The organism is Candidatus Photobacterium acropomis (genome assembly GCF_030685555.1).
GTDB lineage: Bacteria > Pseudomonadota > Gammaproteobacteria > Enterobacterales > Vibrionaceae > Photobacterium > Photobacterium lucens.
Window position 1 is genome coordinate 1,554,627 of sequence record NZ_CP131609.1, and the last position, 230,686, is coordinate 1,785,312.

The 230,686-nt window shown below is 41.1% G+C and carries 184 protein-coding genes, 2 tRNA genes and 1 other annotated feature (2 of these 187 only partly in view); of the genes, 95 read left to right on the forward strand and 91 right to left on the reverse strand.

The annotated features are described in order from the left end of the window. From Q7657_RS14285 to Q7657_RS14305, 5 genes are all read right to left on the reverse strand, one after another. On the reverse strand, positions 1 to 696 hold the 5' end (the start) of the coding sequence (locus Q7657_RS14285; protein WP_107165007.1) for a type I secretion system permease/ATPase. 1,485 nt of this gene lie to the left of the window's left edge; 696 of the gene's 2,181 nt are visible here — the first part of the coding sequence; it begins with the start codon at positions 694 to 696; its stop codon lies off the left edge, out of view. A gap of 7 nt (positions 697 to 703) precedes the next feature. Continuing rightward, entirely contained in the window at positions 704 to 1,063 is a 360-nt protein-coding gene (locus Q7657_RS14290; RefSeq protein WP_498827401.1) for a type I secretion C-terminal target domain-containing protein, read from the reverse strand. Between the two features lie 61 nt (positions 1,064 to 1,124). Then, positions 1,125 to 10,496 (reverse strand): T1SS-143 repeat domain-containing protein, encoded by a 9,372-nt coding sequence (locus tag Q7657_RS14295; RefSeq protein ID WP_498827398.1) that lies wholly within the window; start codon positions 10,494 to 10,496, stop codon positions 1,125 to 1,127. 344 nt (positions 10,497 to 10,840) lie between these two features. Next, entirely contained in the window at positions 10,841 to 14,128 is a 3,288-nt protein-coding gene (mscM, locus tag Q7657_RS14300) for a miniconductance mechanosensitive channel MscM (RefSeq protein WP_107165009.1), read from the reverse strand. Positions 14,129 to 14,422: 294 nt separating this feature from the next. Next, positions 14,423 to 17,686, reverse strand: coding sequence for a mechanosensitive ion channel domain-containing protein (locus tag Q7657_RS14305; RefSeq protein WP_107165010.1), 3,264 nt, complete (start codon positions 17,684 to 17,686; stop codon positions 14,423 to 14,425). 212 nt (positions 17,687 to 17,898) lie between these two features. Here Q7657_RS14305 and Q7657_RS14310 point away from each other — a divergent pair. The 3 genes from Q7657_RS14310 (at position 17,899) to Q7657_RS14320 (ending at position 19,069) form a co-directional block, all read left to right on the forward strand. Then, positions 17,899 to 17,986, forward strand: a tRNA-Ser gene (locus Q7657_RS14310). A 29-nt stretch (positions 17,987 to 18,015) separates the two neighbouring features. After that, positions 18,016 to 18,106 (forward strand) — tRNA-Ser (locus tag Q7657_RS14315). A 381-nt stretch (positions 18,107 to 18,487) separates the two neighbouring features. Then, positions 18,488 to 19,069: a hypothetical protein gene (locus Q7657_RS14320; protein WP_107165011.1), complete on the forward strand. Its 582-nt coding sequence runs from the start codon at positions 18,488 to 18,490 to the stop codon at positions 19,067 to 19,069. 213 nt (positions 19,070 to 19,282) lie between these two features. Here Q7657_RS14320 and Q7657_RS14325 read toward each other — a convergent pair whose 3' ends face one another. From Q7657_RS14325 to Q7657_RS14335, 3 genes are all read right to left on the reverse strand, one after another. Then, a complete protein-coding gene (locus tag Q7657_RS14325; RefSeq protein WP_181319778.1) occupies positions 19,283 to 20,092 on the reverse strand; it encodes an alpha/beta hydrolase in 810 nt (269 codons plus the stop codon). 215 nt (positions 20,093 to 20,307) lie between these two features. After that, positions 20,308 to 21,534, reverse strand: a complete 1,227-nt coding sequence (locus tag Q7657_RS14330) for an NRAMP family divalent metal transporter (RefSeq protein ID WP_053988379.1) — start codon at positions 21,532 to 21,534, stop codon at positions 20,308 to 20,310. A gap of 328 nt (positions 21,535 to 21,862) precedes the next feature. Next, on the reverse strand, positions 21,863 to 22,474 hold the full coding sequence (locus tag Q7657_RS14335) for a LysE family translocator (RefSeq protein WP_107165013.1): 612 nt from the start codon (positions 22,472 to 22,474) through the stop codon (positions 21,863 to 21,865). Between the two features lie 98 nt (positions 22,475 to 22,572). On the opposite strand from Q7657_RS14335, the gene Q7657_RS14340 reads away from it, so the two are divergent. Beyond that, positions 22,573 to 23,457 carry a LysR family transcriptional regulator gene (locus Q7657_RS14340; protein ID WP_107165014.1) on the forward strand — a complete coding sequence of 295 codons (885 nt, stop codon included), beginning with the start codon at positions 22,573 to 22,575 and terminating at the stop codon, positions 23,455 to 23,457. 65 nt (positions 23,458 to 23,522) lie between these two features. On the opposite strand, the gene Q7657_RS14345 is transcribed toward Q7657_RS14340, so the two are convergent. After that, positions 23,523 to 24,317 (reverse strand): M48 family metallopeptidase, encoded by a 795-nt coding sequence (locus tag Q7657_RS14345; protein ID WP_107165015.1) that lies wholly within the window; start codon positions 24,315 to 24,317, stop codon positions 23,523 to 23,525. 519 nt (positions 24,318 to 24,836) lie between these two features. Here Q7657_RS14345 and yiaY point away from each other — a divergent pair. Continuing rightward, positions 24,837 to 25,985: an L-threonine dehydrogenase gene (gene yiaY, locus Q7657_RS14350; RefSeq protein WP_107165016.1), complete on the forward strand. Its 1,149-nt coding sequence runs from the start codon at positions 24,837 to 24,839 to the stop codon at positions 25,983 to 25,985. Between the two features lie 84 nt (positions 25,986 to 26,069). Here the strand turns inward: yiaY and cls are convergent, their stop codons facing one another. Next, positions 26,070 to 27,521, reverse strand: coding sequence for a cardiolipin synthase (cls, locus tag Q7657_RS14355; protein ID WP_053988374.1), 1,452 nt, complete (start codon positions 27,519 to 27,521; stop codon positions 26,070 to 26,072). Positions 27,522 to 27,805: 284 nt separating this feature from the next. Here cls and Q7657_RS14360 point away from each other — a divergent pair, with 284 nt between their 5' ends. From Q7657_RS14360 to sbmA, 3 genes are all read left to right on the forward strand, one after another. Further along, positions 27,806 to 28,492, forward strand: a complete 687-nt coding sequence (locus Q7657_RS14360; protein ID WP_107165017.1) for a TIGR01621 family pseudouridine synthase — start codon at positions 27,806 to 27,808, stop codon at positions 28,490 to 28,492. Between the two features lie 516 nt (positions 28,493 to 29,008). Then, positions 29,009 to 29,947, forward strand: coding sequence for a class I SAM-dependent methyltransferase (locus tag Q7657_RS14365; protein ID WP_107165019.1), 939 nt, complete (start codon positions 29,009 to 29,011; stop codon positions 29,945 to 29,947). Between the two features lie 279 nt (positions 29,948 to 30,226). Then, a complete protein-coding gene (gene sbmA / locus Q7657_RS14370; RefSeq protein ID WP_053988371.1) occupies positions 30,227 to 31,237 on the forward strand; it encodes a peptide antibiotic transporter SbmA in 1,011 nt (336 codons plus the stop codon). Positions 31,238 to 31,321: 84 nt separating this feature from the next. Here the strand turns inward: sbmA and gspS2 are convergent, their stop codons facing one another. From gspS2 to Q7657_RS14430, 12 genes are all read right to left on the reverse strand, one after another. Further along, the gene (gene gspS2, locus Q7657_RS14375) at positions 31,322 to 31,723 is read right to left on the reverse strand and encodes a type II secretion system pilot lipoprotein GspS-beta (protein ID WP_053988370.1); all 402 of its coding nucleotides are present in this window, start codon (positions 31,721 to 31,723) and stop codon (positions 31,322 to 31,324) included. A gap of 22 nt (positions 31,724 to 31,745) precedes the next feature. Beyond that, positions 31,746 to 32,045 (reverse strand): YciI family protein, encoded by a 300-nt coding sequence (locus Q7657_RS14380; RefSeq protein WP_053988369.1) that lies wholly within the window; start codon positions 32,043 to 32,045, stop codon positions 31,746 to 31,748. 321 nt (positions 32,046 to 32,366) lie between these two features. Then, the gene (gene yciA / locus Q7657_RS14385; protein ID WP_053988368.1) at positions 32,367 to 32,765 is read right to left on the reverse strand and encodes an acyl-CoA thioester hydrolase YciA; all 399 of its coding nucleotides are present in this window, start codon (positions 32,763 to 32,765) and stop codon (positions 32,367 to 32,369) included. A gap of 14 nt (positions 32,766 to 32,779) precedes the next feature. Next, on the reverse strand, positions 32,780 to 33,319 hold the full coding sequence (locus Q7657_RS14390; protein WP_053988367.1) for a septation protein A: 540 nt from the start codon (positions 33,317 to 33,319) through the stop codon (positions 32,780 to 32,782). A gap of 124 nt (positions 33,320 to 33,443) precedes the next feature. Continuing rightward, the gene (locus Q7657_RS14395) at positions 33,444 to 34,655 is read right to left on the reverse strand and encodes a dicarboxylate/amino acid:cation symporter (protein WP_107165020.1); all 1,212 of its coding nucleotides are present in this window, start codon (positions 34,653 to 34,655) and stop codon (positions 33,444 to 33,446) included. 308 nt (positions 34,656 to 34,963) lie between these two features. Further along, positions 34,964 to 35,770 carry a tryptophan synthase subunit alpha gene (trpA, locus tag Q7657_RS14400; RefSeq protein ID WP_107165021.1) on the reverse strand — a complete coding sequence of 269 codons (807 nt, stop codon included), beginning with the start codon at positions 35,768 to 35,770 and terminating at the stop codon, positions 34,964 to 34,966. Further along, complete coding sequence (gene trpB, locus Q7657_RS14405) at positions 35,770 to 36,960, reverse strand: tryptophan synthase subunit beta (RefSeq protein ID WP_107165022.1); 1,191 nt, start codon at positions 36,958 to 36,960, stop codon at positions 35,770 to 35,772. Before trpB ends, trpA begins: the two co-directional genes overlap by 1 nt. A gap of 2 nt (positions 36,961 to 36,962) precedes the next feature. Continuing rightward, a complete protein-coding gene (trpCF, locus tag Q7657_RS14410; RefSeq protein ID WP_498827327.1) occupies positions 36,963 to 38,363 on the reverse strand; it encodes a bifunctional indole-3-glycerol-phosphate synthase TrpC/phosphoribosylanthranilate isomerase TrpF in 1,401 nt (466 codons plus the stop codon). Positions 38,364 to 38,365: 2 nt separating this feature from the next. Continuing rightward, on the reverse strand, positions 38,366 to 39,376 hold the full coding sequence (gene trpD, locus Q7657_RS14415) for an anthranilate phosphoribosyltransferase (protein WP_107165024.1): 1,011 nt from the start codon (positions 39,374 to 39,376) through the stop codon (positions 38,366 to 38,368). A gap of 25 nt (positions 39,377 to 39,401) precedes the next feature. Next, positions 39,402 to 40,010, reverse strand: coding sequence for an aminodeoxychorismate/anthranilate synthase component II (locus Q7657_RS14420; protein ID WP_107165025.1), 609 nt, complete (start codon positions 40,008 to 40,010; stop codon positions 39,402 to 39,404). An 11-nt stretch (positions 40,011 to 40,021) separates the two neighbouring features. Beyond that, a complete protein-coding gene (locus tag Q7657_RS14425; protein WP_107165026.1) occupies positions 40,022 to 41,617 on the reverse strand; it encodes an anthranilate synthase component 1 in 1,596 nt (531 codons plus the stop codon). Continuing rightward, entirely contained in the window at positions 41,614 to 42,627 is a 1,014-nt protein-coding gene (locus Q7657_RS14430) for a 3-deoxy-7-phosphoheptulonate synthase (protein WP_107165027.1), read from the reverse strand. Before Q7657_RS14430 ends, Q7657_RS14425 begins: the two co-directional genes overlap by 4 nt. Before the next feature lie 67 nt (positions 42,628 to 42,694). Further along, positions 42,695 to 42,790, reverse strand: a sequence feature (Trp leader region). Positions 42,791 to 42,968: 178 nt separating this feature from the next. Here Q7657_RS14430 and rnm point away from each other — a divergent pair. From rnm to Q7657_RS14450, 4 genes are all read left to right on the forward strand, one after another. Further along, complete coding sequence (gene rnm / locus Q7657_RS14435; RefSeq protein ID WP_107165028.1) at positions 42,969 to 43,859, forward strand: RNase RNM; 891 nt, start codon at positions 42,969 to 42,971, stop codon at positions 43,857 to 43,859. Beyond that, the gene (locus tag Q7657_RS14440) at positions 43,859 to 44,479 is read left to right on the forward strand and encodes an L-threonylcarbamoyladenylate synthase (RefSeq protein ID WP_107165029.1); all 621 of its coding nucleotides are present in this window, start codon (positions 43,859 to 43,861) and stop codon (positions 44,477 to 44,479) included. Before rnm ends, Q7657_RS14440 begins: the two co-directional genes overlap by 1 nt. 340 nt (positions 44,480 to 44,819) lie before the next feature. After that, positions 44,820 to 45,914 carry a 23S rRNA pseudouridine(2605) synthase RluB gene (gene rluB, locus Q7657_RS14445; protein ID WP_053988357.1) on the forward strand — a complete coding sequence of 365 codons (1,095 nt, stop codon included), beginning with the start codon at positions 44,820 to 44,822 and terminating at the stop codon, positions 45,912 to 45,914. 253 nt (positions 45,915 to 46,167) lie between these two features. Beyond that, a complete protein-coding gene (locus tag Q7657_RS14450; RefSeq protein WP_107165031.1) occupies positions 46,168 to 47,049 on the forward strand; it encodes a DMT family transporter in 882 nt (293 codons plus the stop codon). 79 nt (positions 47,050 to 47,128) lie between these two features. Here the strand turns inward: Q7657_RS14450 and Q7657_RS14455 are convergent, their stop codons facing one another. Further along, positions 47,129 to 47,902: a YciK family oxidoreductase gene (locus Q7657_RS14455; RefSeq protein WP_498827332.1), complete on the reverse strand. Its 774-nt coding sequence runs from the start codon at positions 47,900 to 47,902 to the stop codon at positions 47,129 to 47,131. A 266-nt stretch (positions 47,903 to 48,168) separates the two neighbouring features. Here Q7657_RS14455 and sohB point away from each other — a divergent pair, with 266 nt between their 5' ends. Next, positions 48,169 to 49,230 (forward strand): protease SohB, encoded by a 1,062-nt coding sequence (sohB, locus tag Q7657_RS14460; RefSeq protein WP_107165033.1) that lies wholly within the window; start codon positions 48,169 to 48,171, stop codon positions 49,228 to 49,230. Positions 49,231 to 49,289: 59 nt separating this feature from the next. Here sohB and Q7657_RS14465 read toward each other — a convergent pair whose 3' ends face one another. Next, positions 49,290 to 49,538 (reverse strand): YciN family protein, encoded by a 249-nt coding sequence (locus Q7657_RS14465; RefSeq protein ID WP_008986674.1) that lies wholly within the window; start codon positions 49,536 to 49,538, stop codon positions 49,290 to 49,292. Between the two features lie 621 nt (positions 49,539 to 50,159). Between Q7657_RS14465 and topA the strand changes: the two genes are divergently transcribed. Further along, positions 50,160 to 52,811, forward strand: coding sequence for a type I DNA topoisomerase (topA, locus tag Q7657_RS14470; protein ID WP_107165034.1), 2,652 nt, complete (start codon positions 50,160 to 50,162; stop codon positions 52,809 to 52,811). A gap of 89 nt (positions 52,812 to 52,900) precedes the next feature. Here topA and miaE read toward each other — a convergent pair whose 3' ends face one another. Both miaE and Q7657_RS14480 read right to left on the reverse strand, forming a co-directional pair. Next, positions 52,901 to 53,692, reverse strand: a complete 792-nt coding sequence (gene miaE / locus Q7657_RS14475) for a tRNA isopentenyl-2-thiomethyl-A-37 hydroxylase MiaE (protein WP_107165035.1) — start codon at positions 53,690 to 53,692, stop codon at positions 52,901 to 52,903. Between the two features lie 90 nt (positions 53,693 to 53,782). Next, a complete protein-coding gene (locus Q7657_RS14480) occupies positions 53,783 to 54,544 on the reverse strand; it encodes a DNA repair protein (RefSeq protein ID WP_107165036.1) in 762 nt (253 codons plus the stop codon). A 379-nt stretch (positions 54,545 to 54,923) separates the two neighbouring features. On the opposite strand from Q7657_RS14480, the gene cysB reads away from it, so the two are divergent. After that, positions 54,924 to 55,898 carry an HTH-type transcriptional regulator CysB gene (gene cysB, locus Q7657_RS14485; protein ID WP_053988350.1) on the forward strand — a complete coding sequence of 325 codons (975 nt, stop codon included), beginning with the start codon at positions 54,924 to 54,926 and terminating at the stop codon, positions 55,896 to 55,898. 146 nt (positions 55,899 to 56,044) lie between these two features. Next, complete coding sequence (locus Q7657_RS14490) at positions 56,045 to 57,235, forward strand: methyltransferase (protein WP_107165037.1); 1,191 nt, start codon at positions 56,045 to 56,047, stop codon at positions 57,233 to 57,235. Positions 57,236 to 57,284: 49 nt separating this feature from the next. On the opposite strand, the gene Q7657_RS14495 is transcribed toward Q7657_RS14490, so the two are convergent. After that, positions 57,285 to 59,261, reverse strand: coding sequence for a putative bifunctional diguanylate cyclase/phosphodiesterase (locus Q7657_RS14495; protein ID WP_107165038.1), 1,977 nt, complete (start codon positions 59,259 to 59,261; stop codon positions 57,285 to 57,287). Between the two features lie 265 nt (positions 59,262 to 59,526). Next, entirely contained in the window at positions 59,527 to 60,741 is a 1,215-nt protein-coding gene (tyrP, locus tag Q7657_RS14500; RefSeq protein WP_107165039.1) for a tyrosine transporter TyrP, read from the reverse strand. A gap of 429 nt (positions 60,742 to 61,170) precedes the next feature. Between tyrP and Q7657_RS14505 the strand changes: the two genes are divergently transcribed. The 4 genes from Q7657_RS14505 (at position 61,171) to adiA (ending at position 67,437) form a co-directional block, all read left to right on the forward strand. Beyond that, entirely contained in the window at positions 61,171 to 62,391 is a 1,221-nt protein-coding gene (locus tag Q7657_RS14505; protein WP_107165040.1) for a CinA family nicotinamide mononucleotide deamidase-related protein, read from the forward strand. A 235-nt stretch (positions 62,392 to 62,626) separates the two neighbouring features. After that, positions 62,627 to 63,466 (forward strand): META domain-containing protein, encoded by an 840-nt coding sequence (locus Q7657_RS14510; RefSeq protein ID WP_107165041.1) that lies wholly within the window; start codon positions 62,627 to 62,629, stop codon positions 63,464 to 63,466. A 292-nt stretch (positions 63,467 to 63,758) separates the two neighbouring features. Continuing rightward, on the forward strand, positions 63,759 to 65,075 hold the full coding sequence (gene potE, locus Q7657_RS14515; RefSeq protein WP_023932822.1) for a putrescine-ornithine antiporter: 1,317 nt from the start codon (positions 63,759 to 63,761) through the stop codon (positions 65,073 to 65,075). 67 nt (positions 65,076 to 65,142) lie between these two features. After that, positions 65,143 to 67,437 carry an arginine decarboxylase gene (gene adiA, locus Q7657_RS14520; protein WP_107165042.1) on the forward strand — a complete coding sequence of 765 codons (2,295 nt, stop codon included), beginning with the start codon at positions 65,143 to 65,145 and terminating at the stop codon, positions 67,435 to 67,437. Between the two features lie 39 nt (positions 67,438 to 67,476). Here the strand turns inward: adiA and yfaE are convergent, their stop codons facing one another. The 4 genes from yfaE to ubiG form a co-directional block, all read right to left on the reverse strand. After that, complete coding sequence (yfaE, locus tag Q7657_RS14525; RefSeq protein WP_107165043.1) at positions 67,477 to 67,773, reverse strand: class I ribonucleotide reductase maintenance protein YfaE; 297 nt, start codon at positions 67,771 to 67,773, stop codon at positions 67,477 to 67,479. Continuing rightward, a complete protein-coding gene (gene nrdB, locus Q7657_RS14530) occupies positions 67,770 to 68,903 on the reverse strand; it encodes a class Ia ribonucleoside-diphosphate reductase subunit beta (protein WP_107165044.1) in 1,134 nt (377 codons plus the stop codon). The genes yfaE and nrdB overlap by 4 nt, the downstream gene beginning before the upstream one ends. A 45-nt stretch (positions 68,904 to 68,948) precedes the next feature. Beyond that, complete coding sequence (gene nrdA, locus Q7657_RS14535; protein WP_023932814.1) at positions 68,949 to 71,216, reverse strand: class 1a ribonucleoside-diphosphate reductase subunit alpha; 2,268 nt, start codon at positions 71,214 to 71,216, stop codon at positions 68,949 to 68,951. Positions 71,217 to 71,766: 550 nt separating this feature from the next. Next, positions 71,767 to 72,477 (reverse strand): bifunctional 2-polyprenyl-6-hydroxyphenol methylase/3-demethylubiquinol 3-O-methyltransferase UbiG, encoded by a 711-nt coding sequence (gene ubiG, locus Q7657_RS14540; RefSeq protein ID WP_053988341.1) that lies wholly within the window; start codon positions 72,475 to 72,477, stop codon positions 71,767 to 71,769. A gap of 764 nt (positions 72,478 to 73,241) precedes the next feature. On the opposite strand from ubiG, the gene gyrA reads away from it, so the two are divergent. From gyrA to Q7657_RS14555, 3 genes are all read left to right on the forward strand, one after another. Continuing rightward, positions 73,242 to 75,872, forward strand: a complete 2,631-nt coding sequence (gyrA, locus tag Q7657_RS14545; RefSeq protein WP_053988340.1) for a DNA topoisomerase (ATP-hydrolyzing) subunit A — start codon at positions 73,242 to 73,244, stop codon at positions 75,870 to 75,872. Between the two features lie 465 nt (positions 75,873 to 76,337). Next, positions 76,338 to 77,420, forward strand: coding sequence for a 3-phosphoserine/phosphohydroxythreonine transaminase (gene serC, locus Q7657_RS14550; protein WP_107165045.1), 1,083 nt, complete (start codon positions 76,338 to 76,340; stop codon positions 77,418 to 77,420). 216 nt (positions 77,421 to 77,636) lie between these two features. Then, entirely contained in the window at positions 77,637 to 79,652 is a 2,016-nt protein-coding gene (locus tag Q7657_RS14555; protein ID WP_107165046.1) for an EAL domain-containing protein, read from the forward strand. A 39-nt stretch (positions 79,653 to 79,691) separates the two neighbouring features. Here the strand turns inward: Q7657_RS14555 and Q7657_RS14560 are convergent, their stop codons facing one another. From Q7657_RS14560 to Q7657_RS14570, 3 genes are read right to left on the reverse strand one after another with little or no spacing between them, the layout of a single operon-like run. Continuing rightward, positions 79,692 to 80,210, reverse strand: a complete 519-nt coding sequence (locus Q7657_RS14560) for a lipocalin family protein (RefSeq protein WP_107165047.1) — start codon at positions 80,208 to 80,210, stop codon at positions 79,692 to 79,694. Between the two features lie 9 nt (positions 80,211 to 80,219). Further along, complete coding sequence (locus Q7657_RS14565) at positions 80,220 to 81,470, reverse strand: sensor histidine kinase (protein WP_107165048.1); 1,251 nt, start codon at positions 81,468 to 81,470, stop codon at positions 80,220 to 80,222. Then, the gene (locus Q7657_RS14570; protein WP_107165049.1) at positions 81,442 to 82,110 is read right to left on the reverse strand and encodes a response regulator transcription factor; all 669 of its coding nucleotides are present in this window, start codon (positions 82,108 to 82,110) and stop codon (positions 81,442 to 81,444) included. Before Q7657_RS14570 ends, Q7657_RS14565 begins: the two co-directional genes overlap by 29 nt. 90 nt (positions 82,111 to 82,200) lie before the next feature. Between Q7657_RS14570 and Q7657_RS14575 the strand changes: the two genes are divergently transcribed. Beyond that, entirely contained in the window at positions 82,201 to 83,340 is a 1,140-nt protein-coding gene (locus Q7657_RS14575) for a DUF5666 domain-containing protein (RefSeq protein ID WP_107165050.1), read from the forward strand. A 308-nt stretch (positions 83,341 to 83,648) separates the two neighbouring features. Here Q7657_RS14575 and Q7657_RS14580 read toward each other — a convergent pair whose 3' ends face one another. Then, positions 83,649 to 84,074 (reverse strand): nucleotide triphosphate diphosphatase NUDT15, encoded by a 426-nt coding sequence (locus Q7657_RS14580; RefSeq protein ID WP_107165052.1) that lies wholly within the window; start codon positions 84,072 to 84,074, stop codon positions 83,649 to 83,651. A gap of 161 nt (positions 84,075 to 84,235) precedes the next feature. Between Q7657_RS14580 and aroA the strand changes: the two genes are divergently transcribed. From aroA to pyrF, 7 genes are all read left to right on the forward strand, one after another. Then, a complete protein-coding gene (gene aroA / locus Q7657_RS14585; protein ID WP_107165053.1) occupies positions 84,236 to 85,516 on the forward strand; it encodes a 3-phosphoshikimate 1-carboxyvinyltransferase in 1,281 nt (426 codons plus the stop codon). Between the two features lie 204 nt (positions 85,517 to 85,720). Further along, a complete protein-coding gene (gene cmk / locus Q7657_RS14590; RefSeq protein WP_008986712.1) occupies positions 85,721 to 86,398 on the forward strand; it encodes a (d)CMP kinase in 678 nt (225 codons plus the stop codon). A gap of 123 nt (positions 86,399 to 86,521) precedes the next feature. After that, positions 86,522 to 88,192, forward strand: a complete 1,671-nt coding sequence (rpsA, locus tag Q7657_RS14595; RefSeq protein ID WP_008986713.1) for a 30S ribosomal protein S1 — start codon at positions 86,522 to 86,524, stop codon at positions 88,190 to 88,192. Positions 88,193 to 88,271: 79 nt separating this feature from the next. Beyond that, on the forward strand, positions 88,272 to 88,562 hold the full coding sequence (gene ihfB, locus Q7657_RS14600; RefSeq protein ID WP_008986714.1) for an integration host factor subunit beta: 291 nt from the start codon (positions 88,272 to 88,274) through the stop codon (positions 88,560 to 88,562). A gap of 128 nt (positions 88,563 to 88,690) precedes the next feature. Next, entirely contained in the window at positions 88,691 to 88,975 is a 285-nt protein-coding gene (locus Q7657_RS14605) for a LapA family protein (protein ID WP_008986715.1), read from the forward strand. Positions 88,976 to 88,981: 6 nt separating this feature from the next. Next, a complete protein-coding gene (gene lapB, locus Q7657_RS14610) occupies positions 88,982 to 90,151 on the forward strand; it encodes a lipopolysaccharide assembly protein LapB (RefSeq protein WP_023932204.1) in 1,170 nt (389 codons plus the stop codon). A 154-nt stretch (positions 90,152 to 90,305) separates the two neighbouring features. After that, positions 90,306 to 91,016, forward strand: coding sequence for an orotidine-5'-phosphate decarboxylase (gene pyrF, locus Q7657_RS14615; RefSeq protein ID WP_107165054.1), 711 nt, complete (start codon positions 90,306 to 90,308; stop codon positions 91,014 to 91,016). A gap of 54 nt (positions 91,017 to 91,070) precedes the next feature. Here the strand turns inward: pyrF and Q7657_RS14620 are convergent, their stop codons facing one another. The 6 genes from Q7657_RS14620 to pspF all read right to left on the reverse strand — a co-directional run bounded on the left by Q7657_RS14620 (position 91,071) and on the right by pspF (position 97,523). Next, positions 91,071 to 91,895, reverse strand: a complete 825-nt coding sequence (locus tag Q7657_RS14620) for a peptide ABC transporter ATP-binding protein (RefSeq protein WP_053988328.1) — start codon at positions 91,893 to 91,895, stop codon at positions 91,071 to 91,073. Beyond that, complete coding sequence (locus Q7657_RS14625) at positions 91,892 to 92,893, reverse strand: peptide ABC transporter ATP-binding protein (RefSeq protein ID WP_053988327.1); 1,002 nt, start codon at positions 92,891 to 92,893, stop codon at positions 91,892 to 91,894. The genes Q7657_RS14620 and Q7657_RS14625 overlap by 4 nt, the downstream gene beginning before the upstream one ends. Position 92,894: 1 nt before the next feature. Next, a complete protein-coding gene (gene sapC, locus Q7657_RS14630; RefSeq protein ID WP_107165055.1) occupies positions 92,895 to 93,782 on the reverse strand; it encodes a putrescine export ABC transporter permease SapC in 888 nt (295 codons plus the stop codon). Beyond that, positions 93,769 to 94,731 (reverse strand): ABC transporter permease, encoded by a 963-nt coding sequence (locus Q7657_RS14635; RefSeq protein WP_053988325.1) that lies wholly within the window; start codon positions 94,729 to 94,731, stop codon positions 93,769 to 93,771. The genes sapC and Q7657_RS14635 overlap by 14 nt, the downstream gene beginning before the upstream one ends. Before the next feature lie 3 nt (positions 94,732 to 94,734). Then, entirely contained in the window at positions 94,735 to 96,354 is a 1,620-nt protein-coding gene (sapA, locus tag Q7657_RS14640) for an ABC transporter substrate-binding protein SapA (RefSeq protein WP_053988324.1), read from the reverse strand. A gap of 137 nt (positions 96,355 to 96,491) precedes the next feature. After that, a complete protein-coding gene (gene pspF / locus Q7657_RS14645) occupies positions 96,492 to 97,523 on the reverse strand; it encodes a phage shock protein operon transcriptional activator (RefSeq protein WP_107165056.1) in 1,032 nt (343 codons plus the stop codon). A gap of 209 nt (positions 97,524 to 97,732) precedes the next feature. Here pspF and pspA point away from each other — a divergent pair, with 209 nt between their 5' ends. The 7 genes from pspA to tyrR all read left to right on the forward strand — a co-directional run bounded on the left by pspA (position 97,733) and on the right by tyrR (position 104,020). After that, positions 97,733 to 98,398 carry a phage shock protein PspA gene (pspA, locus tag Q7657_RS14650; RefSeq protein ID WP_107165057.1) on the forward strand — a complete coding sequence of 222 codons (666 nt, stop codon included), beginning with the start codon at positions 97,733 to 97,735 and terminating at the stop codon, positions 98,396 to 98,398. A gap of 55 nt (positions 98,399 to 98,453) precedes the next feature. Continuing rightward, positions 98,454 to 98,681 carry an envelope stress response membrane protein PspB gene (pspB, locus tag Q7657_RS14655; protein WP_008986725.1) on the forward strand — a complete coding sequence of 76 codons (228 nt, stop codon included), beginning with the start codon at positions 98,454 to 98,456 and terminating at the stop codon, positions 98,679 to 98,681. Beyond that, on the forward strand, positions 98,681 to 99,067 hold the full coding sequence (pspC, locus tag Q7657_RS14660) for an envelope stress response membrane protein PspC (RefSeq protein WP_053988321.1): 387 nt from the start codon (positions 98,681 to 98,683) through the stop codon (positions 99,065 to 99,067). The genes pspB and pspC overlap by 1 nt, the downstream gene beginning before the upstream one ends. Before the next feature lie 157 nt (positions 99,068 to 99,224). Beyond that, entirely contained in the window at positions 99,225 to 100,622 is a 1,398-nt protein-coding gene (locus Q7657_RS14665; RefSeq protein WP_107165058.1) for a YcjX family GTP-binding protein, read from the forward strand. After that, complete coding sequence (locus Q7657_RS14670; protein WP_107165059.1) at positions 100,619 to 101,644, forward strand: YcjF family protein; 1,026 nt, start codon at positions 100,619 to 100,621, stop codon at positions 101,642 to 101,644. The genes Q7657_RS14665 and Q7657_RS14670 overlap by 4 nt, the downstream gene beginning before the upstream one ends. Positions 101,645 to 101,728: 84 nt before the next feature. Beyond that, positions 101,729 to 102,229, forward strand: a complete 501-nt coding sequence (locus Q7657_RS14675; RefSeq protein WP_107165060.1) for a hypothetical protein — start codon at positions 101,729 to 101,731, stop codon at positions 102,227 to 102,229. Between the two features lie 252 nt (positions 102,230 to 102,481). Further along, positions 102,482 to 104,020: a transcriptional regulator TyrR gene (gene tyrR, locus Q7657_RS14680; protein ID WP_107165061.1), complete on the forward strand. Its 1,539-nt coding sequence runs from the start codon at positions 102,482 to 102,484 to the stop codon at positions 104,018 to 104,020. 76 nt (positions 104,021 to 104,096) lie between these two features. Here tyrR and Q7657_RS14685 read toward each other — a convergent pair whose 3' ends face one another. Next, positions 104,097 to 104,678, reverse strand: a complete 582-nt coding sequence (locus Q7657_RS14685; RefSeq protein WP_179946517.1) for a methylated-DNA--[protein]-cysteine S-methyltransferase — start codon at positions 104,676 to 104,678, stop codon at positions 104,097 to 104,099. An 83-nt stretch (positions 104,679 to 104,761) separates the two neighbouring features. Between Q7657_RS14685 and rimJ the strand changes: the two genes are divergently transcribed. Continuing rightward, the gene (gene rimJ, locus Q7657_RS14690; RefSeq protein ID WP_053988316.1) at positions 104,762 to 105,358 is read left to right on the forward strand and encodes a ribosomal protein S5-alanine N-acetyltransferase; all 597 of its coding nucleotides are present in this window, start codon (positions 104,762 to 104,764) and stop codon (positions 105,356 to 105,358) included. 65 nt (positions 105,359 to 105,423) lie between these two features. Here the strand turns inward: rimJ and pyk are convergent, their stop codons facing one another. Together pyk and Q7657_RS14700 are read right to left on the reverse strand one after the other, a co-directional pair. After that, complete coding sequence (gene pyk / locus Q7657_RS14695) at positions 105,424 to 106,869, reverse strand: pyruvate kinase (RefSeq protein WP_053988315.1); 1,446 nt, start codon at positions 106,867 to 106,869, stop codon at positions 105,424 to 105,426. Positions 106,870 to 107,106: 237 nt separating this feature from the next. After that, the gene (locus tag Q7657_RS14700; protein WP_053988314.1) at positions 107,107 to 107,964 is read right to left on the reverse strand and encodes a MurR/RpiR family transcriptional regulator; all 858 of its coding nucleotides are present in this window, start codon (positions 107,962 to 107,964) and stop codon (positions 107,107 to 107,109) included. A gap of 373 nt (positions 107,965 to 108,337) precedes the next feature. Between Q7657_RS14700 and Q7657_RS14705 the strand changes: the two genes are divergently transcribed. Further along, positions 108,338 to 109,156: an SDR family oxidoreductase gene (locus Q7657_RS14705; RefSeq protein ID WP_107165062.1), complete on the forward strand. Its 819-nt coding sequence runs from the start codon at positions 108,338 to 108,340 to the stop codon at positions 109,154 to 109,156. A gap of 731 nt (positions 109,157 to 109,887) precedes the next feature. On the opposite strand, the gene Q7657_RS14710 is transcribed toward Q7657_RS14705, so the two are convergent. Continuing rightward, a complete protein-coding gene (locus tag Q7657_RS14710) occupies positions 109,888 to 111,144 on the reverse strand; it encodes an L-lactate MFS transporter (protein ID WP_107165064.1) in 1,257 nt (418 codons plus the stop codon). 865 nt (positions 111,145 to 112,009) lie between these two features. Between Q7657_RS14710 and psrA the strand changes: the two genes are divergently transcribed. The 3 genes from psrA (at position 112,010) to fabV (ending at position 116,406) form a co-directional block, all read left to right on the forward strand. Next, positions 112,010 to 112,675, forward strand: a complete 666-nt coding sequence (gene psrA / locus Q7657_RS14715) for a TetR family transcriptional repressor PsrA (RefSeq protein WP_107165065.1) — start codon at positions 112,010 to 112,012, stop codon at positions 112,673 to 112,675. Positions 112,676 to 112,739: 64 nt separating this feature from the next. Continuing rightward, complete coding sequence (locus Q7657_RS14720; protein WP_107165066.1) at positions 112,740 to 115,016, forward strand: acyl-CoA dehydrogenase; 2,277 nt, start codon at positions 112,740 to 112,742, stop codon at positions 115,014 to 115,016. A 187-nt stretch (positions 115,017 to 115,203) separates the two neighbouring features. Then, positions 115,204 to 116,406, forward strand: a complete 1,203-nt coding sequence (gene fabV / locus Q7657_RS14725) for an enoyl-ACP reductase FabV (protein ID WP_107165067.1) — start codon at positions 115,204 to 115,206, stop codon at positions 116,404 to 116,406. 352 nt (positions 116,407 to 116,758) lie between these two features. On the opposite strand, the gene Q7657_RS14730 is transcribed toward fabV, so the two are convergent. From Q7657_RS14730 to Q7657_RS14750, 5 genes are all read right to left on the reverse strand, one after another. Then, positions 116,759 to 118,108, reverse strand: coding sequence for an ATP-binding protein (locus Q7657_RS14730; protein ID WP_107165068.1), 1,350 nt, complete (start codon positions 118,106 to 118,108; stop codon positions 116,759 to 116,761). Beyond that, positions 118,105 to 118,779, reverse strand: a complete 675-nt coding sequence (locus tag Q7657_RS14735; protein WP_107165069.1) for a response regulator — start codon at positions 118,777 to 118,779, stop codon at positions 118,105 to 118,107. Before Q7657_RS14735 ends, Q7657_RS14730 begins: the two co-directional genes overlap by 4 nt. Before the next feature lie 282 nt (positions 118,780 to 119,061). After that, a complete protein-coding gene (locus Q7657_RS14740; RefSeq protein WP_107165070.1) occupies positions 119,062 to 120,744 on the reverse strand; it encodes an aspartate:alanine antiporter in 1,683 nt (560 codons plus the stop codon). Between the two features lie 263 nt (positions 120,745 to 121,007). Then, positions 121,008 to 121,271 carry a GrxA family glutaredoxin gene (locus tag Q7657_RS14745; RefSeq protein WP_053988305.1) on the reverse strand — a complete coding sequence of 88 codons (264 nt, stop codon included), beginning with the start codon at positions 121,269 to 121,271 and terminating at the stop codon, positions 121,008 to 121,010. 168 nt (positions 121,272 to 121,439) lie between these two features. Beyond that, entirely contained in the window at positions 121,440 to 122,393 is a 954-nt protein-coding gene (locus Q7657_RS14750) for a porin (protein ID WP_107165071.1), read from the reverse strand. A 335-nt stretch (positions 122,394 to 122,728) separates the two neighbouring features. Here Q7657_RS14750 and Q7657_RS14755 point away from each other — a divergent pair, with 335 nt between their 5' ends. Then, a complete protein-coding gene (locus Q7657_RS14755) occupies positions 122,729 to 123,910 on the forward strand; it encodes an iron-containing alcohol dehydrogenase (RefSeq protein ID WP_107165072.1) in 1,182 nt (393 codons plus the stop codon). 494 nt (positions 123,911 to 124,404) lie between these two features. Further along, positions 124,405 to 124,995, forward strand: a complete 591-nt coding sequence (locus Q7657_RS14760; RefSeq protein ID WP_107165073.1) for an acetate uptake transporter — start codon at positions 124,405 to 124,407, stop codon at positions 124,993 to 124,995. 129 nt (positions 124,996 to 125,124) lie between these two features. Here the strand turns inward: Q7657_RS14760 and Q7657_RS14765 are convergent, their stop codons facing one another. From Q7657_RS14765 to pabB, 5 genes are all read right to left on the reverse strand, one after another. Next, entirely contained in the window at positions 125,125 to 126,006 is an 882-nt protein-coding gene (locus tag Q7657_RS14765; RefSeq protein WP_045069213.1) for a helix-turn-helix transcriptional regulator, read from the reverse strand. 357 nt (positions 126,007 to 126,363) lie between these two features. Next, positions 126,364 to 127,725, reverse strand: a complete 1,362-nt coding sequence (locus Q7657_RS14770; RefSeq protein ID WP_053988301.1) for an L-serine ammonia-lyase — start codon at positions 127,723 to 127,725, stop codon at positions 126,364 to 126,366. A 239-nt stretch (positions 127,726 to 127,964) separates the two neighbouring features. Next, positions 127,965 to 129,218 (reverse strand): aromatic amino acid transport family protein, encoded by a 1,254-nt coding sequence (locus Q7657_RS14775; RefSeq protein ID WP_107165074.1) that lies wholly within the window; start codon positions 129,216 to 129,218, stop codon positions 127,965 to 127,967. A gap of 186 nt (positions 129,219 to 129,404) precedes the next feature. Then, the gene (locus Q7657_RS14780; RefSeq protein WP_053988299.1) at positions 129,405 to 130,013 is read right to left on the reverse strand and encodes a CoA pyrophosphatase; all 609 of its coding nucleotides are present in this window, start codon (positions 130,011 to 130,013) and stop codon (positions 129,405 to 129,407) included. A gap of 70 nt (positions 130,014 to 130,083) precedes the next feature. Next, entirely contained in the window at positions 130,084 to 131,481 is a 1,398-nt protein-coding gene (gene pabB / locus Q7657_RS14785) for an aminodeoxychorismate synthase component I (RefSeq protein WP_181319780.1), read from the reverse strand. Positions 131,482 to 131,654: 173 nt separating this feature from the next. Between pabB and Q7657_RS14790 the strand changes: the two genes are divergently transcribed. From Q7657_RS14790 to Q7657_RS14805, 4 genes are all read left to right on the forward strand, one after another. Beyond that, positions 131,655 to 133,169, forward strand: a complete 1,515-nt coding sequence (locus Q7657_RS14790) for a fumarate hydratase (protein ID WP_107165076.1) — start codon at positions 131,655 to 131,657, stop codon at positions 133,167 to 133,169. A 210-nt stretch (positions 133,170 to 133,379) separates the two neighbouring features. Then, positions 133,380 to 134,417: an efflux RND transporter periplasmic adaptor subunit gene (locus tag Q7657_RS14795; protein WP_107165077.1), complete on the forward strand. Its 1,038-nt coding sequence runs from the start codon at positions 133,380 to 133,382 to the stop codon at positions 134,415 to 134,417. Then, the gene (locus Q7657_RS14800) at positions 134,414 to 135,508 is read left to right on the forward strand and encodes an efflux RND transporter periplasmic adaptor subunit (protein WP_107165078.1); all 1,095 of its coding nucleotides are present in this window, start codon (positions 134,414 to 134,416) and stop codon (positions 135,506 to 135,508) included. Before Q7657_RS14795 ends, Q7657_RS14800 begins: the two co-directional genes overlap by 4 nt. Further along, positions 135,508 to 138,582, forward strand: coding sequence for an efflux RND transporter permease subunit (locus tag Q7657_RS14805; RefSeq protein ID WP_107165079.1), 3,075 nt, complete (start codon positions 135,508 to 135,510; stop codon positions 138,580 to 138,582). Before Q7657_RS14800 ends, Q7657_RS14805 begins: the two co-directional genes overlap by 1 nt. Positions 138,583 to 138,671: 89 nt before the next feature. Here the strand turns inward: Q7657_RS14805 and pyrC are convergent, their stop codons facing one another. The 3 genes from pyrC to Q7657_RS14820 form a co-directional block, all read right to left on the reverse strand. Beyond that, positions 138,672 to 139,703: a dihydroorotase gene (pyrC, locus tag Q7657_RS14810; RefSeq protein WP_107165080.1), complete on the reverse strand. Its 1,032-nt coding sequence runs from the start codon at positions 139,701 to 139,703 to the stop codon at positions 138,672 to 138,674. A 165-nt stretch (positions 139,704 to 139,868) separates the two neighbouring features. Next, positions 139,869 to 140,798 carry a DMT family transporter gene (locus Q7657_RS14815; protein ID WP_107165081.1) on the reverse strand — a complete coding sequence of 310 codons (930 nt, stop codon included), beginning with the start codon at positions 140,796 to 140,798 and terminating at the stop codon, positions 139,869 to 139,871. Positions 140,799 to 140,998: 200 nt separating this feature from the next. Further along, complete coding sequence (locus tag Q7657_RS14820) at positions 140,999 to 141,949, reverse strand: LysR family transcriptional regulator (RefSeq protein WP_107165082.1); 951 nt, start codon at positions 141,947 to 141,949, stop codon at positions 140,999 to 141,001. 94 nt (positions 141,950 to 142,043) lie between these two features. Between Q7657_RS14820 and Q7657_RS14825 the strand changes: the two genes are divergently transcribed. Next, a complete protein-coding gene (locus tag Q7657_RS14825) occupies positions 142,044 to 142,994 on the forward strand; it encodes a DMT family transporter (protein WP_107165083.1) in 951 nt (316 codons plus the stop codon). A gap of 43 nt (positions 142,995 to 143,037) precedes the next feature. Here the strand turns inward: Q7657_RS14825 and Q7657_RS14830 are convergent, their stop codons facing one another. After that, entirely contained in the window at positions 143,038 to 145,005 is a 1,968-nt protein-coding gene (locus Q7657_RS14830) for a methyl-accepting chemotaxis protein (protein WP_107165205.1), read from the reverse strand. A gap of 375 nt (positions 145,006 to 145,380) precedes the next feature. On the opposite strand from Q7657_RS14830, the gene hinT reads away from it, so the two are divergent. From hinT to Q7657_RS14865, 7 genes are all read left to right on the forward strand, one after another. Then, a complete protein-coding gene (gene hinT / locus Q7657_RS14835; protein ID WP_008986761.1) occupies positions 145,381 to 145,731 on the forward strand; it encodes a purine nucleoside phosphoramidase in 351 nt (116 codons plus the stop codon). A 320-nt stretch (positions 145,732 to 146,051) separates the two neighbouring features. After that, positions 146,052 to 146,438 (forward strand): YcfL family putative periplasmic lipoprotein, encoded by a 387-nt coding sequence (locus Q7657_RS14840; RefSeq protein WP_053988288.1) that lies wholly within the window; start codon positions 146,052 to 146,054, stop codon positions 146,436 to 146,438. A 30-nt stretch (positions 146,439 to 146,468) separates the two neighbouring features. After that, the gene (gene lpoB, locus Q7657_RS14845; RefSeq protein WP_008986763.1) at positions 146,469 to 147,053 is read left to right on the forward strand and encodes a penicillin-binding protein activator LpoB; all 585 of its coding nucleotides are present in this window, start codon (positions 146,469 to 146,471) and stop codon (positions 147,051 to 147,053) included. A gap of 35 nt (positions 147,054 to 147,088) precedes the next feature. Then, the gene (locus Q7657_RS14850) at positions 147,089 to 148,006 is read left to right on the forward strand and encodes a phosphotransferase (protein ID WP_107165084.1); all 918 of its coding nucleotides are present in this window, start codon (positions 147,089 to 147,091) and stop codon (positions 148,004 to 148,006) included. A 68-nt stretch (positions 148,007 to 148,074) separates the two neighbouring features. Then, positions 148,075 to 148,914, forward strand: a complete 840-nt coding sequence (locus tag Q7657_RS14855) for a DUF6279 family lipoprotein (RefSeq protein ID WP_258178206.1) — start codon at positions 148,075 to 148,077, stop codon at positions 148,912 to 148,914. A 185-nt stretch (positions 148,915 to 149,099) separates the two neighbouring features. Then, entirely contained in the window at positions 149,100 to 149,639 is a 540-nt protein-coding gene (gene ycfP / locus Q7657_RS14860) for an alpha/beta hydrolase YcfP (RefSeq protein WP_053988284.1), read from the forward strand. 188 nt (positions 149,640 to 149,827) lie between these two features. After that, positions 149,828 to 151,117: an NAD(P)/FAD-dependent oxidoreductase gene (locus Q7657_RS14865; protein WP_053988283.1), complete on the forward strand. Its 1,290-nt coding sequence runs from the start codon at positions 149,828 to 149,830 to the stop codon at positions 151,115 to 151,117. A gap of 84 nt (positions 151,118 to 151,201) precedes the next feature. On the opposite strand, the gene bamJ is transcribed toward Q7657_RS14865, so the two are convergent. The 5 genes from bamJ to Q7657_RS14890 all read right to left on the reverse strand — a co-directional run bounded on the left by bamJ (position 151,202) and on the right by Q7657_RS14890 (position 156,811). Continuing rightward, positions 151,202 to 151,675: a BamJ family beta-barrel-assembly machinery protein gene (gene bamJ, locus Q7657_RS14870; protein WP_053988282.1), complete on the reverse strand. Its 474-nt coding sequence runs from the start codon at positions 151,673 to 151,675 to the stop codon at positions 151,202 to 151,204. Positions 151,676 to 151,769: 94 nt separating this feature from the next. Further along, the gene (locus tag Q7657_RS14875) at positions 151,770 to 152,009 is read right to left on the reverse strand and encodes a YecH family metal-binding protein (protein ID WP_053988281.1); all 240 of its coding nucleotides are present in this window, start codon (positions 152,007 to 152,009) and stop codon (positions 151,770 to 151,772) included. A gap of 123 nt (positions 152,010 to 152,132) precedes the next feature. Further along, on the reverse strand, positions 152,133 to 152,687 hold the full coding sequence (locus Q7657_RS14880) for a GNAT family N-acetyltransferase (protein WP_053988280.1): 555 nt from the start codon (positions 152,685 to 152,687) through the stop codon (positions 152,133 to 152,135). An 85-nt stretch (positions 152,688 to 152,772) separates the two neighbouring features. Next, positions 152,773 to 156,234: a transcription-repair coupling factor gene (gene mfd, locus Q7657_RS14885; protein ID WP_107165086.1), complete on the reverse strand. Its 3,462-nt coding sequence runs from the start codon at positions 156,232 to 156,234 to the stop codon at positions 152,773 to 152,775. After that, complete coding sequence (locus Q7657_RS14890) at positions 156,227 to 156,811, reverse strand: PilZ domain-containing protein (protein WP_053988278.1); 585 nt, start codon at positions 156,809 to 156,811, stop codon at positions 156,227 to 156,229. Before Q7657_RS14890 ends, mfd begins: the two co-directional genes overlap by 8 nt. Positions 156,812 to 157,066: 255 nt before the next feature. Between Q7657_RS14890 and lolC the strand changes: the two genes are divergently transcribed. The 5 genes from lolC (at position 157,067) to Q7657_RS14915 (ending at position 162,233) form a co-directional block, all read left to right on the forward strand. Beyond that, positions 157,067 to 158,272, forward strand: a complete 1,206-nt coding sequence (gene lolC, locus Q7657_RS14895; RefSeq protein WP_053988277.1) for a lipoprotein-releasing ABC transporter permease subunit LolC — start codon at positions 157,067 to 157,069, stop codon at positions 158,270 to 158,272. Beyond that, positions 158,265 to 158,957: a lipoprotein-releasing ABC transporter ATP-binding protein LolD gene (lolD, locus tag Q7657_RS14900; protein WP_107165087.1), complete on the forward strand. Its 693-nt coding sequence runs from the start codon at positions 158,265 to 158,267 to the stop codon at positions 158,955 to 158,957. Before lolC ends, lolD begins: the two co-directional genes overlap by 8 nt. Next, complete coding sequence (lolE, locus tag Q7657_RS14905; RefSeq protein ID WP_053988275.1) at positions 158,957 to 160,204, forward strand: lipoprotein-releasing ABC transporter permease subunit LolE; 1,248 nt, start codon at positions 158,957 to 158,959, stop codon at positions 160,202 to 160,204. The genes lolD and lolE overlap by 1 nt, the downstream gene beginning before the upstream one ends. A gap of 286 nt (positions 160,205 to 160,490) precedes the next feature. Then, complete coding sequence (locus Q7657_RS14910; RefSeq protein WP_107165088.1) at positions 160,491 to 161,042, forward strand: outer membrane beta-barrel protein; 552 nt, start codon at positions 160,491 to 160,493, stop codon at positions 161,040 to 161,042. A gap of 651 nt (positions 161,043 to 161,693) precedes the next feature. Continuing rightward, the gene (locus Q7657_RS14915; RefSeq protein ID WP_107165089.1) at positions 161,694 to 162,233 is read left to right on the forward strand and encodes an outer membrane protein; all 540 of its coding nucleotides are present in this window, start codon (positions 161,694 to 161,696) and stop codon (positions 162,231 to 162,233) included. 281 nt (positions 162,234 to 162,514) lie between these two features. Here the strand turns inward: Q7657_RS14915 and Q7657_RS14920 are convergent, their stop codons facing one another. The 3 genes from Q7657_RS14920 to Q7657_RS14930 all read right to left on the reverse strand — a co-directional run bounded on the left by Q7657_RS14920 (position 162,515) and on the right by Q7657_RS14930 (position 165,145). After that, the gene (locus Q7657_RS14920) at positions 162,515 to 163,183 is read right to left on the reverse strand and encodes a DedA family protein (protein ID WP_053988273.1); all 669 of its coding nucleotides are present in this window, start codon (positions 163,181 to 163,183) and stop codon (positions 162,515 to 162,517) included. A 585-nt stretch (positions 163,184 to 163,768) separates the two neighbouring features. Next, a complete protein-coding gene (locus Q7657_RS14925; protein ID WP_053988272.1) occupies positions 163,769 to 164,329 on the reverse strand; it encodes an HdeD family acid-resistance protein in 561 nt (186 codons plus the stop codon). A 288-nt stretch (positions 164,330 to 164,617) separates the two neighbouring features. Beyond that, on the reverse strand, positions 164,618 to 165,145 hold the full coding sequence (locus tag Q7657_RS14930) for a DUF2062 domain-containing protein (RefSeq protein WP_053988271.1): 528 nt from the start codon (positions 165,143 to 165,145) through the stop codon (positions 164,618 to 164,620). Between the two features lie 31 nt (positions 165,146 to 165,176). On the opposite strand from Q7657_RS14930, the gene Q7657_RS14935 reads away from it, so the two are divergent. From Q7657_RS14935 to kdsB, 5 genes are all read left to right on the forward strand, one after another. Then, a complete protein-coding gene (locus tag Q7657_RS14935) occupies positions 165,177 to 167,492 on the forward strand; it encodes a DNA internalization-related competence protein ComEC/Rec2 (protein WP_107165090.1) in 2,316 nt (771 codons plus the stop codon). A gap of 165 nt (positions 167,493 to 167,657) precedes the next feature. Further along, positions 167,658 to 169,415 carry a lipid A ABC transporter ATP-binding protein/permease MsbA gene (gene msbA, locus Q7657_RS14940; RefSeq protein ID WP_107165091.1) on the forward strand — a complete coding sequence of 586 codons (1,758 nt, stop codon included), beginning with the start codon at positions 167,658 to 167,660 and terminating at the stop codon, positions 169,413 to 169,415. Continuing rightward, positions 169,415 to 170,449, forward strand: coding sequence for a tetraacyldisaccharide 4'-kinase (lpxK, locus tag Q7657_RS14945; protein ID WP_107165092.1), 1,035 nt, complete (start codon positions 169,415 to 169,417; stop codon positions 170,447 to 170,449). Before msbA ends, lpxK begins: the two co-directional genes overlap by 1 nt. Beyond that, on the forward strand, positions 170,430 to 170,609 hold the full coding sequence (locus Q7657_RS14950; RefSeq protein ID WP_008986784.1) for a Trm112 family protein: 180 nt from the start codon (positions 170,430 to 170,432) through the stop codon (positions 170,607 to 170,609). Before lpxK ends, Q7657_RS14950 begins: the two co-directional genes overlap by 20 nt. A gap of 2 nt (positions 170,610 to 170,611) precedes the next feature. Then, positions 170,612 to 171,358 (forward strand): 3-deoxy-manno-octulosonate cytidylyltransferase, encoded by a 747-nt coding sequence (gene kdsB, locus Q7657_RS14955; RefSeq protein WP_107165093.1) that lies wholly within the window; start codon positions 170,612 to 170,614, stop codon positions 171,356 to 171,358. A gap of 94 nt (positions 171,359 to 171,452) precedes the next feature. Here kdsB and Q7657_RS14960 read toward each other — a convergent pair whose 3' ends face one another. Both Q7657_RS14960 and Q7657_RS14965 read right to left on the reverse strand, forming a co-directional pair. After that, positions 171,453 to 172,205 carry a hypothetical protein gene (locus Q7657_RS14960; RefSeq protein WP_258178207.1) on the reverse strand — a complete coding sequence of 251 codons (753 nt, stop codon included), beginning with the start codon at positions 172,203 to 172,205 and terminating at the stop codon, positions 171,453 to 171,455. 96 nt (positions 172,206 to 172,301) lie between these two features. Beyond that, entirely contained in the window at positions 172,302 to 174,359 is a 2,058-nt protein-coding gene (locus Q7657_RS14965) for an alkyl/aryl-sulfatase (RefSeq protein ID WP_107165094.1), read from the reverse strand. Positions 174,360 to 174,480: 121 nt separating this feature from the next. On the opposite strand from Q7657_RS14965, the gene Q7657_RS14970 reads away from it, so the two are divergent. Further along, entirely contained in the window at positions 174,481 to 175,398 is a 918-nt protein-coding gene (locus Q7657_RS14970) for a LysR family transcriptional regulator (RefSeq protein WP_219908786.1), read from the forward strand. Positions 175,399 to 175,471: 73 nt separating this feature from the next. Here the strand turns inward: Q7657_RS14970 and hpf are convergent, their stop codons facing one another. The 3 genes from hpf to elyC all read right to left on the reverse strand — a co-directional run bounded on the left by hpf (position 175,472) and on the right by elyC (position 178,810). After that, complete coding sequence (gene hpf, locus Q7657_RS14975; protein ID WP_008986789.1) at positions 175,472 to 175,831, reverse strand: ribosome hibernation-promoting factor, HPF/YfiA family; 360 nt, start codon at positions 175,829 to 175,831, stop codon at positions 175,472 to 175,474. Between the two features lie 382 nt (positions 175,832 to 176,213). Next, on the reverse strand, positions 176,214 to 177,602 hold the full coding sequence (locus Q7657_RS14980; protein WP_107165096.1) for an L-cystine transporter: 1,389 nt from the start codon (positions 177,600 to 177,602) through the stop codon (positions 176,214 to 176,216). A gap of 380 nt (positions 177,603 to 177,982) precedes the next feature. Next, entirely contained in the window at positions 177,983 to 178,810 is an 828-nt protein-coding gene (gene elyC, locus Q7657_RS14985; protein WP_107165097.1) for an envelope biogenesis factor ElyC, read from the reverse strand. Positions 178,811 to 178,929: 119 nt separating this feature from the next. On the opposite strand from elyC, the gene cmoM reads away from it, so the two are divergent. From cmoM to Q7657_RS15030, 9 genes are all read left to right on the forward strand, one after another. Further along, on the forward strand, positions 178,930 to 179,763 hold the full coding sequence (gene cmoM, locus Q7657_RS14990; RefSeq protein WP_053988260.1) for a tRNA uridine 5-oxyacetic acid(34) methyltransferase CmoM: 834 nt from the start codon (positions 178,930 to 178,932) through the stop codon (positions 179,761 to 179,763). Then, the gene (mukF, locus tag Q7657_RS14995; protein WP_008986793.1) at positions 179,760 to 181,082 is read left to right on the forward strand and encodes a chromosome partition protein MukF; all 1,323 of its coding nucleotides are present in this window, start codon (positions 179,760 to 179,762) and stop codon (positions 181,080 to 181,082) included. Before cmoM ends, mukF begins: the two co-directional genes overlap by 4 nt. After that, on the forward strand, positions 181,063 to 181,806 hold the full coding sequence (gene mukE, locus Q7657_RS15000; protein WP_107165098.1) for a chromosome partition protein MukE: 744 nt from the start codon (positions 181,063 to 181,065) through the stop codon (positions 181,804 to 181,806). Before mukF ends, mukE begins: the two co-directional genes overlap by 20 nt. Continuing rightward, positions 181,806 to 186,269 carry a chromosome partition protein MukB gene (mukB, locus tag Q7657_RS15005; protein WP_107165099.1) on the forward strand — a complete coding sequence of 1,488 codons (4,464 nt, stop codon included), beginning with the start codon at positions 181,806 to 181,808 and terminating at the stop codon, positions 186,267 to 186,269. Before mukE ends, mukB begins: the two co-directional genes overlap by 1 nt. 231 nt (positions 186,270 to 186,500) lie before the next feature. Continuing rightward, a complete protein-coding gene (gene torE, locus Q7657_RS15010; RefSeq protein ID WP_008986796.1) occupies positions 186,501 to 186,671 on the forward strand; it encodes a trimethylamine N-oxide reductase system protein TorE in 171 nt (56 codons plus the stop codon). A 38-nt stretch (positions 186,672 to 186,709) separates the two neighbouring features. After that, a complete protein-coding gene (gene torC / locus Q7657_RS15015; RefSeq protein ID WP_107165100.1) occupies positions 186,710 to 187,894 on the forward strand; it encodes a pentaheme c-type cytochrome TorC in 1,185 nt (394 codons plus the stop codon). Between the two features lie 76 nt (positions 187,895 to 187,970). Further along, a complete protein-coding gene (gene torA / locus Q7657_RS15020; protein ID WP_107165101.1) occupies positions 187,971 to 190,451 on the forward strand; it encodes a trimethylamine-N-oxide reductase TorA in 2,481 nt (826 codons plus the stop codon). Between the two features lie 110 nt (positions 190,452 to 190,561). After that, positions 190,562 to 191,014 (forward strand): group II truncated hemoglobin, encoded by a 453-nt coding sequence (locus Q7657_RS15025; protein WP_053988255.1) that lies wholly within the window; start codon positions 190,562 to 190,564, stop codon positions 191,012 to 191,014. A gap of 169 nt (positions 191,015 to 191,183) precedes the next feature. Further along, positions 191,184 to 191,963, forward strand: coding sequence for a TSUP family transporter (locus Q7657_RS15030; RefSeq protein ID WP_107165207.1), 780 nt, complete (start codon positions 191,184 to 191,186; stop codon positions 191,961 to 191,963). Here the strand turns inward: Q7657_RS15030 and Q7657_RS15035 are convergent. Then, positions 191,914 to 192,759 (reverse strand): LysR family transcriptional regulator, encoded by an 846-nt coding sequence (locus Q7657_RS15035; RefSeq protein ID WP_107165102.1) that lies wholly within the window; start codon positions 192,757 to 192,759, stop codon positions 191,914 to 191,916. The genes Q7657_RS15030 and Q7657_RS15035 overlap by 50 nt on opposite strands. 230 nt (positions 192,760 to 192,989) lie before the next feature. Here Q7657_RS15035 and Q7657_RS15040 point away from each other — a divergent pair, with 230 nt between their 5' ends. Together Q7657_RS15040 and Q7657_RS15045 are read left to right on the forward strand one after the other, a co-directional pair. Then, positions 192,990 to 193,235 (forward strand): hypothetical protein, encoded by a 246-nt coding sequence (locus tag Q7657_RS15040; RefSeq protein WP_146146395.1) that lies wholly within the window; start codon positions 192,990 to 192,992, stop codon positions 193,233 to 193,235. 204 nt (positions 193,236 to 193,439) lie between these two features. After that, positions 193,440 to 193,805: a DUF4870 family protein gene (locus Q7657_RS15045; RefSeq protein WP_107165103.1), complete on the forward strand. Its 366-nt coding sequence runs from the start codon at positions 193,440 to 193,442 to the stop codon at positions 193,803 to 193,805. Positions 193,806 to 193,904: 99 nt separating this feature from the next. Here Q7657_RS15045 and Q7657_RS15050 read toward each other — a convergent pair whose 3' ends face one another. Next, positions 193,905 to 194,408, reverse strand: a complete 504-nt coding sequence (locus Q7657_RS15050; protein ID WP_107165104.1) for a MarR family winged helix-turn-helix transcriptional regulator — start codon at positions 194,406 to 194,408, stop codon at positions 193,905 to 193,907. Between the two features lie 277 nt (positions 194,409 to 194,685). Here Q7657_RS15050 and Q7657_RS15055 point away from each other — a divergent pair, with 277 nt between their 5' ends. From Q7657_RS15055 to Q7657_RS15105, 11 genes are all read left to right on the forward strand, one after another. Next, positions 194,686 to 195,942 carry an imelysin family protein gene (locus Q7657_RS15055; protein WP_107165105.1) on the forward strand — a complete coding sequence of 419 codons (1,257 nt, stop codon included), beginning with the start codon at positions 194,686 to 194,688 and terminating at the stop codon, positions 195,940 to 195,942. Between the two features lie 84 nt (positions 195,943 to 196,026). Beyond that, positions 196,027 to 197,457, forward strand: a complete 1,431-nt coding sequence (locus Q7657_RS15060; protein ID WP_107165106.1) for a di-heme oxidoreductase family protein — start codon at positions 196,027 to 196,029, stop codon at positions 197,455 to 197,457. A 16-nt stretch (positions 197,458 to 197,473) separates the two neighbouring features. Continuing rightward, positions 197,474 to 198,568 (forward strand): imelysin family protein, encoded by a 1,095-nt coding sequence (locus tag Q7657_RS15065; protein ID WP_258178208.1) that lies wholly within the window; start codon positions 197,474 to 197,476, stop codon positions 198,566 to 198,568. Next, entirely contained in the window at positions 198,549 to 199,667 is a 1,119-nt protein-coding gene (locus Q7657_RS15070; RefSeq protein WP_498827361.1) for a DUF1513 domain-containing protein, read from the forward strand. Before Q7657_RS15065 ends, Q7657_RS15070 begins: the two co-directional genes overlap by 20 nt. A 238-nt stretch (positions 199,668 to 199,905) precedes the next feature. After that, positions 199,906 to 201,645 carry a L,D-transpeptidase family protein gene (locus Q7657_RS15075; RefSeq protein ID WP_053988249.1) on the forward strand — a complete coding sequence of 580 codons (1,740 nt, stop codon included), beginning with the start codon at positions 199,906 to 199,908 and terminating at the stop codon, positions 201,643 to 201,645. 170 nt (positions 201,646 to 201,815) lie between these two features. Then, positions 201,816 to 202,364 carry a peptidoglycan L,D-endopeptidase MepK gene (gene mepK, locus Q7657_RS15080; RefSeq protein WP_181319787.1) on the forward strand — a complete coding sequence of 183 codons (549 nt, stop codon included), beginning with the start codon at positions 201,816 to 201,818 and terminating at the stop codon, positions 202,362 to 202,364. Between the two features lie 87 nt (positions 202,365 to 202,451). Beyond that, positions 202,452 to 203,105, forward strand: a complete 654-nt coding sequence (locus Q7657_RS15085; RefSeq protein ID WP_053988247.1) for an MBL fold metallo-hydrolase — start codon at positions 202,452 to 202,454, stop codon at positions 203,103 to 203,105. 357 nt (positions 203,106 to 203,462) lie between these two features. Further along, positions 203,463 to 204,857, forward strand: a complete 1,395-nt coding sequence (uhpT, locus tag Q7657_RS15090) for a hexose-6-phosphate:phosphate antiporter UhpT (protein WP_053988246.1) — start codon at positions 203,463 to 203,465, stop codon at positions 204,855 to 204,857. Positions 204,858 to 205,071: 214 nt separating this feature from the next. Then, positions 205,072 to 205,680 carry a response regulator transcription factor UhpA gene (gene uhpA, locus Q7657_RS15095; RefSeq protein ID WP_053988245.1) on the forward strand — a complete coding sequence of 203 codons (609 nt, stop codon included), beginning with the start codon at positions 205,072 to 205,074 and terminating at the stop codon, positions 205,678 to 205,680. After that, positions 205,680 to 207,275 (forward strand): signal transduction histidine-protein kinase/phosphatase UhpB, encoded by a 1,596-nt coding sequence (gene uhpB, locus Q7657_RS15100; RefSeq protein ID WP_107165108.1) that lies wholly within the window; start codon positions 205,680 to 205,682, stop codon positions 207,273 to 207,275. Before uhpA ends, uhpB begins: the two co-directional genes overlap by 1 nt. Positions 207,276 to 207,278: 3 nt before the next feature. Next, positions 207,279 to 208,565 (forward strand): MFS transporter, encoded by a 1,287-nt coding sequence (locus Q7657_RS15105; protein WP_107165210.1) that lies wholly within the window; start codon positions 207,279 to 207,281, stop codon positions 208,563 to 208,565. Positions 208,566 to 208,576: 11 nt separating this feature from the next. Here the strand turns inward: Q7657_RS15105 and Q7657_RS15110 are convergent, their stop codons facing one another. Then, positions 208,577 to 209,245: a DUF2982 domain-containing protein gene (locus tag Q7657_RS15110; protein WP_107165109.1), complete on the reverse strand. Its 669-nt coding sequence runs from the start codon at positions 209,243 to 209,245 to the stop codon at positions 208,577 to 208,579. Positions 209,246 to 209,540: 295 nt separating this feature from the next. On the opposite strand from Q7657_RS15110, the gene Q7657_RS15115 reads away from it, so the two are divergent. Both Q7657_RS15115 and Q7657_RS15120 read left to right on the forward strand, forming a co-directional pair. Further along, positions 209,541 to 209,942 (forward strand): MarR family transcriptional regulator, encoded by a 402-nt coding sequence (locus tag Q7657_RS15115; RefSeq protein WP_107165110.1) that lies wholly within the window; start codon positions 209,541 to 209,543, stop codon positions 209,940 to 209,942. Positions 209,943 to 210,221: 279 nt separating this feature from the next. After that, positions 210,222 to 210,527 (forward strand): hypothetical protein, encoded by a 306-nt coding sequence (locus Q7657_RS15120; RefSeq protein ID WP_053988241.1) that lies wholly within the window; start codon positions 210,222 to 210,224, stop codon positions 210,525 to 210,527. A gap of 112 nt (positions 210,528 to 210,639) precedes the next feature. Here Q7657_RS15120 and Q7657_RS15125 read toward each other — a convergent pair whose 3' ends face one another. The 3 genes from Q7657_RS15125 to Q7657_RS15135 form a co-directional block, all read right to left on the reverse strand. Next, positions 210,640 to 211,830: an amino acid aminotransferase gene (locus Q7657_RS15125; RefSeq protein WP_107165111.1), complete on the reverse strand. Its 1,191-nt coding sequence runs from the start codon at positions 211,828 to 211,830 to the stop codon at positions 210,640 to 210,642. 106 nt (positions 211,831 to 211,936) lie between these two features. Beyond that, complete coding sequence (locus Q7657_RS15130; RefSeq protein WP_107165112.1) at positions 211,937 to 212,692, reverse strand: enoyl-CoA hydratase/isomerase family protein; 756 nt, start codon at positions 212,690 to 212,692, stop codon at positions 211,937 to 211,939. Between the two features lie 117 nt (positions 212,693 to 212,809). Then, positions 212,810 to 214,114, reverse strand: coding sequence for a GGDEF domain-containing protein (locus Q7657_RS15135; protein ID WP_107165113.1), 1,305 nt, complete (start codon positions 214,112 to 214,114; stop codon positions 212,810 to 212,812). A 183-nt stretch (positions 214,115 to 214,297) separates the two neighbouring features. Between Q7657_RS15135 and Q7657_RS15140 the strand changes: the two genes are divergently transcribed. Continuing rightward, on the forward strand, positions 214,298 to 215,764 hold the full coding sequence (locus Q7657_RS15140; protein WP_146146396.1) for an EAL domain-containing protein: 1,467 nt from the start codon (positions 214,298 to 214,300) through the stop codon (positions 215,762 to 215,764). A 106-nt stretch (positions 215,765 to 215,870) separates the two neighbouring features. Here the strand turns inward: Q7657_RS15140 and asnS are convergent, their stop codons facing one another. The 3 genes from asnS to Q7657_RS15155 all read right to left on the reverse strand — a co-directional run bounded on the left by asnS (position 215,871) and on the right by Q7657_RS15155 (position 218,377). Beyond that, positions 215,871 to 217,271 (reverse strand): asparagine--tRNA ligase, encoded by a 1,401-nt coding sequence (gene asnS / locus Q7657_RS15145; protein ID WP_053988236.1) that lies wholly within the window; start codon positions 217,269 to 217,271, stop codon positions 215,871 to 215,873. Positions 217,272 to 217,543: 272 nt separating this feature from the next. Continuing rightward, complete coding sequence (queE, locus tag Q7657_RS15150) at positions 217,544 to 218,212, reverse strand: 7-carboxy-7-deazaguanine synthase QueE (protein WP_107165115.1); 669 nt, start codon at positions 218,210 to 218,212, stop codon at positions 217,544 to 217,546. Between the two features lie 36 nt (positions 218,213 to 218,248). Further along, positions 218,249 to 218,377, reverse strand: a complete 129-nt coding sequence (locus Q7657_RS15155; RefSeq protein WP_258178209.1) for a hypothetical protein — start codon at positions 218,375 to 218,377, stop codon at positions 218,249 to 218,251. 109 nt (positions 218,378 to 218,486) lie between these two features. Here Q7657_RS15155 and mlc point away from each other — a divergent pair, with 109 nt between their 5' ends. Continuing rightward, positions 218,487 to 219,701: a sugar metabolism global transcriptional regulator Mlc gene (gene mlc, locus Q7657_RS15160; RefSeq protein WP_053988234.1), complete on the forward strand. Its 1,215-nt coding sequence runs from the start codon at positions 218,487 to 218,489 to the stop codon at positions 219,699 to 219,701. 20 nt (positions 219,702 to 219,721) lie between these two features. Here mlc and Q7657_RS15165 read toward each other — a convergent pair whose 3' ends face one another. The 9 genes from Q7657_RS15165 to bioA form a co-directional block, all read right to left on the reverse strand. Beyond that, a complete protein-coding gene (locus tag Q7657_RS15165) occupies positions 219,722 to 220,624 on the reverse strand; it encodes a LysR family transcriptional regulator (RefSeq protein WP_107165116.1) in 903 nt (300 codons plus the stop codon). A gap of 216 nt (positions 220,625 to 220,840) precedes the next feature. Continuing rightward, the gene (locus tag Q7657_RS15170; protein WP_107165117.1) at positions 220,841 to 221,593 is read right to left on the reverse strand and encodes a LutC/YkgG family protein; all 753 of its coding nucleotides are present in this window, start codon (positions 221,591 to 221,593) and stop codon (positions 220,841 to 220,843) included. Positions 221,594 to 221,609: 16 nt separating this feature from the next. After that, positions 221,610 to 223,022, reverse strand: a complete 1,413-nt coding sequence (locus tag Q7657_RS15175; protein ID WP_107165118.1) for a LutB/LldF family L-lactate oxidation iron-sulfur protein — start codon at positions 223,020 to 223,022, stop codon at positions 221,610 to 221,612. A 12-nt stretch (positions 223,023 to 223,034) separates the two neighbouring features. Further along, the gene (locus Q7657_RS15180; RefSeq protein WP_023932631.1) at positions 223,035 to 223,754 is read right to left on the reverse strand and encodes a (Fe-S)-binding protein; all 720 of its coding nucleotides are present in this window, start codon (positions 223,752 to 223,754) and stop codon (positions 223,035 to 223,037) included. A gap of 98 nt (positions 223,755 to 223,852) precedes the next feature. Next, positions 223,853 to 225,436 carry an L-lactate permease gene (locus Q7657_RS15185; RefSeq protein ID WP_107165119.1) on the reverse strand — a complete coding sequence of 528 codons (1,584 nt, stop codon included), beginning with the start codon at positions 225,434 to 225,436 and terminating at the stop codon, positions 223,853 to 223,855. Between the two features lie 625 nt (positions 225,437 to 226,061). Next, positions 226,062 to 226,760, reverse strand: a complete 699-nt coding sequence (locus tag Q7657_RS15190) for a ChrR family anti-sigma-E factor (RefSeq protein ID WP_107165120.1) — start codon at positions 226,758 to 226,760, stop codon at positions 226,062 to 226,064. Beyond that, positions 226,750 to 227,319, reverse strand: a complete 570-nt coding sequence (locus tag Q7657_RS15195) for a sigma-70 family RNA polymerase sigma factor (RefSeq protein ID WP_107165121.1) — start codon at positions 227,317 to 227,319, stop codon at positions 226,750 to 226,752. Before Q7657_RS15195 ends, Q7657_RS15190 begins: the two co-directional genes overlap by 11 nt. Before the next feature lie 131 nt (positions 227,320 to 227,450). Continuing rightward, positions 227,451 to 228,014, reverse strand: coding sequence for an LON peptidase substrate-binding domain-containing protein (locus Q7657_RS15200; protein WP_053988227.1), 564 nt, complete (start codon positions 228,012 to 228,014; stop codon positions 227,451 to 227,453). 163 nt (positions 228,015 to 228,177) lie between these two features. Next, positions 228,178 to 229,455 (reverse strand): adenosylmethionine--8-amino-7-oxononanoate transaminase, encoded by a 1,278-nt coding sequence (gene bioA / locus Q7657_RS15205; protein ID WP_107165122.1) that lies wholly within the window; start codon positions 229,453 to 229,455, stop codon positions 228,178 to 228,180. 215 nt (positions 229,456 to 229,670) lie between these two features. Between bioA and bioB the strand changes: the two genes are divergently transcribed. Beyond that, on the forward strand, positions 229,671 to 230,686 hold the 5' portion of the coding sequence (bioB, locus tag Q7657_RS15210) for a biotin synthase BioB (RefSeq protein WP_107165123.1). 37 nt of this gene lie beyond the right edge of the window; only the first 1,016 of its 1,053 coding nucleotides appear in the window; it begins with the start codon at positions 229,671 to 229,673; its stop codon lies beyond the right edge, outside the window.

The following is a 230,686-nucleotide window of genomic DNA, read 5'->3' on the forward strand; positions in this document are numbered from 1 at the left end:
ATGGTGTCCAGCCATATCGGTGATGGCACTGCGTGCTTCGCGTAATAACCAATCAAATACCAGTGCGATAGATACCCCAGCAGCTAACACCCATAAGGTATTAAACGCTTGGTTTGGTACGACACGATCGTAGACGTTCATCGTAAATAACGGCACGATCAACGCAAGTAAGTTAATGAAAATGGAGGCGAGTAGCAGATCTCGATACCAAGGTTTTACCTCAGATACCGCCGCCCATAGCCAATGCTTTTTAGGCTTAGGTTTTATCTCATCAACACGAGGATCGGCCATTTGCATTGGCGATATTTGCCACACATCGCCATTGAGTAAATGTGTTAATTCATCGCCTGATTGTTGTGAGACAACAGGTGTTGGGGAATGGGCTTCATTGACTTGAAACTGGACTGTTTTAAATACACCGTCAGTATATTCACTGATGATGATGGGTGTACCTGTTTCAGTAATGCCAACAGCAGGAAAACTGGCTGTGGTTAGCTTATTTTTCGGGTGCAAGCCAACGTCCAACTGAGCTTGGTTGGCTGCTCGTTCAAATAGAGAGTCATCAAGTTTACCCTGTACTAAGGGTAAACCTGTGGTGACTTTTAGACGATGACAGCGAATGCTGTAATGCTGGCATAGCCATAAAATAGAGGCGAGCCAAACGTCATGATCTAACGGCGGATTTTTACTACTCATACCATCCTTAGCCTGTAACTAGATTATTATCATCTATCATTTTTTGTAGTAGCTCAGCTTCCGTTGCAGAGCTTGCATCAGCGCCATAAAGCGCATCTTTACTTACATTATCTAACGTTATCTCTTGCGTAACATCTGCACCATTATCTTTAACATGTAATGTGACAGAACCGTTATTTTCAGTAATATCAATATAGTTATCGGCTGAAATACCATCAGTCACATTGGATAAAATAGCGCTTAAATCGATGTTGTCGGTATTTGCTGTGGCATCAAAATCTAAAATAGTATCTTGTGCTGGCGCAGCGAGTGTCCCTAGATCCTCGGATTTAAAGACAAAACTGTCATTACCTGCATTCCCTGACATAACATCGTTGCCTTTACCGCCAATGATCAAGTCATCATTGGCTGTGCCGACTAGCGTATTGTCACCGCACTGCGGCTATCTGGAAATCAATGGTTTGTGTCGTACCAGAGACTTTTTGACTGCCGATAGCTGCGATTGGCTCAATGGATAAGGTGAAATCTTGCGCACTGTTGCCCGTCATCATGAGATTGGCAATATCCGCTTGCTCGACTTCCCAACCATGCTTGGTTGCTTTACCCGCCGAGAAGGTATACCCATCAGGGAAACCAGTGATCAACACGGTTCCTTTTTCTGTTGGGGCTGGGTAGGTCAGATTAAGTGCGAGATTGAGCGCTATGTCTGTCTCAGTTTCAGCAATGATGCTGTTGTATTTTGCTGTGAGTTCAGGGGCATCTGGCACTGGCGTTAGCGTGAGGTTAATGTCTTTTACAACAGGTGTACCTTCATGCTTCACTTCCTTACCCAATACCGTATTGCTATCAACAGTATTAGCAATAAGCTGGATATCAATGTCGCCAAATGCATCACCCGTAAAGAGGGTAAACTCATCGAAAGTGTTGCTATTAACGATAGCGGTAGCAAACCATACTTCACCTTTTTGGGAGATCTGTATTTCTTGATCACCCACTTTAATCTTGTCTAGGCCATGAAGTTGGTCACGGTTTGCCGCACTGAAGATCACCGTTAGTCGTAAACTTTCGTCACTGTTGGTTTCATAACTTTCGATATTCACCGGAATCGTGAAACTATCTCCCTCAGTGCCTGATAGCGTTTCTGGTACGCCAAAGAACTGCACATCGTCACCAATAGGGTTGACACCAATGATCACGTCAGTGGTTGAGGTTTGAATATCTGTTGTGCCAATTTCGTTGGTAATAGCATCAAGTTTTAGCTTGATATCACCACTAAAATCTTGCGGTGGGCGAATATAGATATTGCTTGCTTGGCTAATATCAAAGCTCCACGATGTGCCATTATTCGGCAGCTGAACAAATGATTCTCCATTATCAGGAGAATAGAAAAGTACAGCGCCAGCAGGTAAACCAGAAAGGTTTAATGCAATGGTTTCAGAGCCATCGTTGTCGTATAAGATCGCGCCAAGCCCTTCTATATGGATATAACTGTCTTCATCTCCGATTGCAGTAATAGCGTCAGGCATTTCTGCAATATCAGTGACAGGTTCAACGTTAATTACGACCGATGCCGTTTTGGTTTGGGTATCGGTCTGGGTTGGGCAATCTGCTTTGTCGGTAATATTAGCTTCAACGTTAATGGTTAAATCACCACTATAGTTTTCTGGCAATAATACTTTTATTTCATTTAAACGAGCAGGGTCGAGGATCTGCCAACTCCCATCAGGATTTTTCGTTAGGATTGATGCATCACCTACCAGTGTCCCTCCCGGAACGAGGGTGATTTTCATCCAATTAATGGTTTCTTTACCTGTCGCAGAATCACCTTCACCAGTAATGCTTTGACCACCTAGTACGCTATCACCGAGTAAAATTTCAAGATTGAGATCAACTGGTGTATCCGTATTATTGTTGTCTTCTTTGACGGTGGTTTGTGTCGCTGTGATCGTAATGTCATCGACAACAGGCGCGACATCAATTTTGATGTTTTGCGTTGTTGTTGATTTTTGACCATTACAGGTTGATGTTTGAGTAATGGTGATCGGAATATCAAGACAGCCTGCCCAATCTTCATCGAGTCCAACAAACACCATGGATGAAAGACCTGATTCAGTAATGGTGTAGCCGATCACTTCACCAGCATCATTGTATTCTGTAATGATCCCTGGCCCTTCAATTTCGACACCTTCAGGTAGATCGTTGATGTCGATAAAGAAAGATAATTCGACTTCTGGATTATCATCAATATCTCCGTTTAGAAGGCCAGAAAGATCTATGTTTTCACCTTCTTTGGCAACGATCTCACCGCTTTGAATATTATCTGGTGCATCAATAGGCAGACATGAACCACCACCGCTGTGACCAGTAATTTGAATTTGCAGTGGGGCTTCAATAAAGCGTGAATCCTCATCATCAATCACGCGGGCTTTAATGTTGAGAGTAATAACATCAGTATCTACTTTTGAGCTTACTTTTGCGGCCGCAAACAGATCTTGCATCGCTTCTTTAATGCTATCACTCGTTAAGCCTGTAGCGGGAATGATCCAGTTACCATTGCCATCAATATAAGCGCCATTAGGGTGATCGATGATCAAGTTAATCCCAGCAGGGACTTCAATAATGATGTAATCCAGATATTCAGAACCATCTAAGTCTTCATCAATAAAGTGCACAGTATTGGTGAGATCAATCGGGCTTCCATCGGTACTGGTTAATACTTCTTTCGTCGATACTAAACGCGTATCACTTTCTACTATTCCAGCAATATCGACTTGAATGGTGGCATTAAGCTCTTTTGATGCAGTTTTCCCTGTTGGGGAGGTATCTGTGACTTCATAGCTAATCGCAATATCAAAAATACCACTAAGATCTTCATCTGCTTTTATGGTGACTTTGTTACTATTGATAAAATCAGACCATGATTGAGCGCTATCTTTATAAGCGGCGAGATCTAAGCCACCAGCAGGTACAGATACCGCTGTACCATTAATAAAGAGTGTTAATCCATCTGGAATAGAGATGATCTTATAGCCCGTGAGGCTTTCGCTATTATCACTGTCTTTCGTGATACTTGGTTCTACAAGGAACCTTATGGCTTCATCTTCATTCCCAGAGCTATTGAGTAAGGCACCATCGGTTTCATCAACGATAGGCAGCACATCAATATCCACTTTATAGTTAAATTCACCACTATCACCATCAGGCTCAGTAGAGATGACATTAACATCAAATTTCAAACTACCACTGAAGTCTTTTGGCGTTTTTAAATAGCTAGTTGTTAATTGATCGTGAGTGATCCGATAGATCAAGCCTGTAGTGGCATCTTCACCGACAATTTCGATCACTAATGGTTTACCGTTGATATCAACAAATGTCACACCGTCAGGTAAGTTGGTGATCAAAATAGTGATATCTTCAGAGCCATCGTCATCGCTGGTGGTAATTAAAAAATCTAGCGGCTGTGGTTGATCTTCATAAAAGCCAGCCACACCTTTGATTGTGCCTTTAAAGCCTGTCGAATTATCTGTGCTTGTTGGCTCATACACCCAGTGACCGTTACCACCATCGGCAACGTCTGGGCGATCAATCACACCTTTCAGATCGATAGTAACCAGTTTTGTATCACTAACGGCTTGTTCATTGACTGGTGTTAAACCATCAACTGTTGATTCAGTAGAAATGGCGGTGACTTCAATCGTGAGCTTTTCAGTCCATGAGCTAATATCGGCTTTCGGATGTAGTAGGGCTGTGCCATTGGCTATATCGGCAGCACTCACAATATAGATCCCAGAGCCAGATGGTGTTTCTACTGCATCACCACCTTGGATAGACCAACCTTCAGGAACTTTAATTTGATAGCTTAAAGATTCAGAGCCATCGGTATCTGTGAGACGACCAATCAGGGCATTACTTAAATTAATCGCCTGATCTTCAAGCCCTTTGATGTTTTTAACTGAAAGAGTCGGTGTATCCGCATCTGGGCGAATATTAACCGTTATCTCACGGGAGACTTCTTCTCTTTTATCTGCTGGTGTTAAGAATTGGTCACCTTTTTCAATTGCAATTGCAGTAAGAGTAAAGGTGAATTTACCGGCTAAATTCTTATCTGAAAAAATCTTAATATTATTGATTTGATTAGCATTGATAACTTTACCGTTGGTAATAACGGTACCATCAAGTTTAAGTGTAATGCCATCAGGAATACCGGTGATTTTGTATTTTAGACTTTCAGAACTATCGGTGTCTTGTAGATTAGCACCCACATTTAATTGAATACCGTTACTGTCATCTTCAACCCCAGTGTACTCATACTCTTTTGTTTCATCCCAGATTGGCGCATCAGCGTCAGGATAAACATTGATAGTGAGGTTGGTATTTAACACCTTGTCAGTAGTGCTGGTTGTGATGGTGGCTGTAATATCGAGATTAACCACAGGTTGTTGGTTTAATGCTGTATCTAGTGCAGGCTGATACGTTAAATTTCCATTAGGTTTGAAGAAATCACCTTCTTTAACAAAATCGCTCAGTGTGATCACGCCACCAACAGCGGTAAGAAGAGTTCCATTAAGGTAAAGCGTCCCGCCGGCTAGTGAGCTTTCACTAATGGTGATGGTACTTAAGGTTTCATTTTGATCGATATCACCGAGAGAGACCTTAATACTCAGTGGGGCCGTAAGGGTATCTTCTAATACGTTGATCGGTTCAACAATGATTTGTCCTGGATCATCAGCCAGCGTGAGTGCTGTTTTTCTTACCGCGATATCACCATCATTGTCTTGTACGGTATAGGTGAAGTGATCGGTGATATGACCACTACCTTCAGGGCTGGCAATGGTATTAATAATGACAGAACCATCAGCATTAACGATCAAGGTACCGTATTTTTGCGCTGGTGAAACATTGATGTTGATTAAATCAATGGCTGTGCCATCTGCGGGGTAAGTTTTACCTTGATAAGTAAATTCAAGTACTTTACCGCCATCGGCACCTGTGATGTTATCTGATAATAATTGTGCCGTTGATTGCTCACCTTCAATAAGGGTTAAAGTTCCATCTTCGCCAGCAAGAGGCACATCATCGGTCACATTGACTTCAAAGATGGCGGTGTCAGATTGATCGCCATCGCTGTCAGTGACAATCACGCCAAATGTTAAGCCGAGAGTATCTTGGCTATTTGGATCTGGATGGTCGATAGGTGCAAACAGCTCAAATTGAACAGTACCATCAAGATTTACTTTGATACGAAAGACGTTATTACCATCAGCTTTAGCGGTATACCAACCATTAGCATTAGGTGCACCAAGCGTGATGTTAACACCACCGCTTGTGTAGTTTTGGTCGTTAAACAGTGCGGTATCTAAATGCACTGCAGTAATCTCATCACTACCTGTATTGAAGGTTAGTGTTGGTGCGGCTGTCGTCGACGCATCTTTATCGAGGTTATCATCAAGCAGATCGTTTTCTTGAACGGCTAAGCTGTCATTGACCGTGATACTTGGTACTAAACCATCCCAAATCGTTACTGTGACTTCTGATGTACCCGTGCTGCCATCACTGTCGGTCACTTGTATTGGTAGCTTGAGATCCAACTGGGTGTCTTTACCATTGATATGATCGATAAAGCTATTTAATTGAAAATCAATCGTCGCAGTAACAGAGCCACCTGACGGTACAGTACCAATATCAGAGAGTTGAATAGTGAAGATCACTGTGCCGTCAGCAAGTGTAGCGTTATAGGTATTGCTTCCATCCACTTGCCAAGTTAACGTCTGCCCATTGTGGGTGATATTGTTGCCATCACTGTCTTTCACCGTACCAGATAGGGCTAACTTAAGATCAATAATAGGATCTTGACCTGCTGTAATAGAAATCGTTGTCGATGCGGTGGAATCAATACCTGTTGAGGTATCTGTTGCTATTGGCTCTTCTGTCACAACGAGTGTGGCTGAGGTAATAATAGGATCGCTACCATCAATAATGACGATATCTAATGTCGTCTGGCTTACATCACCATCGTTATCTTTAACAAAGACAGGAATTGAGATAGGTAACTCGCCATTTGCTGCGGTTTGGTCTAGCGATTGGTATAGCTTGAAAGTGTAATCAACACTTGAGTTTGACTCGGCATTTGGTCGAGCCGATAAGCTGATTTCAAACACAATATTACCACCAGCTTTGGCAGTAATAGTTTGATTATCATCTGAAATTGTATAGCTGATCGCTTGTCCACCACTGGTTAAGCCTGTGGGTAACTGGCTAATGTCAAAATACAGTGGGCTTTGTTCAGCTGTGCCATTTAATCCATCGCTACCGACAGTAATATGAAGAGTACCGGTTTTCTCAATTGGCTGAGCTGAAAGATTATTTTCATCGAAGGACAATTCACTGTTCGCCACTAATTCAGGGTCAGCGCCATCTTTAATGAACCAATCAAATTGTCCTGTTGGGGTTTTTGTTCCATCGAGATCTGTCGCATCAATATACAGCGGTAACGTGATTGTATCGTCCGGACTTTGGTGGTTTAACGGCTGGTATTGAGTAAGGGTAACGGTGCCTGTCAGATCATTACCGGAAACCACGCTTGATACACTGAGCGTAAAAATGGTTTGTCCATTAACAGATGCTGTAATGGTTTTGCCATTATCACTTAATGTATATTCCAGCGTTGCAGAATTTGCCCCTGAAGTCAGGTTTAAAGCGTTAAGCGCTGTGATTGTCTGCGCATTAAAAACAACACTGTTAGGATCGGGATTATCTGAACCAGCTTTGACTGTAAATTCACCGTTATAGCTTTCTGAAGCCGTGGTAATGATCTTTTCGATATTATTCGCGTCAGATTGAATAATGCTATTTGCTTCACCATCCTTGATGGTAATGGTTAGCGTGGCACTGTCTTGCTGTAGATCTTTATCTGTAGCGGAGTAGCTAATATCAAGTTGGATATCACCTGACTGATGATCAAGGTTGCGATTGGCAATGAATGTCCATTCGCCATTTGCGGTGATGATAAATTTACCTTCAGATAGCTCAAAAGTGACAGAGCCGCCATTCAATACTTTCGTTTCACCGTTGATCGTGATACTGGTGACTAATAGGGAAGAATCAAGATCAATATCATTTGTAAGTACATTACCAGTGATCGTATTGCCTTCAACCAGATCGCCCTGATCGTCAACTAACTTAGGTACAGAGTCTTTAATATAGATCGGAACGTTAGCCACAACCGTTTCACTGGTTTTATCCCCATCTGTTTGTAAGCCATTAATTAAAATGCCGGTTTGCGTGTCGTTATTACCCATATTGTTATCGACTGGCGCTAATAAGGTCACTTTGATTGACTTTGTTTCGGTATTAATGACAGCGGTAAGTACGGTGGTTGTCGCTGTTTTTACCGTAAGGTGTAAACCATCGTCTGAGATGATCACTGTGACAGGCTCACCATGGGATGTGAGCGTTTCTAAGATGGTTTGATTCTGGTGAAAGCTGAACTCGGCATATTCAATATTAATGCTTGATGTCGCTTTTAAATCCGAGTGGGTATCAAGTGCATTTTCAAAAAACAGAATATTGCTAGGCTCTGTCAGTGTAGGCATATCATCACTAGCACTATTACCTGCTGCATCGTTCACTGTGGCAGACATTTGCCAAATTTTTGCAGGATCTAAAACTGAGAGATCAAAATTTTCGATACGCCAATGACCGTCTTTATCAACCGTGGTGGTTAAGGTGACAGTATTGATACCATCACTGAAAGTCACATTAACGGCATCACCTTCTTTTGTCCCTGTTGTGGTTCCTTGAAGGAACGTGACTGCACCATTTTTGATAGCTGTAATACTCAATCCACCCAGTTGGTACTGGCTAGTATCAATGTCTATGGTCAGTGCTGAAGTGTCTTTTTCAATGGTGTCGATAGCTTCTGCTGGGTTGCCTGCGATATCTGTTGTTTTCGCTGTAACAGTCAGTTCGCCATCAGCAAGGCTTGATAAGTCCACATCATCGATAGACCAAGCACCACTAATAATAATGGTATTAAAGGTTAATGTTTTTCCGTCTTTATCTGTGACGGTGACTTCGACTGCTTGGTTATCTTCAACAAAGGCGATATCACCAAAGAGTGTGGTCTTATCTGCAATTTCAGCGGCATTTAAAAACTCATCACCATTGCCTTCAAAGTTGGCGGTAATATCTGCTAAGGTATCTTTGATAATGGTGTCAGTAGCCGAGGCTGGGTTACCTGCAATATCGACGGTTTCAGCTAAGATAGTCAGTTTACCTTCAGCAAGCGAAGATAAATCCGCATCATTGACTGTCCATTTTCCATCGACAATGGTGGTTTCAAAGCTAAGCTTAACGCCTTTACTATCGGTCACGGTAATGGTGACAGGCTGATTATTTTCAACGTTATCTACCGAACCAAAAAGATCGGTAACAGGCACTTCAAAGCGATTTAAAAACTCATCACCATTGCCTTCAAAGTTGGCACTAATATCAGCCAAGGTATCTTTGATAATGGTGTCAGTAGCAGAGGCGGGGTTACCGGCAATATCGACGGTTTCAGCTAAGATGGTTAGTTCACCTTCAGCAAGCGAAGATAAATCCGCATCATTGATTGTCCATTTTCCATCAATAATGGTGGTTTCAAAGTTAAGCTTAACGCCTTTGCTATCGGTTACGGTAATGGTGACGGTTTGTCCGTTTTCAACATTATTCACTGAGCCAAAGAGATCGGTAACAGACACTTCAACAAGATTTAAAAACTCATCACCATTGCCTTCAAAGTTAGCGCTAATATCAGCCAAGGTATCTTTGATAATGGTGTCAGTGGCAGAGGCGGGGTTACCTGCAATATCGACAGTTTCTGCCAAAATAGTCAGTTCACCTTCAGCAAGTGAGGAGAGATCAACTGCATTAATATTCCATTTTCCATCATTATTTGTGGTTTCAAAGCTGATGGTGTTACCTTGGCTGTCGGTAACCGTAATCGTGACAGCTTGGTTATTTTCTACAAAGGTAATCGAACCCAATAAGTCACTGATCGAAACTTCAAATTGGTTTAAATAATTATCACCATTGCCTTCAAATTCAGCGCTTATTTCTGCAAGAGTATCTTTAATTGTTTTATCTGTGGCATCAACAAAGTTGCCATAGTAATCAGTAACAGAAGCGTAAACATCCAGTGGACCTTCAGCTAGGTTGCTAAGATCTTGATTATCAATAGCCCATTGCTGATTTTTAACAACAGCATGGGTTTTAAACGTATTACCATTAATATCGGTAATGGTGACAGCCACAATGCGTCCATCTTCTACATCAAAGGCATCACCAAACAGATCAACCGTAGGTACTTCAAATTGGTTTTCATAACCATCACCGCCGTCAACAATGGTGACCGTTAATGCTGCGCTATTACGTAATGGCGGAATGTCTCGGCCTATATCATCATTGTTATTCTTGGCAATAGATTCGGTAGGGCGAGTAATAAAGCCAGCCTCAGGAATGGTTTCATCTAACGTTGCTTGGATACGAGCGATAAAGGAAGCACTGTTACTGGACAAATCTTGTGTGGTTGTTGTTTGTTCTGAACTTTGGCTATGGCGAGGAGCCGTATCAGCATCAGCTAATGGCGTAACATCATCGTCAGTCGGCTGAGTCTTAAAAATCTCATTAACATGAGCTCTTTCATCTATAAAAGGGACGCTATTATCAATGATCTCTGATGGCGGAATTTGTACCCATTCACCTTCAGCTGTTATTTTCCAGATAACGCCTTCAACAACTACATACATTACTGGCTTCATCCTTGGCCCCTGCATTTTATTATTTATTGTGGAAATGTGTGGCGAGTGTTTGTTAAATCCAAAGCATAATCTCGCAACTCTAATCAATATTAGAGAGCAAAATGGTTGAAAAACATTATTTTTACAAAACCTACGTTTTTGACATTATTTTTTGTGATATTGATTACATATTTGTTAATGGATGTGAGCGTGTTGTAACCAATAAATCTTTGGTTATAAATAAAAATATTTATTAACGCTCAGTGTTATTTAGATATTTATATTAATAAGTATCTGAAATGCATGATTTTGAAATAGATACGTACTGCTATTTTATAAATAGCAGTACGTAAGAAGGTGAGGTTCTATTTGCCTGAAGCGGGATGATATTGCTGGCCTTTCATTGTCACTTCAAGCTGAGGTGATGCGATATCAATATGGTGTTTCATGAACTTGTTCTTAATCCGGCAATGAAGATCATGAGTTAAACTTAAACGATGTCCGGTTTCTGCCGCATAAGCGCGTAATTCAAATTGTTGGCAATTGGCGGTTAACCCTAAGAAGAACACTTCTGGTGCTGGGTTATCGAGTACCAGTTCACATTCCTCTGCTGCTTCAAATAATAATTGTGTTACCAGTTCAGGATCTGCTTTAAATTTCACATTAATTGATAACTTCACACGCGTGATGGCATCGGATAGAGACCAGTTAATAAATTGCTCTGTAACGAATGCTTTATTAGGCACAATCACTTCTTTTCTGTCCCAATCAACAATGGTGGTTGCACGTGTTTTTATTTTCGCAACTACACCTGTGAGGTCGCGAATTGTTACCGTATCGCCAATACGGATCGGTTTTTCAAATAAGATAATTAAGCCAGAAATAAAGTTAGCGAAGATCTCCTGCATACCAAAACCGATACCGACACCCAGTGCCGCGACAAGCCACTGCATTTTGCTCCAGTCAAAACCAATTAAAGCAGAGCCAACAATAATTCCGATAAAAATAGCCAAGTAGCGGGTAACCGAGGTAATGGCATAACCTGTACCTGGGCTTAAATCTAAATGCTGAAGAATTAATAACTCCATCGCCCCGGGTAAATCTCGCGCCAAAATAGCGGTTAAACCAAAGGCTAAAATCGCCAGCAGTACACTTTGTAGAGTGATGGTATTTAGCTCTTCAGTACCATTGATCGTGTTAGTAACATCCCATAACGTGACGCCTTCAAGTAGTGACGTTGCCTGATAAAGGTCGGCAAAGAGCCAGCTCAGGATGAGAAGGTAAATCATCGATAGCAAAGAGCGAAGTAAACGCAGTGATTGCGCGCTGATTTTATTTAAATCGACTTTAGGCTCTTCAATTTCAATCGACATCTCATGGTGTACTACGCTGTCATCTTTATTTTCCAGCATTTCTGCTTGGCGTTGGGCGATGATCTCTTGGCGTTTTGCTTTGGCACGCTCAAAAGCAAGTCGACGCTTTTGAATTAGCATCAAACGTTTGATCAGGTAATAGAGCAAAAGGGTAGCGACACCAATAACCGCCCCTTGTTGAATGCGCAACATTATGGTTTGGGATGTTGCCAAGTAACCATTAAGTGCTGCGTAGTTGAGCACTTGTGGGGTGATGATAAGTGTCCACCAAAATATATGGTGACCAATATGCGCTTTACCTTCTGGCAATTCACCATAAGTCATTGGCATATTTAATTTCCATAAACGCCAATGGAACACACTGATTGCAATATTAGAAATAATAAAGGCTAAACGACCAAGGGTTGCTGAAGTGTCGAGTTCGTTATTTAGCATCGTGAACTGTTGCAAAATCAGGGCAGGAACAAACACAATCATTAAGCGACGATAGTCATGCAACGCACTGTTAATGATGCTTTCTGACCAACCAAAGTGACTTATAAATAGACCGTTTTCACGGCAAAGCTCGCGAATAAAGTAATACACTACAAGCGCAAAAGGTAATGACAATGCCATACCTAAATGTGCAGCAAAGGGGAGTTGCCATGCTAATTCTAGCGTGTGACCGATGATATAAATGGTCAATGGGATAGGCCATGCCAAGATAAATGCAATCGCAACATTGGCATAGCTATAACGAAATTTATCTTCAGTTACACGGTTAATACGCTTACTAGTTCTTTCTAAATACGCAAGCCAACGTTTTTTGACAAGGTGTAAGAAACCAAGCAAAACACAAATGGCAAATGCACTACCAAAGAGGGCATAAGGACTAACAAAAGTAGGGACTTTAAGAAGGCTGATCCACTGCACAGGAGAGAAGAACCACTTTATTTTCTCACCCATTTGAGTGATTACATCAAGGCTCAACGGATTAGTATTCGGAGCCCAAAACAGTAGCGTCGTCGATTCATTCCTAATTTTTGTCAGCATGCTATTTAAGCGATCGTAAATCACTTTTAGCTTTGCTTGCTGATAGATCAGCGTTTCTGATGCTTTATTAATATCGCTATAAAGGGTGAGGTTGTCTTGGATCAGTGCATGTAACTGCTCGACTTGTTTATTCGTTAAATTCTCGGTACTGATTTTGTTTTCATTGTTTTTCAGTAGATCGGATTGTTGCTGATAGTCATAAAGACGAATTTGGTTACGTGCAACATCACGATTGAGCATATCAATCGGAGGGTTTGGTGGTAAATCTTTTAAACGATTCCGTAAATTTTCACTTATGATCGGGCTGACTTTAAGCCAATCTGCCATCACTTTTAATGCATCTGCTGTTTGTGTGGTTTCAGAGATTTGTTCATTCGTGGTACCGATCGCCTGTTGGGTTTGCTCAATATTTGCCGTTAGCGTAGTGAGCTCTGAAGATAGGCGTTTGTTCAGAGTTAACTGTTGCTGAATGACTTCAGGCTGGTTTTGGATATCAGCTTGCAAATCTTGGTTTTGCTCATCATTTTCAGAAATACTAGAGCGCAAAACACGATTAAGGGTGTTCTGTAAGTTATTGCGATATGCCTGATGTGCTTCAATTAACAGGTTTTCGTACTGTAGTTGTAGCTTTGCCAGCGCACGGCGATTACCTGCGCTTAACTGCTCCGCTTCTAACATGAACAGTTTGCTAATCGTATATTGCTCAGCAACTTGCAGTAGCATGATCGCTTCTGTGTCGTTAATACGTTTAGCTTGGGTTAACTCTTTGCCTATGGTCTGTTTTTGATTTCTCAGCTGATTGGATTGATAAGAAAAGTCATCAATACCATGTTCAATTTCAATCAAAATATTACGGTACGATTGGCGAGCGATTTCTAACTGAGCCAATTTAGTATCTTGCTCGGCAATCTCTAACGTTAGCTGATCGTGATCCCAATCCGTAAACTCAGGAAATTCAATCGCACTAAAGTTATCAATCTTTTGTTTTATAGCTGCTTGCTGCTCAGGAAAGGCTGCCATCAACTTTTCATAACGACGTGTTGTTTGGTTAAAATTTTTGGTTTTCTCTAACTGGTTTTGTGCCGTTTGATAAGCTTCAAGTTGTTTGACGATTTCAGGTGTCTTTTGTTGTTGCTGTAGTTGGCTGATCTTATGTGCAATAATTTGCTCAGATGGTGTGGCTTCTTCTGCTGAAAGAGGGGCACATAGAAAGAGAAGAACAAGGCACAAGAGAGTGAACAGTCGCATAAAAAACCTGTGAGTGAAGTACAACGGATGCGTAAACGCAGGGTATGTAAGTGTTATGTTACAGCAATTGAAATTGATGAAAAACAATAGATTGGTATGAGAATAGACCTAATTGATCTATAAGTCGTGAATGGTGGTTACTTGGGTATAGAATCTAGGGGAAATCTTCTAATTCCGAGAGCTGCTCTGTCATATTGCTCCGTCTATAAAAGAAGGCTGCTGAGTTTGACCCAGCAGCCTTTTTGCCTTGTGTTATTCAATACTGCTATCAATCAATGAAAGTCCCCGAAATGATTAAGCCTTGCTGCTGGTAACAGGATGATATTGCTGGCCTTTCATTGTCACTTCTAGCTGAGGTGAGGCAATATCAATATGATGTTTCATAAACTTATTTTTAATTCGGCAGTGAAGATCATGGGTCAAACTTAAACGATGTCCTGTTTCTGCAGCATAAGCCCGCAATTCAAATTGTTGGCAATCAGCGGTTAACCCTAAGAAAAACACTTCTGGAGCAGGGTTATCAAGTACCAGTTCACATTCCTCAGCAGCTTCAAATAATAATTGTGTTACTAGCTCTGGATCGGCTTTCAATTTCACATTGATTGAAAGTTTTACCCGAGTAACTGCATCAGACAGCGACCAGTTAATAAATTGCTCAGTTACAAATGCTCTATTTGGCACAATCACTTCTTTTCTGTCCCAATCAACAATCGTTGTAGCGCGTGTTTTTATTTTTGCGACTACACCTGTGAGGTTGCGAATAGTGACTGTGTCGCCAATACGAATGGGTTTTTCAAATAAAAGAATTAAGCCAGAAATAAAGTTGGCAAAGATTTCCTGCATACCAAAACCTATACCAACACCAAGAGCAGCAACTAGCCATTGAATTTTACTCCAATCAAATCCAATTAATGTTGAGCCAACAATAACGCCGATGAAAACGGATAAATATCGAGTGACAGAAGTAATGGCATAACCTGTACCCGGGCTTAAATTTAAATGCTGTAAAATCAGCAGCTCCATCGCACTGGGTAAATCGCGGGTTAAAATAATGGTTAAGCCAAGGGCTAGTATTGCCAGCAAGATACTGTGCAAGGTGATCGTGTTTAATTGATCGACACCATTAATTGTATGAGTAATATCCCATAGCGCAACGCTTTTTAGCAGAGATGTCGCCTGATATAAATCTGCAAATAACCAGCAAAGAATAAGCAAATAAATTAATGACATTGAGTGTAATAAACGTAGAGATTGCGCACTGATCCTATCCAAATCGATCTTTGGCTCTTCAATATCAAGTTCATTGTTGGCATAGTTTTCATCTTGAGATTGATTCATGATTTCTTGACGTTTTGCTTTTGCCCGTTCAAAGGCTAAGCGGCGTTTTTGTATTAACATCAATCGCTTGATTAAGAAGTAAATCAGTACAGTAACAGCACTAATAATCGCCCCTTGCTGTATGCGTAACATGATATTTTGTGCCGTCGACAAATAACCGTAAAGTGCTGCGCAGTTAAACACTTGTGGAATGATGATCAATACCCACCAAAAGATATGATGACCAATATGCGCTTTACCTTGAGGTAATTTGCCATAGATGATTGGTATCTTTAGCTTCCATAACTGCCAGTGGAAAACACTAATGGCAATATTAGAAATAACAAAAGCCAAACGACCAAGCGGAGCGGTTGTCTCTAACTCACTGGTAAAAAAGGTAAACTGCTGCAAGATAAGAGCGGGGATAAAGACTATCATCAAGTATTTATAATAACGGAAGATGTTATTAACTAATGTCTCAGACCAACCAAAGTGACTAATGAATAAGCCATTATCACGGCATAATTCTCTAATAAAAAAGTAGACAACTAACGCATATGGAAATAAAAGCGCTTGGCCTAAATGGAAAATAAACGGTAATTGCCAAGTAAGACTTAAGGTGTATCCAATAATAGATATTATAAGTGGGATCGGGCATGCAAGTAGAAAAGCAATCGCTATATTCATATAGCTATAACGGAATTTATCCACGGTGACACGATTAATATATTTGCTGGTTTTTTCTAAATAAACCAACCAGTGTTTTTTAGCAAAATATAAAAAAGTGAGCAGCAAGGTAATCGCTATCGCGCTAATAAAAAGAATATAAGCGTTAATAAAATATGGCACTTTAGTTATTTTCAGCCATTGTGTAGGAGAGAAAAACCACTGAATTCTTTCTCCTGTTTGTTTTATTCCATCAATACTTAGCGGGTTAGTATTGGGTGCCCAAAATAGCAGTTTTGCTGACTCACTTTTAACTGTTGTCAACATACTGTCTAAACGCTCGTAAAGCACTTTCAGTTTGGCTTGCTGGTAAATTAAGGTTTCAGAAGCCTTGTTTATATCACTGTATAGGGTGAGGTTATCTTGTATCAGCGAGTGTAAGTGCTCAATTTGCTGTTCAGATAGATTATCAGTGCTGATTTTGTTCTCACTCTTTTTCAATAGCGCTAATTGTTGTTGATAATCGTAAAGATGAATTTGATTACGTGCGACATCTAAGTTGAGTTTCTCTATCGGTGGATTAGCCGGTAAATCTTGTAAACGATTACGGAGGTTTTCACTAATAATTGGGCTTACTTTAAGCCAGCTTGCCATTATTTTTAATGCTCCCTCGGTTTGTGTCGCTTCCGCTATTTGCTCATTAGTGACATTCGTTAATTGCTGTGTTTGTTCTATGCGAGAACTCAAGGTGGTGAGTTCAGAATAGAGGCGGTTATTTAACGTTAACTGTTGTTGAATCACCTTTGGTTGGTTTTGAATATTGGCCTGTTGCTCCTGACTTTCAGTGCTATTTTCAGGCATGCTAGAACGTAAAAGATGGTTGAGGGTGTTTTGTAAATTATTTCTGTATGCTTGATGTGCTTCAATCAGTAGGTTTTCGTATTGCAGATGTAATTTAGCTAACTCACGACGTTTTCCCGCGCTGAGCTGCTCTGCTTCTAACATAATTAGATGACTGTCCGTATATTGCTCTGCGATTTGAAGCAGCATGCGCTCTTCAGTGTTATTAACACGTTTAGCTTGAGACAGTTTTTGGATGAGATTCTGTTTTTTCGTGCGTAATTTATTGGCTTGGTAGCTGAAATCGTCAATACCATGCTCTATTTTAATTAAAATATTGTGAGACGATTGGCGGGAAAGTTCGAGTTGGATCAGCTTGGTATCTTGTCCGGCAATCTCCAATGTCAGTTGGTCGTGATCCCAATCGCTAAACTCTGGAAATTCTGTGGCGCTAAAGTTATCTATTTGCTCTTTGATTGCAGACTTCTGTTCAGGGTAAGTCTCCGTCAGTTCTTCATAACGACGGGTCGCTTGGTTAAAGTCCTTAATTTTCTCTAGTTGGTTTTGAGCTGTTTGATAAGTGGCAAGCTGTTTTACGGTTTCCGGCGTTTTTTGTTGTAGTTCGAGTTGATTAATTTTAGTCGCAATAATTTGTTTATAGGGTGTACTTTCCTCGGCAAAGATTGGGGCGCAAATAAAAAGAAGAAATAAACGTAAGAATAATAAAAATCGCATAAATAACCTGTTATTGAGTATTACTACTACGTGAAATGGAATATATGACGCAATATGGCCGTACCTAATAAATACAAAGTTCGGTACGAGAATAGACCCATTTGATCTATAAGTAGGCGAATAAAACACATAACGGGAAAATACCTTGACCGAGGTAGTAGAAGTGATTACATTAGCCGCCGTTGAAACGCACAGCGGTTCAGCAACAACGTGGTGAGGTGTCCGAGTGGCTGAAGGAGCACGCCTGGAAAGTGTGTATACGGCAACGTATCGAGGGTTCGAATCCCTCCCTCACCGCCATCTCTTATTTAATAAGAGAACACAATTTAGGAGAGATGGCTGAGTGGTTGAAAGCACCGGTCTTGAAAACCGGCATACGTTAATAGCGTATCTAGGGTTCAAATCCCTATCTCTCCGCCATATTAAAGAGGGCTGCTGAGTTTGACTCAGCAGCCTTTTTACTTTGGGTCATTTATATAGTTAAAGCAGGGTTCAAATCCTCTAATACCCAGAACTGCTTCGCCATTTTTAGAGAAAGCCGTTGATGAAGTCAGCGGCTTTTTTGCATCTGAAGAATGACTAATCTTGTCGCAATACTGATGTTGGTATCATCAGGGTTCAAATCCTCTATGACGAGTTTAATACATTTCTTTCTTTTCATATTTCCAAAATATCTTGAAACAAAATAATGCAATTAACCTCATAATATTTATGACTTAAATGGAATATGATCAGCGTAATTTAAGTGTGTTTTTGCGTAAGAGCTAACGATCTGATTAATAATATATTGTTCAAGTTAAAATGAAGAATTTCAAAGTAATAGATAAGAAAGATTTTAATGGTAAAAGTTACTTGTCCACCGTGTTTCTTCGAAGCAAAGAACTTAAATCAGAAGTTTCGTTATTAAAGTGGATAAAGTTGACATTGGTAGAACTTGCAATTGGTGTTGAGTTATTGGAAAACATCATTATGAGTTTCTCTGTTGCTCCTTATGATGGTTATAAAAAGGAGTTAGGGGAAAATTACGGAGCAACGCGGCATCTGAGCATTTTTGTACCCTATGGTATTTTTAACAATATAGTTCGCGAAGCAGCAATTGAAGTATTGTTTTATAAATATTACAAACAATATTACTTGTTGCAACCAGCGGAAGAGTATGATGTTGACAAAGAATCCTGTTCTATAAATTGCACTAGGACAAGATTTAGTGCTCGCAAAGATCTATTTTCTGAGTTAATTGCTTTTAGGCGGGTATATGAGTTGTGTTGGCTATTATTTAATGTAGCAATCGATATTGCTGTATATTTGCTTTCAAATAGCCTTGAAGCAGCAATTGCCTCAGCAATTAGCATAGAAGGAATAAGACGATTACTAAGAATATAAAATTGCATAACAAACTTTTTTATACAATTTTTGGTATATTTCAGATGTATCAGTATTGTGTTATTTTTCTGATATCTAACAACTTAAATAGGTCTGATAATTTATCTAACTTAGCCATGGCTCTGTATAGATTTGATTTACAATTCCACCATATAAAACAAAACCGCTGAGTTAACTTTCAGCGGCTTTTTTGCATTTGTTATAAATCGTGATTTATAAACGCGAATTGAACCAATTGGCGGTTATTTCTAATAGCTCTTTACTTTGATGTGCCTTTGGATCAAAGACATTAAAGATATGATCGCCATCTTTCATGATGACAGCTGTCGCATCTTTACTGCCAGATGCGGTGATCAGTGTATTCGCATTTTCCCAAGGTAGGACGGTATCGTTAGTACCTGAAACTGCTAATAAAGAGCCAGTAAATTGCTTCATCAAAGTTAATGATTGCTGGGCTTTTAATTGTTCAAACCATGTTAGGTTGACCTTTAACGATGGACGCCAATCATAGTTAATAAGTGCGTAGCCGTTCTGTTTTGCCTCGTCATAGTATTGTTCAAAAAAGGTTTTCATTGGCGCAATGCCATTACCAACAGCAGGAGACCAAACAGCGAGTGATTTAATGTTAGGCTCTTCAATGACTAATAATTGTGAAATTAAAGCACCTTGGCTAAAGCCGATAACCCCAATGCGATTTTTATCGATTTGTGGATTATCTTGAAGATAGTTAAAAGCGGTTTTGCTATCGAGAACAGCGGAAGATAAAGAGTATTCTAAGTCTGATGTTTTACTGTCGCCACTGCCTGCAAAATCGAGACGAATAGAGGCAATCCCCATCGCTTCTAATTTTTCACTGAGAGATTTGTATAAATTACCCACTTCATCTTTTTGTGATCCTGTGCCGTGGAGCATGATCACCGCAGGTATTTGCTTATCTATTTTCTTATCAGGTACAGAAAAGATGGCTGGAATATCATAGCTGCCGTTATTTAGAGATATTTGCTGAGAGTCGGCAAAGGTCATAGTCGAAAAGCTTAATATTAATGAAGGGATGATAAATTTTTTTAACATGATAGAGATGAAAAATGAATGATATATTGATGATTCTAAATTAATTTAGATTATCCATCTGAGTTTAAAGTTGAAAATTAGATGTCTATTACAAATCATAAGTCATTAAAAGCATAAAGGTCTAGCACGATCACTAGACCTTTATTTTGTTGAAGTCAGTACTCGGGTTATCCCATAAACTTTGTCATAAAGTTGCTGATGTTTGAAAGGCTAGCCGCTGCCATTACTACCACAATTAAAACACCTGTAACGGTTAGGTACATTGGGTGTTTGTAATCACCGACGATGTCTTTGCGGCGCGTAGCGGCAAGTACCATAGCGAGTACCACAGGTAGAATAATACTGTTGATAAGACCAGCTAACATGAGTAGTAGAATAGGCATGTTCATGGTTACGGTGCCAAGGCTAGTGATGATGATAAAGCCCACACACCATGCTTTTTCATTGCGTGCAACTACAGGGAATAGGGTCTTAATTAGTGAGATTGCCATGTAAGAGTTGCCAACCACCGAAGTAATTGAAGCAACAAATAACACTAAACCAAAGATAAAGTAGCCCACTTCGCCAGCACCTTGACGGAAAGCATCAGCGGCAGGGTTTGAAGTATCTAATACCGCGCCTGTTGCAATCACACCAAATACCGCTAAGAACAGCAGAATACGGATCACAACTGCAATTGAAATGCCTGCCCATGCGGCTTTTTTAATCGATGTTACGTTGTCTTTGCCTTGTAAGCCTACATCCACTAAACGCTGCGCACCAGTGTAGTAACCACCTACAGCACCACCAACGATAGTTAATGTTGGTAGTAATAGGTTGCTCATATCGGTTGGAATAACAGCTGCCTTTAGTGTTTCACCCATTGGCGGTAGGCTGGTCATGGCGACATAAGCAATCAGCACAATCATAAACAAGCCAAGGTAGCGCGCCATTTGATCCATGCGTTTTGAAGCGTTATGAACAATAAACAGTAAGCAACCTACAACGCCTGTAAACAGTGCGCCCCATGTAGTATCAACGCCGGTTAAAACATTAATGCCTAACGCTGCTCCACTGACGTTACCGAAGTTAAATGCTACTGCACCCAGTGCCAGCAGAATACCGACAGCGTAGCCCATGCCCGGTGCTACACGGTTAGCAATGTCTTGAATACGCAGGCCAGATACACCGACAATGCGCCATAAGTTCATCACAATACCAAAGGTGATAAACATCGAAGCGAAGACAGGAAATGCCATGTCGATTTTGTAGATATTAGTAAAAACAGCGGTTTGAGTCAGAAAGCCTGGACCAACAGAGGTGGTGGCCATTAAGAATGCTACGCTCAAAATCGCTTTGTTTTGCCAAGAAGTGTTTTGAGTGGCAGCAGGTGCTGCAGAAGTCATCGTTGTCATGTTGGTCTCTAAAATGTTGTCTCTCTATTTATAGAAAAAAAGAAAGACAACTGACCAAGATCAGCTGACTAAAAGAAAAGAATATAAAACGTAAAAACAGACAGTTACAAGATGTAATCGTTTGCTTGGCGGCGGATTTTAGAGATATTGAATAAGACTGTCAACGAAAAAATAGAATAAAAAATGTTTTTGTCTTTTTGGGTGATATTTATCTTTGAAAGGAATTTTTAGTGATGAGTTTATGCTGTGTAGTTTGGTTTATTAGGGAGTTAGAGGGTAGAAAAGAGAAAGTCGCTGAATGAGAGTCAGCGACTTTGCGTAGAAAACGTTATGATTTTAGTGCTAATACAGCGCCAAAGGTGACAAGCCCTGCACCACATAATTGGTTTAGTAGTTTTTTCATATTCAATAAACGCGTTTGCAGTGCTTTTGAAGTAAATAGGATCGCAACAAGGCTGAACCATAAAAAGTGCATCGCAATCATATAAGCGCCATATAGCAAGGCAACATGGTTATCGCTTGCATCTGTCGATACCACTTGGCTAAACACACTTAAGAAAAACAGCATGGTTTTAGGGTTTAAGGCGTTACAGAGAAAGCCTTGTGCCAGAAAGTGTTTACTACTTTTACTTGGTGCAGTCTCACCTTGTAGATCGGTTTTATTGTCAGAAAAAAAGATCCCTTTAATGCCTAGATAAATTAAGTAGGCAGCACCTGCATAGCGAATAGCATTAAACAGCATTTCATTTTGTGAGATAAGGTAACTGATCCCCAATAATGAATAAGTAATGTGTATGGTGATCGCAAGGCTAATACCAATTGCTGTCCAGATCCCTGCAGAACGCCCATGATTAAGGCTGTTTTTTAACACTAATACGAAGTCAGCACCAGGGCTGATTACAATCAATAATCCTAAAATCGCTAAGCTGATCAGTTCCATTTATCCCCCAAACAAGTCTGTAATGGCGTTATTGTATGTGTTAGATGGCTATGTTTTAATCGAAAAGAAGTTGAGTAACATGTGAGAAAAATTCACAGATGAGGCATCTTAAAGCATTTCATGTATTCGATGTGTCAGCGTCATGTTCAAGTTTTAGTGAAGCGGCACAGCAATTGAACATTACGCATGGCGCAGTGAGTAAACAGATCAAAACCTTAGAAACCTATTTAGGGGTTGAGCTCTTTTATAAGAAAGGGCGCAATGTCTATTTAACGACACAAGGTGAAAAGTTAAAGGTTGCGACTCGGCAGGCGTTTAGCGTATTGGAAACGAGCGTTCACGAATTGCGTCAATTTCAAACTCAAGCGTTGGAAGTCTCTTGTGAGCCAACATTGACCATGCGTTGGTTAATGCCTCGGCTAGCGGATTTCTATGAAAAATCAGGGATTGATGTACGATTGTCTACTGCTGGTGGTGCAATTGAGTTAGGGATGAGTGGATTATCACTGGCTATTCGTCGTGATGATTTTGAGTGTCTTCGTGATTACCATAAAACACCGTTAGTGGCGGAATGGGTTGGGCCTGTGTTTTCTCCTGAATATTGGGATAAGGTCAAACATGATCACCAAGACATTACCTTCATTCATAGCGCAACCAGACCGACAGCATGGCAAAGTTGGCAAGACAAAAGCCATCATTGCCTTGATATAAAAGGGAAGCATCAACAAACATTTGGTCACTTTTATTTTTGTATTCAAGCGGCGATTGATGGTTTAGGCGCGGCGATGGGATCTTATCCCTTTGTGATGGATGATATAAAGCGCGGTGTACTTATTGCTCCATTTGGTTTTGTCCCATCTGGCTGTGATTATATGTTGATGAGTACCAAAGCGGAGTTAGAAGGTGCTGAAGCTTTATTTTCAACATGGCTGACTGAGCATTTATCGCAGGCAATACCAACTAGCGATGAGCAAGAAAAGTAACCCTATTTGAAAAAGAAAAGCCGCTTAAATATAGCGGCTTTGTCGTTATAGATTAGCTATTGTCATCAGGCTTCACGGGCAATTAAGTTTGGTTCTTGGTTATTTACTTGATAGTTATTAATTGCGATAACACGTTTAGTCATGCGAGGGTGGCTTGAGGTAATTTCTTGGAGAAAACCAAAGACCGCAGGCACACTTAGTTCTTGTTGTACAAAGCTATCGTTATTAGTAGCAGCTAAAAGCTCTTTACTGCCTGAAGCTAATGCAATTAGCGCGTTAAGGCTCGCTTGTTTATCTTTAACGATTTCTGCTGCAATGCGGTCACAGGTTAGTTCACAAGCGCGGCTATATGCCGAGCCAAGGAAAGGAACAAACATCGCAGGTTTCATGAGTAGGTTGATCCAGAAATTAACGTGACCTGCAGCGTGGTGTGCGAGTTCATGGGCGATCACAAAACGAAGTTGGTCTTGTTTTTTCTCTTCCCATAATAAATCAACTAAATCACTAAATAGTAGCGTATATTTACGTGATAAAAACTTCACCGCTAAAGCATTAGTTAAACCTTGTGCGTTCACAATAAACATTTCAGGTTTGTCTTTAATATTTAATGCTGTGGCAATGTCGTCCGCCATGGTATTTAAATCCATATATTGATTTTTATTTACGTGAACCGCATTACCAAAAATGCTGGCTTGGAAAAATTTACTGGATAGCCATAAAAAGAATGCGATTGGAATAAGGAAAACGAGAATACTAAATAAAGTGCCGAGTAATAATGCCGCCCAAATTAATCCACCAATAATAATGCATAACATTCTATAAAGGTTTTCTTTAGGGTGACGCAATGCTGAAACGTTCATTAAGCAATTCCTTTTATACGTTAATTTAGGTTTAAATAAAGTGGCAAAATAATGCGTCTTATCTGAATGTTGGTGCAAATAAGTAAGTATAAAAATGCGATGTGATTAATGAAAATGTATCAATGTTGCGCAATTGAAATAATTATCTGTCGATTTATTCTATAAAGTGTTTTTGTGGTGAATAAATAGCTTATCAAGAGCTATCATTTATTCGCTATTTTTTAATTGAACTTATTCACAGTTTTAAATATTTTATCTTGGTGATCCCAATACATTGTTTATATATCGAAATGATACTTTTCATAAAAAAGACAATGAAAATTGAATCCTGAGAACAACATCAAAGTTAAAGTTTAAGTTCATTATGACGCTCACTTTTTTGTTTTAGATCAAATAAAACTATTAGCCAAGTCGGTAAAACAATATAAAAAGGTATTACGTTATTCCTTTTTATAATTAACGAAAACATTTTAACAAGAGTGTTTTGGTAATTATTTTCTTGATATTAAGGTGAGTATTATGAGTAGTGCATTCTATATTCCTACAGTTAACTTCATGGGCGCTGGTTGTCTTACACAAGCAGCAGACGCAATTAAATCTCACGGTTTTAAAAAAGCATTAATTGTTACCGATAAAGTATTGAACCAGATTGGTGTTGTGACTCAAGTGGCTGTATTGCTAACTGAGCGTGATATTGATTCTGTGGTTTATGATGGTACTCAACCAAACCCAACCATTAAAAATGTGGATGAAGGTTTAGCGTTATTAAAAGAAAACCAATGTGATTTTGTCATTTCTTTAGGCGGTGGTTCACCACATGACTGCGCGAAAGGTGTTGCGCTATTAGCTGCGAACGGTGGTCAAATTGGTGACTACGAAGGTGTTGATCGCTCAGCAAAAGCACAGTTACCAGTGGTTGCTATTAACACTACAGCAGGTACAGCTTCTGAAATGACTCGCTTCTGTATTATTACGGATGAAGAGCGTCATATTAAGATGGCGATTGTAGATAAGAACACCACGCCATTAATGTCCGTCAATGATCCACAATTAATGTTGGCAAAACCGGCATCACTGACTGCAGCAACAGGTATGGATGCGTTAACTCACGCTATCGAAGCGTATGTTTCAATCGCGGCAACACCAATCACAGATGCGGTTGCGATTAAAGCGATTGAGTTAATTCAACAAAACCTACGTACCGCAGTGAAAGAAGGTCAAAACCTTAATGCTCGTGAGCAAATGGCGTATGCGCAGTTCATGGCGGGTATGGCATTTAACAACGCATCACTCGGTTATGTACATGCGATGGCGCACCAGTTAGGCGGCTACTACAATCTTCCTCATGGTGTATGTAATGCTGTATTACTTCCGCATGTTCAACGCTACAACGCACAGGTATCAGCGGAGCGCTTACGTGATGTTGCAAAAGCGATGGGCGTTAATGTGGAAAACATGACAGCAGAGCAGGGTGCAGACGCTGCACTTAAAGCTATTGTGGCGCTATCTAAAGATGTGGGTATTCCATCTGGCCTAAAAGAGCTTGGTGTGAAGGAAGAGGATGTGGCGTTATTGGCTGATAATGCGCTGAAAGATGCTTGTGGTTTCACTAACCCTAAACAAGCAACGCATGAAGAAATTTCACAGATCTTTATGGCTGCAATGTAATTGCTAACGTAATGAGATAGTAAAAAGGCAATCAGATGATTGCCTTTTTTATTACTTGTTGCTTATTGCTTAATTAAGAGCAACTTACAATAGGGGACTAAACATATAGAAGAAGCGTTCAACGAGCTTGTTCTTCATCGAACGTTTACTCCATTGTTCTTTATCTACTTCATCTGAATCAGCAATGTAGCTTTGTTGTAGTTGGCTTAGTTCTTGGGTAAAGACAATATTATCGACAGCCATAGTCACTTCAAAGTTGAGCCACAAGCTACGCATGTCCAAATTCACCGTACCAATTAAGCAGTGACTTTCATCAATCACTACCGATTTGGTGTGTAATAAACCGCCATGGAAGCGATGAATATGCACGCCTGATTCTAATAGATCACTAAAGAATGAACGGCTTGCCCATTCCACCATCACAGAGTCATTCTTACGTGGGATCACAACATGTACTTCAACGCCACGCTCTGCAGCTCCTTTCATTGCATGTAATAAATGCTCACTTGGGACAAAGTAAGGCGTAGTGATCACCACTGAGCGTTGCGCTTGGTAAATACTTAGCAGTAACACTTGATGGATAATATCATCCGGCATACCGGGACCTGACGGGATCACTTGCACCGTGTCTTTATGGGCTGTATCAATAGCGCACGACGGTAAAGGTGGTAAGAAACGTTGCCCTGTTTCTACTTCCCAATCCCATGCTTGAATACAATTTAATACCGATACCGTTGGGCCAGAAATGCGTACCATCACATCAACCCATTGCCCAACACCTGCATCGATTTTAAAGAATGCAGGATCGACCAAGTTCATTGAACCTGTGTAAGCGATGTGGTCATCAATCACGACAATTTTACGGTGTAGGCGCAGATCAAGGCGACGGAAGAACATACGAAATGGTGAAACGGCTAAGGCTTCAACCAATTCAATACCTGCACCACGCATCAGTTTAGGCCAATGCGATTGGAAGAAACGCATACTGCCAGCAGAATCTAATAATAAACGTACTTTTACCCCACGTTTACAGGCTTGGATGAGTGCGACACCCACTTCATCCGCCAGACCACCCGGGTTCCAAATATAAAATTCAAGATGGATAGAGTGTTGTGCTTGGTTAATATCAGCGATCAGTGAACGTAAAATTTCTTGAGGTGATGATTGTAGTGATAGATCATTGCCTATTAACCCGGGAATGCCTAAGCGATTTTCACATAAATCACTGATTGGTTTGGCTACCAGAGTCATTTGTTGGGGTTGATGCCCCGGACAATCATTGAGTTGTTTAAACCAGTTACCAAAAGGCAAGAACATTTCACGAGCACGTTCAGCGCGTTTTTTGCCAAGGTTTAATTCACCAAATAATAGATATGCAATGACCCCACCGATAGGTACGATGTAAATGATCATCATCCAAGCGAGTGAAACACCCACAACTCGACGTTTAAAAACGACACGGACTGTGACTGCTGCAATCAGCAACCAATAAGCGAAGACGCCAATCCACGTTAAGACTTGATAAAACTGTTCCATCAAAAGACTTCGTTGTTTAAATAATACGTTATCGACATATAGTGCATTGAAATATCAGAAAATCCTAGTATGCAGTTTATCTATTAGCCCAAAATGCGTGAAAAATCAGTTTTTATATGTTTTAAATCATGCATTTTTTGTACCTTTCGTGTTTTCGCTAAGTGAAATACGATAGGGATAATACTCACTATAAGAACTTCTATATGTGCGTTTATTTTTAGCACGACTTTTTCTTTTTTGCTGAGCTAGTTATACTCGCCCGCTCATTTTCAGTAGGAAATTCCATGTTTACTCTTGTTTACCAGCATCCTGATTTTCTTGTGATCAATAAACATCCCGGGATCAGTGTCCATAAAGATGATAATGATCAGCCGTTACTTGCCGCTGTTACTGAGCAAACAGGGGATGAAAAACTGTATTTGATCCATCGCCTCGACAAGATGACATCAGGGTTATTGCTGTTAGGACGTAATAAAGAAGCGGCTTCGATTTTATCTTCTAATTTTGCTGAACGTGTGGTCGAAAAGTTTTATGTTGCTATCGGCACGAAAAAGCCGAAGAAAAAACAAGGTGTGGTGATTGGTGATATGTCACGTTCACGCCGTAGTAGCTGGAAGTTAGAAAGCACCAAAGAGAACCCAGCGGTAACGCAGTTTTTCTCTGCCGCAGCAGGAGAAGGGCGTCGCGTCTTTTTGTGTAAGCCACATACGGGAAAAACCCATCAAATTCGCGTTGCTTTGCGTAGTGTCGGTTCAGGTATTACTGGCGATGATATTTACGGTACAGAAGCGGCTGATCGTGGTTATTTACATGCTTATGCCTTGTCATTTCCTTATAAAGGTGAAACGCAACGTTTTATTTGCCCGCCAACTGAAGGCGAACTATGGCAAGTGGCAGAAACGCAACAAGCATTAACTGAGTGGCAGCAGCCTTGGCAATTAGCTTGGCCTGTTTTGCCTCATAAAAAGTAATAGTGTCTTTGTGGTGATTTTCCGCAGTTTGCTTTTCGCTTTGTTAAATCGAGTAGCAACTGTGGAAATCACGAGCGATTAAACTGCATATTTATCTGATCACTATCACTCTGAGTAGGGTTAACGTATAATGACCGCCTAGGATCAACCTAGCACAGAGAAAGACCATGCGTATCGCCCGAACACGAAACCGTAGAAAGCAAATCAACAATAAACGACAGCAACGTCATTGTCGTTATCGGGCTCAGCAATTCTTTCATTCTATTGATAGTTCCCACTATTCTCCTTATTCCCCAGCGCATCCTGCCGCTAATGCTTCTCCTTTTCTTGTATCACCTGTTCTTATTTACTGTAATTATCCAGCGTTTATACCTTCTTTTATTAATAGTGAAACGTCCTCGACGCCAATGCCATGCGCTTTGTTACTCGCAGCATAAACAATACTTGCGCTGAAACTGGCATTCTTATTGTCAGTGGTTAAAATAGCGCTCTTAATTCACTATATAGTTTGAAGTTATGGAAATAAGTGCATTACCCACTTTAGAAGCGCACCTCGTCGCTGCATTGTCTACACCACCAACAGAAGTGCGTCGACTATTTCATGGTCGTGGACGCTGCTGGCAAGGGCTAGAGCAAATCACGGTTGATTGGTTGCAAGGTCAAGTACTTGTTTCTTTATTTAAAGAGCCTTCAGCTGAGTTCTTAGCTGAACTTACTACTTTGCTGAATAAGCTGACTGAAACTGCAGAATGGCAACACAGTGGTGCGAGATCGTTATTGCTTCAACATCGTGATCGTCTTGGTTCACCTATGGACGTGATCTGGGGTGAAACCTCTGAATACCAAGATGTGATTGAAAGTGGCTTAGTGTACAAGTTGGATCTTGGACGTAAGCAAAATAACGGCTTATTCCTTGATATGCGTTTGGGTCGCGATTGGGTTCGTGAGCAAGCTGAAGGTAAGCGTGTGCTTAACTTATTTGCCTACACATGTGGTTTTTCTGTCGCAGCCATTGCTGGTGGTGCAGAGCACGTGGTGAACCTTGATATGGCGAAAGCGGCACTCAACCGTGGTCGTGATAATCACCATTTAAATAAGCATGATTTAAAGAAAGTGAGTTTCTTAGGTCATGAGCTATTTAAATCATGGGGTAAGGTTCGCAAATACGGCCCGTATGATTTGATTATCATCGATCCGCCATCGTTCCAAAAAGGCAGCTTTGCGTTAACCAAAGATTATCAAAAAATCTTACGTCGTTTACCTGAATTACTAACGGAAAACGGTACAGTATTAGCTTGTGTTAATGATCCTAGTATTACTTCTGACTTTTTAATTGAAGGTATGGCAGCAGAAGCGCCAGAGCTAGTATTTGAAAAGCGTTTAGAGAATCCACCTGAGTTTAAAGATGTTGAACCAGAGGGTGGTTTAAAAGCTTTAGTGTTTCAGCGCAAGTAATTGAAACTAAACATTGATGCAACAACTTTCTTATCCCTTATGTTTTTAATGTAAGGGATTTTTTGTATCTAATTTATGATTTCTTAGTGATAAAAATGGGTAAATTATCACATTACCATATATTCAACGTTACTAACCTCTTCATAATTAAGACGAATGTTGCAATTTTGTAGCGACTGACAAATACTGAAAAGACAGGACAAAAATAAAAACGTAGGGAAGCGAGTTAGCTGGTTTAGGTTAACCGAATAGCGAACATACATTAAGGGATGTGTAATTATGTTTAAGTCTTTTTTTCTCGATCGCCGTTGGTTCTTATGGTCGATCCTCGGTAGTGCCTTAATTCTGTATGTGACTTGGTATAAGGTGCAGATAGACGTTGAGGTGAATGAGTGGTTTGGTACTTTCTATGATTTGATTCAGAAAGCACTTGCTAAACCTAATGCAGTGACATTTGAAGAGTTTCTATCTAGCTGTATCGATTTTTTCAACATTGTTTCTATCTACATCATTATTGCAGTGATGCTTGATTTCTTCGTTCGACATTATGTTTTCCGCTGGCGAACCGCAATGAATGATTACTACATGTCGCATTGGGATAAAATTCATCATATTGAAGGTGCATCTCAACGTGTACAAGAAGATACCATGCGTTTCGCACGTATTGTGGAAGGGCTAGGAGTGAGCTTTATGCGCTCACTGATGACCTTGTTTGCTTTCTTACCTATCTTGTGGGTATTGAGTGAAAATATTACTGAATTACCTTGGATTGGCGAAGTTGATCGTTCTTTAGTTTACCTTGCTATTATCTCGGCATTATTTGGTACCGTATTGCTTGCCATCGTAGGCGTGAAATTACCCGGGCTGGAATTTAAAAACCAAAAAGTAGAAGCGGCATATCGTAAAGAGCTAGTGTTTGGTGAAGATCAAAATAATCGTGCCCAGCCTGAAACGGTTGGTGAGCTGTTCTTTAATGTGCGTAAGAATTATTTCAATCTTTATCGTCATTACTTATATTTTGATATCGCGAAATGGTCATATATTCAGTACACGGTGATTGTGCCTTATATCGCACTGGGGCCTGCGATTGTATCGGGAGCATTAACATTAGGGGTGTTACAACAGATCTTACGTGCTTTTGGTAAGGTAGAAGAATCATTTCAGTTCTTGGTGCATTCGTGGAGTACGATTGTTGAATTGATGTCGATTTATAAACGATTGAAAGCGTTTGAAGTGCAAATCAATGAAGCGATTGCGGCTGAAGATGTAGCAGCGGATGAACAGATTTAAGCGTTTTATTGAATGCAAATAAGATCAAAAAAGCCCATGTAAATAGTGTATTTACGTGGGCTTTATTCTTACTACAACAGTGGCTTATTTAATTGATGAACAGAAGTCTTTAGAAATAACTTGCTGTGCCATTGTACGGCCACTGATGTCTTTTATGGTGATTTGATAGTTCACGCCATTATCAAATAGTGGAATGATTTCTGGGTTACGACAGTAGTTGGCTGCTGCTGTTTTTGCTGCACGTGATGGTGTAATTGCACTTTTACCACCGTAAATCACATTGATTTTTACCGTACTACCAGAAGCATAAGCCTGAGTGATTTGGTAAGCATCGATTTTAGGATAAGGCGCTTTGCTATCAATGGCTGCGGCACGGCTTTGTGCTAGAGATTCTGCAACTTGTTGCTTTTCGTGCGAAGCACAGCCACTTAATAGTAATACACCGAGAGATGCTGTAATTAGCGCTTTATTGATGGATAATTTCACGATCTAGTCCTTAAGCTGCTAATTATGGAAGCACTTTTTTAAATGGCTTCACGATGACATTTGCGTAAACGCCTGCATCAATATAAGGATCGGCATCAGCCCATTGTTGTGCTTGCTCTAAAGAGTCAAATTCAGCGATAACTGTTGAACCAGTAAAGCCTGCTTCGCCAGGGTTGTCACTATCGATTGCTGGCATTGGACCTGCAACTAATAGACGGCCTTGCTCTTGAAGCTCTTTTAAACGCGCAAGGTGCTTTTCACGCACACTCATACGACGCTCTAGGCTATTTTCTACGTCTTGAGAAAAAATGACGTACCACATTATTGTTCTCCCTAATAAAGTACAGAGGTGATAGCAATAAATATCTGCTATCTATTTTGTTATACCCAAGCAACCTCAAGATGCCGTGTTCAGCGAGACGACCTTAGTTCTCAGGCGCGGCAACGATTCGAAGATATAGTGGTTCTACATTGAGAATCGTTAACAAAGTCTGAGAGCTAAGGACGCTCTGAATCAGGCATCTTGAGGTTGCTTGGGTATATTCTATTTCTCCATAGTAACCAATAAAAAAAGCACTAACTAGGCGTTAGTGCTTTTTTGTCGGCTAATGTTGTACTTGTTGGCAAAAAATGACGTGAACAACTAGGCTTTTACGATAGGGCGAGGGCGACCTTCGCTATTAATAGCGACGTAGTTAAAGGTTGCTTCACACACACGATAACGATCGCCAACAGCTTCAACACTAACAGGCTTAACCCATACTTCCAGTGCGACACTCATTGATGTATTACCGATGCGTTTACATTCACCATAGCAGCACACTACATCACCAACACTAACAGGGGCTTTAAATTCAATTTTATCAACAGATACGGTCACAACACGACCGCCTGAGATTTCTTTCGCTAAGATAGCACCAGCCAAATCGAGTTGTGACATGATCCAACCACCAAAGATATCACCGTTGGCGTTGGTGTCGGCTGGCATGGCAAGCGTGCGAAGCAGAAGCTGTCCGCGTGGGATATTATTTTCAGTGTTCATGGTTCTACAACTTTTTACTGGTTATTGTCACTTTTCGGTAAGTGGCGATAAATATAGCCACCCGTTAAGAAGGTAAAGAGCAGGGTTAATGCAAGCAACCCAAATACCTTAAAATCTACCCAGATATCGAGCGGGAAATTGAATGCAATATAGACGTTTACTACAGCACAGACAACAAAAAACACACTCCATGCAAGGTTAATTCGTAACCACACAGCTTCAGGTAAACTGATTTCTTTACCCAGCATGCTTTTAATTAATGGCTTACCCATAAATTGGCTAATTAAAAGTGCTAAAGCAAAGATGGCATAGATGATGGTGACTTTCCATTTGATGAAATTTTCATCGTGTAGAAAAATAGTTAAACCACCAAAAATTGCTACTAATACAAAGGTCACTAACTGCATTTTTTCGACTTTTTTGTAGATGAACCATGTCACTACAATTTGTACAGCGGTTGCCGCAATTAATGCGCCTGTCGCAATAAAAATGCCGCTCGTTTTAAATAAAATAAAGAAGATAATAAGGGGGATAAAATCGATTAATTGCTTCATTACAACAACTCATTTCTAAGAATTATTGACAGTATACCTTTTTAGAATCACGAATGAAAAACGATCAAAAAAAGCTACTCTTCACCTGTCGATGAAAGAGTAGCTTGAGCGTTGTGAATAAGGTTTATTTTTGAGTCGGTTGCTGCTCGATAAGATTATCAACAATGACAGCACAAGCCGCATCACCGGTAATGTTTAATGCTGTGCGGATCATGTCAAAAATACGATCTAAGGCGAACAGCAGTGGTAGCCCTTCAATAGGAATACCTGCGGCAAGTAACACGGCGACAACGAGAAAAGAAGGTCCTGGCACTCCAGCCTGACCGACTGCACCTAAGGTTGAGGTTAGGATAATCGCAATATAAGCGCCAAGACTTAAATCAACTTGGAAAATCTGGGCAAAGAACATGGCAACTAAACCATAATAAATCGCATTACCGCTCATATTAATCGTTGCCCCTAATGGGAGCACAAAAGAAGCGGTAGAGTTACGCACTTTTAATTCTTCTTCACAGGTTTCCATATTAACAGGCAGTGTTGCCATTGAAGAAGCGGTGGAAAGGGCAACAATCTGTGGCTTTTTCATGGCAGATAAGAAAGTTAAAGCCGACGTTTTACTCAATACCTGTACTAGCAGTGGATAGAAGATAAAGCCATAAATCGCAATTGCAGCAACGTAAACCACAAACAGTTTAAATACCACCATTAAAGCATCGAAACCAAAGGTGCCAACAGCATCAGCCATCAAACCAAATACGCCTAATGGTGCAATCTTCATAACAATGTTGATCATCCACACCATGGCATCCACGATAGCATTAATACCGTTAACCAGCGGATCGCGACGTTCTTTTTCTAACTTAGAAATAGCAATACCAAAGAAAAGACAGAAAACAAGAATTTGTAAGATATTGGCTTCAGTGAGTGATTGGAAAACATTGGTTGGGATCATACCCAATACGGTATTCCAGAAGGTTGGCAACTCTCCTTTATCAGCATAGGTTTTGGCAAATAGTCCTGAGACAGCATTCAGATCGACACCCACACCCGGTTTGAATATATGCCCCATAAATAGGGCGAGGGAGACAGCGATAGCTGAAGTTAGGGTGAAAAAGAGTAAGGTACTGGCGCCCACTTTTCCTGCTGATTGGCTATTTCCAAGCCCTGCTGCGCCTGAAATAATGGCAACGGCAACTAATGGGATCACCAGCATTTTGATTAAATGGATAAAAATACTGCCAAGGGGAGCAAAGATTGCTGCTTCGTGCCCCATCATGGCACCAACTAGCGTTCCTAAGAACATGGCAATAACAACTTGAACACCAATGTTTTTCATCAGATTTCCATTATTCTGCACAATCGTGACCTCTATATGTAATGCATAAGCAAGCGCTAAAAGCGGTAACATAAGGTGTTGGTATTGTTTTAATTGTTACACCAATATTTTATAAAGCTGTCTTTTACATGCAACAATCTGCAATGGCAATTATTTGATTCCATATTTTGCGCAAAGTCAGTAAAAAAACACCTTTAAATATGCATCGAAGATAGTATGTGTGTGGCGTTTTTGACGCAAAAAAGAAGCCTATGTCCTTTTAGCGCTTAAGCGTAAGAGGAACATAGGCTTCTTTTATATTGAGTAAATTAGCGCAGGCTTGCTGCTTTCATTGCTGAAATAAACTCAGCCAGTTTCGCTAGCATTTGGCTATTATCACCAAGGTTTTGCTCAATGATTTTGACTACTGCCGATCCTGAAATGGCACCTGCGGCACCGGCTTCAATAGCATCACGGACTTGCTCAGGGGACGAGATACCGAAACCTAAAATAGCGGGTGGTGCATTGTGTGCTTTAAGGCTTGAAAGCAAATGTTCAATTGGCATGCCAGCCTTGGTTTCAGCACCAGTAACACCTGCACGTGATAATAGATAAGTGTAACCGCCGCCTAGTTCTGATACAGCTTGAAGTGTGGCTTCGTCTGCATTTGGTGGCGCGATAAAAATAGGGTGAACACCATATTTTACTGCTGCTTCACGAAACTCTTGTGATGCATTGACAGGAACATCAGCAATCAACACTGAATCTACACTCGCTTCTGCGCATTGCTGGTAGAAGTTTTCAATACCTGCGGCAAACACAAGGTTGGCGTACATCAGCAAACCAATCGGCAGTGTTGGGTATTTCTGGCGAATTTGCGTTAGCATCTCAAAGCACAACGCTGGTGTTGTACCAGATGCTAAGGCACGAATCGTCGCCCCTTGAATGGTTGGGCCATCTGCTAGCGGATCAGAAAATGGAATACCTAGCTCTAATGCGTCTGCACCAGATTCAACTAAAGTATCGATGATCTGCATTGATTGCTCAGGACTAGGATCACCAATGGTAACGAATGGAACAAAGGCACCTTCATTGCGCTCAGCCAACGTGCTGAATAACTCTTGATAACGATCCATTACAGTGCTCCCTTGTCCTTTAAAATATCGTGAACAGTAAAGATATCTTTGTCACCACGACCTGATAAATTCACCACTAAGAGTTGTTCTTTTTCAGGCTCTGCTTGGATCAATTTTAATGCGTATGCTAATGCATGTGCTGATTCCAATGCAGGAATGATACCTTCATTACGTGCTAGTAATTGGAATGCTTCCAATGCTTCATCGTCTGTTACTGAGCCATACTCAGCACGGCCAATAGCATTAAGATGTGCGTGTTGTGGACCAACGGATGGGAAATCAAGTCCCGCTGAAACTGAGTAAGACTCTTCCACTTGACCATGCTCATCTTGCATCAGTGGCGCTTTCATACCGAAGAAAATACCTAGTTTGCCATGTTTAAGTGGCGCACCGTGCATATTGGTGTCTAAACCTTTACCAGCAGGCTCTACACCAATTAACTTAACGTCAGTTTCTTCAATAAAGTCTGCGAACATACCAATGGCATTTGAACCACCACCAACACAAGCGATCACCGCATCAGGTAGACGACCTTCTTTTTCAACAATTTGTGCTTTGGTCTCTTCACCAATAATGTGTTGGAACTCACGCACAATCGTTGGGAATGGGTGAGGACCTGCCGCAGTACCTAGCAAGTAGTGGGCTTTATCGTAACTTGCCGACCAATCACGCATCGCTTCGTTACAGGCATCTTTTAGCGTTGCAGAGCCTGAATGGACAGGGATCACTTCAGCACCCATTAGCTTCATGCGAAATACGTTCGGGCTTTGACGCTCAACATCTTTTGCGCCCATGTAAACACGACATTTCAGACCTAATAGGGCGCAGGCAAGAGCGGTTGCAACACCGTGTTGACCAGCACCTGTTTCAGCGATGATCTCGTTTTTGCCCATGCGCTTAGCAAGTAATGCCTGACCTAAAACTTGGTTAGTTTTGTGTGCGCCGCCATGGAGTAAGTCTTCACGCTTTAGATACAGCTTAGTGTTGGTACCTTTGGTTAGGTTCTGACATAGCGTAAGGGCGGTTGGGCGACCTGCGTACTCTTTTAGTAGCGTAATGAATTCTTGTTGGAAACTTGGATCTTGTTGCGCTTCGATAAACGCATCTTCCAGTTGGTCCAAAGCTGGGACTAAAATTTGTGGTACGTACTGACCACCAAATTCGCCAAAGAAGGCATTTAATTTGCTCATAATTATTTATTGTCCTTAATATTTTTGATTGCCGCGAATGCCGCATCCAATTTATTCGGGTCTTTTTGCCCTGGCGCACTTTCCACACCAGAGTTTAAGTCAAGGCCATCAAATCCTAATGCTGCCGCTTGTTGTGCGTTATCTGCATTTAAGCCACCAGCCAGTAATATACCTTTGCGATCGCTACTTTGGATCAATGACCAATCGAAGCTCGTGCCAGTACCACCACTTTGATTACCTACTTTACTATCAACAAGGTGTTTATCAACGGTAAAATCCTTCAGTTCAGGAAGGGTCTCTGCCACACCGTGTGCTTTCCAAATCCGGCAGGCTTTCGGTAAGCTTGCTCGAAGCTCATTGATGTACCCTTGGGTTTCGTCACCATGAAGCTGAACCGCAGCTAAAGAGAGGTGGTTGGCAACATGGCTAACCTCTTTAACCGCTGCATTTTGGAATACACCAACAAAGTGAAGCGGAGCACCTGTCATTACATGGCGAGCTTGTTCAATATCAATACAACGAGGTGACGCAGGAACAAAGATCAAACCACCGTAAACGGCGCCATTTTGATACGCAGCCGTGGCATCTTTGGCTTGGGTTAAACCACAGACTTTGTTTTCACCAAACAGTACGCGACGAACCGCAAGATCGAGGTTATCTTCTGCCATTAATGAGCTACCAATTAAGAAGCCGTTAGCAAAAGCTGCGAGATCACGCACTTCTTGGTTGGTGTAAATACCTGACTCTGAAATCACAATGGTGTCTTGCGATAGTTTAGGCGCAAGCTGTTTTGTGCGGTTTAAATCAATGCTTAAGTCACGTAAGTTACGGTTGTTAATGCCGACAACTTTTGCGTTAAGCTTGATTGCTCGTTCAAGCTCTTCTTCGTTACTGACTTCAGTTAAAACGCCAAGATTCAACTCATTAGCGACAGCGGCAAGGGTTTGGTATTCCTCGTCATTAAGCACAGATAGCATCAGTAATATCGCATCGGCTTGATAGTAACGTGCTAAATAGACTTGGTAGGTATCAACCATGAAGTCTTTACATAATACCGGCTGGCGTACCTGACCACGGACTTGAGGTAGAAACTCAAAGTTACCTTGAAAGTACTTTTCATCGGTTAGGACTGAAATGGCACTGGCGTAGTTGTTGTACACGCTCGCAATGTAATCAAGGTTAAAATCATCACGGATCAAGCCTTTCGACGGTGATGCTTTTTTACATTCCAGAATAAAAGCAGGACGCTCTACACCGTGATCGGCATTAGATACGAGCGCTTGGTAAAAATCACGATCACTTGGGACAAGCTCATTTATAAATGAAGCCAGTGGCTGTGATTCTTTACGTGCTTCTACCCAAATCTTTTTGTCAGCAACAATTTTTGCTAATACTGTTTCCATGATTATCCTCGTGCTGCCAATTTTTCTACCAACTCAAAAGCCTTACCTGATTGCATGACTTCAATGGCTTGTTGAGTATTTTGTTTCAGATCTTCTTGACCAAATAAGCGTAATAGCAGTGCGACGTTAACAGCGACTGCGCCCACTTGGGCAGGTGTACCTTTACCCGTTAAAATATTGGTGATAATGGCGCGGTTTTCTTCTGGCTCACCGCCTTTGATTGCTTCTAACGGGTAAGTGTCCAAACCGAAATCAGCAGGGGTTAGGGTATATTCTGTGATTTCACCGTTGATGATTTCTGCAACATGGGTTTCACCATGAATTGCCACTTCGTCTAAACCGCTACCGTGAACTACTGCCGCACGTTTCATACCCATGGTTGCCATGGTTTCTGCAATCGGGCGAACGAGACTGTTATCGTAAACACCCATCAACTCAATGTTAGGTTTGGCAGGGTTAATTAATGGCCCCAATACATTGAAGATGGTGCGGGTTTTTAATGTTTGACGTACAGGCATCGCATGACGAACACCACCATGGTATTCAGGGGCAAACAAGAAGCACACGCCTAGTTCATCTAATGCGCCACGGGCGTTTTCAGGCGTCATCGCAAGGTTGATCCCAAACTTATCCAGTAGATCCGATGAGCCAGATTTACTGGAAACGCCACGGTTACCGTGTTTCGCCACTTTAATGCCACACGCAGCAGCAACGAATGCCGCAGTGGTTGAAATATTAATGGTATTGGCACCATCACCACCTGTACCAACAATGTCAGCAAAGTCGTAATCAGGGCGAGGGAAAGGGTTGGCATTAGCCACTAACGCACTGGCGGCACCAGCAATTTCCTGAGGTGTTTCACCTTTGATTTTTAGCGAGGTTAATACCGCAGAAAGCAAGATAGGATCCACTTCACCTTTGATAATGGCATCAAACAGGGTGTGACTTTCTTCTTGGCTCAGAGATGCTTGGTCGTAGAGCTTATTGGCAATGTCGTAAATTTTGTTATCCATAATCATCATCCTTAATGCTTTGAATTTATTCGTTTGGGTTTGGGCTTGTTACCCAATTTAAGGTGTGTGTTAAAAGCTCCGCCCCTTGGGTCGTTAAAATGGACTCTGGGTGGAATTGAAAGCCACAAACCTTATCTTCTTCGTTCAGTACAGCCATGACTAAGCCGTTTACATCTGCGATAGTTGTTAGGCTGGCTGGTACTTCTGTTGCGACCAAAGAGTGGTAACGAGCAATAGAAAGCGGGTTAGGTAAGCGACCAAACACCGTATGTTGGTTATGGTTCATCATTGCCGCTTTACCATGGACAATTTCACCTGCGCCTGAAACCTTACCGCCGTAGGCTTCAACAATGGCTTGATGGCCTAAACAGATCCCAATCATTGGGACTTTGCCTTTTACACGTAGGATCAGCTCTGGCATACAACCCGCATCGGCTGGTGCGCCAGGCCCTGGTGATAGCACTAAAACGGGATTTGTTTTCTCAGCCAGTGCGTTTTCAACTTGCTCTGCGGATAAGTTATTACGGTAGATTGTTACTGGGTGACCGAGTGAGCGAAACTGATCAACAAGGTTATAAGTAAACGAATCAAAGTTATCGAGTAGCACAATATGGGCTGGGGTTGCGTTTGTCATTGTGGTTCTCCTTAACCTTGATGTGCAGTGCGAATAGCGTTAATCACAGCTTGGGCTTTACCGCGTGTTTCATCGGCTTCGGCTTGAGGCACGGAATCGTAAACGACACCAGCACCTGCTTGGACACTGGCAATACCATTTTCAACGTAAGCAGAACGGATCACGATACAGGTATCCATATCACCATGACCGGTGAGATAGCCGACAGCTCCGCCATAACTACCACGACGGCGTTGCTCAACATCACGGATAAGCTGCATAGCACGAATCTTTGGCGCACCTGTTAATGTGCCCATGTTCATACAGGCTTGATAAGCATGCAGGGCATCAAGATCGCTACGCAGTTGACCAACCACACGAGAAACCAAATGCATTACGTGGCTATAGCGATCAACTTTTAGTAAATCAGCGACATAACGGCTACCAGCTTCACTGATCCTTGCGACATCATTACGGGCTAAATCCACCAGCATCATGTGTTCAGCGTTTTCTTTGGTATCGCAACGCAGTTCCAGCTCAATACGGCCATCTAAATCAAGATTGATTGAGCCATCGTTATTTTTACCACGAGGGCGTGTTCCTGCTATTGGGTAGATTTCTACTTGATTTGAATCTGAGCAATATTTGAGTGCACTTTCAGGTGATGCGCCAAACAAGGTGAAGTCTGAATCTTGTAAAAAGAACATGTATGGACTTGGGTTGCCAACTTTAAGCGCTTTGTATGCCGCCAGTGGAGAAGGGCATGGCAAGGTAAATTGGCGTGATGGCACCACTTGGAACACATCACCGCTGATCACGTACTGCTTGAGATTGTCGACCGTTTGGCAGAAATCTTCGTCATTGATAGAAGCGACAGGTTCACATTGAGCAAGTACTTGTGCTGGTGGCACTGGCTGTGGATTTAAACAGATCTCTTTAATCGCTTGCAGGCGACGACTTAAATCGTGATAGCTATTGGTGTAATGTTCACCACCAAATAAAGTCGCTTGTAGTGTGCCTTTTCGACGTTGGTGATCGACAATCAACAAAGTTTCAGCAATATAGAAGATATAGTCAGGGCAGTTATTGTCTTGCTTCACTTCCGGTAACGGTTCAAAGTCTGCCACTAAGTCGTAAGCAAAAAGCCCACCTAAGAATAAGGCTTCTTTCGGATGATGCTTAGTATCAAAAGCATGTTGGATCAAGCGCAACGCATCAAATGATGAGGTTTGGCGCAAACGGCTATCTTCATCGATATCATGGGCATTAGATGGAAAGACCAGCGTTAAGGTGTTTTCATCTAAGGCTGCTTTAATATCGCTCGGTAGCTGATTTTGTAAATGAGTAATGACGTTTACCCCATTACTGGTTAAGGCTTCTAGCGTCACTTCCTTACCTCGACAAACAATACGCACTGCCGCATCGACCAGCATTAAGCTTTTAAGATCTTGCTTAGAGTCAACTTCTGCTGATTCTAATAAAAGGTTGTGCGGGCGATCGCCACAAACTGAAAAGTACAGTTCAGTGGGATCGGCAACATAAGGTACATCAAGGCTGAGAAGATCGATCTCATTAGCAGCTAATGTGTTTTGCCCTAGTGGATGATTTCCTATTGAGTGAGTATTCACAGCGTTCTCCCTGCCGCTTCCACAAACGGTTTTAATTCCTGCATTAATTGTTCAAACATTGGTGCAGTGAGTGCTTGATGACCATCAGATAAGGCTTCACATGGATTTAAATGTGATTCGACAATGATGCCATCCGCCCCAACTGCGGCAGCCGCTCGTGAAAGTGGGATCACTAACTCACGAATTCCCGTTCCATGGCTTGGGTCGACCAGCACTGGTAAGTGGGTATGTTGCTTAAGGTAAGCGACTGCATTGAGATCCAATGTATTTCTTGTTGCTGTCTCAAAGGTGCGAATGCCACGCTCACAAAGAATGATATTCGGGTTACCCGCGTCGTAAATGTACTCCGCAGCGAGTAGCAATTCCTCGATAGTGGCTGAAAGTCCGCGTTTGAGCAAGATCGGTTTTTTACTTTCACCGACAATTTTTAACAATCCATAGTTTTGCATATTTCGCGCACCAATTTGAAAACAATCAACATATTGAGTCATTTTTTCAACTTGGCTCACATCCATTACTTCAGAAACGGTTGGAATATCGAGCATGTCATTGGCTTGTTTTAACAATTTTAACCCTTCGACACCAAGTCCTTGGAAATCATAAGGGCTGGTACGTGGTTTATAAGCGCCGCCACGTAGTGCCATAGCACCATGGGATTTGACCATTTCAGCAACAGAGAGGAGTTGTTGCTCTGATTCGACAGAGCAAGGGCCTGCAATAACGGCAAAACGATCACCGCCAATAGCAGCTGAGCCAAAACGTACAACAGTATTGTGGGCTTGTACTTCTCGGCTAACCAATTTGTATTTGGTCAGAATGGGTTTGACTGATTCAACCAGAGGATCGGCATGAATATTTAGGCTTTGTAGTACACGTTCATCACCTAATGCACCAAGTACGATACGTTCGCTACCTGGCATATAAAGCGGTTTAAGACCAAGGTTCGCAATTTTAGTGAGGAGAATATTGGCATCAGCTTCTGTTGCTTGTGGTTTTAAGACAATAATCATAAGGCATCCTTGTATAAATTCGCTGTGGTGACTGAATGTGTGTGATGTACTGCTAAAGTATTGAGTTATAAAAAAGCCCGCGAAGGCTGCGGGCTTGTTGTTCTTTTGCTCTAAATACAGCAATTCACACCGCCCGTTAATGGGAATGCCACCACCAATTATTGAAGAAAACGCATTGTTGCTGGTGAATTTGCTGTACCATGTAAGAGTCCTATTAGGCATTAGTTACATTTTTGCTATCAGGTTCATTAACCGAATCAGCAAAGCAATCAAGTATTTGGATACTTGGTATTTATGTACTAGTAAACTAGTTCACGATTATAAAGTCAAGAATAAAACTTATGTTGTTTGATTTACACAGCCATACTACAGCGTCAGACGGTCGCTTAACGCCGCAAGAATTGGTTCGACGTGCCGTAGATATGCGGGTCGATATCCTTGCTATTACTGATCACGATACAGTTGCTGGCTTACATGAAGCCCATAGCGTGATTGAGCAAGAAGATTTGCCGATCACATTAATCAACGGTATTGAGATATCTACCGTATGGCAAAACTTTGATATTCATATAGTTGGGCTTAATATAGATCCTAATAATCCTGCACTACTTTCGTTTATTGATGAACAAGCGCAGCGTCGCCTTGCTCGTGCAAAAGAAATCGGTGCGCGATTAGAAAAAAATAGAATGCCAGGCGCTTATGAAGGAGCAGCAGCACTCGCTGGTGATGCATCAGTGACTCGTGCACACTTTGCACGTTGGATTGTCGATCAAGGCTATGCTAAGACAATGCAGGCTGTATTTAAGAAGTTCTTAACCCGTGGCAATCCAGGTTATGTGCCGCCTAATTGGGGGACGATTGCCGAGGCGATTGAAATCATCCATCAAGCGGGTGGTAAAGCTATTATTGCTCATCCCGGTCGTTACAACATGACGGCAAAATGGCTTAAGCGTTTGATCCAACATTTTATCGAAGTGGGTGGTGACGGAATGGAAGTTGCCCAGCCTCAACAAGCACCACAAGAACGACGTACCTTAGGGGATTACGCCATACAATATAATTTACTTGCTTCACAAGGTTCTGATTTCCACTATCAATCACCGTGGACGGAATTAGGACGTAACTTGTGGCTACCAAAAGATGTGCCAGCGATTTGGCATGACTGGGAAGTGGAGAAAAAGCGAGTAGAGGTAGAGCTTCAAGCTGAAGCTGCTGCCTCAAAGGAGGAATAATGAGTCAATTTTTTTATGTGCATCCCGAAACCCCACAAGCCCGTTTAATTAAACAAGCGGTAGAAATTATTAAAAATGGCGGTGTGGTGGTGTACCCAACAGATTCTGGTTATGCGCTAGGATGTCAGCTTGAAAATAAAGCAGCACTTGAGCGTATTTGCCAAATTCGTCGTTTAAACGAAAAGCATAACTTTACCTTGTTGTGCCGAGATTTATCAGAGCTATCTTTGTATACCCGTGTTGATAATGTTGCGTTCCGTTTACTACGTAATAATACACCGGGAGCTTATACCTTTATTTTCAAAGGTACTAAAGAAGTGCCACGTCGTTTAATGAACGCTAAGCGTAAAACGATCGGTATTCGTGTGCCTGATAATGCGATTGCTTTAGCGTTACTTGAAGCGTTAGGTGAGCCGTTAATGTCAACGTCTTTGATTTTGCCGGGTAATGATACGACGGAATCTGATCCGGATGAAATCCGCGATAAACTAGAGCATGCCGTTGATTTGATCATGCATGGTGGTTATTTAGGTGAACAACCTACAACAGTGATTGATTTCAGTGAAGGTGAAATTGATATTGTTCGTGTCGGTGCTGGTGATGTGGCACCGTTTGAATAATCTGTTGTTATCGTTCAAAGCGTAACTTCAATAAAAGCAAACAGTTAGTTTTTAGCTGTTTGCTTTTTTCGTTTTGGGACATTTTATTTTGTTGATTTATCGGTAAATTACCTGAGATATCAACTATCTTTTTTATAGCTAACGAAGTCGCATTTTGGCATAATGCGCACCCATATTCTGATTTATGTTGAGTGTTAAAACCTCGCACAGAATCCAAATTATTGCTATTCGCATAAATCATTTTGGCTTCCTAATTTACTGATTATAAAAGTAAATTATAGTCCGAGATGTTTTGATGAGTATTTCGACGCCTGTGAAGGCGACAAAGGTTTGTCTAAAAATGAGTGAAAAATTACAGAAGGTATTGGCACGAGCTGGCCAAGGTTCACGTCGTGAAATCGAACTAATGATCCAAAACGGCCGCGTAAGTGTTGATGGTGTTGTGGCAAAACTTGGCGATCGTCTTGAAGATATGACTGCAAACGTACGTGTGGATGGTCACCGTATTGAGCTTATCTCTTCTGATGAAGAAATCTGCCGTATTTTGGCGTACAACAAGCCAGAAGGTGAGTTATGTACTCGTCACGATCCTGAAGGTCGCCGTACTGTATTTGATCGTCTTCCTCGCTTAAATACAGGTCGCTGGGTATCGGTAGGTCGTCTTGATGCAAACACATCAGGTCTGCTGTTATTCACTACTGATGGTGAGCTTGCAAACCGTCTAATGCACCCAAGCCGTACGGTTGAGCGTGAATACATGGTACGTGTATTCGGTGACGTGACAGAGCAAATGGTGAAGAACCTTGTTAAAGGTGTTGAACTAGAAGATGGTTTAGCACGTTTCGAAGATGTGGTTTACGCTGGTGGTGAAGGTATGAACCATACTTTCTACGTTGTGATCACTGAAGGTCGTAACCGTGAGGTGCGTCGTTTATGGGATTCACAAGGCGTAACAGTAAGCCGTCTAAAGCGTGTTCGTTACGGTGATGTTTACCTAACCAAAGACATGCCTCGTGGTGGTTGGAGCGAGCTAGAGCTAAAAGAAGTGAACGAACTTCGCGCAACAGTAGAGCTACCACCTGAGACTGAAACAGCACTGACTGTTGAAGGTCAAAAGCGTAAGAAAGGCATTCGCCAAATTCGTCGTGCTGTTCGTCGTCACGAAGAGCGTATTGAAACAGGTAATGGTAACGCTCGTGGTCGTCGTGGTCGTAACAACGATCGTCGTAACCCAGGTGCTAGCCGTAACGCAGAAGTTGAGTCACAGCAAAACGAACGTCGTGGTAGCGGTCGTTCACAACCTGCCAAGGGGCGTGACAACCGAAATGACAGTGGTAAGCCACAGTCATCAGGTAAGCGTAAGCCTTCAGGTAATGCAGCTAACCGCCGTAACCCATTAGCGAACAAGCCAGCAAAACCACGTACTCGTAAGTAATCTTAGATTTAATATGAGACTGATTAATAAAAAACCGACCAAGCGTCGGTTTTTTTGTATCCTGAAAATGACGTGGTATAACCAAGGTGTGTACTTTATCAAAAGTATTATTAATTGCTGTGATGCATGCTATATCTAAGTAACATGCAAAGTGCAGGCTTAAGCCAACCAAGATGCAGAAGTCAGCATCATGACATTACAGGGATACAGTGAAGGGATTCGAACGAATAACGCATAATATGTGAGTGTAACAATGTTAGAGGCATTAAAAGGGCAACAACGGGGCCGATTGATCACCTTGTTGGGTGTGATTGTCTTAAGTTTTGATACGTTACTCGTCCGTTTAATAGACAGTAGTGAGTGGACATTGATCTTCTGGCGAGGATTTTTGCCTGCAGTGATGTTGTTTATGGTGCAGTGGTTCACTGATAGAAAAGTGATCACTCAGCATTTACTGCGTCCATCGTTGTTAACCTTGATCACAGCAGGGCTGTTTAGTGCATCGACTATCTGTTTTGTGCTCTCATTGGATAATACTCAAGTCGCGAGTACCTTGGTGATCACTAATACAGCGCCATTATTTACTGCTGTTATTGGCTTCTTTTTCTTAAAAGAGAAGCTAGATAAAGCAACAGTAATGGCGATTATTATTGCTGTTGGCGGGATAGGTTTAGTCTTTGGTTATCACCCAACGGTAGATGAGCTGCGTGGTGATTCTCTGGCGCTTGTCTCAGCGATTGCTATTGCGGTGTACCTTGTTGCGTTGCGTAAAACTCAAGGGCAGCTAGGTTCTGTTTACATCATCCTTGCAGGGGTATTTACCTCGATTATTTCGTTAGTGGTGGGGGCAAAACCTTTTGCACTCGATATGCGCCAAGCGATAGAGATGTTTTTATTGGGTGGCGTTGTGATCCCATTGTCTTTCTATTTGATTGCTCATGGACCTCGCTATTTACCCGCAGCGGAAACCAGCTTGATCTTATTGCTTGAAGTGTTATTTGGCCCATTATTAGTGTGGCTAATTGTTGGTGAAACACCGACTTCTAACGTGCTATTAGGCTCTGCCGTTGTAGTGCTAACCTTGTCAGGATTATTTGCTTGGCAATGGCGAAAACAACTCAAAAGTAGCCAATAGAAAATAAGATATTTAGAGATTGAAAAGCCGACGTTTGTGTCGGCTTTTTCGTTTAAATAACAATGAATAAGCTTAGTTGTTACTCTTCTTCTTCATTGCTAAATGCTGGTTTTAGCTTTGGTTGTGCATCAATACATTTACCTGAAACGTGTTGGCTTTCTGGCCCCATTAAGTAAAGGTATAACGGCATAATATCTTTGGGTGTTTTTAGTTGTGTCACATCTTCTGCTGGAAACGCTTGCGCGCGCATACCTGTACGTGTGCCGCCAGGATTAATGGCGTTCACTTTCACATTGGTATTGCTGAGCTCGTCGGCTAACACCTGCATCATTCCTTCAGTTGCAAATTTAGAAATCGAGTAACTACCCCAGAATGCACGACCACTGTGACCAACCGTAGATGAGGTAAATACAATGCGACCATCTGGGGATTTTTTGATCAATGGAATAATTGCTTGTGTTAGCAAGAACTGTGCTTTTACGTTTACTTGCATTACGTCATCAAATGTTGATTCTTCAATTTGCTCTAATGGGCTTAAAACGCCAAGGAGACCTGCATTATGTAGCACGCCATCTAAACGTCCAAATTGTTGTTCGATAGTATCGACCATATCCAGATAATGTTGCTTAGTTGCGCCCATTAAATCTAGCGGGATGATAGCTGGCTGGATATAACCGAGAGCTTCAATTTCATCATAAACAGCTTCTAATTTTGCGACTGTTCTTCCCAATAAAATGACAGTTGCACCATGAGCTGCGTATTGAATAGCGGCTTCGCGTCCAATGCCGTCACCAGCACCTGTTACTAAAATAACGCGATCTTTGAGAGAGTCTGCAGCGATCTGGTATTCCACATTAGCTTCCTTCTTATGTTGTTTTTATTGTTATTCGGTTGAAATTTAGTCTAAAACCGCACCAAGTATTGAGCTTGGTAAAAATATAGATTACTACTAACGAAACATATCAGAATTTACTAGCTGAGAGAATTTCCTTTCATCTTAAGTCGTGATCTATGGTCGGATTCATTTTCTTTTTCTGAAAGAGAAGATAGCGATGAAAGTGATATCACAGTTACAATACGTTATGGCGCTTTTGTATTGCCAACAAAGAGGATTGGATATTGGAATTTTTATTTGATTATGGACTATTTTTCGCCAAAATCGCGACTGTTGTGGTTGCCATTGTTGGTGTTTTGGTACTAGTAAAAGCCCTAAATGGTCGTCATGGTTTACAAAAAGGTGAACTAGAAGTGACTGACTTAACGGAGCAGTACAAAGATACTGTGAATCAGTTAGAGTCGCACCTGTTTGATAAAGCCCTGCTGAAAGCACGTGATAAAGCAGAGAAGAAATCAGAGAAAGAAAAAGATAAAGCACGTCAACAAGAAGTGAAGCAAGCGGCTAAAAATGGCAGCTTAGATACTTCACGTGAACCTCGTTTATTTGTGGTTGATTTCCACGGTAGTTTAGATGCACGTGAAGTCTCTTCATTACGTGAAGAAATCACTGCAATTCTTGCTGTTGCTATTGAAGGTGATGAAGTGTTACTTCGTCTCGAAACAGGCGGCGGTATGGTTCACGGTTACGGCCTAGCATCTTCTCAGCTTGATCGCTTAAAAGCTGCGGGTATTAAGCTAACTGTTTCTGTTGATAAAGTCGCAGCAAGTGGCGGTTATATGATGGCGTGTGTGGCTGATAAGATTGTATCTGCACCATTTGCGATTGTGGGCTCAATTGGCGTTATTGCTCAGCTTCCTAACTTTAATAAGTTATTGAAAAAGAACGATATCGATTACGAGCAGATCACAGCAGGTGAATTTAAGCGCACACTAACCATGTTTGGTGAAAACACCGATAAAGCACGTGAGAAATTCCAAACAGAAATTGAAGAAACACACGGTTTATTTAAGAACTTTATTGCAGTTCATCGTCCAGAGTTAGATCTTGAAAAAGTAGCGACAGGTGAGCACTGGTTTGGTCAACAAGCACTAGAGCTTGGATTAGTGGATCAAATTTCAACCAGTGATGACTTAATCACTGAAGCATGTAAAGATCGTGAAGTGCTGAAAGTGAAGTATGTTCGTCGTAAGAAGCTTGCAGAAAAACTTGCTGGTGCGTCAGGTGATGCGGCAGATAATCTACTGATGAAGTGGGTTGCACGTGGCCAACGCCCATTCATGTAATATGCTTTGAATGATAAATAAAAACCCGCAGCGTGCGGGTTTTTTTATGTTGAGCTCAATTAGTCAGCTAAAGTGAACTCAGGAGAAAGCTTATGCGCTAGCAATTTGAACATATTAAAGACTGCTGTTGTGTTGGCTGTTGGCAGTCCTTCGTCATCAAGAAAGTATTCACCCTTAAAGATTAAAACGCCATCACGCTCTTCTACAGATGTTGCGCGCATACCATCAATATAAGACTCTTGATCTTGAATGATTTGATTTGCAATCATTAGTAAATCAGTTGATGAAATTGGGTTTTTATTACTCATATTAAAGTCTCAAACAATTGAATAGCGAGTGTAGTCTATTTAAGTTAATTGAATAAAACAAATAGTCGCAGATAAAGAATGTTTAATTATTAATCAGTGATAACCGCATTTCAGTTTTAAATTCTTTATTAGTGTGAGCAAAAGCGTAAAAAGACTTTTTTTGCTAGTCAGTGATGTTCGATAAATGGTAATGATCTGCGCGAATTTCTATCTCATTTTATTTTTTTCGATTTTGAACCGTTAATGCTGGCTGAGAGAGTGCTAGTATATGCTTTTAAATCAGTCTGTTATTTGATAGTCGATAAGATAAAAATTGTGCTATACATTTTATTAACAATTGAAGAAGGTGCAACCAAATAGACGGATTTCGTTAAAAAGCAGTTGACCTTCTTGTATTCTAGCCCAATATGTAAATAGAATTTTACGTAGCTACAATGCAATTTGTCATTGCAAAAATGTTTGATTACGAAAAAGATCACTGGCAATCATATTAATTCACTGTTCCTATTTTTATGATTAGTGACTTAATGAGATTGGTCGAATGTTGCTGGTTACAATGTAAAGCAGTGGCAGTTTTTTATTTTTATATTCTAGCGAGCACGAGGACGTAATAGAGTCATTATGGGTAAATCTCTCGTTATCGTGGAGTCCCCAGCCAAGGCTAAAACGATTAATAAGTACTTGGGTAAGGATTTCATTGTTAAGTCAAGTGTTGGTCACGTCCGTGATTTGCCAACAGGTTCGCGTTCAGGCACTACTGGCAAGAAGGCCGCGGCAACATCGACCAAAGGGTTGAGTGCCGAAGAGAAAGCACGCATTAAACATGAGAAAGACCGTAAAGCACTGATCGGAAAAATGGGTGTTGACCCATATAACGATTGGAATGCGCATTACGAAGTGCTTCCAGGTAAAGAAAAAGTCGTTAGCGAATTACAAAAACTAGCAGCAGACGCTGACTATGTTTATCTCGCAACCGATTTGGACCGCGAAGGGGAAGCTATTGCGTGGCACCTTCGTGAGATCATCGGTGGCGATGATGCACGCTATAAGCGCGTTGTGTTCAACGAAATTACAAAGAATGCGATTCAACAAGCGTTTGAAGAGCCAGGTGAACTGAATATTGATGGTGTAAACGCTCAGCAAGCACGTCGTTTCCTAGACCGTGTTGTGGGCTTTATGGTGTCACCATTGCTATGGAAAAAAGTTGCGCGTGGTTTATCTGCAGGTCGTGTTCAGTCTGTTGCGGTGAAATTGATCGTAGAGCGTGAGCGCGAAATCAATGCGTTTGATCCTGAAGAGTTTTGGGACATTCACGCCGATACCTTAACCGTAGGCAAAGATGCACTACGCTTAATGGTGGCACAGCAAGCAGGTAAAGCTTTCCGCCCAGTTAACGAAGCGGACACCATGGCTGCAAAAGCGCTACTTGAAAAAGCAGCGTATGAAGTGATTGAGCGTGAAGATCGCCCAACCAGTAGCAAGCCATCAGCACCCTACATTACATCAACACTGCAACAGGCGGCGAGTACGCGCCTAGGTTACGGTGTTAAACGTACAATGGGCCTAGCGCAACGCCTATACGAAGCGGGTTACATTACCTACATGCGTACAGACTCAACCAACCTTTCAAAAGAAGCGGTTGAATCAGCACGTGATTTTATTTCAAGTGAGTATGGCAATGAATACTTACCTGAAAAAGCGAACGTATACGGCAGCAAACAAAATGCCCAAGAAGCGCACGAAGCGATTCGTCCTTCTAACGTAGAAGTAAAAGCAGAAAACCTTGAAGGTATGGAAGCGGACGCAGTTAAGCTATATGACTTAATTTGGCGTCAATTCGTATCTTGTCAGATGGTGCCTGCGAAATACGATTCAAGTACGATTACGGTGAAAGCGGGCGACTTTAGCCTAAAAGCGAAAGGTCGAACGCTACGTTTTGCAGGTTGGACACTAGTACAGCGTCCATCGGGTAAAAATGAAGACACAACGCTGCCTATGGTTAACGTAGGCGACGTATTGAAGCTAGAACAGCTTGAGCCTAAGCAACACTTCACTAAGCCGCCAGCACGCTTTACAGAAGCTGCATTGGTTAAAGAACTAGAGAAGCGTGGCATTGGTCGTCCATCAACGTACGCATCAATCATTTCTACAATTCAAGATCGTGGTTATGTGCGTGTTGATCAGCGTCGTTTCTATGCAGAGAAAATGGGTGAAATCGTTTCTGATCGCCTAGATGGTAGTTTCCCTGACTTAATGGACTTCGATTTTACTGCTCGTATGGAAGGTAATCTCGATAAAATCGCAGAAGGTGAGAAAAACTGGAAGAAAGTGCTTGATGAGTTCTTCTCTGATTTTACCACTGAGCTTGAAAAAGCTGAGCTTGATGAATCAGAAGGCGGTATGAAGCCTAACAATATCGTTTTAACTGATATTGAATGTCCAACCTGTTCTCGTCCTATGGGGATCCGTACTGCATCAACTGGTGTATTCCTAGGTTGTTCGGGTTACGCATTACCGCCTAAAGAGCGTTGTAAAACAACGATCAACTTAGGTAGCGAAGAAGGCATTGTTAACGTACTTGAAGAAGACGTTGAAACGGCAGCACTGCGTGCTAAGAAACGTTGTCCGATTTGTAATACTGCGATGGATGCTTACCTGATCGACAAAGATCGTAAACTGCACGTTTGTGGTAATAACCCAAGCTGTGAAGGTTACATTGTCGAGAAAGGTGAATTTAAGCTGAAAGGCTACGAAGGCCCTATTATCGAATGTGACAAGTGTGGTTCTGATATGGAACTGAAAAACGGTCGCTTCGGCAAGTACATGGGCTGTACTAATGAAAGCTGTAAGAATACTCGTAAGATCCTGAAAAACGGTGAAGTTGCGCCACCTAAAGAAGATCCAGTACATCTACCTGAGCTACCATGTAGCCAAGATCCAGATGCTTACTTTGTCCTTCGTGATGGTGCATCAGGTCTATTTATGGCAGCAAGTACCTTCCCTAAATCGCGTGAAACACGTGCACCTTTAGTGGAAGAGTTAGTACGCTTTAAAGATCGTCTATCGCCTAAGTTTACTTACCTAACAGAAGCGCCAGTGGCCGATCCTGATGGTCTACCAACTGTGGTTCGTTTTGCTCGTAAGAGTAAAGAAAACTACGTGCGTTCTGAGATTGATGGTAAGCCTTCTGGTTGGACTGCACTTTACGTTGATGGTAAGTGGGAAATCACGGACAAGCGTAAAAAGCCGAAGAAAGAAAAAGCTGAGAAGTAATTGCTTAGTTAACTTTCAAAGTTAAACAAAAACCGCCATGAGCTAAGCTGATGGCGGTTTTTTTGTATTTTGGAAATAGGCTATAAGAATTAGCAAGCTATGTATTCTGGTATCCCACTATGGAAGCGGAAAGTGCTATCAGGGGATGAAATTAGCTCTGCTTCTTTTGCTCCAAGAGCGTGAATACGATCGCTGATATCTTTGCCAGCGATCTTTTCTGCTAACGTCAAATAATCTTGATAGTGGCGTGCTTCTGAGCGCAATAGCGAAATATAAAACTTTTTAAGTTCAGGCTCTAAATAAGGCGCAAGCTTGGCAAAACGCTCACAAGAGCGCGCTTCAATATAAGCTCCAACAATCAATTTATCGATTAAAGTGGCAGGTTCATGAGTACGTACCGCTTTCATTAAGCCTTTAGCGTAACGCCCAGCATGAAGATTAGAGTAGGGAATATCACGCTTTTCCATGATCTCTAATACTTGCTCGAAATGGTGAAACTCTTCTTTAATTAAGCGCACCATCTTTTCAATCAGCTCTTCACCATAAGGAAAATCAGGACGAGCAACTAAAGGTGCTGATAGTCCGTTCTTTTTGTTGTGAAATGCTGCTGTAGAGCGATTCTCGCCACCGTAAACAAAATCTTCATAAGGCTTTGCCCATGCAAGTAGCGCTTCACCACTGGCTTTGTCAACGGCGTATTTGCGTACCATGAACATGGCAGTTTGGCTCGCTTTTAATTCACAATTACAGTGATCGACCAACAATGCCGTTAGGTTTTCTGGCTTACGGGCTTCTTCAATCCAGCTATCTGGCGTTTCACATTGAAGAAATTGTTTAATGGGCGTCAGTAGCTCATTAATCATCTGTTGCGTGTTATCCATAAGACGTATCATTTATTGTTATTGAAGGCATAAAAAAGGTCGCTAGTGCGACCTTTGTAGTTGAGCTATTTTAAGCCAAAGTGAAGCAAATCACCATTTACGCTTTGGCTGGAATAAGACATCGAGATCATCTTGATCTTTATCGAGCTGCTGTTGACGCTCTTGCTCGTAATTCATTGATTGCTTGTTATCAATTTCATCAAGCATTAACTGAAGCTTTTCACGAGCTTGGTTGGCGTAGTTATCATTTTTTGCCGACAGCACATCAATGCCTTTTTTCAGCAATTGTTTAGCGGTGCCAATTTGTCCTTTAATGCGTGCTTCATTGGCGCGTTTTACAACGTTTTCAATATTGATACGTAATTGAATAGATTCTAAACGGGCATTTTCATTAACGAAGGCTTGTGTGCCCATACGACCTTTGCTGTGTTCACTTTTTATCACAGTTTTTAGGCGTTTAACGAGTTGCAACATGCCAATCGCTTGTTTGTCCGTACTTGGAACTTTAAACGGGGTGATATCGGCATTGCTATAGCTGCTTTCTAAATGGGCAATTTGCTCTGTCACATTTTTGATACGTTGAGTGAGCGAACGATCATTGGGAGAGGCTTCAGACATTTGCTGCAAAGCATCAACAATACGTTGGTTTAAGCATACCAATAATTCTTTGCTGTAAGGCAGGTGATGCGCATTACCGATCAACTCTTCCGTTGCATCGATAATTGCAATATGTTTTGCCAGTTCTTGCTGCTTAATCGCTTCTATACGTTGGCGGTACTGAATGATAACGTTGTAACCAATGATAAGCGCAAGTAACAGACCAATTAAGCCTATAACTAAAGGAATACTCATAAGATATATCTATCTTCCATGCATTAATCTTGAATATAGCAGGATACACCATCTCGAAAAAACCGCCTAGTGAGATGGTTATTAAATAGGAGCTTTATTCAAATCGAAGTGTAATTTGTGCTGTTTAGCAAATTTAAACGTCACACGGCATGCATTTCTATGCTGACTTTGTACTTAAGTTTGAGTTTCTTATTATATTGAATAATTGCAAAAATATTGATTTCTGTAACTAAAAAACAAACAAATGCTATGCAAATTACTGGTTTCAATATATAAAATGTTAATTACATGGTTGCACGATTATACCTATCTCATTAAATACCATAAGGGGTTGATGGATGTGGTGTGAAAGGTAACGGATTATTGAGTAGGCGGTACCATGAAATTACAACAGCTACGCTATATTGTTGAGGTGGTGAATCATAACCTTAACGTCTCATCAACGGCTGAGAGCTTATATACCTCTCAACCGGGTATCAGTAAACAAGTTCGATTACTTGAAGATGAATTAGGTATTCAAATCTTTGAACGCAGTGGTAAGCACTTAACCAAAGTGACGCCTGCGGGAGAAGATATTGTACGTATTTCTCGTGATATTTTATCGCGAGTGGAAAGTATTAAAGCCGTTGCAGGCGAGCATACCCATCCTGAGATGGGCACATTAAATATTGCAACAACGCATACTCAAGCGCGTTATGCATTACCTGCGGTTATTCAAGGTTTTACCGCTCGTTATCCAAAAGTGTCGCTGCACATGCATCAAGGAACGCCAGCACAAATTGCAGATGCGGTAGGTAAAGGGCGTTCAGATTTCGCTATCGCAACAGAAGCGTTGCACTTATATCAAGATATGATCATGTTGCCTTGTTATCACTGGAATCGCTCGATTGTAGTGCGTAGTGATCACCCATTAGCAACAAAAACAAATATTACGATCCACGATTTAGCTGCTTATTCTCTTGTGACGTATGTGTTTGGTTTTACTGGTCGTTCTGAATTAGATAGTGCATTTAATCGTTCAGGTTTAACGCCTAAGATTGTCTTTACTGCCACCGATGCTGATGTGATCAAAACGTATGTGCGCTTAGGAATTGGGGTGGGTGTTATTGCAAGCATGGCAATGGATCCTGAAACAGATAAAGATTTAGTTGCCATTGATGCGAGCCATATTTTTGCTGCAAGTACCACTAAGATCGGCTTTAAGAAAGGCACATTCTTACGTACTTACATGTATGACTTTATGGAGCGATTTGCGCCACATTTAACACGTAACGTGGTCGATCAGGCCATCGCGTTAAAGAGCAATGGTGAAATTGAAGCAATGTTTGCTGAGATTGAGTTACCCGTTCGATAAGCCATCATGATTTATAGTTCAAAACCGCCGTCATTGGCGGTTTTGTTGTTTCTGGCATGCAGAAATGGCGGCTTGGTAGTTTATCGACAGAGTGATTTAGGTATACACTAGCGCCCCTTGTTTTTAGCACCACTAAGTTATTATTTATGTCTTGTTATGCGAACACTTTTCAACAATTAGATGCGTTATTAACGGCAAATCGTCAGTACTGGCAGTTTGTTCCTTTTGCTGATAAAGGTTTTGCATGGGAGGAACAACATCCAGAGTTTTGTGAGTGGTTAGCTGCGATTGATGATGAAACGTTATTGCAGTTAACTCAAGATCAAGATGCTTTGATTGAAGTATTTACACCGTGGATACCAGATGCTGCTTTACTTGCAAAGTTAGCAGAAACATCGCGTTTAACGGGGAGTGAATATGCATACCCGAGAAATTTTGATGCTGGTATTCCGGGGCGTAAGTGGCAGCAAATCACTGCGTTTAACCAAGTATTACCTCGGTTAGGCGTACCTTGGCTTGAGTGGTGTGCAGGTAAAGGCTTTCTTGGTCGTGTATTGTCTGTCACGCATCAACAACCTGTAACTAGTTTAGAGTGGCAACAACAACTGTGTGTTGATGGTGAAGCAGCGGCTAAGCAATTAGGATTGGATATTCACTTTGTTCAAGGTGATGCGTTTGATGTGAGTAGTCAGCAATATATTCAACCTCAACAACACGCAGTTGCGCTGCATGCCTGCGGTGATTTGCATGTATCGTTGATCAAGCAAGTGGTGGCGAAAAAAGGGCAAGCGGTGAGTGTATCACCATGCTGTTATCATTTGATCCAACATACCCAGTATCAACCCTTATCAAGTGGCGCTAAAGCCAGTCAGTTACAGCTTTCTAAACATGATTTACGTTTGCCATTACAAGAAACGGTGACGGCAGGAAATCGTGTTAAACAATTGCGCTTTGTTGAAGTCAGTTTTCGTTTAGGGTTTGATTTATTACAGCGAGAAGTGAATCAAACGAACAATTACTTACCCATTCCGAATGTTCAAAAAGCCTTGCTTGGTGAAGGTTTTGAAGCCTTTTGTTTATGGGCTGCTGAGCAAAAAGGCATGACATTACCTGATGATATTGACTTTGATTATTGGCAGCAATTAGGTGAAAAACGCTTTGCGATCACTGAGCGTATGGAGCTGGTTCGTCAATTATTTCGTCGCCCATTAGAGTTATGGTTAGTTCTTGATCGTGTCTGCTATTTAGAAGAGTCTGGCTATAAGGTGACGTTGGGTACATTTTGCGAAAAGCAGATGACGCCGCGAAACTTATTGATCCATGCTGAGCGTATGTAGCATAAGAGAAATATCACCGCGAGATAATTCTCGCGGTGATGGGTGAGTGTTAGTAGATTTCTGATTGGAGAGGTTTACTGCGTTTTAGTAACGTCTCTAACATACCGTTTTCTAACTCATGCACAGAAAGAGGTTTATTGAAGTAATAACCTTGGCAATAGTTAAAATTACAACTTTGGATGTAATCTAATTGTTCTTTGGTTTCAACGCCTTCTGCGACTACTTTCAAATTCAACTTATTACAAATGGCCTTGGTTGCTTCAACAATTGCTTTACCGCTATCAGCCTCATTTTGTACAAAGCTTTGATCGAGCTTAACTGTACTGATCGGTAAGTTTTGCAGTTGCGATAAAGAAGAGTAGCCAGTACCAAAATCATCCAAATAAAGTTCAAAACCTAGATCTGCGATAGCATCTAGGCAAGGCTTGGCTTCACTAAACTCTTGTAGCATCGCAGATTCAGTAATTTCTAATGCTACTTGGAATGGGTCGATATTGTATTCTTCAATGATCAATACCAATTCTTCAACCAGTGACATTTTGAGTTGAGCACGAGACAGGTTAATACTCATGATTAACTTGGTATCGTAGGTTTGATTCCATTCAGCTAATTGTTCACATGCTTTTCGTAGTACCCATGAACCAATCGGTACAATCTGTCCTGTTTCTTCAGCTAGCGGAATAAACTCTGCAGGAGAGACGTGACCGAGTGAATCATCATACCAACGGATCAGTGCTTCAAAGCCTTTTAGCATCATAGTGCTGAGGTCAATAATTGGCTGGTAGTAAAGCTGAAAATCTTTAATTTCAAGTGCTTGTGATAAATGGTGACGCAGTGCATTTTTACGATATAGTGTTTCAGCTAAATGTGGTTGGAAATGATAGCTACAGTTACGCCCATGTTTCTTCGCACAATGCATCGCCATATCCGCTTGTGTGATCAGCGTTTCAAAGCTATCCGCATCTTTAGGATATTGCGCTGTGCCAATACTACAGCCAATAGAAATCTCACCAATATGCTTAATATAGAATGGGCGATTCAATGCAGTGATAATTTCACGGGTGAGTAGCTCTAAATTAGGGGTATTACGTTCTTCAATTTGGATAATAAACTCATCGCCGCCAAAACGTGCGACTAATCCCCGACATTTTATGGTATCGAGTAATCGAATAGCAACCGCTCGGAGTAATTTATCACCGACAGCATGCCCGTAGGTGTCGTTGATAAGCTTGAAACTATCTAAATCTAAAAACAGCAAGTTGTAAGGAAGTGAAAAGTGGTGGCTTGCTTTTAATGCAGAAGAGATCCCGCGTCGGTTCATTAACCCAGTTAAAAAGTCATGCTCTGCGTTATAACGTTCACGTTGCAGGTTTTCTTTTTCCTTAGTGATATTGACAATTTGAAGCAGTAACTGAGATTTATCAGATAACCATTTTGCTTCAATGTTAAACCAGATATGGTTTTGTCCAGTCCAACAAAGTCGACTATGGCTCAGATTTTGATTTTGGATCGCATCTGAAATCCATTGCTTCGCGATGTCACTATCGCCAACAAAGGAAGCGAGGTTGTGCAGATCATTGCCATAGTTTTTGGTAAAGACATTATTGGCACTAACTAGCTCACCATTTTCGTCGAACAGCAGTGCGAGATTAGCACAGTCTGAAAACGCCAGCTCACAGCGAAGGCTTGATTCATCACTAATCACTTCAACTAGCATTGCATCACGACCGTCAGGGAGCATGATACCTGAAAAAATGCAGAGAAGGTTTTTGCCAACTTTTCTTGGATCTAAATGCCACCAAGTTTTTATTGTTTTGTTTTGTTTAAATGTATCGCGGTACTCTTCTAATGTCGCTTCTACAGCAGCAGACATATCTTTACTAAGATCGCGTGAAAGAAGCTCCTCATGAGAAGGTGATTCCCATAGTGGAAGCGCTTTGTCATTAGCCCAAATGATTTGTTTGTGGTCAAAATCAAAGATCCAAATAGGACTTTGAAGATGATTGAAAGGCGAGTAAATATCCATCACCAATATCTTTTTAATTATTATGTGATGCAGATATTAACTGAGATATAAAGTTCAGAATATGATTTTTTTTCTGATTACGTGATGTTAGTTCACAATATAGGGAACGATAAGCATGTATTTGTATAATGATTTATCAATAGTTTAATCTGAGGATAACCTATTGTAATGAATAGTTTTTTACATCTTTAAATATATTTATAAATTACAGGTTAATAAGGAAGTAAAATAATTTACTTCCTTATTAATAAATGCTTACTAGGTATTAACCTACTGCTGGAATAATACCTACCATTTGCATGGTTTGTGCTGAAATAATTAATACTCCAGCTAACGTAACAATCGCTAAGGCAAGGTTGCCACCTCGTACCATGTATGAAGGCATAATGTTATCAGCTTGATGTTTCTTACGTTGTGAACGAACCATCGCAACAGGTAAGAAGATAGCTAAGATAACAAGTGCAATGGCTGCGTAACCCAGTGCCATAATAAAGCCTTGTGGGTAAAAAATAGCGAAAGCTAATGGCGGTAAGAAGGTGATCAAGCCTGTTTGTACACGACCAGTCACGTTGCTAGCGCGTTTTAAGCTGTCTGCCATAAAATCAAATAGACCTAAACTTACCCCTAAGAAAGACGTTGCCAATGCTAAGTCTGCAAAAATAGACACTGATTTGCTGACCATTGGGTTATGTAATAACTCACTTAAGCTCGCAATAAATGCACCGAGTGTGGTACTTGCCATTAACTCAGGTTGGCTCATTACCCCTTGGCTAGCAAGTTGCCATAATAAGTAGATAAATAGTGGCAATGCAGAGCCTAAGATCATCACTTTCTTTAATGTCTTAACATCAATACCCACGTAGCGCACGATAGATGGAATACTGCCGTGGAAACCAAACGAAGTAAATACTACCGGTAAGGCCGAAAGGATCAGTCCTTTTTGTACTGGCATTTCAACAAGATGTTGGCCTTCTACGTGTGGAACAAGTAAGCCTAACATAACGGCGAGTGCCACAATTTTTGCCGTGAAAAGGATGCGGTTAACCAGATCAACGGTGTGTGTACCAATAGATACAACGCCCGCAATCAAGAGAGTAAAGAGTAATGCGCCAAGCTGAGGCGGAATAGAAACGCTTAACCAATCACTTAGTTTTTCACTTAACTGACCACCACCACCGGCAATGTAGGCTGCACAAAGAGAGTAAAGCAAAAACATCATGGCAAAATTAGCAATAATTTGCCCTTTACGACCAAGAAGTTGCTGAGCCAAAGTATTAAGCGTCGCATCTGTTTCTGCGTGTTGGTGGATTTCAATCATTAGCAGCGCGGTGTAGGTCATCAGTGCCCACATACCGAACATTGCAATTAATGCCGTGGTAAAACCAAGGCCTGCTGAAGCCAAAGGTAATGCCAACATGCCTGCACCTATCGTTGTTCCTGCAATGATAAGCATGCTGCCAAGTGTTTTATTTAAAGCCATTTTTGTTGCTCCCAGAGGTAATGAATTAGATCGGGAGGTGGTATTGATCACCTGTCGTTGCTCCCTATGAAAATAGAGGCCACAGAGGCGTATCGAGATGAGTGTTCAGTTAAGTTTACATCCTGATAATAGCCACTGTGGCTATCGATAGGTATTGGTGTGAGGGATAAATTTCATCAAATGTACTCGGTGTATTGTTTATTAATCTATGTGCTGTTTTTGTTAGCGTTATACGCTAGAAATGTACATTAACGGTAGATAACTTAACTGTCAACATTAGTTTAACTGGTGTAAACTTTGATTTACACATGAGCCGTTGGGGCAAAAATACTGCTTTATTTATATCGGGTAAAAGAAAGCTGTATCTGGTAAGTCGTTGAGCATAGACTAATAAAATAAATCATAAAGCCACAGATTCAGAGGGAAATGATGATTGAAATAACAATGATCAGTACAGGCGAAGAAGTGTTATTGGGTGATATTACTGATACAAATGCAGCATGGTTATCCCGATTTCTGTTTGAACAGGGTTTAACAATGACACGTCGTGTCACTGTTGGTGATCACTGTGAGCGATTAGCGAAAGAGATCGAATCGTGTAGTTTAAATAGTGACATTGTTATTGTTAATGGTGGATTAGGGCCAACCAGTGATGATTTAACAGCAGTAGCTGCTGCAATGGCTGCAAATGTAGGATTAGAGCAATCTGATCATTGGGTGGCAGAAATGAAAGCTAAATATGAAAAGCTTAATCGTGAAATGCCTGCTGCTAATTTAAAACAAGCGATGCTACCTGAAGGGGCTGAGCTGATTGATAACCCTGTTGGAACTGCTTGTGGTTTTGCCATTAAATTAAACCGAGCTTGGATTTTTTTTACGCCAGGTGTTCCGAGTGAATTTAAAATCATGGTGAAAGATCAAATCCTACCTCGTCTGCAAACGCAATATCCTGCCAATCAACCTTTACGTTGCTCCCGCTTATTTACCTATGGTCTATCAGAATCAAGCATCAGCGATGCATTTCAACATCTTACTTTGCCGCAAGGTTACGAAATAGGCTATCGCTCATCATTACCTTTTATTGAAGTGAAATTATTTGCACCAGAGCAGGGGAATACTGCTTTGGTACTGTTAGCTGAAATGGAAGCCTTGTTAGGGGATAACATTGTAGGTAAGCAGGTAGGGTTAATTGACAACCTTGCTTCAATGCTTACTCAACAGAATAAAAAGCTGGCTATTTTAGAGCAATCAACCGGTGGTTTTGTTGTTAACTGGTTAAATCAACAACCAGCACTGAGTGAATATGTGGTATCTGCATCCGTCCAAAACACCGTTGTTGATACGAAGACTGATATGGATGCTTTAGTCAACGTAGCGAGTGAGCAATTACAGGGTTTAAGTTTAATACCAAATAGTCAGATAGGGCTGTTTTCTGGCGCATTGCATGATGGTGCTGTCACGGTTGGGTTGATCACAGATGAGGGGCAATGGATCCAGCATGTACAGTTTAAACGAGTCTATAGCCATGATGATCAACGTTGTGTGATTGCGACGGTTCTACTAGATATGCTTCGCCGATATCTGCAAGATGTTGCGATATTTGGTCATTATGAATCACTGAATAGATTATTCGAAAATCATAGTCTATAACTTATGAGCTTACAGAAATGACAAAAGTAAAATATAGCTTTTTTGACTATTAACAGAGCGTAACATTTCTGTAATCTATAATGATTGCGTCATATTTTGAATGCTGTATTATTGTTTGCAGTTCACAGATAAATAATTCTAAATCAATATGCTATCTCAATGATGGCAACCTTAACTGAGTAATGATGAACGTTACTGTGGTTATGATTTGAAATGTATAAAAGGATAATTAAAAATGACTTTTAAATTAAAAAAGCTAGCGTTAGCAACTTCAGTTGTACTTTCTGCATTCATGCTACAAGCATGTAATGACGCTGACACTGCTGCAAATCAAAACCAACAACAGACAGCACCTGTTGCTAAAGCTGAGAAAGTAGAAATGAAATCATTAGAAACAAAGGTGATTTATCTAGATCGTCGTATGCTACCACCGGGTGCAGTATTAAATGTAACGTTAGAAGATGTTTCTTTAGCTGATGCGCCATCAACCACGATCACGAGTGAGTCGATGGATGTCGCTGGTGCGCCACCATACCCTGTAACACTAGAATATGATGCAGCGAAAATTCAAGATAAGCATCGCTATAGCCTACGTGCAACGATCAAAGTTGAAGATAAGTTAGTGATGACCTCAACGACCAGCATTGATCCATTTGCCGCTGATGCGAAGCAACCGATTGAGATCAAATTAGATCGTGTTGTGCATCAAGCACCAGCAGCAACTGCGGCGACAGGCCTTGCAGGTCAACCATGGGAATTAGTAACCCTTGAAGGTGAAACGGTTAAACCTGGGGCTGGTGGTAATATCGCATTTATCCAATTTGATATGGATAAAAAGTCTGCACATGGTTTCTCTGGCTGTAATAACTTCCAAGGTACATTTGAAACATCAAATGGCACATTAACAATGGGACCTGCGGCATCAACACGTAAAATGTGTATGGATGGTATGGAGCTTGAAAAAGCATTCCTAGCGTCAGTACCAACCTATGCTAGCTATGTTATTGTTGATAACGTTTTAACAGTAAAAGATAAGCAAGGAAAAGAGGTTGCTACCTTCAAAACTGGCAACTAATAACGAAAATAATAAAAACTCGTTTCTAATTGTTTGATAAAGCGCATAAGTTGTAATTTGAAATTGCAGCTTATGCGTTTTTTTTTGTCCCTTGATTTGGCATAACAATATATTTCAAATAAGATTGTCATCAAATATTCTTATTTTTTTTAGGTATTCTCAAAATATACATCTATTCTATTATTATATTTATTTGTACTGCCTGAGTTTTATTTATTAGTAAAGAAAGAGGTATATAAATAATTAAATATTAATTTTAATGTAATTAATAACTTAGAAGGTTGCTTATTTTATGAGTTCTGCCAGCAATAAAATGGGGTTAATGGGATTAACAACCATTGTTACCGTTAATATGATGGGGTCAGGGATAATATTATTACCGTCGAGTCTTGCTGCAACCGGTGGGATTGCTTTATTAGCTTGGGTAATTACAGCGTTGGGTGCACTAGCCATTGCCTATGCTTTTGCTAAGTGTGGTATGTATTGTACTGATGATGGGGGGATGTCAGCTTATTCAGAAAAAGCACACGGTAAATCCAGTTTCTTTATTGCTTCTTATACCTACTATGTGTGTTTAGTTATCAGTGCAGTTGCGATTGCCGTGTCTTGTGTTGGGTATCTAGAATATTTTATTCCTTGGTTGAAAGAGACCCCAATTCATACTTTCGTTGGCGTTATTTCCATTCTTATTATCACCATGTTTGCCAATGTTAGAGGGGCTAAAATTACCGGCCGAATTTCAACAGTAACCGTGTGGGGCATTATTATTCCTGTATTGGGTTTATCTATTATTGGTTGGTTCTGGTTTGATCCTAAAATCTTTGCAGAAGCTTGGAATCCGCATAACGTCTCAATTGGTAGTGCAATTTATGCGGGTATGGCATTAACTTTATGGGCTTTCCTTGGTATCGAATCTGCTGGTGCTAACTCGGGAACCGTTGAAAACCCAGAGCGTAATGTACCACTTGCTTGTATGTTGGCTACCGTCTTTTCTGCTGCAACCTATATTGCCTCAACTACAGTTATTCAAGGTATTATTCCAAACGATATTCTTGCTAAATCTGATTCTCCTTTCGGTCTGGTATTTGCTCAAATGTTTACGCCTTTCGTGGGTGAAATTATTACCGCAATGGCAATCATGGCATGTGTTGGTTCTTTATTAGGGTGGCAGTTCACGAATGCTCAGGTGTCGAAAGTTGCTGCAGATATGCGTTTATTCCCCAAAATCTTTTCAGATGTAAATAAGCATGATGCACCGTTTAAAGGCATGATGATTATGCTGGCTTTAGAATTATTGCTAGCAGTGATGACGATCTCTCCAACCTTATTAAAACAATTTAACGTCTTGGTTAATTTAGCCGTATTTATCAATATGGTGCCTTATATTCTGTCACTTACTGCTCTTGGCATAATTATGAAGCAGGCTAATGTGGGTCAGAAAGAATATAACACGGGCATATTAGTCGGCTCTGTCGCTGTTATTTATAGTATTTATGGCGCTTATTCTACGGGTGAAGAAGCCGTCTTCTATGGCACTGTTATTACCTTATTTGGTTATTTCTTCTATGGCTTTATTGCTAGTCGAGATGCAACGCCTAATAAAACGTAATTCTTATTTTTAATCGTCAATAGTCATTGTCTATCGTTATAAACCTTAAATATAACAGGATATTTATATGCTTAATTACGGGAAACATAAGAGAGTTTTAGTATTTGATAATTCTCAGAAAACAGGGGTGATTGCGAATGCGATTGATCGTTTAATTGAAGAATTTAAAAAAGAATCGATCAATGTGCTAACTGCATCGTCTTATGATGATTGTTACTCTATTTTAAATGTAAATCTTGCTATCGACTGTTTAATGCTGACATCAAGTATGACGGGGCAGCAAAAAGAAGAGAACGATATGTTCTTCTCTTTGATTGATAAATTAAATCAACGCCAAGAAGGGGTGCCAGTTTTCCTATTGGCAGAGAGAAAGAAAGTAACTCTCTGTGTTAATCGCGAATTAATGTCGCAGGTTGATGAGTTTGCGTGGATTTTAGAAGACACCTCAGACTTTATTGCCGGACGTGCGATAGCAGCGATGGATCGCTACCGTGAGCAATTATTACCACCACTCGCTTCTGCGATGATGAAATACGACGATATCCATGAGTATTCATGGGCTGCGCCCGGTCACCAAGGTGGTGTAGGGTTTAGGAAAACGCCAGCGGGGCAACGTTTCTATAACTATTACGGTGAAGGGCTATTTCGCTCAGATATGGGTATTGAACGTGGCTCATTAGGTTCACTGCTCGATCACACTGGCGCTTTTGGTGAAAGTGAAGACTATGCAGCAAAAGTGTTTGGTGCTGATAAGTCTTACTCATTGGTGACAGGGACATCCGGCGCGAACCGTACCATTATGCAAATTTGTATGAGAGAGAATACTCTCGCAATTTGTGACCGAAATTGTCATAAGTCTATTGAGCAGGGGTTGATGTTAACTGGGGCATTACCTGTTTATATGGTACCGACACGTAACCGTTACGGTATTATCGGGCCAATTTACCCCGATCAAATGTCACCAGAAGGGTTAAAAAAAGCTGCAGAAAGTAGCGAACTCACAAAAGCAAAAGCCGGTACTCAAGCAACGTATGCCGTAGTCACTAACTGTACCTATGATGGTTTATGTTATAACGCTAAACGTGCACAAGATATTTTAGCGGAAAGTAGTAACCGTATTCACTTTGACGAAGCTTGGTATGGTTATGCGCGTTTTAATCCGATTTACACCGATCACTTTGCGATGCGTGGTGAACCTGTTGAAGATCCAGATGCACCGACAGTATTTGCAACACACTCTACCCATAAATTACTGAATGCGCTCTCTCAAGCCTCTTGGATCCATATCCGTTACGGTAAAGACCACATTAACTTTGAGCGTTTTAACCAGTCTTACATGATGCATGCAACCACTTCACCTTTGTATGCGATCAGCGCATCGAATGATATTGCGGTATCGCAAATGGATGGTGGACGTGGACATTCGTTAACACAAGAAGTGATTAAAGAAGCAGTAGACTATCGTCAGGCAATGGGGCGTTTATACCGTGAGTTTACAGCCGATGGAGACTGGTTCTTTAAACCTTGGAATGCAGAAACCATTACTGATCCTGAAACAGGTAAAGTCTATGACTTTGAAGATGCACCTGCAGAGCTAGTTGCGACTAACCAAGACTTCTGGGTAATGAAGCCGGGTGATAAATGGCATGGCTTTGATGATATCCCAGCCGACTGGTGTATGCTCGATCCAATTAAAGTGAGTATCCTCGCACCAGGCATGGGGGATGATGGTAAGTTGCTAGATAGCGGTGTACCGGCAGCACTTGTCACACAATACTTAACCCGTTTTGGTATTGTCCCAACACGTACCACAGATTTCCAAGTGATGTTCTTATTCTCTATGGGGATCACCAAAGGTAAGTGGGCAACCTTGGTTAATACCTTACTTAGCTTTAAAACGCATTACGACAACAATACGCCATTGAAAAATGCGTTACCTGATTTAGTGGCAGCGCATCCTGATGTGTATGGACATTTAGGTCTTAAAGATCTGGGTGATAAGATGTTCGGTTATTTGAAGCAACATACGCCATCAGAAATGCTCAATGCGGCTTATTCAACATTACCGAAAGCGGATATTACGCCTCGTGCGGCTTTTGAAGCGATCGTTGATGATAATGTTGAAATGGTGCCATCTCATAAACTGCAAGGTCGTGTTGCAGCGAATGCAGTGATTCCATATCCACCAGGTATTCCAATGTTAATGTCAGGGGAAAACTTTGGTGATGATAGTAGCCCGCAAATTGGTTACTTACATAGTTTAGAAGTGTGGGATAAAGAATTCCCTGGCTTTGAACATGAAACCGAAGGGACAGAAGTTGAAGATGGTGTTTACCACGTAATGTGTGTGAAGAAGCCTTAGAACAAAGATTAAACCTGATAAAGAAAAGGTAGCTCAATATTATTGAGCTACCTTTTTTATTGGTTCGCTGACGGTAGCAAGTTGATAGTCAAATTCGATCTCAACATTACTTTTAGGTACTGAGCGACAGGTAAGAATTTCATTCGGTGCAATAAAAGCAAGGGCATCTTGTTGGTCAACAGCGCCCTGTTTTAACTTACAGCGACAAGCACCGCACATACCATTACGGCATTGATACTCAGGTTGAACACCTGCTTGTTCTAGCTGCTTGAGCAGAGGCTCATGGCTATTACCATGAACCTCCACGCCATTAACCTTGATGGTTAATTGACTCATAGTTCGAAGTCACCAAGATCGTCAGCACTTACATCGTTGTCGATTTGACCAACAAGGTATGAACTGATTTCAGCTTCTTGAGGAGCAACCTGTACGTTATCAGAAGATAACCAAGAGTTGATCCAAGGGATTGGGTTTTGCGTTGCACCTTCGTAAGCAGGGCGTAGACCTACTGCAGACATACGTAGGTTCGTGATGTATTCAACATACTGACACAAGATCTGCTTATTCAAGCCAATCATAGAGCCATCTTTAAATAGGTAATCTGCCCAATCTTTTTCTTGCTCAGCGGCAGATTTAAAGATATCGAAACACTCTTGCTCACATTCTGCTGCAATCTCAGCCATTTCAGGATCGTCTTGACCTGTACGTAGTAGATTCAGAATATGCTGAGTACCAGTTAAGTGCAGTGCTTCATCACGTGCGATCAGTTTAATGATTTTCGCATTACCTTCCATAAGTTCACGTTCAGCGAAAGCAAATGAACAAGCAAAGCTCACGTAGAAACGGATTGCTTCTAGTGCGTTAACTGACATTAAGCAAAGGTAGAGCTTTTTCTTCAGCTCACGTAGGCTAACAGTAAATGGAACACCGTCAGCGGAGTGGTTACCTTCACCAAAACGGTGGTAATCATTCGTTGCAGCAATTAATGCATCGTAGTACTTAGAAATATCGCCAGCACGTTTAATGATATGTTCATTCTCGACGATATCGTCAAATACAACCGAAGGGTTATTAACGATATTGCGGATAATATGCGTATAAGAACGTGAGTGGATAGTTTCAGAGAACGACCAAGTTTCAATCCAAGTTTCTAGCTCAGGGATAGAAACGATAGGCAGCAACGCAACGTTAGGGCTACGGCCTTGAATTGAATCAAGTAGCGTTTGGTATTTCAGGTTACTGATGAAAATGTGCTTTTCATGATCTGGTAAATTGTTGTAGTTGATACGGTCGCCAGACACATCAACTTCTTCTGGACGCCAGAAGAAAGAAAGTTGTTTTTCGATGAGTTTTTCGAAAATCTCAAATTTTTGTTGGTCGTAGCGAGCAACATTCACCGATTGACCAAAGAACATTGGCTCTTTTAATTGATCGTTGCGGATTTGACAAAAAGTACTGTAAGCCATGATTTCCTCAAATCAAAGGGGAGCCATGAGGCTCCCATTTAATAATTAAATTTTACAACTAGTGCAATCGTCTGCAGCCATATCACCTTGACTATCTGAGGCACCGTCACGAGTGTTATGGTAGTAAAGTGTTTTCACACCTAGTTTGTAAGCATTTAGTAGATCTTTAAGTAGTAGCTTCATAGGAACTTTACCACCAGGCTGCTTGCTCGGATCATAATTAGTATTCGCCGAGATAGCTTGGTCGATAAATTTCTGCATGATACCCACAAGTTGTAGGTAACCGTCGTTACTACCGATATTCCATAGTAGCTCGTAGTTCTCTTTATACTTAGCGTACTCAGGAACAACTTGCTTGAGGATACCATCTTTTGATGCTTTAACAGAAACGAAACCACGTGGTGGCTCAATACCATTTGTCGCATTTGAAATTTGCGATGATGTTTCTGATGGCATTAACGCAGAAAGTGTTGAGTTACGTAGACCATGAGTTTTGATCTCTTCACGTAATGTTTCCCAATCGTAGCGTAGTTCTGCTGAGCAAATCTTATCGATATCTTGCTTATAAGTATCGATAGGTAGTACACCTTGAGCGTAAGTTGTTTCATTAAATGCAGGGCAAGCACCTTGCTCTTTTGCCAAGTTCACAGAAGCTTTTAGCAAGTAGTATTGAATGGCTTCAAATGCTTCGTGTGTTAGGTTGTTTGCGCTACCGTCTGAGTAACGAACACCGTGTTTTGCTAAGTAGTAAGCAAAGTTGATCACACCAACACCTAGTGTACGACGGTTCATGGTTGAACGACGCGCAGCCGGTAGTGGGTAGTCTTGGTAATCTAGTAGTGCATCTAGGGCACGAACCGTTAGTTCTGCTAGTTCTTCTAAATCATCAAGGCTATCGATAGCACCTAGGTTAAATGCAGATAGCGTACATAGTGCAATTTCACCGTTTTCATCTTCAACATTGTTCAGTGGCTTAGTCGGCAGTGCGATCTCAAGACACAGGTTAGATTGACGAATAGGTGCAACAGCCGGATCAAATGGGCTGTGTGTATTACAGTGGTCAACGTTTTGGATGTAAATACGGCCTGTTGACGCACGCTCTTGCATGAGTAGTGAGAATAAATCAATTGCCTTGATTGTTTCACGCTTGATGCTGCTATCTTGCTCATATTTTAGGTATAAACGCTCGAACTCTTCTTGATCTGCAAAGAATGCATCGTACATTCCTGGAACATCAGAAGGAGAGAACAGAGAAATGTTTTCGCCTTTGATCAAACGTGTGTACATCAGTTTGTTGATTTGAACACCGTAATCCATGTGACGAACACGGTTTTCCTCAACACCACGGTTGTTCTTAAGTACAAGTAGTGATTCTACTTCACGGTGCCAAATAGGGTAGAACAGAGTTGCTGCACCACCACGTACGCCACCTTGAGAACAACATTTCACCGCTGTTTGGAAGTACTTGTAAAAAGGGATACAACCAGTGTGGAATGCTTCACCACCACGGATTTCAGAGCCTAGCGCACGAATACGACCTGCGTTGATACCAATACCAGCACGTTGAGATACGTAACGTACAATTGAACTTGCTGTTGCGTTGATTGAATCAAGGCTATCGTCACATTCGATCAGTACACATGAACTGAACTGACGCGTTGGCGTACGAACACCTGACATAATTGGTGTTGGTAGTGAGATCTTAAATAGTGACGCTGCATCGTAGAAACGCTTGATGTAATCAAGACGCGTTTCTTTTGGATACTTGTTAAATAGCGCTGCTGCGATCAGGATGTATAGGAACTGTGCACTTTCAAAAATTTCACCTGATACACGGTTTTGAACAAGGTATTTACCTTCAAGTTGTTTAACCGCTGCGTATGAGAAGTTCATATCACGCCAGTGATCGATAAAGGTATCCATCACTGCAAATTCTTCTTCTGTGTAATCTTCTAATAAGTGCTCGTCGTACTTACCTTTAGCAACAAGGTTTTTAACGTGCTCATATAGCTTTGGCGGCTCAAACTGACCATACGCTTTTTTACGTAGGTGGAAAATTGCCAAGCGTGCTGCAAGGTATTGGTAATCAGGGGTTTCTTCAGAGATTAAATCTGCTGCTGCTTTGATGATTGTTTCATGGATATCATCAGTGCGGATTCCATCGTAAAACTGGATGTGAGACTTTAATTCTACTTGAGACACAGAAACGTTTTCTAAACCTTCTGCTGCCCATTCAATCACGCGGTGGATTTTATCTAAATCGATATTTTCAGTACGACCGTCGCGCTTGGTAACTGTTAGTTGTTGAGTCATTTTTAGTTAGTTTCCCAGTTTTCCTTGCATATGAGCTTTTTTTGCAACTTTTATAACTAGATTAGCAAAGAATGTGATCTTTGATAAAAATTCTTGGTAGACAAAAACACTATATATTGGGGTGTGCTGTCAAAGTGGTTACAAGATAGTGGTGATTTCAGATTTTTGCAAGACGACATTTTTTGACCAGCTGTGGATAAGATGGGGATTTTTATAAAAAAGTCAGTGCCTACTTACGTAACTCACTAATGCCATCAATTAGATAGCAAATTGCAATATTTTAAGGTGATATTTTAGTGATAAAAAAAATATTTTTTTATTGAAATTTCGCAGTTTTAGGAGTTCATGATTTGTTGTGATTAATATCAATTAATCCAAAGTAACCCTTGATCTTACAGGAATTTTTTGAGTCATTATGTGCATAACATATTGGGGGGATGTTACTGGTATGTTTCGATGGGAGATGAAAAATTATGGGCTACAAAAGTTGCATTATTAGGCTTCAATACCTTGTTATCTATATTGAAGCCTAAATGGTGACTAATACTGGTTAATCTTGTTTTTGGGTATGAACAATGTAGTTCACGTCAACATTCTTACCTAAGCTGTAAGTATTTGTCAGAGGATTGTAGTGCAAACCAATAATATGGCGGTCTTCTAATGCGGTTTTATCAATCATAGCCATAAGCTCAGATGGACGAATAAACTTTTCATGATCATGTGTCCCTTTAGGGACTAAGCGCATCACATGCTCTGCACCTACAATCGCAAATAAGTAAGACTTAATATTACGGTTTAAGGTAGAGAAGAAAACATGCCCGCCAGGTTTTACCATTTTTGCACAAGCAGCAATGATAGACGCAGGATCAGGTACGTGCTCAAGCATTTCCATACAAGTGATCACATCATAATAGGCTTGATGTTCTTCTGCATGTTCTTCAGCTGTTGATTGAATGTAATCGAGCTTTGTTCCTGTTTCTAAAGCATGTAAACGAGCAACGGTTAGGGGCTCTTTACCCATATCAAGACCTGTAACTTCAGCACCTTCAATTGCCATACTTTCTGCCAGAATACCGCCACCACAGCCAACATCGAGCACTTTCTTGCCAAACAGACCATTAGCATGATCGATAACATAGTTAAGACGAAGCGGGTTGATTTGGTGAAGCGGTTTGAATTCACCTTCAAGATCCCACCAACGTGAGGCCATATCTTCGAATTTACTGATCTCAGCAGGATCTACATTTAGTGGTTTGCTCATTACATTGATGCCATTTTCCTTAATTGATACTACGCATTATGCGAAATATTCGAAACGTTGCAAAGCAGTAATAAGCAGAGGGGGAGGATTGTTAAGGGAGAGAAATAGCCAAGGGATTAACATCGATTGGCTACTAGTTAGCGTGTGACATAGGTTTAATCATTAAAGTGAGTCAGTGTAGCAGGCAGCAGTTCGGGACTAATAGTGCCGCCCAAAAAAAGTGAGTGTCGCAATAATTGCCATTAAAATGTATTTACCAACAATGATTGAAAGCCCTATCGTGTTGATTGCAGTACCCATGATCGTATCCTCATTAGTCCATGATGAAGATGTACAATCCCCATGTATCGGGTATTGTACGTTGTGAGTTGCATATATCGGTGAAGCTTACAAACATATTTTGATAGAGAATACTATTGTAAAAATTGCGACAACTCTCAATTTGTGGATTCATTAACCAATTGCAATGCGTACAATTAATAATTAAGTTATCAGTCTAATTTTTACAAACCGTTACATATTCGGTAGGTTAGAATAGTTACATTATGGTTTGAGTTATTTTTCTAATAATGCGTAATTTATAAACAGATGCATATATTCTATTCACAGTTGTGACATCGTTTATTTCTGTTTTCTTTCATTTCCGCTAAATTACTCACAACATAAGTCGTGAAAGGTGTGCCTATTAAGGCTGTAATATGCTATATTCTTACGCCTTGCACGTATAAAAATACGACAGAAATTACCTGAGGGATATTGGCTCCATGAGCGATCTTGCAAAAGAGATCACGCCCATAAATATTGAAGAGGAGCTGAAAAGCTCTTATCTCGACTATGCGATGTCAGTAATCGTAGGTCGTGCTCTTCCTGATGTGCGTGATGGCCTTAAGCCTGTACACCGCCGCGTTTTATTCGCGATGAATGTACTAGGCAATGACTGGAATAAAGCATATAAAAAATCTGCCCGTGTGGTAGGTGATGTGATCGGTAAATATCACCCACATGGTGATAGCGCTGTGTACGACACTATCGTACGTATGGCTCAACCATTCTCGTTGCGCTACATGCTCGTAGATGGTCAAGGTAACTTTGGTTCAATCGACGGCGACTCTGCAGCTGCGATGCGTTATACCGAAGTTCGTATGGCTAAAATCGCGCATGAGTTACTTGCTGATTTAGACAAAGAAACTGTGGATTATGTACCTAACTACGATGGTACAGAGCAAATTCCAGCAGTATTACCAACTAAGATCCCTAACTTACTAGTGAATGGTTCTTCTGGTATCGCTGTAGGTATGGCGACAAATATTCCACCTCATAATTTAGGCGAAGTCATCGACGGTTGTTTGGCTTACATCAATGATGAAGACATCACCATTGATCAGCTAATGGAATACATTCCAGGTCCTGATTTCCCGACAGCTGCGATGATCAGCGGTCGTAAAGGGATTGTTGACGCTTATAAAACTGGCCGCGGTAAAGTTTACATGCGTGCTAAAGCGGAAATTGAAGCGGATAAGAATGGTAAAGAAACCATTGTTGTTCACGAGATCCCGTACCAAGTTAACAAGGCTCGCTTAATCGAGAAGATTGCTGAGCTAGTTAAAGATAAGAAAGTTGAAGGCATCAGTGCACTACGTGACGAATCTGATAAAGATGGTATGCGTATTGTTATCGAATGTAAGCGTGATGCTGTGGGTGAAGTGGTACTAAACAACCTTTACGCACAGACTCAGCTACAAACCACATTCGGCATCAACATGGTTGCACTAGATAATGGTCAGCCAAAGATCTTTAACCTTAAAGAGATGCTTAAGTGCTTCGTTAACCACCGTCGTGAAGTGGTGACTCGTCGTACAATTTACGAACTACGTAAAGCGCGTGATCGTGCTCATATCCTTGAAGGTCTTGCATTAGCACTGGCTAACATTGATGAAATCATTGAGCTGATCCGCCGTGCTCCAACCCCTGCAGAAGCGAAAGCTGGCTTAATTGCACGTGGTTGGGATCTAGGTAACGTAGCTGCAATGCTTGAGCGTGCAGGTACAGATGCGGCACGTCCAGAATGGCTAGAAGCACAGTTTGGTATTCGTGATAATCAGTACTATCTAACAGAGCAACAAGCACAAGCAATTCTTGATCTACGTCTGCACAAGCTAACTGGCCTTGAGCACGAAAAGATCCTTGAAGAATACAAAGCACTACTTGATGAAATCGCAGAACTAATGCACATCCTTTCAAGCTCAGAGCGCTTGATGGAAGTGATCCGCGAAGAACTAGAGTTAGTGAAAGAGCAGTTCAGCGATGCACGTCGTACTGAGATCACTGCGGCTAGCCACGACATCGATATGGAAGATCTGATCACCCAAGAAGATGTTGTAGTAACACTATCTCACGAAGGTTACGTTAAGTACCAAATTCTAAGCGACTACGAAGCACAGCGTCGTGGTGGTAAAGGTAAAGCAGCAACGCGCATGAAGGAAGAAGACTTCATTGAGCGTTTACTGGTTGCCAATACTCACGATACGATCCTATGTTTCTCTAGCCGTGGCCGTATGTACTGGTTGAAGGTATACCAATTACCATTAGCGAGCCGTACTGCACGTGGTAAGCCAATCGTAAATATTCTTCCACTTGAAGAAAATGAACGTATTACTGCGATCCTTCCTGTACGTGAATACGAAGCTGATAAGTTTGTATTTATGGCAACCGCTGACGGTACAGTGAAGAAGACACCGCTAACAGACTTTAGCCGTCCACGTAGCGCAGGTATCATTGCTGTTAACCTTCGTGATGAAGATACCCTAATTGGTGTTGATATCACTGATGGTCAGAATGACATCATGCTGTTCTCTAAAGCGGGTAAAGTAGTTCGCTTCTCTGAAGAGCAAGTACGTGGCATGGGTCGTACAGCGGCAGGTGTTCGTGGTATTAAACTGGCTGAAAGCGATAAAGTGGTTTCACTTATTGTTCCTCACAACGAGGGTGATGTACTGACTGTAACTGAAAATGGTTACGGTAAACGTACCGAGCTTGCTGAATACCCAGCGAAGAGCCGTGCAACACAGGGTGTTGTATCAATCAAAGTCTCTGAACGTAACGGTAGCGTTGTTGGCGCTGTTCAAGCGGAAGAAGGCGATGAGTTCATGATGATCACTAACGGCGGTACACTTGTACGTACTCGTGTTGCTGAAGTGAGTCGTGTTGGCCGTAATACACAAGGTGTTACATTGATCCGTACTGCTGATGACGAGCAAGTTGTTGGTCTACAGCGCATCGATGAGCCTGAAGAAGAGTTGATTGAAGACGCTGAATTAGTTGATGGTGAGGCTGTTGAAAATACAGAGCAACCTGCTGCTGATACAGATTCAGACGAGTCAGCTGAGCAAGAGTAAGTCTTAAGCTCAATACTTCATAGATAAACAGCTACAGTTTCTACTGTAGCTGTTTTTTTATATATCGATAAAAGGATCAGGGGCTTAACCCTGTATTTAGTCATGGATGAGTAATTCTAGATAATATTTTGTTTTTTCTTAAACGATCATTGAGTTGTATTTTTGTTTTTAACTAAGCCATTTTCAAACGCTATAACCATTCATAATTACCGCATATAACACTAAATGTGTCATAAGTACTGCTGCTATTTTTTTGTCTTGCTTAGATCAACAGGCTAGCAATTTATAATAAAAACTTTTAAGTTGATTAATAAAGGTGTAAAAACAACGCATTGCTGCCTATCTTGGTAGTGATATTTATCTTATGTGTTTTGTAATGCTAAAGACGTTATGTATTTGGCGTTGTTAGCTTTATAAAGCAATAGTTTTCATTCTATTTCCCCAAGCAGGAGCAAGTACACTATCATGGATAAGGTTTATAACTTTTGTGCCGGACCAGCAATGATCCCCGCTGATGTTCTCGCCAAAGCTCAAAGTGAGCTTATTAATTGGAATGGTCTAGGTACTTCTGTTATGGAAGTGAGCCACCGTAGCAAAGAGTTTCTTGCTGTGGCTGCACAATCTGAGCAAGATTTACGAGATTTACTTGATATTCCAGCTAACTACCATGTTCTGTTCTGTCATGGTGGTGCTCGTGCTCAGTTTGCTGCTGTTCCACTTAACTTATTAGGTGATGCTGAAACAGCTGATTATATGGATGGTGGCTTTTGGGCTCACAGTGCAATTGAAGAAGCTACAAAGTATTGCCAGCCAAATATTGTAGACATCACTTGCGAGAAAGAAGGGAAGAAAGCAGTACTTCCTGCCGAACAATGGCCTTTATCTGATAATGCTGCATTCGTTCATTTCTGTCCAAATGAAACCATTGATGGTATTGAAATTCGTGACCTACCACAAACAGATAAGCCAATTGTCGCCGATATGTCATCAACGATTTTGTCTCGTAAAATCGACGTTTCAAAATATGGTGTGATTTACGCTGGTGCGCAGAAAAATATTGGTCCAGCAGGCTTAACGATTGTGATTGTTCGTGACGATCTTCTTGGTAAAGCTAAATCAATTTTGCCGAGTATTTTAGATTACACGGTTTTAGTTGATAAAGAGTCAATGTTCAATACTCCACCAACGTTTGCATGGTATTTAGCGGGTAAAGTATTCAAATGGCTAAAAACTGTCGGCGGTGTCGAAGCCATGGAGCAACGTAATTTAGCGAAAGCAAAGTTACTTTATGATTTTATCGATCACTCTGACTTTTATGTAAATGAAGTACATGCTGATAACCGCTCCATCATGAATGTGCCATTCCAGTTAAAGAATTCAGAGCTTGATGCGCTATTCTTAGAACAAGCAGATGCCGCAGGTTTGAAAGCGCTGAAAGGTCACCGTGTTGTTGGTGGTATGCGAGCATCTATTTACAATGCGATGCCGTTAGAAGGCGTTCAAGCGTTAGTCGATTTTATGGCAAAATTCGAAAAAGAAAACGCTTAATTCAGTACTAAATAGTTATTAATAAAGCTGTAACTGATTGATGTTTATCGATGGTTTCAGCTTTTTTATTGCCGTTATTTTAATCATTATATTAAACAGGGTGAGTATTAATAACTATTAATGCCTGTTACGTTCGTTAACAGTTTCTTTGTTGTTGTATACCTTTTCGTCTATATAATTTGCGACCTTGGAATATTGTAAGGTGCACATCTTTATATGCTTAAAATGGCGTCAATGAAGTCATACTATAATGACTACATTAAAGATATCTCGATCGTCTTTTTATTGCTATTACCGTTAACGATCTGTAATGCGATCACTATTTTCGTCGGTCATGCTCTAAATATTGCTGATTTTGCAGATGCTGCTAATAAGTTTTTTTATTTTTCTAACTTATTAATAGGTATTTATCCTATTACATTATGCATTATTACGAGTTATTACATTGCGACTAAGCATGGCGTTAATGCTATGGTTGTGGTGCCTTATTCATTATTAATGTTCATTGCTGTATCCGTGCCAAATGGTTTAGTGGCAGCTAATTTTAGCTTACCTAATAACCCATTAATTGCGTTACTGGCAGCGATGATCTCAGCTATGTGTTGTGTATCATTTCGCCTATTTCCATTAGATCCATCGCGTATTGATTTTGTTAAAACGTTATATAAGCACGTAGCCCATTTCTTTGGTTTTCTTTTATTAACGCTACTGCTTGCAAAGTTAACTGAACATGTTATTGAGTTAAGTAAAGGCGCTAGCCAATATATTGCATTGAACCCGTTGACCTTTTTTGGCGGATTAGCTTATCAGTTTATTCTTGGTTTATTAGGGGCTGTTGGGATCAATGGACATAACTTCCTATTTCGAGCAAAACAGCAATTATTTGAAGATACTCAACTGCATTTAGCTGCATGGCAAGCCGGGGATGCGCCGTTACCGATTTTGGGGCAGGGTTTTTACGATGCTTTCATGTCAATGGGCGGTTCGGGTAATACAATCAGTTTATTACTTTGTATTTTATTATTCTCAAAGGATCGCCGCCATATCACCTTAGCTATTTCAGCGATCCCGTTAGTGATTTTCAATATTAACGAGTTATTGTTGTTTGGTTTACCTATCATATTTAACCCGTTGTTGATCGTACCGTTTGTTTTTGTACCGTTAGTTAGCTTTGTTGTTGTTTATAGTGCGATGTCACTTGGCTTGGTAAACCATGTTGGCACTATTGTTGACTGGATGACGCCACCATTTATCAGTGGTTATATTGCGACACAAAATAGCATTGGTGGGGTAGTACTCCAGTTTGTGGTGATCACGTTAGGGGTACTGATTTATCGTCCATTTTATTTAAATTATGTAGGGCGAAGCCGTCAAAGTAATATGACAATGACGCGTCAGTCTGAAATAGAAAGCTCAACGCTGAAGTCATTTTTAGGTGATGTGAATAAAGCGATGGGAAGTTACATCAGCAAGCATGATATTAGTCGTCGTGTGAACAATATGCTGAATAACGGTGAGTTTGTGATGCATTACCAGCCTCAGGTTAATGTTAATGATCCATCACATTTATCGTTTGAGTCTTTGGTACGTTATAAAGATAAAACAGGTAAGTTAATTCCACCTGTGTTTATTGATGACTTTTATCAATTGGGTGCTATTAAGCAGCTAGATCAAATGGTGATTGATCTGGTGTTAACCGATATGAAAAAATTGCCACTTGAGCATGGTTGCAAAGTGTCGGTGAATATTTCTGCAGAGAGTATTGCCGATCCTGCGATTATTCATTTCGTTTTAGAGCGTTTACGTTTTTACGATATTGAGCCATCTAGTTTAGAAATTGAAATCACAGAAGAAGCGATTATTACCAATGACAAACAGATCGCAAAAAATATCGAAGCGTTACAAGCATTAGGGATCACGGTTGCCATTGATGACTTCGGCTCTGGCTATGCGTCTTTCCCGCATTTGCTGAAGTTTCACTTCGATAAAGTGAAGCTCGATCGCTCATTATTATTGAATACGCAAAATGAGCGAGAGAAAAATCTTTATCAGTTATTGGCTAAAATCAGCGAAGTAACAGGTTGTGTGCTGGTGGCGGAAGGTGTCGAAACAGAAATTGAAGAGCAGTTTGTTGCTGGTTGCGGTATTGATATTATTCAAGGTTATTATTTTGCCAAGCCGATGCCATTAGAAGAGGCTCAGAAATGGGCTTGCACTAAAATTCATGCATAAATAAAAGCCACAGTAATCATGCTTACTGTGGCTTTGTTTTTATTGAGTGGGGAATATTAACTTAGCAGTATCAAAACCCGCTTGCTTAGCAATAATAAGGTATTTTTGCCGTTGCTCTTTGCTAAGTTGTTTATGCCTTGATAATAGCCAGAGATAATCATAGTTATAGCTACTGATCAGTGCGGTGGAATAGTCAGGCTCTAAATAGAAAATGATATAGCTACCGTAGAAAGGGCCAAAAAACGAAACTTTTAGGTAACCAATATCTTGTGTTTGAACGAATTTGGCTTTTCCTACTGCTTCTTTCCATTGCTGTGTTTGTGTATTTAATCCCTTATTTATCACTTTCACACTACCATCGTCATTTATGCTGTAAGTAGCCGTGACATGATCTAAGTTACGCTCAAAGCTATGGTCGAGGCGGGCAATTTCATACCAAGTACCGAGATACTTATTGAGATCAAAAGAGGAAACTGGCGTGATAGTTTCTGGTTTGCCTGTCGTACACCCACTGAGCGCTGTCATGAGTATTGTGAAGAATAGTGATCGTATAGCCATTAATTTTCCTTAATTTGTTGGCGATGAAAATTCGACTTCCACATTGAAATTGACGTAATCATTACTGATGTAAAACGGCCAGTGCATTTTTTCGCAAATACGTTGAACAATCACCAAACCACAACCATATCCTTGATTATAGGTCTCATTGCCATCATGACGATTGATGATTTTAAGGGTATCTTCATTTAACTCGATAATAATGTCACCCACACTATAGCTAAATGCATTTTTAATTAAGTTATTAATAATAATAGTGATAAAACTTGATGGAGCGGTAATAGTGCAAGGATTGCTAATGTTTAATTGGTACTGTGCATCTTGCTTAGCAAACAGTGGTGCCATGATGTCCAATTGTTTTTCTAATTCACCTGCAAGATGGCAAGTTACTAAATGGTGAGATTCGATTTCATGCTTACCTAATAGCAAAAACGTTTCTGTTAAGATCTTCATTTCATCACTTGCTTGGTGCAGGCGTTTAATGGCTTTTTTAGCAATGTTTGGCTGGTTAGGCACTTTATCGAGTAAGTCCGCTGAGCCTTGAATGATCATAATGGGTGTACGTAGTTCGTGAGAGGCAAAGCGACTGAACTCTTTTTCCCGCTGAAAGTAATTGGCAATTTCACGTTTACTATCAAGTAACGCTTGTTCGATCTCTCTGGTTTCTTTGTACTGTGTATCAATACTAAATTCGTTATGACTAGGCTGCATTTGGCCGATTTTTCGCTCGATCTGAGCAAATGGGTTCGATAGCGAACGAATAAAGTAAAAACTGTATGCTCCCATGATTAATGAAAGTAATGCTCCAAAAATAAAGGTGAAATAATGGAGACTATCTTCATAATCATCAAGATAGTCATCGGCATCGTCTTGATATACCACATACATCAAGCCTTTGCCTGAAGGGTGCTTAAACACAATAAAGTGTTTATCTTCAGTGCCTCGTAAATGCTCATAAAAGCCAGGTTTATTATAAGGTGCTAACCATTCAGGTAATGATTTTAGGCTCCAATAGCTTTTAAATTCACTATTGTTTGGCAATGGAGCTTGATCGCCCATCTTGTCATAGTCGATCACATATTGGCTGGATTCTTTATCTAACCAATGGTGGAGGCTGATCACTTCTAATTGGTTCTCAGCGATATAAATGACGATCCAAAAAAGCACAAACATACTGAATGCCATGAAACTGACACTCAATCCGACTTTGCGATAGATACTTGGATAGTGCTTAAGCTTTGATGCGGTAACCTTGTCCATGAATAGTCTCTAATCGTGATTCAGAAAAGCCTTTATCAATGGCGTTGCGTAAGCCGTAAATATGGCTGCGTAATGCATCACTGCATGGTGATTCATCACCCCAGATGGTTTCCATGATTTGCTGGCGAGTGACAATGTTAGGCGCTTGACGGATCAGTAGCTTAAGAATCTTAAGTTGAATACGGCTTAACTTAATAACCTGATCGTTTCTACGTACTTCATCAGTTTGGTTATTAATTTGAATATCCGCAAAACGTAAAATACCAATATCTTTACGCTGTCCTCGATTTGCTAGCGCTTGAATACGTAGACATAACTCTTCCATGGCAAAAGGTTTGAGTAAGTAATCATCACCACCGGCTCTAAATGCAGCGATTTTGTCATCTAATGTATCTTTGGCGGATAGAAATAGAATAGGCGTACCGCACAGAAGATCTGCACGTATTTTTTCAACAGCAGAAATACCATCAATTTTAGGCATCATGATATCCATGATGATCACATCATAATGGTTATCTTCGATAAGTTTTAGGGCGCCTTCGCCATGATAAGCGCAATCAACAATATTGTTTTCAAGCTCTAAATAGTCAGAGATAGTTTCAACAATTTGGTAGTTATCATCAACAATAAGAATTTTCACGATTGACCTTATGTTTTTCACGAATACTTCACGAACGCAATATTATTCTATTTATCAATAAAACAATATTCATAATTATAAGGTTAGTTGATGAAAAAGTTAGTATTAGCAGCGTTGGTTGGTTTTGTCGTGACAGGTTGTGGCGGCGGTGGTGGTAGTGATGAAAGTAAGCCAACACCTCCACCAGTTGTAGATGTAAAACCTGTAGCTGCACAAGGTGCTATTAATCAAGTTAATTATGCCAACAAGACAGTGGAAGTTAACGGACATACATATCAGGTTGAGCGTGTTCAATACGGTAGCAATGAGCTATCTATTAATAACCTCAAACAAAATATGATGGTTGAAGTATCAACACTGACCAAAAGCGGTGCTGTGGTGTCTATTGAACCAACAATGGTTGGTATGATTTCATCGATTAGCCATGATCGTAAAACCTTTGTGGTAAATGGCGTAACGTTAACGTTTGATATGAATGCTGAGTTTGATGTTAATGATTGGGTGATGGTGTCTTCACTGCCACAAGCAACAGCTGATGGCCTTGGTTATAAAGTTTTATCAGTAGTTAAAATCGAGCAAGATGATGTCGCTGGGCAATATGAAATTGAAGGTCGACTAAGCGATTTAGATCAAAATACAAACACTTTCAAACTAGGTGCAAGTACAACCGTTTTCTTTACTCCACAGGTTATTGAAGACAACGCTACATTGATGAATGGCCAGTGGGTTGAAGTGAAAGGCCAAATGATCAATAAAGAGTTTCATGCAACTGAAGTTGAAGTAGAAACGTATGATTCTTCGGACAATGATCATGAGATTGAAGGTATTGTGACTTGGGTAAACAGTGATAAATCTCAGTTTGAGTTAAATGCCCGTGGACGATTTGTTGTCAATCCACAAACTCATTTTGAAGATGGTAATAAAGCTAATTTAGTTGCAGGTGAGCTTGTTGAAGTGACTGCAGTTAACGGAGTTGCGAAAGAAATCGAATTTGATCGTGATTTTGGTGGCGAAACGGGTAATTGGCGTGAATTTGAGCGTGAAGGTCATGTGTCTTCAGTAGGCTACGATTACTTCATAATCGCTGATGAAACATTCTATGTTGATGCTTACACTGAGTTTGAAGATAACTTAAAACTAGAAGCCTTAAATGGTGTATACATTGATGTTGAAGGCGTGATCATTGATGGGAAAAAAGTCGCACGTGAAATTGAGCGTGAAGATTATTAATTAGGCTCTATACCCAAGCAACCTCAAGATGCCGTGTTCAGCGAGACGACCTTAGTTCTCAGGCGCGGCAACGATTCGTAGATATAGTGGTTCTACATTGAGAATCGTTAACAAAGTCTGAGAGCTAAGGACGCTCGCCCTTTGGGAGCGTGTCACTGAGCCGACCTCTTGCGTCAGACAACTTGGAAAGAGCTTGCTATTCCGCTTCGTTGCCTTCCTTGAATTCAACTCAGTGACTTCGCTCTGAATCAGGCATATTGAAGTCGCTTGGGTATATATAATAAAAGCACCCACGTGGTGCTTTTATTTTATTCATTGATACAGAAACGATTTTCAAGAAAGCACTGAATGGCTTGTTCACTGGCATCAAATTGTGGGCTAGGAACATTGTGTGGGTCTACCCATTGCCAACCTTCACATTTATCTGGTTCTCTTAATTGCAATTCACCGTGGTAAGACGTCGCAAGTAACGTCACGCTGATATAATGCTTACCGCACTCATTATAAGTATCAAGGTTGTTTGTGACGGCAATAACAGTTGGATTGTCGATGATTAAGCCTGTTTCTTCTTCCACTTCACGAATAGCACATTGGCTGAAAGTCTCACCTACCTCCATGTGACCACCAGGGATAGAGTAATAAGGGGCATGACTATTTTTTCGTTTGCCAATCAGAATTTGGTTTTGCTCATTAACAACAATAATGCCAATACCGACCATTGGTGTCGTTGTCATCTTTATTCATCCTTGTCTTACTTAGCATCTTATTGATTTTACCAAATAATCATTGAAAGGTCGTTATTGTTATAGCTAGGAATAAACTGGTACTAGCTAACTGATGCAATATTAGTTAATCTGCAAAAAGGTTAAAAGAATTAGGATTGGATGAATAATCAATGGAAAGTATAACGTTACAGCCGATCGCTAAGATTAATGGCGAAGTGAATTTACCGGGCTCAAAGAGTGTTTCAAATCGTGCCCTTTTATTGGCTGCGTTAGCAAAGGGGACAACACGTTTAACTAATTTATTAGATAGTGATGATATCCGCCACATGCTTAACGGATTAAAGCTGCTGGGCGTTAATTATCAATTATCAGATGATAAAACCGTATGCGAAGTTCAAGGCCTCGGTCATGCATTTGCACCTGAGCAAGCACTCGAACTGTATTTAGGTAATGCGGGAACGGCAATGCGTCCATTAGCTGCTGCTTTATGTTTAGGTGGCGGTGAGTTCGTATTAACCGGTGAGCCGCGTATGAAAGAGCGTCCAATTGGTCACCTTGTTGATGCATTGCGCAGTGCCGGTGCGGATATTGAATATTTAGAAAATGAAAATTACCCACCATTAAAAATCAAAGGTACTGGGCTTAAAGGTGGCGAAGTTGAGATCGATGGTTCAATCTCAAGCCAGTTTTTAACCGCATTCTTAATGGCTGCACCATTGGCACAAGCCGATACCGTTATTCGTATTAAAGGCGATCTAGTTTCAAAACCTTATATTGATATTACTCTTCATATCATGGCGCAATTTGGTGTTGAAGTTGAAAACCGTGATTACCAAGAGTTCGTTGTCAAAGGTAATCAGCACTATGTTTCTCCTGGTGACTTTCTTGTTGAAGGTGATGCGTCGTCAGCATCATACTTTTTAGCTGCTGCGGCGATTAAAGGTGGTGAGGTAAAAGTCACAGGAATTGGTAAAAAGAGTATCCAAGGTGATATTCAATTTGCTGATGCGCTTGCTGCAATGGGAGCAGAAATAGAGTGGGGTGATGACTACGTGATTTCACGTTGCGGAGAGTTAACGGCTGTCGATATGGATTTCAATCATATTCCTGATGCGGCAATGACAATAGCAACCACAGCGTTATTTGCAAAAGGAACAACGTCAATTCGTAATGTTTATAATTGGCGTGTAAAGGAAACTGATCGTTTATCTGCAATGGCAACAGAGCTTCGTAAAGTAGGTGCTGAAGTCGAAGAAGGTGAGGATTACATCACCATCGTTCCACCATTACACTTGCAACATGCAGCCATCGATACCTATGACGATCACCGTATGGCGATGTGTTTTTCGCTGGTGGCATTAAGTGATACGCCTGTGACAATTAACGATCCTAAGTGTACATCGAAAACATTCCCTGATTATTTCGATAAGTTAAGTGCCTTAAGTCGTTAAAATCGTCTGATAACTGAGATTACAGATTTAAAAGCCCAATGTTCTTGCATTGGGCTTTTTCATTGGCGTAAAAAGGAACATAACCTAAAGACATTACACTATAAATTGTGATTTTTTTTCCGTATAATGTGCCACCGTTTGAAGGCGCAGAGATATTTTGATTGTTGCTTTCATCTATTACGGAAACTACATCGGAGAAAACCTATGTCTACTCATGCTCCAGTCATCACTGTTGATGGTCCAAGCGGTGCCGGTAAAGGTACGCTATGTATGCTGTTAGCAGAAAAACTGGGCTGGAATTTATTAGATTCTGGTGCAATTTACCGTGTCCTAGCGCTAGCTGCTATTCATCATGGTGTTGATATCGAATCAGAAGACGCTTTAGTCCCACTGGCTGCACACTTAGACGTACAGTTTGTTGCAGAAGGTGAGTTGGTTAAGGTTATTCTTGAAGGTGAAGATGTTTCTGACACGCTTCGTACTGAAGAAGTAGGTAATACCGCATCAAAAGTTGCTGCATTACCTCGCGTACGTGAAGCATTGCTACGTCGTCAACGTGCATTTAGCGAAGCGCCTGGCCTTGTAGCTGACGGTCGCGACATGGGAACCGTTGTATTCCCTGGTGCGGAAGTGAAAATCTTCCTTGACGCAAGCGCAGAAGAACGCGCAACTCGACGTATGAATCAGTTGCAAAAAAAAGGCTTAGATGTTAACTTTGGCAGCCTTTTAAGCGAAATCCAGGAGCGAGACTACCGCGATCGCAATCGTGCTGTAGCTCCTTTACGTCCTGCTGATGACGCATTAGTACTCGATTCAACGGAATTATCGATTGAACAAGTACTTGAGAAAGTCTTAGCGCATGTTGATGCTAAGCTAAAATAACGAATCCATGTTTAGTTGTGAAAACAGCTAAATGGCGTCAGTGTCATGGAAGATAACTGACTTTATTATCAACCCCATGCGGTAGGATACCCATGGTTGTTTATCATATTGAAGATTAATTAAATGACTGAATCTTTTGCTCAACTCTTTGAAGAGTCGCTAAACCAAGTTGAAACTCGCCCAGGTGCAATCGTTAAAGGTACTGTAGTAGCTATCGAAAACGGTTACGTACTAGTTGACGCTGGTCTTAAATCTGAGTCTTCTATCCCTGCTGAAGAATTCAAGAACGCTGCTGGCGAACTAGAAATCGAAGTTGGTGCTCAGATCGACGTAGCTCTTGACGCGATTGAAGACGGTTTCGGCGAAACTAAACTTTCTCGTGAGAAAGCTAAGCGCCACGAAGCTTGGATCCAGCTTGAAAAAGCTTACGAAGAAGCTGAAACAGTTGTTGGTATCATCAACGGTAAAGTTAAGGGCGGCTTCACAGTTGAACTTAACGGCATCCGTGCGTTCCTACCTGGTTCACTAGTAGACGTACGTCCAGTTCGTGACACTGCTCACCTAGAAAACAAAGAACTTGAGTTCAAAGTAATCAAGCTAGACCAGAAGCGTAACAACGTTGTTGTTTCTCGTCGCGCAGTTATCGAATCTGAGAACAGCGTTGAGCGTGATGAACTACTTGCTTCTCTACAAGAAGGCATGGAAGTTAAAGGTATCGTTAAGAACCTTACTGACTACGGTGCATTCGTTGACCTTGGTGGTGTTGATGGTCTTCTACACATCACTGACATGGCTTGGAAGCGTGTTAAGCATCCTTCTGAAATCGTTAACGTTGGTGACGAAATCCTTGTTAAAGTTCTTAAGTTCGACCGTGACCGTACTCGCGTATCACTAGGTCTTAAGCAACTTGGCGAAGATCCATGGGTTGCTATCGCTAAGCGTTACCCAGAAAGCACTAAGCTTACTGGTCGCGTAACTAACCTAACTGACTACGGCTGTTTCGTTGAAATCGAAGAAGGCGTTGAAGGTCTAGTACACGTTTCTGAAATGGACTGGACTAACAAGAACATCCACCCATCTAAAGTTGTTAACGTGGGTGACGAAGTTGAAGTTATGGTTCTTGATATCGACGAAGAACGTCGTCGTATCTCTCTAGGTCTTAAGCAGTGTAAAGCTAACCCATGGCAATCATTTGCAGAAATGCAAGCTAAGGGCGACAAAGTTACTGGTAAGATCAAGTCTATCACTGACTTCGGTATCTTCATCGGTCTTGAAGGCGGCATCGACGGTCTAGTTCACCTATCTGACATTTCTTGGAATGTTTCAGGTGAAGAAGCAGTTCGTGACTTCAAGAAAGGCGACGAAATCTCTGCAGTAGTTCTTGCAGTTGACGCTGAGCGTGAGCGTATCTCTCTAGGCGTTAAGCAAATCGAAGAAGACCCATTCAACTCTTTCGTAGCTGACACTAAGAAAGGCGCTCTAGTAACTGGTACAGTTACTGCTGTTGACGCTAAAGGTGCAACTATCGAACTAGCTGAAGGTGTTGAAGGTTACCTACGTGCTTCTGAAGCATCAGTTGACCGCGTTGAAGACGCAACTCTAATTCTTTCTGTTGGCGATTCTGTTGAAGCTAAATTCACAGGCGTTGATCGTAAGAACCGCGTAATCAACCTATCTGTACGCGCTAAAGACGTTGCTGAAGAGCAAGAAGCAATGGCTACTCTGAACAAGCAAGACGATGCTGCGTTCGGTAATGCTATGGCTGACGCTTTCAAAGCTGCTAAAGGCGAATAATTGAGCATAGAGGGAAATGGCTTAGCTTTTTCCCTCTAAACGGCTATACTATTGAGAAACTTACTAAAACGGAGTGTTTATGACAAAGTCTGAATTAATTGAAAGACTATGTAGTCAACAAACACATCTTTCTGCTAAACAAGTAGAAGATGCAATCAAGGACATCCTTGAAAATATGGCGAACACGCTTGCTGAAGGCGATCGCATTGAGATCCGTGGCTTTGGTAGCTTCTCTTTGCATTACCGTGCTCCTCGCGTAGGTCGTAATCCTAAAACTGGTGATAAAGTTGAGCTAGACGGTAAATACGTTCCTCACTTCAAGCCAGGTAAAGAATTACGTGACCGTGTTAATGCATCAATTGCTGCATAACCGCGAATAGAACAAAAAAACGGCATACTCTCAGTATGCCGTTTTTTTATGTCTTTTGATTATGGTCTGATGAGTAAAATTACTGCATAATCAAAGGATCATAACTTGATTGAGTGAGAGGATTCACGATGAAGATTTTGGGTATAATTGTTTTAGTTGCTGCTTTCCTAATTACACTGGCTCTCGGTGCGCAAAACCAAATTTTAGTGAACTTTGACTACTTAGTAGCGCAAGGTGAATTCCAATTATCCACACTTCTAGGTATCGCATTTGGTTCTGGCTTTATTATTGGCTGGTTGATTTGTGGTACGTTATATCTAAAAGCTCGCTTTGCTAAAAATCGTTTAGCGAAGAAAGTAACTAAACAACAACAAGAGTTAGATACTCTACGCGCACAGCCTGTAAAGGAATAATCATTAATGCTTGAACTGTTGTTCCTACTTTTGCCTATTGCTGCAGCCTATGGTTGGTATATGGGTAACAGGAGCGCTAGTAACAATCGGCAAGAGCAGTCTCACCATTTATCTCGCCAGTATGTAACAGGTTTAAACCTGTTATTGTCTGATCAGTCAGACAAAGCGGTAGATTTGTTTATTGAGCTGCTCCAAGTTGATAGTGAGACAATTGATACACACCTTGCTTTGGGTAATTTGTTCCGAAGCCGAGGGGAAGTTGATCGTGCTATTCGTATTCACCAAAACTTGATTGCTCGTCCAAATTTGACGATTGAACAACGTAACTTAGCATTACAGCAGTTGGCAAAAGATTATATGGTTGCGGGCTTTTTGGATCGTGCAGAACGTATCTTTGAGCAACTGTTGGATGAGCCTGAATATAAAAAGCCTGCACTACAGCAATTGCTTTCTATCTATCAGCAAACCCGAGAATGGGAAAATGCGATAGATGTAGCTACGCAACTTGTTAAGTTGGGCAAGACAAAACTCAAGCATGATATAGCACACTACTGGTGTGAGCTTGCTATGCTTGAAATGAGTGCTCAGAATCAAGACAAAGCGCTGCAATGTTTAAAGAAAGCATTATCGGTAGATAAACAATGTGTTCGTGCTTCGATCACGATGGCAAAGATCCTGATTAAAGATAGAGAATTTAAGCAGGCAGCTAAAACATTGGAGCGAGTGCTTGAGCAAGATGCTGAATTTATTGGCGAGGCTTTGCCACTGCTATTAGAGTGTTATGAAGCACTAAATAATGAAGCTGGCTGGATTAAGTATTTACGTCAATGTGTAGATATGAAGGCAGGAGCATCAGCTGAATTAATGTTGGCTGATGAAATTGCAAAAAATGAAGGTGCCGTGTCAGCACAGACATTCATGACGCGTCAATTGCAGAAAAACCCAACAATGAAAGGCTTTTATCAGCTGATGGAATACCATTTAGATGAAGCTGAAGAAGGTCGAGCCAAAGAAAGTTTGACCAGTCTACGTCATCTTGTTGGTGAACAATTGAAAATTAAACCGCGTTATCGCTGTCGCCAATGTGGTTTTGCTACTCACTCTCTTTATTGGCAATGCCCGTCTTGTAAGAGTTGGGGATTAGTTAAACCAATCCGTGGATTGGATGGCGAATAATGCTTGTTTAGAATAAAAAGACCAGACATTTTGTTCTGGTTTTTTTATGTCTAATTTATCGTGAATTTTATTCGTAAACGTTTTCGTTTCATGTAAAATCTGCGCGCGGTTGGATGACCGTAGAAGGAAACAACTTGATATCACAGGAGACTCAATGCTAGACGCTAAAGTAATAGACCCAAAAGTAATCGTAGCCCTTGATTATGATAATCAGAATGAGGCACTCGCTTTCGTCGATCGTATTGAGCCGGGCAGCTGCCGATTAAAAGTCGGTAAAGAGATGTTCACTTATTTTGGCCCTGATTTTGTGCGTCAACTGCATGATCGGGGTCATTCTGTATTTTTAGACCTGAAATTTCATGATATTCCAAATACTTGTTCTAAAGCGGTAAAAGCGGCTGCAGATCTTGGTGTATGGATGGTGAATGTGCATGCGAGCGGTGGTGAGCGCATGATGACAGCCTCTCGTGAGATTCTAGAGCCTTATGGAAAAGATCGTCCATTACTCATCGGTGTAACAGTGCTAACGAGTATGGAGGCCTCTGATCTAGCGGGAATTGGAATTAATCAAGAGCCGCAACAGCAAGTATTAAATCTTGCATCACTTGCAAAAAATAGCGGTTTAGATGGTGTGGTTTGTTCTGCACAAGAAGCGTCTATTTTAAAGGGTAATCTAGGTCAAAGCTTTAAACTAGTAACACCTGGTATTCGTCCTGTGGGTAGCGAAGCTGGCGATCAGCGTCGTGTTATGACGCCAGTTGAAGCAATGGCAGCTGGTTCTGATTATCTTGTTATTGGTCGTCCGATCACACAAGCGGCTGATCCTGCTTTTGTGCTTGCAGAGATTAATAAATCATTAGCTTAAATTTCTTTTAAACTAATCTTAAAAAAGCCCGCTATCTCTAGCGGGCTTTTTGTTTTAACAACTAATTTTAGGCGTTGTACTAATGATTTTGGTTGTTTTTTCATTAGTTGGAGAGCTGAAGTGGCTATCTAATAATTTCTGTGTCAAAGGATGTTTGGGATCGTTAAAGACGTGCGCTGTGCGTCCTTTTTCTACCACTTCACCATCTTGCATCACCATCACTTTATCGCTGAAGTGTTTTACGACGCCCATATGCTGCGATACATACACGTAAGACAAGCCCATTTCTTCTTGCAGTTCAAGTAACAGGTTTATCATTTGTGAGCGCATTGACATATCAAGTCCATTCAATGCTTCATCAGCGACGATAATACAAGGCTGAAGGATGAGTGCACGAGCAAGAGATACACGTTGCTTTTGACCTGTTGCCAGCATTTGAGGATAGAAATAAGCGTGTTCTGGTAGTAAACCTACTCGCTTTAACGTATCCATGATACGACGCTCTCGCTCTTGTGGCGTCATATTGGTATTACGTTTTAATGGACCTTCCAGAATTCTTCCGATTTGAATACGAGGATTTAGAGATGTATTCGGATCTTGGAAGATCATGCGGATCAGTTTACAGCGCGTTTGGTAATCACCATTAGATAAAGGTTCACCATTTACACGGATCACGCCACTGGTTGGCTCCACAACCCCAGATAGCATTTTGGCTAAGGTTGATTTACCTGAACCATTTTCACCCAGAAGGGCAATAGTTTCACCGGGCTCAAGGCTAAAAGAAACGGGTTTCACTGCCTCAATCGTACGGCGACGGAAAAGACCTGAACGATAGTGGTAATCTTTTTTAAGTTTTTCGACTTCCAGTAACGAACTCATTTGCAGTCTTCCTCCATGTTTAGCGGGAAGTGACAGCTAAACTTATGGTTTTTAATCTTACGGCGCTTTGGTACTTCAACACATTTACGCTGTGCATGAGGACAACGAGGTCCTAAACGGCAACCAATGGGTAAGTGCTGCAGTGGTGGGATTGAGCCCGGCAGTGTTTGTAGTTTGGTTTTATGACCAATATTATCCAAGCTAAAATCTGGCATCGCACGCATTAACGCTTCGGTATAAGGGTGGTGCGGTGACTCTAATAATTGCTTTGAAGTGCCAGATTCTACAGATTGTCCACAGTACATCACGGTAATGCGATCAGCCCACTGGGTCACTGTTGTTAGATCGTGACTGACCAGCAAAATGGTCGTATTACCAAGCTGATTCATACGACTGAGCAGACGGAAAATCTGTGCTTGTGTAATAGGGTCGAGATCGTTGGTTGGCTCATCGGCAATTAACAGGCGAGGGCGGTTGGCAATCGCCATTGCAATCATAACTTTTTGACATTCACCATCGGTCAATTCGTAAGGGTAGCTACGCATTACACGTTTGTGCTCTTTAATACCTACCTTATGCAGCAGAGCAATAGCTTGCTTTTGACGCCAATGAAAACGTTGCCAAAAATGTCCAGTAAAAGAAGAAGATGGGATCGCTTCTTCTAACTGTTCACCAATGGGTTCTGATGGATCAAGACAGGTTGATGGCTCTTGGAAAATCATTGCCATTTCTCGGCCAACGATTTTTCTGCGCTCACGGTGAGAGAGGGTCAGTAAATCAATATCACCTAAGCGCATACGATCAGCACTGACACGCCAGTTATCTTTACAGACACCAGCAATGGCTTTTGCTACTAAGCTTTTGCCTGAGCCAGATTCACCAACGAGACCACGGATCTCGCTTTCGTTGATGGTTAAACTCATTCTATCGACAGCTTTTACCATGCCTTGCGGGGTATCAATTTCGATCGTGAGGTTGCGTATATCGAGTAATGGCATGTTAATCAATCCCCGCATTTAGTGCTTGTCGTAGGCCATCGCCCACAAGGTTGACCACTAAAACACTGAACATAATTGCAAGCCCCGGTAGTGTTACTGTCCAAGGTGCTAAGTAAATTAAATCGACAGAATCGCCCAGCATGGCACCCCATTCAGGTTGAGGTGTTTGTGCACCTAAACCAAGGAAACCTAATGCAGCAATATCTAAGATCGCAATAGAAATGGCACGAGTCATCTCTGTAATGATGGTGGTTAAAATGTTCGGCAGAATCGAGTTCCACAATAAGTAGAAGTTATTTGCACCATCTAGACGCGCAGCAATAACATAATCTTTTACCACTTCCGCATGCACGGCAGTATAAACCGCACGGATAAAACGTGGGATCAGTGCTAGCCAAATCGCTAATAAGATATGAGTCTCACCGGGCCCCATGTAAGCCACCACAATGATAGCCAGTAATAGAGAAGGGATAGATAGCACAGTATCTAAAATATGGTTTAAAAAACTCGATTTAAGTCCTTGGCTCATACCTGCCAGAATTCCGATCAATAAACCAATAATGCTAGAAGCAAAAGCAACTAATAAGGCATAACCGAAAGTGAGCTGAGAGCCAATTAACAGACGCGATAAAATATCACGACCTAAATCATCAGTACCGAAGAAAAAGTTAACGTGGCCTGAGTTATCCCATGATGGTGGCATCAGTAATTCGCCGACTTGCTGAATCGCAGAATAAGGCGCTAACCATTGGGCACTAATGGTGATTATTAAGAGAAACAATAAACACCATAGCCCAAACATGGCGAGTGAGTTGGCTCTGAAATTTTGCCACGCACGCTCCCATTGAGTTGGGATAGTTTCTTCTTGGTAGACACTATTTGATGGCATACCATTCCTTCCTTACTAATGGGTTAACCATAGCACCTGCTAAATCCGATAAGATGTTCGCCAATAAAATAAAGCTACCAACTGTTATCACACCCGCTTGAATAGCGACATAGTTTTGATCGGCAATAGCATTAAGTAACCAGCGACCAATCCCAGGCCAGTTAAAGATAGATTCGGTTAACATCGCAAATGTCATCATGGCTGCAAATTGCATCCCTAACTTTGGAATAATAGGTGGCAATGCATTTTTCATGGCGTGTCGACGGACAATTTCGAAGGTCGATAAACCTTTGGTCTGTGCGACTTTAATGTAGTTTTTGGTCATGACTTCAGAAATTGATGCGCGAGTTAAGCGGATCACTTCTGTTGTCGGCGCCATGGCTAATACAACAGTAGGCAATACCAGATGTTGTAATGCATTGATAAAAGCTTCCATACGATAAGGTTTGTTGGATAGCAAAATATCAATCAGTGCAAAACCTGTCACATGATCAAACTGGTATAGCAAGCTATAGCGACCAGATACTGGCAACCAGCCAAGATTTAAAGAAAATAACAAAATCAACAACATGGCTAACCAAAATAGAGGGATGGAGTAGCCAAGTAAAGTAACCGATGAAATGATGGTATCAATGGGTTGACCACGATGCACACCGGCAATGGTGCCGAGTGGAATCCCCACTAATAGCGACAGAATAAAGGCAAAAAAGCATAGCTCTAATGTTGCAGGGAAAACCGTTAAGATCTCACTGCTAATTGGCGTACCGTTAGCTGTTATTCCAAGATTACCCGAAAGTAGGTTCTCTAAATAAAGGATCCAGCCGCTAAAAAAGCCCTGTTGAGACCATTGAAGTTGGGTATCTAAGCGCAAAATACTAAATCCGATTAAGGTGAGTATTAATAGCGTGATAACAAATAAATTTAAGCGACGTATCGTATAAATAAACATGCTTTACTCAATTCGATAAACACTGGAAAAAGAACGTGAGCCAAACGGATCCATTTGTAATCCTCCAAGGGATTTATTATGGGCTTGGAAATGCACGCCATGGGCAAGTGGGATCACTGGTACTTGCTGATCAATAATGTCTTGCGCTTGTTGATAGTATGCTTGACGTTGATCTTGCTTATTGGTGCGAAGAGCAATTTCAAGTAAATTATCAAAGCTTAAATCACACCAGTTGGCGACATTTAACCCTGCTTTTTTGGCATTACATGACAAAAGTGGACGCAAGAAGTTATCTGGATCGCCATTATCGGCAATCCAACCCGCTAACACCATGTCATATTTAGTGGTATCGGTTAGACCTACACGACCAATCGTTTCCTGATGATGTAATGCCACATTAACGCCAACCGCTTTTAAATTAGCTTGAATTAATTCAGCGGTTTTACGTGGACTCGGGTTATAAGGCCTTGGCTCTAAGGGTACCCACATCGTTAGCACTTGCTTGTAATCATAGCCTGCTGCATCAAGTAATTGCTTGGCTTTTGCTGGATTATAAGAAAGTGCCTTACTGTCATGGTTATATGCCCAAGACATTGGCGGTAAGAGACTTTTTGCTTCAGTTGCGGTGCCGTAATAAACAGAGTTAAGCAGTGTTTTACGATTAATTGCGTAGTTAATTGCTTCACGTACTTCGAGTTTATTGAGCGGCGAACGTTCAGTGTTTAACGCTAAGAAGGAAACGTTCATGCCTGTTTGTGCCAGCAATTTGTAGTTGTCATTATTAGAAATAACTGGCAGTTGGCTTGCTACAGGTGAAGATAACACATCACACTCTGAGCTGAGTAATTTAGCTAAGTTGCCCATACCTCGAGCTGAAATATCGAAAACCACTTGCTCCATCGGCGCAGCACCTTGCCAATAGTCATCGTTACGTTTCAGACGGATCAGATCATTGGGAACAAATTGGTCAACATAAAATGGACCAGTTCCAATTGGCTTTGAGTCAATAAGATCGATACGGCCTGATTTTAATAGTTGCTGACCGTATTGCTTTGAGTAAATCACCGCATAGCTAGTCGCTAAATTAGATAAGAAAGAGTTATCAGGTCGTTTGAGAGTAAATTGAACCGTATGTGCATCTTTTGCCGTGATCGATTCGATAATGTTGGCAAAACCTAAGCTTTCAAACCAAGGGTAACGACCACCTGAAATATTGTGGAAAGGATGGTCAGGATCAATGATACGTTCAAAGCTAAATACCACATCATCCGCATTCATTGGGCGTGTTGGAGTGAACCAAGACGTATGTTGGAATGGGACATTATCACGAAGTGTGAAAGTATATACCAAGCCATCATCACTGATCGTCCAGCTTTTTGCGAGATCAGGCAATGGTTTATGGCTAATAGGATCGAGTAACAGCAGGCGATCAAAAATTTGTGCTGAGAGTGTTTCTGCTGTTAGCCCTCCGTCAGTTAACTGTGGGTTTAACGTTGTCGGAGTATCTTGACCGCAATAAACAAAGCCACGACTTTGCTTTACGGTTTCATGTGACGGCTCTTTACAACCCAATAGGCCAAGTAAAGTGAAGCCGGCAATCAAAAGACGACTGTAAGCGCTCATATTTAATAGGCGTTAAATGAAATTAAGTAGATAAATTTAACATTTTTCCCTTAGTGTCACCAAGTTATCCTGCTTTATTTAAAGGGAATTAGGTCAAAACCGTTACTTATCTTAAATAATCAGGATAAATTGATTGATTAATCACCATTTACGGCAATGTCATATTTACGGATCAAGCCTCTTAACTGGTGGTAACTTAAGCATAAAAGCTCAGCCGCTTTCGTTTGATTGTATTTAGCTTGCTCAAGTGCATTATTGATCAGCATGATTTCTTGATCTTGTAAGTATTGGCGCAAATCTAATGGTAGCGTTGTTGTATTTTCGGGTATTACGCTGTTTTTCTTGGCTGTTGCATCGTCAATAACGTGAGTATTGGGCGCTGTGGTACTCGATTGCCATGCAGTTGCAAAAGGATCGGTGTAAATTTCTTCAATTGCTTGATCTTCAATACCGTTGCGAAACACAGAGCGCTCGACTACATTTTTTAGTTCTCGAATATTACCCGGCCATGTGTAGTCTAATAATTGCTGCTTTGCATGGTGTGTGAAACCTGCGAAATAACCAAAGCCTAACTCTCGGCACATACGTACTGCATAGTGCTCAGCAAGGGGAAGAATATCTTCTTTGCGTTCACGTAGTGGTGGCAGATGAATAATTTCGAAGGCTAAACGGTCGAGTAAATCGGCACGAAATTTACCTTCATCAACCAGTTGTGGCAGATTTTGGTTAGTGGCACAAATTAAACGAACATTGGCTTGGCAAGGCTTGCTACCACCAACACGTTCATACTCTCCGTATTCAATCACACGTAACAATTTTTCTTGCACGCCCATAGGTGCGGTTGCCAATTCATCTAAGAATAAAGTGCCATTTTCTGCACGTTCAAAACGTCCTTGATGACGGCCTTTAGCTCCCGTAAATGAACCTGCTTCATGACCAAACAGTTCAGAATCAATCACGCCTTCGCTTAATGCGGCACAGTTAAGTGTAACCAGAGGGTGATCCCAACGTTTAGATAAATAGTGAACACGTTGTGCGATTAACTCTTTACCTGTACCACGTTCACCCAAAATGAGGATAGGGCGATTAAGCGGCGCTAGGCGAGATGCTTGATCGAGCACACTTAAGAACGCTTCAGATTCACCGATTAAGTTTTCTGTTTTACGCATTGGTTAATCTCACTAAAAGTTGGTTAAATCCACTATAACATAGTGGTGGGTAAAATTAACTTGATTTTAAGTTGTTGTAATATAAGGAATAAAAAGTTGGCACACTACTTGATATATCTAGGTGGTAACACAATTAAATTAAGTTAGTATCACTATATAAACCTGTAAGCGTGATCACTGTGAAATGGGTTTAATCAAGGAGTTTAATGATGGGTATTTTTTCTCGTTTTGCTGATATCGTAAATGCTAACGTGAATGCGTTACTGGATAAGGCTGAAGATCCTCAAAAACTAATTCGCCTGATCATTCAGGAGATGGAAGACACATTAGTTGAAGTTCGTACTTCTTCAGCACGTGCGCTTGCTGATAAAAAAGAGTTACACCGTCGTATTCAAGCGATCGAATCACAAATTGAAGATTGGCAAGGTAAAGCGAGCTTAGCGCTACAGAAAGGTCGTGAAGATTTAGCGCGTGCGGCACTGATTGAAAAACAAAAACTATCAGATGTAGTACTAACGCTGAACGAAGAATATAAGTTGGTTGAAGAAACCATTGAAAAATTATCATTAGAAGTGGCTGAGCTTGAGCGTAAATTGCAAGAAACGCGTGCACGTCAACAAGCCTTAGTGACTCGCCATAAAGCGGCTGGTACACGTCGTGAAGTTCGTCGCCAGTTAGATACCAGCAAAGTAGATGAAGCGATGTCGAAGTTCGAACAATATGAGCGTCGTATCGATGAAATGGAAGCAGAAGCAGATAGCTATAGCTTTGGTCGTGGTAAAAGCTTAGAGTCAGAATTTGCTGATTTACAAGCACAAGACGAAATTGAAAAAGAACTTGAGCGCCTAAAAGCGAACATCAAGGATAAAGAATAAGCACAACGAAAAAGCGTCGTTGTATCATTGATTCTGCGCGAAAGGAGAATAAAAAATGTCGATGGGTTTTATTAGCGTTCCATTAGTGGTGTTCATGATTGTTGTCGCACCACTATGGTTAATCCTTCACTATCGTAGTAAACGTCAAGCCGGTGAAGGGCTGTCAGGTGAGGATCAGAAAAAGTTAGAGACCTTAGTGGCACGCGCAGAAGATATGCAAGAACGTATTGTCACGTTAGAGCGTATTCTTGATGCGGAAGTGCCGAGATGGAGGCAAAAATAATGAGCAAAACCTTATACCGTGATCCTAAGAAAGGAAAGCTAGGTGGGGTGTGTGCTGGATTAGCGGAGTATTTCGGCGTAGAAATCTGGTTAATGCGTATCCTTGCGGTTTCTGCTTTTCTTCTTGGATTAGGCTTTTTTGCTACCTTAGCTTACATTGCCGCTTGGTTGATTTTAGATAAGATGCCACCGCAACGAAAAGAGCAACAAGATCAGTATACCGAGCATAACGTAAAGCAAAAACCATGGCAGGCTGGGCGTTCTGCTCATCAAATCCTGCAAAGTGTTGAGTCTGAGCTTGATACCGCAGAGAAAAAAGTACAGCGCATGGAAGCTTATGTAACCTCATCTGCATTTAAAGTAGATCGTGAATTTAGCAAGCTTTAACTGTTGATAGAGTAAATGGCGATAAGCAGGTACTGATAATATTCAGACCTGCTTTTTTTTGTCAGAAAGGCGTAATATAGAGCAATCGCTTTATTGATATTTTTTAGAATAAAGTTGTTAAACCTAAGAAATAAAACGAAAAAAGTTAGGGTTAGTAATGAATCGAATTAGTAATGAGTTGAACAAAATCGTAAATCGTAGCTTAGATAGACATGTTCGACTTGCAGTAACGGGGTTATCTCGAGCAGGTAAAACTGCGTTTATCACCTCTTTAATTAACCAATTACTGCATGTGAGTACTAATGCACGTTTACCTATGTTCAGTGCGGTGCGTGACGGTTATTTATTAGGGGCAAAACGTGTTCCGCAATTAGATTTGCACGTGCCTAAATTTGGTTACGATGAAGGTATGCAATCTATTTTATCGACTCCGCCTGCTTGGCCTGAGCCAACACGTGATGTTAGTCAAACGCGTTTAGCACTGCGTTATAAGCCACAAAAAGGGGCGTTGAAGCTATTTCAAGATACTGCCACCTTGTACCTCGATATTATTGATTATCCGGGTGAGTGGTTATTGGATTTACCACTGTTAGATTTAGATTTTCTTGCGTGGTCAAAACAGCAAAGCCAAGTGTTAAAAGGGAAACGTCTTGAACTGGCGACTGATTGGTTAGCACTAACGGAAAGCTTTGATCCATTTGCACCTGCTGATGAAAAGCAAATAGAGCAAATTTCAGCCGCATTTACGGCATACCTACATCAATGTAAAGCGGAAGGTGGGCTACATTGGGTACAACCGGGGCGTTTTGTGCTGCCTGGTGAATTAGCAGGAGCACCTGTATTGCAGTTTTTCCCATTACTTTGGGATCAAAAATACACTGAAAAACAACTGTTAGATGCCGATGAGAATAGCAATATTGGCATGTTACGCAGTCGTTATAAGTACTATCAGCAACACGTAGTAAAAGCGTTTTATAACGATCATTTTTCTAAGTTTGATCGTCAAATAATCTTAGTCGATTGTTTGCAGCCACTAAATGCAGGGCCAGAATCATTTAACGATATGCGCCAAGCGTTAGATCAATTGATGCAAAGCTTTAAATATGGTCGAAGTTCTTTGTTGCGACGTTTGTTCTCACCACGGATTGATAAAGTGTTATTTGCAGCAACGAAAGCGGATCACATAACACCAGAGCAACATCCTAACTTAGTTGGACTATTACAACAGCTAGTGAACGAAGCGTGGCAAACGGCATCGTTTGAAGGCATTAATATGGACTGTGTGAGCTTGGCGTCGATTCAAGCGACAGAGCCGGGGTTTGTGACCCACCAAGGTCAGCAAGTGCCTGCATTACGTGGCTCTGATATGGCTGGAAATCCACAAACACTGTTTCCTGGTGAAGTGCCAAAGCGTTTACCAAACGAGGCTTTCTGGCAACAACATAGCTTTGATTTTATTAACTTCCGTCCATTGCCACAGCAAAGTGACGAACCGTTACCGCATATCCGAATGGATAAAGCACTTGAGTATTTGTTGGGAGATAAATTGCAATGAGTGATCAACTTAAAAGTAAAATTGTCTTTGATGAGCCAACTGCTCAAGTTGAGCAATTGAATATTGCGTCAAAATTAGAGTTTGCAGAAAAATCTGACTTTCTACCGGATGTGACTCAAGAACCAGAAACTGAAGTGGAGCAAGACTTAAAACAGGTACTGGCAGCGAAACCGAAACGTCGTTATGGCTTTTTTAAAGCGTTAGCGGTGGCAGGTGCTGCAATGGTGGGGTGGCAAACAGTTGATCACGTAGTCACTGCGTATCAAAGTGCTGATTGGTTATCACTAGGCTGGAGCGCCATTGTTGCAGGTGTTGCGGTAACGAGTATTAGCGCTCTTGGGCGTGAATTCTTTAAGTTACGTCGTTTGAAGTTACGCCAATCTGAACGTGATGAAGCACAAATCTTGTTGGATGGGGACGGCATTGGTCATGGTAAAGCATTCTGTACCAAGCTTGCTCAGCATAGCCATATTAGTAGCGATAATCATGGTTACGATCGTTGGATTAATTCATTAGATGCAACCCATAACGATCGTGAAGTTTTAGAGCTATACGATCATCTTGTGGTCAGTCAGCAAGATAAATTGGCACGCAAGCTGGTGGCGAAATACTCCAGTGATGCGGCGGTCATGGTGGCATTAAGTCCGTTAGCGGTGGCAGATATGTTGCTAGTAGCTTGGCGTAACTTACGATTAATTGAGCAGATCTCCCGTGTTTATGGAGTTGAGCTTGGTTACTGGTCTCGCATTAAATTGCTGAAGTTAGTATTAGCTAACATGGCATTTGCTGGTGCATCAGAGGTTATCACCGATCTGGGTATGGACATGCTGTCGATGGATTTAGCAGGTCGCATGTCAACGCGTGTAGCACAAGGGGTGAGTATTGGCTTACTAACAGGACGATTAGGACTTAAAGCAATTGGTTTAATGCGTCCATTGCCTTGGTTACCGGGGGAGCAGCCTAAGTTAAGTGAGATCAGAAAAGATCTTGTCGCTCAGCTGACGCATAAAAAAGATGATTAAAAGGTAGTATTTTCAAATAATTAACATATAAGCTTATCGGTAACGGTAAGCTTATTTTTTATCTAAAGGAACATGGGAAATAAAATGAAAAAAACGACGCTACTATTGCCATTAGCTTTTTTATTATTTGGCTGTGATGCGCAAACATCTGCAACGAAAACAATTGATGCCTCAACGGTTGAGCAATGTAGCCAAGGTGAATATGCCTATTCTTTGCCAGTTGATCTGGAAAAATATACTCACGCGATGGCGCTATTTAGCCAAGAAGGGGGTGATAACCCTTATTCAACGACAAAATTTAAGCAAACGTGTCAGTCATTGCCACAAGTTGAAGACAAATTAGCGTATATAGCAGAGCAAAGTGCGCAAGCCACCTTGCCACATCCAGAAGCTGGCAAAGTGCTTTATTTTAAACAAGTTGATGATACGGCTTATGTTGTATTAGCAGCGCAAGAAGATGGATGGGCTGGGGTATCAGCTGCAATGGCAGCAGCAGAGCCTGTTATCACACGTAATATTCAGTTGAACAGTGCAATTAAGCATGTCACGTTTGGTTATGCGCCCGGAGATGAAAAACAAAGCTAACGAAGATATTTGTCAAACGCAGACAGCGTTATCATCTATTGAGAATAAATGGTGGAAATTGGCTTACTCATCACCATTTAATCTCATATCTTATATTTCTATCTTGACTATAAATAGGCTTGATAGCACACTGCGTGAATGTCACGTTAAGTTGACAACCCGAAAATTACCTCTTCTAAGTTATTATAATTTAATTGATTTTTTAAAACTTAGTTGAGTCAAGAATAGGCTACATCTAAGAAGGCGACAGGTATGAGGCTACAGGTATTTTGTGAAGATCGAGTTGGTATGACTCGCGAGCTGCTAGATATTCTGACTAGTCAGGAGATTGATCTTCGAGGGATAGAAATTGATCGTGTAGGTATTATTTACCTTAATTGTCCCGAAATTGAATTTGAGCAGTTTAGCCAATTAATGTCACAGATTAGACAGTTAGATGGTGTAACCGATGTCAGAAAAATTAGCTTCATGCCGAGTGAGCGTGAACATACAGAGCTTTCTGCACTGCTACAAACACTGCCAGATCCCTTCTTTTCTATCGATCTTAACGGCAAAATTGATTTTGCTAACCAAGCTGCTGAAAGGCTGATGACCCATCATCATAGCTCGCTTCACAATGAAAGTATCCATACATTATTGGGCTTTAATGTTCAGCGTTGGTTAGATAAAAAACATGCTGAAAAGCATACCGAAATGGTCGTGATTGCAGGGCTTGATTACCAAATGGAAGTAATGCCAGTTTACATTAATGATGAAACTGATGCCCCTGTACTTGCTAGCGCATTGATTTTGTTGAAATCCTTGTCTGAAGCGACGATGCCTATTGTTACTCGCCAACTAGACGGAGACAGTGGTTTTGAGCATTTAGTCGGTCACTCTTCTCGCTTTAAGCATTTAGTGGCGCAAGCGAAGAAATTGGCATTGCTTGATGCCCCCTTGTTGATCCAAGGTGAAACGGGTACGGGTAAAGAAATGTTAGCGCGTGCTTGTCACCAACGTTCTACGCGACGTGATAAGCCATTTTTGGTTGTAAACTGTGTGTCTATGCCTGATAACGCGGCTGAAACTGAGTTATTTGGTTTTGCAGGTAGTGCGACTGAGCCAAGTAAAAAAGGCATTTTTGAACAAGCAGATGGCGGTACGGTTTTCTTGTATGAAATTGGCGAGATGTCAAAGCACTTACAAATTAAGCTACTACGTTTTTTACAAGATGGTACGTTCCGTCGTGTAGGCGAAGAAGCAGAGAAGAAAGTTAACCTTCGTGTTATTTGTTCGACACAAAAGAAACTACCCGATTTGGTTGCTGCAGGTGATTTTCGTGAAGATTTGTATTATCGCTTGAATGTATTAGCTTTAGTTGTGCCACCGTTACGTGAGCGTAGTGCCGATATCGTACCTTTAGCTGAGTTATTCCTTACTCAGTTATCACAAGAATTGCATCAAGCAAAACCGCAAATCTCTGAAGAGTTAGCAGAATACCTTAAACAATATGCTTGGCCGGGCAATATTCGTCAGCTTCGTAATGTGTTATTCCGCGCTATGACGCAATTAGATAGTAGTGTTATGACCTCTGATGATGTGCAGTTACCTGAAAATGAATCGAGCAGTATTATTAGTGATGAAACGCTAGATGGCTCATTAGATGAGATCATGAAACGTTATGAATCAGGTATTTTATCTAACCTTTATCGTAGCTATCCGTCTACCCGTAAGCTGGCAAAGCGATTAGGGGTTTCACATACCGCTGTTGCCAATAAATTGCGTGAATATGGTTTAACAAAACGTAACTAATCGTCAGATCAGAAAAGAAAAAAGAGATAATTTAATTATCTCTTTTTTTATGAATTTAGCATAAGTAGGGATAGCGTTAGGCTAGTTCATGCTGGTGGTCTTCAATCAAGATGGTTTTTCCAGATTCAAGCGCTAACAGAAGGGCAACCATATCAGCACCATAGCGGTAACCACATAGGTTTTGATCGCTGTTAAGGACACGGTGACAAGGGATGATGATGGGAATAGGGTTAACGTTTTTCGCCATTCCGATAGCTTGGCTAGCAGCAGGGTTACCAATATCAAGGGCGATTTGTTCGTAACTGGATGTTTTACCAAAAGGGATATCGGCAATGGCATGCCAAATTTGCTGTTGGAACAGCGTTCCTTGAGGAGCGAGTGGGAAAGTGAAGCGTTGGCGAGTGCCTAAGAGATATTCTTTTAGCTGTCTAATAAAGGGTTCCATAAAGCTTGGGTTATGTTGCCATGACTCATCAGGCATATAACCGGGGCTATTGACCGTTAACCTTCTCAAGCCTTGGTGATCGGCTAACAGCATGATGCTGCCTAATTCAGTTTCTATACAATCGTAATACATCCATAACTCACTAAATGCGTTAGTAATTAATAACATTGCTGAGCTAAGATTAACAGATAACAGTTTGATAACATATAACAATCTGTTTATTAGTTATGCTAATCTTACGATAGCTTCAACGCTCAGCACCTCTCTTATTAACATCCTTGTGTCGAGGTAATAGTTTGTTCCATTCAATTATAAACCGTTCATCAACGATTGTGCTTGATGATATAAAAATTCGACTGATTTCTAGTCAGGATGTAGCAAAAATCACTGTTTATTATCAAAAAAATAGAGCCTTTCTAAAAGCGTGGGAGCCAGTTAGAAACGAACTGTTTTTTTCCGAGCTTGGATGGCAGAAAAGGGTTGAGCAAATTGCTACATTGCATCGTCATGAAATGGCTTTTTACTTTGTGATTGAAGACAAAGAAACCCATGACATCATTGGTGTGATCAACTATAGCAACCTAGTGAAATTCCCGTTTCATGCCTGTCATGTCGGTTATTCTCTCGATCAGGACTATCAAGGACGCGCAATTATGCGACGAGCATTGAAAGAAACCGTGAGCTGGATGTTTGAAGTAAAAGGGTTTCACCGCATTATGGCAGCCTATATGCCGCATAATGAGAAGAGTGCCAGTGTGTTACATGCAGTGGGTTTTGAAAAAGAGGGGCTTGCTAAAGATTACTTATTAATTGATGGCCAGTGGCAAGATCATGTTTTAACGTCACTAATTAACCATCAGTGGTCAGCACCTGTAACTTGGTCCGCATCTTAATCTTTTGTTAAGTAAGAATAAAAAAAGGCAACACAAGGTTGCCTTTTTTGATGCTGGGTGAGTGATTACTCAACCGTTAGGATACGCATGTTGTTTGTTGAACCAACCGTATCCATTACGTCACCTTGAGTAATGATCACAAGATCACCTACTTGAACAAAACCTGCATCACGTAGTACGTCTAATGCATGTTTTGCCGCTTCTAGACCAGCATCGCTATCACGATTGAAGTAAACCGGAGTAACACCACGGTAAAGTGCTGCTTGGTTTAGGGTATTTTCGTTACGAGATAAAGCGAAAATAGGTAGACCAGAAGAAATACGAGACATCATCAGTGGAGTGCGACCTGATTCTGTCATTGCCACCATCGCTTTTACGCCAGCCATGTGGTTTGCCGCATACATTGTTGACATCGCAATCGTTTCTTCAGGTGAAGTGAATGAGCGATCTAAACGGTGGTTAGACACGTTAATGCTAGGCTCTTTTTCTGCACCTAGACATACGCTAGCCATTGCTTTCACTGTTTCTTCAGGGAACTGACCAGCCGCAGTTTCAGCTGAAAGCATTACCGCATCAGTACCATCTAGCACGGCGTTAGCCACGTCCATCACTTCTGCACGTGTTGGCATTGGGCTAGTGATCATTGATTCCATCATTTGCGTTGCCGTAATAACTGTACGGTTTAGGCTACGTGCACGACGGATAAGTTTTTTCTGAACACCAACTAGCTCTGGATCGCCAATTTCAACACCAAGATCACCACGTGCAACCATCACAACGTCAGATGCAAGAATGATGTCATCCATTGCTTCGGTTGTTGCTACCGCTTCTGCACGTTCAACTTTCGCGACTAGTTTTGCATTTAGCCCCGCTTCAGTTGCTAGACGACGTGCATACTTCATGTCTTCGCCGTTACGTGGGAAAGAAACCGCTAGGTAATCTACACCCATTGCTGCTGCTGTAATGATGTCTGCTTTATCTTTGTCTGTTAGGGCTTCAGCAGAAAGGCCACCACCTTTTTTGTTGATACCCTTGTTGTTTGAAAGAGGGCCAGCAACGGTTACTTCAGTGTGAACCTTATTACCTTCAACAGCCGTTACTTTTAATTGAACACGACCGTCATCAAGTAACAGAATGTCACCAGTTGTTACATCTTTAGGTAGCTCTTTGTAGTCAAGACCAACAGCGAATTGGTCGCCTTCACCTTTTGGAAGATCACTATCTAGTGTGAATTTATCACCAATAGCAAGTTGGATTTTGCCATCTTTAAACGTAGATACACGGATTTTTGGACCTTGTAAGTCACCTAGAATTGCTACGTTTTTGCCTAGTTTTGCTGCAATCTCACGTACTTGTTTAGTACGTTGAATATGATCTTCCGGACTACCGTGAGAGAAGTTCATACGTACAACGTTTGCACCTGCGGCAATGATCTTTTCAAGATTATTATCACGATCAGTTGCAGGACCAAGGGTGGTTACAATTTTTGTACGTCTTAGGCGTTCAGACATGTGAAACTCCATTATATTGAAACGGGTTTTATTGATACTTAGCAGAAAAGTCAGTGTGGCTAAGTCAGCAATAAAACTTGAGATAGTTTTGATATCATATCTCGCTTATTGGGCTAAATGATGTATATCAAAAGACGATAAACTGTCACTGCTTTTATTCTCGTTAGTTGTAACAAAACGTATGTAACGAGATTGTTGCAACAAAAAAGCGAAGCTTAAGGCTTCGCTTTCAATGGGTTACAAGCTAGGGCTATCTTTGGAAAAACGGGAGTCTTTTAAAGACTCTTTCACGCGTTTTAAGTTATCTCTAAAACCTGCACCACGACGTAGCGTAAAGCCTGTCGCTAACACATCAATAACGGTCATCTGTACAACACGACTCGCCATTGGCATATAAATATCAGTATCTTCTGGCACATCTAAGCAAATAGACAGGGAGCATTCACGCTCTAAAGGCGAGTCTTTTGCTGTAATACCGATCACGGTAGCGCCATTAATACGTGCCATTTGCGCAATTTCAACCAAACTCTTAGTTCGACCAGTGTGGGAAATCACTACAACCACATCACCGTCAGAGCAGTTAATCACGCTCATGCGTTGCATCACAATATCATCAAAACAAACGATAGGAATGTTGAAACGGAAAAACTTATTTTGCGCATCATGAGCAACAGATGCTGATGCACCTAATCCGAAGAAAGAGATTTTTTTGGCTTGAGTGAGCAGATCAACGGCGCGGTTAATTTGCATAGAATCCAAGCTATTTTTGGCAACATCTAAACAAGCCATAGTGGATTCAAAAATTTTTGCCGTGTATGCCTCTGGGCCATCGGTTTCTTCAACATTACGGTTTACGTAAGGTGTGCCGTTAGCCAAACTTTGCGCCAAATGCAGTTTAAAATCAGGGAAGCCTTTAGTATCTAAACGACGACAAAAGCGGTTAACCGTAGGTTCACTGACATCAGCCATTTTTGCGAGGGTCGCAATGCTTGAGTGAATGGCGGTTTGAGGGGAGGCAATAATAACTTCGGCGACTTTTCGTTCTGATTTACTGAAGTGTTCTAAGTTATTTTGAATTTTTTCTATGGTATTCATAGCTAGTCATGCACTTCGTTATTGAATTTCATTTGTAGCAAACTTGTCATCAAGATGCGTCTTTAATGAAACTATACTACTTAATTTTGATTATATCCTAGCTAATCGGGGGATATTGCGAGCTAATTTTATGACTTTATGACCGGGATCGCCTTTTGGCTTTCAGTTTTGAAACCCTGTGCGATGAATAATTACAAAATAATTTCTTTAGATTTCGATATTGTTGCTATTTCTTTCATATATAAGGAATTATTTCACGGCCTGAAATAATAGGTTTGTTGTTATTTGTTATCATTTCTAGTAATGAAACGGAAAAAATAGCGTTATTGGTGTTATTTTTCCAATATAAAAATCATAAAAAAGAGGAGGAAGTATGCAAGTAGCCATTTGTGGATGTGGTTGGCTAGGGTTACCGCTGGCAAAAGCGTTATATAAGCAGGGCTGTAATGTTTATGGTACTAAAACAACATTAGTGGATGCCAAATTGTTAGCGCAATGGGGCATTAATGGTTTTCAGATGCAGTTGCCATTAGAGAGCTGTGAGCAAATAGAGTATTTAGCTCCGTTACTGGCGAGTGATGTGATGGTTATTAATATTGCAGCCGGTCGTCAGAGTATTGATAAAGAGCAGCATTATCAAAATGTGATGTCACTTTCTCATGCGGCAGAAAATGTGGGATGTAAACGTATCATCTTTATTAGTACCACATCGGTTTATGACGGGCGACAGGGGAAAGTCGTGGAAACGGATGATGTCATGCCCATAACGAGTTCTGCTTTAGTGCATGTCAAAATTGAACAGGCGTTACGTGAGCAATGGGGCGAAAAACTCACGATTTTACGCTTATCAGGTTTGATTGGTGATGATCGACATCCTGTTAAGTTTTTAGCGGGTAGACAAGGAATCAAGGATGGTAATAGCCCTGTTAACTTGATTCATTTAGATGATTGTATTGCTGCAATCTGTCGTCTTATTGAGAAGAAAGCGGAAATGCCAGTTTTACATTTAGCCGCAGGTTTTCATCCTTCTCGTCATGACTACTATACCCAAATGGCAAAACAACGATTGCTGCCTTTACCTCAATTTGAGATGAATAACAGTGATAACAATGGAAAGGTGATTGACGCCAGCGCAACCTTAGCGTGGTTGGGGATTAGTTTGCAGCATAATGATTTGCTGATCAGTAAATAAAAAAAACGCTGAACATCAGTTCAGCGTAAAGTTGCAATTAAGAGTTAAATTGCAGTGGCAATTTGCATTATTAGTGAATGTTCGACGGCCAGTTAAACAAATATCACCAATAATATGGGTTCTATATATTCAGACTCCAAATCTAACGCCGAGTTCAAAAAAGATCGAAAAAAATTCCCCAAAGATGCATTTTATTTAATGAACGGTGTTTTTATTGCTTTTCTCTGGCAAATAGGCAAAAAAAATCCCATTAAAAATAGATTTAATGGGATAAAAAAGTTCCGTAAATATAACAAAAAAGTTCAGCAGTAGTGGATATCAAACATAAAAAAATCTGTAACATACTGATTCAATAACCAAAGGCATAGTAGGATATTCAATCAATCATACTAGTAAGACTAGGCATATTTCTGTTAGTTCAAAAAAAATGAAAAAAAATGCGATTTTCTTATGTTGCGGCTTAAACAAGCAGTTTTTCTATAAAAAAAAGCCCGCTAAAAAGGTAGCGGGCAAAAACAATTTTACAATTAGGAGTTAAAGCAGTAGTGGCATTTACAATGATAAAAATCGTCTAAACAGTACGTTTCGTAAAATCTTTATCAGTATGAATACATTAATTATGACTATGCCTATGGGCAAAGGTTCCTAAAATATTCATATTTTTTGATAGATAATTTTTACTGTTTATAACACTATGATTTTTAAAGCTAATTAAATGCAACTGCTCACCATCATGCAGTGGCGTTTACTTCTAATGATTCATTATTTTCTGGTTGGGCGTTAGTCGCTGTTTTAGCCGCAGGGTTTTTGGTTAGTACTGAGAACACTAACGCTACACCCATGATGATTGCTGAGTAGAAGTAAGCCAACTCATAAGTACCTGTTGAATCCACAGCTGCAGCAGCAATCACAGGGCCAATGAAGCCACTTATGCCCCATGCAGTGTAAACCACACCATAGTTAGTGCCGTAGTTCTTTAAGCCGTAGAAACCGGCAGTTAATGATGGGAATACTGCTGGTAATGTACCGTAACAAAGCCCCGCAACAGCCATACCAAGGATCAACCCTGCATGGGTTGTGTAGTGTGGGAATAGGATCATATTGGCAATAGAAAGGACAAAAGACAGGGTTAGTGTTTTTAGACCACCAATTTTGTCACATAACATGCCAGCGAATACACGACCTGAGGTATTGAATAGCGCTAGGATCACAACAAGGTGCGCCGCATCTGTCATGTTCGCTTGTGTTGCAGCTATCGATGTAATGTTACCAATGATCATTAAGCCTGTGGATGACGCACAAAGGTACATGATCCAAATGCTGTAGAATTGAGTTGTTTTCAGCATCTCAGTCCAACGTATTTCAGATTGTGCCACATCCGTTTTTTTCTCTTCTTTATTACTTGCTGCAGCTACTGGCACATAGCTTGCTGGTGGGTTGGTGATAGTAAAAGCAAGTGGTGTCGCAATACACAACAAAGCAATACCTAAAATATTAAAGCTGTAATTAATACCGTAGCTTGCAATTAAAGATGTGATTAATGGTGCTAGGTATACGCCAGCTAAACCAAAACCTGCAGCAATTAAGCCATTAACCAAGCCACGCTTAGATGGATGGAACCATTTCATGGCCGCTGGGCTTAAGCAGGCATAGCTAAAACCGATACCGCCACCAGCAAGAATACCAAACGTAAAGATTAATTGAGTAGGGCTAGTGACATAACCCGACGCAATTAAGCCTAAGCCTGAGCAAATTGTACCTGCGATTAACACACGTTTTGGACCAAATTTGTCTTGTAGAATACCAGCTAAAAGAAGAGTTACTGAGAATGTAATGATAGCAATGGTATAAGGCAAAGAAGCTTCAGCGTTTGACCAGCCTAAATTAACAACAAGGGCCTTTTTAAATACGCTCCAAGTAAACAAAATACCAATACATAAATTAATACAAAAACCAGCAATAAGAATTTGCTTTGCTCTATCAAACATAAAGTTTCTCTCTAATGATATTTATATAACGAAATGTCACACAAATATAATGACGTAACATTTTGAAAAAATAACTTACAAATATTACGTGTTAATTTCTTGCTGTGGATTCTATTGATAAAAAATATGATGACAAGTAAAAAAATAATTTTATTTAAAGTTTTGATATTTAATGGTTTTTTGGTGTTGTCTTGATTTAGAATAAACGTTTTATAATTGTTATTTGTAATATGAATAACAAAGTCATTATAGCTATTTTTTAATACTTAAAATAATCATATAAGTGATTTTAATTATAATGAATGGAACAGTTATTAATGTTTAAAAAATACCTGTTTGTGTTTGATTGTATTAACTCGTGATTAAAAAAGGTGATTATTAATAATTGATTTTAAATAACAACTCGACATAGTAAATATGTCACCATTTATTGAAATAAGTGTATCTAAGAACAATAAAAGAGTGATTATGAATAGCAAGTATGTGCCATTTTAGCGGGATAAGTTGGCGAGAAAACTTGGGTCTCGTCTTAGTGGTTAGGCATGAATGTCTAGATAAATAAAAACCTACTCCAAAAATGAAGTAGGTTATGAAGGAATAACTTCAAGAAAAAAGTAGTGGCATAAATTCAGACTCTCTGGACTCCATTAAGTTCCTCTATATGCATTATTTTTGATTGTTTTTTTGTATTAATTGATTGAATTTATGATTCTACCTCTAAGTAATTGAATTTATTGTGTGTTTTTTTTGATGCGTTGGAGCAAATAAAACATGCTGTATTAGGTCGCATAATGAGATAGCTTGCTTGTTAAATTTGTTATCAGATTGTAATATTTAAACAGGTGTTTAATACAGGTGAATAAAAATGGCAGGTAAAGGAGAAACCAAAGGCCGGATTTTAGATGCCGCAGAGCTATTATTTGCTGAGCATGGTTTTAATGAAACCTCATTACGAACCATTACGAGTAAAGCAGGCGTGAATCTGGCTTCGGTGAATTATCACTATGGTGATAAAAAAACATTAGTTCGAGCGGTGCTTAGTCGCTATCTCGATGTATTTATGCCTGCATTGGAAAGTGAATTAGAACGGCTATTAACCCGTGATGACTTTACGATGGAAGATGTTTTCCAATGTGGTAAATCTCCGTTAGTGAGTCTTGATAGCTATCGAACCAAAGGCGCGACTGTGTTTATGTCACTGCTCGGCAGAGGTTATACAGATGTCCAAGGACACTTACGTTGGTTCATTATTAATCGCTATAAAAGAGTGCTAACACTATTTGTGCAAGCGGTCTGTCGTGCTAACCCTTCTTTAGATCCAGAAACATTATTTTGGCGACTCCATTTCACGTTAGGCGCTGTGGTTTTTACCATGGCTTCCAGTACCGCTTTGCGTGAAATTGCTGAAAATGATTTTTCTAGTCAGGTTAAAACCGAAGATTTGATCGATCGTTTAGTGCCTTATCTTGCCGCTGGCGTAGCTGCACCGATAGAGCCAAATTTATCTCTCTTAAAACAAGTACAAAACTAAATTTAGAACGTATACCTACATGAATTAAAAAACGATAAATATAAAAAGCAAAAGGATCAGAATTATGAGCACTCTATCAGCGATGCGAAAACGTTATCTCAGCGATCCCGCCTTTAAGATGTTTAAGAAAGTGTTACCGCCACTGTCTGACACCGAGCGAGAAGCAATGGAAGCTGGGAGTGTGTGGTGGGATGGTGAATTATTTAGTGGTCAACCTGATTGGAATACACTGCTTAACTACCCTAAACCCAAGCTTACCGATGAAGAGCAAGTTTTTATCGACACTAAATTAGAAACGTTGCTCGCCATGCTAAACGATTACCAAATCGTACAAGAAGACAAAGACTTACCCCCTGAAGTTTGGCAATACCTCCGTGATGAAAAGTTTTTCTCTCTTATTATTGGTAAAGAATACGGCGGATTGGATTTTTCAGCCCATGCCAATTCAACGATAGTCGCAAAAATCGCATCACGCAGTTTAAGTGCAGCGGTGTGTGTCATGGTACCTAATTCACTAGGTCCTGGTGAGTTACTCACACACTATGGAACAGATGAACAAAAAGACTATTGGCTACCTCGTTTGGCACAGGGGAAAGATATTCCTTGTTTTGCACTAACAGGGCCAGAAGCTGGATCCGATGCTGGCGGCATTCCTGATGAAGGCATTGTTTGTTATGGCGAGCATGAAGGCGAGCAAGTATTAGGGCTACGCTTAACATGGAATAAACGTTATATCACCTTAGCGCCCGTTGCTTCTGTATTAGGGCTTGCGTTTAAGATGAAAGATCCTGAGGGTTTGATTGGCGATAAGAAAGAGCTAGGTATCACCTGTGCATTAATTCCAGCAGATCATCCCGGCGTAGAAATTGGCGAGCGTCATGATCCATTGAATATGGGGTTTATGAACGGCCCAACCCGAGGTAACGATGTCTTTATTCCGATGGATTGGCTGATTGGTGGTCAAGAGTATGCAGGTAAAGGTTGGCGTATGTTGGTGGAGTGTCTATCAGCAGGGCGTGGTATTTCATTGCCTGCATTAGGCACGGCGATTGGTCATTTAACCGCGAAAACGACTGGTGCATATGCCGTCGTTCGTAAACAGTTCGGTACTTCGATTGGTAATTTTGAAGGGGTTGCACAAGCGTTAGGACGTATTGGTGGCTTCACTTATATGCTTGAAGCGTCACGTACATTAACAACAACCTCACTAGATATGGAACAAACACCGGGGATTGTGACTGCAATTGCTAAATATCATATGACAGAAATGGCGCGAACGATCTTAAATGATGCGATGGATGTCCATGCTGGGCGTGCGATTCAGCTTGGGCCAATGAATTACCTCGGTCATCACTATTTTGGTATGCCCGTTGCGATAACCGTGGAAGGGGCGAATATTCTTACACGAAACTTAATGATTTTCGGGCAAGGTGCGACGCGTTGCCATCCTTATGTATTAGATGAAATGGAAGCGGCTGCTAATCCTGATGCAAAACAAGGCGCAGAAGAGTTTGATCGTCTGTTGGCGAAACATATCAGTTTTGCCGTGGGTAATGTTAGTAAATCATTATTGAACGCTTTCACTGGTTCTCGTTTCAATCGTGCTCCCGTCAGTGGTGAAACCGAAGTTTATTATCGACATCTATCTCGGATGGCGAAAGCGTTAGCTGTGAGTGCTGATTTTGCAATGTTGAGCTTAGGTGGTGAACTGAAACGTCGTGAGCTTGTATCTGCCCGCTTAGGTGATGTACTGAGCCATTTATATTTAGCTTCTGCAGTATTAAAACGTTACGAAGACGAAGGACGTCAGCAGCAAGATTTACCTATGGTGAAATATGGAGTAGAGCACTGTTTGCACCAATGTGGAATAGCATTTAATGACGTATTTAATAACTTTCCACGCAAAGGTGTCGGACGTTTATTACGTACACTGAATTTTCCATTAGGTATTCATTATCATGCACCTACCGATACATTGGCGATAGAAATTTCATCGTTATTAATGTCACCAGGTGCTCATCGTGAGCGATTAACTCATCTTTGCTATGTTGGTGATAAAGCCGATGATCCAGTGGGAATTATGGAGCGTGCATTTCTTGCTATGCACGAGATCAAACCTTTAGAGCGGAAACTAATGAAAGCGACACGTAGAGGTGAGATCCCACGCAAAGCTTCATTAACAGATAAGTTACAAGTTGCATTGGATGCGGGAGTTATCACAGAAGAGGATGTGAAAAAAATAGAGAATGCTGAACAGCTAAGGCAAAAGGCGATTCAAGTTGATCACTTTTGTGCAGACCATTTTAAAAAAGCTCGCATACAACCAGGAAAGGCGGCTTAGGTATCTTAGTTAATGATATATAAACCTGGAATCTCCCGTGTGCCACGTTTAACGTGGCACTTTTTTTGAGCAAAATTATTGATAACACCTCCAACCACTGCGTTTTTTACCGTTTTATGTCATAAATTTAATGCGCATTGGACGCTAACCTTTTATCCTATCGACAACTATGTAAGGGAAGTTGAAGATGATCATCAAACCTAAAACTCGTGGATTTATTTGTACAACAACGCACCCAGTGGGTTGTGAAGAGAACGTAAAAGAGCAGATTGCTTACACTAAAGCACAAGGCCCAATTGCAAATGCACCTAAGCGTGTACTTGTTGTTGGTTCATCAAGTGGTTACGGCCTATCGTCACGTATTGCAGCAGCATTTGGTGGCGGTGCAGCAACCATTGGTGTGTTCTTTGAAAAGCCAGGTACAGAGAAAAAACCAGGTACTGCAGGTTGGTATAACTCAGCAGCATTTGACAAGTTTGCGAAAGAAGAAGGTCTTTACTCAAAAAGCTTGAATGGTGATGCTTTCTCTAACGAAGCAAAACAAAAAACCATTGATTTGATCAAAGAAGATCTTGGTCAAGTTGATATGGTTATCTACTCATTAGCATCACCAGTACGTAAATTACCTGAAACTGGTGAAGTTGTTCGTTCATGCCTAAAACCTATGGGTGAAACGTACACTGCAACAGCAGTAGATACCAATAAAGACGTATTGATCGAAGCAAGCATTGAACCTGCTACAGAGCAAGAAGTTGCTGACACAGTAACAGTTATGGGCGGTCAAGATTGGGAACTTTGGATTGATGCGCTATCAGATGCTGGCGTATTAGCTGATGGTTGTAAGACTGTGGCTTACAGCTATATCGGTACTGAAATCACATGGCCAATCTACTGGCACGGTGCGCTAGGCCAAGCGAAGATGGATCTTGATCGTGCAGCGAAAGAGCTAAACGAGAAGCTAGCAAAAAATGGCGGCTCAGCAAATGTTGCTGTACTTAAGAGTGTGGTAACACAAGCAAGTGCAGCGATTCCTGTAATGCCATTGTACATCGCTATGGTATTTAAGAAGATGCGTGAAGAAGGTGTACACGAAGGTTGTATGCAGCAAATTCTACGTATGTTCAATGATCGTCTATTTAAAGCAGACGGCACAGCCGCTGAAGTGGATGGTGAAAACCGTCTACGTCTAGATGACTGGGAACTACGTGAAGACATTCAACAGCACTGTCGCGATCTATGGCCGAACGTAACTAATGAAAATCTATTTGATGTTGCGGATTACCAGCAATACAAAGATGAGTTCTTAAAGCTGTTTGGTTTTGGCATTGAATCTGTTGATTACGATGCTGACGTAAATCCAGAAGTTAATTTTGATGTACAAGACATCTAATTAATTCTGAAATAAAAAAACCGCCTAAGTTGAGGCGGTTTTTTTGTATCAAAGGAAAGTGATTTAGGAAGACTTCTTTTCTTTATGTAGCCAACCACATTGGTTACAAATGTGAATTCTTCGAAGATAAAGCCGATGCCATAATTTTCGTTTGACCCTTGAGGTATCAAAACTTGAACACTTCTCGCACTGCATTACTTATCCTCTTCTTGCCTTCATTGAATGAAAAATAAATCATCAGTGACAATTTTGACGATAATAATGAATATGTCTATTAATGAGTGTCAAATTATTGGCGTTTCATTGGGCTACATAAAATCCTTAGAGTTGTAACAAATTTTTAATGCTCAAATTAGTCATTGAGCTTTGGTAAGTTAATGACAAATGCTGCGCCTTCTAGTTCAGATTCTTCCACATAGATCTTACCTTGGTAGCTATCTACAATCTCATGACACACAGATAAACCGATACCTTGCCCAGGATTGAGCTGATCAGAGCGTACGCCTCGTTGGAAGATAGCTTCTCGCATATCAGGTTTTACCCCAGGACCATCATCCTCAATCTTGATGGTGATATAAGCGTCAGTTTCATTAACGGTAATACGGACTTGGCTGATACAAAAACGAAATGAGTTTTCAAGCATATTGCCAAATAGCTCCATTAAATCATCTTTGTTCAGTGGCAGCATAACATCATCACTAAAATTGCAGTGAAGTTGAGCTTGCTTATCTGCATAGATCTTGCTCAACATATGGTTAAGGCTAGTCACAATCGGCATTAGTTTGCTATTGCTCTTCTGTAATCCTTGTTGGCCGACCATTGCACGTTTTAATTGATATTGAACCAAGTCATCCATTTGGCTGATTTGCTCCATAATGCGTTGATTTAACTCGTGTCGCTCTAGGGTTTTATCATCTAATAAGGCATTGGTTGCTGCGAGGCGAGTTTTTAAACTATGGGCTAAATCATCCATAGCATGACGGTATCGACCTTTTTGATCGCTACTAATGCGGTTTAAACGGTTAACCGCTTTGGTGACTTCTTGCAGCTCCATTGGGTAGTCATTATCCAAATTATCACGCTTGGCTTCTGCCATTTGATCGAGTTGGGCTGCTAGTTTACGTAATGGTTGGAAACCCCAATGGAAAGCAGCGATCAGAAATGCGACCGCAATTAGCACAAACAAGCCTAGATAGAAGGCTGTACGTTGGTGAAGTCTCGCTAGGGCTTTTTCGTATGAGTCTGCTGAGCGCAAGACAACGAGCTGGTAAATATTACCGTTTTCACGATCGCGACTAAGGTTATAGGCGATATAACCTTTGTCATCACCCATTTTGATCAGCGTCGGGGTAGGGATCTCTTCTGGCAAATAACGACAAACATTTTTTAAATTGGCTTTATCTGCCTCATGGGAAAGCCATGTAGTGTTATCTGCCTGATCGCAAACTACAGCAATGTAATCAGTATCGGATGGATCAAGAGAGTCTATCCATTTATCGACATCTTTGATTAAACCTGCTCTGTTAAGCTGTGCTACGACCATTGGCATTTGTGCAACAAGCTCAGAAGAATAAGACGCCATATAGCTTTGGGAGTAGAGCTTATTAATCACCGCCGCTAGTGCGGAAGTGACTAAAGCAATAATAGCAACCGAAGTGATTAATACTCGGCGTCTTAAACGAGGTTGTATAAACTGCTTCATTGGGCACTCAGTTCAAAGATATAGCCCTGACCACGAATGGTTGAAATCGGGTTATCTTGACCTGTTTTGGTGAATTTCTTACGTAAACGACTGATCATGACTTCAATCGTATTAGGATCGCCTTCTTGATCTTCGTACAGCACATCTAATAGACGTTGCTTAGAGACGACCTGACGGCTATGACGCATCAAGTATTCCAATAGATCGTATTCAAATGCAGTTAATTCCAGCAGGTTTTCTTGTACATAAACTTGTTTAGCGAGTAAATCGACACGAATATCACCAGCAGTCATCTCGGGTTTCACAAAACCAGCACTGCGGCGAACAAGGGCACTTAAACGCGCTACCATTTCTTCTTTTTGGAAAGGTTTGACAAGGTAATCATCTGCACCAGCTTCAAGACCTGTCACTTTATCTTGCCAGTTAGAACGTGCAGTAAGAATAAGAATAGGTAAACGAAGCCCTTTTTTACGCATGTCTTTAATTAAACTAATACCGTCACGATCAGGTAAGCCGATATCGACAATAGCGATGTCATTAGGATAGTTTTCTGCAAAAAAGAGACCTTCTTCAGCAGTATTAGCGCACTGAACTTGGTTGCCTAATTCACTGAGTTGAGACTTTAAGTGATGGCTAAGGATGGCATCGTCTTCGACAATAAGAATTCGCATAAATTAAAACACCCAAGGTAACTATTTGTATTTATAAGTATCTATGGTACGAAATATTGCCATTATTCGCATTATTTATCGTTGCCATAAATTGAAATTAGTGCGCTAAAGCAGAAAAGTAAGCGATGTCTAAGCTGCTTTACGTTATTAACTCAAAGGGATGATTAATAACAAATTAACGCTATGAGGGTTAGTGTAGGTATCTTGACTGAATAGAGGCTGACTCATGAGATAACTCACTTATCAGCCCCTTTGATCTTGAGAGGGTTAATGATTCACGGATTACTTTAATATGATAATCAATGTACCTGCGATCGTGAGTAGTACGTTAGCAATGGCATAAGTACCAGCATAACCTAATGCAGGGATCGTACTACGTGCGTGCGCATTAATCATGTCCATTGCTGGCGCACAGGTACGGGCACCAATGATGGCACCGAATAGCAATGCACGGTTCATTTTCAGTACATAAGCACCGAATAGGTACGCAAGTACAACAGGAATAACACTAACCATTAAACTGGTAACAAACACGGTCAAACCTATGTGTTCAATGGATGCAAATAGATTTGAACCTGCGCTTAAACCAATTCCCACCATAAAAACCATCAAACCGAGATCTTTAGTCATATTCAGCGCCCCTTGGGGAACGTATCCGAAAGTAGGGTGGTTGGCACGTAAAAAGCCTAAGGTAATACCTGCGATAAGAAGGCCAGCAGCACTACCTAAACCAAACGCAATATGACCAAACTTCATGGTGATCAAACCCAGTAGCAAGCCAATAATAAAGAAACAACAGAATGCTAATAGATCGGCAATTTGACTGTGGATCGAGATGAAACCAATGCGTTCAGCAAGACCATGTACACGGCTCTTTTCACCGCTAACTTGAAGAATATCCCCTTTGTTTAGCAAGATATTATGATCCATTGGCATTTCGATCTGTGCACGTACTACACGGTTTAGGAAACAGCCGTATTCAGATAGGTTAAGCTCTGATAAGCGTTTACCTGCAATGCTGTCATTTTTAACCACAATTTCTTCTTCAATAACCCGAAGATCCAGCAAGTCGCGGTCGAATACTTCTTTACCATTACGGAAACTTGGATCAAGACGCGCATGGCTGTCGGGGTAACCTACTAACGCAATCTCATCGCCTTCTTGCAAAATCGCATCACCGTCAGGGTTCGCTAAGATACCGTTACGACGTACACGTTCGATATAGCAACCTGTTTGGCGGTAGATACCTAATTCACGTAAGTTACGGCCATCAATCCAGTTAATTAGCTCAGGGCCGACACGGTAAGCACGGATAATTGGCAAATAGACTTTGCGTTGTGCAACTTCACCAATACCACGTTCACGAGCTATCTGTTGTGATGATTCCGCAAGGTTTTGCTTTTGTAGCGTCGGCATTAATTTCGCAAGGAAGATCAAGCTAACAAGACCAACCAAGTAAGACATCGCGTAACCTACACTTAAGTTTTCTATTAACTGCTTAATAATAGTGGGATCGCTAATACCGGAAAGGCCTGTGTTTAATGCATCTTTTGCACCTACAAGCACAGGCGTTGCGGTTAAAGAGCCAGCCATCAAGCCAGTCGCTAAGCCAATATCCATATGAAGATAATGCGCCATAGTCATGGTAATAGCGATTGAAGATAGTAGAACAACCAGTGCTAGTAATAGGTAGTGTTTACCGTCCCGAAAGAAGATACCGAAAAAGTTTGGGCCGGCCTCAATACCTACACAAAAGATAAACAGCATAAAGCCGATATTTAGTGCGTCTGTATCAAAGGTAAAACCAGCATTACCGAATAAAAGTGCGGTAACTAAAACGCCGATAGAATTACCTAAGCTCATCTTTGCAAAGCGTAATTTGCCAATACTTAAACCAACGGCAAGCACAACAAAGAGTAATAAAATATCGTTTTGGTGTAGAAGCGCTGCTACATCAATGTTCACAACAGGATTTCCGACAATAAAATGGTAGTAAAAGTAGTCAAATTCTAGCTGATTTTTTCTAAGGGTTATAGCGTATATTCTAAAAAAACATTGAAAATTAGGGTTAATAACTTCTGATTTAACTTGTTTTATGAATTTAAAGAGAAAGGCTGATAAAACAGGGTACTATACGTTAAAAATACTGTTCATTTAGGTTGATAAATCGTGATAACAAAAAATAAAAAAGGCCGAACAATGTCGGCCTTTTGAAAGATAAAACTTTCTTATTGGAACAGTAGGTTATGTTCTTTAGCGTAAGCTTCGAAATCAGTACAACCACCAATATGCTCTTGGTCAACGAAGATTTGCGGTACTGTTTCAACAGGTTTACCAACGGTTTTTTCTAGATCAGCTTTGCTGATACCTTCAGCGTGGATATCAACGTAACGGAAATTAAAATCATCACGCTCAGCTTTAATCTTTTCTGCTAATTCCTTAGCACGTACACAGAATGGGCAACCTGGGCGACCAAAAATTACTACGAACATAAAATTTCTCCTGCAAAATTATGGTAGTACTATAGCGTGAGTTTATAGATAGAGAAAGAGGGTTTTCCCTGTTAGAGCAATAGATAAAATCGATGAAAGACAGTGAATAGGGAAAAATAAAAAACCAAGCGTAACAGCTTGGCTTTTTGCATATTTTAATATCGATGATTAGAAGTCGTAGCGAATACCTACTTGTAGTTCGTCATCTTCACCATCAATTTGGTTAAATAGGTAACCTGCGTATGTACGTAGGTTTTTATTAAATTTGTAGATACCTTCTAACACGAAGTAATCTACATCATCAGTTTTAACGCCAGCTTCTTCTGATTGCTTAAAGTTATAAGCAGCTTGAGCAATAAACTTGTTCATTTTAAAAGCAGTTGCAAGTTCGTAACCTGTTAGATCGGCGTTACCTTTTTCACCGCTTGCATAAGTAGCACCAGCGTAGAAGTTATTGAACTCGTAGCTTGCTGCTAAATTGTACTGGTTTGCATCAACGTCAGTACCGTCTTGACCGTTAACATAACCCGCACCTAACGATAGACCAAATGGGAATGCATATTGTGCTGCAATACCGTAGCTATCTGAATCTTTCTCATCATCGTTGTTTTCAGCAATGTAGTTTGCTGAAACGGTGAAGTTGTTAAACTCGCCAGCATATAAGAAGTTATTTTCACGCTTGTCTTTGTTGCCATCAACAAGGTCGACACCGTCACCACCAAAGGTAGCAAGGATATCAGTGTAGTCTGTTAGCATAACTTGTGCAGAATCTTGCTTACCGTATGAGAAAGCACCTGCTTGAGTATCAAAGCCTGCGTATACGTAGCGACTAGTTATCGTTGTGTCTTTATCATCTGAGATTTCTGCTTCATATTTACCGAAAGCTGTTACGTCATCAGTAATTTTCGCTTTACCTTTTAGGTTGATACGCGCACGGCTCTTATCTTTAAACGCATTACCAGTACCATCATCACCTTTGTTTGCATCTGAAATATTAAAACGCGCTTCAGCTCGGCCGCCAATACTTAGTGATTTACTATCATCTTCGTAAACAGTTGCTGCGTTCGCTGTACCTGCTACGAGTGACGCTAAAATTGCTGATGCCAATACTGCTTTTTTCATTTTTATTCCCCTAGAAATAATGTAATTCGGGCTTCAGTGCCTCTTGATTGGCAGCAGATTAGTGCAGTTATGTTAAAGTTTCATGTAAGTAAAAAGTTACTTTTATTACATATATCAATGAGATAAGTGTGTGTATTTTGTGAACTGATACGTATTATGGAAAAGGCTATATTTGATAACAGGAAAACCTTGTTTTACGTCAATACCTAGATGAAGTTACTGGATAGTGTAAGTTTGAAGTAGCGAGATAAAATTAATTATTTTGTTAATAATTAATTTCATTTGAGCGTTAAGTTTCTGATTGCTTGAATAATTGCAAGATAGGGAAGGGCTGTATGTTTCAATTTATGACATCAACGAGAATTGTTTTTGGTGAAGGGGCGTTGCAGGAGTCATTGTCTCTTTTTAATCAATTTGGTTATTGCGTCTTGTTAGTTACAGGTCGTGATGATGAACGTCCAAAGCCATTAGAAACCTATTTCAAGCAACAGAACATGCGTTATCAGCGTGTTGCTATTTTGGGTGAGCCATTAATCGCAACTGTAGAAGAGCTTGCTGTGATGGGGCGGAAATTTCGTCCTGATATGATCATTGGTATTGGCGGTGGTAGCGTGATTGATGTTGCTAAAGCACTGGCAGCGATGATCCCCAATCAAGGTTGTGTTTACGATTATGTTGATGTGGTGGGGCGAAATGTGCCACTTCAAGTTAAACCGTTACCCATGATTGCAATACCGACTACTGCGGGTACTGGTGCTGAAGTGAGTAAAAGTGCTGTACTTCAATCGGCACAAGAACAAGTTAAGGTTAATCTGAGCAGCTTAGAGTTATTCCCTGATCTTGCGATTATTGATCCTACACTAAGCTACGGTATGGATCCGATTATTTCAGGCTACTGTGGTTTAGATGCGTTAACTCATTTAATTGAAGCCTATGTGTGTGGGGAGCCTAATCCGTTAACTGACATGATCTGTGAAGAGGGCATACGTAGGGTTAGTGGTGCATTATTTACTGCGTGTTTAGATGATCATTTACCATCACGAAGTGACATGGCATTTGCGGCAATGCTGGGGGGAATGGCTCGCACCAATGCAAAACTTGGCGCGGCACATGGTTTAGCATCTGCACTTTCTGGTCGTTTAAAAGCACCTCATGGTTTAATTACCGCAAGGTTATCTCCTTATGTAATGAGAGAAAACGTTAATGTCGCTTTAGAGGTTGGACGGAATGATGTATTGAGCCGTTATCGTAAAGTCGCTGTGCTGCTAACTGGCAATGATAACGCTGATATTGAGCTAGGGATTGATTGGGTTGTTACTGCTGTAGGTAAGCTTAACTTGCCATCATTATCTGAGTTCGGCTTATGTAATACGTTATTTGAAATAGTGGCAGATGATGCGCTGCGTAGTCACGCGATTAAAGGTAATCCACTACCATTAACGCAGTTACGATTAATTAATATTCTTCAGCAAGTTTGTCAGTGCCATCATGATTTAAATGAATTAAAGATGGAGTAAAAAACAATATGTTGAACAGATGAGAGCTATAGTTTTTGTAATTAAATTGCTTTTAGGCATAAAAGTCATTTAGAAGGCTGTTTTTATCGTTTAAAACATGAATATTTACATTTTATCTTACAAATGTTCGATTTTTCTCTGAACTGTACTGTTATAACTGCGATATCTAAAAAAGGTTGTAACATGCATTTTTATTTGTATGACTTTTTTGTGTTTTTATAAATCAATATGTTAGGTGTTTTTGATGGTAGTTTCTGAATAAGATTAAGATAGTTATTCATATTTTCACGTTTCCTAACAAATTTTATCCCTTGTTATTATCTGAAATCTTTACAAAATGGATTTTCTTCTCAACTTTTTTCATTTTCTTGCCTTTTCGACGGTTTATACGTTGATCTGTCTCTCACCATCTATTAGAATTCGCCGCGCATTTAACATGCAACCACATTTTAATATTTACCACTTTTATTGAATAACTCCTGCAGGGGACATAAATGTCTACAAAATTAGCTAACCCAGCACCGCTAGGCTTGATGGGTTTTGGTATGACTACCATTCTTTTAAACATCCATAACGCTGGATTCTTTCCATTAGATTCAATGATCCTAGCTATGGGTATTTTCTACGGTGGTTTAGGCCAAGTGCTAGTAGGTATGATGTGTTTCAAGCGTGGTGATACATTTGGTACAACAGCATTCACTTCTTACGGTCTATTTTGGTTAACGCTTGTTGGTCTAATTGCACTGCCTAAGATGGGCTTTGCTGCAAGTCCTGCACATTTCATGGGTTGGTACCTAGCTCTTTGGGGTGTGTTCACAGCGTTCATGTTCGTAGGTTCGCTACGTTACCCACGCGCTAAGCAAGTAGTATTTGGTTCATTAACGATCCTATTCTTCCTACTAGCAGTTCGTGATTTCACTGGCAATGCAACTATTGGTTTCATCGCAGGTATCGAAGGTATCTTCTGTGGAGCAAGCGCAATTTACTTTGCAATGGCACAAGTACTAAACGCTGAATATGGTCGTACAATTCTACCAATCGGTGAATTGAAGAAAGAGCAAGTAAGTCTAAAAGCTGCTGCTTAATCTTAAAAAATTAAGAATTGAAGAGCCTCGTTGAAAAACGGGGCTTTTTTGTATCTGAAATTCATCACTATCAGATACAAAAAAACCTCGCTAGCAATGGCGAGGTTTTTATTTATGTGGCGATTTTAATTAACAGCAAGACTGTGTGATTTGCACATTTGGCTTGTAGGTAAAATTACCTTCAGTATTCACATCATTTTCTCGTCGAGATGTTGTTCTAAATTGTGATGGAGTAATGCCATATTTGCGTTTAAATGCATCACAAAAATAAGCTGCACTACCAAAGCCCGAACGATTACCTATTTGAGAAATAGAATAGTTGGAGAACGTCAGGTAATTCAGTGCGAGCCCCATACGGACATCAAGTAACAACTGACTAAATGAAACACCTTCTTTGGCTAAATGACGACGCAATGTTGACTGGGTCGTAAATAATGCTTTAGCCATATCATCAACACTCCATTTGCGTTGAGGATCTTGCGTAATTAAGCGAGCAATGGTGCGCTCTTTTGGCTCATCATAGTTAAAGCGGTAAACGTTAAAGACATCGATACCTGCTTCATTGAGTGCCATTAAGATAAAGGTCAAACATTGGCTTAATAGTGTTTTTTCCATTGCGGAGCCGCAAATAGAAGGTAACAACTTATTAAATAGGGCAAAGTTTTGCTCTACAACATCTGGAGTTTCAATGGTGTATACCGGTGAACAACTTGCTGTCGGGAATGTTGGTTGCTTTAATGCACTGATATATTTGAATGCTTCAGTGATTGACTCTTCATCGATCATCAACAGTTGTAGTTCAATGTTTTCTTGGCTATTAAGCTGGTTAATAGAACATGAAATATGACTAAACTTTGGCACTACAAACGTACTATTGTTTTTTAATTCAATAGCATGACCGTTAATATGAACATCGCCTTGGACATTAGATAATTTTACAATTAAGTGATGGTCGACATAAAACTCTTTCAAAACCACGTGGCTTTGAGAGAGGATACGCTTATATTTCATAGCAATACTGCTTCTCTAAAAGTGGAAATAAATCCTTCATTACACACCAAAATTAGGCGACCGTTCTAAGAGTATAGCCATTCTAAAGAGGAATATATTGGGATGGCTTTACACGCGACTGAGTATAGGACTAAACGAAACGGATGAATAGTTGAAAATCACCTAACACGTGTTATCAATCACATTGATTATGCGATTCTATATCAAATGACCTTAAATCGAAATTTATTTGTATTATAAATTAATCAAAAAGAAAAATACTTTAATGGAATAGTTCGGGGTGTGGTTTGGTAGGGGATGTAGAGATAAAAAAGCTGCCATATAGGCAGCTTTTCGAAAGAAGTCTTAATGCTTAAATTAGCAAATGACTTTGATTGCTAGACCGCCTTGTGATGTTTCACGGTATTTAGCATTCATGTCTTTACCTGTTTCTAGCATGGTCTCGATAACTTTATCTAGCGAAACGCGAGGATCAGATGAACGACGTAGTGCCATGCGAGATGCGTTGATTGCTTTAACTGCAGCAATACCGTTACGCTCGATACATGGAACCTGAACTTGACCAGCAACTGGGTCACACGTTAGACCTAGGTTGTGCTCCATAGCGATTTCAGCAGCCATACATACTTGCTCTGGGCTACCACCCATAAGCTCAGCAAGACCAGCAGCAGCCATAGAACATGCTACGCCCACTTCACCCTGACAGCCAACTTCAGCACCAGAGATAGATGCATTACGCTTGTATAGACCACCAACAGCACCAGATGCTGCGAAGTAACGTGTGTACTCTTTAGGACCAACAGACTGAACAAACTTATCGTAGTAAGCCAGTACCGCAGGGATGATGCCACATGCGCCATTTGTTGGTGCAGTTACAACACGGCCACCAGCTGCGTTTTCTTCGTTTACTGCGAAAGCAAACATGTTCACCCAATCAACCACAGTCATTGGATCGTTGCTTAGCTTCTCAGATGTCATTAGTTGCTGACGAAGTGCAGCGGCACGACGTGGAACACGTAGCGGACCCGGTAAGATACCTTCTTCGTTCATACCACGATCCATACAATCACGCATGGTTTTCCAGATGTTAGCAAAGTAGTTGCTGATCTCATCTTCTGCGTTCATTGCACGTTCATTCGCCATCACTAGCGAGCTGATTGATAGGCCGTGCTCTTTACATTGATCAACAAGCTCAGATGCGTAGTTGAATGGGTAAGGAACAACGACTTTTGATTCTTGTGCTTTACCGAAGTTTTCTTCGTCAACGATGAAACCACCACCGATAGAGTAGTAAGTTTTAGAGAAGATCTTCTCGTCACCAATCCATGCATGAATAGACATACCATTCTCATGCAGTTCAAGGTTAGTTGTGTGGAAGTTCATACCGCCATCACGAGGGAAGTCAACAGTGTGGCAGTGCATACCAACAGGTAGGCGCTCTGTTTCTTCAACGCGTGCGATAAAACCTGGAATACTGTCAATATCAACATGCTCAGGGCTGTTACCTGCAAGACCCATAATGATAGCGATATCAGTATGGTGGCCTTTACCAGTAAGAGAAAGAGAGCCGTATACGTCAACAGTAATCTTAGTTACGTCGCGTAGTTTACCCATAGAGCGCAGATCATCGATGAACTCTTTACCTGCTTTCATTGGACCGACAGTATGTGAACTGGAAGGGCCCACACCGATTTTGTAAATATCAAAAACACTGATCATGTTATTACCTCAGTCGGGGGAAGCGGTTCTTGCCTCCGGCCAAGACTGTATGCGTTTTATAACTCGCCCCTTCCTTGGCGAGCGTACTTAAAAAAGTAAGAGCAGAACCTATAAAGCATCCTGCCCTTAATTATCGTATAGATTGAGTCTATTGTACCAGAACGCTATACCTTTTCTTATCTTTTATGCTTCAAAAAAGAAGTATTTTTGTGTCTGTATAGCGTCTGTTTATCAAGCGATTAGAATGCGCCGTAAATCACAGATGTAATTGCTGCGATACCACACAGAGCGGTGAAAATACGTGCTGCTACAGACGTCTTGTATTTCGCCATTGCTGGTACTTTTTGCATCGCTACTACTGGCATTAGGAACAGAATTGCAGCAATCATTGGTGCACCCATTGTTTCAATCATGCCAAGGATACTTGGGTTGATGATTGCTACAATCCAAGTCGTGATAACGATGAATGCTAGTGATAGTTTTTCAATCTTGCTTACAGGCATGCTGCTGCGAGACTTAGCTAGACCAACAAGACCTTCATGTGCACCTAGGAAGTGACCGAAGTAGCTTGATGTGATAGCAGCGAAAGCAACTAGTGGACCTAAGTAAGAGATTGCTGGTGAATCTTTAACGTTCGCTAAGTAAGAAAGAACAGAGATGTTTTGCTCTTTCGCCATGTTTAGTTGCTCTGGAGACATAGACAGTACAACAGAGAAAACGAAGAACATAACAAAGCCCATTAGCATCATTGCTGCGCCGCCAGTGATCATGTCAGTTTTCTTCACTGCATCTTCACCGTAAACGTGGCGTTGTTCTTTTGCAAACTGGCTAATGATTGGGCTGTGGTTGAAAGAGAACACGATGATTGGGATTGCAAGCCATACAACAGCAGGCATAGAAGACCAATCTGGTGCCACAGACATCATTGATGTGTTCCAGTCAGGAATTAGGTAGATAGATAGCGCTAGTAGGATAAATACTAGAGGGTAAACCATTGCTGACGTTGCTTTTAGCATCAGCTCTTTACCAAATACCACACCTGCAGTCATCAGAGCGATTAATACGCCTGATAGTAACCAACGTGGAATTGACTCCATGCCTAGCTGGTTAACCATGAAAGAGTCAACGGTATTAGTGATACCTACGCCGTAAATAAGCACGATAGGGTAGATAGCGAAGAAGTAAGCAAAAGTAATTAGGTTTGCACCTGCTTTACCGTAGTGCTCTTCAACTGTGTCTGTAATATCAGCATTTGGGTTTTTCGCTGAAAGAACAAAACGTGCTAGACCTTTGTGCGCAAGCCAAGTCATTGGTGCTGCAATTAGTGCCAAAATAACAAGTGGCCAGAAACCGCCCGCGCCAGCTTTAATTGGAAGGAATAGAACACCAGCACCTACGGCTGTACCGAATAGTGATAATGCCCATGTAAAATCTTTATAAGTCCAACGTGTTTTTGCTACACCAGTTTTCACTGCAGTTGATGTATTTTGCATTTTTTGTCATCCAAAAAAAGGGAACGGAACGGAACGTTGTTTTAGGAACACGTGCATTTTCGTTATTTACAGCGGGAATACAATGATAAAGATCTCGTTATGTAATCCATTTTATTTGTGGTACAAAATAAAAAGACATCGATCACATTTTAAGATTTGGCAGGAGCTAAAAAAACAGCTAAACGACTACAAATTATCATCCCAAATTTGGTCTGAAAGTAGCTTAATCATTTGGGCTGTGGCACCCCATATTGGATAGCCTTCATAAGGGATGTTGTAGACGTGATGATTTTTGCCATTGATAAGAAATTTATGCTGACGAATATTATCAGGATTCAGCAGGTGATTGAGTGGTGCTTCAAAGATCATATCCACTTCATTTGGGTCTGGAATGGCGATGTAATCAGGGTCAATAGTGGCAATAAAAGGTGTCACCATATAACCACTTACAGTGGGTAAAGCTGGCAAATTACCTAGCACATCATGACGGTGACAAATGATATTGGTTTCTTCAAATGTTTCACGAAGTGCGGTACTGATCAAATCACTGTCAGTCGGCTCAAAACGCCCCCCTGGAAAAGCAATTTGTCCAGGGTGATGTTTTAAGTGTTCTGCTCGTCGTGTTAGCACCACATTAAAGCCATTATTACGGCGCACCAGAAGGATAAGTACAGCAGCTTGTTTAAAGGGATGAGATGCATTCCAATGCTGGCGAATACGATCTTCATGACTTTGATCGTATTGCAGACTTGGTGCAAGAATAAATCGACTTAAAATTTGCTGCTGTTCAACCATAAAACCTCTTGGCTTAAATCGTTAGGTTGTTATGTCCTAAATATTAATGTGATGTATTTATCAATACCTCTTATAAGACTGGCAGAATTTTGCTCAATTTGTCGAGAGTTTCTTGATATTCGCTGTCAGCATCACTGTCTGCCACGATACCACCGCCAGCCCAAGCATGGATTTTTTGCTCATTTGCCACCAATGTTCGAATCGTAATACTGGTATCCATTGCACCACAGCGGCTGATATAGCCAATACTGCCACAGTAAATACTTCGGCGATGCGGTTCTAACTCTTCAATGATTTCCATCGCTCGCACTTTTGGCGCGCCTGTAATTGAACCTCCAGGAAAACAGGCTTTTAACAAATCTGTAGCACTGTGTTCGGCACCTAATTCACCAGTTACCGTACTCACAAGGTGATGAACAGCTGGAAAACTTTCAATTGCAAACAAGTGAGGAACGCTTACTGTCCCCGGAGCTGCCACACGACCAATATCATTACGCAGTAAATCCACAATCATTAAGTTTTCTGCGCGATCTTTATTTGCCTGTTGTAGTGCAAGGGCATTTTCTTTGTCTTGCGCTTCATCGTTACTACGAGGGCGTGTGCCCTTAATTGGCTTAGTTTCAATTTGTCCATTACGCAATTGCAAAAAGCGCTCTGGCGATACGGATAAAATAGCACCTTGGTGTAAGCGAATGAAACCAGAGAATGGCGCACCATTTTCGGCTTCAAGGGCAAGGTAGGCTTGCCATTCATTACCTTCATAATTAGCTGTAAAACGCTGGGCTAAGTTAATTTGGTAGCAATCGCCGGACAGCAAATACTCTTGAATATTGTTAAATTTGTTACGGTAGCTGTCACGGGTCATGTTCGATGCCCATGATGATGTTAATGAAAAGCTATGAGCAGTTGTTGGCTCTGTTGCTATTTGCGCATGAGAAAAAGCGGTTTGATGCTGTTCTAGCCATGCTTTACGTTGTCCATTTTTAGGCTCAACTAATGTCACTGTTTGCTTTTTATGATCAACAATCAATGCCCAATCATAAATGCCAAGGGCTAAATCTGGCAGTGGAATATCGTGCTCAGCCAGCGTGGCAATTTGCTCTACTTGGCGACCGAGATCATAACTAAAGTAGCCCAGTGTCCCGCCAATAAAAGGAAGTTCATCAATTGGGCTAAGTGCAGGTAATAATTGCTGTTGTAGTGATTGCACTTCTGCAAATGGATCGGCAGTGTTGGTTTTTACCTCGCCATTGGCATAAGTGATGGTGTTAGTGCCACTTTCTGACTCGATAGTGGCTAAAGGATCGGCAACCACAATGTCAAAACGGTTATCGGGATGATTTTCTGCGGCCGAGCGTAATATCATAGCCCATGGCAAACCAGAGAGTGGTGCAAACCATGTTAATGCAGCGTCTTTTGAATAGACGAGAGATGTAATGCTTAATTCTGGATGTGATTTACAAATCATTTTCTTTTTTGTGACAAGGGTTTGATTGGCGCGTAGCGCAATAATAAGTGCAAGAGTATCATATTCGGCGAAAGACGCCCAAAGATGAACATGTACTTAACGTGTACTTCACCCTACAAAATTGGAAGAATACTCCGGGCGCCATGGAATGATATTACTCAACGAGGGCAAATATGACTGTCATCCGTAAAGAAGACGTGATTAGTAGTGTGGCTGATGCATTACAATATATCTCTTATTACCACCCACTGGATTTCGTGCAAGCTTTAGAAAAAGCCTATAACAAAGAGCAAAGCCAAGCCGCAAAAGATGCGATCGCACAGATCTTAATTAACTCTCGTATGTCTGCCGAAGGGCATCGTCCAATTTGCCAAGACACAGGTATTGTTACCTGTTTCGTGAAAATTGGTATGAACGTGCAGTGGGATAGCGATCTGACTGTACAAGAAATGATTGATGAAGGTGTTCGTCAAGGCTACACCAATCAAGATAACCCACTGCGTGCCTCTGTGGTGGCAGATCCTGCTGGTCGTCGTATTAATACTAAAGATAACGCGCCTGCGGTGGTGCACATTGATATGGTACCGGGCGATAAGGTTGAAATTCAGATCGCAGCAAAAGGTGGCGGCTCTGAAAACAAAACTAAAATGGTGATGCTAAATCCATCTGACGATATTGCAGAATGGGTTGAAAAAACAGTGCCACTGATGGGTGCAGGCTGGTGTCCACCGGGTATGCTAGGTATCGGTATTGGCGGTACAGCAGAAAAAGCAGCAGTACTTGCGAAAGAGTCGCTAATGGAATCGATTGATATCCATGAACTGAAAGAGCGTGGCGCACAGAACACCGAAGAAGCATTGCGTTTAGATATTTTTGAACGTGTTAACAAGCTAGGTATTGGGGCGCAAGGGCTTGGTGGTTTAACAACAGTCCTTGATGTGAAAATCAAAACCGCGCCAACACATGCAGCGTCTAAACCGGTTTGTATGATCCCGAACTGTGCTGCAACTCGTCATGTTCATTTCACGCTAGATGGCACAGGTCCTGCGGAGCTTACACCACCTAAACTGGCTGATTGGCCAGAAGTGACATGGGAAGTGGGAGACAACGTTCGTCGCGTTAACCTAGACACTATCACGAAAGCAGATGTTCAAGAGTGGAAGTCAGGCGAAACAGTACTGTTATCAGGCAAGATCTTAACCGGTCGTGATGCTGCTCATAAGCGCATTCAAGAAATGCTGAAAAACGGTGAAGGTCTGCCGGATGGTGTCGATTTTAATGGTCGTTTCATCTACTACGTTGGCCCAGTTGATGCGGTAGGTGATGAGGTTGTAGGTCCTGCTGGTCCAACGACATCAACGCGTATGGATAAATTTACCGACATGATGTTAGGTGAGACTGGCCTAATGGGGATGATTGGTAAAGCTGAGCGTGGCCCTGCTGCGATTGAATCTATTAAAGAGCATAAAGCAGTTTACTTAATGGCTGTTGGTGGCGCTGCATACCTTGTTGCGAAAGCGATTAAGAAAGCACGTGTGGTGGCGTTTGAAGATTTAGGTATGGAAGCGATTTACGAATTTGAAGTCGAAGATATGCCCGTCACTGTTGCTGTTGATTCTAACGGTGTCAATGCTCACCAAACAGGCCCTGATACGTGGCGTGTGAACATTGCTGAAATGGAAAAATAAGCCATTTTTGATGAAAAGATAAAGAAGGAGCCAAAGTGGCTCCTTTTTTTATAAATAAAAATAGTGGCTTGGATTGTGACCTTGCCTCTATTTCGTAAAATGAAACAAGATTGTTAATAAACAAAGCTCTATTATTCATAATTATATATTTATTGTACGTAATATTAACAATAACAGTGCCCTCACGTATGCAAGATCATGGAGAGTAGTATGAGGCGACAATTTTGCACAACACTTTTAGTGTGTTTTGCCTTAGTTGGCTGTAAAGAAGAGAAAGTGACGGTGATGGAACCAGAGTCGCGACCTGTAAAATTACAATCGGTTTCGGTTGGCAATAATGAATCACTGCGTTCATTCCCTGCCATTGTTGAAGCAGGCGATAAAGCCGTATTGGCATTTCGAGTTTCAGGACAATTAAATAATGTTCAAGCCCATCCCGGAGAGTTTGTTCGAAAAGGGCAAACCTTAGCGACTTTAAACCCTGATGAGTTATCGTTGTTGGTGAAACAAGCACAAGCGCAATATGATTTAGCCAATGTGCAATTTAAACGTAATAGTCAATTACGTAAGACTAACGTGGTATCAGAGCTTGACTATGACGCCTCAAAAGCTAATTTAAAACAGGCAAAAGCAGCATTAGATAAAGCCAAATCTAATTTAAGTTATGCCAAGCTGATTGCGCCTTATGATGGGCATATATCGCTATCTATGGTTGAAAATTTTGAATATGTAGCAGCTAAACAGCCTGTTATGCATATTCAAAGTGCCAAGCTGATCAATATGACCTTCCAGCTACCAGACTATTTACTTGCCCGTTTTCAAGGTCATGCTGAAGAGATTAATCCGACGGTGGCATTTGATACTTTAGCTAACCAAACCTTTCCTGCTCAATTTAAAGAAATTGATACCGAGCCAGATAGCAAAACCTCAAGCTATAAAGTCACCCTTTCTATGACACGTCCAGAAGGTAGCAATATTATGCCGGGTATGTCTGGCTCTGTGACGATTGTGCTTCCTCAAGGTAATGCGGGGGCAATCCCGACTCGTGCTGTTATCACTGAAGGTAATAAACACTTTGTTTGGCGTGTGAATGACAACCAGCAAGTAGAGAAAGTAGAAGTTACATTAGATAAAAATAACCGTGTTATTTCAGGATTGAATGACGGTGATGTGATAGCAACATCTGGAGTCTCTGAATTACAAGCAGATCAAAAGGTCCGTCCGTGGATCAAGGAGCGTGGACTATGATCAAGTCTTATCGTTTATTAACACTGACGGTGTGTGCTTCTTTTCTATTATTAGGTTGTGAAAAGCCGCAAGTCGAGCCGCGTGTCGTGCAACCGATTGTTAAAGTACAAGCAGTCAAAGAGGGCAGTAAGCCGCCTAAATTAACCTTTCCTGCGGTAGCATCTGCTGCGGATAAGTCGATATTGTCGTTCCGAATTCCTGGGGAGATCACTCAAATTTTGATCCGCACCGGTGACACGGTTAAGAAAGGGCAATTACTCGCACGTTTAGATCCCCGTGATTACAAACTCGGTGTTGATGATGCTCAGGCAAAGTTTAATGTTGCTGATAGTCAATATCGACGTTCTGCAAAATTATTACGTAATGGTTATTTACCGCAATCACAATTCGATGAGTTAGAAGCGCAGCGCAGTATCGCGAAAGCAAATTTAGAATTAGCGAAGCTCAAATTAAGCTTCACTGAATTAAAGGCGCCTTTCTCGGGGGTGATTTCTATTATTCCTGTCGAGCAGTTTGAGAATATTCAAGTTGGTCAGCAGATCATGAATATCCACAGTGTTAATTCTGTGGATATTGAAATCCAAGCACCTGACATGATTTATTCCAAGCAAAGTGTGTTAGATGTCGATAATAGCGATCGCTCTGCGGCAAAAGTGATCCTTCCTAACGGTGAAAAGCTTCCTGTTAAATTAAAAGAGTTTACCACCGAGCCAGATCCAGAATCGGGTTCATTCCTTGTCACACTCACTATGCCAATGCCTAAAAACCAATTTATTTTGGATGGTATGTCAGTTGAAGTGGAAGCCGATGCTCAGAAATTACAGGTGTATAAAGTGGGGCAACAAATTGTCCCACTAGAAGCATTGTTTAACCAAGATGGTGACGCAATAGAAGCGACACATAAATATGTCTGGGTTTTAACGCCTGAAAATACAGTGACAAAACGTTTAGTGGTAACAGATAAGGTTGTGCCTGAAGGAGTGAGACTAAAATCTGGTCTTCAGGAAGGTGAAAAGGTTGTTGTCACTGGGGTAAACCGCTTAAGAGAGGGACAAAAAGTGGTGGTGTTTGCTAAGGAGGGCCAACAATAATGAAACAAGATATTGCGACTTATTTTATCAAGAATAAGGTGATCAGCTGGATGCTGACGCTAATATTTCTTGTTGGTGGTACGTTTTCTTTCTTTGGCTTAGGGCAGTTAGAAGATCCTGCATTTACGATTAAAGATGCGATGGTTGTTACCGCTTATCCGGGGGCCACACCGCAGCAAGTTGAAGAAGAGGTCACTTATCCTATAGAAAAGGCGATTCAGCAGTTAACTTATGTTGATGAAGTGAATTCCATTTCTAGCCGTGGTTTATCGCAGATCACGGTCACTATGAAAAACAACTATGGCCCTGATGATCTTCCGCAAATTTGGGATGAGCTCCGCCGTAAAGTCAATGATATGTCATCGAGCTTGCCACCGGGGGTTGCTCAACCTAAAGTCATTGATGATTTCGGGGATGTTTACGGTATTTTGCTTGCGATCACTGGTGATGGTTATAGCTATAAAGAGCTAAGTGATTATGTTGATTATCTTCGACGTGAAATCGAATTGGTTGATGGTGTAGGTAAAGTTGGCGTTACAGGTAATCAGCAAGAGCAAGTCTTCATTGAAATCTCAATGCAGCGTTTAAGTAGCTTAGGTATTTCCTTAGATACCATTTACAACATTCTTGCGACACAAAACTTAGTGACTAGTGCTGGTGCTGTTCGTATTGGTGATGAATATGTGCGTGTGCATCCGACGGGTGAGTTTAAAAATGTCGATGAACTGGGGGATTTGATCATTACCGAAAAGGGGGCTAATGGTCTTATTTACCTACGTGATGTTGCTGACATCAAAAAAGGCTTTAAAGAAATTCCAGATAATTTAGTGAGCTTTAATGGTCATGAAGCTTTAAATGTGGGTGTTTCTTTTATCGAAGGGGTCAATGTCGTTGAAGTTGGTCAGCGTGTTATGCAAAGGCTGGCTGAACTCAAAGAGCAACAACCGGTTGGTATTGATATTGATGCGGTGTATAGCCAGCCAATCGAAGTTGATAAATCAGTCAGTGGTTTTGTGGTCAGTCTAGGGCAAGCTGTCGTGATCGTGATTGTCGTCCTGCTGTTCTTTATGGGACTACGCTCTGGTTTACTTATTGGTTTGATCTTGCTGTTAACTGTTTTAGGCACGTTTGTGTTTATGAAATGGTTGGCGATTGATCTGCAACGTATTTCGCTAGGTGCATTGGTTATTGCTCTGGGTATGCTGGTGGATAACGCCATCGTAGTGGTCGAAGGGATATTGATAGGGATGCAAAAAGGGCGGACGCGAATGCAGGCGGCCTCTGATATTGTTACCCAAACCAAGTGGCCATTATTGGGAGCAACAGTGATTGCAGTTATGGCATTTGCACCGATTGGTTTATCGCAAGACTCAACTGGTGAATATTGTCGAACGCTATTTACTGTACTTCTTATTTCCCTCATGTTGAGTTGGTTTACAGCGATTTCATTAACGCCATTCTTTGCTGATCTTTTCTTTAAGAATGTCAAAGTCGATCAAGCTGATGATCAAAAAGATCCTTATGGCAGTATTTTCTTTGTTGTTTATCGTAAGTCATTAGAGTTTTGTATGCGCCAAGCATGGATGACAGTGATCGTATTGATCTTGATGCTAGGCGGTAGTGTGTATGGCTTTACATTATTGAAACAATCGTTCTTCCCAGCATCAACAACACCGATGTTTATGGTGGATGTGTGGCTCCCAGAAGGTACCGATATTCGTGCCACTAATGATACTTTAAAACAACTGGAGAAAGTGGTTGGGGCTGAAGAAGGGGTTGAATACGTCAGCTCAAGTGCAGGTAAAGGTTCGCAGCGTTTTATGCTGACTTATGCGCCAGAGAAAAGCTATGCCGCTTATGGTGAGCTAATTGTTCGGGTTGATTCGTTTGAAAACGTAGTACCTGTGATGAAAAAGTTCAGGGAGCAGCTAGATAAAGATTTTCCTGAAATTGAATACAAAGCCAAGTTGGTGATGTTAGGTCCATCATCGGGTTCGAAAATTGAAGCACGTATAGTGGGTTCTGATCCAACGGTACTGCGAGGTATAGCATCACAAGTCGTCGATGTGATGAATGCCGATCCTGGGGCATTTAACATTCGTCATGATTGGCGTGAACGTACCAAGGTTATTGAACCTGTATTTAATGAAAGCCAAGCAAGGCGCTACGGTATTACGAAAAAGGATGTTGATGAGTTGCTGCAAATGGCATTCTCAGGGATCAACATAGGTTTATATCGTGAAGGCACAAACTTAATGCCTATTGTGGCACGTTTACCGGAAGAAGAGCGTGTAGATATCAGCACAATTGAAGGGATGAAGATTTGGAGCCCTGCGATCCAAGGTTATATTCCATTGCAACAAGTGGTGCTGGATGTGAATGTGCGCTGGGAAGATCCGTTAGTGGTACGTAAAAACCGCAAACGTGTATTAACGGTGATGGCAGATCCTGATCCTATTGGTGAAGAAACCGCAGCGACAGTACAAAAGCGTATTATGCCAGCGATTGCTGCGATTGAATTACCAGAAGGTTATAGCTTGGAGTGGGGCGGTGAATATGAGTCATCAGCAGATGCGCAAGCGTCACTGTTCCAAACTATGCCAATGGGTTATTTAGCGATGTTCCTTATCACTATCTTCCTATTTAATAAGGTTAAAGAAGCTTTGATTGTGTGGGCAACAGTGCCATTAGCAATCATTGGTGTGACCTTAGGTTTGCTGCTGTTAAATACCCCATTTGGTTTTATGGCATTGCTTGGTTTCTTAAGCTTATCGGGAATGCTGGTGAAAAATGGTATCGTTCTGCTCGATCAAATTGAAATTGAGATAGCAAGCGGTAAGGAAAAATACCAAGCGGTTGTGGATGCAGCGGTAAGTCGTGTGCGCCCTGTTTGTATGGCAGCAATCACCACGGTGTTAGGCATGATCCCGCTGTTACCCGATGTGTTCTTTAAGCCAATGGCAGTTACCATTATGTTTGGTTTAAGCTTTGCCACGGTATTAACCTTGATTGTGGTACCTGTGTTATATCGCTTGTTTCATAAATTAAAAGTGCCAAGTAAACAAACGGCATAACAGTCTGTTTAGTTAACTAGAAAGCTAAACACAAAGAAATAAAAAGGCTTCCAAACGGAAGCCTTTCTTTTATTCTCTTTTGTGAGCGATTAAGCGTTCACTTTCCAGCTCATGGTTTCGCCAGCTTTAATTGGTACAACAGTGTCGTTACCAAATTGCATTTCTTCAGCAACCGTCCATGACTCTTTTACCAGTGTAATCGTATCAGTATTACGTGGTAGGCCATAGAAATCAGGGCCATTGAAACTTGCAAAGCCTTCTAGCTTATCTAGCGCATTTGCTTGTTCAAATACCTCAGCATAAAGCTCGATAGCTGCGTGAGCTGTGTAAGAGCCTGCACAACCACAAGCTGCTTCTTTACGACCTTTAGCATGTGGCGCAGTATCTGTGCCTAAGAAGAACTTTTTGCTACCACTGGTTGCAGCATCAACTAATGCTTGCTGGTGGGTATTGCGCTTAAGGATCGGCAAACAGTAGAAGTGCGGGCGGATGCCGCCAACTAACATGTGATTACGGTTAAACATTAAGTGGTGAGCCGTAATCGTTGCAGCTACGTTGTCACCAGCATTTTGTACGAACTTCACCGCATCTGCTGTGGTGATATGTTCAAGTACAATTTTTAGTGATGTGAATTCTTCAACGATAGGACCAAGCACGGTATCAAGGAAGGTTTTCTCACGGTCGAAAATATCAACATGATCATGAGTCACTTCACCATGAATAAGCAGTGGCATACCCACTTCTTGCATTGCGACTAACGCAGGACGAATTTTATCAATCGATGTTACGCCTGAGTCTGAGTTAGTGGTTGCACCTGCAGGGTAAAGCTTTGCTGCATAGACATGACCAGACGCTTTTGCTTTCTTAATTTCTTCAGCTGATGTGTTATCTGTTAGGTAGATAACCATAAGAGGTGAGAAAGTTGGGTTAGGTTGAGCATCTAGGATGCGCTCACGGTAAGCTAAAGCAGATTCTGTATCTGTAACAGGAGGGATCAAATTAGGCATGATAATCGCGCGGCCCATGTAACGGCTAATATCCCTTACTGTATCTTTTAATACATCACCATCACGTAAGTGTGCGTGCCAATCATCAGGACGAGTAATCGTTAATGTTGTCATTTTGTTTCCCTACCAAAAAATTTGCCCGATTCTAAAAGCATCTCATAGTTAAGTAAAGGTCATTAAACCAACAATGAGTTTGTTTGTTGAAATAAAATGCAATCGTTTGCGAAGTTTACCAAAGACGAAAAGGATCACAGCAATAGAGTAAAAATATCTGTATCATTACTCTCTTTTCTTCATGCTAACGACGGAATACACCACAAACACCATGCCAACAGCGTGAAACCAAGTAAAAGGCTCGTTTAAGATAGTAATAGCAAAAATAGCGGTTATTGCAGGCCCTACATTACTGGTTAAACTTAACTGAGATGGGGTGAGTTTCTGCATCGCTGCTGCAACAAAGAAAGAGGGCAAGACGGTACAGAAGATCCCAAGAGCGATCCCTAATCCTATTAACCTTGGATCCAATGTGATCACATTGATGCCTTGCCACTGACTTTGAATCAAAATAACGATCCCAGCAGATCCCATACCAATACAAGTAAAAAGCTGGCTTCCCATTTGGCTAATTAACTTTTTGCTCATAATTAAATAACAAGCAAAGACAAAAGCAGAAGCTACTGCCAATCCACTTCCTAATAAAACGTTATTGCCGATATTGTTGATGTCATGAAAAACAATTAACGCAACGCCGATATAACCAAGAAAAATCGCTTTAAAAGTCCCTTTAACGGGTGCTTGTTTTAAAACAATCCAGCTAATTAACACGACAAAACTTGGGAATAAAAAGATCAATAGTCGTTCTAATTGCGCACTGATATACGCCATAGCGGCAATATCTAAATATGACGCCAAATAGTAACCAAGAATGCCCACAGCACTGGCAGCTAAGCAATAGTGTTTGAAGTTGGCTCTATGCTTTGCCTTTCTCAGTAACCAGAACATCATAATGATATAGATAGGGACGGAACTAATGGCACGTAATGTCATAATCGAGACGGCATCGCCCCCAAACTGGTAGGCAAGCTTAATAAAGACAGGTTTGATGGAAAATAAGGCCGTACCAATTAGCGCAAAAATGATGCCTTTATTGATATCAGAGTAGGACGATTTATTATTTTCTTTGGGGTTATCTTGGGTTGATGGTGTCATATTATTTCTCGCTGAATGTTAATAGAAAGACTGCGAGAAATGCGGTAGGTCACTGGCTGAGCATTACTCACAGCCAGATAGCAATAGACTACTGGCCGGATGGCAGTAGCGTATTGAGGAGCCAAGTGTAGATAGTTGAACGGTTCATAAGTTGCCTATTTATTGAGCATTAAAACCAACTTACGTGAATCGATAAGGTGTTACAAGCCATTAATTGCATTCATTAATGATTTATTTTCAGCATAAGTAAATTGCTCAGTTATAAAATCAATAAAAGCTCTTTGACGATAAGGCATATTGAGGTTGGGAAGATACTGCATAAAGACTTCGCCTTGGTAATTATCGAGTAATACCCAATGTGGCAGTACGGGGGTTAATGCACCTGACTCGATGGCTTTCTTAGCCACAAAAAAAGGCAATACAGCAATACCCAAATGATTCAGTGCTGCTTCTAATCGCATTTCAGTATGGTTAGCAATATAACGACCGTTAACAGTTACCGTGACTTGCTCATTGTCTGTTTTAAAACGCCATTGGTTATCGACAATGGTTTCTCCAAGATAAATACAATCATGATCGACCAATTGCTTTGGATGTTGTGGCATACCTCGCTGAGCGAGATAGTGTGGCGATGCACACAAGACAAGATGGTTAGTGGCTAAGTTTTTCGCAACCAAGTTAGCTTGTGGTTTATTGGTGAGTTTAAAAACCACATCGACATCATGATAGATAGGATCCATCGGCTTATCCGTCACTTGGATCTTTAACTTAATTTTTGGATGTTGTTCTACAAAGATCAGCAGTAAAGGCTGGAGGACTTGGCGACAAAATGCTTTTGGTGCCGCTATGGTGAGTTGTCCTTCCACTTCTTGAGCTTGGTTACCTGCTAGGTTCATGACATCCTGCGCATTTTGCAGGATATTCTTACCGTATTGATAGGCTTCTTGCCCTGCATGAGTCAGTGATTGGCTACGTGTACTGCGTTTGATCAGCTGTATTTGAAGCTCTTTTTCTAATCGGCTGATCTGGCGGCTAATGCCGGATGGTGTCATTCCTAGTTTTTTTGCCGCAGCACTGAAACTGTCAGATTCCACAACAGTAACAAATGCTGCGATATCAGGTAGAAGCTGAATGATTTTATTTTTGTCCATCAGTCACAAATCCTTTGCTTGAAGGTTGGATTATCAACTATCAGTCAAACATATAACATTTTGATTACAACTTAAATGATGTAGGAGAAAGAATATGGCGCAGATCTGGCAAACATTCGACGTAGGGCAAAAGCACCGCATGATCGCAATCTTTGGGCTATTAGCCGTGGCGGTTTTTTGGGGAACCAGTTACGGCATCGCCAAAGAAGCCATGCTGTACACCAGCGTATTACTGTTCTTAGTGATCCGATTTAGCCTTACTTTAGTGCTGATGTTGCCACTTATTATCAAGCAGTGGCGGTGGCAAACGTACTGGCAATTGGCACCAACAGGAGTGATATTAAGTATTATTTATCTCGCTGAAACGTATGGTGTTTATTATACAACCGCTTCTAATGCTGCTTTTTTAATTAGCTTATTTATTATCTTCACGCCACTTGTGGATGCGTTTGTTAATCGCCATGCCATTGCCTTTAAAGAACTCTTTGCTGCCCTGATTGCTATTTGTGGTGTGGGTTTGCTGGTAGGGGAAAACCTGACAGAACTGCAATTTAATATGGGAGATGGGTTAATTTTATTGGCGGCATTATGCCGAGCTGCATTTGTTGTGATGACAAAAAAGAAAATGGAAAAACAACAATGTGAGCCACTATTAGCGACCTTTATTCAATCATCTGTAGTGACTTTAGTTTGTATTGTCTTGCTGTTTTTAGTGGTGCCTAGTGAGCAGTATGTTTTACCGAACACGGTTAATTTTTGGCTATATGTGAGTTATCTCGTGGTGTTTTGTACTTTGTTTGCTTTTTATATTCAAAACTATGGTGTGAAACATACCAATCCAACTCAAGTTTCATTTTTACTAGGGCTTGAGCCAGTGTTTGGTGGTTTATTTGCTCATTGGTGGTTAGGGGAAAGGTTCGATAGCATTCAGTGGATAGGAGCTGGCTTGATTGTTTTTGCTGCAATGTTTATTTCACTCAAGTTCTCTTTTCGTCGACGAATAAAAACAAGCCATGTTGCAGAGATAGAAAAGCCGATCGGATGATCGGCTTTGCATTGTATATTGCGATGGTTATTTGTTTATAACGTTATAGCTTAAATTTATGTACCAATTGGTTTTGCTCGGTAGCCAGTGTATCAAGCATCGAGCTGGCTTCTGCCACTTCTTCCATTGCCGTGTAGTTGGTATCAGCAATATGGCTGATATCTTCTAGGCTGCGAGCAATATCTGCCGTTGTTGTGCGTTGCTCCTCAGCAGATTGTGCAATTTGGCTACTCATTTGGCTAATTTCAATGATAATTGCTTGGATCTCTTCCATTGCACTGTTGGCATCAGAAGCTTGGTTGATACTGTTGTCCATTTCAGTTACGCAGCTTTGCATCATTTCCATTGCCTGACCGGAACTGCTTTGTAGATTTTGGATCATGGATTCAATTTCAGAGGTTGAATCAGTAGTACGTTTAGCCAGCACACGTACTTCATCTGCAACCACCGCAAAACCACGACCTTGATCGCCAGCACGTGCCGCTTCAATTGCAGCGTTAAGTGCGAGTAGGTTGGTTTGATCGGCGATATTACGGATCACATCTAAAATAGAGCCAATATTGCTACTCATTTGTTGTAGATCAGCTACCGCTGTGACTGAGTCATCTAAACGGGTTGAAAGTTGATGGGCAATATTGATGTTTTTACTCATCACTTCACGACCTGTTGCGGATGCTCGCTCAACCTCATGAACACGTTCCATGGTGTTTTGTGCGCTTTGAGAAACGTCTGTGACCGAATGCTCCATTTCTGTCATTGCGGTTGCGACAGACACTGTTTGCTCACGTTGATCGTTTAAGCGTTGTTTAGCCAATGCTGTTGTACTTTGGTTTTCAGCGGCTACTTTGGTTAAATCTTCCGATGCTTGGCTTAGCTGACTTAGGATTTGTTGCAAGTTACCAGCAAGCGTATTGATGTGATGGCTTAATTTATTAAATTCAATAAATTGTGAACGCTCGGTACGCTGCGTCATATCGCCATCAGTTAAGGATTCTAGCGTTTTGAGCATGGATACTAATGGACGACGAACACTGCGTGCTAAATACCAACCAATGGAAATAGCAAGTAAAATGACAATTATTCCAATACATACAGCTTTGGTAATGCCTTGGCTGTAAGTGCGATCAGCGGTTTGGATCGCTTGATCCATTTGATTAGTGGCTTGCTGGTTAAATTGCTCAAGGATCGACATTGCTTGGTTAACTTCTTTCGTTAACGTTGCGATGTTGTCATATAAACGGGTTTTCGCTTCAATGTATTCGTAGTGTTGATCCAGTACACCACCTTTCTTACCAATATCGAGGGTATATTGATTAATCGACTTACCGAATGAGTCTTTTAATCCTGAAAGTAGGGTAGTTAAGCTACGAAAAGCGTTAGCAAGGTGGTTAACACTACGTTTGTTTTGTTTAATGGCTTCTTCAATTTTACTGATGTCATCTGTCGCTAGCGCATCAGAGGTAATGGTTTCTGTTTCTTTTAACTTAACGAAGAAGTTTTTAGCCATCATTTTAACGGCCATATTATCTTGTTCGTTAATGTATTCTTTCATACCGATACTGAGTTCGGCTTGTAGGCGTTGGAAACGGCGAGCTGATTGTTGACGTTCATCACCCGCTAGCATTTGGGTGCGATAGTTTTGCATCGCAATTTGTGCTTCAGCAAAATAACGTTGCTCAAGATCTGTCAGTGCTTTGATGTAGTTAGTTAGCTCTGGGTTACTTTCGGCAATTGCCACTAATTCTTGGCGAGCTGAGGCAAACTCTTTTGTTGCTTTATGAAAATCGGCTTCATAAGTTTGCATTGCAGCCGGATCTTGGCTGGTAAGAAAGTCTTTAAAGGTTTTATCGGCAGCAAGAAGTTTAACGCTTACTTTATTAGATATAGAGACTAAAGGAAGTGCGTCAGTGGTTACTGTCGTTAACTGGTTATGGATACGGTTTGTTCCATCAAGCATGAGCACAATGGTTAAAACAAACAATGCAACCATAACCACAAAACCAGAGTACATACGACGTATGACTGAAGTTTGGCTAGATTTCTTCATAATATCCCTATATTTAGCAAGAGTCAGTGTCATCATATTGCTGACTAATTGGTCATAACCTTCAATTTGACAATTTATGAATCCTTGTTCGCAAAGAAGGCTAAATTCGCGACTGAAATTATCAAATTAACTTTAGCTTATACTATCGTCACTTCAGCTAGACTCTTGATAGATAAATTGATTTAGGCATCAATTGTTTGATCGCTGCATCAAAAAAACACGAAAGGATGAAATTTTTTCCCGATAAAATGTTAAAAACAGTGTTCATTATTGCGCAATAGTAATGACTGGCGCATACTCAAGAATCAAACTAATAACAATGAGTTGATGGAGTCAGAAATGGCGGAAGAAACTATCTTCAGTAAAATTATTCGTAAAGAAATTCCAGCTGATATTTTGTATCAAGATGATTTAGTCACTGCATTTCGTGATATTAATCCTCGTGCGCCAAGCCACATTCTAATTATTCCGAATAAACTGATCCCAACAGTGAATGATGTTGAAGCAGACGATGAATTAATGATGGGTCGTATGTTTACTGTGGCACGTCAACTTGCTGAAAAAGAAGGCGTTGCAGAAGATGGCTACCGTTTAATTGTGAACTGTAACCCTCATGGTGGACAAGAAGTTTACCACATTCACATGCACCTACTTGGCGGTCGTCCTTTAGGTCCTATGATTGTTGGCTAATCGCTATTTTTGATTATCTTGACGTAGTAAAACGAAAAGATAGAAAGATTATCGAGTTATTGAAGCCTGAATATTGCATCTGTTTACATTGTAAATGTGACATTTTGCGCAATATTCAGGCTTTTTTGTTGGTCACAGCAGGTGGTAAATACAGCAAAATTGAGAGAAATGCAGAACATTGTTGGCAATCATTGCTAGCTAACATTAAAATTCATCTCCGTTATTGATCAAATGACACAAAAGCAGGACGCACAGTAATAGTGTGGGGTTGTTGACATAAGCACCAGTGTTCTGGTGGTCGCGCTATTAGGAGGCGTGTAATGAAGTATTTAATGACATTATTTTTAGCACTAATGGTCACAGCATGCAGTAGTGATCCCGCTGGTATTAGTATTGAAAATAGCAATCAAAATGTCGTTATTGGTAATGCCGTTCTTGCACGTAGCTTAGCGTTTAATAATGCCCATACATCGAAGGTTAACGGGTTAATGAAAGCGTCTGTTGTTGTCGCAAACAAAGTTAACACGGATATGAACTTGCAATACCGATTTTACTGGTATGATGCGCAAGGTTTAGAAGTCAGTGGAAGCGATGCGCCTTGGCACCAATTTGTACTAAAGGGCAATGATACGATGACGCTACAAGGTGTTGCTCATCAATTAGAAGCAACCCAATATCGTATCTATGTACGCAGAGCCGAACACTGATTTAATTGAAAATATCATTAAGGTTTCATAATGAAAAAAAGCGTTCTTGCATTATTGGCGGCATCATCACTGTTAGGTGGTTGTGCTCAAACTGTCGATTATGTGAATTCACATATTCCTGAAACGCCATCGATTAATTTTGGCTCTAATGATTTAGAAAATACAGCATCAAAGATGACAACGAAGATGTTGTCTTCACCTGCAGTTGCTTCTATTACTTCTGGTCGTAAGCATCCTATTGTTGTTGTAAACAATATTCAAAATAACACCAGCGGTCATGTAGATACAGCATCACTGACAGATACGATCAAGTCTAAAATCTCACGTTCAGGCAAATTCAAGTTTGCTGAAAAGTCTCGTGTTGATGCTGTTCGCCAGCAGATGAATTTCCAAGATGATGATCGTTTTGTTAATCAAAGTACAGCGATTCAATTTGCCAATATGGTGGGCGCGCAGTACATGTTATATGGCAATTTGACCAATACAAGCAAGCGTCAAAACGGTCAAAACGTGCCTTTCTATAAAATGACAATGCGTTTGATGAATACCAAATCTGGCGCGATTGAATGGGCTGACACAGGTTTAGCACCTAAAGGCGATTCTCAAGGTTGGTAATCATCAACATGGTTTGGTAACGGTACGATTTAGTAATGAAAGATAACGAGCGCTTTGATCCTACACCGTTGTCCCTGTTACCAGACGCACAATTTCTAGCAGCGACGCCTCTTTCTGGAGGATTAACCAATCGCTGCTGGAAATTATCGTTATATCACCCCTCAACTCAATCTTCTGCTGATTATGTATGGCGACCATTAACTCAATCGGCATATATGTTTGGTGTTAATCGCCAACATGAATATCAATTACTGCAAGCTATTGCTGAAAGTGGTATTGCACCTAAGCCTTATTCATTATTACCGCCGTCATCATCAATGAATGAACAGGTATTAATAGTTGAGTGGCTAGAAGGAAAGCAAGCTGCTGATGATGTTTCTGATACACAGCTATGCCAATTGCAAGCGCAGATCCATGCATTACCTTTGCCGGAACATCGCTTAGAAGTAAAACAGCGCTTATCATTTTATTGGCAACATATCCCCGAGCAATTTAAGTCCATTCAATTAGTGGCGATTCATCACTATTTTCAAGCGCAATCTCTGCCTCAGTATTTTTCAGATACTTGCTGCCATTTTGATTTAGGGCGATACAACATCATTGTTCCAAGCGATCAAAAGTTGCTTGCACAGAGTGAGCCAGTGAGTTTAACCGTGATTGATTGGGAATATGCGGCTGCTGGCGATCCATCGTTGGATTTAACCATGACGATTTTAGCAAATGGTTTAGATCCTGAGCGTGCCGTCATGGATTATTGTCGAGCAAGGCAGCAATATGACGATACCTTTGTTGTTAATCTTGAATATTGGCTTGAGGCTGTCAGTGCATGGCAACCTTGGTGTGAGTATTTAGCTCTGCTTTGGTATCTTGTGGGCTATCAAGTGTGGGGAGATAAAGATTATCTTCATCAAGCTGATATCTTAGAGCAAAAGTTAGCGTCACTCGTAAATTAATCATCCTGCCATTGTGATGATGGCAAGCTATGATTATTGTTGAAGCGTTTGTACAAGGAGCTGTACTGATGTGGAAAAGAATATTAATAGCGATATTGATGGCCGTTATGCTATCAAGTTGCACTTTCAAGTTAGGCTATAATTCGCTTGATTTTTGGATTGATTATTATCTGTCTGATTATATTGATCTTAATTCAGCTCAACAAAGCCAGTTAGAGCAAGGCTTAGATAATGCACTTGCTGAACATCGCAAACAGATCTTGCCTCAATTTCATCGTTTAATTTTTTCTCTCCAAAACGATTTGAAACAGCCACTCACTGCCGAACAAATTGCCCATTATCACGATGCTTTCACCAAAGCAGGACAAGCCTCTGCTGTTGTTTTCGTTGCGCCTATTATTAAAGTGGTTAAAACAATGAGTCCAAAGCAAGTCAGTGAGAGCTTGCAAGCGATTCAAGCCGAGCTTAGTAAACGTAAAAAAGAACGTTTAGAAAAAACAGCGAAAGAGCGCTTACAAGATAGATACGATGAACTTGAAGACAAAGCGACAGATTGGATAGGGCGGTTAACTCAATCGCAGAAGCAGTTGCTCATGCAATTAGCGCAATTGCAATTACAGCAATCAACAGTATTTCAAAATATGGCACAGAATAATCTGTCACAGTTAACGAAGGCATTAAAACAGCGCAGTACGCCTGAATTTGAACAAATTATTACTCTGCAAGTAAAAAGGATCGTTGCATTAGAAAGTTCGGTATATCAGTCGCAACTCGATAAATATTTGGCACAGCGGTTTGAAATAATGCAGCAGTTAAACCACAGTTTAAGCCAGCAACAGTTAAAGCATTTGCAAGCAGAGCTCACAGATTGGCGTAAAGACATCGCAGAATTAATCCAAAACCGATAGTCGTGCTGGTGCTGCATTGTGAACTGAGATGATTGGAATATCGATATATAGCTAGATTGTTGCAAAGTTTGCAGCGAAGATCATAAATTTTACAATCGCTCTGTTAAACCCTAATAAAAGTGTTAGATTTATACAGTCCGAAATGAGGACAGGAAGATATTTAGTGAAAGCGAGAGGGAATTGAAATGATTATTTATTTGCATGGCTTCGACTCAACAAGCCCTGGTAATCATGAAAAGGTTTTGCAGTTGCAGTTTATCGACCCTGATGTCCGCTTTGTAAACTACAGCACCCTTCATCCTAAGCATGATATGCAACACTTGCTAAAAGAAGTGCACAAGCTGGTGGATGAAAGTAAGGATGAGTCACCATTGATTTGTGGTGTGGGGTTAGGGGGCTATTGGGCTGAGCGTATTGGCTTCTTATGTGGGATTAAACAAGTCATTTTTAACCCAAATTTACACCCAGAATTGAATATGGAAGGGCGCATTGATCGCCCAGAAGAATATTCTGACATTATGACGAAATGTGTTGCTGATTTTCGTAAAAAAAATGCAGGTAATTGTCTCTGCATACTTTCAACTAATGACGAAGTATTAGATAATCAAGCTACAAAAGATGAGCTAGATCAATTTTATGACATTATGTGGGATGAAAATGAAACACATAAGTTTAAAAAGATCTCGCAACATCTACAAAAAATAAAAGCGTTTAAAGCGCAATAATAACGAAACATACTACCTCCTACATTTCAGACGGATCATAGATCCGTCTGCCTACATATGTGACCTTACAGGTCTCAGATACCTTGTTGCCTAGCAGTCTGATTGCTCAACAAATAATCAAAAAACAGTCTGTTATGCAATTAGGTATTTGTCGGTTTTAAAATTCATAAATTAAAGAGGAAGTAATCTTGACTCGAATTATCGTTGTTGGAGGCGGTGCAGGTGGCTTAGAGCTTGCTACTAAGTTAGGTCGTACCCTTGGTCGTAAAGGTCGTGCAGAAGTTACTTTAGTGGATCGTCGTGCAAGTCACTTATGGAAACCATTGCTACATGAAGTAGCAACAGGTTCATTAGATGCGGGTGTTGATGCTATCAGTTACCGTGCACATGCGAAAAACCATCACTTTGATTTCCAAATGGGCTCATTAGAAGGCATTGATCGTGATAATAAAACCATCACGCTTGCTGCACTGTATGATAAGCAAAATGAATTGTTAGTGCCTGAGCGTACGTTGGAGTACGATATTCTTGTACTAGCAATTGGCTCAACATCAAATGACTTTAATACTCCGGGTGTTCGTGAGCACTGTATTTTCCTTGATAGCCCAGAGCAAGCACACCGTTTCCGCTCTGAAATGAACAACCAGTTCATGAAGTTGCAAAACAATAAAGACCAACAAACTGTAGATATTGCGATTGTTGGTGCAGGGGCTACAGGTGTTGAGCTATCAGCTGAGCTTCATAACGCAGTTAAAGAGTTGCATAACTACGGTTTTGGTGATTTAGATAGCTCGCGTTTAAACGTAAACCTAGTCGAAGCAGGCGATCGCATTCTTCCTGCGCTACCACCTCGTATTTCTCAAGCGGCACACAGTGAGCTAACAAAACTGGGTGTAACCGTTCGTACGGGTACTATGGTAACGAAAGCCGATGAAACCGGTTTAACAACCAAAGATGGCGATCATATCCCAGCACAAATCATGGTGTGGGCTGCAGGTATTAAAGCGCCTGACTTCATGAAAGATATTGCTGGTTTAGAAACGAACCGTATCAATCAGTTAGTGGTTAAGCCAACACTACAAACAACACGTGATGATGATATTTACGTGATTGGTGATTTAGCATCATGCGTACAAGAAGATGGTTCATTTGTTCCGCCTCGTGCACAGGCTGCCCACCAAATGGCAAGTCGTTGTTTCTCAAACATTGTAGCGAAAATCACCGATCGTGAGCAAAAGCCTTACGTTTACAGTGATCACGGCTCACTTGTATCATTAAGCCGTTTCTCTACGGTAGGTAGCTTGATGGGTAACCTATCAAAAGGTTCGATGATGGTTGAAGGTCGTATTGCACGTATGGTGTACATTTCACTATACCGTATGCACCAAATGGCGCTACACGGCATGTTTAAGACGGGTCTTATTATGCTAGTAAGCCGTATTAACCGTGTGCTTCGTCCAAGCTTGAAGCTACACTAAGTTTTGCTTTATTAAGTAAATAAAAAACGCCAGCATGATTGCTGGCGTTTTTGTTTCAAGTCGTTTAATTGAACTTGTTGGCACTTAGTTGATTTTGAATAACTCAACATCAAAGATCAGTACAGAGCCCGGTGGAATGCTACCTGCACCGTTATTGCCGTAAGCAAGGTTAGCCGGGATAAATAAACGGATTTTTTCGCCTACAACCATGTGTTGTAAACCTTCCGTCCAGCCTTTGATCACGCGGTTCAGAGGGAAAGAGATTTTCTCGCCACGATCAACAGAGCTATCAAATACAGTTCCATCAATTAATGTACCGTGATAGTGAACCGTTACACTGTCTGTTGCTTTTGGATGCTCAGTACCTGTGCCTTTTTGTAGAACAAGGTATTGCAAGCCAGAAGGGGTTGTCTGCACACCTTCTTTTAATTTGTTTTCAGCAAGGAAGGTTTCACCTAACTTGATGTTCTCAGCTGCGACTTGTTTATTGTTGTATGAACGATAAAGGAAGAAAGCCAATAAAACGGCAACCACTACGGCGATAACAATTTTTGACACAATAGTATCCTTACAAATGAATTTATTGCATCTTACCATTTCACTGTGTTTCTAACAGCATGAAAACGTAAAACAATGGGGCAGATAACAGCTTTTAGTGATGACACATATTCGCAATATTGGCAGTGACGATATCATCGTTGATTGTTACTTTGTTTTTCTCAACAAAGAACTGAAGCAGTTGCTCAATGCTGAGATCTTTTAGCTTACAGGTATAGAAGGTTGCATCAGCACCGAACTGGTCTTCTACTTTGGTTTTAAGTGTTGCTAGGGTGTATGGCGTGTCTGATTCGATTAGTAAATTTAAGATATCGTGAGCATGAAAAGTGTTCATAATAAGGTTGTCCTTGTTTATTTTTTGCTATTTGGAAGCAGCATAACCCAAGGACAAAGCGTGAACGTTGATTTGAATTAATAAATGGTATTTTAAATGCAACTATTGGTTTTGTATTTAAAACTACATCATTAAATCTGCTGGCACCAGCGAGAAAACTAGCCCATCGAGAGGTTTGTTGTGATAGAAAATGCGATTACGTGCTTCACATTCAAATTGTGCATTACAAGCTTTAGCTGTTTTTTGACTAGCGTAGTTATCGATGTGAGTAACGATTTCTAATCGTGTTAACCCTAACATTTGAAAAGCAAATTGTACTGCTGCAACGTTGGCTTCAGTCGCAAAGCCTTGTCGGTGATAACTGCTTCTGATCCAATAGCCCAAATTAGCACTGTTAGTCATTGGAATAATGGCACTGAGTGAAACGGTACCAATAAACTCGTCATCAAAGCGGTTAAAAATCGCAAATTCATAGCTAAAATCTGTTTGCCAACTTAGTCTACTGGCATTAATCCATTCATGGGCATCATGTTGATCAAAACTGCTATCACACCATTCTAACCATGGCGATAAATCAGCTGTCGATTCATGTACAGCTGTAAGAAAATCGGTCAAATCTGCACTTTTGAATGGTCGGAGAATGAGCCGAGGCGTAGAAAGTTCGAAATCAAGTTTCATGGCTATCCTGCCTATAAAAGAAGAGAAAAGCGTGGAATGAAAAGTACTGATCCAAAGAGATCAGTACTTTCTGTCTGTTACTTAGTTACAGCATGTTTTGACGAAATTGCTCAAGCAGATCTTCAAGGAATTTAATGCGTTTCTTGCGATCTGATTGTTCAGCCAAAATCTTCAGTTTGGTTGGTCCTTCCATTCTAAAGATGTTGGGTTGGGTTTGAAGCAAACCGACTAAGAACGTTGGGTTAATCGCTGCATTTTGATCAAATTCAAAATAGCCGCCTTTCTCACCATTCTCAATTTTCTTAATACCAATCGTTGCTGCTTTCAGTTTGACATGGTTAACCGTCAGTAAGTTTGCCGCTGCATCTGGTAATAAGCCAAAGCGATCGATTAATTCGACTTTGATTTCGTTTAGCTCATTATCATCTTTAGCACTTGCAATGCGCTTATACAGTGATAAACGGGTATTGATATCAGGAATGTAGTCATCAGGTAATAGTGCAGGAATACGCAGTTCCACTTCGGTTTGCTGCTTCAATAAGTCATCTAATGATGGCTCTTTGCCTTCTTTTAGGGCTTCAACCGCTTGCTCTAGCATTTCCATGAATAAGCTAAAGCCAACGGATTGAATTTGACCACTTTGCTCATCACCCAATAGTTCACCCGCACCACGAATTTCTAAATCGTGGGTTGCAAGGGTAAAGCCAGCACCCAGATCTTCAAGTGAAGAAATCGCTTCTAAACGTTTAACCGCATCTTTAGTCATGCGCTTAGGATGTGGTGTTAATAGGTAAGCATAGGCTTGGTGATGGGAGCGACCAACACGACCACGTAACTGGTGAAGCTGCGCTAAACCAAGGTTATCGGCACGATCCATAATAATGGTATTGGCCGTTGGAACATCGATACCCGTTTCAATAATCGTGGTACAAACTAATACGTTGAAACGCTGGTGGTAGAAATCCCCCATGATTTTTTCAAGTTCACGTTCACGCATTTGACCATGAGCAAAAGTCACACGCGCTTCTGGGATAAGTTTCGCCAGATCTTCGGTCGTTTTCTCAATAGTATCGACTTCGTTATGAAGGAAGTAGACCTGGCCACCACGACTAATTTCACGTAATACTGCTTCACGGATCACGGCATCTTCTGATTGGCGAACAAAGGTTTTGATCGCTAAACGACGAGCAGGAGGCGTTGCGATAATCGATAGATCGCGCATACCACTCATTGCCATATTCAACGTACGAGGAATTGGCGTCGCGGTTAGGGTTAAGATGTCGACATTGGCACGGATCGCTTTGATTTTCTCTTTCTGACGAACACCAAAGCGGTGCTCTTCATCGACAATTAATAGACCTAAATCGTGATAGTTAACACTGCTATTAAGTAGCTTATGGGTACCGATCAGAATATCGATTTTACCTTCTTCAACATCGGCTAATATTTGCTTTTGCTCTTTCGCCGTTTTAAAGCGAGAAAGCACTTCAACTCGAATTGGCGTGTTAGCAAAACGGTCACGGAAGTTTTCAAAGTGTTGCTGGGCAAGCAGGGTTGTTGGTACTAATACAGTGACTTGCTTGTTGTTATCTACTGCAACAAAGGCTGCACGCATCGCAACTTCGGTTTTACCAAAGCCAACATCACCACAGACTAAACGATCCATTACTTTGCTTTGGCACATATCAGACAATACGGCATTAATCGCAAGTGCCTGATCATAGGTCTCTTCGTATGGGAAACCTGCACTGAACTCGGCATAGGCTTCACGATCAAGCGTGAATTTAAAGCCCGGTTTTAGCTCACGTTTAGCATAAACATCCAGTAACTCAGCAGCAACATCACGCACTTTTTCAGCGGCTTTTTTACGTGCCTTGGCCCATGTTTCACCACCCAGTTTATGGATTGGTGCGGTTTCTTCTGCACCACCAGAATAGCGGCTTATTAAATGGAGCGATGCAACAGGGACGTATAGCTTTGCGCCACCTTGATATTCAAGGGTAACGTATTCAGTTTTGATCCCGCCAGCTTCAAGGGTTTGTAAGCCTTGATAGCGACCAATACCGTGATCGATATGAACGACAGGTTGACCAATTTGCAGTTCAGCAAGGTTGCGAATAATAGTATCGGCGTTAACGGTGGTTTTCTTATCATCACGACGTCGACGCTGGACAATACGTTCGCCCAAGATGTCACTTTCACATAAGAAAGCAACGCTTGGATCATCAAGAATAAAGCCATTTTCAGCAGGACCAATGACTAAGCTATGTTTCGTTGGGTTATCTAGCGCTTCATCTAATGTTTTGCAGACCAGTGGGCGCACTTTAATTCGAGCGAGAAGATCTAATAAGGCTTCACGTCGACCTTCAGAAGCGACAGAGAAAATGACTTTACCTTGGAACTGTTCATCAAAACGACGAAGTTCGGCAAAAGGCTCTTTTAGCTGATGGTTGATAGTGATGCTTGGCACGGGTTCTAATTGCGGATTAAAACGTCCTGCTTTGTCATCATCAACGGTTTCTGGCTGGATGCGAACACGAGGCAAGGTTTTAAAGCCTGCGAACATTTCGTCTTTAGTTAGCCATAGCTCTTTAGGCTCAAGTAATGGACGAAGTGGATCAACACGACGTTGATCGTAGCGGTAATCAGCATCAGCAAGGAAAGTATCGACGGCTGGCTCTAGTTCACCTAAGGTCACTAGTAGCGCATTGTCTGGCAGGTAATCAAATAAAGTTTCTGTTTTATCAAAAAACAGCGGTTGCCAGTACTCGATACCTGCAGGCCAAGTGCGCTTGCTGACTTGTTGGTAAATAGATTCAGGTTCCCTACGGGCTTCAAAGCGTTCACGCCAGCGCATACGGAAATTTTCGACCGCAATTTCATCGGTTGGGAATTCATGTGCTGGCAGTAGATTAATACTGTCAATTTCGCCGGTTGAACGCTGGTTATCAGGATCAAATTGGCGAATGGAATCTACTTCATCGTCAAAGAAATCAATACGATAAGGAGACTGGCTACCCATTGGGAATAGATCGAGCAATGAGCCACGGCTGGCATACTCACCATGTTCCATTACTTGATCGACATGGCGATAACCTGATACTTCAAGTTGCAGACGTAGTCTTTCCAGCGACATACGATCACCATTTTTCACCATTAACGCATGTTGGTGAATAAATTCGCTCGGTGTTAGACGCTGTAACAGAGTGCTAATAGGAACCAAAATAATGCCATTTTTCTGCGTTGGCATTTTGTATAAGCGTGCTAAACGCTCGGAGATAATGTCTTGGTGTGGCGAAAAATTATCATATGGTAGTGTTTCCCAATCAGGAAAAACATTCACATCCACATCACAAAACTGGCTAATTTCTGGCTGTAGTTTCAGTGCCGTTTGGGTATCTGGCACTACTGCAAGAATAGGGCCGTTATGCGACGCTGCGATTTCTGCAAAAGAAAGCGCCAGTGCCGCGCCTTTGATATTACCAATGTAGCGGTTATCCCCAGCCTTACTAGGTAAAGGTATTGAAAGTAACTGTTTGTTATTCATCGTTATTATTTAATTGTCTTTGTTGAGCACGTTGGCGTAAGAGCTTTTGCTGGCTATATAAAGCTGCGCGGATCAGCAAATCACGATCATCTTCTAATAAGCGGGTATAACGCAGTTTAATAATAAATTTATCATCGCTAGCAAGGCTTTCTGTGATTTCAGCGTAGCAATAAATCGCCGCCGCTGGGTAGTCTAAAAACAGTTTTACTTTAACATTTTCGCCAATGTGATAGGGCTTTGAACTGGTAAAACTTAGGTTGCTTGCGCCAAACGTTAAGGTGGTAAAACGGTAAGCAGGATCATCTTGTTGTGAAAGTACGTAAGACAAGAGGAGGTTGATTTTACTATTTTGTGCCGCAAGGTAATCCATTAGTGCCTGCGTTTCATTTTTATTGAAGCTGGCAAATAGACGATCTGCATTATCTTCAAGGTTTGAACATTCGCTGGCTATACGAAAGAGCGGTGGGATCTCACCTTGAAAGTCATGTTCGTTTGGGACGCTTTCATGTTCAGACAAACGTTCAACGTTAATGGTTAGCCCAAGCTGGACTGAGAAGTACTCATCTTGATGTGTCATAACGCACTCACTGCGAAAAAATCCTATTGTTCAAACTAATAATAAGTGTTGATGATATAACGTACAGCAACACTATATTCAGCTTGATTTTATTGAACTGATTATTACTTAGCAGTTACTTGGGAGCAAGTAAACTCGGTTGAGTGTTGATCATTTAGTCACTGAATTTACATTACATTTACTATGTTAGATGGTAATTAATGGTGTGAACGAGTATTCTTGAGCAACCCAATAAAGGAGTGGTTTCTCTATCCTATGTTTCATCCAGTTTCTTTTTTCATCGGCTTACGTTACTTGCGTGGTCGATCGGGCGATCGCTTTAGTCGCTTCGTCTCCTACATGTCTACCGCAGGTATTACGATTGGTGTAATGGCACTGATTACCGTTATGTCAGTGATGAATGGTTTTGAAGACCAATTAAAAGGTCGAATTTTAGGCGTGTTACCGCAAGCGGTTGTATCAAGTGCTGATGGGCGTGTACCGCTCTCAGAAAATGCACCTGAAGTCTTAAGAAAATTACCTCATGTCGTAAATGTAACCGCTATTACCCGTGGTGAAGCAATCATTCAAAGTGCAAGTTCTATTACAGCGGGCACTATGATTGGTATTGAACCTAACCAATATGAGCCGATTGCCAAACATCTAATGGTGGGGAGCTTATCGTCGCTAACACCGGGCAGTTTTAAAGTGATTATTGGCCAAGCTATGGCGGTATCTCTTGGGGTACAACCAGGTGATAAAATTCGCTTAATGGTAACCAGTGCGAGCCAATTCACGCCGCTTGGTCGTATGCCGAGCCAACGTAATTTTGAAGTGGCTGGTATTTATGACACGGGTTCTGATGTTGATCAGCAATTGGTGTACACGAATATTTCAGATGCCGGCCGATTGCTGCGCTATAAACTCGATCAAATGACCGGTTGGCGTTTATACCTTGATGATCCGTTTACCGTTCCTGAACTGAAAGAGAAATTACCAAAAGGTTGGACATGGTCTGACTGGCGCGACCAACGTGGTGAGCTTTTCCAAGCGGTTAAGATGGAAAAGAACATGATGGGGTTAATGCTAGGTCTGATCATTGGTGTGGCAGCATTTAATATTATCTCTGCTTTAGTCATGGTGGTGATGGAGAAGCAATCTGAAGTCGCTATTTTAAAAACACAAGGGATGACACATCGCCAAGTGTTAACGATCTTTATGGTTCAAGGCGCAAGTAGTGGTGTAATTGGGGCACTACTCGGCGGCTTGTTTGGCGCATTAATGGCACATAATTTAAATAGTATTCTTTCCGTATTGGGTGTCGATTTAGCTTCCATTGGCGGCACGTTACCATCGGTAATTGAACCACTACAAATTCTATTGGTTATTTTAGGGGCTATTAGCTTGAGCTTATTAGCGACTGTTTTTCCTTCTTATCGTGCGGCCGCTGTCCGTCCTGCTGAGGCTCTTCGTTATGAATAATGCGTTGTTATCTTGTCATCAACTTTGTAAAACCTATAAAGAAGGGCAATTTGAGACAGAAGTTTTAAAACAAGTGAATTTAGATATTGCTGATAATGAGTTAGTGGCAATTGTCGGTTCATCAGGTTCAGGTAAGAGTACTTTACTGCACATTTTAGGCGCGTTGGATGAACCAACCGACGGTGAAGTTTTCTTTAAGGGACAGCGTTTAGATACCTTAAGTGCCAATAAGCAAGCGAAAATCCGTAATCAAGAGATTGGTTTTGTGTATCAGTTTCACCACCTACTTGCAGACTTTACTGCAGTTGAAAACGTGGCAATGCCATTGTTAATTGCTGGTGTACATGTTGGAGAAGCTAAAACTCGTGCACAAGATATGCTTTCAATGGTGGGATTAAGTCATCGTCATGATCACCGTCCATCAGAGTTAAGTGGTGGTGAGCGTCAACGTGTTGCCATTGCTCGTGCGTTAGTGAATAACCCATCTATTGTGCTTGCAGATGAACCAACGGGTAATCTTGATCATAAAACAGCACTAGAGATTTATGATTTGATGCGCAAGTTGAATGCTGAATCAGGTACGGCATTTTTAGTGGTTACTCACGATAGTGAATTAGCAAGTAAGCTTGATCGCTGTATGCACATGCAAGATGGCGTGTTATCACAAGTTGTGGTGGAGGCTTAATGTTTCGCCCTCTCTCTTTATATATAGGTAGCCGTTTTAACCGTTCTAAAAAACGTAACCGTATGGTGTCATTTATTTCAATGTCATCCATGTTAGGGATTGCTGTAGGTGTTGCGGTGATCATTGTTGGTTTATCGGCAATGAACGGTTTTGAACGTGAATTGGAAACACGTGTGCTATCGGTGATCCCGCATGGTGAGTTACAAGCGGTGGAACCACCATTAAATGATTGGCAGCCGTTAGTTAAACAAATTGAAAAGCACCCAGATGTAACTGCCGCAGCACCTTATGTTGAATTTACGGCATTGCTTGAAAAAGGCACCAAACTTAAAGCGGTTGGCGTTCGTGGCGTTAACCCGAAAGAACAATTAAAAGTCAGTGAATTACCTCGTTACGTGAAAAATAATGCGTGGAGTAAATTCAGTGCAGGTAAAAAAGAGGTGATTCTAGGTCAAGGTGTGGCACAAAAGCTTGATCTAAAAGTAGGGGATTGGGTTACAGCTATGATCCCTAACTCTGATCCTGAAATGAATAAACTTCGTGCTCCACATCGTATTCGTTTACAGGTAGCAGGTATTCTTGCGTTAGGTGGCGAAATCGATCATAAATTAGCGATTGTTCCACTGGCGGATGCACAAAAATACATGGATATGGGAAGCGGTGTTTCTGGTATTCAAATTAATGTTGATAAAGTGCTTGAAGCTCAGCGTATTGTTAAAGAAGTGGGTAATACTCTGCCTGTTTATGTGTACCTGAAAAGTTGGACGCAGCAATACGGTTATATGTACCGTGATATTCAGTTGGTTCGCACAATCATGTACCTCGTTATGGTACTGGTTATCGGCGTTGCATGCTTTAATATCGTTTCTACATTGATGATGGCAGTAAAAGATCGTGCTTCTGATATCGCGATTTTACGTACTATGGGTGCAAGTGATCGTTTAGTGAAATCGATCTTTATATGGCATGGTGTATTATCTGGCGTATTAGGTAGTGTACTGGGCTCTATTATGGGCTGTTTATTGGCCGTTAATTTGACTCATATTGTTCGTGTGATTGAGAAGATCATTGGTCATCACTTTTTATCGGGTGATATCTACTTTATCGACTTCTTGCCAACGCAATTAGCGTATCAAGATGTAATTATTGTTTCCGTTACTGCTATTTTATTAAGCTTGATTGCGACGTGGTACCCAGCACGCAGGGCAAGTAATTTGCAGCCAGCGCGTGTGTTAAGCGCAAAGTAACAGCTCAATATCATTGTTATGAACGGAGTCTTTTTAAGGCTCCGTTTTTTTTATACCTATGTTTACTCGAGTCTATATATTTGAATATTCAAATTTAATTGTATTTTTATAGTGAATACTGTGATCGTTATTCATATTTAAAAGGAATTATTTAGTATGTTTTATAAATTGTGCTAATTTTCTTCCCACAGCTTGTTGAGTACATTGTAAGTAATCGTGCTTTTTTACTTTCGATTAGTTCAATAAGTAATTTTTAGGGAATGACGTTAACAATTTAGGAATAAAAATGAAAAAGAATGCACTTGGCTTACTTGTAGCACTGTCTGTTTTAGCACCTGTGGCAGCGCAAGCTGCGGTTCAACTACCAGAAGGTACGCAAGAAATTGGTATTTATGGTAAAGCGAAATTAGGCAGTGGCTGGGATGTAAACCTAACAGGTTCTTACGGTTACTTTGTGCAAGATAACTGGGAAGTGGGTGGTACAACTTCTATTCATGCACAAGATGCAAATGATGCATTTACTGGTAAAATTGGTGTGTTTACCGAATATAACTTCGTGAACTCAACTAACTGGGTTCCTTACGTTGGTGCAGCTACACAGCTTGCAGGCCTAACTTACAATGAAGAAGATGGTTCTGAAGGTAACATTGGTAAAGATGGTAGTTCTTGGGCACTTAACGTTAAGTTAGCTGCTGGTGTTAAATACTTTATCAATCCAAACGTAGCATTGACAGGTGAAGTGAACTACAACATCGCTACTGATGATATTGAGTTCTCTGGCGATAAAGCGAAAGATAGTTTAACAAACATCGTATTTGGTACTCGTTTCTACTTCTAAACGAAGTGAAATCAGGTTTAAAAGGCCCGCTTCGTGCGGGTCTTTTTGTATTACAACAATAGTATTTAGCTAAGCTGAAGGATATTAAAAGGCGATACTCTTTAAATATGACTGCTGGCCTGTATAAAAAACAACCTAGCGTGAGGTTGATACTGAGTGTAAAGCGGTTAATTACTTATCACTTTTAGCATTAGGCTTTAATTAGTGCTTCATTCTACCGCTTTAAAATAAGATAAAATAAAAGCATATTAAATAGTTAACTAATATTGATGCTTTTACGGCGGTTTTGATTTTAATTTATACCGCAATATAAAAAATATCCTTTGTTTTACAGTTTTTTGTGAATTTTATTTTTATTTTATTTTTTAGTGTGTGTTTTTATTTACCTTTTTGGTTGTTTTTTAATCTTTGGTGGTGTTGTTCAACTGAAAAATTGAACTTTTTTACTTATAAATTGTGAATGGTGTTCATTTGGAAATTAATTAAGTTGTTTCATTTAACAGTCATGAAACTGCGTGCTAATTTTGTCGCCACTGATTTATGGATACAAGTTGTCGTTATACGGATTGTTACTTCTCTTTAAGTAACTAAGTAAAGGAACTGCATTTAAGTAGACGACTTGTTTAAAAGTAAAAACAATTAGGAAATATAATGAAAAAGAATGCACTAAGCCTTCTAGTGGCTCTATCTGTTCTAGCTCCAGTAGCAGCACAAGCAGCAGTTCAACTTCCAGCTGGTACTCAAGAGATCGGTGTTCAAGGTAACGCTAAACTAGGCAGCGGTTGGCATGCAGATCTTAACGGTACTTACGGTACTTTCGTAAAAGACAACTGGGAAGTGGGTGGTACTGCTACTGTTCGCGCTCAAGATGAAAACGATTCAATTAGCGGTCAATTAGGTGTGTTTACTGAATACAACTTCGTAAACTCTACTAACTGGGTTCCTTACGTAGGTGCTGCTGTTGAAGTTGGTGGTCTATCTCTAAGTAACGAAGGCGCTGACAGCAACTGGGGTGCAAACGCTAAAGTTTCTGCTGGTGTTAAGTACTTTATTAACCCTAATGTTGCTATCACATCTGAAGTTAACTACAGCATTGCAACAGATAAGATCTTCGAAGGTGATTCATACAACGGTGCAGATCTTAAGAACAGCCTAACAAACATCGTATTCGGTACTCGTTTCTACTTCTAAGTTTAAACAAGTATTACGATGTGATAAAAACCCGCCATGTGCGGGTTTTTTTACGTCTAAATTCCACTGAATACTGGACCTCCCAAACATATGGGAGCTTTCCATTTAAGTGGAGGACTCGTCGCTATGTAACAGTGACTTTGTTATGTAATGACAAATAATATATCGAGAGGACGTTAGTTGGGAATAAAGCGGTTGATAGGAAAGCAGATATAAAAAAGAGCCTGCTTCACATAATAGTGATAGAAGCAGACTCTATTTATATGGCTTATTGAAACTGTTTAAGACAATGCGTTACGTTTTTTAACGCGCTTTATAATCCAACTACTTGAAAGGCTAACAATGGCAATTGCCAGAGTAACAAACGGTGCAACCATTAAAATCATAGTCGCTACTTTAGCGATTTTTTCAGGTAGTAAAGTTAATAAATAGCCTAAACCTGTAAGTAGTAATACCCAAGCTGTCGCACTTAGCCAAGCAAAACGGAAAAAGTGGGACTGACTTTTAACACGGAAGCCCATCATTAAAGGTAGCAAAGGGCGCACTACAGGAATAAAACGTGCTACAAACAGAGCTATCACACCATGACGGATCAGCAAGTTATCGACAGTTTGCATCCTGTGCGGTGGTACCATATTCACCCAGCCTTTCACTTTTGGTAAATGATCCAGCCAGCGACCTTGTAAGTAAGCGAGCCAACTGCCAATAGCTGATGCCACAATCAGTAAGAAGACCACTAATTTAAAATCAATGATCCCCATTGCACCTAATGTACCAGCTAAGATCACGATGCTATCGCAAGGTAGCGGTGCTGCCGGTAAAAATGCACTTTCTAACCAGATAACAAATGTCACGCAGACATAAATCATCACCATGCTTTCTGGGTTTTGTAATGCGACAAAATCTTGGTGCCAGAGCGCAGAAAAAATAGATACAAATGAATCAAGCATCTATGTGTCCTTGTAAATAAAATAGAAAAATGAATTGGTTTGATGTTATGAAAACAGCAAATTCCGACTATGTGTAAAACGAAATTGAAAATTGGCGAGAGACAAAAGGTTCTTGCGTTTTAAACACGATTTTTCTATAGGTATCAGAGCGTAAGTTAAAAAGACATTACTCTTTTGCTGTAACAAAGCAAGAAAATGTTCACGCTCGTGATACAAGGGCGCTAGTTTAATCGTTGGTGAGGGAAAACGGTAGCGTTGGGGCGTTGTTAACAGCCCAAGATCTGCATTATATGAGATTGAAGACGATTCAAAATAACTATGGGCATCAATGTGTTCAATATTTGCTGAAACACGATGGCTAAAGAAAGCACTGCATAGTAATAGAGTAAGAATATATAGCAGTTGAGAACAGCGCATTTTATCTCTAACCAACTCAAGTTAATTCACGCACTTATTAGTACTGAAATCACATTGAAAAGCAAATGATTAGTTGTGTATAAATATTGCGAGCAAGATGTTCTTTTAAGTGTAAAAAAGCCCCAACATTCCAATGTTGAGGCAATAGGCTAGTTTATGTTTTTATTTTTACATGTTTCGAATAACTTTCTTCATTTGTGTACCAATGAAGATAAAGCTGAACCCTTCAAAGAGTAGTGATACGCCGACAAAGATCCCTAGTAGAGACATTGAGAATTCAGGATTATTCATCAAACTAAAGAAGTAGATACCGATTGCGGTTGAAATCAAGCCACTGAATACAATCCAACGCCAGCCAGCAAGGTGCTTACGACTATTAAAGCCAAACAACATACGCGTTACGCCGTTAAAAATCATGGTTGCAATCATTAATACAGTGATAGTCACTAAGCCAATGAAAGGTTGACCTAAAATAAATAAACCACCTAGTAAGTAGAATAATGCACTGATCACATACCAGGTTTTGGTTTTCCAATCTGGAATACTGAAAGTGTGGTAAACCTGCACCAATCCGATCACAAGGAAAATAGTGCCGACAATAGTGGTAATTGTCATACCTGCTGCAATAGGTAGGCTGATAGCGAATACCCCGGCTAATGCCACGATAACACCAACAATCACGAACCATTTCCAGCCTTTGTTAAGCATAGAACTTACTGGGTTTTCCATAACGTATCCCTTAAACGCAAAAGAGTAAATTAAGATGTTTTGTCTAATATTAGACCTAATTGTTTGATTGGCTAGTAAATTTTTACTGATAATTAGCAATTTAAGTTTTTGAATACAAAACGTTTTAAAATAATATCATGAAGGGGTAGATCTTGAAGTCACAGTAAAAATGGTTGAAAAATAGAACTGAATATTACTAATGACTGTTTTTCGGTTCTAAAAAAAGTAAGCGGATACAAAAAAGCCTCACATCATTGGAGGCTTTTTTCGTATTTATAGCTGTAGATACTATGGGCGGGCAGAGCCGATTCTAATTTTTCGTTTATTCCAGCTACGAACAACGGAGTAACGCCATAGGCCACGAATACCAAAGTAGCCAATAAGGGCAGATACCACGCTACAAATAAAGCAACCTAGCAAAAATGGAGGACCAATTTGGCTCATTTGGTTTAACAGGAAGTCCCATGATAGCTCGAAGTGGAAACCCACATTAGGGCTATTGAGTACCCAAGCACCAAGTTTATACGCACCATAAAACAGCACTGGCATGGTAACAGGGTTACTTACCCATACAAGAGCAACGGATAGGGGAAGGTTTACACCAAAGAGAATAGCCAAGCCTGCCGCCATGATCATTTGACTAGGAAGCGGAACGAAAGCCATGAATAAGCCAACGGCAAATGCACCCGATGCAGATCGGCGATTTAAACACCATAAGTTCGGGTTATAAAGCACATTACCAAAGATCTTAAGGGCTTTTTGGCGCTTAATCACTTCGTGGCTTGGTAAGAACTTTTTAATAAGATGTCTAGGCATAATCAGTATTTAATCACATGGCGATAACAGTATGTTACAAATAGCATTAGGTATCGCAATAGGTTTTCATACACTGCTGGGTTTATCTGTTATTCCACATTACGGGTGGTATATGACAGGGATAATAGTCAGTGTTGTTATTTATTATTATTGTCGAAACCAGTTTTTATTTTGGTTTTCAATAAGTGCTTTCTTAGCGGCATTAAGTGCCGAACAATATCTTAAAAAGGTTGATGACGTTCCGCTAAATCGGACAAATCTTACCATAAATGTCCGAGTTAGTGCGGTATTAAATGAAAATATACCGAATACGTATTTCGAAGCAGAGGTTATTGATGCATATTTACCCTCAAATCAGGCTGACATCAGTTTATCTTCTTCGCATCGCTTACTTATTTTGTGGCCTGATGCGCCAGTATTAAAGCAAGGTCAGATCTGGCAATTACCTGTTAAATTAAGCCGTATTGTTGGTAGGATCAATCAGGCAGGATTCGATGCCGAACGTCACGCTGTAAGTCGAAACATTCATGGAAGAGCAGTCGTTCGAGTAAGCGGTTCTAACATTCCTGTTCTTATTACTCAACATATAACATGGCGACAGCAGTTATTTGATCGGGTAACGCAACTTACTAATAACATGCCTTATCAAGCGTATTTATTAGCCTTGGCTTTTGGTGAGCGAAGTGGATTAGATAAAGACGATTGGATGAAGCTAAGAGACAGCGGCACTGCGCATTTGTTAGCGATATCAGGCTTACATATTGCTTTGGCCATGCTGTTAGGGTGGATGATTGGCGCAAAGTTAAAGCTATTGTTACCGCAAAAAACGCTATTTATTTGGACACCTATGATCATGGGGTTAACTGTTGCATTGGTCTATGCTTGGTTAGCTGGATTAACGATTCCAACCATTCGAGCATTATTGATGTGTTTGATCATAGGCAGTTTAAAGACAACGGGATCGTATTGGCGGCACTGGCAAGTACTGTTAATGACGCTGTCATTGAGCTTATTACTTGCTCCATTTGCTATTTACAGCGCTTCTTTTTGGTTGTCGTTTTACGCTGTTGCTGTATTAGTTTTATTTAGTGTTGGGCAACGGTATTTTCCATTAGTAAAAATGCCTTACAGCAGATTTTCAACTACACATCTACATGCTTCGTTTCTTCAATTGGTCAAAATTCAATGCTGGCTATTAGTGTTGATGTTACCTATTCAATGGTTATGGTTTGGCGGCATATCTATCGCTGCTCCTATTGCTAACTTATTTGCAGTACCTTGGGTTAGTTTTATTACTGTTCCTCTAGTGTTATTGGCGGTGATAACACTGTGGTTTCCTACTTTATCCAGCATCTTATGGCAATGTGCGAATTGGTCGTTGTTGCCTGTGGTTGAGGGGATAGCTTGGCTGGAAGGGGCATGGTACGGGTTATCAATGTCATATCAGCCAGTCTTATGGTGTGTTGTTATTATCGTATTGGGCGCGACATTATTGCCATTTCGACGTTTTAAATGGCTTTATATTTCGCTACTTTTTCTATCTGTAATGGGGATTCTAAAGCCTAACAATAAGACGTCACAGTGGCAGGTAATGGTACTCGATGTTGGTCATGGTTTAGCGGTGATCATACACAAAGCAGGACGAGCGATACTGTATGACACAGGTAACCGTTGGCAAGAAAGTGTGGTTGCTGGAAGTACGATTTTACCTGTATTGGAAAATATGGGGATCAAGCAGTTGGACTACTTGGTGATCAGCCACGATGATAGCGATCATGCAGGAGGCAAAGCGCTTATTTCTGAAAAATTTTCTCCGCAATATAGCTATAGCAGCAATTATAATGACGAAGAGTATTTTCCTTGTATTAAAGGGCAATCATGGTCTTGGCAAGGGCTGAGTTTTACCGTGCAATGGCCGATACAACAGGTGAGTCGAGCACGAAATCCACATTCATGTGTTGTTCGTATACAAGCAGAAAACGGGCAAGGACCATCTCTGTTATTGACAGGAGATATTGATGCCATCGCTGAGCTAATGTTAGTGAAACTCGCCCCAACACTAACAGCTGACATTTTATTAGTGCCACATCATGGCAGTAAAACATCCTCTACTAATACCTTTCTTGATCACGTTAAGCCTTCATTAGCCTTGGTTTCAACAGGCGTATTTAATTCGTGGAATTTGCCTGCGCAAACAGTCAAAGAGAAATATCAGCAGCGAAACATTCAATGGTTATCAACGGGTAGAGTAGGGCAGATCACCATTGATGTTGATAACGAAAGTTATCAGGTACGCACGCAACGCAGTACGACAGCTACGCAATGGTATCGACCTAAATGGTTATAGAGGTGTCTTCTTCGCTTTCTTGTTGAGTAAAACAATAATATTAAATGATTAATTGTCTTTTTTTTAAGCAAAAGACAATTTTTTCAAAAGGATGAGTGACAAATTTGGTTGAGAGACAAGTTAGAGGTAGAATAGAAAAACTGTATTAGAAATAAATTGGTTTTCATGACTCAATCAACAGAAAAATCATCAAGAGATACTTATAAGCGATTATGGCCTTATATCAGCATCTATAAAGCTGGTTTAGCGGTGGCGGTAATTGCGCTTATTATTAACGCTGTCGGTGATACCCTGATGCTTTCTATGATCAAGCCTTTACTTGATGAAAGCTTTGGTGGTTTCGATAAAATCGATTCAGATTTCCTCGCGATGATGCCAATCTACTTAATTGGCTTAATGATCCTACGTGGTGTAAGTGGTTTTGTTTCAACTTACTGCCTATCTTGGGTTTCTGGTAACGTTGTAATGACGCTACGTCGTCAGTTATTCCAACACTTCATGAAAATGCCAGTTGCATTCTTTGATAAAGAATCTTCAGGTGCATTGCTATCACGTATTACCTACGACTCTGAACAAGTTGCTTCTGCAACCAGTAGTGCGTTAGTCAGTATTGTCCGTGAAGGTGCCTCGATTATTGGTCTTATGGCGTTGATGTTTTGGAATAGCTGGCAACTATCGGCAATTCTGATCGTGATCGCACCTATTGTTGCTTTCAGTATTCGTGTGGTATCGAAGCGTTTTCGTAAGATCTCACGCAATATGCAAGATGCAATGGGCTCTGTAACCTCATCTGCTGAGCAAATGCTGAAAGGTCACAAAGTTGTTTTAAGCTACGGTGGTCAAGAAGTTGAAAAGCAGCGTTTTGATAACGTAAGTAACCAAATGCGTCGCCAAACCATGAAGTTGGTATCAGCTCAGGCGATTGCGAACCCAGTTATTCAGGTTATCGCTTCTCTTGCGTTGGTGGTTGTACTTATTCTTGCAAACACACCATCACTACGTGCTGAACTAACACCAGGTACATTTGCGGTTGTGTTTGGTGCAATGTTTGGCTTAATGCGTCCTTTAAAAGCATTAACGAACGTAACATCACAGTTCCAACGTGGTATGGCTGCGTGTCACACCTTGTTTGAATTGATGGATTTAGAAACAGAAAAAGACAACGGAACTGTTGAAGTTAAACGCGTTAAAGGTGATGTAGAAGTGAAAAATGTCACTTTTACTTACCCAACTAAAGATACGCCAGCATTACGTGATGTGAGTTTTCATTTACCAGCAGGTAAAACATTAGCATTGGTAGGGCGTTCCGGCTCAGGTAAAAGTACCATCGCTAACTTACTGACACGTTTCTACGACATTGATGCAGGTGAGTTAACTCTTGATGGGGTGGAAATTCGCGACTACAAACTAGCGAATCTTCGTGATCAAGTTGCTGTCGTTTCGCAAAACGTTCACCTATTTAATGACACTATTGCTAACAACATTGCTTATGCAAGTCATGATGCTTACAGCCGTGAAGATATTGAACGTGCTGCAGAGCTAGCTTATGCGATGGACTTTATCAAAGACATGGACAATGGTTTAGATACGGTTATTGGTGAGAATGGTGTGAGCTTATCAGGTGGTCAGCGTCAGCGTTTAGCGATTGCTCGTGCATTGCTACGTAATGCGCCGGTGCTTATTCTGGATGAAGCAACATCAGCACTGGATACTGAATCTGAGCGTGCAATTCAAAGTGCATTAGATGAACTGCAAAAAGATCGTACCGTACTGGTGATTGCTCACCGCCTATCAACAATTGAAAATGCCGATCAGATCCTAGTGGTTGATGACGGTGAAATTGTTGAACGTGGAACTCACGCAGAGCTTATCAGCCATGATGGTGCGTATGCCCAGCTTCACCGTATTCAGTTTGGTGACTAATGGCATCACTTATCGAAAAAATGTGGTTTCAGCATCCTCCTAAAGGGGGGATGCTGTTTCTTTATATCCTACTTTGGCCTTTGTTCTGGCCGTTAAGCCGCTTATTTGGCGTGATCAGCCAACACAAACGTCAGCAATATGCTTCTGGTAAAAAAGCAGCATATAAAGCGCCTATTCCTGTTGTGGTAGTTGGTAATATTACCGCAGGTGGTAACGGTAAAACCCCCGTTGTGGTTTGGCTAGTAGAACAACTGCAAGCGCAAGGTTTAAAACCGGGTGTAGTGTCTCGTGGTTACGGTGGTAAAGCACCTCATTATCCGTACTTTGTTGAAGCGACAACGAGTACAGATATTGCCGGTGATGAACCTGTACTTATTCAGCGTCGCACCAATGCGCCTGTTGCTGTTGCGCCAAAGCGCAGTGAAGCGGTGAAAATGCTACTTGAACACAATGTTGATGTGATCATCACCGATGATGGTTTGCAGCATTATGCTCTTGAGCGTGACATTGAAATCGTGGTGATTGATGGTCAACGTCGTTTTGGTAATGAACACTTATTACCACTAGGACCATTACGTGAAACTTGCCAGCGTTTAAACGAAGTCGATTTTCTGATTTGTAATGGTGGTACTGCGCAAGCGAATGAAGCTGCGATGAAGTTGGTACCGACCGATTTAATTAATGTCAAAACAGGTGAGCGCCGCGCAATTTCAACCCTAAATGATGTGGTTGCAATGGCGGGGATTGGGCATCCACCACGCTTTTTTACTACCCTAAATCAATTAGGCGTGACACCTGTGTTATGTCAGCCGTTTGCTGATCACCAAGCATTTGAAAAACAAACATTGTTAGATTTAGCCCACCAAGGGCAGCATTTAGTAATGACTGAAAAAGACGCCGTAAAATGTTACGGCTTTGCTGAAGAAAACTGGTGGTATCTTCCTGTTGATGCAGATATCGCACAGCCTCAGGCTACAGACATTATTAAACGGATCATTGAGGTAAAGGAAACGTATGGATCACCGTCTGCTTGAAATCGTTGCTTGTCCAGTATGTAAAGGCAAGCTGAACTACGATAAAGAAAAAAATGAGCTTGTATGTAAGTTCGATCGTTTAGCTTATCCTATTAATGATGGCATTCCAGTTTTACTAGAGCCAGAAGCTCGTACGTTAAGCTCAGACGAGGTTAAATAATAATGACATTTACCGTTGTTATTCCTGCCCGTTACCAATCAACACGATTACCGGGTAAACCACTGGCAGATATCGCAGGTAAACCTATGGTGCAATGGGTTTACGAACAAGCGATGAAGTCAGGTGCGGATCAAGTGATTGTCGCAACTGATGATCAACGCATTGTTGATGTGGTGAAAGGCTTTGGTGGTGAAGTGTGTTTAACTCGCGCAGATCACGAATCAGGCACAGAGCGTCTTGCTGAAGTGGTTGAGAAATACCAATTAGCAGACGATCACATTGTGGTGAATGTGCAGGGTGATGAACCGTTGATCCCTGAAACCATTATTCGCCAAGTGGCTGATAACATTGCTCATAAAGATGCACCTATGGCGACATTGGCGGTTGAAATTGATCACCATGATGAAGTGTTTAATCCCAATGCGGTAAAAGTCGTTACCGATAAAGACGGTTATGCACTGTACTTTAGCCGAGCATCGATTCCATGGGATCGTGACAACTTTGCCAAAGAGCCACGTATCGTTCACCACAATTTACTACGTCACATTGGTATTTATGCCTACCGTGCAGGTTTTATTAAAACCTACATCAATTGGGAACCAAGTGCGTTAGAGCAAATTGAATCACTAGAGCAACTACGTGTGCTTTGGTACGGTGAGAAGATCCACGTTGATGTGGCAATTGATGCGCCAGCGCCGGGTGTTGATACGCCAGAAGATCTTGAAAAAGTACGTGCTATTGTTGGTTAATTGATCATCACGAATACTTTCATGAACGAAAAAACCGAGCTCAAATAGGCTCGGTTTTTTATTATCTGTTAAATGGGTTTGCGTTTAACAATGGTTAAAACTGATGATTAAACTCTAATCTGAAATCACCGTTTTTAAACTGGGTATCATGATCCCAGTTAGCAAAGGTACGTATGGTTTGTCGATCATTTAGCTTATAACTCACCGCTGCTTCATGGTGGAAACCATCCAGTAAATCAGACATATATTCGTTGTTATTGAGTGTAGAGATATACATCGGGTTGTAATTGAGCCAAATCTTATCAGTCACATCGACTTTGGCGTATGTTCCCACAACCACATAACTGCTTGGGATCGCGTATCCGATACTACCTAAGCTGTCGTCAACGAAGTCAATGTTTGCCGTATCTGTTACGGTGATCCCTAAACCTGCAAGAGGGTAAAGCTGTAGTGCTCCCCATTTCGGCAGTGCTTGGATCATACTGTACGATGCGCTACCTAGGTTATTATCGAAATTCCAGTTTACGTCGATTTGGCTACCACGTCCGTTAGTCATATCTAGTTGGAAATTACGAAAACGGATACTATCAATCGAATCATCACCATCATGTGTGATGTGTTCACCCATAAAACCTTTAATTTCAAAGATATTCATCGCCATGGTGGTGGGATCTTTAGTGTCGTAAGATTTTCCCATTTTTAAATTTAAGCCGTTGTTCGACATACCCACACCACCTTGAGTGTAAACAGCGAGTGGATCGGACATATCTTGTACTTCTGAGCTAGAAGCGGAGGCAAAAGGAACGGCAATGAAAGCAGCAACAAGGGCAAGTGAACGTGAAGTCATGAGAACACCTATTTTAAGCAGTAAGACAAAATGAAGCTGTTAGCCAGAGGTAGCTCTGGCTAACGAGGGGAGAGCACTTAATTAACCGAAGTAAACTTAGTGATATAAGTTGGCATCCACTTCCTGACCTTTTGCAGGTCGAGGCACGATTTCAAACGTTGGGTTAAATTCAACAGAGGCCGCTTTTAGCTTCGCAAGCACTGTTTTATCGCCTTTCAGAGATACCGTCTTATCTGCCATAAGTTGTGGTAAATCTGCTTTACCTAATAGCATTTGAGTAACATCAGACTTGTTAATTGTCAGTGTTGCATCGGCATTTTCTACTGGGTGTTTCACCAAACCATTGTTTAAGTTACCGTTCGATATCTCAACGAAGAACACTTCATTTTGATCAGGCACAATCACATTCATGGTAAATGGTGTGTGTTGGGCAATAGTTGAATCTACTTTCACCGCCATGAAATCCAGTAAGTTTTCAATGCTCATTTCAGATAACACATCAGCAGAAGCGGTTTTTGGATTACCCGGTTGAGTACCAATACGTAGCTCTTGCGCACCTGTTAAATACGTGTTTCTCCAACCCATGGTTTCAGACTGGTAGCCTAATTGCTCATAAGTATCAGCAAGTAATTTGCGAGCATCTTTATTTTCAGGATCGGCTTTCACAACCTTATCTAAAACAGTGGCGACAAAGCGGTATTCCCCTTTATTGAAATCAGCTTGTGCTTTTTTCACGATCACATCGCTGCCACCCATGTAATCAACAAATTTATTGGCTTCTTGCTGTGTTGGTAATGGGTTTAAGTTTGCTGGGTTCATATCAAAGTAACCCAGGTACATGTTGTAGACCGCTTTAGCGTTATGGCTATATGAACCGTGATAGCCATTGGTGTGCCAAGCTTGTTGAATACTGGTCGGAATGGTTTCAATTAACGCATCACCAATATCTTGAATAACGACACCATTGTTTGCTAAACGTAGGGTTTGATTATGAACAAACCCGTAGTTATCACGTTGTAATTTCATGAAATCGAGGACTTCATCATTACCCCAAATAGGTGATGAATGAGAGCCAAACAGCACATCAATATCTGCGCCCCAAGCATTGATCATCTCATTGATATCTTTAGACCATTTCAATGAATCACGCACCTTAGCACCACGTAAGGTATAGATGTTATGCATACCGTGATACATCATTTCACCTGTCCACAATGCATTCATTGATGGAATAAAGGTCGCCATACCAGCAGGGGCTTCTGTACCTGCAGTATCAATGAAGATCATTTCAACGCCATCAATTGCATAAGTTTCAAATTTACCGTCACTATTAAAGGTGTAATCAGGTTTTACATAAGTGATTTCCCCAGCACCATATTCTGGCGAGTAGGTCGACATAGATTTACCTAAGCCTGCGTCAACAATACCGTGTTCATGAGCCCCTAAGGTGGCACCGTATTGGTAAGCGGCACGACGTGACATAGCATTACCAGCCAGTACGTTTTCATCTACCGTTTCTTTGGTCATATTGTGTGGACCATATACCTTCACATTAGGGAACATCTCAGCAATCGCACGAGCCCCACCAAAGTGATCAGCATGGCTATGAGAGTAAATCATTGCCACAATCGGTAAATCGCCACCTTTTGGTACATTTTCTAAAAAGAATTTTGTTGATATTTCAGCGGCTTGCTTGGTTAGTAATACGTCGTAAACAATCCAACCCGTTTTACCTTTAATAAAAGTAATGTTTGATAAATCAGTGCCACGAACTTGATAAATATCATCACTGACTTGGTATAACCCTGCAGCGGTGTTATTGACCTGTGCTTGGCGATACAGCGAAGGGTTAACGGAATCAGCAATATTGTCTTGCTCAATAAAGTCGTAGCTATTACGCATAATATTGGCGCTTGCTTCATCTAGCGGCACGATCAAACCTTTGTTATTACGCTCAAACGCATCACGGTCTTCCCAATTTAATTGTTTACTCAGTGCTTTATTGACCTGAATGGTTTGCTCTGTAGCAGGCTTGCCATTAATGGTTAAGTCACCGCTAACATGGTCGTGATCATGGTTCGCGGCAACGGTAGGAAACGACATTGCCAAAATTAATGTAAGAACAGATTTAGATGCAGTTGGTAATGTTTTCATAGTAAAACCCACTTGTTTGAGATGAATGTCTTAACTCGATGAAGCCATTCTATGCAACTAACTCATCGTGATATATAAAGTGAAAGTTATGTAAAACATAAGCATCAGTTATGTATTGTGAGTGACTATGACGGATAAATTCGATCTCAACTTATTACGTATATTTACCGAGGTGTATAACCTCAAGTCGATTACGTTAGCGGCAGAATCATTAGGGTTAACTCAGCCAGGCGTCAGTGGGGCAATCAAACGTTTGCAACAATATCTGGGGAAAGATTTATTTGTCCGAGAAGGGCGAGGCATATCGCCAACGTATACAGCTATTCAATTAGCTGAATCGGTGAACCCAGCGTTGCAGCAGATAGAGATGGGATTAAGTAACGTTCATCGCTTCGATGTACAGGCGAAACGGACATTTCACGTATTAGTCAATGAGCCTATGATGCAGTTGCTTCAACCGCTTGTGGAAGCTGATACCAGTTTAGGCAATTGTGAGATTTGCTTTGGCTTAACACCACCGCAAGAAGATGAGTTGTTTTCAATATTAAGCTTACAAAAAGCCGATTTAGCGATAGATGTCGGAATACATCCAACTGCGGGATACCACCAACAACCGTGTTACATCGATCATATTGTTGCGATATGCCGAAAAGGACATCCACGAATAGATCAGCAGTTAACTCAAGAGCAGTATTACGCAGAAAAACATATCACGTTAAAAATTAGACGTTCAGAATTGTACGCTGCAGATTACTTTACGGAAGATACGATTTCACAACGTCAGATAAGCTGCGAATGTGAGTCTCTACTCTCTATGATGACCATGGTATCTGAAAGTAATTGTTTAGGAGTTGCAGCTGGTAGTTTAGCGGAGAAATATGCAGAAAAACTGGGTTTAAATATATTAGCTCTGCCTTTTACTGTTAAACCGATTTCGCAAAAAATGGTGTGGCACAACCGACATAATAAAAGCCAAGCCCATATTTGGGTAAGAAATAAATTACTGGATTATTTAAGTCAGATTGAAAATAAACAATAAGGCTGGAATAAAGTAAAAGCGATCACCGAAATAAAGGATGAAAAACAGTGACCGCTTTTAGTGGCAAGATGATTTATAACTTAGCTAAAGTTTCGTCTTCTTCCTTAATTAAGTTTTCTTTCTCTTTTTGTGCTTTTTCACTTAGGTGAGCTTGTGGCTTTTCTTTATGTTTGATGATTTGACGTTCTAGACGATCAAATGCTTCGTTGAATGCATCGATTAGCTCGTTAGCTTCACCAGTAGCGTCGATTTTACCTAGGTTAGACTTAGTTGCTATTTCAACAGTAAACTTACGGCCTTCCTCAAGTTTCATAAATACATCTTTGCTTTGGAAAGCAATTTTGAATTTATCAAACTTGAAGAATGCTTCTTTAATGTGTTGTTCTAGGTAGTCAGGAAGTTCGAAACCACGTGCTGTAATTTTAATGCTCATAATAAGTTACTCATAAATTCGTTGGAGTTCATGCTTATTAAGTTGAACCTAAAATGGAGCACTTAATGTGATATGTGTCACACTTTTAGTTAGGTGTTCATTTGTTAATAAAAGCATGTATGTGGTGGTTTTTAACGCATTTAAAATTGCGGAAGGGAATAAAGTGATTTGCTTTTGTGCAATAAGAATAAAATAGAAGACATTAATTAACTATTTATCATTAAATTTGTTTTTAATTTGTATAGTAAATGTATTTCACTAAAAAAGTAATCTTTGATTTATTTTTGAAAAATAAAAAAAGCTGTGAAATTTCTCATCGTTAATAAGAGAAACTCACAGCTTTAATATACCCAAGTACCTTGAAGTCACTTGGGTATAAAAATTAAATATTGTTATTAACTACTTCTGGTTGTTTTTCGTTATCAATATCAGTGGACTGGTTTAGACCTAGAATACGAGAAGTCATCGTACCTGCTGTCATTGAACCACTTACGTTTACTGCAGTTCGCCCCATATCAATCAGAGGTTCAATTGAAATTAGCAGGCCAGCTAACGCCACAGGCATCCCCAGTGTTGAAAGTACGATAATTGCAGCAAATGTTGCACCACCACCAATGCCAGCGATACCAAATGAACTTACGGTGACAATCGCAACTAATGATGCAATGAAGCTAGGATCTAATGGATTGATGCCAACGGTTGGAGCAATCATCACTGCAAGCATCGCAGGGTATAAACCAGCACAACCATTTTGACCCATAGTTGCACCGAAAGAGGCTGAGAAGTTCGCTACTGCATCACCATTACCTAGAGATTTAACCTGCGTTTCAATGTTCAGTGGGATCGTGCCTGCGCTAGAGCGTGAGGTAAACGCAAACGTCAGTACAGGTAAGATCGTCATAAAGAAACGGAATGGGTTAACACCAGTAAAGCTCACAAGCACTAGGTGTAGTACCAGAATTAAACCTAAACCAATATAAGAAGCGACAACAAAGTTCAGTAAGCTAAGAATGTCATCATAGTTAGAGCCGGCAACAACCTTAGTCATCAGTGCCAATACACCGTAAGGCGTTAGGCTAAGCACCATGCGAACGAGGGTACGTACAATTTCTTGGGCTACATGAATAAACTTCTCGAAACTTGCGCCAATCTCAGGGCTAGTTTTGATAACCGTTAAACCAGCCATACCAATAAACGCAGAGAAGATCACCACCGCAATGGTTGAGGTTGGGCGAGCACCAGCAAGATCTGCAAAAGGGTTAGATGGGAAGAAAGAAATAATCATGTCGGCAAACGACACATTGGCAATACTGCCTAAGCGAGTCTGTAGCGCTTCACCACGAGCAATTTCACGTGCACCTTCAACAATACCATCTGCACTTAAACCGAAGGCGTTAGTAATAGCGATACCAATTAGAGCAGACACCGCAGTGGTTGCCAGTAAAATACCAATGGTTAGGAAAGAGATCTTACCCAGTGAGCTAGAGTCTTTCACTTTAATGATTGCACCAATGATAGATACCATAATGAGTGGCATCACAATCATTTTCAGTAAGCTCACATAGCCAGCACCAACAATGTTTACATACTCAAGCGTATCGCTGACTACTGAGGTAGCAGGATCATAAAACCATTGTAGAGAAGCACCAAATAGGACACCTAAAAATAGGCCGGTAAATACGCGTTTTGAAAGTGTACTGTCTGTGCGTTGCTGCTTAATAAGTAAAGCAATAAGTAGCGCAAAAATCGCTAAATTAAGTATTTGGTACATACTGCGAACCTTTGATTTATTCGTATATTTATAGTTGAAAGCAATAATTCGCAGTTAATTAAACTGATATCTGTTAAATTTTTAACTGAAAATGTTAAGCGATTTACTGTTTCGTGTTGGAAAGAATCATATTCTTTAATGTGGATTTCAGATACATTTTTTATGGCTTTTATTAGCTTAAAATGAAGTTATATATAGCTTTTAGTTATATGTGGTTGGGGCGTAATGATTGACCATTAATAGCTAATTAAATGATAAATAAGGTTTTAATATGGATTTGAGATGTAAAAAAGCCCAATAAGCAACGGATAGTTTCGCTCATTGGGCTTAAGAAAATGGAGACAACCAAGTTGTTAATGTGACTGGATTATAGCTGTGAGTTAGCCTGCTACCGTAAGTGCGTCAGTATTCTCTTCGGTTTTTTTTTCGCTCTTGTTTTTATCTGTATTCGCAAGGAAATCACGAAGATCTTGCCATAACATGCCTAGTTTTTCATGCCAGTAGCGTTCTGTTTGGTTTAAGAACTGTGAACTTGGCGCATAGCGAACCCAAGGTTGTTTTATTTTATTGGTTGCCATGAAATTGGTTGGTGCAGGGATAGGATCTAAGCCTGCCTGATGGAACTCATTCAGTGCACGTGTCATATGGCTTGCCGATGTTACTAACACTAAATTCTTACTACCGACTACAGAAGCCGCTTGATGTGCTTCTTCCCACGTATCTTTTGCTGTTTCAAGTAGCAAAATGTCAGATTTACTCACCCCAAGCGCTAAAGCGACTTTCGCTAGCATACGAGCATGGCTGATTGTTGTACCACCGCTATAGCCCGATAAGATCATTTTTGACCCCGGATACATACGGTAAATACGGATCCCTTCAGCAAGGCGCATTAACGCAGTGCGTGACAGCTCTGATGTTATTGGAAAGGTTTTATCGATCACATGGCTATTACCCAGCACCATAATAAAATCGATAGGCTTTGAACTGCCAACAAACGCGCGGTGTTCTTGCTCCAAAGGGCGTAATAGGCTGGTAGAAACAGGCTGGAAAGAGACCGCAAAAATGCCAAGAAAAGAGAAAGCGATAATCCCAGAAGCCAGTTTCGTTTTACGGCTAAACCATAAAACCAATAATCCTATAACACCAATGATCAGCAACGCAGGTAGGGGCATAAGGAGTGTTGCGATTAATTTTTTTAATTCAAACATGAAATGTAGTCCGAAATTTCAGCAGTTGAGCTTGAAAAAGCATCACAAGCCTTTATTCCTTTACTGCTTGTGAGAAAATAAGTCACTTTTTAGATTCGCTATCATAACGTAAAGCAGCCGTGATAAAAGACCGAAATTTTGATGATTTGGCGCAAAAGTTCGCTGAAAACATATATGGCACCGCAAAAGGGCAGATTCGGCAAACTGTCGTTTGGCAAGATATTGAACAAATTCTCGCCGCGCTTAGCAGTGTATCACCACTTTCTGTACTTGATGCAGGAGGAGGACTAGGGCAGTTGTCACAAAAAATTGCATCACTTGGACATCAAGTGACGTTATGTGATCTTTCTAGCGAAATGTTGACACTAGCTCAACAAGAAATTGCTAAAAACGGTTTGCTTGAGCAATATCGTTTGGTGCACTGCCCGGTACAAGAAATCGGGGAGTTCTTACCTGAACCTGTTGATTTGGTATTATTTCACGCCGTAATGGAATGGCTGGCTGAACCAATTGAGGTACTCACGGGTCTATTAGAGAACGTGAAACCGGGTGGCGCTATTTCCGTGATGTTTTATAACTACAACGGTCTACTGTTTAAGAACTTGATTTGTGGCAACCTGACTCACATTGAGCAAGGTATGCCGCATCGCAAACGTTTTAAATTACAGCCGCAGAAAGGAATAAAACCAGACGAGGTATATCAGTGCCTTACTGATGCAGGTTTTGAAATCATGGGCAAAACAGGGGTTCGTACCTTCCATGATTACATGCAAAACTTCCGAGTAGGTGACTACAGTTTTGAACAAGTTCTTGATATGGAGCAAAAGCTCTGTCGTCAGGAACCGTTTTTGTCGTTGGGTCGTTATATTCATGTTTATGCCCGTAAGCCTTTTGCTGAAGAAACGAGCATGACAACGACAAATACAAATAACAGCAATAAGGACAAGGGATGAGTGAAGTTACCCAGACGGTTCCTGAGTTGGTTAACTGGGTAAAGCAGAATGAATTTGCTTTAAACCTACCAACGGAACGGCTGGCGTTCTTGTTAGCCATTGCCGTATTAAGCGGTGATCGCTTTGATGAAGAATTAGGGGAAGGAGAACTGGTTGACGCATTTCGCATCGTAAGCGACATGTTCGGCCAGTCAAAAGAAACCCTGGCATTTCGCGCCAACAACGCCATTAACGAATTGGTAAGACAACGATTAATTTCGCGTTTTACCAGTGAAGTGACCGATGGCGCTAGTATTTACCGCTTAAGCCCGCTGGCACTTGGCATTACTGATTATTACGTTCGTCAACGTGAATTCTCAACACTTAAGCTATCTATTCAGTTAGCGATGGTGGCAGACGAAATTAATAAAGCCGCGACAGCAGCGCAAGAAGGCGGTGATGAAAAACACTGGCGTCAGAACGTTCATGCCGTATTGAAATATTCAGTAGCTGAAATTTTCGACCGTATCGATTTAAACCAGCGCACCATGGATGAACAACAGCAGCAAGTGAAAGTCGACATTGCTGAGTTGTTAAACCAAGACTGGCGTGCTGCGATCAGTAGCTGTGAGCAATTACTTGATGAAACTTCATCAACGCTTAAAGAGCTACAAGATACCCTGCAAGCAGCAGGCGATCAGCTACAAGCACAATTATTGACCATTCAAGAAGCGACCCAAGGTCACGATGATCTCGATTTCGTTGATGCAATGATTTACATCCTGCAAATGAAACTCGACCGTATTATCAGCTGGGGTCAGCAAGCGATTGATTTATGGATTGGCTATGACCGCCACGTACATAAATTCATTCGTACCGCTATCGACATGGATAAGAACCGTGCCTTTAGTCAGCGTTTACGTCAATCGGTTACTGATTATTTTGATGCGCCATGGCTACTGACCTATGCCGATGCAGAACGTCTATTAGACATGCGTGATGAAGCACTCGTGCTTCGTGATGACGAAGTGACAGGTATTGTTCCTGCTGAGATGGAATTTGAAGAGCTGGATTTAGTCAACGATATTTTGGCTGAAAAAGTCGCAGCAATGCTTCAAGCGCATAAGGAAACTGGCGCCCCAATTAACTTAAGCCTACTTCTTAAAGATTATTTGGCTCAACACCCATTTGCCCAGCATTTTGACTTGGCAAGGATCGTGATTGATCAAGCAGTCAGAATGGGATACTCGGAAGCGGATTTCAACGCTATTCAGCCGGATTGGGAAGCAATTAACGAATACGGAGCCAAGGTACAAGCTCATGTCATTGACAAATATTGAAGAATTCATGCCGGAAAAGTTAGCAAAAGCGATTGCTAATCCACTTTTCCCTGCACTGGATAACGCGCTCCGTTCAGGTCGCCATATTTCTAGTGAAGATTTAGATAACCACGCATTCTTGATTGAATTTGAACAAGAATTAGCGATGTTCTACAAGCGTTACAACGCAGAATTAGTGCGTGCTCCTGAAGGTTTCCTATACCTTCGTCCACGTTCAACCTCATTAATTGGTCGTTCTGTTCTGTCAGAAATCGACATGTTAGTGGGTAAAGTGCTGTGTTTCCTCTACCTAAGCCCAGAGCGTTTGGCGCACGAAGGTATCTTTACTAACCAAGAACTGTTTGACGAGTTAGTGGCATTAGCTGATGAACAAAAGCTAATGAAATTAGTGACTAACCGTGCAACGGGTTCCGATCTTGATCGTGAAAAACTGTTCGATAAAGTGAAAACCTCACTGCGTCGTCTACGTCGTATTGGCATGTTAATTCCGATTGGTGATCACGGTAAATTCCGTATCAGTGAAGCGGTATTCCGTTTTGGTGCTGATGTCCGTACTGGTGATGACATTCGTGAAGCACAGCTTCGCTTGATCCGTGATGGTGAAGCCGTTGTTCACCACCAAGAGCCAAGCCAATCAAGCTTGCTAGATGAGATTGAACAAGAAAATCAAGAACCACTTGAAAACGCAGAAGCAGAACAAGTGGAACAGGAGAGTAATAGCTAATGGAACGCGGTAAGTATCAATCGCTCACCATGGTCAACTGGAACGGCTTCTTTGCCCGTACTTTTGACATTGATAATTTGGTGACAACGCTTTCAGGCGGTAACGGTGCAGGTAAGTCAACCACTATGGCGGCTTTCATCACCACACTAATTCCTGACCAAAGTCTTCTACACTTCCGTAACACCACAGAAGCGGGTAGCTCGAATGCCTCTCGTGACAAAGGTCTACACGGTAAGTTAAAGCCAGGTGCGTGTTACGCAGCACTGGATGTTGTTAACTCGAAAAAACAACGCATTATCTTCGCTGTTAAACTACAGCAAGTAGCAGGTCGCGATAAGAAAGTTGATATTAAGCCTTTCTTAATTCAAGGCTTACCATCACACATCAAACCAACAGATGTGTTGATTGAAACGATTTCAGACAACCAAGCTCGTGTACGTCAGCTAAACGACGTAAAAGACATCGTAGCTGAGTTTGAAGGCGTACAATTTAAAGCATTTAGCTCGGTAACTGACTACCACGTTCAAATGTTTGAAATGGGCGTATTACCTAAGAAACTGCGTAATAGCCAAGACCGCTCTAAGTTCTACCGCTTAATTGAAGCATCACTTTACGGTGGTATTTCAAGTGCGATCACACGTTCTCTACGTGACTACTTATTACCGCACAACACCGGTGTTAAAAAAGCCTTCCAAGACATGGAAGCGGCACTACGTGAAAACCGTATGACGCTAGAAGCGATCAAGCTAACTCAAAGCGATCGTGATCTCTTCAAGCATTTAATCACTGAAGCAACCAACTATGTTGCGGCAGACTACATGCGTCATGCCAACGAGCGTCAGAAGAAACTAGAGCAAACATTAAGCCTACGTGGCGATCTAATGGGCTCTCGCCAAACCTTGATTGATCAGCAAGCATCGTTCAACAACATGTCGAACGAATTAAGCGAACTAACCGATCAAGAAGGCGCATTAGAGCAAGATTACCAAGCCGCATCTGATCACCTGCAACTTGTGCAAACAGCCGTTCGCCAAGCAGAGAAAATCGAGCGTTATAAAGAAGATCTTGAAGAGCTAACAGAGCGTCTTGAAGAGCAGGTAATGGTGGTTGAAGAAGCAGCTGAGCAACTTGCGATGGCTGAAGAACAATCACAACTAACCGAAGAAGAAGTAGATAGCTTAAAAACGCAGTTAGCGGATTACCAACAAGCATTAGACATGCAGCAAACCCGTGCATTGCAATACCAACAAGCATTGCAAGCATTAGAAAAAGCACGTGATTTGTCTGGCGATCATCAAATGCTACCAGACCAAGCGCCACCGTATCTTGCTCAGCTTAAGCAGCAACAAGATACTCAAACCACAGCACTTCTAGCACTTAAACATAAGCTAGATATGTCGTCTGCGGCAGCGCAGCAGTTTGATAAAGGTTTGGCGATTGTCACCACTATCGCAGGTGCTATTGATCGTGCTAACGCCAGTGATAAAGCCCGTGAATTGATTGATCATGGTCGTCAACTACGTGCGATTTCAGATCGTGGTGAGCAGCTAAAAGCGCAATACCGTGATTTAGAGCGTAGCGTTCGTAGCCAGCGTCAAGCGTTTGAGTTAGCTGAAACTTACACCAAGAAATTCGCGACCACATTAGACAGCGAATTAGCGTTAGTGGAAGAGCAAGCGCGCCATGAAGCCACGCTAGAAAGCTTAGAGCAAGATCAAGCCGTTCTTGTTGAGCAGCGTAATGACATGCGTCACAACGAGCAGCGTTTAGCTTCTCGCATTGCAACGCTTGAGTCACAAGCACCAACATGGATTGCGGCATCAGATGCGTTAGAAAAACTGTCTGAGCAAGCCAATGCCGAGCTTGATAGCAGCCAAGCTGTGATGGATGCAATGCAGTTAACGCTTGATAACGAGCGTGAAGCTTCTCGTCAACGTGATGAACTAGCAGCACGTAAGAAGCAGTTAGATAGCGATATAGAACGTTTAGCACAACCAGGTGGTAGCGATGATTCACGTTTACGTGCATTAGCCGATACCCTTGGCGGTACTATGCTGTCTGAAATTTACGACGACATCACCATTGATGATGCGCCATATTTCAGTGCTATGTACGGTCCTGCGCGTCACGCTATCGTGGTGCCAGATCTTAAAGGCATCAAAGAGAAGCTAGTTGCACTGGACGATTGCCCAGATGACTTATACATCATCGAAGGTGATGCAGATGCATTTGATGACAGCGGCTTTGACGTTGATGAACTAGAAGATGCTGTTTGTGTTCACTTAAATGATCGCCAACTACGTTACTCACGTTTCCCGAAAGTACCACTGTTTGGTCGTGCGGCTCGTGAACAACGCCTAGATATTCTTCGTGATGAGCGTGAACAAGTTGTTGAAGATCACGCAAAAGCATCCTTTGATTCGCAAAAACTTCAGCGTTTATACCAAAGCTTCAACAGCTTTGTTGCAACGCACATGGCAGTGGCATTTAACCCAGATCCAGAAGTGGAGCTAAAACAAGCCCGTGATGAGCGCAACCAAATCACACGTCAGCTTGCAGAATCACAATCTCAAGAACAGCAGCAACGCAGCCAATTGGCAGCAGCTCGTGAAGGTCTAGCATTACTGGCTAAATTAAACCCAGTGGTGACACTACTTGAAGATGACACGCTAACCGCACGTTTTGAAGAAGTAGAGCAGCAGCTTTCACAAATGGATGAAGCACGTAACTACCTTGACTGTCACGGTAAAGCGTTAGCCGAGCTTGAAACATTAGTCTCTGCACTAGAGGCTGATCCTGAGCAATTCGATGCGCTACAAGCTGATTACGAAGCTGCCGATCAGAAGCTACAAGAGCTGAAAACACTGATCTTCGCCGTCGCGGATTTAGCAGAGCGTCGTCACTACTTTAGCTATGCCGATGCGGTTGAACTTCTAAGTAAGAGCTCAGAGCTAAACGAGCAGCTAAAAGCGAAGCTGGCAACTGCAGAGCAAGCACGTAACCGTAGCCGTGAAGCCCTAAAACAATCACAAGCACAAGCGAACCAGTACAACCAGTTAATGGCGTCACTGAAGAGTTCACACCAAGCGAAACTAGAAACGGTTCAAGAATTTGAACGTGAACTACAAGAGCTAGGTGTACGTGCTGATATTGAAGCGGAAGAGCGTGCGCGTTTACGTCGTGATGAGCTAAACGAGCGTCTACACAGTTCACGTAACCGTCGTAGCCAGCTTGAGCGTTCAATTACTTCTGTTGATCTAGAAATGAAGTCGCTAGTGAAGCGTCTACGTAAAGTCGGTAAAGACTACCAAGACATTCGTAAGCTAGTGGTTAACGCTAAAGCAGGTTGGTGTGCAGTATTACGCCTAGCACGTGAAAGCGATGTTGAACGTCGTCTACACCGTCGTGAAATGGCATATATGTCAGCCGATGAACTACGTTCGCTATCGGATAAAGCGTTAGGTTCACTACGTCTTGCTGTGGCGGATAACGAAGATTTACGTGATGCGCTACGTGCTTCTGAAGATGTCACTCGTCCAGAGCGTAAAGTGCTGTTCTACATTGCGGTTTACCAGCACCTACGTGAGCGTATTCGTCACGATATTATTCGTACCGATGATCCAGTTGAAGCTATCGAAGAGATGGAAGTAGAACTTGGTCGTCTAACAGAAGAGCTAACTGCACGTGAACAACGTCTAGCGATCAGCTCAGATTCTGTTGCGAACATTATTCGTAAGACAATCCAGCGTGAGCAAAACCGTATCCGAATGCTAAACCAAGGTCTACAAAGTGTGGGCTTTGGTCAGGTTAACGGCGTACGTCTAAACGTGAAAGTACGTGAAACGCACGAATCACTACTGGCTGGTTTAGTTGAGCAAAAAGATCAGCACAACGATCTGTTTGGTAACAACCGTCTATCGTTCTCAGAAGCGATTGCGAAGTTGTTCCAACGTCTGAACCCACATATCGATATGGGTCAGCGTTCACCTCAGATCTTAGGTGAAGAACTACTCGACTACCGTAACTACCTAGAGCTAAGCATTGAAGTTAACCGTGGTACTGACGGCTGGCTACAAGCGGAATCAGGCGCACTATCAACAGGTGAAGCGATCGGTACAGGTCAGGCAATCCTATTGATGGTAGTACAAAGCTGGGAAGAAGAATCTCGCCGCCTACGTGGTAAAGACATCATTCCTTGTCGTCTACTGTTCTTGGATGAGGCAGCGCGTCTTGATGGTAAGTCAATCGCAACGCTATTTGAGCTTTGTGAACGTCTAGACATGCAGCTATTGATTGCGGCACCTGAAAATATCAGTCCAGAGAAGGGTACAACTTACAAACTGGTACGTAAGATTTTCAAAGATCGCGAACACGTACACGTGGTGGGCTTGCGTGGTTTCGGTAATACACCAAAGATCGAAACTCCAGTCCAAACCGTATTAGAGATTGAAGAAGCCGAATAATTTGCTTCGTGCGTCAATACAAAGGTCAGCAGCAATGCTGGCCTTTTTTTGTATCTAAAATATTTAGTTAGCAACAAAGGCAAGAAAAAACAGAGCTGGCAATACTGTGCGACGGATCGCTTTTTGACTGCTTTGTTAATGAACTGTAAATCCATTGACTATAATTCACTTTGAGCACTCAACAAGCCCTTTAGGAATATAAGGGCTTACTGATTAAGTGAGATAGCAATAATGTATAGTGATGAAATTGATGATAAAGAGAAAGGTCGCTATGAATGGCGCGCATTTCTTTTCATTGTTGTTCTACTGTTTCCTATTTTATCCGTGATGTTTGTTAGCGGATACGGCTTTTTTATTTGGGCGTTACAAGTGTTTTTCCTCGGCCCACCAGGGCATGGCTAAGCATTCGTCAACCTTCAATAAAAATGGGTAGGTAAATAATGAAGTCATCCTTAAAAAAATATTGGATAACGTTATGGCGTCCAGCAACCAAGATAAGTTTGGGCGTGTTGGCTTTAGGTGGATTTATTGCGGGGGTGATCTTTTGGGGGGGATTCAACACCGCACTCGAAATGACCAATACCGAGAAATTTTGTATTAGCTGTCATTCCATGAGAGATACTGTCTACCCCGAATTACAAGGGACGGTACACTGGGAAAACCATTCAGGTGTGCGTGCCACCTGTCCTGATTGTCATGTTCCTCATAATTGGACAGACAAAATTGCCCGTAAAATGCAGGCAAGTAAAGAGGTGTTCGGTGCTATTGTCGGCACCATCGATACCCCTGAAAAATTTGAAGCAAAACGTTTAGAGTTAGCCCAGCATGAGTGGAAACGTTTCGCTGCTAATGGCTCGCTAGAATGTAAAAGTTGTCACAGTTACGCCAGCATGAAATGGGATGAAATGTCGTTACGTGCGCAAGCTCAAATGAAGCAAGCAGCAGTAAAAGATCAAAGCTGTATCGACTGTCATAAAGGCATAGCACATCATCTTCCTGCCAATATGGCGTCATCGGGTGGGATTGGTTCAGATTTAGCGTCAGCATCTCACAGTACTGACTATTCAACAGGAGAAACCTACTACAGTATCCAATTCACCCCAATGTTTGAAGATGCGGCGAAATCGCAAGATGGCGGTCAGCTAGAGCCTGCATCAGCGGTGAAAGTCGTCGATATCAAAGATGACATGCTGCAAATTGAACTTAATGGTTGGCGTAAAGAAAAAGGCTTTGGTCGGGTGATCAACCAAGATTTCGGATTAAATATTCCAGTCGCAGCATTAAGTAAAAACGCAGCACAAAGCCCAGAAGTAGTGAAAGGCTTTGATCAAAAAGAAGACGACGTAACGGGGCTTAAATGGCAAAAAGTGACGGCTACCTTATGGGTAGAGAAAAAGAACTTTGTCAGTGATATCAATACGATTTGGACAGCAGCAAAATCGGCATATAACACTAACTGTAGCGTGTGTCATACCCAGCCAGCAGAAAACCATTTTGATGCAAACACTTGGCCTGGCATGTTCAATGGTATGCTCGCATTTGTGAATTTCGATACCGATAGCGAAGCAATTGTATTGAAGTACTTACAAAATCATTCGTCCAACTTTTCACAAGCTGAACATTAATCAAACTAAAGGTTGCTTAGCATTTACCTCTCTGTGCTAAGCAACCTTTTTACGTTTTAATCGTGAGGAATTTTTTATGTCACTGAGTAGGCGTAAATTTTTGCAAGGTTTAGCAACCACAAGCGCAGCTTCCGTTATTGGTCCTGGATTATTAATGCAAGTTGCCAAAGCGGCAGAAGAAGTGACCAAATCTACTGAGCCTCCGGGCATATGGAAAGTGTCAGGTTCACACTGGGGGGCATTCAGAGCCCGTATTTATGATGGGAAAGTCGCTGAAATCAAACCTTTTGATCTCGATAAACACCCAACAGACATGCTTAACGGCATCAAAGGGATGATATATAGCCCAACCCGAATCCGTTATCCGATGGTGCGGTTAGATTGGCTTAAGAAAAATAAATACAGTGGCGAAACCCGAGGCAGCAATCGTTTTGTACGCGTCACGTGGGATGAAGCACTCGATCTGTTCTACCAAGAGCTACAACGGATCCAAAAAGATTATGGTCCTTGGGCACTCCATGCTGGGCAAACAGGCTGGCGTGAAACAGGGCAATTTCAAAGCTGTACCTCACACATGCAACGCGCTGTGGGGATGCATGGTAACTTCATTAAAAAGGTCGGGGATTATTCTACTGGGGCAGGACAAGTTATTTTGCCTTACGTGTTAGGTTCAACGGAGGTTTATGCTCAAGCCACCACATGGACAACCATTTTAAAAGACACCAAAACCTTGATTTGGTGGTCGAGTGATCCGATCAAAAACGGGCAAATCGGTTGGCAATGTGAAAGTCACGATGCCTATGGCTATTACGCCCAATTAAAAGATAAAGTCGCTAAAGGCGAGCTCACCATGATATCGGTTGATCCCGTGGTGTCGAAAAGCCAAAAATACTTCGGTTGTGAACATCAATATGTCAATCCACAAACCGATGTGCCATTTATGTTAGGGATCGCCCATACCCTGTATAAAGAAAACCTCTACGATAAACAGTTCCTTGAAACCTACACCTTAGGCTTTGATGAATTCTTGCCGTATTTATTGGGAACAGGCGCAGATAAAACTGAGAAAACACCAGAATGGGCAGAGAAAATCTGTGGCGTGAAAGCCGATGATATTCGTAAATTTGCCCGTCGCTTAGTCAAAGACAGAACCATGCTGATGTTTGGCTGGGCGGTACAACGTCAACAACACGGTGAACAGCCTTATTGGATGGGGGCAGTGTTAGCTTCCATGATTGGGCAAATTGGTTTGCCGGGGGGCGGTATTTCTTATTCGCACTTTTATAGTGGTGTTGGTCTGCCATTTAGTACCGCAGCAGGGCCGGGGGGCTTTCCACGTAACGTTGATGAAGGGCAAGTCCCGATTTGGAACAACAACGACTTTAAAGGTTATAGCTCGGTCATTCCTGTCGCTCGGTGGATTGATGCCATTATGGAGCCGGGTAAGAAGATCAAATTTAACGGCAGTGATGTGGTATTACCCGATATTAAAATGATGATATTTAGCGGCTGTAATCCGTGGAATCACCATCAACAACGTAACCGGATGAAAGAGGCGTTCAGAAAACTGCAAACCGTAGTCAATATTGATTACACATGGACGCCTACCTGTCGTTTCTCCGATATTGTACTACCTGCTTGTACCCAGTTTGAACGTGATGATATTGACCAATACGGCACATACTCCACCGCAGGCGTGTTAGCCATGCACAAATTGGTTGATCCGCTTTATCAATCGAAAACCGATTTCGCTATCTTTACCGAGCTGTGTAAACGCTTTGGCAAAAGCAAAGAATACACTCGTGGCATGGATGAAACTCAGTGGATCAAAGAGCTGTACAACAACTGCCGTGATGCTAATAAAGATAAAAATCCAATGCCAGAATTTGATGAGTTTTGGAAAGAGGGTTTTGCAGGCTTTAAAACCGATCAAACCTACGTTAGCCACCAAGCGTTCCGAGACGATCCTGAAATCAACTCCTTGGGAACACCATCAGGCTTTATTGAGATCTACAGCCGTAAAATCGCCCGTTATAACTACGAACATTGCCAAGGGCATCCTATGTGGTTTGAGAAAGAAGAACGCTCTCATGGTGGGCCTAAATCCGACAAATTCCCATTCTGGTTGCAATCGTGCCATCCTGACAAACGCTTGCACTCGCAAATGTGTGACTCGGAAGATTTTCGTAATACCTATGCGGTGAAAGGGCATGAGCCTGTTTATATCAACCCAGACGACGCCAAGAAAAAAGGCATCAAAGACGGTGATATCGTCAGAGTTTTTAACGATCGTGGGCAATTATTAGCAGGGGCAGTGCTTTCAGATGATTACCCAACAGGGGTTATTCGTATCTATGAAGGGGCATGGTTTGGACCACTCAATAACGACATAGGCGCAATAGATACGTATGGCGATCCAAATACCGTGACCATTGATATACCGACCTCTCAGTTAGCGCAAGCAACCAGCGCCAATACAGTAGTGGTCGATATTGAAAAACACAAAGGCGAAGTGCCACCTGTTACCTCATTCAGTGGGCCAATTCATGTTAGCTAAGGCGTGATTTTGCTAACAGAAACTAAACAATAAAGAGCCGATAGCAAGGCTCTTTATTATTTTTAGATATAATAAAACAAACGAGGACAGTAAAAGACAGTGAGTCGAGTTTGAACAATTCAGAATACCCAGAGCAAGATGAGATCTCAGGCGTAAAGAAAACCCAAGCCCCAGTTTATGGTGTAGGTGATAGTACCTTACAAGCCGCTGGTGGTGAGCAAGGCGTAAAAAAGCTGGTGGATGCGTTTTATCATTATATGGATACCATTCCCGTCGCTGCTAAAGTACGTGCCATGCATAACCCTGATCTCAGTGAATCCAAAGCTAAATTAACCACTTTTCTTATTGGCTGGATGGGTGGACCTTCCCGTTATGCAGAGATCTACGGTTCAATGAATATCCCCGGGGCGCACAGTCATTTAGACATTGGGCTTGAAGAGAAAAACGCATGGCTATTGTGTATGCAAAAAGCCCTCGATGATCAGCCATATGAAGAAACCTTCAAACGCTATGTGATGGTGCAGCTTTCGTTCCCTGCTGAAATGTGTCGCAACCGCAGATAGCCTCTCAATCTAGCTTGTAAATATAAACAGCTGGTAATACAGCCCAATAAAACAATCACGGCAACCGTTTCCAAATAGGAATAGGTTGTCGTCTTGTTTTTCGCTATTGCATTATGATCAACAAAGGTAATATCTCGTTATTGAGAACCACCTTATGACGTTGATTAACATGGAATTAAGTTTAGAAATATTCGTTTTACTGTTTTTTGTTGCAGGTCTAGCAGGCTTTATTGATGCCATCGCAGGGGGCGGTGGGCTATTAACCGTACCTGCTTTGTTATCGGTTGGTATTCCACCTGCTCAAGTGCTTGCCACCAACAAATTGCAAAGCTCCTTTGGTAGTTTTTCCGCATCCTTGTATTTTGTGCGTAATGGGTTAGTCAAACTTAGTGAAATGCGCCTTGCTATCGCTTGTACTTTTATCGGCTCAGCAGTCGGGGCATTGTCAGTACAACACATAGATGCAGGGATATTAACCAGCCTGATCCCTGTATTATTGATCTTTGTTTCGCTGTATTTCTTATTAAGTCCTAACGTGGGTAAACCACAAGGCGAACCGAAATTATCTGAAGCCATGTTTGCTTTCGCAGTGGGCACATCAATCGGCTTTTACGATGGTTTCTTTGGTCCCGGAACAGGCTCATTATTTACCATCTGTTTTGTCGCCATTGCCAAATTTGGCTTAGTAGAAGCTACCGCAAGAACCAAAGTTTTAAACTTCACCTCTAATATTGCGGCATTGATCTTCTTTATTATCGCAGGGCTACCGTTATGGAAATTAGGCTTAGTGATGGCAGCGGGTGGTTTTATAGGTGCACGATTAGGCGCACATATTGTAATTAACAAAGGGCAAAAATTCATTCGCCCAATGGTGATCATTATGTCGATGATTATGGCGGTCAAACTGCTTTGGGAACAGCATCCACAATGGTTTCAACTAGGTTTTTAACCCTTGGGAGCTTGTAACTATTTTGACGATAAATCAGGTGAATAGGGCGAGTCAGTTCAGCAAGCTCGGCAAATTCAAAACAGTATTTATCGTCAATGCTTAATGTTTTCACAATTGATTGCGGCACAAGGGCAGGTGCCATACCTGCCAGTGCTAACTGCGCTGACGCAGTATAAGAATCCATTTCCATCAAAGGTGTAATGCCTAATTTTTGTAACACCGCCGCCTGAGAAATATTCGACGGGTTTTTCAAATCATTCACCACAATCGCTTTAGGTAATGCCGTCAGCGGTTGGTTAAACACCAGCTTAAATGGCTCATCCATCAAATGCTCGGCAATAAAACTGTATTGCGCAGGTAAATGTCCGGCACAAAAGCCAATTGATGCCTTACCTGATTGCACGTTTTCGACAATCACAGGGGTATGGTGCGTCGTAATTGAAATGTATTTATCTTTTTGGAAATACGTTCCTAACGCATTAGCCAAATAACCTGCTACCAAGGTTTCAGAGCAATCTAAGGTAATAATGCTTTGATCGTCTAAATTCTGATGTTCAAAAATCAGTCCACGAATTTCATTAAAACTCGGCCCCACGTTTTTGATCAACGCATGAGCATCGGGGGTGAGCTTAATTAACCTGCCCGCAGGGATGATCAGCTTAGTGCCTAATGTCGCTTCTAGCTTGGCAATCCGTTTGCTCACTGCCGACTGGCTAATATACAAACGGCTACCTGTACGGCTCATGGTGCCTTCTTCCGCTAACACTAATAAGGTTTCGATACCTTCCAGCAGCATAGTTCAATCCATTGATGAAAGAGAGGAATTAATGATACGTGATTACAGGGAAAGAGGCGAGATTGCGTGGGTGACTATGTGCTTATGGTGTAATTTATAGTTTCGTTATTCAACGTTTTTAGATGTGTATCTTATTATTTTTCTAATGCTTATTTGTGGTGTTGCTTAATCATGTTTGCTTGTTAGTTTTCAGTTGTTATTTAAAAGACATAACCTATAGGAAATAACGAGTGAATTTATTTCGAAAGTGGCATGACAAAAAGTTAATCGAAGAAAGTGAAAATATCAGTAAAGGAAGAATATGGGGAATGATCGTGACTTGCCTATTTTTATTCTTTATCTCTTTTTGGATTTTTCCTGAAGATCGTTTAGTGATGTTTATTTGTTTAATGATTGGCAGCATACTCGGTGTAAATGTTGAAAAGTTAGTTGCGGTTTATACGGTAAGCATTAAGCAGAAAAAAGGCTTGAGTTAGTGCTCTAATCTAATTGCTTATTAGTGGTGTACTGTAAATTAGCTTTATTTATTGGTTAATTATTACCAAACAAACATCGACCCCATCCAATAACTTTATGTATTTCGTTACATGTCTATGTATGACGTTGCGAGTAAAAAATGACATCTATAAAATTTTGCCAATTTTGTGCGAATTAATGACTGATGACATTAGGAGTATGGCATGTCAGAGATGCAACAAGAAGTAGTGGTTAATCCAACCATGACAGCAAAAGATGAAGCAGCAAAAACTAATGCGCTGATTGCGTATGGTTTGATGATCCTTGGTTTGTTTACAGGTCTTTTTTGGATTATTGGTGCAATTTGGGCAATGGTGAAAAAGGGTGATGCGCAAGGTACTATCTTTGCCTGTCACTATAGCAATATCACTACAACGTTTTGGTGGGGTTTAGGCTTATCCATTCTTGGTGCGTTGTTAGCTTTTGTCTTTGTCGGTTATTTATTGCTTCTTGCAGTATGGATTTGGTCTATCTTCCGCGTGGTGAAAGGCTTAGCGAAACTGACGTCAAATAAAGGCTATAACGGCTAATTGCTGTTTTGCTTTCAATAGCTAAATAAAACAAAAAACCGATCATTCGATCGGTTTTTTATTATCTTCAATTATTCATGTCTTAAATAAGCCTTGCGCTTATTCTTCGATCTCGCTGTTTACTTTTTCTTGTTTAGTGATGCTGCCAACTTCAAGCAGTGGTGCAACATCTAAATGTTCGGCGTTCATCATGGTTGAGATACGCTGAACAGAAGAAAGCAGTAGCGATTGTTCCCAATCTTCCAGCTCTTGGTATTGGGAAATAAAACTGTCTTGCAACGGTAGCGGTGCTTTGTCTAACAGGGCATTGCCTTCTTCTGTTAGATGCGTGTGCACTTTACGCTTATCTAGCTGGCTACGTTTACGAACCACTAAGCCACGTTTTTCTAGTCGATCTAAAATGGTAGTCGCTGTTGCTTGGCTCATGTTGGTGTTATTAGAAAGCTGACGAATAGTCACTTCTTCGCCTGATGCTTTAATGGCACGCATCAACACTAATTGTGGCCCCGTTAAACCTGCGTTTTTATTCAGTTTGCGTGAATGCAGATCGATAGCGCGAATAATTTGTCGAAGAGCAATCAGAACTTCTTCGTGCTTGTCCATGTAAATCTCCAATGTTACAGCGGCAATAACTCGGGGGTGCAATATGTCTAGCTATATACGATATAGCAAGGATTATACGTGAATTATTAATAGTTAAGTGCGATATCTTACAGACTTGACTAATTTTTTAACACTCAATGCAAATTGTTATCATTAATTGAATCAAAATTGTTTCAAAATGTTATTGTTCTGATACACTATCGAAATAATAACCATTATCACTTAGATTTTTATTCTTAGGTTATGTTAAGTGATGCTTTACAAGGAAGATGATTTAATGACTAAAACATTTACTCGCTCACTCGTTGCTGTCGCTCTATTTTCTTTACCTGCTGTTGCTCAAGCAGCTACTACCAAACAAGATGTTGTGACTCACTATGCCGATCTTGCTCATAGTGTGTATAGCGATGCATTAACAACAGCACAAACGCTAGATAAGGCGATTGCGGCATTGGTTGCTAACCCTTCTGAACAAACACTTTCAGCAGCCCGTGAAGCGTGGAAAGCTTCTCGCGTTCCATATCAACAATCTGAAGTATTCCGTTTTGGTAACGGTATTGTGGATGATTGGGAAGGGCAATTAAACGCATGGCCGTTAGATGAAGGCTTGATTGATTACGTGGCGAAAGATTATCAACATGAGCTTGGGAATGAGGGCGCAAACGCAAACATTATTTCTCACAAGAAGATCAACGTGGGTAATAAGGAAATTGATGTTGCGAAAATTACGCCTGAGTTAATTGCAGATCTTAACGAACTGGGTGGTTCAGAAGCGAACGTGGCATCGGGCTATCACGCCATTGAGTTCCTACTATGGGGACAAGATCTTAACGGTACTGGTAGCGGTGCTGGCGATCGTAAATTCACTGATTTTGTGAAAGGCGAGGGTTGTACTAATGGCAACTGTGATCGTCGTGCTGATTATCTAACGGCAACTTCTCAGCTATTGATTAACGATCTGCAATGGATGGAGAAACAATGGTCAGCTACTGAGGCGAAAAACTACCGTAGTGAGCTATTAGCGGAATCTGCGGATAACGGTTTACGTAAAATGCTGTTTGGTATGGGTTCATTGTCGCTAGGGGAATTGGCGGGTGAGCGTATGAAAGTGGCATTAGAAGCAAACTCTACAGAAGATGAGCACGATTGTTTTTCTGATAACACTCACAACTCTCACTACTACAACGAGCAAGGGATCTTTAACGTTTATACCGGTAGTTACACCCGTGTAAATGGTGAGGTGCTAACTGGCCCAAGTATCCACGATTTAGTGGCTGAGAAAGATAAAAAAGCAGCGGCTGAAATTAAAGCGGAATTTGTACAAGCACGTGCTCAACTTCAAACATTGGTTGATTCTGCTGAGAAAGATAACCAACACTTTGATCAGTTAATTGCTGCAGGCAATAAAGCCGGCAATGCCTTGGTGAATAAGTCGATTATGGCGTTAGTAAAACAAACGGCTGAAATTGAAAAAGCGGCAAGCATTATTGGCGTGAGCAACTTAAATCCTGATACTGCTGATCATCAGTTCTAATTACCGCTCTATGCATCGTAATCATAAGTCGCCTGCACCTTGGGCGACTTTGTTCGTATTTTAATAATAAATAAGAGTGGATGTATGAAGTTCCATTTAGCAACTGTGATCATGTCGTTAGGGTTGTTGCCGTTATGTGTGTTGGCAGAATCAAGCCCTGAAAAACCAAAATATACTAAAGAGCAATTAGCCAAAATTAAATCAGGCGGTAATACCACAACCCCTAAAACGGGCGCGAATGCTTTTTCGTTACCTGCCAGTAATCTGCCTATGTCTAAACGTTTGGATTTTAGTGTCGGTAATAGCTTTTTTCGTAATCCTTGGGTACAAGCGCCTGCCACTACTGATGCTCGTGATGGGTTAGGTCCGATTTTTAATACCAATGGTTGTCAGAACTGTCATATCAAAGATGGGCGAGGTCATCCGCCAGAAAAAGACGATATGAATTCGGTATCCATGTTGGTACGCATGAGTGTTCCTGCTTTAACGGATGAGCAAAAACAGCAATTAATTAAAAGTGGTGTGATCCCTGAACCTACTTACGGCGATCAGCTACAAGACTTTGCCTTACCCGATGCCAAACCTGAAGGAAAAATTGCGTTAACTTACACCGATGTGCCTGTCTCGTTTGCTGATGGTGAAGTTATCACGCTGCGCAAGCCTAACTTATCTATTACCGATTTGAATTATGGCCCAATGGCAGACGATGTAATGCTTTCTGCCCGTATTGCACCGCCGATGATTGGCTTAGGTTTACTTGAGCATATTCCGGAGCAAACCTTGAAGCGCTTTGTTGCTGAGCAAGCAGCTGAAAACAAAGGCGTAAGCGGCAAGTTAAACCAAGTGTGGGATGTGCGAGCTAATAAAACCGTGATTGGTCGTTTTGGTTGGAAAGCAGGGCAACCGAATTTGATGCAACAAAATGCCGCTGCCTTTAATGGTGATATTGGTTTAACCAGCGCTTTGTTTGAGCAAGAAAACTGTACTGATAAACAAACTATCTGTGCGGAATTACCCAATGGCGGCAAGCATGAAGCCTCTGAAAAAGTGCTGACGTTTGTTGAGTTTTATTCTCAGCATTTGGCAGTGCCTGCCCGTCGTAACATTAATGATCCCCAAGTAATGAAAGGTGAAAAGCTGTTTGCTGATATTGGCTGTCAGAGCTGTCATCGTACGCAAATAAAGACGGCCAAAGTGCCTGAACGTCCTGCGTTATCTGAGCAAATGATTAATCCGTATACCGATTTGCTGTTGCACGATATGGGTGAAGGTTTATCTGATAATCGTCCTGAGTTTTTAGCCAATGGGCAAGAGTGGCGAACTCCGCCATTGTGGGGATTAGGTTATACCGAGGAAGTAAACGGTCACACTAATTTCTTACATGATGGGCGCGCACGCTCAGTAATGGAAGCGGTGCTATGGCATGGCGGTGAAGCACAAACAAGCCGAGATAAAGTGCTGCAATTATCAAAATCTGACCGCCAAGCGCTATTGGCATTTTTAGATTCACTGTAAATCAGGTGTTGTAATAATGATGTATACAAAACCCTTTTTAAATTCATCTCTGTTTTGTGGTGTTGCACTGGCTGTAGTGACGTTGCTGACAGGGTGTGGTGAGGCCAATAACGATAAGTTATCAACTCAGTTTGCGAGTGTGGTTGATAATCATGTTCATCCTGAACAAACAGGATTTAATTTAGCGCCTGTGCATGAAATATCACTCAATGCCGCCAAAGGCTATGTGCTATCTAGCCATGTATTAGATAAGCAAATGGGGAAATTGTGCCAGCGTTACAGTGAGGAAAATTTACAAGCGGCACAACAAGCATGGCAGCAAAGTATGCGTAGTTGGATGAAGTTTCAAGGGCGTGAAAAAGGCAGTGAAGTGGCATTAGCACTGGGTTGGAAAGTGCAGTTTTGGCCTGATAAGAAAAACACCACAGGTAGAAAGATCAAGCAGTTGTTACAAGCGGAAACCCTACCAACCAGCCAAGGGATTGCAGATCAAAGCGTTGCGGTACAAGGATTAGGCGCGGTGGAGTGGTTTTTATTCCAAGAGCAAAAACAGTTAGCTGATCCGAAATACTGTCAGTTAGCCCATGCCATCACTGGCAATATGCTGACAACGGCGAAAGCGTTAGAAATGGCATGGGAAGAAAACCCGTGGCAAGACATTACGCCTCAACTGGCATTGGCAGAATATTTAGGGGCGCTCAATAACCAGCTTGATTACATCTTAAAAAAGCTGACTCGTCCAATGGGAAAACCGGGACAGCCTAAGCCTTATCAAGCAGAAGCTTGGCGTTCACAAACGTCGATGGTGAGTTTAAAAGCCAGTGTTGAAGCCTTGCATCAGCTATATATTGCTAATGGTAAAGGGTTGAATGCATTGCTGATTGAATCAGGCCATGAGGTGACGGCAAATCGTATTAATCAGCGTTTTGAATTGTTGTTAGAAGATTGGCCGACGCAAAACAGTATGGTAGTGATGCTGAAAACCAAACAAGGTTATCGTGATCTGATCAATGTGTTTAACGGTTTGGAATATATTCAGATTGCGCTGCATGATGATGTAGCCGCAGAGCTGGGGATTGTGATGGGGTTTAATGCAACTGATGGCGACTGATTTAACAAGACGTAAATTATTGCAGTATGCCTTGTCATCTGCTGGCACATTGCCTTTGGTGTCATTAATGGGTTGTGATGCTAATGCAAAACATGGTTTATCTTCACAATCCTATCAGCAGCCTAAGATCATTGGTTGTAGCCGTACTGCGGCAGGTAAGTATGCGGCTGTTGTTGCTGATTTATCGGGTAATCCGTTAATGCAAGTGATGTTGCCAGCAAGAGGGCATGGTATTGCGTTGCACCGTAACGGCTCGCTGGTGGCGGTGTTTTCTCGTCGTCCGGGGCAATATGTCCAAGTGTTTGATCATCAAACAGGTAAAGAGTGGGGATTACGTGCCGCTGATCCACATCGTCACTTTTATGGTCATGGTGTGTTTTCTCATGATGGTCAGTATTTGTATGCAACAGAAGGTGAATCAGCAACCAGTCGCGGCGTGATTGGTGTATACGAAGTCAAACAAGGTTTGCCAAAAGTCGCTGAATTTACCCATTTTGGTATTGGCCCTCATGAAGTGATTTGGGCTGATGATCAAACCTTAGCCATCGGTGTGGGTGGGGTTCATACCCAAGGGCGAACACCGCTAAACCTTGATTCAATGCAACCTGCGTTGGTGTATGTGGATAAAACTACGGGTGAATTGGTTGAACAAGCTGAGCTTGCTGATAAACGATTGAGTATCCGTCATTTAAGTTTGATGGATAACGGTGGCATTGCATGTGGTCAACAATACCGTGGCGAGCCTGAACATGCCGCGCCTTTGGTGGCAACCCATCAACGAGGCCAAGCTTTACAGCCGTTAATTGCAGAAGATGAAGAGTGGCTGCGGTTTAATCATTACATTGCCAGTATCGGTACATTAGATGGTTATTTGTTGGCGACATCACCAAGGGGAAACTGTTACGGTATTTGGGATCAACATACTCGTGAGCTGATTTCTCTTAAACCATTAACAGATGCCTCTGGTGTCGCGATGTTAGATCATCATTGGATTGTGGGCTCTGGTGCGGGGAAAATTGTTAGTGTTGATACCAAGCAACAAGCAAAGATAAAACAAAGTACGATTATGTGGGATAACCACTGGCAGTTATTTATTTAAACGCTTTGTCGCTGCGGCGCGGCTCTTTTAAAGATTAATCCTTGCTATAAATAATGACGCTGTTTCTTACAAATAAGAAATAGCGTTGTTTTTTGTAATGGATACCCGTTAGTTTTAGTTAATCATTCTGTTTGAGCTTCAGTCTTAAAGATCTTATTCACTTTAATCAAATAGCGTCTACATTTAATGCTCTAAATACTATTATTAGTAATAGCAGAAGCAGTGCTAGGGGGCTTCGATGACTGTTTATAAGTATTGGTATTTTACCTCTGTGTTATGTTTAGTGCCTATAAACCTTTCCGCTTCATCCGATCTGCCGACTCATTCAGAGACAGAAAGTAAACCTATTGTTATAAAAGATAAGACGATTATTACTTCTGAATTAATGAATTCACCCGATGAAGAGATCTTTGCTAATAACCAAGCTATAAATCAACAATTTCAAATAGCTAAAGGTTGGGTAAAAGATATAGCTAAGAATGTTTCTGGTATTCATTATATTGATAAGTTGGCAGAGTTATATTTAACGATCGGATATGGTCAAATATGGCAAGATCAAATTGCTATTGCTGAATTTGAAGAACAGCTTCGTTTATTATCGCTGACTAATATCTCTTCTGATTTAACACGTCGTTATCACAATTTAAAAAGATTTAAAAACAATAGTGATTGGCGAGATTACGATGTATTAGCTACTGATACATTATTCGCATATATGGGATTTATTGAAGGTATCCAACAAAAAGGAAACTTATGGTTATTTGGTGAGACACCGCCCACAATATTCCCGTTACCTTCTGATACTTTTATTGAAGAACTTTTACATAACCACGAACAACAGCGATTACGTTACTTTATTTCCCGTTTAAAACCTCACGATGATGAATATATTGAATTAGTTGCAGCGTTAGATGAATTAAATGAAATAAAAGATATGCGCTGGCCGGTATTTTTATTTAAAGGCACAATTCGCCCAGGGCAATACGTCAAAAATATGGACGGTGTTATTACTGTGTTGGAAACCTTGGGAGACATGACACCCTCTGAAGCGAGCACGATTCGTACCCAAAAGCGTAAGCGGTTATCTGGCTCGGTGGTGATTGCGCTTAAACGTTTTCAAGAGCGTCATGGTTTAAAAGCTGATGGCGTTATTGGGCCACAAACCCAGCAATGGTTAGCGTTAAGTTTGAAGCAACGTATTCGTTTGTTAGCGCTTAATGCTCAACGGTTACGATTATGGTCGGTGACACCTAAAACGGGCGTTGTAGTGAATATTCCTAGTTATTATATGAACTTATGGCTTAATGGTGAGAAAGTTCTAGGTAGTAAAGTGATTGTGGGGCGTCCGTCACGGCAAACACCGATGATGGGTTCGGATATTCAATCTGTGGTGTTTAATCCGTATTGGAACGTGCCAAATTCGATCATGAAGAAAGACATAATGCCGAAAGTGCGACGCAATCGTAGTTATTTATCGCGAAATAATTATGAGGTGATCAAAGGTTGGGGCAGTGCTCAAAAAATATCAATTAATTCGATTCCTTATCACTTATTATCACCTAATAGCTTTCCTTATCGTTTAAGACAAAAACCGGGTAAGCGAAATGCATTGGGTTTATTTAAATTTAATTTCCCTAATAGCCAAGCCATTTATTTACATGATACTTCGTCACGTTCTTTATTTAAAAAACATGAACGGGCATTAAGTTCAGGTTGTATTCGCGTCGAACAGGCGAAAAGTTTAGCGAAAGTACTATTAGAATATTCTGGTAGTACTGAACAGCGTTTTAATAATTTATCTAGAAGTAAAAAAACGCGAACAATAGTATTAGGAGATGGTAAATCTGTACCTGTTGATCTAATTTATCAGACAGCATGGGTGGATGAATTAGGATTAGTTAATTACCGCAGTGATATATATAAGTATGACCGCGATCAAGAAAAAAATAGTTCATTAATTTCTGCTTACAATTACTAATGCATATAACTACCTGAAAATAAAAAATAGTTTTTTCGATATTAAAAATATGTGATTTGTGTCTTTGACTACTTTATCAGTGATGGATATCGTGCAGAAAAAGCGTTTGGTACACGCTTTGCATTCTTACAATAAATTGCACTTTTTTATCATGAGTTGGTATGTCAGAAATTAATATTAATCGCCGTAATTTCCTTGCTCTCGGCGGAGCAGTTGTGGGCTCTTGTCTATTACCTAATATTGCTATTGCGAGTCCATTTAAAGCATCAGATCCACGTAATATGTTGATTCGTAATCTTCATACTGGTGAAGAGTTAGAAACAAAGTATTTTAATGGTAAAACCTATGTGGGTTCTGCTGTAAGAAAAATCGATCATATCTGTCGAGATTTTAGACAAAACGAAGTCGCCCGTATTGATAGACGTTTATATGATGCCATTTCGCAAATTCAGACGTATTTAGGCCATGAAGGTTACGTGCAACTTATTTCGGGATATCGTTCGCCAAAAACAAATAAGATGTTAGCAAAACGCAGTGGTGGGGTAGCGAAGAAGAGTTACCACATGACAGCGCAAGCGATCGATTTCAATTTAGAAGGTGTATCACTATCTAAAATCCGCAAAGCGGCAATGGATCTGAATATCGGTGGTGTGGGTTACTACCCGGGCAGCCAATTTGTTCACATTGATACAGGTCCTGTGCGTAACTGGCGTGGTTAATCATTGAATAACAATCGTACCTGTATTTTTAGATATAATCGTGGCATCCTTTTGGCACTTTGTTTTTGGCTAGGATGTTAGACGAGTATGAGTCTTAAGTATCAAATTGTTCCTGTTACACCGTTTCAGCAAAACTGTTCAATCATCTGGTGTGATGAAACAAACCAAGCAGCGATTGTCGATCCCGGTGGCGATGTTGAGCAATTAAAGAAAGTGGTTGAGACATTAGGCGTTAACGTGACTCAGCTTATTTTAACTCATGGTCATCTTGATCACGTTGGTGGTACTGAGCCATTAGCAGAAGCGTTAAATGTACCTGTGATTGGTCCACATAAAGATGATGTATTCTGGCTACAAGGTCTGCCTCGTCAAAGTGAAATGTTCGGTTTCCCAATGACGGAAGCGTTTGATCCGACACAATGGTTAGAAGACGGTGATGAAATTAAAGTAGGTAATCAAACCCTACAGGTATTGCATACACCGGGTCATACACCAGGTCACGTTGTACTGTTTAACGATGATGCAAAGATTGCCTTTGTTGGTGACGTATTATTTAAAGGTGGTATTGGTCGTACTGACTTCCCACGCGGTGATCATCCAACTCTGATCAACGCAATTAAAACCAAGTTATGGCCTTTAGGTAACGATGTAACTTTTGTACCGGGTCACGGTCCGTTATCAACCTTCGGTCATGAACGCGCAACGAACCCATTTGTTGCCGATGAAATGCCGCTATACTAATTTTCGTTAATTAGTTTCTTATCTCTATAAAGTGAGGTTTATAGCCTCACTTTATTCTACTTTTTGAATATCAGCTATTTGCGCTTCGTCACACTTTTTCGGTTATCTGACCAAAACTAGGAATTTTTCCTAGTTGTTCTAGGTGTGCTTCTCATGCCTTGCTAGTCGCCAGTCGATAAAATTTCTTGCCATGATCACCTATCCATTTTGATTGGTTTACTCCTATTCATCACAAGTTTTCCATAATGGTGATCCCTGCACTGTGAATGTTTATGGTAATAACGATGAGCCTTTGGCTTATTAATCATAAAAGACATCCATAGCATCGACTTTTCAGTGACTATCTGAGGATTTCACATGTTTAAACTGCTTACACAGGTAAGAAAACCGACGCTGGACTTACCTTTAGCTGAACGTAAGAAAATGTGGCTTGGTCCATTCCTACGTTCATACCTTGTAGTGTTTGTTAGCTACATGGTGATGTACTTTATTCGTAAGAACTTCAATATTGCGCAAAACGACCTGATCTCTGATTACGGTATGACAATGACGCAATTAGGTACTATCGGCCTTGGTTTCTCAATTACTTACGGTATCGGTAAAACAGCATTAAACTACTGGTGTGATGGTAAGAACTCGAAGAACATTCTGCCATTAGGTCTGTTACTTTCTGGTCTATGTATGCTGGGCTTTGGCTTGGTAATGGGTCCGTCAATGGGCTCTTTCTACATGATGATCGGCCTATACGCACTGTCAGGTTTATTCCAAAGTGTGGGTGGTTCTAACTCTTACTCAACGATCACTAAGTGGACGAGTAAAAAGAACCGCGGCACATTCCTAGGTATGTGGAATATCTCGCACAACATCGGTGGTGCAGGTGCAGCAGGTGTCGCGCTATTCGGTGCTAACTATTTCTTTGATGGCAATGTAGCCGGTATGTTTATCGTGCCATCAATCATTGCCATTGTGGTTGCGCTTATTGGTTTCACTATGGGTAACGACAGCCCTGAATCATACGGTTTAGGTACTGCTGAAGAGTTATTCGAAGAGCCGATTTCTGAAGAAGATAAAGCGGTTAACGAAAACCAAATGAGCAAGATGGAAATCTTCAAGAAATACGTACTATTTAACAAAGTTATTTGGTTATTGTGTTTTGCGAACGTATTCCTTTACGTTGTTCGTATCGGTATTGACCAGTGGTCTACTGTGTACGGTTACGAAGTGCTTGGTTTTGATAAAGAAACAGCGATTTCTGGTTTCACTATGTTTGAAACAGGCGCACTGATTGGTACTTGTCTATGGGGCTTCTTCTCTGACTTGATCAATGGTCGTCGTGGTTTAGTGGCGTGTATTGCGCTACTAGGTGTGATTGCAACGCTGGGCTTCTACCAACACGCACATACTATTTTTGCATACCAAGCATCACTATTTGCTCTTGGCTTCCTAGTGTTTGGTCCTCAGCTTCTTATTGGTGTTGCTGCGGTAGGTTTCGTACCTAAACAAGGTATTGCGGTAGCTGACGGTATTAAAGGTACATTTGCTTACCTTATCGGTGACAGTTTTGCGAAACTAGGTCTTGGTATGATTGCTGACGGTACGCCAATCTTCGGTCAAACGGGCTGGACGGGTACATTCGTTGCACTTGATACAGCAGCAATCATTTGTTGTTCTATCATGGCGGTTGTTGCAGTTCTTGAAGAACGTAAGATCTACCGTGCAAAGAAAGAAAAGAAGGCAATGCTAGCTAACTAATTGGTTCGCAATGTTTGAAAAAGCGCTTGGGTTAAAACCTAAGCGCTTTTTTTATATCTCTATTTTATCTCTCCAGCCTAATATAACCTGATGGTTTTAAATTACATGTATATATAGGAATAAAGAATAAAACTCCGGCAAAGCCCTTGCTCGCTTATTATGTAAGAGGTAGTTTATGCAGGTTTTTTCTCTATAGATATTAGGTATTCAGGCAATGATCAAAGTAGCTTTGGTTGATGATCACATTATTGTGCGCTCTGGCTTTGCTCAGCTGTTAGCGTTAGAACCTGATATGGATGTTGTTGGACAGTTTAGCTCTGCGGCAGAAGCACGAGCAGGTTTACCGGGCTTGGATGCCTCTGTGTGTATTTTAGATATTTCGATGCCCAATGAGAGTGGTTTATCTTTGCTTGAAGATCTGCCATCGGGTATTGCTTGTATCATGTTGAGCGTCCACGATTCTGCCACTGTTGTTGAAAAGGCGTTAAGTTTGGGCGCAAAAGGTTTTTTAAGTAAACGTTGTAGCCCTGATGAGTTAGTGCAAGCTGTAAGAACCGCAGCACAAGGCGGTTGTTATCTAACGCCTGATATTGCCATTAACCTAGTGTCACCAAACCAAAATAAACAAGCCCTTGGCAAATTGACTAAACGTGAACATCAAATCAGTGAGCTGTTAGCCACCGGACTTGATGTCAAAGCCGTTGCGGTGAAATTAGGCTTAAGCCATAAAACCGTACATGTCCATCGTGCCAATGCGATGGATAAACTCGGCGTTAAGAATAATGTTGAACTGGCTAAGTTCTTTAGCGGAGAAGTGATCTAGTGCGTAGCTTTGGCTTAACGTCATTGTGTATTTGGCTGTTTGTTAGCTGTAGCTGGTTCTGTTTATGGGGGATCTCGTTTTACTTCATTATGGATCCTATGCTGGCGACAGTGTTTTTTCCTTTTGCCTTGCGGTTGGGGTTAACGCTGCACAGTGTTAAAAAGTATTGGGTCGCGATATATGCCGCTGAATGGAGTGGCTTATTACTGCTGGCGGTATCTTTGCCGAATTATCATTGGCAAGCGTTAGTGATGGCGAGTGTACTTTCTATTCCCGTTACCTTATTGGCTCGTCGTTACTATAAAGGGGTACAGTGGCGCTTACTGGCAGTAATAGCGGTAAGTATTACTGTTTTAGCTGTGCTCAATACGTTAGCGTTAAGCAGTTTTCATTTCTTTGATATTTCAAACACCCGACGTTTAGGTTTTGTGTTTTTAGTCAGCATGACCAGTGGCTTAATGTTGGTGCCGAGTTGTTATCTTATTTGGAATTATCTGTTCCAAAAGTCTTGGATACCATTAACGGTCGATGTGGTTTCTCGTCCGGTGGAATTTCGTAGCCAACATTTGTTTTTCTTCTGCCTATTATTTATTGCCAATATTTTGTTACAGGTACATTTACCTGAGCAACTCAGTTTATTTGCGCCATTTTGTTTGGCGATCCCCATTATTGTGTTGGCATTTCGTTATGGTTGGGAAGGAGCGTTACTAGGCACTTTGTTAAACAGTATTGCTTTAATTGCGGCTCGCAGCGAAATTAGCTCGATTGAAATTGTCGACTTACTGTTATCACTATCAGCACAAAGCCTAACGGGGATTTTGCTGGGGATTGGTATTCAGCATCAACGTGATTTGAATACGCGACTCTCTAAACAGTTAAAGCGCAATTACTCTTTATCGCGGCAGTTAGTTACCGCAGAAGAGTCAGTTCGCCAAAATATTGCCCGCGAATTGCATGATGAAATTGGGCAGAACATTACCGCAATCCGTACCCAAGCCAGCATTTTAAAACGGCTAGAAACAACACCTGCAGGGGATCAATGTGCAGATTCTATTGAGCAGTTGTCACTGAATATCTACGACACTACGAAAGGCTTGTTATCGCAATTGCGCCCTAAAACGTTAGATGATTTAGGGTTGAAAGCGGCTATCGAGCAGGTGATCCGAGATTTAGATTTTGAATCACAAGAGATTGATGTTGCGATGTCATACCCTAAAGTCATTGATACGGTAATGACAGATATGCTGCAAATCACCCTGTTTCGTGTGGTGCAAGAAGCGCTGAATAACATTGCTAAATATGCCAATGCGTCAGAAGTGCTGATCGAATTTACTGTCGATAGCAATATCACCATGGAAATTGAAGATAACGGTATCGGTTTTAAAACCAGCGATACCTTAAAAGGTTTTGGCCTGCGAGGGATGAAAGAGCGCATTGAAGCCTTAGGAGGACAATGTGTGATCACCAGTTTTACTCAGCCTAAAATGCTTCTTAATATACCAGCAGACAGTATTCAACCATCAGGTACAACGATTCGTGTGGTATTACCGCTATTTGCGCCTAATCACGCTCAGCAACAATATAAAAGTCTCTAAATGATGAATACGGAATTTTCTCCAGAAACCGCACAACGTTATCGCTACTGGCGTATTCATATTATGGTGAGTATGTATATTGGCTATGCGGTGTTCTATTTAACTCGTAAGAACTTTAGTTATGCGATGCCTGCCATTATTACTGATTTAGGCTGGGATAAAGCCGATATCGGTTTAATGGGCACCTTGTTTTATCTCACATACGGTATCTCTAAGTTTATATCGGGCATAGTCAGTGATCGCTCCAATCCCCGTTATTTTATGGGCTTGGGCTTAATTGCGACGGGCATCATTAATATCTTATTTGGTTTATCCAGCTCGATTGTTGCACTCAGCATTTTGTGGGTGCTGAATGCTTGGTTCCAAGGGTGGGGCTGGCCTGCATGTTCTAAATTATTAACGACTTGGTATTCTCGTTCTGAGCGTGGCGGTTGGTGGTCGGTTTGGAATACGGCACATAACCTTGGTGGGGCGATGATCCCCATTATTGTGGGTTATACCGTGTTGCACTATGGCTGGCGTTATAGCTTTTTTATTCCCGGTGTTATTGCGGTAATGGTTGGTGGCTTACTGTGCTGGCGATTGCGCGATAAACCAACCTCCATGGGGTTGCCGAGCATTGGTCATTGGCGTAAAGATTATTTAGAAATCGCTCATGAAAATACTGGGAAGGGCTTATCGCAAAAGCAGATCCTGACTCGTTATGTATTAAGTAATAAATATATCTGGCTGCTTGGGCTGAGTTATATCTTGGTTTATATCGTGCGAACCGCGATTAACGATTGGGGCAATTTGTACCTAACAGAGCAATATGGGTATAGCTTGATCACGGCTAACAGTGCGTTATCGCTGTTTGAAATTGGTGGCTTTCTTGGGTCATTGGTGGCAGGTTGGGGCTCCGATAAGATCTTCTCAGGTAACCGAGGGCCGATGATCTTGTTGTTCTCAATGGGGATTTTTTTATCGGTGGCTGCACTGTGGCTGATGCCGATTGCCAGTTTTGCATTGCAAGCGGTATGTCTGTTTGCGATTGGCTTTTTTGTTTTTGGTCCACAAATGTTAATAGGCATGGCTGCAGCGGAATGCTCTCATAAAGACTCAGTAGGAGCAGCAACAGGATTTGTCGGTTTGTTTGCCTATATGGGCGCAGCGTTAGCAGGATATCCATTAGCAATCATTACCCAGCATTTCCATTGGACTGGCTTTTTCGTGGTGATTTCTGTGGCTGCGGCAGCAATTGGTTTGTTATTACTGCCATTTTTGAAAGCACAATATAACGAAACCACTTAATTGTATCGTTGTTAGCTTATAGCGGCTGCTTTATAACGTCTTAGCAGACCAAGAAAATCACTCATAGGTCTGTCTAAGGCATCTTCTGAAATGAAAAAATCAAATCCTAAATACTGGCGGTTGTAATGCATTCTATTTGCCAGCATAGCTCTTAATCCTTTAAAAATGCAGCCGTTATGTCCTTGGTAGGGCTCATCATCAAATAATATATCTTCAATTACGTGGTTGTCTTGTTCACTATTTTTGATTGCCATGATCAGCAAAATGCGTTGTTCAATGATCATCCTCGCTGCTAATCGTGGGCTGATATTACAAATAAATTCATCGTAATCTTTAAGCTTCACGCCAATCCACGGTAAGGGTTGTTGCCAACCTTGATGATCGATCTGTGCTGTACCAAGTTGTGAAATATTACCCCAAGGCGTTGACCACCCTCCGTAACGGCTATGGTATTGGCAATGCATGAAGGTGAGTGTGAAGATGTATTTTGATGCACAAATCAGACGAATGAGCACCACGGCACAACAGGCAATGATTAAGGTAGTTAGTATTATAGCGAGCAGTGACATGCTAGATACAAAGAAGATCATCATGCTGGAGCTTATAAAAGCGGTAAAGCTGAATACAAATAGCATAATAGTCATGGTGATAGGGGCTGATTTGACATGATAAGTATCCATTGCACTCTCCAAGACCAATCATTTTACTATCATACGTTATGATTGATATAAGGGATCGATATCCGTTGTTGATGGTTGCTATAGTGACTGTTGTATATTCCAAGCAAATAGCATTTGTTGTACCTCTTAAGTATATAGGATGAAAATGCGAGGAATATTTTGCTTAAAATCATATTTGTTGTATGAAAAAACACCGTTTGCTGGCAATTCCCTGACATCCCTGATATAAAACGCGCTTACTTTTTCCCGCTGTCATAGTGGTGACTGAAAGTAGTGCAACGGAGTAGGAAATTTAATGAGAATCTCTCACAAACGTAAAGTACAGCTAAAACTTCAGAAGCAATCACCTGTTTTTGCAGAGTTAGCAACCAAGGCAGCGCCTAAAAAGGTAGCAAAAGCAGAAACAGTGAAAGCTGCACCAGTGGCAAAAACTGAAGAAGCTAAAAAAGTAGTTAAGGCTGTAGCACCTGCAAAAGCAGCGTCTGCAGTAGCATTAACTCCTAAGCAACAACAAGTGCTAGATATTGTTGTAAAAAATGCTGAAGGTTTAAACCCTAAAGGCATTGGCTTAGAAGCTGGTCAAGAAGAAGCGAAAGCAGCTTCTTGGGCAACAGGTGCGTTGAAAAAACTGACTGAAGAAGGTTTAGTTGAGCGCATCCAATTGGCTGGAAACAAAGTTTTATACAAAGCAATTTAATCAGCCAATCCCGCTTCTTCCCAAGAAGCGGGGGTTTTTATTCTCATTTCTATTATTCCAAACTTATTATCTTCTGCTAATATTAAGTTCTACTTTATTATTAATGCATCGAACCTATTATTTTTAATAATAATAATTTTAATGCTATAAATATAATAATGAGTTAATGTCCATAGTTACTTTATATTACAGTTGAGGTTTTACTCGCTTATCCTTTGCTATAATGACGATTTGGATGTTAATTTCAAGGAGCTCGAAGCATTTGGAGTTAATGATCTTATGACAATGATAAGTGCGAGAGAATTTTCAGATTGGCTAATTGATCGCTTTGCTGAAGATAACCAAGGCGTTTCTTTGACGCGAGAAGATATCAATATCCTAACAGGTAGGCAAAGCTTCTCTTTAGGGTTTGTTCACGATATTCATTACGAAGTAATGCGCCACGATATGGCTTTTGTGACTGATACGACAAGAGAAATGTTCTATTTAGTCCCTGTTGCCAAAAGACCTTGGAAAGAGCAGTTGAAAAGAAATTACGAACGAGATCTGTATTGTAATGTACTGCCGCTAAATAAATCAGGTTAAATTATATTTGTCTCAGATAATATAACGGTTCTTATAATAAAGACGATTCATTTATTATAGATAAAATAAAAAGAGGACATAATGTCCTCTTTTTTTGTTAATACGGATTATATTATAAAACCGCAGCGATACCTTTACATAAAGGAAGCATATTATCTTTCGTCATACCAGCAACGCTAATACGACCTGAACCTACGATATAAATAGCAAAGTCATTTTTAAGTTGTGTTACTTGTTCTTTAGATAAACCAGAGAACGAGAACATACCATTTTGACGTTCGATAAAGCTAAAGTCGTTTGTAATACCAAGCTCTTTGAGTGTCGTTACAAATAGTGTACGCATTTCTTGGATACGATCACGCATGTCTGCTACTTCTTGTTCCCATTCTGCACGTAGCTCTGGGTTGTTCAGAATTGTAGTTACAATCGCAGCACCATGTGCTGGTGGGTTAGAGTAGATAACACGAGCAATGGCTTTAACTTGGCTAAATGCTGTTGCTGCTTGCTCAGCATTTTGACCTACAAGTGTAAATGCACCAACACGCTCATTGTACAGACCGAAGTTTTTCGAGAAAGAACTTGCTACGAGTAGTTCTGGTAGTTGGTCTGCAAAGATACGTAAGCCTTGTGCATCTTCTTCTACACCACGTGCAAAACCTTGGTAAGCAAAGTCGAACATTGGTAGGAGTTTCTTCTCTACACAAAGTTGAGCTAGAGCTTGCCATTGTGCTTGTGTTGGATCAATACCTGTAGGGTTATGACAGCAACCGTGTAGTAGAACAATATCACCTTCGCTTGCTTGACTTAGATCTGCTAGTGCAGCTTCAAAGTCAATGTCTTTGGTTTCTGCGTTGTAGTAAGAGTATTGTGCTGTCTCAAGACCAGCAGCACCGAACACACCGTGGTGGTTTGCCCAAGTTGGATTACTGATCCACACTTTTACATCGCCAAGTTGACGCTTAATAAATTCAGCAGCAACACGTAGTGCACCAGTACCACCCGGAGCTTGCGCTGTTTGTGCACGTTTTTCTGCAATGATAGTGGCATCGTTACCGAAAAGGAGTTGTTGAACGGCTAGGCCGTATTCAGGCGTACCAGGAATGCTTAAGTAAGACTTGGTCTTTTCGCTGTCCAACAAGATAGCTTCTGCTTTTTTAACTGTTGCTAGTACAGGTGTATTACCTGTTTCATCTTTGTAAATACCAACGCCAAGATTAATCTTTGTTGCGCGAGTATCAGCTTTAAATTCTTCAGTTAAACCTAAAATAGGATCAGCAGGAGCTGAGGTGATTTTTTCAAACATATTCGGTCATCCGTGGCGTTAATAAATAGTGATACCTATTTATACCCTTTGTCGTAGAAGATTTACAACATAATGCAACAAATTAGTCATAATTTTTATTGATGAATTAAGTATGTGATTTTCTGGTCGTGAATTGGCTAAAAGCATTAACCGCTTCATGTTCTTTAACTAGCTTAAAAATAAGATTATTTTCCTTACTTATACAGTCGATAAGTTGCTTTCTACTAATTTGAGAGAGAAGTTGTTTACTACTTTGCAATGCGTGTTTGGGCTGGGTTGCAAGCGCTGCCGCATAGGTTGCAGCCAGTTGTTCTGGTTGAATAGTAATTTGATCAATATAACCGAGTGATAAGGCTTCTTTAGCGTCCATAGGTTCGCCGAGCAACAACATGGCTTTTGCTTTTCTGGTGCCTATTAGTTGGGGCAATAATAAGCTTGAGCCAAATTCAGGACATAAACCGAGTTTGACGAAAGGTAGGCTAAAGTTGGCAGAAGAGCAGGCAAAGACAAAATCACAATGTTGCAGCATGGTCATCCCGATACCAATCGCATTACCGGATACGGCGGCAACGATAGGCACAGGGCTATCAATCATAGCAAACATAAAGGCTTCAATGATGCGACGACTATGTTGGCATTGTGCAGCATCTGCTGTTGTTAGTGAAATAAAGTCTGTAATGTCATTACCACTACAAAATACATCACTCAAGCCTGTAAGCACGATCACATGAACATCTGGATCATTTGCCTGATGCAAGTGCTGTGTGAGCTGTTGGTACATCTCAAGGTTTAACGCATTTTTCGCATGGGGGCGATTAATGGTTAATGTAAGAATATGGTGAGAGAGTGATGAAGCGATCATATTGCCATCCTTGAAATGTATAAGACACATAACAAGGATGGCAGAACAGATACAGGCTTATCTGATAAATTTAAAATTTACGATCAGGCTATCAGAAAACAGCCATTATCATTTAGATCAGACGATAGTCGATTGATTTCTACCATTATGCTTCGATTGATAAAGTGCTTTATCTGCAGTTTTATAGGTTTGGCTGAAAGAAGATTTTGTAGTGATAGTACCACCAATTGAGATCGTCACAATGAGATCTTGAATAGGGTAGAGTTGTACCATGTAGCGAATTTCTTCTGCTTTCAGTTGCAGCTGCTCTTTCGTCATCGATGATGGGAAGCTGACAATAAACTCTTCACCGCCCCAACGAATCGCAATATCAGTTTGTCGAATACATTGATTGATGCGCTTGGCTACTGTCCGTATCACATCATCACCAAATTCATGACCATAGGTATCATTGATCGATTTAAAGTTATCGATATCAATGATCAACAGGCAGAAATCTGACTGTTTTTGTAGTTTCTTCTCGTAAAAATCACGACGGTAGAAATGCGTCATATGATCTCGTTGTAAAGAGAATTTTCTGGTTTTCACACTTCTGGTTAGATATTGGATCAGAAAACTAAACAGCAAAGCAGGGAAAAACGCAGTTTTCAATACTGAGAATAAGTTAATACCTACATAGAACGGATCTTGTGTCGCACATGGCAATAATTTCTTGATATGGAAGCTATGTGCTGATGGATCACGTTGTAAGACTGTCAGATGGGCCTTATTGTATTCATCTAACGCCGAGTTTAATAAATCATCGTTGATATCGATAACTAATAGGGCATTGAGTACACTTTTATTATAAATCGGGTAGTACAGCGTTCTAATGGCTTTATTTGTACCTTCTTCCACATAACGTTCAGTTAGCTTTAGGTTACAGCCATAGAAGTAGCGAAATGTCTCTTTTAGTCCTTCCCGTTCGATAATACGCTTCATCACTGAGCCTTTTTCATAGTTTTTGAAAGACTGCAGGTACTCAGGTCGAACAGGATCAAAGTGAGCGTATGTTGCTGGGTTTTCGAAAACAGCAATGGTCCAAATATGGTTGTCGGTTAGTGGCTCTAATTGCGCACGTAGGCGTTTAATACCTTTAGAAAGAACTTTGACATTTGAGAAATGATTAACTACAACAGAAACGCCATTATAATCATGATTCCCTGCTGGAATAGGAATTGATCCCGTGTTGTTGTAGTACGAGCCAAAACGACGGCTAATAGAGTAAATCGTATTTATCTTTTCGAAATATTGGTCATGAAATTCGTCTAAATGGTAAGCATTATACGCAAAGTAGCCACCACAGATAACAAAGAAGAATAGTAAGAAAAGCTTGATACTGGTAAATAAGCTTTTGTTTTTTTTATTAGAACTACTATTCATGTTTTATTTCAGTGAAAGTTAATGAGGAGTGGATTTTATAAGTAAAAAATATTAATTCAATAGCAAAGACCATAACATTAGTAAGATTATCTTATCTATACGATTTTTAAAATTAATCCCGTAAAAATATTGGCTTTGGGTATAATTTGTAAGAGGATAAGATTTTTAGGAGAAGGTATAGCAGTGTCATTGAATCCAATAGTAAAAATAGCGCGATTATTGACTGCTGTTATTGTTCTTATTTTGCTGAGTTATGGTGTAGCAATCCTAACAGCACCATATTTATCTTATTTTGTAGCATACTCAACCATCAATTCAGAGATGAAGCGGTATGATGAAAAGTTACGTAAAGACTACATTTTAGAAACGCAACAATTAAGCCGATTACAAGATATAAATCAATGTGATGATAATTCTCAGCTGTTGCTAAGGGAGTTAGAATATAAAAGCAATGAGATCCGTTTTCTTGGTTTGAGAATGGGGGAGATGCTATGCACATCAAATGGATTAATCGATTTTCCTATGATTGAATCTCAGCAGTTTCCTTATATTCGTTATATATCACCGATCACTAACAAAAAAGAAACCTCTGTACTGATTAACGTTAATAATAAAACGTTTTTAGTTGATACAAATAAATCAGACTTTGCTAATTTTTTCTCTTACTTCTGCCAGACGTGTTTATCATTTCACTATGAATATGAGTTTGAACACCATGAGGATGAACTTAAGCCAACGACGTGGTTTGTTGTCCACGGTAAGTTAGGCAATATTAACGGTGTGATAATAGTCGATCGTTCTCTGCAGCATAAATTAGGTGGGAGGAATATTTATTATTATTGGTTAGTATATTTCTTGCTTTTTAGCCTGATTTGTACGGGTATTATCTACTATTACAATACTCGTCACGACTTACAAAAAATGCTGATAGCTGGATGTAAGAAAAACGAATTTATCCCTTATTATCAACCTATTATGTCGCTTGATGATGAGATGCAAGGGCTTGAAGTGTTGATGCGTTGGAAGCTAAGTGACGGTAGTTTATTGCTACCTGCATACTTTATTGAAGTCGCTGAAAAAATGGCGGTCATTGATGAAATTACGCTTAAGTTAATTCAAAAAGTGCAATCGGATTTCAAACAATACGCAAGTAATAATAAGAAAGTAATCTTTTGTGCTTTTAACCTAACGGCACACCAAATCGAGAATAAATCATTTATTAATTTATTGATCGACAAATTGAAAGACGAGAAGCGGTTTATTCCATCTTTTGAGATCACAGAGCGTCAGCATTTTGATAATTTGGCAATGGCTAAGGCCAATATTCGTCGATTACAAGACCAAGGCTACCAAGTAAAGCTAGATGATGCTGGTACAGGTTATGGTGGTTTTAGCTACTTTATGGACTTCAATCTCGATGGGGTGAAGATCGATAAAATGTTCATTGATGTTATTGGTGTCGATGATGTGAAAGTAGAAGTACTAAATTCGATTATCATGATGGCAAAGCGTTTAGGTATTGATATTGTGGCAGAAGGGGTGGAAACCCAACAACAAGTTGATTTCCTACGTAAACACAATATCGACTATATTCAGGGCTATTACTATTCCAAACCGGTTCCGTTCAAAGATCTAAACTTTGATAATTGATTAAATGTTATAGCCCACGTTTAGTTAATATTATCGCTACCCAGTGATAAGTCATAAAAAAGGCTGCCAATTGGCAGCCTTTTACGTTCAGTTCTAAACCTAAGGATTAGAAGTTTGCAGAACGTGGAGTACGTGGGAATGGGATCACGTCACGTACGTTACCCATGCCTGTTACGTAAGAAACTAGACGCTCGAAGCCTAGACCGAAACCAGCGTGTGGAACACTACCGTAACGACGTAGGTCGCGGTACCAGCCCATGTGCTCAGGATCTAGACCCATTTCAACCATACGTGCATCAAGGATGTCTAAACGCTCTTCACGCTGAGAACCACCGATGATTTCACCGATACCCGGTGCTAGTACGTCCATTGCTGCTACTGTCTTACCGTCGTCATTCAAGCGCATGTAGAATGCTTTGATGTCTTTCGGGTAGTTCTTAACGATTACAGGTGCTTTGAAGTGCTCTTCTGCAAGGTAACGCTCGTGCTCAGAAGACATATCAATGCCCCACTCAACATCAAACTCGAACTTGCGACCAGAGTCTTGAAGGATCTTAATTGCATCAGTGTAATCAACTTGTGCAAAGTCAGATGTTACGAACTTCTCTAGGCGAGAAATTGCATCTTTGTCGATACGTTGAGCAAAGAACTCAAGGTCATCACGACGCTCTTCAAGTACTGCTTTAAATACATACTTCAGCATGTCTTCAGCAAGTTTCGCTACATCGTCAAGTTCTGCGAATGCAACTTCAGGTTCAACCATCCAGAATTCAGCTAGGTGACGGCTTGTGTTTGAGTTTTCAGCACGGAAAGTAGGGCCGAAAGTGTAAACCTTGCTTAGTGCACAAGCGTAAGCTTCAGCGTTTAGCTGACCAGATACTGTTAGGAAAGTCTCTTTACCAAAGAAATCTTTGTCAAAGTCTACTTCGCCTTTGTCAGTCATTGGCAGGTTAGCCATGTCTAGCGTAGATACACGGAACATTTCACCCGCACCTTCACAGTCAGATGCTGTGATAAGTGGTGCAGACATCCAGAAGAAGCCTTGCTCGTGGTAGAAACGGTGGATCGCTTGAGATAGACAGTTACGAACACGTGCAACAGCACCGATCACGTTAGTACGTGGACGAAGGTGTGCAACTTCACGTAAGTACTCAATTGAGTGGCGTGTTTTCGCCATTGGGTAAGATTCTGCATCTTCAACCCAACCAACTACTTTAACGTTGGTTGCTGCTAGTTCAAAATCTTGACCTTGAGCAGGAGATGCTACGATTGTACCGGTAACCTCAACAGAGCAACCAGTTGTAAGCTTAAGCACTTCATCCTGGTAATTATTTAACTCATTAGGGACCACGGCCTGAATCGGGTCGAAACAAGAGCCGTCATAAATGGCAAGGAAAGAGATCCCAGCTTTGGAATCACGACGTGAGCGAACCCAACCGCGAACAGTAACTTCACTGTCTACCGCTAGTTTGCCGCTTAATACGTCTGTTACAGGCGCGTAAGTCATGTTTAAATCATTCTCCGTTTAGGCACTGACTTCGGAATTAAAGTATCTCGTGCTTAAAGATATCTAAGTGTTAGTCATATTACCTTTCTTACGACAAGCATCAAGTATTGATATCAATCAAATGATAAATTGATGAAAGAAAGCGGTAATTTCAGCAAATGATTGGTTAATTATCGGTCATTTGCTTTAAGTCGTCCTAGCTCTGTATTGGAAAATATATATCTAGGACGTCTTAGCTGAATTTTTTATAAATCACTTCAGGCAACAGCAGTTTAAGCAATAGCTAAGTATTTGTGTGTCTGAATTGATAAACGCCAATTACGAGCAATACAAGTTTCGATGCAAAGCTCAGTTGCGCGTGGTTTTTGGCTGATAGGTTGTAGTGCAATTGTGACGTCTGATTTAAGGCTCTTGCCCTCTAATAAAGCGTCAAGTTGCTCGATATCTTTACTCGTTCCGACAGGGTGTTTGATCTCGTTAGCACGCTCTAGGGCAGAAGCAAGCACAGGCAGCTTGGCTTTCATGTTGATTTTTGGCGATACCGTTACCCAAGTGTTATCACTGGTTTGGATCTCAGAAGTACCGCTGGTTTCAATCTGGCAATTAAAATCGGCTGCTTCTAGTGCTTCAGTTAGGGGACGAAGATCGTAAATGCATGGCTCACCACCTGTGATAACAACATGCTTTGCTGTGTACTTTTGATCAATCAGTAGTTGCACAACGCTATTAGCGTCAAGCTGAGTCCAAAGTGGAGAATCTTCAGTTTTTGCCATGATTTGTTCTAAAGATGCTAAGTCTTGTGGCTCTGCTGTCCATGTTTGTTTGGTATCACACCATGAACAACCGACAGGGCAGACTTGTAATCGAACAAAAATAGCAGGTACGCCAGTAAATACACCTTCACCCTGAATTGTCTCGAATACTTCGTTAATTTTGTACACGTTGAACCTCTTATTTTCACGCAAACAGCCTATTTCTTATTGTGAAACAGCTTGGCTGTAAAGAAAGGTTACTGCGTGAAATAAATCCGCTAATTGAATAAAAATGGTTGGCAAAAAAGCCGTTTTGCCATTATCGCAGAAGCGAAACTCAATGTCTTTAGTCATTGATAGTGATACCTGTCACGTACTGAAGACAAGAGGCTTCACAATTACTTCGCAAAGTAAAAAAATTAACTTCCGAAGGTTTTATAGCTGATTTTTCAGGAGTATCGACATGTACGTCGCTCAGCCAGGCCATATCGATCATATTAAAAGAAATAATGCTGGGAGCGTATACAAACTGATTGATTTGTACGGCCCGATTTCTCGCATTGAATTATCAAAACGTAGTCAGCTTGCCCCTGCGAGTATTACTAAGATCACTCGTGAACTGATTGATGCGCATTTAATTAAAGAAACTCAATTCCAAGAATCAAGTAGCCGTGGACGCCCAGCCATTGGGCTTGTGCCAGCTAATGAAGGTTGGCAATTTTTATCGATTCGCTTAGGGCGTGGTTACTTGACGATTGCTTTACATGCTCTCGGTGGTGAAATCCTTGTTGAAGAGCGTCAAGACATTGAGCAATTGCATCAGGTAGATGTGGTTGAAAAGCTATTACAGGAAATTAATGTCTTTTTTGCTAATCATGTAAGCGAGCTCGATCGTATTACGGCTATCGCAGTATCACTACCTGGATTAGTGAATTCAAGTGATGGTGTAGTACTGCAAATGCCGCATTATAACGTTTCCAATCTTCCGCTTGGCGAGATCATTCACCAAGAAACAGGGCTGCCTGTTTTTATTGGTAACGATACTCGCTCATGGGCATTAGCTGAGAAGCTTTTTGGTAACTCTCGTGGCATTGCGAACTCGATTTTAGTCTCGATACATCACGGTGTTGGGGCTGGGATTGTGCTCGATGATAATGTCCTTCAAGGTAAAACAGGTAACGTTGGTGAGCTTGGGCATATTCAAATTAAGCCTTATGGTAAGCGTTGTTTCTGTGGTAATCACGGTTGTTTAGAAACAGTCGCAAGTTTGCAAGCGATCTTAGAGCAAGTGAAAACACAGCTCGATGCCGGACACGAATCTATGCTGAGTAATATGCCGCTTACCATTGAAGCTGTGTGTGATGCAGCCGTAGAAGGTGATAGTTTAGCAAGACAGATTATCATTGAGCTTGGGCACAATTTAGGTCAAGCCATTGCGATCATGGTGAATTTGTTTAATCCCCAACGCATTTTGATTGGTGGCGAATTTAACCGCGCGAAATCGGTGTTATATCCAGCGATCATGGAGCGAATTCGCTCACAAACCTTGCCTGTGTATTTCCGTGATTTAGAAATTGAACAAAGCTGTTTTTATACCCAAGCAACCATGCCCGGCGCCGCTTTAGTGAAACAAGCAATGTATGACGGGCATCTACTGATGAAGCTGGTTGATGGCTAATATAATGATTTATATGGAAATTAAAATTTCTCTTTAATTTCCATATAGCTTTCACGAATGTGTTCTATCAGGGCTTGAATGCGTTTAGCTGGCTTTCTGGTATAAGGGTATACCGCATAAATGCCGACCACTTTACCTGCATGGGTTGGCAGTAATTCCACCAAATCACCACGTTGTATTTCATCATAAATTAAGCAATTAGGTAGATAGGCGATGCCGTTACCTGCAAGCACGACTTTCTTTAATGCAGCCGCATTGTCAGATGAGAAATTACCACTCACTTTCTGGGTATAAACTTTGTTTTGCTTAAGAAATTGCCAGTCGAAAGGGCCTGTGCTTTGTGGGTTGTAGCCTAGGCAATTATGACTTAATAAATCTTTAGGTTTTTCTGGCTTGCCGTAATGCTCAATGTAAGCAGGAGAGGCACAGATCACCCAACGAGAATTAAATATATGGCGGGCAATCAGGCTGGAATCTTCTAGATAACCAGTACGGATCACCAGATCATAATTGTCAGCCACAAGATCGACAAAGTGATTATCAAGTGACATGTCTACCGATAGTCCCGGATGTTTTTGGCAAAATTCAGCCACGGCTTTAGCGAGAACTAATTCACCTGAAATGGTGGGAACTGACATGCGAACTTTGCCAGATAAGGCTTCGCTATAACCGGTTACTGAATCAAAAGCGGCTTGAGCAACGTGGTTGATGCTTTTTGCACGATGATAGAGGACTTCACCGGGTTCAGTGAGGGTTAATTTACGGGTGGTGCGGTAGATTAACTGTAAACCTAATTCTGTCTCAAGTTTACTAATGCGTTTACTAACAACCGATTTAGTCACGTTATTGAGTTCAGCCACTTTGCTGAATGATCCATGTTCAATGACTTGAGTGAATAAAACGAGATCGTCGATAGCTGGCATTCTTTATCCCATACAAAGCCTAAGAGGCAAGGATTATATACCTAACTCATATTATGGCGCTATATTCAACAAGCGTGATTTGGCAGAGAGTCAAAGAGGGGATGTGGAACTTGAATAAAAAAACGCAGCCCCGATAGCTGCGTTGTTCTTATTCCCGTAGTGTGCTTAACCGCTAACTTCCTGCTAGCTGTTTATCACTATTGGTGATAGGTAGGCTTACATATCATCAATAATGATGTAGGTGGCAAAGACGGGCCCATGCACACCAACAACCTTGATCAGCTCGATATCAGCAGTCGAGCTAGGACCTGAAATAAAGTTAACACATGATGGCATACGTTCGCCATTCAATGCTTTTTGATGAAGAATTTCAGTCGCTTGTGTTAGACGAGCAACGATGCTGCTCTTTGGCACAACAAATACTGATGCCTCTGGTAATAGGCTAACTGCACGACCTTGCGCTGGGTTGCTATAAAGTACCATTGTGCCAGATTCTGCTAATGCTTGTTCTGCAAATACAACACCTACTTTCGCACGCTCAGCAACAGTGATGTTCGCTTCATAACCTGCTGAGTGATCCCAAATGTAAACACCGTGTTGGTCAGCACTGAGATCTTTTGGATCAATCATATTCAGAAGACGTTCATCAGCTGTGAAAATGGTTTCACCAACAGGTTTGATTTCCGTTTCGTCTGCGCTGCAGTATTTGAAACAAACATCACGTAGCGCGTCAGTTAGTTGCGCTTTAGTCGTAACAACGGCTTTCGCACCTAAAGAAGACTCTGTGTATTCTACCAAGATGTCTTTAAGTTCATCTTGAGATTTACCTGCAAATACTTCTTTGTGGCAGTTATATTTTAGGTTTGGACGCTCAACAGGTGTGGTAATGCGATCACGGCCTAGTTGTTTTGCGATGTTATTAAGGAAACTATCGCGATTATAGATGCGTTGCTCATTTTGAGATGACATACGTAAAGCTCCTTAATTACTTATTCTTGTTCTTAAACCAGCTACGGAACGATTCACCAGATGGTGTTGGTAAATCACGAGTTTGTGTCCATGCGTTTAGCAGACCAACTTTAAATGGTAGTTGACCATCTTTAATTAGCTTACCCGCAACAATGGCACCGATCTTAACTGTCTTATCCCATAGTGCTGGGTGAGCGTTAACAAAGCTAAAGCCACTGACAGAAGCACGTTCCATAGGATCAGTAATTTTCTCTTCGCCCATGATTTGACGGTGCTTAAGCAGTAGATCTGATAGTGGGATCTTCACTGGACATACGTCATGACAAGCACGACATAAGCTACATGCGTTTGGTAGATCTTTGAAATCTTCGTAGCCGCCAAGTAGTGGAGACAGTACTGCACCAATAGGACCAGAGTAGATTGAACCGTAAGATTGGCCACCGATGTGACGGTAAGCAGGGCAGGTGTTTACACATGCTGCACAACGTACACAACGTAGGATTGAACGGAATTCAGAGCCTAGGATCTTAGATCGACCGTTATCTACAATAACAAGGTGGAACTCTTCAGGACCGTCACAGTTACCTGCTTCACGTGGGCCTGTTAATGCGGTCACATAACCTGTTAGCGGTAGACCAACAGCACTGCGACATAGCAGGCTTGCTACGATATCGAATTCTTCAAAAGTAGGAACAATACGTTCCATACCCATGACTGCGATATGTGTTTTTGGCAGGCTGGTTGCAAGACGTGCGTTACCTTCGTTAGTCACAAGTGTCACAGTGCCAGATTCTGCAATGGCAAAGTTACAGCCAGTGATACCAATTTCAGCTTCTAGGAAGTCATGACGGATATGCTTGCGCACAAAACGCGTCATTTCTTCAGGATCTGATGAGCCTTCGTAACCTAGCTTCTTGTTGAATACGTCACGAATTTGCGTACGGTTTTTGTGAAGTGCTGGTACAACGATGTGTGAAGGAGCATCACAATCATCAACCTGAAGAATGTATTCACCAAGGTCAGTTTCAATCACTTCACAGTTGTTACGTTGGATTACATGGTTCATACCGATTTCTTCGGTCACCATAGATTTAGATTTAACAACTTTTTTCGCATTCTTTTGTTGAATGATTTTTTCGATATAGTTCGTTGCATCTTCAGCTGTTGCTGCGAAGTAAACGTGACCACCGTTCTTTTCAACGTTGTCGCTAAGTTGTTGTAGGTAGTAATCTAGGTTTTCAAGCACATGGTTACGGATATCCATGCCCATTTCACGCCATTCTTCCCAGTTACCTAGTTTTTCAGCAGCGATAGCACGGTTTTTGAACATACGCTCTTGCGCGTTAGCAACAGCGGCACGCATAGATTCGTCTTTCATTTTTACATGAATACGATCTTTAAATTTCTGGTTGCTTGTTTTCATTGACATAATAATGACCTCTTAACGACTCATCAGCACATCAACAATGTGCATCACTTTGATTGGTTGACCTTCACGGCTAATGCGACCACCAATGTTTAGTAAACAGCTGATATCAGCACCAATTAAGAAGTCAGGTTCAGCAGCTTTGATGTGACGTACTTTCTCAGTCACCATCTCACCAGAAATTTCAGACATCTTCACAGAGAACGTACCACCGAAACCACAACAAGTTTCTTGGTTTTCAATTGGAAGAAGCTCAAGACCTTCAACGTTGTTTAGTAGAATAAGCGGCTCTTCACGTACACCAAGCTTACGGATCAAGCTACAAGAAGGGTGGTAAACACCTTTACCTTCAAGACGAGCACCTACATTTTCAACACCAAGTTGGCGAACAACAAACTGAGTCAATTCAAATAGGCGATCAGCAACTTTCTTCGCACGCTCTGCCCACTCAGGTTCATCAGCTAAGTACTCTGGGTATTTCTTAACCGCAGCAGCACAAGAACCTGCAGGTGTTACGATAGGGAAGTCGTTGATCTCAAATGCTTCGATCATGTTTTTCATTGCCGGCTTACTTTTTTCAATGTAGCCACTATTTAACGCAGGCTGACCACAACAACCTTGACGCTCGGGGAAGATCACTTCACAGCCAAGTTGCTCTAGTAAACCTACTGTTTTTTTGGCAACTTCAGCCTTCACTGTATCGCCTAGGCAGGTGACAAAAAAGTTTACCTTCATCTCATTGCTCCAGTGGCGGGATACCGCCTAATTGTTCACATTAGCGATAGGCTTATCCGCAGATAAGCCTATCCATTATCTTCACGTTGTAGGGACGTTTAGATAAAAATACTGACAACAGCCGCAATCACACCGTATAGCATCATAGGGATCACTGTACGTTTAATGATGTAGCCTTCTTTATTTGCAATACCAAGGATGGTTGATACAGCAATAATATTGTTAATACACACCATGTTACCCATTGCACCACCAACAGACTGCATGGCTAAAATAGTGTTTTCAGGTAAGCCAACATTGTGGGCAATGCTTTGTTGAATTGCGCCAAATGTCAGGTTTGAAACCGTTGCAGAGCCTGAGAAAAACGCACCTAGTGCACCTAAGTAAGCAGCACAGTATTGCCAGTTTTTGCCCATCAGATCAGCAAACGCATTACCTGTTGTCATGATTGGTGAATGTTCACCACCAATCATCATAAATTTCACCATGATTAACGCACCGACAAGAGCGATAAAAGGTGTTTTTATTCGTGATGCTGTGTCACTAACGACTTGTTTTACCTGTGTCTTATTCATCTTTAACAGAGGAATAGAAATTAGCACAACCACAAAAAACGGAATCAATGCAGGTACATACAATGTTTTGTAAGCCCATGACGTATCCGTTCCTAAAATATTGCTTAATTTAATAATTAACGCTTGGCTTAGGTGTAAATCTGCAAACCCTAAGTTTAGGTGTAGCAGTGGCGTTGCATCATTGAGCATGCCTTTTAAGCCCAGCTGTTTAATGCGTGTTACGATCAGGATCAGAATCAACAACAGGGTTGGTGCCATCGCTTTAAACACAACATTGAAAGGCAGTGTTGTTGCTTTGTTTTGTTCTTCTGATACGGTTTGTTTTTCTAAACCAATGTTGTAACGCGCCAGTAAAATCGACAGTGTTAAACCAATCGCACCGCCGATCAGTGCTGGAAATTCATAGTTCCACTGGGCTAGCCATACATAAGGTATAGTACATGACCAAATACTCAGTTGGATGAAGACAAAGTTGCGCTTGATTTGCTTCCAGCTCACAACAAACTTCAATGCAATAACAGGAATAACGATACCTGCTGCGGTATGCATGATTGCAGATAGACGACCCACATCTAATAACTCTGCGTCAGGCAAACCTAAGTTACCTAAACCAAACCATGTCGGTGTACCTACTGCACCAAAAGAGACTGGAACAGAATTCATAACCAGTGCAAGCATAGCGACACGTAATGGATTGAAACCAAGACCAACTAAGATTGGCGCAGCAATGGCAGCAGGTGTACCGAAACCAGATGCACCTTCAATCATGAAAGCAAATGCCCAACCGATGATCATCAGTTGACCCACTTGGTTTTTACTGATCCCTTCAAGCCATTGGCGGATCACATCTTCCGCACCCGACACATTCAAAGTACGGTTTAATAAAATGGCACCTGCAATAATCGAAATTGGTGTAAGCGCTGATAACGCACCTGAAATAATATTGGCTGCAAGTAACTGACTGCTTGTTCCAAAATAGACAAGCTGTAAAAAGCCAATTAGTAATGCTGTTACTGGCAGTGCAACATGAGATGGCAACGCGTTCCTTTTCGTCATCATCCAAATTAAAAGCAAAATAGGGATAACCGATATTGCAAGATTTAACATAAATACCCACCTTGGTTATTTCGTTGTTTCACGAAATTAGTTTTGTTGTTTTTATTAATTATCTACTGATTGATACGTATTTATTCATCGTATAACCGTAGTGGGGTGAGTATTGTAGGGGCGAAATAAACGATGACTATCTATTTTTTTGCTTTAAAGATGATGAAAAATAAGAGAAATGTGAGCTAAATAAATTAGTAAAAAATACGGTAAAAATACTTTTTTGATTATTTTCAATAAGTTGATGCTTACTTAAAGAGTTTTCAAAAATTCAATTAGGCTACTATTGGAAACAAACATTTTGCGATAGCGGACTAATAAAGTCGCTAATAAGTTGAATATTTAGGGAGTTATGAAATTCTTAGATAAGAATGATTTTCAATACGAAAATATTATTGTTGTAATAATACTACGAAATGAAATATGTGTAGTTATGAATAAAAAAGAATAGGGTGATCATCTTATTTATATATCTATTATTATTCTTAAGCTATTAAGAAATGTAAAAGCTTTTTTGTTATTTAAGGCTTAAAATCGTTTAATAAAAGCATATATGAACAAAATAGAAACAGATATGGGGAGTGGAAATAAAAATGCCTCTATTTTATAAAAGAGGCATTTCAGTTTAGTAAATGATATTACCGATACTGTTAAATAGCTGGCTCATACCTTGGGTGAAATGCAGTGGCGCATTGGAGACGGTATAGCATAAACATCCATTAGCCGTTTTCGGACTATGATCGTGATGGGATTCATCCAGTAAAATAAAGTCACCAGCTACATAGTGTCCGTTTTCATCACTAAAATCACCAGCAAGCAATAAGGTAAGCTCGTAACCTTTGTGTTTGTGGGCAGGAATCGCACCACCACTATCTATGTGTAGGAGACTTGAACGTATTTCGCCTTCATTGACGGGTAATCTCGCTCGACTAATTTTGCCTAAACCATGCCAATTGAGTTCGTTAAATCGATTAAATGCGCGAGGTAAAGTATAAGTTAGCCCTTTGCACTCAATCACCTGTGGTTTGGATGCTTGATGCAAGGTCAGAGCTTCATCATTTTCAATAATATCACTTAACATGGCTGCAAAAGAGGCATCCACTTTTAAATCTAGGTTCAAATCATGTGTATTGTTTTGACATTGCGACCAAGACATCTCGGCAATTCTCGGGGTTAAGTCGGCTTCCAGCTGCTGACAATGGGGGCAAAGCTCAATGTGTGCCGCAACAGCAATAGACAGTGAGAGTGATAACTGACCTTGAATATGTTGCTCTAATAGTTGCTTGCTCGGATGATGCTTAATAAGTGGCATATTAGTAGTCATCGTCTTTCTCCAAATGCAAACGTAGCTTCTGTAAGCCTAAACGTAACCTTGATTTTACTGTGCCAACGGGGAGTCCTAGTTGATCGGCAAGATCTTGATGAGAACGCTGGTTTAGATATATCTCTTTCACCACGGTTTGTTGGGTTTCCGGTAGGGTAGCAATAAGTGTAATTAGCTCATCCCCCAGTTGCTCATTACTAGGATCATCGATTGTCACTAACTTTTGTTCAAAGATAGGCCAAATATCATCACTGTAATTATCTTCTTTTGTTGCTTGACGTTTACGTAAAATATCAAAACATTGGTTACGCATAATAGTGTAAACCCAAGTTGATACTGCTCCTTTATCTGGTTGAAAAAGATGAGCTTTACGCCAAACGGTGAGCATAGTCTCTTGCACCAGTTCCATGGCATTTGCTTCTTGTTTGAGGTGTTTCAACCCATAAGAGCGAATTTTAGGCGCAAAATGAGAGAAGATCGTTGCAAAAGCGGTTTTATCACGCTCTGTTGCAACGCTCACAAGGAGTTGCTTTTGTTGCTCAATACTGATCTCATTCATTGTGGGATGTCCCAACCTATGATGATGACTAGACTGAGAGTAAGGGTAAGTAATAACAGACATAATCTCAATGCGTATTGGTAAGACAAGTTAGACATTACAGAGAGATACGTTTGATATTTAGTTATCGATCATTTTTTTTGTAAATTGTCGTCAATGACTGTGTGAAGAAATGACAACGCAGCGGTATGGTCGTTACGACTCATAAACCACTGCTTTTGATTTACTTCTAGCGGCAGTATTTCTAGCCACCGTTGGCAAACCCATGTCATATCGTTGAAATTGGGTGACGGATAATAACTGGCGTGATCGGGATGCTCTTTAAATAGTAATTTAAGACTATTAGCAATTTCGACATCGGTATAATCAATGTCGGTACTTCGCCAATTAGGAACGGTAGAGATTTCGCCAAAATAGAGATCGTCTTCATCGCGCCAATGGTCGTCAAGCAGAAATAGCTCTTTGGCTTGAATAGTAATGCTTAATACGCCATCTGGTAATGAATCAAAATCAGTGATAATGACACGTGTACCAAAGTGACAAATGGTATTGTCAATGGACATACACAACCCGAATCCATAGTTGTTTGTTGCAGCAATTTTTACCAGTTTGATATAACGAGGTTCAAAGATCCTTAATTTGCTGACCCCGCCTGGTAGTAGATAAATATCTAGTGGAAACAGAGGTATTTGCATAATCTTAGCCCTAACTGACGTAGTAAAGCTAATACCGTGCTGATTCTATTTTTATTGTTAGCACTGGCATCATGACTTACAGTATAAGCAGACATAAATAAGATTATTGTCTGCTTTTTGATAAACTCTGCGATATTTTTAGCTGCTATGTAAACAGTAATATTCAGCTTAAAACGTGTTTAATTGCCGACGTGAGCTGGGTTAATTGGGCTGGTTCAATAATAAAAGGCGGCATAATATAAACCAGCTTGCCAAAAGGTCTAATCCACACGCCTTGCTTTACAAATGCTGCTTGAATGGTTTCCATATCAACTGCTTGGTGAAGCTCTACCACGCCGATAGCGCCAAGCCAACGCACCGATTTTACTTTTTCCAGCTCTGCGATAGGTGGAAGCTCATGTGCTAATTGTTGCTCAATATTGGCAATTTGTTGCTGCCATTTGTTTTTAGCCAAAATATCTAAACTGGCATTGGCAACCGCACAAGCTAATGGATTTCCCATGAATGTTGGGCCATGCATAAAACATTGTGCTTCTCCGCTACATACCATATCAGCAACATGTTTGGTGGTGATCGTGGCTGATAGCGTCATATAACCACCAGTAAGCGCCTTACCTAAACACATAATATCAGGGCTGATCTCAGCATGCTCACAAGCAAAAAGTTTACCCGTACGACCAAATCCAACCGCGATCTCATCGGCAATTAACAGAATATTATACTGATCACACAATTTGCGAATACGCTTTAAATACATTGGGTGATATAAGCGCATTCCACCTGCACCTTGAACAATAGGTTCGATGATCACCGCTGCAATATCGTTTTGATGTAGCTGCAATTTCTCCGCAAAGTCATTAATGTCGTTTTCATCCCACTCATCCCAAAAACCACACTCCGGTGATTTGGCAAAAATGTGCTCAGGAAGAAAACCTTTATAGATACGGTGCATGGAGTTGGTTGGATCAGTAACCGACATTGCAGCGAAAGTATCACCATGATAACCGTGGCTAACGGTTAAGAACTTAGAACGAGGTTCATTTTTCGCATGCCAGTACTGCAACGCCATTTTGAGCGCAACTTCTACTGCAACTGAGCCAGAATCTGCAAGAAACACTTTTTCTAATGGTGTAGGGGTGATGTTGACCAGTTTGCGACAAAGCTCAACAGCTGGCTGATGTGTAATACCACCAAACATTACATGAGACATTTTATCTAGCTGGGCTTTAGCGGCTTCTGTTAATACTGGGTGATTGTAGCCATGGATGGTTGACCACCAAGACGACATGCCATCAATCAGTTTAGTGCCATCTTCTAAGGTTAAATAGACCCCTTGCGCTGACGTAACAGGGTAGCAAGGCAGTGGTGTCACGGTGGAAGTATAAGGGTGCCACACATGTTCCTTATCAAATTCAATATCAATATTGTTGCTTTTTTGCACAGATGTAAACCTCTGTTATTATCCGTAGTTGACAGTCTACGTGCTGTTAGTAGACTAGCCAAGTAGTAATAGTTCATAGAGTTATCATTTATCAATACTTTGCTTATAGAAAGTGAAACAAAACGTTAACAACTAAAACTGTGTAATACATTGATAAAACGAAGGATCGAGCAAGTCCTTGTGAGTCGAAAATAACAATAACTGAGGTCAACACTGTGGAAGTACGTAATAATTGGACAGTAGAGGAAGTCCAAGCTTTATTCGATAAACCATTCATGGATTTGGTGTTTGAAGCACAGCTGGTACATCGTCAATATCATCAGCCAAACCAAGTTCAAGTCAGTACATTACTTTCGATCAAAACAGGTGCTTGTCCTGAAGATTGTAAATATTGTCCGCAAAGTGCCCATTACCGTACCGACGTTGATAAAGAGCGTTTATTAGAAGTTGAGCGTGTTCTAGACGCTGCTAATAAAGCGAAACAATCCGGTGCAACGCGTTTTTGTATGGGGGCGGCATGGAAGAACCCTAAAGAGCGTGATATGCCGTATCTGCTTGATATGGTGAAAGGGGTGAAAGCCATGGGGCTGGAAACCTGTATGACGTTAGGCATGATCACTGGTGATCAAGCCAATACTCTCGCTGAAGCTGGGCTTGATTATTACAATCATAACCTAGATACCTCGCCTGAATACTATGGCAATATCATCACTACTCGTACTTACCAAGATCGCCTTGATACGTTATCTCACGTCCGTGATGCAGGCATGAAGATCTGCTCTGGCGGTATTATCGGAATGGGCGAGTCCTCTCGTGATCGCGCTGGTTTATTAGTAGAGCTTGCCAACTTACCAGTACATCCTGAAAGTGTGCCAATTAACATGCTAGTGAAAGTGAAAGGCACACCACTTGAAAGCGCAGAAGATGTCGACCCATTTGATTTTATTCGTATCGTAGCTGTTGCGCGGATCATTATGCCGAAATCAGCAGTGCGTTTATCCGCAGGTCGTGAAGATATGAATGAACAAATGCAAGCACTGTGTTTTATGGCGGGCGCTAACTCTGTTTTCTATGGCTGTAAGTTACTGACCACACCAAACCCTGGCGAAGATAAAGACATGCAGCTATTTGCCAAGTTAGGCATTAATAGTGAGCAACAAGCGGCTAAGCCTGACGAAATTCAAGAGCAAGAACTACTTGGGCAAGTGGCACAGCGTGTTGCGGCACGTCC

Excerpts from the sequence above, each read along its gene's own strand:
- Q7657_RS14290 (WP_498827401.1), bottom strand. The coding sequence starts at position 1,063 with ATGTCAGGGAATGCAGGTAATGACAGTTTTGTCTTTAAATCCGAGGAT.
- Q7657_RS14295 (WP_498827398.1), bottom strand. The coding sequence starts at position 10,496 with ATGAAGCCAGTAATGTATGTAGTTGTTGAAGGCGTTATCTGGAAAATA.
- mscM (WP_107165009.1), bottom strand. The coding sequence starts at position 14,128 with ATGCGACTGTTCACTCTCTTGTGCCTTGTTCTTCTCTTTCTATGTGCC.
- Q7657_RS14305 (WP_107165010.1), bottom strand. The coding sequence starts at position 17,686 with ATGCGATTTTTATTATTCTTACGTTTATTTCTTCTTTTTATTTGCGCC.
- Q7657_RS14320 (WP_107165011.1), top strand. The coding sequence starts at position 18,488 with ATGAAGAATTTCAAAGTAATAGATAAGAAAGATTTTAATGGTAAAAGT.
- Q7657_RS14325 (WP_181319778.1), bottom strand. The coding sequence starts at position 20,092 with ATGACCTTTGCCGACTCTCAGCAAATATCTCTAAATAACGGCAGCTAT.
- Q7657_RS14330 (WP_053988379.1), bottom strand. The coding sequence starts at position 21,534 with ATGACAACGATGACTTCTGCAGCACCTGCTGCCACTCAAAACACTTCT.
- Q7657_RS14335 (WP_107165013.1), bottom strand. The coding sequence starts at position 22,474 with ATGGAACTGATCAGCTTAGCGATTTTAGGATTATTGATTGTAATCAGC.
- Q7657_RS14340 (WP_107165014.1), top strand. The coding sequence starts at position 22,573 with ATGAGGCATCTTAAAGCATTTCATGTATTCGATGTGTCAGCGTCATGT.
- Q7657_RS14345 (WP_107165015.1), bottom strand. The coding sequence starts at position 24,317 with ATGAACGTTTCAGCATTGCGTCACCCTAAAGAAAACCTTTATAGAATG.
- yiaY (WP_107165016.1), top strand. The coding sequence starts at position 24,837 with ATGAGTAGTGCATTCTATATTCCTACAGTTAACTTCATGGGCGCTGGT.
- cls (WP_053988374.1), bottom strand. The coding sequence starts at position 27,521 with ATGGAACAGTTTTATCAAGTCTTAACGTGGATTGGCGTCTTCGCTTAT.
- Q7657_RS14360 (WP_107165017.1), top strand. The coding sequence starts at position 27,806 with ATGTTTACTCTTGTTTACCAGCATCCTGATTTTCTTGTGATCAATAAA.
- Q7657_RS14365 (WP_107165019.1), top strand. The coding sequence starts at position 29,009 with ATGGAAATAAGTGCATTACCCACTTTAGAAGCGCACCTCGTCGCTGCA.
- sbmA (WP_053988371.1), top strand. The coding sequence starts at position 30,227 with ATGTTTAAGTCTTTTTTTCTCGATCGCCGTTGGTTCTTATGGTCGATC.
- Q7657_RS14380 (WP_053988369.1), bottom strand. The coding sequence starts at position 32,045 with ATGTGGTACGTCATTTTTTCTCAAGACGTAGAAAATAGCCTAGAGCGT.
- yciA (WP_053988368.1), bottom strand. The coding sequence starts at position 32,765 with ATGAACACTGAAAATAATATCCCACGCGGACAGCTTCTGCTTCGCACG.
- Q7657_RS14390 (WP_053988367.1), bottom strand. The coding sequence starts at position 33,319 with ATGAAGCAATTAATCGATTTTATCCCCCTTATTATCTTCTTTATTTTA.
- Q7657_RS14395 (WP_107165020.1), bottom strand. The coding sequence starts at position 34,655 with ATGAAAAACATTGGTGTTCAAGTTGTTATTGCCATGTTCTTAGGAACG.
- trpA (WP_107165021.1), bottom strand. The coding sequence starts at position 35,770 with ATGGATCGTTATCAAGAGTTATTCAGCACGTTGGCTGAGCGCAATGAA.
- trpB (WP_107165022.1), bottom strand. The coding sequence starts at position 36,960 with ATGAGCAAATTAAATGCCTTCTTTGGCGAATTTGGTGGTCAGTACGTA.
- trpCF (WP_498827327.1), bottom strand. The coding sequence starts at position 38,363 with ATGGAAACAGTATTAGCAAAAATTGTTGCTGACAAAAAGATTTGGGTA.
- trpD (WP_107165024.1), bottom strand. The coding sequence starts at position 39,376 with ATGGATAACAAAATTTACGACATTGCCAATAAGCTCTACGACCAAGCA.
- Q7657_RS14420 (WP_107165025.1), bottom strand. The coding sequence starts at position 40,010 with ATGACAAACGCAACCCCAGCCCATATTGTGCTACTCGATAACTTTGAT.
- Q7657_RS14430 (WP_107165027.1), bottom strand. The coding sequence starts at position 42,627 with ATGATTATTGTCTTAAAACCACAAGCAACAGAAGCTGATGCCAATATT.
- rnm (WP_107165028.1), top strand. The coding sequence starts at position 42,969 with ATGTTGTTTGATTTACACAGCCATACTACAGCGTCAGACGGTCGCTTA.
- Q7657_RS14440 (WP_107165029.1), top strand. The coding sequence starts at position 43,859 with ATGAGTCAATTTTTTTATGTGCATCCCGAAACCCCACAAGCCCGTTTA.
- rluB (WP_053988357.1), top strand. The coding sequence starts at position 44,820 with ATGAGTGAAAAATTACAGAAGGTATTGGCACGAGCTGGCCAAGGTTCA.
- Q7657_RS14450 (WP_107165031.1), top strand. The coding sequence starts at position 46,168 with ATGTTAGAGGCATTAAAAGGGCAACAACGGGGCCGATTGATCACCTTG.
- Q7657_RS14465 (WP_008986674.1), bottom strand. The coding sequence starts at position 49,538 with ATGAGTAATAAAAACCCAATTTCATCAACTGATTTACTAATGATTGCA.
- topA (WP_107165034.1), top strand. The coding sequence starts at position 50,160 with ATGGGTAAATCTCTCGTTATCGTGGAGTCCCCAGCCAAGGCTAAAACG.
- miaE (WP_107165035.1), bottom strand. The coding sequence starts at position 53,692 with ATGGATAACACGCAACAGATGATTAATGAGCTACTGACGCCCATTAAA.
- Q7657_RS14480 (WP_107165036.1), bottom strand. The coding sequence starts at position 54,544 with ATGAGTATTCCTTTAGTTATAGGCTTAATTGGTCTGTTACTTGCGCTT.
- cysB (WP_053988350.1), top strand. The coding sequence starts at position 54,924 with ATGAAATTACAACAGCTACGCTATATTGTTGAGGTGGTGAATCATAAC.
- Q7657_RS14490 (WP_107165037.1), top strand. The coding sequence starts at position 56,045 with ATGTCTTGTTATGCGAACACTTTTCAACAATTAGATGCGTTATTAACG.
- Q7657_RS14495 (WP_107165038.1), bottom strand. The coding sequence starts at position 59,261 with ATGGATATTTACTCGCCTTTCAATCATCTTCAAAGTCCTATTTGGATC.
- tyrP (WP_107165039.1), bottom strand. The coding sequence starts at position 60,741 with ATGGCTTTAAATAAAACACTTGGCAGCATGCTTATCATTGCAGGAACA.
- Q7657_RS14505 (WP_107165040.1), top strand. The coding sequence starts at position 61,171 with ATGATTGAAATAACAATGATCAGTACAGGCGAAGAAGTGTTATTGGGT.
- Q7657_RS14510 (WP_107165041.1), top strand. The coding sequence starts at position 62,627 with ATGACTTTTAAATTAAAAAAGCTAGCGTTAGCAACTTCAGTTGTACTT.
- potE (WP_023932822.1), top strand. The coding sequence starts at position 63,759 with ATGAGTTCTGCCAGCAATAAAATGGGGTTAATGGGATTAACAACCATT.
- adiA (WP_107165042.1), top strand. The coding sequence starts at position 65,143 with ATGCTTAATTACGGGAAACATAAGAGAGTTTTAGTATTTGATAATTCT.
- yfaE (WP_107165043.1), bottom strand. The coding sequence starts at position 67,773 with ATGAGTCAATTAACCATCAAGGTTAATGGCGTGGAGGTTCATGGTAAT.
- nrdB (WP_107165044.1), bottom strand. The coding sequence starts at position 68,903 with ATGGCTTACAGTACTTTTTGTCAAATCCGCAACGATCAATTAAAAGAG.
- nrdA (WP_023932814.1), bottom strand. The coding sequence starts at position 71,216 with ATGACTCAACAACTAACAGTTACCAAGCGCGACGGTCGTACTGAAAAT.
- ubiG (WP_053988341.1), bottom strand. The coding sequence starts at position 72,477 with ATGAGCAAACCACTAAATGTAGATCCTGCTGAGATCAGTAAATTCGAA.
- gyrA (WP_053988340.1), top strand. The coding sequence starts at position 73,242 with ATGAGCGATCTTGCAAAAGAGATCACGCCCATAAATATTGAAGAGGAG.
- serC (WP_107165045.1), top strand. The coding sequence starts at position 76,338 with ATGGATAAGGTTTATAACTTTTGTGCCGGACCAGCAATGATCCCCGCT.
- Q7657_RS14555 (WP_107165046.1), top strand. The coding sequence starts at position 77,637 with ATGCTTAAAATGGCGTCAATGAAGTCATACTATAATGACTACATTAAA.
- Q7657_RS14560 (WP_107165047.1), bottom strand. The coding sequence starts at position 80,210 with ATGGCTATACGATCACTATTCTTCACAATACTCATGACAGCGCTCAGT.
- Q7657_RS14565 (WP_107165048.1), bottom strand. The coding sequence starts at position 81,470 with ATGGACAAGGTTACCGCATCAAAGCTTAAGCACTATCCAAGTATCTAT.
- Q7657_RS14575 (WP_107165050.1), top strand. The coding sequence starts at position 82,201 with ATGAAAAAGTTAGTATTAGCAGCGTTGGTTGGTTTTGTCGTGACAGGT.
- Q7657_RS14580 (WP_107165052.1), bottom strand. The coding sequence starts at position 84,074 with ATGACAACGACACCAATGGTCGGTATTGGCATTATTGTTGTTAATGAG.
- aroA (WP_107165053.1), top strand. The coding sequence starts at position 84,236 with ATGGAAAGTATAACGTTACAGCCGATCGCTAAGATTAATGGCGAAGTG.
- cmk (WP_008986712.1), top strand. The coding sequence starts at position 85,721 with ATGTCTACTCATGCTCCAGTCATCACTGTTGATGGTCCAAGCGGTGCC.
- rpsA (WP_008986713.1), top strand. The coding sequence starts at position 86,522 with ATGACTGAATCTTTTGCTCAACTCTTTGAAGAGTCGCTAAACCAAGTT.
- ihfB (WP_008986714.1), top strand. The coding sequence starts at position 88,272 with ATGACAAAGTCTGAATTAATTGAAAGACTATGTAGTCAACAAACACAT.
- Q7657_RS14605 (WP_008986715.1), top strand. The coding sequence starts at position 88,691 with ATGAAGATTTTGGGTATAATTGTTTTAGTTGCTGCTTTCCTAATTACA.
- lapB (WP_023932204.1), top strand. The coding sequence starts at position 88,982 with ATGCTTGAACTGTTGTTCCTACTTTTGCCTATTGCTGCAGCCTATGGT.
- pyrF (WP_107165054.1), top strand. The coding sequence starts at position 90,306 with ATGCTAGACGCTAAAGTAATAGACCCAAAAGTAATCGTAGCCCTTGAT.
- Q7657_RS14620 (WP_053988328.1), bottom strand. The coding sequence starts at position 91,895 with ATGAGTTCGTTACTGGAAGTCGAAAAACTTAAAAAAGATTACCACTAT.
- Q7657_RS14625 (WP_053988327.1), bottom strand. The coding sequence starts at position 92,893 with ATGCCATTACTCGATATACGCAACCTCACGATCGAAATTGATACCCCG.
- sapC (WP_107165055.1), bottom strand. The coding sequence starts at position 93,782 with ATGCCATCAAATAGTGTCTACCAAGAAGAAACTATCCCAACTCAATGG.
- Q7657_RS14635 (WP_053988325.1), bottom strand. The coding sequence starts at position 94,731 with ATGTTTATTTATACGATACGTCGCTTAAATTTATTTGTTATCACGCTA.
- sapA (WP_053988324.1), bottom strand. The coding sequence starts at position 96,354 with ATGAGCGCTTACAGTCGTCTTTTGATTGCCGGCTTCACTTTACTTGGC.
- pspF (WP_107165056.1), bottom strand. The coding sequence starts at position 97,523 with ATGCGTAAAACAGAAAACTTAATCGGTGAATCTGAAGCGTTCTTAAGT.
- pspA (WP_107165057.1), top strand. The coding sequence starts at position 97,733 with ATGGGTATTTTTTCTCGTTTTGCTGATATCGTAAATGCTAACGTGAAT.
- pspB (WP_008986725.1), top strand. The coding sequence starts at position 98,454 with ATGTCGATGGGTTTTATTAGCGTTCCATTAGTGGTGTTCATGATTGTT.
- pspC (WP_053988321.1), top strand. The coding sequence starts at position 98,681 with ATGAGCAAAACCTTATACCGTGATCCTAAGAAAGGAAAGCTAGGTGGG.
- Q7657_RS14665 (WP_107165058.1), top strand. The coding sequence starts at position 99,225 with ATGAATCGAATTAGTAATGAGTTGAACAAAATCGTAAATCGTAGCTTA.
- Q7657_RS14670 (WP_107165059.1), top strand. The coding sequence starts at position 100,619 with ATGAGTGATCAACTTAAAAGTAAAATTGTCTTTGATGAGCCAACTGCT.
- Q7657_RS14675 (WP_107165060.1), top strand. The coding sequence starts at position 101,729 with ATGAAAAAAACGACGCTACTATTGCCATTAGCTTTTTTATTATTTGGC.
- tyrR (WP_107165061.1), top strand. The coding sequence starts at position 102,482 with ATGAGGCTACAGGTATTTTGTGAAGATCGAGTTGGTATGACTCGCGAG.
- pyk (WP_053988315.1), bottom strand. The coding sequence starts at position 106,869 with ATGTCTGAACGCCTAAGACGTACAAAAATTGTAACCACCCTTGGTCCT.
- Q7657_RS14700 (WP_053988314.1), bottom strand. The coding sequence starts at position 107,964 with ATGAATACCATAGAAAAAATTCAAAATAACTTAGAACACTTCAGTAAA.
- Q7657_RS14705 (WP_107165062.1), top strand. The coding sequence starts at position 108,338 with ATGCAAGTAGCCATTTGTGGATGTGGTTGGCTAGGGTTACCGCTGGCA.
- Q7657_RS14710 (WP_107165064.1), bottom strand. The coding sequence starts at position 111,144 with ATGTTTGATAGAGCAAAGCAAATTCTTATTGCTGGTTTTTGTATTAAT.
- psrA (WP_107165065.1), top strand. The coding sequence starts at position 112,010 with ATGGCAGGTAAAGGAGAAACCAAAGGCCGGATTTTAGATGCCGCAGAG.
- Q7657_RS14720 (WP_107165066.1), top strand. The coding sequence starts at position 112,740 with ATGAGCACTCTATCAGCGATGCGAAAACGTTATCTCAGCGATCCCGCC.
- fabV (WP_107165067.1), top strand. The coding sequence starts at position 115,204 with ATGATCATCAAACCTAAAACTCGTGGATTTATTTGTACAACAACGCAC.
- Q7657_RS14730 (WP_107165068.1), bottom strand. The coding sequence starts at position 118,108 with ATGAAGCAGTTTATACAACCTCGTTTAAGACGCCGAGTATTAATCACT.
- Q7657_RS14735 (WP_107165069.1), bottom strand. The coding sequence starts at position 118,779 with ATGCGAATTCTTATTGTCGAAGACGATGCCATCCTTAGCCATCACTTA.
- Q7657_RS14745 (WP_053988305.1), bottom strand. The coding sequence starts at position 121,271 with ATGTTCGTAGTAATTTTTGGTCGCCCAGGTTGCCCATTCTGTGTACGT.
- Q7657_RS14750 (WP_107165071.1), bottom strand. The coding sequence starts at position 122,393 with ATGAAAAAAGCAGTATTGGCATCAGCAATTTTAGCGTCACTCGTAGCA.
- Q7657_RS14755 (WP_107165072.1), top strand. The coding sequence starts at position 122,729 with ATGTTTCAATTTATGACATCAACGAGAATTGTTTTTGGTGAAGGGGCG.
- Q7657_RS14760 (WP_107165073.1), top strand. The coding sequence starts at position 124,405 with ATGTCTACAAAATTAGCTAACCCAGCACCGCTAGGCTTGATGGGTTTT.
- Q7657_RS14765 (WP_045069213.1), bottom strand. The coding sequence starts at position 126,006 with ATGAAATATAAGCGTATCCTCTCTCAAAGCCACGTGGTTTTGAAAGAG.
- Q7657_RS14770 (WP_053988301.1), bottom strand. The coding sequence starts at position 127,725 with ATGATCAGTGTTTTTGATATTTACAAAATCGGTGTGGGCCCTTCCAGT.
- Q7657_RS14775 (WP_107165074.1), bottom strand. The coding sequence starts at position 129,218 with ATGCAAAATACATCAACTGCAGTGAAAACTGGTGTAGCAAAAACACGT.
- Q7657_RS14780 (WP_053988299.1), bottom strand. The coding sequence starts at position 130,013 with ATGGTTGAACAGCAGCAAATTTTAAGTCGATTTATTCTTGCACCAAGT.
- pabB (WP_181319780.1), bottom strand. The coding sequence starts at position 131,481 with ATGATTTGTAAATCACATCCAGAATTAAGCATTACATCTCTCGTCTAT.
- Q7657_RS14790 (WP_107165076.1), top strand. The coding sequence starts at position 131,655 with ATGACTGTCATCCGTAAAGAAGACGTGATTAGTAGTGTGGCTGATGCA.
- Q7657_RS14795 (WP_107165077.1), top strand. The coding sequence starts at position 133,380 with ATGAGGCGACAATTTTGCACAACACTTTTAGTGTGTTTTGCCTTAGTT.
- Q7657_RS14800 (WP_107165078.1), top strand. The coding sequence starts at position 134,414 with ATGATCAAGTCTTATCGTTTATTAACACTGACGGTGTGTGCTTCTTTT.
- Q7657_RS14805 (WP_107165079.1), top strand. The coding sequence starts at position 135,508 with ATGAAACAAGATATTGCGACTTATTTTATCAAGAATAAGGTGATCAGC.
- pyrC (WP_107165080.1), bottom strand. The coding sequence starts at position 139,703 with ATGACAACATTAACGATTACTCGTCCTGATGATTGGCACGCACACTTA.
- Q7657_RS14815 (WP_107165081.1), bottom strand. The coding sequence starts at position 140,798 with ATGACACCATCAACCCAAGATAACCCCAAAGAAAATAATAAATCGTCC.
- Q7657_RS14820 (WP_107165082.1), bottom strand. The coding sequence starts at position 141,949 with ATGGACAAAAATAAAATCATTCAGCTTCTACCTGATATCGCAGCATTT.
- Q7657_RS14825 (WP_107165083.1), top strand. The coding sequence starts at position 142,044 with ATGGCGCAGATCTGGCAAACATTCGACGTAGGGCAAAAGCACCGCATG.
- Q7657_RS14830 (WP_107165205.1), bottom strand. The coding sequence starts at position 145,005 with ATGTACTCTGGTTTTGTGGTTATGGTTGCATTGTTTGTTTTAACCATT.
- hinT (WP_008986761.1), top strand. The coding sequence starts at position 145,381 with ATGGCGGAAGAAACTATCTTCAGTAAAATTATTCGTAAAGAAATTCCA.
- Q7657_RS14840 (WP_053988288.1), top strand. The coding sequence starts at position 146,052 with ATGAAGTATTTAATGACATTATTTTTAGCACTAATGGTCACAGCATGC.
- lpoB (WP_008986763.1), top strand. The coding sequence starts at position 146,469 with ATGAAAAAAAGCGTTCTTGCATTATTGGCGGCATCATCACTGTTAGGT.
- Q7657_RS14850 (WP_107165084.1), top strand. The coding sequence starts at position 147,089 with ATGAAAGATAACGAGCGCTTTGATCCTACACCGTTGTCCCTGTTACCA.
- Q7657_RS14855 (WP_258178206.1), top strand. The coding sequence starts at position 148,075 with ATGTGGAAAAGAATATTAATAGCGATATTGATGGCCGTTATGCTATCA.
- ycfP (WP_053988284.1), top strand. The coding sequence starts at position 149,100 with ATGATTATTTATTTGCATGGCTTCGACTCAACAAGCCCTGGTAATCAT.
- Q7657_RS14875 (WP_053988281.1), bottom strand. The coding sequence starts at position 152,009 with ATGAACACTTTTCATGCTCACGATATCTTAAATTTACTAATCGAATCA.
- Q7657_RS14880 (WP_053988280.1), bottom strand. The coding sequence starts at position 152,687 with ATGAAACTTGATTTCGAACTTTCTACGCCTCGGCTCATTCTCCGACCA.
- mfd (WP_107165086.1), bottom strand. The coding sequence starts at position 156,234 with ATGAATAACAAACAGTTACTTTCAATACCTTTACCTAGTAAGGCTGGG.
- Q7657_RS14890 (WP_053988278.1), bottom strand. The coding sequence starts at position 156,811 with ATGACACATCAAGATGAGTACTTCTCAGTCCAGCTTGGGCTAACCATT.
- lolC (WP_053988277.1), top strand. The coding sequence starts at position 157,067 with ATGTTTCATCCAGTTTCTTTTTTCATCGGCTTACGTTACTTGCGTGGT.
- lolD (WP_107165087.1), top strand. The coding sequence starts at position 158,265 with ATGAATAATGCGTTGTTATCTTGTCATCAACTTTGTAAAACCTATAAA.
- lolE (WP_053988275.1), top strand. The coding sequence starts at position 158,957 with ATGTTTCGCCCTCTCTCTTTATATATAGGTAGCCGTTTTAACCGTTCT.
- Q7657_RS14910 (WP_107165088.1), top strand. The coding sequence starts at position 160,491 with ATGAAAAAGAATGCACTTGGCTTACTTGTAGCACTGTCTGTTTTAGCA.
- Q7657_RS14915 (WP_107165089.1), top strand. The coding sequence starts at position 161,694 with ATGAAAAAGAATGCACTAAGCCTTCTAGTGGCTCTATCTGTTCTAGCT.
- Q7657_RS14920 (WP_053988273.1), bottom strand. The coding sequence starts at position 163,183 with ATGCTTGATTCATTTGTATCTATTTTTTCTGCGCTCTGGCACCAAGAT.
- Q7657_RS14925 (WP_053988272.1), bottom strand. The coding sequence starts at position 164,329 with ATGGAAAACCCAGTAAGTTCTATGCTTAACAAAGGCTGGAAATGGTTC.
- Q7657_RS14930 (WP_053988271.1), bottom strand. The coding sequence starts at position 165,145 with ATGCCTAGACATCTTATTAAAAAGTTCTTACCAAGCCACGAAGTGATT.
- Q7657_RS14935 (WP_107165090.1), top strand. The coding sequence starts at position 165,177 with ATGTTACAAATAGCATTAGGTATCGCAATAGGTTTTCATACACTGCTG.
- msbA (WP_107165091.1), top strand. The coding sequence starts at position 167,658 with ATGACTCAATCAACAGAAAAATCATCAAGAGATACTTATAAGCGATTA.
- lpxK (WP_107165092.1), top strand. The coding sequence starts at position 169,415 with ATGGCATCACTTATCGAAAAAATGTGGTTTCAGCATCCTCCTAAAGGG.
- Q7657_RS14950 (WP_008986784.1), top strand. The coding sequence starts at position 170,430 with ATGGATCACCGTCTGCTTGAAATCGTTGCTTGTCCAGTATGTAAAGGC.
- kdsB (WP_107165093.1), top strand. The coding sequence starts at position 170,612 with ATGACATTTACCGTTGTTATTCCTGCCCGTTACCAATCAACACGATTA.
- Q7657_RS14960 (WP_258178207.1), bottom strand. The coding sequence starts at position 172,205 with ATGACTTCACGTTCACTTGCCCTTGTTGCTGCTTTCATTGCCGTTCCT.
- Q7657_RS14965 (WP_107165094.1), bottom strand. The coding sequence starts at position 174,359 with ATGAAAACATTACCAACTGCATCTAAATCTGTTCTTACATTAATTTTG.
- hpf (WP_008986789.1), bottom strand. The coding sequence starts at position 175,831 with ATGAGCATTAAAATTACAGCACGTGGTTTCGAACTTCCTGACTACCTA.
- Q7657_RS14980 (WP_107165096.1), bottom strand. The coding sequence starts at position 177,602 with ATGTACCAAATACTTAATTTAGCGATTTTTGCGCTACTTATTGCTTTA.
- elyC (WP_107165097.1), bottom strand. The coding sequence starts at position 178,810 with ATGTTTGAATTAAAAAAATTAATCGCAACACTCCTTATGCCCCTACCT.
- mukF (WP_008986793.1), top strand. The coding sequence starts at position 179,760 with ATGAGTGAAGTTACCCAGACGGTTCCTGAGTTGGTTAACTGGGTAAAG.
- mukE (WP_107165098.1), top strand. The coding sequence starts at position 181,063 with ATGTCATTGACAAATATTGAAGAATTCATGCCGGAAAAGTTAGCAAAA.
- mukB (WP_107165099.1), top strand. The coding sequence starts at position 181,806 with ATGGAACGCGGTAAGTATCAATCGCTCACCATGGTCAACTGGAACGGC.
- torE (WP_008986796.1), top strand. The coding sequence starts at position 186,501 with ATGTATAGTGATGAAATTGATGATAAAGAGAAAGGTCGCTATGAATGG.
- torC (WP_107165100.1), top strand. The coding sequence starts at position 186,710 with ATGAAGTCATCCTTAAAAAAATATTGGATAACGTTATGGCGTCCAGCA.
- torA (WP_107165101.1), top strand. The coding sequence starts at position 187,971 with ATGTCACTGAGTAGGCGTAAATTTTTGCAAGGTTTAGCAACCACAAGC.
- Q7657_RS15030 (WP_107165207.1), top strand. The coding sequence starts at position 191,184 with ATGGAATTAAGTTTAGAAATATTCGTTTTACTGTTTTTTGTTGCAGGT.
- Q7657_RS15035 (WP_107165102.1), bottom strand. The coding sequence starts at position 192,759 with ATGCTGCTGGAAGGTATCGAAACCTTATTAGTGTTAGCGGAAGAAGGC.
- Q7657_RS15045 (WP_107165103.1), top strand. The coding sequence starts at position 193,440 with ATGTCAGAGATGCAACAAGAAGTAGTGGTTAATCCAACCATGACAGCA.
- Q7657_RS15050 (WP_107165104.1), bottom strand. The coding sequence starts at position 194,408 with ATGGACAAGCACGAAGAAGTTCTGATTGCTCTTCGACAAATTATTCGC.
- Q7657_RS15055 (WP_107165105.1), top strand. The coding sequence starts at position 194,686 with ATGACTAAAACATTTACTCGCTCACTCGTTGCTGTCGCTCTATTTTCT.
- Q7657_RS15060 (WP_107165106.1), top strand. The coding sequence starts at position 196,027 with ATGAAGTTCCATTTAGCAACTGTGATCATGTCGTTAGGGTTGTTGCCG.
- Q7657_RS15065 (WP_258178208.1), top strand. The coding sequence starts at position 197,474 with ATGATGTATACAAAACCCTTTTTAAATTCATCTCTGTTTTGTGGTGTT.
- Q7657_RS15070 (WP_498827361.1), top strand. The coding sequence starts at position 198,549 with ATGCAACTGATGGCGACTGATTTAACAAGACGTAAATTATTGCAGTAT.
- Q7657_RS15075 (WP_053988249.1), top strand. The coding sequence starts at position 199,906 with ATGACTGTTTATAAGTATTGGTATTTTACCTCTGTGTTATGTTTAGTG.
- Q7657_RS15085 (WP_053988247.1), top strand. The coding sequence starts at position 202,452 with ATGAGTCTTAAGTATCAAATTGTTCCTGTTACACCGTTTCAGCAAAAC.
- uhpT (WP_053988246.1), top strand. The coding sequence starts at position 203,463 with ATGTTTAAACTGCTTACACAGGTAAGAAAACCGACGCTGGACTTACCT.
- uhpA (WP_053988245.1), top strand. The coding sequence starts at position 205,072 with ATGATCAAAGTAGCTTTGGTTGATGATCACATTATTGTGCGCTCTGGC.
- Q7657_RS15105 (WP_107165210.1), top strand. The coding sequence starts at position 207,279 with ATGAATACGGAATTTTCTCCAGAAACCGCACAACGTTATCGCTACTGG.
- Q7657_RS15110 (WP_107165109.1), bottom strand. The coding sequence starts at position 209,245 with ATGGATACTTATCATGTCAAATCAGCCCCTATCACCATGACTATTATG.
- Q7657_RS15115 (WP_107165110.1), top strand. The coding sequence starts at position 209,541 with ATGAGAATCTCTCACAAACGTAAAGTACAGCTAAAACTTCAGAAGCAA.
- Q7657_RS15120 (WP_053988241.1), top strand. The coding sequence starts at position 210,222 with ATGACAATGATAAGTGCGAGAGAATTTTCAGATTGGCTAATTGATCGC.
- Q7657_RS15125 (WP_107165111.1), bottom strand. The coding sequence starts at position 211,830 with ATGTTTGAAAAAATCACCTCAGCTCCTGCTGATCCTATTTTAGGTTTA.
- Q7657_RS15130 (WP_107165112.1), bottom strand. The coding sequence starts at position 212,692 with ATGATCGCTTCATCACTCTCTCACCATATTCTTACATTAACCATTAAT.
- Q7657_RS15135 (WP_107165113.1), bottom strand. The coding sequence starts at position 214,114 with ATGAATAGTAGTTCTAATAAAAAAAACAAAAGCTTATTTACCAGTATC.
- asnS (WP_053988236.1), bottom strand. The coding sequence starts at position 217,271 with ATGACTTACGCGCCTGTAACAGACGTATTAAGCGGCAAACTAGCGGTA.
- Q7657_RS15155 (WP_258178209.1), bottom strand. The coding sequence starts at position 218,377 with ATGACTAAAGACATTGAGTTTCGCTTCTGCGATAATGGCAAAACGGCT.
- mlc (WP_053988234.1), top strand. The coding sequence starts at position 218,487 with ATGTACGTCGCTCAGCCAGGCCATATCGATCATATTAAAAGAAATAAT.
- Q7657_RS15165 (WP_107165116.1), bottom strand. The coding sequence starts at position 220,624 with ATGCCAGCTATCGACGATCTCGTTTTATTCACTCAAGTCATTGAACAT.
- Q7657_RS15170 (WP_107165117.1), bottom strand. The coding sequence starts at position 221,593 with ATGTCATCTCAAAATGAGCAACGCATCTATAATCGCGATAGTTTCCTT.
- Q7657_RS15175 (WP_107165118.1), bottom strand. The coding sequence starts at position 223,022 with ATGTCAATGAAAACAAGCAACCAGAAATTTAAAGATCGTATTCATGTA.
- Q7657_RS15180 (WP_023932631.1), bottom strand. The coding sequence starts at position 223,754 with ATGAAGGTAAACTTTTTTGTCACCTGCCTAGGCGATACAGTGAAGGCT.
- Q7657_RS15185 (WP_107165119.1), bottom strand. The coding sequence starts at position 225,436 with ATGTTAAATCTTGCAATATCGGTTATCCCTATTTTGCTTTTAATTTGG.
- Q7657_RS15190 (WP_107165120.1), bottom strand. The coding sequence starts at position 226,760 with ATGACTACTAATATGCCACTTATTAAGCATCATCCGAGCAAGCAACTA.
- Q7657_RS15195 (WP_107165121.1), bottom strand. The coding sequence starts at position 227,319 with ATGAATGAGATCAGTATTGAGCAACAAAAGCAACTCCTTGTGAGCGTT.
- Q7657_RS15200 (WP_053988227.1), bottom strand. The coding sequence starts at position 228,014 with ATGCAAATACCTCTGTTTCCACTAGATATTTATCTACTACCAGGCGGG.